Here is a 230,686-nt window from a genome sequence, read left to right on the forward strand (position 1 = left end):
ATCTGAGTTTACATATACAACTGTAGCGCCTTTTTCTTTAGCGGCAGATGCCGATGATGTGTTTGTAGCTTTTGTTTCTGTACTATTATTACAGCTTACCACAGCAACAGCTAATAATAAGCCTAAACCTGCTTTAGTAATGTTAGAAAAATATGGTGTCATTTTAATTTATTTTTACACAAAGATATACTTTCAATAAAAGTATCCTAATAAAATAAAAAAAGACCTTTCATAATCATCGAAAGATCTTTTTTTAATATATTATGGATATATTAAGCCATTTGCTTGCTTAATTTTTCTGCTAAAACAGATTTTGGCACTGCACCAATTTGTTTGTCTACAATTTCTCCGTTCTTGAAAAATAATAAAGCAGGAATATTTCTGATACCAAATTTCATTGAAATTTCTGGATTGTGGTCTACATTAACTTTACCAACAATAGCTTTGCCATCATATTCTTTTGCTAACTCTTCTACAACTGGTCCAACCATACGGCATGGTCCGCACCACTCTGCCCAAAAGTCTACCAAAACTGGTTTATCTGATTTTAATACTAATTCTTCAAAGTTAGCATCTGTGATTTCTAAGGCCATAATATCAATTATTTAATAATAAATTTCTTTTTTAAGACTTCAAATATACATACCCAAACATTCTGCCACAAATAGATTCTAGTAATCTTACCATAGGATGAAGCTATACTTAAATTAAAGATGGTGTTTTTTTCTGATAATCTTTTATAAATGCTGTAATGGCGCACAATTTGTTTATAATAGATTGAGCATAAAATTTTAATTTTTTTTGAACAAATACCTATCACTTTTTTTAAAAACAATTCTCTGGATTTTTGCCGGTATTATTACTTTATTTCTGCTTATAGTGGTTCTTATTCAAGTTCCTGCTATACAAAACGTAGTGAAAAATGAAGTAGTAAGCTATCTGGAAGGGAAAATAAAAACGCCTGTTCGTATTGCGAAGCTAGAAATTGGCTTACCTAAGAAGATTGTGCTGCGTGGTGTTTACTTTCAAAGTCAAGAGAAAGATACTTTACTAGCTGGGGATAAACTGGCTGTAGACATTAGTTTGTTTAAATTACTAGACAATAAGCTAGAAATTAATAGTATTGCTTTAGAAGGCATAACGGCTCATGTAAAAAGAAATCAAGATTCGGTTTTTAATTTTGATTATATCATTAAGGCATTTGCAGCGCAGCAGGCCAAAGAGCCAATACCGCAAGATACCAGCGCTACCATGAAATTTTCAATAGCAAAAATTAACCTCGATAAAATAAACGTAAGGTTTGATGATGCTATCACTAAAAATAAGCTTAAGGTTTACCTGCATCATTTTGATACAAAAATCAAGAAATTTGATTTAGATAGCTTAGATTTTGATATCCCAAAAATTACCCTAAACGGTTTAAATTTAAACCTAAAACAAGGCATTGTAGAAGAACTGGTAAAGAATACCCAAGAAACTGTTGAAGCGGCAGCAAACACTCCATCGTTAAAATTAAAGTTAGAAGAAATAGATTTTTCTGCCATAAAAATCAATTATAACAATGAAGGCAGCAGCTTAAAAACCTTTTTAGATTTGGGTAAACTAAACGTAGTTTTTAACAAACTTGATTTTCAAAAGCAGCTCATTAACATAGAGAAATTAGTTCTAAAGCAAACCAAAGGAAGTTTAGCCTTAGGTAAAATAAGTACTAAACCAGCTACAGATACTACAAAAAAAAGCCCTCAGCCAGGTTGGAAAGTTGGCTTGCAAGAAGTGGCTATAGCACAAGTTGATTTTAAGTTTGATGATTTTAATAGCAAGCCTTTAGAAAGAGGTATAGATTATATGCATCTTGATTTAAAAGGCCTCTTGCTAAATGCAGATGATATTTATTATAGCACCGATACCATTTCTGGTAAAATAGCAAGTTTAAAAGTTGCAGATAAAAGCGGTTTAAACATTCAGGATTTTAGAACATCGTTTTTTTACGGGCCAAGGTTTGCTTATTTAGAGGATTTATACATCAAAACACCAAAATCACTTATTAAAGATGAGATTAAAATCGCTTATCCATCTATTGCAAGTTTATCAAAGAATTTAAATGAATTGTATATAGAAGCATCGCTAAATAAAAGTAGTATCGCTTTCGCTGATGTTTTACTGTTTGCACCAGATTTAGCTCAAAATCCTCCATTTAAAGGAAACCCTAATGCTATATTAAGGGTAAATAGCACTGTAAAAGGGAGGTTAGATAATCTAAATATCCCTAAACTAGAACTTATTGGAATTGGAAGTACCAATATAGTTGCCAATGGAAGAATAAAAGGACTTCCAAACGTTGAAAAGGCATTTTTTGATCTTAATATCAGCCAATTTAGCACCAGCGCAAAAGACATCAATAGCTTTATTCCTAAAGGTACTTTACCGGCTAATATTCAAATCCCTCAACGTTTATCATTAAATGGATTTTTTAAAGGAGCCATAAATAATTTTAATACGCAGTTGTTTCTAAAAAGTAGCTTAGGAGATGCTCATGTAAAAGCTCATTATGACCAACGCTTTAAAAATAAAGAACGTTACCAAGCTACGGTAGAGGTAAAAGATTTCCATGTAGGGCAATTGATTAAAAATGATTCTATCGGCAGGATAAGTTTAAAGGCCCAAGTAAGTGGTTTGGGTTTAGATCCTAAAACGATGGTTGCCGGTGTAAAAGCACAGGTTTTAAAAGCTCAATACAATGGTTACAATTATCGGGATTTAGATGTTAAAGGAAATATTAAGGCAGGAGTATATCAGGCTACAGCCAATATGGATGATAAAAACCTTGATTTTGATTTGATAGCCAAAGGAAGTTTTAATCAGCAGTATCCAAGTTTATCTTTAAAAACCAATATAGATAGCGCCAATTTTGGAGCTTTAAATCTGTATAAAGGAAGCTTAAAATTTAGAGGTAAAATAGATGCCGATATAGCAACGCTAGACCCTGATTATTTGAATGGGAAAATATCTGTCAATAATATGCTTGTTGCAACAGAAACAGAGCGTTTTCCTTTAGATTCTATCAATATCATCTCGAAAGCCTCAGCATCTCAAAATTCTTTAGATATCAAATCTCCTTTTTTAAATGGAAGTATTAAAGGTAAATATCAGTTTACGCAACTAGCTACAGCCTTAACTAATACCATAGCTAAGTATTATGATACCAGCCAAGGTGTAGAAAAAGAGCCTGTTAAGCCTCAATATTTTGCTTATCAATTATCGGTTCAAAATCATCCGGTATTAATAGCATTTGTTGCGGGTTTAACCCGGATAGAGCCTATCCAAATAAACGGTCGCTACAATAGCGAAGGCGATACTATTTTAATGAAAGCCAATATCCCTAAGGTAATTTATGGTTCAAATATCATCACCAACGCAGTTTTAAATGTTGCGCCAAGAAATGATAGTTTGGCTTATAGCTTTATTATTGATGAAGTGAAAAGCAGTCAGTTCTTGCTTCCTTATACCGCATTAAGCGGAAATATTGCTAAAAATATCATCAATTACCGTTTGCAGGTTAAAGATATACAAGATAAAGAACGCTATTTAATTGCCGGAACCATGCAGGCCATTAAAAGCGATACCGAGTTTAAACTGGCTTTAGAAGGGTTAAAGCTTAATTACGAAAGGTGGCAGATTAATGAAAATAACCTTTTAAGTTTTGGCGAAAGTGGTATTTATGCTAATAATTTCGAGCTTCGTAACCAATCTCAATCTATTAAAATACAATCAGAAACAAGGGGTTTAAATGCACCCATGACGGTTACTTTTGATAATTTTAAAATAGAAACCTTAACCAGTATCATCGAGAAAGATTCTTTGTTAATTGGCGGAACCCTAGATGGCGAAGTTTTATTGAAAGATTTAGATCGGGATTTCTCCTTTACCTCAGATTTAGCTATTCAAAACTTCAATTTCAGGACAGATACTTTAGGAAACATCAGCCTAAAAGTTAATAACCAACAAGCCAATACTTTTGCCGCACAGGTGGCCATAACAGGGCAAGGGAATGATGTTAAATTAGATGGTCTCTACCGTACCAATAACAGTAGTTTTGATATGGATTTAGCTATAGCAAAGCTAAATCTTAAAAGTATAGAAGGTTTTACTTTTGGTAATTTAAAAGAGAGTAGCGGTTATTTAACAGGCGATTTTAAAATATCTGGTACAGCCACAGCACCAAAAGTTATTGGCGATTTACAGTTTAACAACGGAGCTTTTAGGGTAGCGCCTTTAAATTCTTATTTCCAATTGCTAAATGATAAAATATCTTTTACCCCAGAAGGTATCAATTTCAACAGATTTAGTTTATCAGACTCGGCCAATAATAAACTCACTGTAAACGGAGCAATTTATACAAGCAATTATCAGGATTATAGATTTAATGTGGATGTAAATGCCAATAATTTCAAAGCGGTTAGCTCCACAGCTAAAGATAATGAGCTTTATTATGGCGATTTATTTTTAAATACCCGATTAAGAATTCGTGGTGATTTAAATCAACCAGAGGTAGAAGGAACACTAAAAATCAATAAAGATACCAGGTTTACCATTGTTTTACCGCAATCAGACCCGGGTATAGCCGATAGGGAAGGTATTGTAGAATTTATAGACCAGGATAATCCGCAATTGGCAGAAACTTTTGCTTTGCCAGATTCGCTAAACCAAAGTGATGTTACTGGTATGGATGTTTCTATGAATATAGAGGTAGACCCAGAAGCAGAACTTACCATGATAATTGATAAAGGAAATGGCGATTTTGTAAAACTTAAAGGCGAAGCAGAGCTTACTGGAGGCATGGATCCATCGGGTAAAATAAGCCTTACCGGGAAATACGAGTTAAAAGAAGGTAGTTATGAAATGTCTTTCAATTTTATTAGAAGAGTGTTTACCATTAAAGAAGGCAGTTCTTTAGTTTGGACAGGCGAGCCGACCACCGCTAATGTAGATATCACCGCTATTTATGAAACAGAAACAGCTCCTCTAGATTTATTGGATAATCAATTAGGAGGGCAATCTGCCGCAGTACGTAATACCTACAAGCAAGAAATTCCTTTCCAAGTATTGCTCAATATGGATGGCGAGTTACTAAAGCCAGAAATTAGCTTTGATATTGTGCTTCCAGAAGGAAATTATAATGTTTCTCAAGATATCATCAGCAATTCAAGAACTCGTTTAGAGCAGTTAAGGCAGCAGCCATCAGAACTTAATAAACAGGTTTTTGCATTGTTATTGTTAAACAGATTTGTGGGCGAAAATCCTTTTGCAAGCGAAGCTGGTTCTGGCGGAGTGGAATCAATAGCCAGACAAAGCGTAAGTAAAATTTTATCAGAACAGTTGAACAACCTTGCCGGTGATTTGCTTGGTGGTGTTGAGTTAAATTTTGATTTGGAAGCAACAGATGATTATACCACCGGACAGCGAGAAAACCGTACCGATTTAAATGTAGGCCTGTCTAAAAGGTTATTAAACGATAGGCTTAAAGTTACCATTGGCAGCAATTTTGGTTTAGAAGGTCCTCAACAGGCAAACCGCCAAACCAATAATATTGCTGGTGATATTGCTGCTGATTATCAGCTTTCTAAAGACGGACGTTATCTGTTAAGAGCATATCGTAAAAATCAATACCAAATGGCTATACAGGGGCAGGTTATAGAAACTGGTTTAGGTTTTATTTTAACGATGGATTATAACCAGTTTAAAGAGATTTTTGAGAAATCTAAATCGCCACGAAGAAGAAATAATTCAAGATGATGAAGAGATATTTGATAGTTTTTATGCTTTCTTTCTTGATGTCTGCTTGCAGTAATATCAAGTATTTGCCTAAGGGCGAGCAGCTTTACGTTGGAGCAGAAGTTAACATTACAGATAAAGAAACTACCAAAAGCGAGCGTAAAAGCTTAACATCTGAGTTAGAAGGCGTTTTAAGGCCAAGGCCAAACTCGAAAATTTTAGGTTTAAGACCTAAACTATTTTTTTACAACATAGCCGGAACTCCCAAAAAACAAAAAGGTTTAAGAAACTGGCTTAAAAATAAAGTTGGCGAGCCTCCGGTATTGATGAGTCAGGTAGATTTAGATTATAACGCTTCCATTATCCAAAACCGTTTAGAAAATAAAGGATATTTTTTAGCAGAAACAACTGCTGATTCTACCGAAAGAAACCGAAAAGTAAAAGCCCAATACTCGGTGCAAACCAAAAAGCAGTATAAAATAAGGAAGGTTGTCTTTCCGCAAGATTCATCGGTAATAACCAAAGCCATTAAAGAAACAGAAGCCAATACATTTTTAAAAGCCACTGAGGCTTACGATTTGGATAAAATTAAAGCAGAGCGTGAGCGTATAGATGTTCGTTTAAAAGAAAAAGGTTTTTATTATTTCGGGCCAGATTATCTGATTGTTAAAGTAGATAGTACCGTTGGAAACCAGCAGGTAGATTTGTTTTTAGAGGTCAAGAAAGAAACTCCGGCAAACGCTAAACAGGTTTACACTATTAATGATATTTTCATCTATCCAGATTATTCTTTAAGAAAAGAGAGAAGATTAAATAGAGATTCGGCAGTTGTTTATAAAGATTTTAAGATTATTGATGATGGCGAACCACTTTTTAAACCTCAGGTTTTTGACCGTACTTTATTTTTCCATAAGGGTGATGTTTATAACCGTACAGACCATAATTTGTCGCTCAACAGGTTGGTTAATTTAGGGGTTTTTAGGTTTGTTAAAAATCAATTTAAAGAAACAGATTCTATCCAAAACGTTTTAGATGCCTATTACTATTTAACGCCTAGAGAGAAAAAATCTATCCGTTTTGAATTGTTGGGGAAAACAAATTCTGCCAACTATACTGGAACAGAGGTTAATATCAATTGGAGCAATAGAAATACTTTTAAAGGAGCAGAGCAGTTAACCATTACCGGTTTTGGAGGAGTAGAAACGCAAGTATCAGGACAAAACAAAGGCTTTAATGTTTACCGCTTTGGTGCTGATGCGAGCTTAATTTGGCCACGTTTTATTACACCTTTTAACATTAAAGGTACTAGTGCTTTTGTGCCCAAAACGAGAGCAACTTTGGGCTACGAGTTTCAAAACAGAGTAAAATTATATTCTTTAAACACTTTTAAAGGCTCTTTTGGCTATTTATGGAAAGAAGAAATTCGTAAAGAACACCAACTTAATCTTATTGATGTTACTTATGTGAATTCTTTTAATGTTTCTGATTTATATAGGCGTCAAATTGATAGTATACCTTCATTAGCAAGGGTTATAGAAAAGCAATTAATTTTTGGTCCAACTTATAGTTTTACCTTTACCAATACCACAGAAACCAATAAGACACATACTTTTTATTACAAGGGCTCTATAGATTTATCGGCAACGATTACAGGCTTAATTAAAAATGGAAATGTAAAAAGAGGTGATACAGCTACTATTTTAAATGTTCCTTACAGCGAGTTTGCTAAAACCGAGCATGATTTTAGGTATTACCTAAGGCTAAATGATAGAAATAGAATAGCTAGTAGAATCATTATCGGGGCGGGTTTGCCTTACGGAAATTCAAGCTCTTTACCTTTCATCAAGCAGTTTTTTTCTGGTGGTACAAATAGCATCAGGGCATTTAGAGCTCGCTCTTTAGGTCCGGGTACTTTCCGTTACAATGTTGATGAGGATAGCTTCTTACCAGACCAATCTGGAGATTTTAAGTTAGAGTTGAATGCAGAATATAGAGCCAAATTATTTTCTATTGTAGAAGGAGCTGCTTTTATAGATGCAGGAAATATTTGGATGGCTAATGAAGACCCCAACCGACCAGGAGCAGTTTTATCAAAAGATTTCATGAAAGAGCTAGCTGTTGGAACAGGCGTAGGTTTACGTTTTGATTTATCGTTTTTGATTTTGAGAGGAGATTTAGCGTTTCCTATCCGAAAACCTTATTTACCCGATGGCGAACGTTGGGTTTTAAACCAGATAGATTTTGGTAATAGAGAGTGGCGCAGAGAGAATTTGGTTTTTAATTTAGCTATTGGATATCCTTTTTAAGGATACTTACATATTTTTTAGACAGATTTAAAGTATAACTTTAAATCTGTCTATTATTTTATAAATGACTAGTTTATAGTTTTTTATATATTATTTTATACGTTATAAATTTTAAGTTATTTGTAATTGGATTAAAATATTTCTATATTTGGACATATTTAAAGTAACACTTTAAAAATGGCCGATTCATCAAAAGAATTTATATTAAGAGCATTAGATAGCGAGTTAAATCGATTATCAAAATTATATAGTATCATAGTGGTTACAGGTCCTCGTCAGTCTGGAAAGACTTCCTTGTGTAAGCATCAGTTTCCAAAATATCATTACATCAATCTGGAAAATCCTACCACCAGAGAGCAAGTGATGGTAGCACCAAAAGCTTTTTTAGAGGAGCATCTTGGCGGATTAATTATAGATGAAGCTCAACATATCCCAGAGTTATTTTCTTATTTGCAGGTTATTGTGGATGAAAATGAAAAGGCTAAATATGTGTTAACTGGTAGTAGTAATTTTGCTTTATTACAAGGCGTTACTCAATCATTAGCAGGTAGAGCGGCCATACTTACATTGTTGCCATTATCGCTAAATGAAATTGGCCAACATAGAAATACCAATACCAACACTTTACTCTTTAATGGAGGGTATCCAGCTGTTTGGGCTAAAGGAATTCCGGCAAACGATGTAACACAAAACTATTACAATACTTATATAGAAAGAGATGTAAGACAATTATTGAATATTAAAGATATTAATCGTTTTCAAGTTTTTATGAAGTTATGTGCAGGCAGGATAGGCTCGGAGTTTAATGCTTCTTCATTATCTAATGAGATAGGTGTGTCTGTACCTACAATACAAGAGTGGCTAAATACTTTAGAGGCCTCTTACGTGTTATTTAGGTTGCCGCCTTTCTTTAGAAACATTGGTAAAAGATTAGTTAAATCTCCTAAAGTATATTTTATGATACAGCATTAGCTTGCTTTTTGTTAGGTATAGAAAACGAGCAACATTTGGATGTTCATCCTTTACGTGGTGCTATTTTTGAAAATTTAGTGGTATTAGAGTTTATAAAAAATAGATTTAATAAAGGTAAATTACCTAACCTATATTTTTATAGAGATAAATCCCAACATGAAATTGACTTAATAGAAGAAAAAGGTTTGCAACTTCATGCTTATGAGATTAAATCGGCTAAAGCTTTTACAAGAGATTTTTTAAATAATCTTAATTATCTAAGAAAAATTGTTGGACAAGATATGGCGTCTACACGAGTGATTTATGATGGTCCTGATGATTATGAAACATCAGAGAACGGGATTATAAATTTTAGAAATATAAAGTTTGACAGTTAGTTATTAAAAATGAAGGGTCCTAAATGATCAAACCCTTCCATCTCTCTCTTAATTCAAAACATAATCTACTTCCAACTCATCAAGCTGGCTTAAAAGCTCTTTACAAATGTTTATTTGTTTGGTCTTGCTCTGCATATCAACTTTCAAACGGTCTTTTTTATCCAAAATAACAAAGCTCAATTTTTTAGAACCACTATGGTTTGATATCACTTGATTTAAATTGTGAATAAAATCATCACTTATCTCACTAATATCTACACTGATATCTATTTTGGTTGATTGCTTTTCCAGAACATCTCTTAAATCGGTAAAATCTGTATAAGATATTTTTGCTCTTTTAGATCCATCTGGGTTAGAAAAATAGCCAACATTACCTTTAATATAGAGGTAGTTGTTTACGATTAAATGGTGTTTAAATTTTAGATATTCATCTCTGTAAATGGTAAATTCATAAGCATCATCATATCCTTCCAATTTAAAAATTCCCCAGCCTCTGCCGTCTTTGGTGGTCATGTGTCTGATAGAGGTTACGATACCACCAACTTTAAATTGGAAATCGGCACCTTTTTCAATTTCGTTAAAAACGGTAAGGTTGCCGCTAGAACAATATTTGTTTAAAACCAATTTATATTCATCTAAAGGATGTCCAGAGATGTAAATACCTACCACTTCCTTTTCTTTGGCCAGTTTTTCCATGGCGCCCCATTCTTCGCAAGGAGATAAGCTAGGTTCTGCTATTTCTACATTGCTAGAGCCTCCAAATAAACTTCCTTGAGAAGAATTTTCATTCTCTTTATGCTTAGCACCATATTTAATAGCCTTTTCAAGTGGCGATGATCCATCACCATCATCATAAAAATATTGAGCTCTATGAGTATTTTCAAAACAATCAAATCCGCCTGCTAAAACCAAATTTTCAAGCGCTTTCTTGTTAGCAGCTCTTAAATCAATACGTTTGGCAAAATCAAAAATTGATTTGTATTTGCCTGTTTTACGGTTTTCTACAATGGTTTCTACTGCACCAGCTCCAACACCTTTAATGGCACCCATACCAAAACGGATGGCGTATTGGTCGTTTACGGTAAATTTGTAATAAGATTCATTAACATCAGGACCTAAAACTACCAAGCCCATACGTTTACATTCTTCCATAAAGAAAGTAACTTGCTTAATATCATTCATGTTGTTTGATAGTACAGCAGCCATATACTCGGCAGGGTAGTGGGCTTTTAAATATGCAGTTTGGTAAGCAATCCAAGCGTAGCAAGTAGAATGAGATTTGTTAAAAGCATAACTTGCAAAAGCTTCCCAATCTTTCCATATTTTTTCTAATGTTTTAGGATCATGACCTTTTTCTGCTGCTTGCTGCACAAATTTAGGTTTCATTTTATCCAAAACATCTTTTTGCTTTTTACCCATGGCCTTACGTAAAACGTCGGCTTCACCTTTGGTAAAATCTGCAAGTTTTTGCGAAAGAAGCATTACCTGCTCTTGGTATACGGTAATACCATAGGTTTCTTTTAGATACTCTTCGCAAGCATCTAAATCGTATTTTATTTCTTCCTCACCATTTTTTCTTCTGATAAAACTTGGAATATACTCTAGTGGTCCCGGTCTGTAAAGCGCATTCATGGCTATTAAATCACCAAAAACTGTAGGCTTTAGCTCTTTCATGTACTTTTGCATTCCGCTTGACTCGTACTGGAATATACCTACCGTTTCACCACGTTGGAAAAGTTCATAAGTTTTTAAATCATCAATAGGGAAAGTATCAGGGTCTAAATCTATATCCAACCTATGTTTAACCAGCTTAACGGTATCTTTGATCAGCGTAAGCGTTTTAAGACCCAAGAAGTCCATTTTTAACAGACCAGCGCTTTCTACTACCGAGTTGTCAAATTGGGTAACATATAAATCAGAGTCTTTGGCTGTAGCAACAGGAACAAAGTTGGTGATATCGCTAGGTGTAATAATAACCCCGCAAGCATGTATACCGGTATTTCTTAAAGAACCTTCTAAAACTTGTGCCTGTTTTATGGTTTCTGCACCTAAATCATCTCCGTTTGCTAGGGCAATCAATTGCTGAACGTTTTCCATCTCCTCAGAGCGTAGCGCACTCCTAAGCGCTTGCTCATCCATATTGAAAATCTTATTCAGCTTTAGATTAGGGATAAGTTTAGCAATTTTATCAGCCTCAAAAAGCGGTAAATCTAGCACACGGGCAGTATCTCTGATAGACGATTTTGCCGCCATAGTACCATAAGTGATGATTTGAGCTACTTGGCTGGCACCATATTTTTTAATAACATAATCCATTACTCTACCACGACCTTCATCATCAAAGTCGATATCAATATCGGGCATGGAAACCCTATCTGGATTTAAGAAACGCTCAAAAAGTAAATCGTAAGCAATAGGGTCTATGTTGGTGATACCTAAACAATAGGCTACTGCCGAGCCCGCCGCAGAACCCCTTCCTGGGCCTACAGAAACATCCATTTCTCTAGCTTTGGCGATAAAATCCTGAACAATTAAGAAATATCCCGGGTAACCGGTATTTTCAATGGTCTTAAGCTCAAAATCTAAACGCTCTTTAATTTCTGGAGTAATTTCCTCGTAACGTTTAGCTGCCCCTACATAAGTTAAATGAGCAAGGTATTTATTCTCACCTCTTTTACCACCATCAGCTTCGTCTTCTGGTACTAAAAACTCTTCCGGAATATCAAATTTAGGAAGCAAAACATCGCGGTAAAGCGAGTAAGTTTCTACTTTATCAATCACTTCAGAGATATTGATGATAGCTTCCGGAACATCCGAAAATAGCTTTTTCATCTCATCGGCAGCTTTGAAATAATACTCGTCATTTGGTAGGGCATAACGGAAACCTCGTCCGCGTCCTTTTGGTGTAGAAAATTTCTCGCCATCCTTAACGCACAATAAAATATCATGCGGATGGGCATCTTCTTTATTGATGTAATAGGTGTTATTGGTGGCGATAAGTTTAACCTGATGTTTTCTAGCCAAGCTTAATAAAGTTTGGTTTACCCGATTTTCATCTTCCTGATTGTGGCGCATCAGCTCGATATAAAAATCATCTCCAAAGGTTTTTTTCCACCATATTAAAGCTTCTTCGGCTTGGTTTTCGCCCATGTTTAAAACCTTACTTGGTATCTCGCCATACAGGTTTCCAGAAAGTACAATTATATCTTCTTTATACTGTTCTATAATTTGTCTATCTATCCTAGGTACATAGTAAAAACCGCTGGTATAAGCGATAGAAGACATTTTTGCTAGGTTGTGATAGCCTTTTTTATTCTTAGCCAAAAATACCACTTGGTAGCCATTGTCTTTTCTGCTTTTGTCTTTATGGTTATCGCAAACAAAAAACTCGCAACCTACAATAGGTTTTATGATGGTTTCTGTAGGTGCTTCACCATTTTCTAAGGCAGCTTTATTTTTTGCTTCAGCGGCTTTATTGTGGTTTAAAACATTACTCACAAAATGGAAAGCCCCCATCATATTGGCGTGGTCTGTTATGGCAACAGCGGGCATTTTATATTTAGCAGCTGCTTTAACCAAATCTGGTACAGATGCCGTAGATTGTAATATAGAAAATTGCGTATGGTTATGCAGATGTACGAAATCAACATCAGTTAAGCTAACAAAACTATCACTGCTAGTTTGTATCGCGTCATTTTGCTGCTGAGTACTTTTTCTAATAGCCTCTGAAGCTTCTTTTAGGTTTATATGTTTTAAACCAACAGGGCGAATAGCTTCTGGATTAGCAGTTTTAAACTGAGTTAGATAAGCCTCATCAGCCTGAAGCTCTTGTATTGTGAAAACATCTTTTCTAAGAAGTTCAAAAAAGCATCGGGTGGTAGCTTCAACATCGGCTGTAGCATTATGTGCTTCGCCAAAAGGTACTTGAAATAAATATTGATGAAGTTCTGTTAAGGTAGGGAGTTTAAACTTTCCACCTCGGCCACCGGGCAATTGTAAAAGGCTAGCGGTAACTTCTGTACAGGTATCTAAAATGGGTTTACTGTTAAGTTCTGTAGCTATTTGAAAGCGGTGGAACTCACAACCCATAATGTTTAAATCAAACTTGATGTTTTGCCCTACAATAAATTTAGCTTGTGCAATGGCCGCATTAAATTTTACTAAAACATCTGCCAAAGGTAAACCTTGTTCTGTAGCTAGTTCGGTAGAAATACCATGAACTTTCTCAGCATCGTAAGGGATATTAAAACCTTCGGGTTTAATTAAGTAATCCTCATTAGAGAGGAGGTTCCCCATATCATCATGCAATTGCCATGCAATTTGAATACACCTCGGCCAGTTATCTGTATCGGTAATAGGGGCGTCCCATCTTTTAGGTAATCCAGTGGTTTCGGTATCAAAAATTAAATACATGGTAATTATATGCTTGTGTTAATGAGGGGTTTAGTGGAAGAAGATTTTCTGTTCCACTAAGCTCAAATTTACCAAAAAAAATGTGTGATTTTGAGGTGTTGATAACTTGTTATTGTTAGCAAACATAAACGTAGTTGTGAAGTTTACTGAGTAGTCAATTTCTTAATTGGTCTAATTTTTTAATCTTAACTTCTGTTTTAAAATCAATAAGCTTGTAGCGTATGGATTTTAATTTCGTATTGTTCTTCAAAATCAATGTTATGAAAAAACTCATGCTCTTATTTATTATCATCACTGGTTTAAGTGCTTGTAGCGATAAATTAGTAGTAGAAAATGATAGCCTTATTGGTGATTGGAATTTAACTTCTATTTATGCAGATCCTGGAGATGGTAGTGGTAAATGGAACGATGTAATGATAACCGTTATACAACGTATATCTTTTAAAGCTGATGGTAAGTTTGAAAAAGAAACCATATACGGTTTTGATTATGTGAGCTATCAATTAAAAGATAAAGAAAAAATAACTTTTAAAAGCGTAAATGGAGAGGAAGTCACCATGCGTTTTACCATAGAAGGAGATGTATTAACCATAACTCCGCAATGTATTGAGGGCTGTGGTTTTAGGTTTAGGAAGATGAGAAGGTAGCTTTTTAGGCAAAAAGAACTCAAGCTTTGATTTTAGATATTATAAATAATTTTTAAATTAGTTCTACTAACCTAATTTAAATGAAATATATCTACTTATTCTTCTTTTTGAGCTTTATAGCCCATCCTGTTCTAAGTCAACAGAAAAGTATAAAAAAAGCTAAGCTAGCTGTTGTAAATGTTAACCGTGTTCCGTTCAATATTGATAGGATGAAAGATGGGGCTAATGATTTGTCGGCTGGAACTAGTGTTTATAAAGACTATATCTGTAAAGGTAAAATGAATTTTGTGTCTTTTAATTGGTATAGTTTAAAAGCTTCTTCTAATCCTTTAGCTAATTTAGCCGAGGGTAAAACTTTTTATTTCTTAAAAAAGGATACTTCAGGTAGCTATTACCAACAGATTTTTTTATGTAAAAAGTCGAAGAAAGATTTATTGCAAATCTCTAAAGCTAATCTGAAAGCTATATTAGGCGCTAAATACAACAGCCATGTTGATGCGCTTAAGAAAATATCAGTATCAGGGGTTAAAAAGATTGTGCAGCAATATAATATTGATAAAGGAAGTATTTAAAAGACGAAGATTTTGCCTTACTTCCTAGCATGTTTAACACATACATCACACAGAGCAATCCGAAGGAAGAAATTTCTAATTAGAAAATTTAGAGGTTAAACTATCATTCCAAAATAGGATTATCTCTAAATTATACACTAACATGACGATAATATGCTCATCTATTTCATAAAAGAATTGCTTTTTATTAACTTCGGGCGACATTTAAATAATTAAACATTTCAATATAAAATCATGAAAATTACGGTAGTAGGAGCAGGCGCAGTAGGTGCAACCTGTGCAGACAATATCGCTAGAAGAGAATTAGCAGAAGAGTTAATTTTATTAGACATTAAAGAAGGTTTTGCAGAAGGTAAAGCTATTGATATGATGCAAACTGCTTCATACTTGGGTTTTGACACCAAAATTAAAGGCGTTACCAATGATTATGCTGCTACTGCTGATTCTGAAGTTGTTGTTATTACTTCTGGTTTGCCACGTAAACCCGGAATGACCCGTGAAGAGTTAATTGGTACAAATGCAGGAATTGTAAAATCTGTAACAGAAAATATCCTTAAATATTCTCCTAATACCATCATCATTGTGGTTTCTAACCCAATGGATACCATGAATTATTTAACCTTAAAAACTTCTGGTTTACCAAAAGAGCGTATTTTAGGTATGGGTGGTGCTTTAGATTCTGCTCGTTTTAAATATTATTTAAGCCAAGAGTTAGGTTGCTCTCCGGCAGATTTAAACGCTGTGGTTATTGGTGGTCATGGCGATACAACCATGATTCCTTTAATTAAACATGCAACTTGGAATAGTATTCCGGTTACAAAATTCTTAAGTCAAGAACAACAAGATAAAATTGTTGCTGCTACAATGGTTGGTGGTGCTACTTTAACCAAATTAATTGGAACTTCTGCTTGGTATGCACCAGGCGCAGGAACTGCTGCAATGGTAGAATCTATCGTTCGTGATGAGAAAAAATTAATCTCCTGCGGTGTTGCTTTAAATGGCGAATACGGACAAAGTGATATTTCATTAGTTGTACCAGTAGTTTTAGGTAAAAACGGATGGGAGAAAATCTTAAATTTTGATTTATCTGAAGCAGAACAAGCAGAGTTTAATAAGAGCGCTGATGCGGTTCGTAATATGAACAATGTTTTAGAATTGTAATAAGGTTTAGCTGTAAAAAGCTAAAACAATAAATCATAAGATTTGAATAATAATCAAGCAAACAACTCTCTTTCAATTAGAGAATTTGTTATACCGCTTCAACTTATTAATCTACAAGGCGACGGCTTCCACCTTTTGGTGGAAGTTGTTGTTTACGGGCAAAATTTTAAAGCTGTTTTAGATACCGGAGCTTCTAAAAGTGCTTTTGATAAAGAAATTGTTGAATCTTTAGCTGTAGATGATATTATTCATATGCCAGACCAACACGCTATTGGTTTAGGTACTACTACCATGGAAAGGTACGTAGCTCATTTTGCGGAATTAAAAATAGGCGGCCTCATCATTAAAGATTATGAAGCGCCAGTTTTTGACTTATCAGCAGTTAAATATGCTTATGAGCAATTAAATCTGCCGCCTGTAATAGGTGTTATAGGTGGAGATATTTTAATGGATTATCACGCTAAAATTGATTACGAATCTTTAACTTTAGTATTAAAAAGAGCAAACTGATACAAATCATTTTTTCTGGTTGATATTTTGTTGATGTTTGTTTAAAATAGAAATGCTATGAAAAAAGATATTACAGCTATAGAGGACATTCAATTATTAGTAGATACCTTTTATGATAAGGCTGTTAAAGACCCACAACTAGGACATATCTTTAATGATGTTGCTAAAGTTAATTGGGAGCATCATTTACCTATCATGTATAAATTTTGGGCTTCTGTTTTATTAGGAGAAACGGGTTATACAGGCAATCCTATGGATGCGCATTTCAGACTTAATGAAAAAATACCTTTAACCCATGAAGCTTTTAATAGCTGGAAAAACATATTTATGGAAACCGTAGATGAGTTTTTTGAAGGCCCCACTGCTAATGAAGCAAAAAAGAAAGCTGTAAGTATAGCAGATTTAATGTTCTATAAAATCCATAATTATGACCAGTCTGCTGGGGTTAATATTGGTAAAGTGAGAAGAGATTAATAATAAAGTATAAAGTATAAAGTATAAAGTATAAAGTATAAAGTATAAAGTATAGCTTGTGTATTGGCTTTAAATAAAAAACCAGATGAATTTCATCTGGTTTTTTATTGCTATTTTAAAATGAATTTCCAAATAGCATTACCAAAAGTACCTCTCTTTTGGATAGCGATTTAGGGTGAGGCTTTTATAAATCTATCTTAGCGTATTTAGCATTTTTCTCAATAAACTCTCTACGAGGCGCAACTTCATCACCCATTAACATAGAGAAAATATGATCTGCTTCTGCCGCATTATCAATACTTACGCGTTTTAAAGTACGTGTTTTTGGGTCTAGTGTAGTTTCCCAAAGTTGTTCAGCATTCATCTCACCTAAACCTTTATAACGTTGTACATGTACGCTATCTTCTTTACCAGCTCCTTTTAGTCTTTGTATAGCGGTGTCACGTTGTGCGTCATTCCAGCAATATTCAAACTCTTTGCCTTTTTTAACTTGATAAAGAGGAGGTGCCGCAATGTAAATATTACCAAATTCTATTAAGCTCTTCATGTATCTAAAGAAGAAAGTTAGAATTAGGGTAGTAATGTGAGAACCATCGATATCAGCATCCGTCATGATGATGACTTTATGGTATCTTAATTTTTCAATATTTAAAGCTTTATCATCATCCTGAGTACCAATACTTACACCCAAGGCAGTAAAGATGTTTTTTATCTCGTCGTTCTCGTAGATTTTATGCTCCATAGCTTTTTCTACGTTTAGGATTTTACCTTTTAACGGAAGAATAGCTTGGAAATCTCTATCTCTACCTTGTTTTGCAGTACCACCTGCAGAGTCGCCCTCAACTAAATAAAGTTCGCAAAGCATGGGGTCTTTGTTGGCACAATCTGCCAATTTACCAGGTAAACCAGAACCACCCATAACATTTTTACGTTGCACCATTTCACGGGCTTTACGGGCGGCAGCTCTAGCAGTAGCAGCAATAATTACTTTATTTACAATAAGTTTAGCTTCTTTAGGATTCTCTTCTAAAAAGTTTCCTAATGCTTCACCTACAGCAATATCTACAGCGCCAGTAACCTCGTTATTTCCTAGTTTAGTCTTGGTTTGTCCTTCAAATTGAGGCTCTTGTACTTTAACAGAAATTACAGCAGTTAAGCCTTCTCTAAAATCGTCTCCGGTAATTTCAATTTTTAAGTTTTTTAATAAACCAGATTTTTCTGCGTATGATTTTAATGTACGAGTTAAACCTCTTCTAAAACCAGCTACGTGTGTACCGCCTTCAATAGTATTAATGTTATTTACATAAGAGTGTACGTTCTCACTGTAAGAGTTATTATAAGTAAAAGCAAGCTCTACAGGGATGCCATTTTTTTCTCCTTCAATATAAATAGCATCAGGAATAAGCGGGGTACGGGTTTCATCTAAATATTTAACAAACTCTCTTAATCCACCCTCGCTATAGAAGTGTTCTGATAAGAAAGAACCGTCTTCATTAGTCTCTCTTTCGTCTGTTAAGTTAAGTTTAATGCCCTTATTTAAGAAAGCTAACTCTCTTAACCTACCAGCTAAAGTATCAAATTTATACTCTGTTGTTTGGGTAAAGATGCTGTCATCTGGGGTAAAGGTAACTATCGTTCCGGTAATGTTGGTTACACCAATTTCTTTAACATCATATTGTGGTTTACCGCAAGAATATTCTTGTACAAATATTTTTCCATCACGATGAACTTCTGCTTTTAAATGGGTAGAAAGTGCGTTAACGCAACTTACCCCAACTCCGTGTAAACCACCAGAAACTTTATAGGTGTCTTTGTCAAATTTACCACCTGCGTGTAATACCGTCATTACAACCTCAAGAGCCGATCTTTTCTCTTTGGTGTGCATAGCGGTAGGAATGCCTCTACCATTATCTTTAACGGTGATAGAATTATCTTTATGGATAGTAACATAAATATCTGAACAATATCCTGCTAAAGCTTCATCAATAGAGTTGTCAACTACTTCATAAACAAGGTGATGCAATCCTTTAAAGCCTGTATCACCAATATACATCGCCGGACGCTTACGTACGGCTTCTAAACCTTCTAATACCTGTATATTATCTGCCGAATAATTTGACTTGTCTTCTTTTTCTTCGCTCATGATTTAAATTAGTAATTAATCAAAATTAAGCTTTTTACCCGAATTTGGCTTATAATGTGGATAAATAAAAAGCAACCTCGTATTGGTTTTTATATAACTGATAATCAATTATTTATGCGCTTTTTTATAGATAAAAATTATCCACTTTTTTGATGTAATATATTTGATATTATCTTGTTGAAATATATCCTAAAAATTAACGCTTAATTTATTAAAAAGCACTAGTTTTAAAAATGGCAATTCAAGACATAAAGCAAGAAGATTTATTAACTTTTGGAAACCTTGAAATTTTAGCTAACCAAGTTGTAGAAGGCTTTATAACAGGTTTACACAAGAGTCCTTTTCATGGTTTTTCTGTAGAATTTGCAGAGCATAGGCTGTATAATCCCGGGGATTCTGTTAAGCATATTGATTGGAAATTATTTGCTAGAACAGATAAGTATTTTACTAAAAAATATGAAGAAGAAACCAATTTGCGTTGCCAAATTTTAATTGATGCTTCATCTTCTATGTTTTATCCCCCGGAAGGGATAAATAAATTCCAATTTTCAGTGATGTCTGCCGCTTGTATCATTAATTTATTAAAAAGACAAAGAGATGCATTTGGTTTAACTGTTTTCGCTGAGGACATAGAATTACATACGCCGGCAAAATCTACTCCGGTACATCAGAAATATGTTTATCACGAGCTAGAGAAATATTTACAACAAAAATCACATCAAAAAAAGACGCAATTGGTTAAAAATTTACATGCCATAGCAGATCATATCCCTAAGCGTTCTATGGTGGTTTTGTTTTCTGATTTATTTGAGAATGTTCTTCATCATGAAGATTTGGAACACATATTTGCGGCTTTACAACATCTTAAATACAACAAACATGAAGTTATTATTTTTAATGTTGCTGATGATAAACATGAACTAAACTTCGATTTTGATAACAGACCTCACCACTTTATTGATGTAGAAACAGGCGAAGAATTTAAGCTGAATCCTAAAGATTATGCGGAAACCTACCAACTAAGGATGGCGCATTACCGAAAAGAAATAGCTTTAAAATGTGGGCAATACAAAATTGATTATTTAAATACCAGTTTAGCACAAGGCTATTATCCTACACTTCAAGCTTGGCTGTTGAAAAGAAATAAAATGCTTTAATCTTTTAAAGTTTTGTGCATATGGTATAAATGAAGGTCTCTTTGCGGGAAAGGAATAGAAATTCCTGCTTTATCAAATGCTTTCTTAATTTCTTCTAATTTATCTTGATAAACATCCCAATATAAATTATTTTCTACCAGAGCCCTCACTTTTATATTAACAGCATTATCTGCTAAAGCGCCAACATATATATAGGGTTTATCTTTATTCAACACTCTTTCATCAGTAAAAATAACCTCTTTAATAATATTTTTAACCTTATCTATATCGTCCTGATAGCCGATACCAAATAGCCATTCTACAGTACGGTTTGCTTCAGTGGTGTAATTGATAATCACATCGTTATAAAGTGGTCCGTTTGGGATGATGATGGTCTTATTGTCAAATGTTTTTAAAACGGTATGAAAAATCTGAATTTCTGTTACAGAACCAATAACGCCTTGTGCTTCAATTACATCTGTAACTTTAAAAGGCTTAATTAATAAGATTAAAATACCGCCAGCAAAATTAGATAAGCTACCTTGTAAGGCCAAACCTACAGCTAAACCAGCGGCACCCAAAATGGCTATAAAGGAAGTCATTTCTACCCCTAAAGTAGAAAGCACTGTTAAAATGAGTAAGATGATAAGAGCATCTTTAAATAAACTGCTCAAGAATACTTGTAAAGAGGGTTCAACACCTTTTTTAATGATGATATTCTTAAACATTCTTGATAAAAACTTAACAACTTGCCAGCCAATAGCTAGAAGTAATAAAGCTTTAATAATAGTGAGAACAATATCGGCCCCTCGGGCAATAAAAAACTCTTTTGCGTCTAAAAGGTATTCCATATCTAGATAAATACCTGCAAAAATGCTTCCAGAAATGAAAATTGAGGCTTTATTCTTCTACTTCATCTATAACTTGAAGAATTATTTCACAAGCTTTTTTAATTTCGTTAGGAGTGATAATTAATGGCGGGGCAATCCTCATAGCGGTATCACAATGTAAAAACCAATCTATGATAAGGCCTTTTTCTATGCATTTTGCGCTTACTTGCTCTACTTGTTTAAAACTATTCAGTTGGATAGCCAACATGAAGCCTAGCCCTCTAATTTCTTTTATTTTGGGGTGTTTTAAGAGTTGTCTGAATAAGTTTTCTTTTTCTTGTACTTGATGAATATAGCCTTCTTCTAAAATAGTTTCTAAGCTTGCTAAGCCGGCAGCGCAACTTACCGGATGCCCACCAAAAGTAGTAATATGACCAAGAATAGGGTTTGCTTTAATGCAATCCATAACATCTTTTGAAGCTATAAAAGCTCCAATAGGCATACCTCCGCCCATGCCTTTAGCCAATAATAAAATATCAGGTTCTATATTGAAATGCTCAAAGGCAAAAAGTTTTCCTGTTCTACCAAAGCCAGTTTGTATTTCATCCAAAATAAGCAAAGTACCAGTTTCATCGCATTTAGCCCTTAAAGCTTTTATGTATGCAGTTTCAGGAACTCTTATCCCAGCTTCACCTTGAATGGTTTCTAGTATAACAGCTGCTGTTTTAGTGGTAATTTGGTTGATTTGCTGGTACTGATTGAGCTCGATAAAATGAATATCAGGTAATAACGGACGGTAAGCTTGCTTATAATATTCGTTCCCCATAACACTTAAAGCACCATGTGTACTTCCGTGGTAAGCGTTATTAAATGCAATGATTTCTGTTCGGTTAGTAAATCTTTTAGCTAGTTTTAATGCGCCTTCTGTGGCTTCTGCACCAGAATTAGTGAAATAAACAGATGATAGTTGCTGAGGTAAAACAGTAGCTAGTTGAGCAGCAAATTTAACTTGAGGCGTTTGTACAAACTCGCCGTAAACAGTTAAGTGCATATATTTATCTAACTGGTTTTTGATGGCATCAATTACTTTTGGGTGGCGATGACCTAAATTGCTTACTGCAAAGCCAGAAACAAGGTCTATATGTGCTTTTCCTTGCGTATCATAGAGGTAAATACCTTCTGCTTTTTCTATTTCTAATAGGCGTGGGAAATCAGAAGTTTGGGCTGTATTAAGTAAGAATAATTGCTTTTGACTCAACATGTTCAAATATAAACATATTATTAAGCAGCGTAAAGCTATTTACTTTTTAGATGCTTAATCAATTCTTCCCTGAACTCTCTTTCAGCAATGTAAAGCGTCTTAATTTGTTCGGGAGATAAAACCTGTTGAAATCTTCTTCTGTATTGCTTTTTTAGCTGAAACATTTTCTCATCATAATAAAAATCATCATCAACAAGTTTCTGAGGGTTATTTTTATTGATTTCTCTAGCTTCTTTCTTTTGGCGTAGTAAAAGGTTAACTTCTTGTAAATAAGATTTATACATGAAGGCAAAGCTTTTTGCGTCTTCTTCATTAAGCTCGAGCTTTTTTAAAACAAATTCAATTTTTAAGGCTTCAATTCGTTCTCCTTTTTTCTGAGGAGCTTGTGCCTGAGCGAAACTAAAAGATGTTGCAAAAAGTAATATGAGGATAATGAATAGTAGATTTTTCATGTGTTATTAATTACTTATTTCCTGACTTATATCGCTCTCAAAGGTAGAAACATCATCAAGATTTTCTATAATTAAGTTTACATCATTAGCATCAGAATGAAATTTTAAATAATTAACAATTTCTTCATCAGGGATGGTAGATAATTTATGGTCTACCGTTTGGGTATTTTGATAATTTAAATAAATGCCGAAGCTTAAAGCTAGAAGTAATACCGCTGCCGAAGCATATCTAACAATACTAAGTGTGAAAATTCTTGCTTTTTTACTTGTAGTTTTTGAGATGATTTTTTCATCAAGAGCTTCAAAATAATAAGAAGGAACTGTAAATAAATCTGAGCTTTCTTGCTTTAAAGCAGCTAATTTAACTTCACTTAATAATTTTTGCGTAAGATTTTCTTGGTAATTATCTGGCATAGTAAAGCCAGTTTCACTTGTTTGGGGTAGTTTTATTTGGGCAAGAATACCTTCTTGTAGTTGATTGAAGTAATTTTCATCTACAGCAAAAGGGTTTCTTTTTAAATCATCATTCAAAAAGGCGCTATCCATATCTCTTTCCTTATTTTCCTTTCTGTCCATATTCATAATGATTGTTTTTTTTAACAAAGGTTTAATCTGATGCTAACAAAAATTGTTCTATTTTTTTAACTGCTAAATGATAAGAAGCTTTTAATGCACCAACGCTGGTTCCCAAGATGTCTGATATTTCCTGAAATTTTAAATCATCATAATACTTCATATTAAAAACTAATCTTTGTTTTTCTGGAAGTATTAATAATGCTTTTTGTAATTTCTTTTGTATTTGGTCTCCGGTAAAATAATTATCATCATTTAAGCTTTCGCTTAATTTCTCTGATAGTTCTTCAAAAGAGGAGTTGAATTTGGTTTTCTTCTTATTTAAGAAAGTAATACTTTCATTAGTTGCAATTCTATAAAGCCATGTATAGAGCTGAGAATCTTGTCTGAAAGAAGCTAAATTTTTCCAAACTTTAATGAAAACGTCTTGCACAACATCATCAGCATCTTCATGTTCTATAACAATTCTGCGTATGTGCCAATAAATTTTTTGTTGGTATTTATTTAATAGCAATTTAAAACCCAGTTCCTGAGTTTGCGGATTATTAAATTTCTCTAGTATTTCTGAATCCTCTATTTGCATTTTAACCAAATATAAAAAAGCCGAAGCATAACTTCGGCTTTTCAATAATATGTTTGGAAGATTATTTTCTCTTCATTACTTTTTTGACAGCTTCAATAATATTAGAGCTATCTAGTCCGTATTTTTTCATTAAGTCTGCTGGCGTTCCGCTTTCGCCGAAGGTATCGTTAACGGCAACAAATTCTTGAGGAGTTGGTAGTTGTGTTGCTAAAAGCTGAGCAACGCTTTCTCCCAAACCACCATATCTGTTATGCTCTTCGCAAGTTACAATACAGCCAGTTTTTTTAACTGAATTTAAAACAGCTTCTTCATCTAAAGGTTTAATGGTATGTATATTAATGATTTCAGCATTAATACCTTCTTCAGCCAGTTTTTCACCAGCTAAAATAGCTTCCCATACTAAATGACCTGTTGCAATAATGGTTACATCAGTTCCTTCGTTAATCATCCAAGCTTTACCAATTTCAAATTTTTGGTCGGCAGGGGTAAATACAGGAATTACTGGGCGGCCAAAGCGTAAATAAACAGGACCTTCATGTTCTGCTATAGCTAAAGTAGCAGCTTTAGTTTGGTTATAGTCGCAAGGATTAATAACGGTCATTCCTGGCAACATTTTCATCATGCCAATATCTTCTAGAATTTGGTGTGTAGCACCATCTTCACCTAAAGTTAAACCAGCATGAGAAGCACAAATTTTAACGTTTTTATCAGAGTAAGCAACAGATTGTCTTATTTGATCGTAAACTCTTCCTGTTGAAAAGTTAGCAAAAGTTCCGGTGAAGGGAATTTTTCCGCCTATAGTCATACCTGCAGCTATACCAATCATGTTGGCTTCTGCAATACCAACTTGTACAAATCTATCTGGGAATTCTTTTTGGAAATCTCCCATTTTCAATGAGCCAATTAAATCAGCACAAAGCGCAACAATATTTTCATTTTTTCTACCAGCTTCTAGTAATCCGGCACCAAAGCCAGAGCGGGTATCTTTTTTTTCTGTATAAGTATATTTTTTCATTTTAATTTTCAGTTAAGGGTAGTGGAGATTAGTAATCGCCAAAAGTTTCTTCTAATTGAGTAAATGCTTCAGCAAGTTGTTCTGCATTTGGTGCAATTCCATGCCATTTATGAGAACCTTCCATAAAATCAACGCCTTTACCCATTTCGGTTTTCATCAAAATCATGATAGGTTTACCATTTCCTGTTTTTGATTTTGCTTCTTCTAAAGTAGCTACCAATTCAGTCATCTTGTTTCCATCTGTATGCATAACATCCCAACCAAAAGCTAAGAATTTAGCTTCTAAACTAGTTAAATCTAAGACTTTAGATGTTGGTCCGTCAATTTGTTGGCCGTTAACATCTACTGTACAAATTAAGTTGTCTACTTTATTAAATGGTGCAAACATAGCAGCCTCCCAATTTTGGCCTTCTTGCAACTCACCGTCTCCATGTAAAGAGAAAACAATACCTTTATCTTTATTTATCTTCTTAGTTAAGGCAGCACCAATAGCAACAGACATACCTTGCCCTAATGATCCAGATGCAATTCTTATTCCTGGTAAATGCTCATGTGTAGTTGGATGACCTTGAAGTCTTGAATTTAGTTTTCTAAAGGTTTTAAGTTCTGCAACGTCAAAATAACCTGCTCTTGCTAAAACACTATAAAAAACTGGCGAAATATGTCCGTTAGATAAGAAGAATAAGTCTTCTCCGGTACCGTCCATATTAAATTCTGGGTTGTGCTTCATTACTTTAAAATAAAGTGCAACTAGGTAGTCTGCACATCCTAATGAGCCTCCTGGATGCCCTGATTGGCATTCGTAAACCATCTTAATAATATCTCTTCTCACCTGAGAAGCCATTTTTTCTAAGTCGCTGATTTCTTTAGTCATTCTTTGTTATTGTAAAAATTACACTAAAGTAAACATTTTGATGAAATTGAAGAGATTAGAAATGTTAAGAAATTAACATTTTTATGTTGAAAACTTTATTGTAGATTTGGATAAAATTAAAATAATCTTTGCTACAATAAAAAAATAAAGATTTTTTATTGTTAAAAATGTTTATAACTTTATGTTGATAACTTAATAAGCTATATGAATAAATTACTACTTCAGTATACTCTCTCTCTTCGTTTACTAATTTTTACAGGCTTAACTGTTGTGCAATGTCTCCTTTTGGGAGCAAGTTCTGTTCAGGCACAAGCAGTGGGAGATGTAGGAATAGGAACTAATACGCCTTATCAAGGTGCGGCTTTAGATATTTCTTCTAATACAAAAGGTTTGCTTATTCCTCGTTTAACTACTGCGCAAAGAACAACTTTGCAAAATAGTTTTGGAACTAATCAGGCGGCTGCTAACGGGATGATGATTTACAATACGAGTTCATCTACATTTAACTATTGGAATGGGACACAGTGGAGAGATGTAGGGGTAGCCTCAACGCCATTAAACGGGACACAGTGGTTTGTTGGTGCTAGTATTCCTCCTGGAGGTTTAGCTCCTAGTTTAAGTGCTTTAGGTAATAGTGGCGATTTATATTTAGATGGGCTAACGGGTTTTGTTTACGTAAAACAAGGTAGTAGTTGGGTGCCACTAAGAGTTGGTACTGCTAATACTCATGTTAATTTAAAAGGAATCAAAGCTACATTGCCCATTGAGGCAGGTACTGTCCAAGTTGTGCCTTCATTAAAACAATCTTATACAGTTGTTGGTGCTTTACCTGGTGGTGCTGTTTCTGTTTCGCCGGATGTTGAACTTCCAGATGGTTTAGTGATTGCCTATGCTAGAGTTTCGGCGGTTGATACCATAGAAATAAAATTTGTTAATGTTACTGGTGCTGCAATTTTATTGCCTACTGGGAATTTATCTATTGTAGTTACAAACTAAGATGAAAAAAAGATTTATACTTTTTTCTCTCATTTTTACTGGAACCGTTTTTCTCAAGACACAAGCCCAATTTGTAAGTAACGGGCTTTTGTCTGTAAGAAGCAATGGTTTATTGTCTGTTAAGAGTGATTTCATTCTTACTGGTAATAATAGCATAATCCTTAATGATGGATTGATTAATATTGATGGTAACTGGATAAATAATTCTGCCGGGGCAGGTTTCAATCCGGTTTCAGCTGGAAGCGTTGTGCTTTCAGGTGGTAATCAATCTATAAGCGGATTATCTGTAACTCGTTTTCCAGGCTTAACCCTCGCTGGTACAGGAATCAAAACTCTTACTATCAATACAGATATTAATGTTGGATTAGACTTAACAGATAGAGAATTTAAACTGGATGATAAAATACTTACTGTTTTAACAGGTAGGGCAGATGCTGTGAAAACAACAACTGGTTTTGTAAGTACCAATGCTGGAGGTAAATTTCAAAGATCAACCAATCTTACTGATAGTTATTTATTTCCTTTAGGTTCTGATGAAGGAGGAACATTAAGACTTAGTCATCTTGTTGTGAGTCCTAAAGATAATACAGATAATATTTATGGTGTTACTTTTATTAATAGAAATCCTTCTGATGATGGTTATGTAACTACCCAAAAGAGGTTTGATGTTAATACCGTAAACGATAAATACTATTATATTTTAGATCATCCTACAGGGAATACTCCGGCAGATTTTACTTTGCTTTATAATGCTGTTAATGATGGTAGTTTTAATCAAATTGTAGGTTGGCTTAAGCCGCTAATAGGTTGGGAAAAAGCTGGTATATCCAACTACCAAGGCATTAGGGGTAATACAAATGGCTTAGACGCTTCTCTAACTTTCTCTTCATTAAAGTCTTTTACAGATATACCGGTAACCTTTGCCGGTACTTTAGCTAATAATGACCCCTTAACTTTCTTCAACACGTTTACACCTAATGGAGATGGAAAAAATGATAGATGGGAGATTAAAAACATCGATTTATTTCCGGATAACGAACTAATTATTCTGAATAGATGGGGAGCAGAAGTGTTTAATATCAAAAATTTTAATAATAGTAAGGCTTGGGATGGTTCTGGCTTAAGCTCAGGAACTTATTATTATTTATTGAAAGTTAATGTAAACGGCGAGCCAAAAGTTTACAAAGGATTTATTGCTTTACTTAAAAATGAATAAGAAATGAGAAAAATCCTTTTAAACTTCATTTTACTAGTAGCTAGTTTAAATGTATGGGCTCAACAAGATGCTCAATACAGTCAGTATATGTTTAATAGTTTAGTTATAAACCCTGCTTACGCTGGATATAAAGAGACTGTTAACCTAAGCTTACTTTACAGAAACCAATGGGTTGATGTGCCTGGGGCGCCTAAAACTCAATCTTTAGTTTTAGATGCTGCTGTTGCAGATGATAAAATTGGTTTAGGTCTTAGTGTTGTTAATGATAAATCAGGTATACAAGATCAATTTTCTGCTTTTGCTAATATCGCTTATCGAATTCCTTTAGCCGGAGAATCAAGATTATCTTTTGGTTTAGGTGTAGGTTTTACTCAATTAGGAGTTAATGGTAGTGCAGCAATTATAGATGATATTTCTGATACTGAATTCTTATCAGGTAATTCAACCGGTTTAGCTCCTGATATCAGATTTGGTATTCATTACAGTACTGAAAAATTATATATCGGTTTATCAGCCATCAACTTAATGGAAAAAGCTGTAGATTTTAGTACATCATCCCAAACTTTGCAAGTTAAACAAAGCCAAAACTACTTTTTAACAGCAGGTTACTTGGTAGAGGTTTCTGATTTTTTAAAGTTTAAGCCTTCCATTATGGTTAGGGAAGATGTTAAAGGACCTACAAATTTAGATATCAATAACTTTTTCTTATTGGGAGAACGTATTTGGCTTGGCGCTTCTTACCGTACTTCATTAAAATTATGGGATAAACCAGCAGTTATTGGTATGCCACGTTCTAATAATGCAGTTGTTGGTTTGGTAGAGTTTTTTGCAGGTAAATCTTGGAGAATAGGTTATGCTTACGATTATTCATTATCTAATATAAGAGGATATGATAATGGTACGCATGAGATTTCTTTAGGTTTAATTATTAACGGTGGGAAAAGAGATTTAACAATTTTATCACCTAGATATTTTTAGATATGAGATTCAAGAATCTATTCATAATAGGAGGAAGTATTTGCATGATAACTTTAGGGGTATTAATTGCACCTAAAATGCTTAAATCTGATGATTTAGGTAAGGCAAATAAATATTACGAAAAATACGATTACAAGTTTGCTATAGATATTTATGAAAAGCTTTTAGAAAAAAGCCCAAGTTTAGAAGTGGCGCAAAAATTAGCAAACTGTTATAGGTTTGTTAACAATACCATAGCTGCTGAGAGAGCCTATGCTACTGTTTTAACTTTTCCTGGTTTTGATCCTATAAACTATATCTATTATGCAGGTATTTTAAAGCAAAATGGCAAATTCGATCAAGCAAAGCGTAATTATTTAATGTATGCAGAGCGTGTACCAGAGAAAAGTGATTATGCCGTGAAATTAGCTAATAGCTGCGATGCTGCTAGGTTATGGCTTCAAAATCCTGATGTAAATGTTGATATCGAGAACGAAAACTCCTTCAATTCAGAACATTCGGATTTTTCTCCAATAGCTTATGCTAATGGTTTTTTAATAATTTCAGATAGATGGTTTTTAAAATCTCCTGAAAACGATAAAAATGCAAAAGTTTATGGTTGGACAGGTAATTCTTTCCTTAAAATTTATCAAGCAGAGCAAGCTAAAGATTCTGCTGCTGGCGTGATGCAATTAACGCTTTTACCAGAACAAATTAATGATAAATACCATAACGGGCCTGCTACTTTAAATGCAGATGGAAGTGCTATTTATTTTACCAGAGCAGGTGTTGCTGATGATGTTGATTTAAAAAAGGCTAAAGATGTGGTTTTTAGAAAAACTATATACTTAGCTTCTAAAATTAATGGCATATGGTCAGAAGCTACACCTTTTCCTTATAATAGTCCTTATGAGTATTCTGTACAACACCCAGCCTTAAGTCCTGATGGCAATATTCTTTATTTTGCTTCAGATATGCCGGGAGGTTTTGGTGGAATGGATTTATATTATTCGGAAAAATCTTCAAATGGATGGTCTAAGCCTATAAATTGTGGTAACATCATTAATTCTGATGAAGATGAAGTGTTTCCCTTCGTTAGAAAGGATGGAACTTTATATTTCTCTTCAAGAGGGCATATCACCATTGGTGGTTTAGATATTTTTTCATCAAAAGGAGATAAAAACTCATGGAAAGAGCCAGAGAATCTTAAATCTCCGTACAATTCTACTAGAGATGATTTTGGTATTTTCTTTTTTCAAGATAACTTAAGTGGTTATTTATCTTCTAACCGACCTGGTGGTAAAGGTGCTGATGATATTTATAGATTTTATCAAAAGCCAAAAGAACAATTTTACGCTGTTGAAGGAAAAGTTAACGAGAAAGGAACTGGTAATCCATTATCAGGGTTGAAAATTTTCTTAATCAATAAAAAAACTGGTGAAGAGAAAACCACGATTTCTGCGGAAGATGGTTCTTTCAAGTTTGCTTTAGAAAAAGAAACAGATTATACGGTTAGAGGGGATATGGATAAATTTTTCTCGAGACAAGAAGGCGATATTACTACTAAAGGAGCAACGGAATCTACTGTTTTTAATGTGAAATTTGAGGTTGAGAAGGTAGAAGAGGCTTATTTGGTAAGACTTAAGAATATTTATTACGATTTTAATAAATACAATATTAGAAAAGATGCAGAGCCAGAGTTAAATAAGGTTGTTGCTTTCTTAAACAATACACCTAGCGTAAATATCGAGCTAAGATCTCATACTGATGCTAGAGGAAAAGCAGCTTATAATCTTAAACTATCAGAGTTAAGAGCTGCTTCTGCAAAAGATTATTTGAAAAATAAAGGAATTGGAAAAGAACGTTTGAGTTCTAAAGGTTTCGGCGAGAGTCAGCTTTTAAATGCTTGTGCAGATGGTGTTAAGTGTTCTGATGAGGAACATCAGTTAAACCGCAGAACAGAATTTAAAGTGGTAAAAGTAAGTCCGGTTTTATCTTACTTACCTGCACCTTTTAAGAATTTCAGATAAGATTAACCTTAAATAAAAACAAAAAGCCTTTTTCTAATCAGAAAAAGGCTTTTGTTTTTTAATTTTCAAGGATTTTATGCAATGGCTTCTAATAATTGTGCAGAAGCATTCTTAGTGTCTACTTTTGAAATGATAGCTTGTATAGTGCCATTTTCATCTATTACAAAGGTTTTTCTGTCTGTACCCATATATTTTTTACCATACATACTTTTCTCAACCCAAACCCCATACTTTTCTACAATGTCTTTTTCAGTATCAGCTAGCAAGGTAAAAGGAAGTTCAAATTTCTCTACAAATTTTTTGTGCGATTTTTCATCATCTGTACTTACACCTAAAATTTCAAAACCTTTAGCTTTTAAACTCTGATAGTTGTCTCTAAAATCGCAAGCTTCTGCTGTGCAACCTGGGGTATTATCTTTTGGATAAAAGTATAAAACAACTTTTTTTCCAATAAAATCACTCAAAGAAACAGTGTTTCCGTGTTGGTCTTTTGATGTAAATTCTGGGGCTTTATCTCCTTGTTTTAATTCCATTTGATTTAATTTTTAACTTATCTAAAAAAGTTGAGTTGAAGTGTTTTTGTGTTTTTCTTCATATCGCTAACAACTAAGGTAAAAGTATGTTTGCCAAAGCCGGTTCTTTCATCAAAGTTGTGCCAAAGCAAACCTTTTTTATAATCGTATTCCATTAAAACCCACTTGCCATTGATATAACCTTTAAATTCTTTTATCCCAGATAAATTGTCGCTAATTTTTAAAGAAATAGCTTTTTGTAAAGAGAGATTTGCATTATTCGTTATATTCATTGGAATTATATTTGGAGCAATACTATCAATCTTTAGATAAAACTTCCCAAACGACTTTGGGTAGGCTCTTATATATTCATTTATAACTTCGCCACCTTGGTAAGCACCATTTTCATTTACCACAACCAATTTGTCTTTTACTTTATTTAATGAAGTATCTGCTTTTATCATAATCTCAAAAGCTTGGTGTAAAGGAGTTAGTTTATTATGGATGCTGTGGATAGGAGATAAACTACTAGCTGTTTTTGGTGATTTTGAATATGTAAAATCAACATCATCATAAAAAATCCCTTTTGGAAATTTAATGTTAATATCTTCTTTGGTGATGATGTTCTCTTGTTCGTGGTTTAAGAGTGCTCCTTTAGCTTTATATGCCGTTGGTATGCTGGTATCAGTACTTTTGATTTTAAAGTTCAAGACAGATTCGTTTCCATTAACATCTTTAATCAGATATTTGATATCGTGGATTTGGTTGTCTTGTAAATAGATAATACCATTATTTACCAATGTTTTATGGAAACTTGTTTTACCTCCTTTACTGATAAAGCCTTTTTCTATAACTCGGCCAGAAGATATTTTACTGGGATAATCTATATAAGTATTAACAGTTCTGGTTTGGTCAAAGTAAAATTGGTCTGCTTGGGTTTCATAAATTTTCTCTTGGTCTAGCCAAATGGTGGTGCTATAAACGCCATTTCTATTTCCAGAACCATTCATGAGGTCATTAGTCATGATACCTAAACCTATTTTTCCTGAAACATTAACTACGTTTACCTTATTTAGGTTATATTTTTCGTTAGCACCAACAGTTTGAAAATATTGTTTCGGTGTAAATTCGTTAAATGGTGCATTGTTTACTTTATAGATGTAAAATCCATTTATTTGAGGTTTAACATCATCTTGTATTTTGATACCTAAAACTAAAGGGTTTATAGTTTGCTCGGTCTTTGTATTTCTAATTTCAAAATGTAGATGTGGTCCTGCGGAGCCACCTGTATTACCAGACCAAGCAATAATATCTCCTTTTTTAACAGGTATTTCTATCGGCGTTAGCGGAAAATCTGCTTCAAAAGTTTCTTTAAGATATTGATAGTTTTTGATGGATATGCTTATCTTATCATTAAACCTTTGCAAATGTGCATAAACACTAGTTAATCCGTTTGGATGATTGATATAAACAGCATTTCCAAAACCTCCAATTTGTACCCTTAATCTTGAGATATATCCATCGGCTACAGCATAAACCGGGTAGCCTTCTCTTTGATTGGTTTTAATATCTATACCTGAATGGAAATGATTTGATCTTACTTCACCAAAAGTACCAGATAAGAAAAGTTTGATATCTAATGGATTTAAGAAATAATTAACAGGTATTTCTGGAAGTTTATCTTGCTGAGAAAAAGAACAAAAAGGGGATAAGCAAAAAAAAAGTAAAGCGGCTTTAACCAATCTCATAGGAAGTATATTATTTAATCTCAAAATTTAGAAGTTCTTGTTCTTCAATATAGCCTTGTAATCTGTCTCCAATATTAATTTTGCCAACGCCAGCAGGGGTACCTGTAAAAATTAAATCACCTTTTTTAGTGTGAAATATTGGGAGACAAAGCAAATGATATCATCAAAACTAAACATCATATGGCTGGTATTACCTTGCTGTTTTATTTCGTTATTGATTTTTAAAGAGAAATTTAAGTTGTTTAAATCTTTAAAAGAGCTAATAGACAAAAAATCACTTACCGGAGCAGAGTTATCAAAACCTTTGGCTAATACCCAAGGTAATCCTTTAGATTTTAATTCAGATTGTAAATCTCGAGCTGTAAAATCTATCCCTAAACCTATTTCTTCATAGTATTTATGTGCAAATTTTTTGGCAATATGCTTTCCTTCTTTGGAAATTTTTAAGACCAATTCAACTTCATAATGAACATCTTTAGAAAAATCAGGATGATAGAATGGTTTGTTACCTTTTAATAAGGCTGTGTCTGGCATCATGAAAATAACAGGCTGTTCTGGTACAGCGTTATTTAATTCTTTGGCATGTTCTGCGTAATTACGCCCAATAGCTATAATTTTCATATATCATGTATGTGTTAAACAAAAAAGCCCCAATTGCATAACAATTGGGGCTTAAAGTTAAGTCTTTATTTATAATACAGAGATTCTTTTGATAACAGACTCTGAACCGGCAACCACTCTAACAAAGTATAATCCGCTGCTAAGTTTAGTGTTTAGGTTAAAAGAGTTTACCTGTTCACCAGCGGCAACTTTTTGAGATAAAAGGGTCACTACTTCATTTCCTAAAATATCTAGGATCTTAACCGTTACCTGATTTTCTTTGCTTAGCGTATAAGCAATGTTTATTTGTGTAGAAATAGGGTTTGGGTAAATTTTAACATTATCTAGAGGCTTTTGAGCTTCTGCATTAGTGCTTATACTCTTATTGTTTTTTAATGTTAAGCTCTTGTTTGAAGTATTGATAGATTTTATAGCAGAAACCTTAATCATAAAAGATTGGAAATCTGCTGCAACCGGAGGCAAGAACGTTGGTCTATTGGGTCTACTATCTTTTAACTTGAGGGTAGTTTTGGTAGAATCTATAATACTTTTTATATCGTTTACAACAGCAAAAGACACACTTGTGTAAAGCACAATTGTGATAGCTGTTAAAAACGTAATAAAGGAGTATTTATTTTTCATACCTAATTATATACTTCAAAAATATAAATAAAATTATAACAATAATTAAACTTCACTAAAAAAGGCCATTTTTTTAACAGAATTTAACATCTGTAATTATTTATTTTTTAACTCTTACGTAAATATGCTGCTAAGGTTGTGTTTGTTAAGAAGTTGAATTACTTTTGTCCCCGACTAATACAAATAGATGTGTCTGCACACAAAAAATTAAATAAATTAACCGCGGCTGGTGTTCTCATCAGTTTAGGTATTATCTACGGCGATATTGGTACTTCTCCTTTATATGTTTTTAAAGCAATTATTGGTAGCCATATTATTACTAAAGAGCTTATTTACGGGGGATTAAGTTGCGTTTTCTGGACATTAGCTTTACAAACAACGCTTAAATATGTTATCATTACTTTAAGGGCAGATAATAAGGGAGAAGGTGGAGTTTTTTCTCTTTACTCATTAGTTAAAAGAAAGGCCAAATGGCTTATTGTGCCTGCAATTATTGGTGGTTGTGCACTTCTGGCAGATGGTATTATCACTCCTCCAATTACAATTTCTGCGGCTATAGAAGGTTTAGAGATTTATTATCCAGACTTACAAACTATCCCCATTGTTATAGGTTTAATTACGCTTCTTTTTGTGATTCAGCAGTTTGGAACTTCTTTAGTAGGAAAAGCTTTTGGTCCTATTATGTTTTTATGGTTCACCATGATGGGGATTTTAGGTTTTAGTTATGTTATAAAAGATCCATCTGTTTTAAATGCTATTAACCCATACTATGCTTATCAGTTAATTGTTAATCCACCGCTCATACTAAATGAAACTCATACGGCATCTATTTTGGGTATTCTTGCAGCTGTTTTTCTTTGTACCACAGGGGCAGAGGCTTTATATTCTGATTTAGGGCATTGTGGAAGACCTAATATCCGGGTAAGTTGGATTTATGTAAAAAGCTGTTTATTGTTAAACTACTTTGGACAAGGTGTTTTCTTATTAAGCTTACAAAACGAACTCCTAGATGGTAGAAATCCATTCTATAGAATGATGCCAGAGTGGTTCTTGGTATTTGGAATTTCATTGGCAACAATTGCAGCTATTATAGCCAGCCAAGCTGTAATCTCTGGTTCTTTTACCATGATTTCTGAAGCAGTAAGATTAAACATTTGGCCTAAAGTAAAAATCAATTATCCAACAGAGCAAAAGGGACAATTATATGTTCCTAGCACAAATTGGTTATTATGGGTGGGCTGCATAATTGTAGTTTTATACTTTAAGAAATCAGAAAATATGGAAGCCGCTTATGGTTTATCAATTACCATGGCGATGCTTATGACCACCATTTTGCTATCCATTTATCTTCATAAAAAGAAATATCCTATTTATCTTATTGTTGTATTTTTTGCCACTTATATATTCTTAGAGAGTGTTTTCTTTATCAGTAATTTAACTAAGGTATTTCATGGCGGTTGGGTAACCATTTTTATTGCAAGTATTATGTTCTCTGTTATGTGGGCATGGTATTCGGCCAGAAAAATCAAAAACAGGTTCTTGAAATTTGTTGAGATAGAACAGTATTTTGATATCATTAAAGAGTTAAGTGAGGATGAATCTGTTCCTAAATATGCTTCGCAACTGGTTTACTTAACTAGTGCAAATTTTCCATCAGAAATAGAATCAAAAATTATATACTCTATTCTTCAAAAGAAACCTAAAAGAGCCGATGTTTATTGGCTAGTTCACGTAGATGTTGTTGATGAGCCTTACAGATGCGAGTATAAAGTGGAGCATTTGGTAGAAGGTAAGCTCATTAGGATAGATTTTAAACTTGGTTTTAGAATAGAGCAAAAAATTAGCGCTTTGTTTAGAAAGGTAGTAGAAGACCTGGTTAAAAACGATGAGGTTGATATTACTAGCCATTATAAATCATTAAACAAGCATAAAATAGTAGGCGATTTTAGATTCGTAGTTTTAGAAAAAACGCTTTCAAGAGCTAATAATTTATCTTTTTGGGATAAGCTCATCATGGGCTACTACTTTAACCTTAAAAAGGTTAGCTTATCTGAAGAGAAAGGTTTTGGATTAGATTTGAGTTTTGTAACCTTAGAAAAAGTTCCTTTAATGGTTACACAAACAGAAAAAATAGAAATTACCAGAATAAACTAGAGCTAAGCCTAGTTTATTCTTAACATCAATAATCTCGTATTTGGATTTTCTATAGAAACCCTTTTCGTGGATTCTTTTTCCTTGTTTCTTTTAGATTTCAAGATTAACTCTGCCTCATCTTTAGATTTTGCATAGCCTTCAGGGTTAACTTTTTTCCAATGGTATTCATTCATAAAATAGTAAGCACCCGTACAAGTAAGAAAAATTGATAATATTAAAGTCTTCATCTCGAATTAGTTTAGGATAAACCTTATCCAATTTTGAGTCCGAAAAACGAGAGGGTTAATTCATGTGAAAAATAGAAAGAATTATATTTATTTAAATGTCTGATAATAAGATGTTTGATATAATTTTTATTTAAATTATAAGTAAAATTGAGTTATTATCTCTACAAAGTGTAGAAGATTCTCAATTGGGTTATTTTTCAGTTGATAAACAGGTTTTCTGGGAACCGTGTAAAAGTGTTGATTTTTGGGTAATTCCTGTATCTTTTTTATTCTTAGCTCTGTTTCTGATTGAGTTTACTTTTTCTTATACCATAACAAAAGTAAATAACAAGACCTATTCCTAACCATATAAGAAATCTTAGCCAATTGGTATATCCCAATTCTGTCATTAAATAGCTACAGCTTAAAAGCCCTAAAACAGGTATTAAGGAAAGATTTTTTAAATAGGACAATACAGCCATAAAAAGGGCTAAAATTATAAAGAGGTAAAAAGGAATTTGTTCTTTTATGGTTTCCCAGCCTTGGCTAAAATCAAAAAAATTTAATATTTGGCTATAAAATGCAATTGTTAATCCTGTTAATAGTAAGGGTATAATGTATTTGCTATTGATGTAAGGCATTTTAAACCTTTTTCTGCTGCTCTCGTTTTCTTCTTCTTTTGGTAGAAGTAAAACGCCACCACACACCAATACGAAGGCAAATAAAGTACCAATACTTGTTAAGTCTGTTACCTCTGTAAGGTTCATAAATAAGGCGGGAATGGCTACAACAAGACCAGTAACAATGGTTGAAAAAGACGGTGTTTTAAATTTAGGATGTATTCTAGAAAAAGCTTTAGGCAACAATCCGTCGCGGCTCATACTCATCCAAATTCTGGGCTGCCCCATTTGAAATATCAATAAAACACTTGCGGTAGCAATAACAGCACTCACAGAAATGATATAACCAATTTGGTTTAGTCCTACTCTCTCAAAACAAAGGCTAAAGGGTCTGAAACTTGTAGCTCTTTATAGTTTACCATACCTGTAAGCACTAATGCTATCAATATGTAAAGTACAGTACAAATCACCAAAGAATAAATCATACCTTTTGGTAGGTCTTTTTGTGGGTTCTCACATTCTTCAGCAGTGGTTGATATAGCATCAAAACCTATATAAGCGAAGAAAACACCAGATACACCTTTCATCATCCCACTAAAACCATTGGGTAAAAAAGGATGCCAGTTTGCAGGTGTTACATAGAAGAAACCTACTACAATAACAGCCAACACCACAACTATCTTTAAAATAACCATGGCATTTGTGGCTCTTTTAGTTTCTTTTATACCTATGTAAACTAAGAAGGTTATTAAAAATACAATTACCAAAGCGGGTACATCAGCTATAATTTTTAATCCACCAATACTAGGAGCGCCTGCCCATGCTTGGGCTGCGTTTAAGGTGTTTTCACTTAAAGTACTTAAAGAAGAACCACTTTTGCTTAAGGCAGCAACTTCTTCGCTTGCTTTATAGGCACTTAAGTAATCCATTGTAAGATAGCCTGGGATATTGATGTTAAATCCTTGTAAAAGATTTACAAAATAACCGCTCCATGAAATAGCTACTGCAATATTACCAATAGCGTATTCCATTAATAAATCCCAGCCAATTATCCATGCTATTAGTTCGCCAAAAGATGCGTAAGCATAAGTATATGCACTGCCAGAAACTGGTATTCTTGATGCAAATTCGGCATAACAAAGTGCAGAAAAACCACAAGTTATGGCTGTTAAAATAAAAAGTATGGATACCCCTGGACCTCCGTTATAAGAAGCTTCACCAATAGTAGAAAATATACCTGCACCTATAACTGCAGCTATACCCATAAAAGTAAGATCTTTTACTTTTAAAATTTTATTTAAGCCGTGGTTTTCGCCGTCGCTAAAGCCTTCTTGGCTATCTTGAAGTATTTTGGCAATACTTTTCTTTCTTAGTAAATCTCTCTTCATATTGAAATCTTAACAAAATAAAGATTATTGCACCATTTAGAGAAGGAAAATGAAAAAATGAGTTATAATTTTTACAGATTTAGTTTCTGAACTCGTTTAGCAGAGTTAAGTAGCAGATAAAGAAAAGATAATATTTACGAGATAAGCGATGAATGATGAATCGCTTATCTCGTAAAGAAAACTTAAATAGAATCGTAAATGATTACTTTTTCAAATAAAACTCTAAACTCGTCTAAGAAAGCTAGATGAACAGGATGTGTTTGATAAACATCATGGCCTGCTAGGTCTTCAAATAGAGTGATTAAAGAGAAGGTGTATGTAGTATCTACCACCGCTCTTTCTATAGGTGCTGGTGTACCAATAAAAATAGATTTAACAGTTTCTACTTTTTCTAAAGATTCTAATCCTTTGCGGAATGCCTTTTTTTGATCTTCGGTTGTATCGGCTTTAAGCCAAAATAATACGTGATGAGTTAGCATAAATAATAAATTTTTGCCAAATATAGCTTTTGAGAAAAATAAATTAGTATCGTTTGATAGTAAAAATATAAATACCGATATTTGGGGAGTGTGGGAAGTAGATTTATCATATAGAGAAGACTATAATTTAGTTTTTGAGCGGCTAAACGTTAAGCTAGAAAAGCTTAAGGCTAGCAGGCCTTTGTCCACAAGCGCCCTTAATAAAATAAAAGAGAGTTTAGTTTTAGAATGGACTTATAATTCTAACTCAATAGAAGGTAATACGCTTAATTTAAGAGAAACACAGCTGATAATTCAAGAAGGGATAACCATCAAAGGGAAATCTTTAAGAGAGCATTTTGAAGCTTATAACCATGATAAAGCTATTGATTATTTATATGGTTTGGTAGATGAAAAGTATCAGTTAAGGGCTATTGATATTCTTTCTTTACATGGTTTGGTCTTAAAAAGTATTGAGGATGATTTTGCTGGGAGGTTAAGAAATGGTGGTGTAAGAATTTCTGGTGCTAACTTTATTCCGCCTAATGCAAATAAGGTTTCAGATTTGGTTGATGAACTTATTGGCTTTGTGAATGATAATCCTTTAGGTTTAAATGATATAGAATTAGCTACGGTTTTTCATCACAAATTTGTTTGGATTCATCCTTTTTTGATGGTAATGGAAGAACAGTACGTTTAGCCATGAATTTATTATTAATGCGAAAAGGCTTTCCGCCTGCTATCATTTTAAAAAACGATAGAAAAAAGTATTACGAAGCATTAAATCAGGCTAATAATGGTAACTATAGCAAATTAATTTTATTGATAACTCAAGCTGTAGAGCGTACGCTTAATATTTATTTAAATGCAATGCCAGGTGCTGATGATGGCTTCATGGAAATTGCTTCTTTAGTACAAGAACCAAACTTTGGTTATGGGCAAGAATATATAAGTTTACTTGCTAGAAGAGGTAAAATTGATGCTTATAAAGAAGGTAAAAACTGGCTTACTTCTAAAGAAGCTGTATTGGAATATATGGCAAATAGAAAACGTAAAAGGTAGTTTTGACTTATAAAACAAGAAAGCCGATCTTAAATCGGCTTTCTTGTTAATCTAGTTTTTTAAGCTCATCTTTTATGAAGGATGCTAAATCTTTTACGTAGCTGGCACTAAAATTAAATTCTATACCGGCTGTTTTATATACTTCTTTGATAGATTTAGTATAACCTAACTTTAAAGCATCTAAATAATTGCTTAAGCCTTTTTCTGGATTTTCTTTATAATTTTTCCAAACAGCGATGGCTCCTAATTGGGCAATGGCATATTCTATATAATAAAAAGGAACTTCAAATATATGGAGTTGCTTTTGCCAAAGATTTTCTAATGCGTCGCTATGTTCTGTCCAATCCACAAAGTTGGCTCCAAATCTGGTAAATATTTCTTTCCAAGCTTGAGTACGTTCTTGCGTGGTATGCTCTGGGTGGGTGTAAATCCAGTGTTGGAAGGCATCAACCACAGCCACCCATGGAAGCGTTTTTAGAACATCTTTAAGCTGATATTTTTTTGCTCTTTTTAATTCTTCCGGGTCGGTGAAAAACTCATCCCAATGGTCCATAGAGATTAATTCCATAGACATAGAGGCTAGTTCCGCTACTTCAGAAGGGCAGTGTTTAAAATCATTTAATTCTAAATCTGCGGTAACGAAAGTATGAATGGCATGTCCGCCTTCATGTACCATAGTTGTTAAATCTCTAAAAGAACCTGCCGAGTTCATGAAAATGAAAGGAGCGCCAGTTTCTGCTAAAGGATAATTATAACCACCCGGAGCTTTACCTTTTCTACTTTCAACATCAAAAAAGCCATTAGCTTTCATGATAGCTAGTTTTTCGCCTAAGACAGGGTTTAATTTGTTAAAGCATTGTATAGATTTATCAATCAATTCTTTACCATTTTCAAAAGGTTTTAGAGCGGGTTTACCCGATGTATCAACCTCTGTATCCCAAGGTTTTAAGCCAGATAATTGAAGCGCTTTTTTTCTTTCTTCTGCTTGTTCTGCTAAAATAGGAACAATCTCTTTTTCTATAGCATCATGAAAATCAAAACAATCTTGTGCGTTATAATCAAACCTACCTAAAGATTCAAACATGTAATCTCTAAAGTTGTCAAAGCCAGCATTTAAAGCTACTTGATGACGTAAAGCTTTTAGTTTGTTAAAAAGCTCCTCTAATTTGTCTTTATCTTCTAAACGACGATTTGTGATACTTTCCCAAGCCTCTTTTCTAGTTTCTCTGTTTAAATCTTTTAAAAAATTTGAAGCTTGTTCTAACGTATATTCTTGTCCGTTTAGGGTAACAGACATGCTGCCAGTAATTGCTTGATATTTTTGCTGCTCTACCTGAAGTTCTGTTTGTAAAGGGATATTTTCTTCTCTAAAAAGGGCTAGAGCTTTTTTTACTCCTCTTAAATAAATAAAATATTTTTCTTGGTTTAATTGATTTAGAAATGGAGAAGCTACTAGCTTTTCATTTAATTGATTGCTTAATGGAGCTATTTGTGGCTCAATTTCGGTAGCAAAATATTGGAAACTTTTAACTAAATCTTCATTTGCAGTATCGCAAGTCATTTTTATGTAGCGCCAAGCGAAATCTTCTTCTAGAGCGGCTTCAAGTTCGCTTCTGTTTTTTAGCCATGCTTCTAATTCTTCTGAAGAATTAATTTCTCTATGCAATAATTCCTGAAAAATAGGTTCTAAATTATCCCATTTAATTTCTAGATTTTCAGGAAGATAGGTTCTTTTTTCTTTTCTATAATCATAACGAACGGTAGTAAATATCAAATAAAAAGCAAATTGCAAAAGCAACAGATGCAATGCCATTGGTAGTCATAAAAGCAAAATTTACTCGGCTTAAATCATTGGGTTTAACCAGTTGGTGTTGGTAGGCAAGCATACTAATGAAGATGGTTAAGCCCACATAGTATGGCCAAGAAAAGTTATCAGCAGCAATGAAAATTGGTGCTATTACAAATATGGCAGATAAGATGTGTAAAATATTGCTTATCCATAAAGCTTTATTTTTGCCAAAATAAGAGGGTATAGAGTGCAGTTTTTCACCTCGGTCAAACTCTTCATCTTGTAAAGCATAAATAATATCAAAACCACTTACCCAGCATAAAACAGCTAAAGAAAACAATATCGGTAAAAGGGCAAATTCTCCGGTTACAACCAAATAAGCACCAATTGGCGCTAATGATAAACCTAAACCTAGTACCAAATGGCATAAGGCCGTAAATCTTTTGGTAGCGCTATATCCTAAAATAACCAGTAAGGCTATCGGCGAAAGCCAAAAACACAGCATATTAATAAACCATGTTGTAGCAATAAAAAGTAAGCAGTTGGTAAGGGTAAAAACTAGCGCATTGTTAGCTGATATTCTTCCGGCAGGTATGTCACGTACTTTTGTTCTTGGGTTTTTAGCGTCTATATCTCTATCTAGGTATCTGTTAAATGCCATAGCAGCATTTCTTGCGAATACCATACATAGTACCATTAAAACCAATTTAAACCACGAAAAAGAATAATTTGTAGTGTTTACAGCCAGAAAAAAGCCAATAAAAGCAAATGGCATCGCAAAAATGGTATGCGAAAAAGTTACTAATGATAAATATTTTTTCATGCTTTATTCCTGTTCTTCTTCTTCTTCAAAATCAAATTGTGGTGCAATAAAATTTTGATTAACTTCTTGGATGAAGTTTAATACATCTTCTTTTCCTAATTGTTTTTCTGATGAGGTTAAAATCATTTGTGGTATTTCCTCAAAAAAGGCAAGCAGCGCTTTTTTAAATGCTGCCATATTTTGTTGTGATTTAACGTTCGACTGTTTATCAGCTTTTGTAAAAAGCAATATAAAAGGAATGCTTCTTTCTCCTAGCCAGCAGCAAAATTCTATATCAATTTTCTGAGGTTCAAGTCTGCTATCTATCAAAACAAATACACATTGTAAACTTTCCCTTTTTTCTAAGTAGTTTCTGATAAATTTTGCCCACTCTTGTCGGTTACTTTTAGAGCTTTTAGCATAGCCATAGCCAGGTAAATCTACTACGTACCAAGTTTTGTTAACTAAAAAATGATTTATTAATTGTGTTTTACCGGGTTTTTGCGATGTTTTAGCTAAGCCTTTGGCATTCAAAAGCATATTGATAAGAGATGATTTACCCACGTTAGAACGGCCTATAAAAGCATATTCTGGCAATATTGGTGGTGGTAACTTGCTTATTTTGGTATTACTAACGGTAAATTCTGCCGACTTTATAATCATCCTGCAAAGGTAAGGTTTAGTTTTTTAGTTCAATATATACTGTCTATTTATTAGTGCTTTGCTTCATGAATTTAAGAAGTTATGATTTTAACGAACAAAACAGATAAGTTTGAGGTTTAACTTATCGAGTATTTAGGGTGAGAATTAAATCATCACTTAAAAAAATCGTAGCTCGTAAAATATATTTTATCTTTGCGCACAATAATGGCAGAAAACGTTACCCCTTATAAAAATCAGCAGGCTACAAAAAAAGAGCAAGTAGCTACCATGTTTAATAATATCTCTAAGACTTATGATTTTCTAAATCATTTTTTGTCTTTAGGTATAGATATTATTTGGAGAAAAAAAGCAATAAAAGAGCTTTTGAAAGATAAACCACAATATATTTTAGATGTTGCTACGGGCACTGGCGATTTTGCTTTTGAGGCTTTGGATATTTTAAAACCCAAGAAAATTATTGGTGTAGATATTTCTCAAGGCATGTTAAATATTGCTGATGAAAAAATCATCAAAAGAAGTAAAAGCGAAGTTTTTGAGGTAAGACTTGGAGATTCTGAAAAGCTATTATTTGATGATGATACTTTTGATGCAGTAACTGTTGCATACGGTGTAAGAAATTTTGAAAACTTGGAAAAAGGTGTAGCTGATATGTTAAGGGTTTTAAAACCTGGAGGCAAAGCGGTTATTCTAGAGTTTTCTAAGCCCAAAGCATTTCCTATAAAGCAATTATATAGTTTCTATTTCCATTATATTACCCCAACAATTGGTAAGATTTTCTCTAAAGATGCTAGTGCTTATAGTTATTTACCAGAGTCTGTAGAAGCTTTTCCGGATGGAAGTAGGTTTACAGATTTGATGGAAAAAGTTGGGTACAAAAATACCAAATGTCGTCCTTTGGCGTTTGGCATTTGTTCTATATATACAGGAGTTAAATGATAAAAAGTTTATCGGTTCTATTATCGCTTATTTTTCTTGCAATTGGTGTACAAGCGCAAGGTAATTGGGGCGGTGGTGTAGACGATGAACCCTTACACTTTGGTTTTACTTTTCAATATATAGGTTCGGAATATAAAATTCAAAAAGGCTTAAACTGGCGAGACGATATTATTGAAATAGATGCAGCAGCAGGCAGACCACCAATTAGAGAGCAAGTAAAAAGCATCAGTTCAACACTAAATCCTGGTTTCGGAATTGGCTTATTGGCCAATTTATATGTAACCAAACATCTGGATTTAAGATTTACACCTACCCTAATTTTTGCAGATAGAGTTATAGATTACGAGTTTGAGAGTGGTAATTCTTACGAACAAGAAACGGTAAAATCTCCGGAAGGGTTTACAAGAAGGGCCGTATCGTCTACCATGATAGATTTTCCTTTATTACTTAAATTAAAATCAGAAAGGAAGGGTAATTTTAGGGCTTATCTTATAGGAGGCTTAAAATATGGTTTTGATATTGGCGCAAAGAAAAATGCTGACGATGCAGATAATACCTATTTTAATAAATTATTAAAGAACCAACAAGGTATATTTTCTTATGAAGCTGGTTTAGGCTTTGATTTGTATTTCGAATTTTTTAAGCTTTCTCCAGAAATAAAAATTGCTAATTCTGTAAATAGTGTTTTAAGAAGAGGGGAAGACCCATATTCTACTCCATTAGATAAACTTTTTCTAAGAAACTTTATTTTTAGTTTATATTTCGAGTAAGAGCCATATTTTAAAATCACATTTCACAAAAAATAAGCTATGTCTAAAATTGTATTGATAACAGGTGCTACATCAGGTATTGGTGAGGCATGTGCAAAAGCTTTTGCACTGCTTAATTATAAAATCATCATCACAGGAAGGAGAAAAGATAAACTTGAAAATCTCAAACAAAATCTAGAGCGAGATTTTAGTATAGAAGTTATCGCCTTGAATTTTGATGTTAGAGATTGCAAAGCCGTTACCCAAAATTTACATGATTTACCTAACGATTGGCGCCATATTGATGTTTTGATTAATAATGCAGGCTTGAGCCAGGGTTTAGACCCTATACATGAAGGGAGTTTAACAGATTGGGAAACCATGATAGACACCAATATAAAAGGACTGTTATATGTTTCTAAAATAGTTTCTTCATGGATGATTAGTAGAAAATCTGGCCATATCATAAACATAGGCTCTATTGCCGGAAAAGAAGTTTATGCCAATGGAAATGTTTACTGTGCTACTAAACACGCTGTAGATGCACTTAATAAAGCTATGCGAATTGATTTATTGCCACATGGAATAAAAGTGAGTGCCATACATCCTGGTGCTGTTGAAACAGAGTTTTCTGTAGTAAGATTTCATGGCGACCAAGAAAAAGCAGCTAAAGTTTATGAAGGTTATGAACCTTTATTAGCATCAGACATTGCAGAAACTATAGTTTTTATAGCCACAAGACCAGCGCATGTTAATATAAATGATTTGGTGATTATGCCAACTTCGCAAGCAAGTACTAGTCATCATCTAAAAAATATTTAATTTAGCTTATTAATTTCAGGAAAAGAGGTTTTAATCCTAATTATCATTATGTCTTTAGAAACTACTATCAATCAAGATATTAAAGCTGCTATGTTGGCTAAAAATGAAGCTCAATTAAGAGCTTTAAGAGCAGTGAAATCGGCTCTATTACTAGCGAAAACAGAAAAAGGTGCTTCAACAGAAATAACTGAAGAAGCAGAAATAAAGGTTCTTCAAAAGTTGGTAAAGCAAAGAAAAGAATCGGCAGATATTTATAAAAGTCAAAATAGAGCAGATTTATATCAGATAGAAGCAGAAGAAATTGAAGTTATTGAGCATTACTTGCCAAAGCAACTCTCCGCAGAAGAATTAAACGCTTATTTAAAGCAATTAATGGATAAATTAAATGTAACTTCTGTTAAAGAAATGGGTAAAATAATGGGTATTGCAAGTAAAGAACTTTCTGGTAAAGCAGATGGAAAGGCAATATCAGAAAGTATAAAAAGCTTGTTATCTTAAAATTTATTGAAATAGTTCTTTAACAAACCGCTTAAAAGACTAATTTTATAAACATTTAATAAGGTTTTGTACCCAAATTAAAAACAGACTATTATTTTAGCAGTTGATACACATTATCGAGATATAATTTTTATGGAGTTTACAATTAAAGAGGAAAACGGTTTCAAATATATAGAAGAAGGTGAAGGTGAGGTTTTGTTGTTGCTCCATGGTTTAATGGGTGCTTTAAGTAACTGGGAAGAAGTTATACTCGAATTTAAAGATCGTTATCGGGTAGTTATTCCAATGCTACCTATTTATGATTTACCTCTGTTAACAACTGGTGTAAAAAGTCTGGCTAAATTTGTTCATAAATTTGTGAAGTTTAAGAAGTTCCAAAATGTAATTGTTTTAGGAAATTCTTTGGGCGGGCATGTTGGTTTAGTTTTTGTTACTTCACACCCAGAATTTGTGAGATCATTGGTTTTAACCGGAAGTTCTGGCTTGTATGAAAACTCTTTTGGTGGGTCTTTCCCTAAAAGAGAGAATTACGATTTTATAAAAGAAAAGGTAGAGTTTACTTTTTATGATCCTGCTACAGCAACCAAAGAATTGGTTGATGAAGTTTTTGAAACGGTAAATGATAGGTATAAAGTAATCAGAATTTTAGCCATGGCTAAATCGGCAATTAGACACAATATGTCTAAAGATTTGCATAAGATAAAACTTCCTGTTTCTTTAATTTGGGGCAGAAACGATAGAATTACACCACCAGAAGTGGCAGAAGAGTTTAATAATTTATTGCCAAATTCTGATTTATATTGGATAGATAAATGCGGGCATGCACCCATGATGGAACAGCCAGCAGAGTTTAATCAAATTTTAAATAAAGTTTTAGAAAAGATAGAGAATCAATGATTGCAGCTCAACTCATATCAGATGCGATACCATCCATCAAAACCTCTGATACCATTCAGAAAGTTGAGGATCGCATGGCTGAGTTTAGGCTAAATCATTTGCCCATTGTAAATGAAACTCAATTTTTGGGTTTAATTTCTGATGAAGATATCATTGAAATTCCTGATTACGATACCACAGTAGCAAACGTGAATTTATCTTTAATAAATCCATTTGTTTATGAAGACCAACATATTTACGAAGTTATCAAACTGTTTTACGAGCAAAAATTAACAGCAGTACCGGTTCTGGATAGCAGCATGAATTATCTGGGTTTAATATCTATTAATACTTTAACAGAATATTTTGCTAAAATAACTTCTGTAACAGACCCCGGAGGTATAATAGTGCTAGAAATTAGTAACAGGAATAATTCTTTGTCTCATATAGCACAAATTGTTGAGTCTAATAATGCGCAAATTCTAAGTTCTTATGTAGATACAGTTGATAATTCTACAAAACTAGAAATTACTATTAAAGTAAATAAAACAGATATCAGCCAAATCGTTGCCTCTTTTTTAAGATACGATTACACTATAAAAGCTACCTTTAACCATTTACAACGCGATAATGATTCTAAAAATCGTTTTGATTCTTTGATGAATTATCTGAGCTTTGATTAAGATTAGCTCATTAAAAATTAATCCTCATTCATTGATATAAAATAAAAGTAATGATCATTGGAATTTACGGCAGACAATTTAATAACTCGGTTTTACCCTATGTACAACAGGTTTTTGATTGTTTGGTAGAGCATGAGGTAGAAGTTTTAGTTTATCAAGATTTTTTGAATTTGTAAAGGATAAATTATTTCTGCCAAAGCAGTTTGGCACTTTTAAAACTCATTTAGACATCAAAGATAAGGTAGATGTAATGATAAGCCTTGGCGGCGATGGAACCATGCTTGATACCGTAACTTTTGTTAGAGACTCTGGCATCCCAATGGTGGGTATCAATTTTGGAAGATTGGGCTTTCTGGCAAGTGTAAGTAAAGAAGGCATTAAATCAGCTATAGAAGGCCTTATTAATCATAAATTTACTTTAGACGTAAGGCGTTTGCTAAAGGTAGAATCAAACCAAAACCTTTTCAAAGACCTTAATTTTGCACTTAACGATTTAACCATACATAAAAGAGATAATTCTGCCATGATGCTTATTCATTGCTATCAAGATGGTGAATTTTTAAACTCTTATTGGGCAGATGGTTTAATTGTTGCAACCCCAACAGGCTCAACAGCTTACTCTTTAAGTTGTGGTGGTCCTATTGTGTTTCCACGTTCAGGTAATATGGTGATAACGCCAATTTCTCCTCATAATCTTAACGTAAGACCGGTTGTTTTATCTGATGCTCATACTTTAACTTTTGAAATAGAAGGTAGAAGCTCTAAGTATCTGGTTACTTGCGATTCTAGAACAGAAATTGTAGACTCATCTATAAGGTTAAGTGTTAAAAGAGCAGATTTTGATATCAACCTAGTTAGACTAAACAATGAAACCTATTTATCTACGTTAAGAAACAAATTACTTTGGGGTATAGATACCAGAAATTATTAAATGTTTAAATCTTTTAAGCTCCTTTTATTCCTTTGTTTTTTAGGGTCTTACCAAGCTTTTCTCAAACTTGGGAGTTAGGTATTAGCGCCGGAGGTATGGGATATCAAGGAGATTTAAATCAACATAAGTTTTATAAGTTTAACAATATAGCTTTTGGGGGTTCTGTAAAAAGAAATTTCGATGGTTTTTGGTCGTTAAAATTATCCGTTTTAAACGGAAAAGTAAATGCTAACGATGCCGATTCTGATTTTGCACAAGAAAGAGAAAGAAATCTTAATTTTTATTCTGGTGTAACCGAGGGGAGTTTATTAGTAGAATTTAACTTTTTTGATTACGGTTTAAACTTTGGTCAGTCTAGAATTACTCCTTTATATTTACAGGTTTATCTGTTTTTGGTTTCAACCCTAAAACAGAATATAGGGGAGAAACTTACGAATTAAGATTGTTTAATACAGAGGGGCAACCCAATGGCGAAGCCTATAAAACAATTTCAACATCTATACCTTTAGGGGCTGGTGTAAAGTATAGAATTAATGAAAAACTCAACATAGCGGCAGAATTTGGGTTTAGAAAAGCCAATACAGATTATTTAGATGACGTAAGCCAAAGATATCCTAATATAGCCTATGGAAGCACAAGAGCAGCACTTGCAGACCGTTCTATAGGGCAAAATAAATTAGGTAATGTGGCTACGCCAGATGTAAAAGGCGTACAAAGAGGCGATTTTAGAAAAAAGGACACCTATCTATTTGCGGGTATTACCTTATCTTATACCTTTGTGCGTCAAAATTGTCCGTTATTTTAGTTAAAAATATCTTACATAAATAGATGAGTTTCAGGGAGCAAATTAACGTTTCAAAATTACCAGAACATGTAGCCATTATTATGGATGGCAATGGAAGATGGGCAAAAGAGCAAGGGAAATTACGAGTATTTGGCCATAAGAATGGTGTTTTAGCCGTTAGAGATACTGTAGAAGGAGCAGCAGAATTAGGTGTAAAAAACCTTACCTTATATGCTTTTTCTACCGAGAACTGGAACAGACCAAAATTGGAAGTTACGGCTTTAATGGAGCTTTTAGTAAGTACCATCAGTAAAGAAACAAGAACCTTAATGGACAATAATGTAAGATTAAATGCTATTGGGAATTTAGACGCTTTACCATCAAGATGTTATAAAGAGTTAAAAGAAGCCATGGCAAAAACAGCAGGCAATACACGCTTAACCTTAACTTTAGCGTTATCTTATAGTTCTAGATGGGAAATTACAGAAGCATCAAAGAAAATTGCTGCTGATGTAGTAGCTGGCAAGCTAAAAGAAGAGGATATTACAGAAGCTTTGTTTTCGTCTTATCTTACTATGCATAATCTGCCAGATCCAGAATTAATGATTAGAACTAGCGGTGAACATAGAATTAGTAATTATTTGCTTTGGCAATTGGCTTACGCCGAATTATATTTTACCCATAAACTTTGGCCAGATTTTAGGCGAGAAGACCTATTTGAAGCCATTTTTGATTATCAACAAAGAGAAAGAAGGTTCGGTTTAACAAGCGAACAAATTAGCTAAATTTTACTTTTAACAAATTTTAACAAAGAATAAAGTTAATTTAGCCACGATACGTAAATAAATGAAGAAATTATTTTTAGCCATTATATTCATCAATCTTTGTTTTTCTGGATTTGCACAACTACGTCCGTCCTCAAGAAATAACACTCCAAAAGCCTCAGATGATGAAATAGGATACCTTAATCCAAAAGAATACACTATTGCAGGTATTAAAATCAACGGAGTAAATTATTTGGATACCGCCGTTTTATTAACCATTTCTAAATTGGCTGTTGGTGATAGGATTATGGTGCCAGGTGAAGCTACTTCTGCTGCAGTTAAAAACTTATGGGATCAACGTTTGTTTGAAGATATTGAACTTTCTATAGCTAAAATTCAAGGCGACTCTGTTTATTTTGATCTTAATTTGGTTGAAGTACCTCGTGTATCATCCATAAAATTATCTGGTTTAACAAAATCAGAAACTACAGAAATCCAAGAAAAACTTAATAATCAGAAAAGTAAAGTTGTTAATGAGAATTTAAATAAAACCATTAATGCTATTATTAAAAAGCACTTTTTTGAGAAAGGTTACCTCAATACAGAAATAGATATTACTTACAAAGCCGATACTTCTGATGCTAACAGTAAAATTGTTAATGTTAAAGTTGATAAAAACAATAAGGTAAAAGTAAACGCCATCAATATTGAAGGTAATAAAGAGTTTAATGATGCTAAGCTTAAGAAATTCATGAAGAAAACTCATGAACAAGCATGGTATAAAGTTTTTGGCTCAGGTAAATTTATCCAAGAAAAATACGAAGAAGATAAAGATAAACTGGTAGCTAAAATGCGTGAAAAAGGCTACCGAGAAGCAGAAATTGTTTCAGATTCTATTTATCCTCATGATAAAAATGCTATCAATATAGATATGAAGATTCATGAAGGGCCTAAATACTATTTTGGAAATGTAACTTTTGTGGGAAATGCTAAATATCCAACATCTATATTAAAGCAAGTATTAAAGATAGAAAAGGGAGAAGTTTTTAGTGAAGAGAAATTAGAAAAAACGCTACGTTCTAGTCCTAACAGTGATGATGTTTCTTCTCTTTACTTAAATGATGGTTATTTAACTTTCAATGTAGACCCTGTACAAACAAAAATCTATAATGATACGATTGACCTTGAAATCAGAATATTTGAAGGTCCGCAGTATACCATCAATAAAATTATTTTAAAAGGTAATGAGCTTACAAATGATCAAGTAGTTTTAAGGGAGATTAGAACTAAACCTGGTCAGAAATTTTCTAAAGACGCATTAATTCGTTCGCAAAGACAAATTACCCAATTAGGTAATTTTGATGAGCAAAAAGTTGATATCAAACCAATACCTAACCCAGCAGATGGTACGGTAGACATACAATATACAGTGGTAGAAAAACCATCAGACCAGATTGAACTTTCTGGAGGTTTTGGAGGTGGTAGGGTAGTTGGTACTTTAGGTTTAACCTTCAATAACTTTTCTGCAAAGAATTTATTTAACCTAAAAGCTTATAAACCGCTACCAAAAGGAGATGGACAAAAGTTAAGTATTAGAGGACAAACCAACGGGAAATTTTTCCAGTCTTATAGTTTCTCATTCTCAGAGCCTTGGTTTGGAGGTAAAAAACCTATTTATTTTGGTATAAGTGCGTTTACATCTTTACAAAGTAATGGTTTAGCAAACTCTAACCCTGTGCAGCAAAAAATCCGTTTAAATGGTGTTACTTTTAGTTTAGGTAAGCAATTAAAATGGCCTGATGACTTTTTTAGAGTAGATTATTCTGCCAACTTACAGCAATTTAGGTTAAAAAATTATGCAGGTTATTTGTTTGAAAACGGAGATTCTTACGATTTAAGTTTGTCTCAAGTTTTTAGCAGAAACTCTATTGATGCACCTATATTTCCTACCTCTGGCTCAAACATTAAATTTACTGTACAGGCTACCTTGCCTTATTCAGCTTTTAACGGTAAAAATTATGGTAATTTACCTACAGCGGAGAGATATAAATTTACAGAATACCATAAATGGAAGTTCGAATCTCAGTTTTTCCAAAGAGTTTATGGTAAAATGATATTAAAAGCTCAAGCTCAATTTGGTTTCCTTGGCTTTTATAGTAAAGAAGTTGGTCAAGCCCCATTCGGGAGGTTTAGATTGGGAGGAGATGGCTTGCAAGCATTTGACTTTTTACAAGGCTCTGAGGTTATTGGTTTAAGAGGTTATGCAAATAACGCTGTTGTACCAGAAGGTGCGCCTACTACAGCTGGTAGCCCAATTTTTAATAAATATGTTTTAGAATTAAGACATCCTATTACTTTAAGTGAATCAGCTCAAGTTTTTGCCTTAACATTTATGGAAGGTGGTAACACTTGGAATAGATTCGCAGATTTTAATCCTTTTAACGTAAAAAGATCTGTGGGTGTTGGTGCAAGAATATTCCTGCCAATTTTTGGTTTATTAGGTATAGATTATGGTTACGCATTTGATAGGATACCCGGACAACAGGATGGCGGTAGACAGCCATTTACCTTTAGTATAGCACAACAATTAGGAGGGTTTAACTAATTAAAATCATGAGATATATAATATCTGTTCTATTAATCGTTATAAGTAGCATTGGAGCTTTTGCGCAACGTTTAGCTTATGTTGATTCAGATTATATATTAAAACATGTTCCAGAGTATTCATCTGCACAAAAACAGCTCGATGGTTTATCAGAACAGTGGCAAAAAGAAATTGATAAAAAGTTTATAGAAGTAGAAACTTTAAATAAAGCTTATTTAGCAGATCAGGTTTTATTAACTGATGAAATGCGTAAAAAGCGAGAAGAAGAAATACAAATAAAAGAGAAAGAAGCTACAGATTTACAACAAAAGCGTTTTGGCTTTGAAGGAGAGCTTTATCAACAAAGAGTGAAATTAATCAAGCCTATTCAAGAAAAAATAGGAAAGGCCATAGAAGAATATGCCGCCAGAGATGGGTTAGACATCATATTAGACAAAGCTTCTGTAACCATGCTTTTTGCCAGACCAAGTTATGATAAAAGCAATGATATTATAACAAGATTAGGATATAAGCCAGGTTCATTTGCTAAATAGAAAAATTTATTATAAACTCGTAAAACAAAAAGTACAATAGAAATGAAAAGATTATTTAAGATTGCGTTAGTAGCAGGATGTTTGTTTTTTGCTGGGAATGTGGCTAATGCACAGCAGAAAATTGCTTATATCAATTCTGCAGAGTTAATTAAAGCTATGCCAGAGGTAGCAACAGCAGACAAACAATTAGAAACTTATAAAACTACTTTAGATACAGACGGTAAAACTATGTATTCAGAGTATCAAGCTAAAGTTCAAGATTATCAATCTAAAGAAAAAACTTTAAGCGATGCGATGAAAGAGATGAAAATCAAAGAAATTCAAGACTTAGAGAAAAGAATTCAAGAATTTCAACAAAAAGCTGGCGAAAACTTCGAGAAAAAAAGAGGCGAGTTATATGACCCAATTCTTAAAAAAGCAGAAGATGCAGTAAAAGTTGTAGCTAAAGAAAAAGGTTATGCTTACGTTTTTGATACAACCCAACCAGGTATTGTTTACTTTGATGGTGGTATCAATATCCTTACTGATGTTAAAACTAAATTAGGTTTAAAATAATATTGCTATAGCGATATAGAATATTTAAATGCGAAGCCATTCTCAAAGGCTTCGCATTTTTTTATTTTATTTGTAGCTTGTAACCTATTACATGAAAAAAACACAGCCCATAGGTATTTTTGATTCTGGTATTGGAGGTTTAACTGTAGCCAGCGCTATTAGAAAAGTGCTTCCTAACGAGAAGATTATTTATTTTGGCGATACAGCCCATATGCCTTATGGCGATAAATCTCCGGAAGCTATAAAATACTACAGTCTTAAAATTGGCAAGTTTTTACAGGAAAAGGGATGTAAAGTAATTGTCATAGCTTGCAACACGGCATCATCCTTGGGTTATCAAGATTTAAAAGATTTTTTAGGAGAAGAACTACCCATTTTTAATGTGATAGACCCTGTGGTAGATTTTATTGTGAATCATCAACAATACCAAAAAGTTGGTGTAATAGCCACCAAAGCCACCATACGTTCTAATGTTTACGCTTTAAAAATCCAACAAGCAAAACCTGCTGTTGAAGTTAAATCTTTAGCTACGCCATTATTAGCACCCATGATAGAGGAAGGCTTTTTTGAAAATAATATCAGCCAAACCATTATCAACTCTTATTTATCATCGCCAAAGCTTAAAAAAATTGATTCGCTTATTTTAGCTTGTACTCATTATCCTTTAATAAAAAAAGAAATTGAAGCATATTATCATGAAAAAGTTGAAGTGTTAAGTACTGCAGATATTGTAGCTGATGATGTTAAAAGGCAATTAGAAGCATTAAATCTCATCAATCCTACAGAAGAGCTTCCCAAAGATGAATTTTATGTTTCTGATAAGACACCATCTTTTGAACGTAGCACTAAAATATTTTTTGGGGATAAGATTAACCTCGTTCAAAAAAATATTTGGGATAAATAAGCTATTTTATCATTCTTAGGGGCATTTTAGAATCTAAATCATTAAGTTTGCAATCTTAATAAACTAAGCTGTTTAAGATTGGACTTTTACATCCTCTATATACTTACCGCAAGCCTTATTTTTGCATTCATTGCAGTGTTTTCTCTATTTGGCGTTTACGCAGAAAGAAAGATATCTGCTTTTATTCAAGATAGGCTTGGCCCTATGGAAGTGGGTAAGTTTGGGTGGATGCAAACTCTCGCTGACATTCTTAAGCTTATCCAGAAAGAATTTATAGTCCCTACCGTTGCAGATAAAGTGCTATTCACTTTAGCACCTGTTATCATATTTGTAGCTGTTTATTTAGGCTTTGCTGCTTTACCTTGGGCACCTGGTTTAACACCCGTAAGTATGAATTTAGGCGTTTTTTACGTCTTTGCTATTATTTCTATTGAAGCTTTAGGGATTTTAATGGCAGGCTGGGGTTCAAATAATAAATACAGTTTAATTGGTGCGGTACGTTCGGTAGCGCAAATAGTTTCTTACGAAATTCCTATTGGCTTTGCTATCATAGCAGCGGTTATGATAGCTCAAACGTTAGATTTACAGCTTATTGGCTTAAATCAAGGTGTTTTAGCTCAACAAGAAATAAGATTTTTTGGCTTTTGGAATGTTAAAGATATTGGTGGCATTTTCGCATGGAATGTTTTTCAAGCTCCACATTTAATCATCGCTTATATCATCTACTTTATAGCTTCATTGGCCGAGTGTAATAGAGCGCCTTTTGATATTCCGGAGGCAGAATCTGAATTAATAGGTGGTTTCCATACCGAATATACAGGATTGAGATTCGCCTTTATCTTCTTAGCAGAGTATGCTATGATGTTTTTGGTTGCCATGTTTGGTGTTACTTTATTTTTAGGGGCATGGAATACGCCTTTACCAAATATTGGGAACTTAAAACTAGCAGATTATACCACTGGTATGTTTTGGGGTATATTTTGGGTGTTGATAAAAAGCTTGCTTGTAGTTGCTGCTCAGATGTGGATCAGGTGGACTTTACCACGTTTACGTGTAGACCAATTGATGAGCTTATGTTGGAAAATACTTACGCCTTTGGCGTTTGCATGTTTAGTTATTTCAGGTTTATGGAGGCTGTTGTTGTTTTAATATGATAAAAGGAGCTTTAAACGGATTTACTACAGCCTGGAAAGGTTTATCTTTGACCCTAAAACATTTTTTTAATGCTAAAGCGGATAAGACAATTAAGTCTGTTGAGCATAGTGGATATTTTGATCAAGCAGAAGGCATTGTAACTGTTCAATATCCAAAAGAAACTATACCTGTGCCAGAAGTGGGTAGGTATCAATTACATGTAGAAATTAACGATTGTATTGTATGTGATTTATGCGCAAAAATATGCCCTGTTAATTGCATTGATATAGAAGCTATTAAAGCCACAGAAGCTATAGGCAAAACATCTGACGGTTCTGTTAAAAGATTGTATACGCCAAAGTTTGATATAGATATGGCTAAATGTATGTATTGCGGTTTATGCACTACAGTTTGCCCAACAGAATGTATCACCATGACAAGCGAATATGATAGAAGCGTAGCTCATATTTCTGATTTGAATTATAAATTTGCGAATATGACCGAGGCAGAAGCCGAAGAAAAAAGACAAGCTCTTGAACAACAATTGGCAGAGCGCCAAGCAGCTAAATTAGCAGCACTTAAACAAGACAATAAAGAATAATTAAGCTTTCTTTTGTTTGACGATAAAGTCATTCATCAGAAAAATAGAATATGGTAGAACAGATAGTATTTTACATTTTTGCAGCAATAGCCATTTTAAGTGGTGTTTATGTAGTAGCTAGTCAAAACTTGGTGCGTTCTGTTTTTATGTTTTTTGTTACCCTGTTAAGTGTTGCAGGATTATATGTTTTTGCCTTAGCAGATTTTGTAGCCTTAACCCAAATTGTTATTTACGTTGGCGGTGTGCTGGTCATGCTTTTGTTTGTTTTTATGCTTTCTTCAAAAGATTCTTTAGACAATATTGTGAACTTAAAGAAAGAAGCACTTTCTGCAAACAGAATTCCAGCAACTATAATCACTATAGCCTTATTAGTTATTATCATTTACGCCATTTTATTAGTTGATTTTGAACAATTAGATTGGATAAAATCTAATAAATTATTGATAGATAAAGCACAAACCAGTAATGTTCATAATATTGGCGTTAACATTATGGGGAGGTTTTTATTACCCTTCGAGTTGATTTCAATTTTATTGATGATGACCTTGGTGGGTGCTGCTCATTTAGCTAGAAAGGAGCCTAAAAATGATTAGTTTGCAGCATTTTCTATTTATTGCAGCTATCTTATTTTGTTTAGGTATTTACGCAGTTATCACTAGAAAAAATGCTATACAAGTTCTAATTGGTATAGAACTGATGATAAACGCCTCCATTCTAAATCTGGTAGCTTTTGCTAAATACGATGTTATCAATAACAATGGGCAGCTTTTTGCATTATTTGTTATTGTATTGGCTGCTGCTTCAGTAGCCGTTGGTTTGGTTATCATATTAAACTTCTTTAAAAGGGTAAAAACTATTGACCCTAATAAAGCTAATTCTTTAAGAGGTTAATGGATAGCATCATCAACATATCAAACCAAGCGGTGCTAATTTTAGCTTTCTTACTTATTTGTGCGCCATTATTATCATTTTTCTTTAGCTTAATTTTTAAACGTTTTGCTTCTTTTATAGCCATAACAGCAATATCAACAAGTTTTATAGCAGCTATTGCCCTGTTTATAAAAGTCTGGTTTGCTAAAACGCTTCATTTTTCAATTCCTTGGATAGTTTTTAAAAATTTTGATATCCGTTTAGGTTTTTTATTTAATGACCTAACGGTGCTCATGCTATTATTAATCACCTTAATAGCTTTATTAGTGCATGTTTACTCCGTAGAGTATATGGGTAAAGACAAACTTAAGCCACGCTATTTTGCTTATTTAAGCTTGTTTTGTTTCTCTATGTTGAGCTTGGTTTTGGCCGATAATCTTTTCTTAATATACATATTCTGGGAGTTAGTAGGTTTTTCATCTTACCTCTTAATTGGTTTTTGGTTTGCAAAAGAGCAAGCAGTTTTAGCCAATAAAAAAGCTTTTATCATGAATAGGCTTGGCGATTTAGGCTTTCTAGCTGGTATCATGATTATGCTAAGCCATTTCCACACTTTAGATATAGATGCTTTATTTGGAAGCGGTAATTTAATGGCTTCCTCCTTTATAACCAACGGCATGTGGGTAAGTCCGTTTAACATGATGCCCGATTATTGGTTAACTATTGCCGGGCTTTGTTTCTTTGCTGGGGCGGTTGCAAAATCGGCACAATTTCCATTGCATACCTGGTTGCCAGACGCTATGGAGGGGCCAACAGCTGTTTCATCCTTAATACATGCTGCAACCATGGTAGCTGCGGGTGTTTTCTTATTGGTAAGGATAGCGCCTTTATTTAATGAAACCGTTTTAGTTGTAATAGCATCAATAGGTGTGTTTACAGCTTTTATGGCTGCCACTATTGCACTTACTCAAAATGATATCAAAAGGGTTTTAGCTTTTTCTACCATTTCTCAATTAGGCTTTATGATGTTGGCTATTGGCGTAGGCGATGAAGCTTCTGCAATTTTTCATCTCGTTACTCATGCTTTCTTTAAGTGTTTACTGTTTTTAGGTGCAGGTATCATTATTCATGAATTACATCACTTAAAAGAAAAGCATCAACTTCAGTTTGATGAACAAGATATGACCTTCATGGGCGGGCTCTTCAAAAGTATGCCTATAACAGCTATTGTTTTCATTATAGCCGCTATGGCTTTATCGGGTTTACCTTTTACCTCAGGTTATTTATCAAAAGATGCTATTTTAATAAGTGTTTTTGAGTGGGCCGATGTTAAAGGAGGTATTTTCTGGATTTTTCCAATCATCGTTTCCTTAACCTCTTGGCTAACTACTTTTTATATTTTCAGAGTAGTTTTTAAGGTGTTCTTTGGAGATTTTAGACTTCCTCAATTATTAGAATTAGATCATCACCAATTTCATATCCACGAAGCTAATGCATGGTTAAAATATCCAGTAATGGTACTTGCGGTTTTTTGTTTGGCATTTGTTTTCTCTTATCATCCATTCAGTTTAGAGGCATCTTGGTTGCTCCATCAGTTAGCACCACAGCAGCATATAGGAGGTATTTACCATATTTTGGTACCTGTTTATATCAATATCTTAAGCCTAGGTTTGCTATGGATTACTTATTTGGCTTATGCTAGAAACAAATTCAGTTTTGGTTTAGAACAGACTTGGATTTTTAAGTTTTCTTATCAACAATGGTACTTTAATGAGATTTATAATACAACCATCGTAAAACCTACTTTACTAAAAGCTAAAGCTTATTACTGGTTTGATAGAAATGTGATAGACGGTTTGGTAAATTCATCAGCTTCAGCTATTCTCTATATTTCAAGTTTAGCCAATTGGTTTGATGTGCATATTATTGATGGCTTAGTTAACGGTGTGGCAAGTGTGGTAGAACGTTTGAATATTTGGTTTAGAAATGTTCAGAACGGAAAAGTACAGCATTACATCATATGGATGCTTTTAATCATGATTACTTTCTTTATATATCTAATGATATTTTAAAATGGGTTTATTATCAATTTTAATATTTGTGCCTTTACTTTTTGCTTTAATCATCTTATTAATGCCTAAAAAGTATAGTCAAACTTTTAAATATTTTACCGTTGCCGTGGCTGTAATACAGCTAGCTATAACGGCTTATTTGTATTGCCAATTCCAAACCGGAGCAGCTTTTGCAGGTGTAAATCAGTTAGATAGCTATCAGTTTAAAGAATATTTACCTTGGATACGTTTAGATGTAGGAAAATTTGGCGCTTTACAAATAGATTATTTATTGGGTGTTGATGGCTTTTCTATTCCACTTTTATTTTTGTCTGCTTTGGTTATGTTAATTGCGGCATTATCATCATGGGAAATAAAAGAAAATCATAAAGGGTATTTTTCTTTAATGATGTTGTTGAACACAGCCATCATGGGTGTTTTTTGTGCTCTAGACATCTTTTTATTTTACGTTTTTTACGAGTTGATGCTACTTCCTTTATATTTCCTTATAGGGATTTGGGGAGGAGTAAGGAGAGAATATGCAGCTATTAAGTTCTTTTTGTATACTTTATTAGGTTCGGTATTTATGTTATTGGTTATTGCAGGCTTATATTTTTCTGTTATAGACCCTTTAACAGGTAACCATACTTTCAATATCGTACACATGATGAACCCAAAAAACTATGTGCCAAACGGTATATTTTCTTTCTTAGTGCATCAAGATATTTTAGGTGTCCCGGCAAGGTTGTTAGGATTTATAGTCGTGTTTATAGCTTTTGCTATTAAAGTACCTATTGTACCTTTTCATACTTGGTTGCCCGATGCCCACGTGGAAGCACCAACACCAATTTCTATCATACTAGCAGGTATATTATTAAAAGTAGGAGGTTACGGTATTATCAGAATTGCTTACAGCATATTTCCAGATATAGCCTTAAATCTTTCTTTCTACGTAGGCTTATTAGGTGTAGTTTCTATACTTTACGGGGCTATGGTTGCTTTAGCGCAAACAGATTTAAAACGCTTAATTGCTTATTCATCTGTCTCGCATATGGGTTTTGTATTGTTAGGTTTAGCATCTCTTACCTCAGAAGGTATTAGTGGTGCCATGATGCAGATGATTTCTCATGGTTTCTTATCGGTGATGTTGTTTTTTATTGTTGGTGTGGTTTATAACCGCGTTCATGATAGGTATATCTACAACTTTAGAGGTTTAGCAACCCACATGCCTATTTACACAGGCTTTGTGATGATTGCTTTTTTTGCTTCCTTAGGTTTGCCAGGCTTCTCTGCTTTTATTGCCGAGGCGTTTTCTTTAATAGGTGCTTTTAACTCAGAAAGTATAAATGGCCTTATTCCACGCTGGATGGCCATTTTAGGTTCTTTTGGAATATTGTTAGGGGCTGCCTATTTACTTTGGACATTGCAAAGAATGTTTTTTGGGCAGTTAAGAGTAAAAGAAGAAAGCTGGCTTATAAAATTGAAAGATTTAAATACAAGAGAAATTTTAACCCTTGTACCGCTAGCATTTTTCGCCATATTGTTGGGCATCATGCCTTCTTTGGTTTTTAATACCATCAACTCATCTGTAAACCAGTTTATTTTATTGTTTACCTAATGCAAACAGGTTTAGATATAGCGCAATCCACAGAGAATATCATAGCCTCTCTGTCTTACTTTATCCCAGAGTTTATCATAACTGTAGGCTTTCTGCTGATCATTATAATAGACTTATTTATGAAAAAGGCAGAGCGTTTGGTGTTTTTTGCAACAATGTTTACACTGTTTTTAGCTGCTGTTGCCTATCTTATTCAGTTAAATATTATACAAACCAATAGTTTGTTATTGTTTAATGGCATGTTTTTGCATAATAGCTATGTCATTGGGTTTAAGTTATTGGCTTTATTTGCTTCATTATTATCCTTAGTGTTTTTTAATCAGGATAAAGATTTAAAAAATCACCCTAAAGGGATAAATGATTTTTATACCATTTTCTTAGGCGGTGTATTAGGTTTGCTTACGCTGATATCATCTGCAAACTTATTAATGCTTTTTTTAGCCATAGAGATGTTATCCATAGCATCTTATCTGATGGTTTCTTATACCAATAAAGAAAAGTTACAAGCAGAAGCAGGGATGAAATATGTCCTTTTTGGAGCCACAGCTTCTGCTATCATGTTATATGGGCTAACATTTTTATATGGTTTCTCTGGAACTTTAAACCTCTATAACGATCATATTTTTACAGCTTTTGAGCAGGTAAATAGCTTCTCGGCAAGTTTAGTATTGTTAATGGTATTAGCAGGTATAGGGTTTAAACTATCCTTTGTGCCTTTTCATTTCTGGACACCAGATGCCTATCAGCAAGCGCCTACTTCTGTAAGTTCCTTTTTATCTACAGTACCAAAAATTGCAGTTTTCGCATTTTTATTCAGATTGGCAGCACCATTTCAGCTTGTTTCTATACATTTTTCAACCATTATTTTGTTTGCAGCGGGTTTAACCATGCTTGTGGGAAATGTGATGGCAGTTTTTCAGAAAGATTTAAAAAGATTGTTAGCTTATTCTTCTATAGGGCATACAGGTTTTTTATTGATGTTGTTGGTTTTGCCAGATGATAGCACTATGTCTAGCAACTTATGGTTTTATCTTTTTGCTTATAGTATCACCAATATTGGTGCTTTCATGAGTATCGCCTACTTAGAAGAAAGTTTTAATATTAAAACACTGCAACAATTGAAAGGCTTGGGTAAATTAAATACCATTATAGCACCTTGTTTGGTTGTATTTATGGTTTCTTTAACTGGTTTACCTCCAACGGTTGGTTTCATGGCTAAATTTGTTGTGTTTTCTTCTTTAATTTCAGAAACTACAGCTATTGGCTTTCTAGTTCCTATATTAATTGTGGCAGTATTAACTACTGTGTTGTCTTTATTTTATTATTTTAATATTCCACTTCATATTTATCTAAAGAAACCAGAACAATTAATAGTTAAGGAAAAAAAATCTCCAATTTTTGATTTCTTCATCATAATTCTGGCTGTTATAGTTCTAATTGCTGGTGTTTTTCCTAGTTTTTTCAAAATATTTTAAGTCTTGTAATAGAAATAAGATTTTAAGTCATGTTTTTGGATGCTTTTTTTGTTAAATCTTGCATAAAATATGATTTGAAAAATATGTTTTTTTAAAAAAATGTTAAAATAAATACCTGATTTTTTTAATGAATTTCATTTATGTTCTTAAAAAAGGTGTTTTTTTTGAAAAAAAACTAAAAAAATATAATATTTAGTATAAATCATATAATTATTCCTAATTTTCAGCCATAATAAATCCAAATTTTAAACAATGGCTAAGAAATTATCAAAAGTTCCGTTTATTTTTCTTGCAATTATTGCATTATTAACGATTTTTTATCCCTCAGTACCAGGGGAGATGTTTGCTGGTGAGTATAATTCATCAGATATAGCATGGATGCTATGCGCAACAGCATTAGTATTGATTATGACACCAGGTTTAGCGTTTTTTTATGGTGGTATGGTGAAAAAGAAAAATGTGATTTCTACCATGCTACAAAGCTTTATTTGTATGGCAATTATCACCGTTATTTGGGTGGTTTTTGGTTTTAGTTTAGCTTTTGGCGATTCTATTGGTGGTATTATCGGTGATCCTAGAACATTTTTCATGATGAGTAATGTTATTGACGGTAAACCTTGGGTATTAGCGCCAACTATTCCTTTAGTATTGTTTGCTTTATACCAGTTAAAATTTGCCATTATAACTCCTGCTTTAATTACCGGAGCTTTTGCAGAGCGTATCAGATTCATTTCCTACTGCTTATTTATTTGCTTGTTTTTTATTGTAATCTACGCTCCTTTAGCGCATTCTACATGGCATCCTGATGGTTTGTTATTTCAATTAGGTGTACTTGATTTTGCTGGTGGTACGGTAGTTCACATGTCGGCAGGTTGGGCAGCTTTAGCTTCCGCGTTATATTTGAAAAAGAGAAACGAGCCTAGCCATTCGCCCGCCAGAATTACCTATGTTTTATTAGGTACTGGTCTTTTATGGTTCGGTTGGATAGGTTTTAATGGAGGTTCTGCTTATGGTGCTGGTACGCTTGCCACTGTAGCTTTAGCAAATACCATGGCTGCATCAGCAGCAGCAGCTCTTGCTTGGATATTTTTTGACTCTTATAAAGGTAGAAAACCATCAGCAATGGGTACTTGTATTGGTGCGGTAGTAGGTTTAGTAGCTATTACACCAGCAGCTGGTTTTGTTACCATACCTCATTCTCTAATTATAGGTGTTGTAGCGGCTGTTGTAAGTAACCTCATTGTAGATTGGAGAACACGTACTTCTATAGATGATACCTTAGACGTATTCCCTTGCCATGGTGTTGGCGGTATGGTTGGTATGTTGTTAACTGGTGTTTTCGCACATCAATCTATTAACGCAGCTAATGAAACGGGTAATGGTTTAATATTTGGAGAAACCCATTTATTCTTAGTGCATTTAGGCGCTTTGATAGGGGTGTCAATATTTGCATTCTTTGGCTCTTGGTTATTATTGAAAGTAACGGACATGATTAGCCCATTAAGAGTTTCAGAAGAAGATGAAGATGCTGGTTTAGATATTTCTCAACATGGCGAAAAATTATAATAGCTTTATAAGCATTCATATTTAACAAAACATAAATCCCTCTAAATTTTTTAGGAGGGATTTTTGGTTTAAAAACACTATCAAAAGATTTAAATAAAGGTTATTACTAATAATGTTACTGGTATGACTTTTTTAATTTTTTTTAATTTCCGCATTTAGCAAGAATTCATAATTTTGCACACTTATCAAATAGCTTAGATGAGCGACTCTATTAAACACGAATGCGGAATTGCATTCATCCGCCTACTTAAACCATTATCATTTTATCAGGAGAAGTATGGAACATCACTTTATGGCTTAAACAAGCTGTATTTGCTGATGGAGAAACAGCACAACCGCGGACAAGATGGCGCTGGTATTGCCACCATTAAACTGGATATTAAGCCAGGTAATAGGTATATCAGTAGGTATCGCTCTATGGAGAAAAATGCTGTTCAAGATATTTTCTCTTACGTGATGAAGAAATTTGCTGCTGTAGAGAAAGAAAATCCAGCTTTATTGAAAGATGCTAATTGGTTAAAAGAACATATCAGTTTTACCGGAGAAGTATTATTAGGGCATTTGCGCTATGGTACACATGGTAATAACAGTGTGGAAGCTTGCCATCCTTTTTTGCGTCAAAACAACTGGATGACACGTAATTTGGTTATTGCAGGTAACTTCAACATGACAAATGTTGATGAACTATTGCAGCAATTGTACGATTTAGGGCAACATCCAAAAGAGCAAGCAGATACAGTTACCGTTCTTGAAAAAATAGGTCACTTCTTAGATGATGAAAATCAGGAGCTTTTTGACCATTTCAAAAAAGATGGACTTGATAATGCTGAAATTTCTCGTTTAATAGCTCAGCATCTTGATGTAGGTAAAATCTTAAGAAAATCTGCTAAAACTTGGGATGGTGGTTATACCATCAGCGGAATTTTTGGTCATGGTGATGCTTTTATTTTAAGAGACCCAGCAGGTATACGACCAGCGTTTTATTATCAGGATGATGAGATTGTTGTTGCAGCATCAGAAAGACCGGCATTGCAAACAGCTTTCAATATAAAAATTGGTCAGGTTAAAGAAATACAACCAGGCCATGCTTTAATCATCAAAAAAGACGGTACTGTAACAGAAGAAATGTTTACAGAGCCTGTAGAAAAAAAATCATGCTCTTTTGAGCGTATTTATTTCTCTAGAGGTAGCGATGCTGATATTTATAAAGAGCGTAAAAAACTAGGTCAGCTATTATGTGATAAAATTTTAGAGCATGTTAACCACGATTTAGAGCATACCGTATTCTCTTACATCCCAAATACAGCAGAAGTAGCTTTTTATGGTATGGTAGAAGGTTTGCATACCTACAACCGTAAAATACAAAGAGATGCTTTGGTGCATAGTCGTCATAACCTTACTGATGAAGAATTAGATAGGATTTTAAAGACTACACCAAGAGTAGAAAAACTAGCTATCAAGGATGTAAAGATGCGTACTTTTATTACGCAAGATGCAGATAGAAGCGATATGGTTTCTCATGTTTACGATACCACTTACGGTTTAATAAAACGTGATGTTGATACCCTTGTAGCTTTAGATGATTCTATTGTAAGAGGCACAACTTTAAAACAAAGTATCTTAAGAATTTTTGATAGACTAGGGCCTGTTAAAATTGTTATTGTATCATCGGCACCACAAATTAGATACCCAGATTGTTACGGTATAGATATGAGTAGGATGGGAGAGTTTGTGGCCTTTGAAGCAGCTATAAAGCTCTTAAAAGAAAGAGGGATGGAACAATTGATACATGATGTTTACGCTAAATGCAAAGCGCAGGCCAATGTTCCTAAAGAAGAGGTTATTAACCATGTGAAAGAGATATATGCGCCTTTTACACCAGAGGAAATCTCAGCTAAAATTGCTCAAATTATTACACCACCAGAAATTGGTGCTAAAGTAGAAGTCATTTATCAAACGCTAGAAAACTTACATGAAGCTTGTCCTAATCATTTAGGAGATTGGTATTTCTCAGGAGATTATCCAACGCCAGGTGGAAATAAAGTAGTGAACAGAGCTTTCATGAACTGGATGGAAGGTAAAAATGCCAGAGCATACGTATAGTTTTCTATCAAATAATATTGAGAAAGTCGGTTGGAATAAAACACTAACCGACTTTTTTTATTGGCATAATTGATGAGTTTCAGAGATATGATGCTATTAAAGAAATTTTCAACTGTATTATTTTTTGTTTTGTTGATTGCTGCTTGTACAGAAAATAAAATTAAGCAAGATGATAAAGCAAAATACGAATTGCTATTAAGAGAAAATGATAGTTTAAAAAAGCTTTTAAATACTCAAGATAGCTTGAAGAAAGCTCTAAAACCTATAACAGTAAACAAACAAGCTTTAAGGACTGGAAAGCATCCCATTACTTTACAATGGATCAGTTGGGACAAACCCGGTTATGTTAAGGTAATTCCTATAGCTAATAGTTGGTATTTGATATCAGGTACCCAAAACAATGAAAATGGAGACTATCTCAAAATAGCAGGTAAAATAAGACGCTTAAGTGTAAAAGAGCTTGAGTTTGAAGGTAGGATAGAAACGTTAGTGAGTAGTATTAACAAGGGCAAACCTTGTATCAAAGAAGGGAAACAAACCTTTTATGGAAAAGGAAATCGGAAATACTTTAGGTTGCAAAATATGACAAGTTGCGAAGGCGGTATGGTGGTAGATTATATCGATATCTATCCGGGAACGAGCAGCTTGTAATTAAATTAAAGTTTCAGTAAATATCAGGTTATAAACCAATTTCAAAGCAAAGGTTATGATTAAAATGCCAGCTATCCTGTTTACTTTTTGGATAGTTTGCTCTCTTATTTTATGTCTTAAACGATGAGCAAAATAGGCTTTTAGCGTGTCCATCCCAAAAAGGGTAATTAAAATAGTTCCAAAAAAGGGTAGAATTTGTTCACTTTTAAGCTCTCCGTTTAAAGAGTAAATTCCACTGGTTACACTTATCCAATACAATAAAATAAAAGGATTGAAAATGCACATAAAAATCCTTTAAGGAAATAACCAGCGTTTTTTCTGGAAGAAGGAATGGGCTCGTAGGTGATTTTTACTTTCTTAAGCAAATAATACAGACCTATCCCAAAAAGAATAGCACTTCCTAATATCCCGATAGGTAAACGATATTGGTTTTCAAAATTGAGTAAAGAGGAACCAAATAAAGTTACAGCCACATAAACGGCATCAGAAACTACAACTCCTAAAGCCAAAGAAACTCCTGCATGAAATCCCTTCTCAATACTCGTCTTAATCAGCGCAAAAAACACAGGTCCTGTTACAAAAGAGAGTACTATCCCTAACCCAATACCCGAAATAATCAATTCTAACATGTAATAAAGGTTCTTTATGTGATGCTATTATGCGAATATGCAATTTTATTGGTTAAAATTAGCTGTAAAATTGCATTAGTTACAATTCAAATAAATTTAAGCAGATGAAGAATAAACTACAGATTTAGGAATGTCTTTGACCATCAAAGCAATAGAATCTAAAAATTAACGGTAAAGATTAAGGCTTATTACTATTTTAGCACATCAAATAAATAAGCAGGAAACATAAAGCATATATGAAACTAAGTTTCGATTTTATATTCATGAATTTAGCTTCTGATTTAGCAAAGCGTTCGCATTGTGTAAAAAATCAGGTAGGGGCTGTACTTACAAAAGACACACGTATTATTTCTATAGGTTATAATGGGCCGCCGGCAGGTACGCATAATTGCGATGAAGAATGGCCACAAGAGGGTTGCCCTAGAGATTCTAGAAACAGTTGCTCTTTAGCTTTACATGCCGAGGAAAATGCAATTTTATATGCTGTTAAAAACGGCACACAAATACAAGATTCTACTTTATACACCACTTTATCACCTTGTATTGCCTGTGCTAGATTAATCTTATCATCAGGTATAAAGCATGTATATTTTAGAGATTCTTATGCAGCATATAAAGGCTTACCATCAGACGAGGGTGTAGATTTTTTAAATAAGTTTGGAGTAGTTTGTGAGAAGTTAAGCGAGTAAAAATAAAAACAGGTAAGTTGTGATGAACAACTTAACCTGTTTTTGCTAAGTTTAAATTATTTTCCTCATATTGCTATCGGTATACTTGCTTGTTGTAATGTAAAAGTAACAGCTGCACTCGTAGTGATTTTAGCTTTGTCATCATAAGCCTTAGCAGTAATGGTATTAGCACCATTAACAAGAGGAGCGCCTTCCACATATGTAGAATATCTTCTAGAATAATCAATCGGAGTTTCAGTAGCTGAAATAGTTATGCGGTTTTTAGCGTTCAATGTTTTTCTGCTATCAGGAATGGTTTCTGTAGCTATTAAAGTAGTGCCTCTATAAAATTCAACTTTAGTAATAGTACCATCGTTATCATAAGCTTCTGCATCAATAATGAAATAAGGTTGCGAGCCAAAGTATGTGTAAGTTGTAGTAGTTGAAATAACACTTACAATTGGTGCTTGGTTGTTATCATTGTCTTTTTTACAAGAAAATAAGCTTAGTACTAAAGCTACAGATAGTGCGGTTTTAAATAAGTTTTTAATCATGATGTATTGTTTAAAATGAGAACCAAAAGTATCATGAAGTTTTAGATGATGCACTACCCGAAATGGGTAGGTTTATTGGTAATTCTTAATAAAGTTATAATAGAAAATTATCCCGCTTTTAAATTCCGTCACTTTTATTCTTTCATTCACACCATGAAAACCTTCAGGATCTGTAAAAGGGGTAAACCTAAATACCTGTGTGGTTAAATCGCCAAAGAACCTACTGTCTGTAGCGCCCAGTACCAAATAAGGCGTTACAACAATATCTTCCTGAAAAGCACTGATGGTTTTTTGTAAATAATCAAAAGTTTTATCGTTAACCTTGGCAATTTGGGCTGTTGCAGAACTGCCTTGCCTTAAGCTAATTTCAATCTCGGGGTTATTAATCACTTTTTTAATATGATTGATGACTGCCAAAGTATCAACCCCAGGTAATGTTCTAAAATTTATAGTAGCACTTGCCTCACCTGGGATAAGATTCTCTTTTAAGCCAGCATTAAAAATGGTAGTAGCTGTAGTTGTTCTTAAAGTAGCGCTTCCGGCAGCAGTTTTTTCGTAATTACTTTTAATGATAGCTGAAAACAGCCAGCGGTTAGCCATAGCCATCTTACTTACAAAAGGCATTTCTGGGCCAACATAATCCATAAAAAGATTAGTTACAGGGCCTAGTTCTAAAGGGAATTGGTTTTCTTTAAGTTTTACAATGGCTTTGGCAAGCTCATCAATAGCGGTTTGTTTTTCGGGCATAGAAGAGTGGCCACCTGCAATTTTCGCTTTTAAATCAATACTTACATAGCCTTTTTCTGCAATACCTACAACGGCAGCTGGTTTGCTTAAACCCGGCACTTTATAATTGGTAATGATACCGCCTTCATCTAAAACTAAAGCTGGTTTTATACCTCTTTGCTTAAATAATTTAGCAATAACCTTTGCGCCTCTTTTGCCCGTTACTTCTTCATCGTGGCCAAACACAAAATAAATATCGTTTTCTGGGATGAAATTATCTTTTAAAAGAAGCTCAACACTTTCCAAAATAGCTATTAGGCTTCCTTTATCATCAATAGTTCCTCTTCCGTAAATAAAATTATCTTTTAAAGCTCCAGAAAATGGATCGGCATGCCAATTCTTTCTGGTTGCTTTCTCAACAGGTACAACATCTTGGTGAGCCATTAAAATGATAGGTTGTAATGCCTTGTTTTTACCTTGCCAGTGTAAAATCAGACTTAAGTCGTTAACTTTTTCTAGTTTTAATTTAGAGAAAGTTAAAGGGTAAGCTTGTGCTAAAAAAGTATGAAAATCTAAAAAGGCAGCGCTATCTATTAAATTGGCTTGGTCATAAGAAATGGTTTTAAACTGAATGGCTTTCTGTAAATTGCCTATGCAACTTTGCGGTACATTAACAAATTCTGCCGGTTCAACAGTAATTTGCTTGCTTTTAAAAGTGAACGTATTGATTAAAACTATTACTGCTAATAGCAAAAAAGCTATTAAAAGTATAGATGAAAATTTCTTCATGCTGTTTAGATTTTATACAAAATAGGAAATTTAAGATTAGCATCAAACTAGATAAGATTCTGTAAGCCACCAAAGCTTAGCTAAACTTATTTACCTTATTTACTAGTTACAAAGCTTTAAATTTTTACCTTTGCGCATGCAAGAGAAAATCCTCATTCTAGATTTCGGCTCGCAATATACCCAATTGATAGCCCGTAGGGTAAGAGAGCTAAATGTTTACTGCGAAATTCACCCCTTTAACAAGGTTCCAGCAATTGACGAATATACAAAAGGTGTCATCCTATCAGGTAGCCCATCTTCTGTTAGACAAGCCGATGCCCCACAAGTAGATTTCAAACAATTTCATGATAAACTGCCTATATTGGGCGTTTGTTATGGTGCCCAGTATATGGCGCAACATTCTGGCGGACAAGTAGTAGCCTCAGAAATTAGAGAATACGGAAGAGCAAATCTGGAGTATATTCATGCTAATAATCCTTTACTGCATGGTATCCCTTCCAAATCTCAGGTTTGGATGTCTCATGGAGATACCATAAAAGAAATTCCTTCAAATTTTGAAGTTATTGCTAGTACAGATACCGTTAAAGTTGCTGCTTACCAAGTAAAAGGAACGCAAACTTACGGTATACAATTTCACCCAGAAGTAACCCATTCTACAGATGGTAAGCAATTATTGCAAAACTTCTTGGTAGATATTTGTGGCTGCTCACAAGATTGGACCCCACATGCTTTCGCGGATATTACCATAGATGATTTAAAAAGCCAATTAGGTGATGATAAAGTAGTTTTAGGTTTATCAGGAGGGGTAGACTCATCTGTTGCGGCATTGCTTTTGCATAAAGCTATTGGCAAAAATTTACATTGTATTTTTGTTGATAATGGCTTACTACGTAAGAATGAGTTTGAATCTGTTTTAGAATCTTATAAAGATTTGGGCTTAAACGTAAAAGGCGTTAATGCTAAACAATTATTTTACGATGCCTTAACTGGTTTAACAGATCCAGAGCAGAAAAGAAAAGCAATAGGTAGAGTTTTTATAGAGGTTTTTGATGATGAAGCACATCAGATTTCTGATGTAAAATGGCTAGCACAAGGTACTATTTATCCAGATGTGATAGAATCAGTATCGGTAAATGGTGGTCCGTCTGCAACTATAAAATCTCACCATAACGTGGGTGGTTTGCCAGATTTTATGAAGCTCAAAATAGTTGAGCCTTTAAAATCATTATTTAAAGATGAAGTTAGAAGAGTTGGTAAAGCATTAGGTTTGCCAGAGAATATCTTACACAGGCACCCTTTCCCGGGCCCAGGTTTAGGTATCAGAATATTAGGAGAAGTTACTCCAGAAAAAGTAGCTATCTTACAAGAAGCAGATTACATCTACATAGAAAACCTAAAAAAAGCAGGTTGGTATGATAAAGTTTGGCAAGCAGGAACCATTTACTTGCCTATACAATCTGTTGGGGTTATGGGAGACGAAAGAACTTACGAAAACGTTGTAAGTTTAAGAGCTGTAGAATCTGTAGATGGTATGACTGCCGATTGGAGTCATTTACCTTACGAGCTATTAGCTAAAATATCTAATGAAATTATCAATAATGTTAAAGGTATAAACCGGGTAGTGTATGATATCAGTTCTAAACCGCCTGCTACCATTGAGTGGGAGTAGGGTTTATAGATTACTATTTTTAGCTTTCTTGGCGGCTTGTTCGCCAAAAACCACCCCTAAAGTTGTAGAACGCATAGAGCCTGCACCTGATAGAGAGGTTAAAACAAAGCCTAAATTAGAAACATTACCCGAAGAAAAACCAGTGGAAAAGCCAGAAATGGTGCTTTCACTGGTTCTTCCTTTTGAACTTACCAGCATTAATTATAAAACCGCGGGTTTAAAAGACATAGCCAAAGCAGAAATTGCTATTGATTTTTACCAAGGCTTTAAAATGGGACTAGATTCTGTAGCTCATAATTTAGGAGCTAACTTTAAATTACAAGTTTACGATTCTAAAGACGACCCAGCTAATATTGCCATACTAGCAGCTAAAGCGGGTATCAAAAATTCTGATTTAATTGTTGGGCCTATTTTTCCTAACGGGATAAAAGCTTTTGCTACTTATAGCAAGAATATGCAAAAGTTGGTGGTTTCTCCCTTGGCTGCAAGTGGGCCAGAGCAGTTTAACAATCCCTATTTAATTACCGTTAACAATTCTTTAGAGCAACATACCTTAAGCGCAGTAAACTTCATCAAATCTGATTTAAAGCCTAAGAAATCGTCATGATTAGAAGTGGCCAAGCAGATGAGTTTAAATTTGCCGTTCCGTTTAAGAAATATCGCGATAGCTTACTTAAGCAAACCACATTTTCTGAAATTGGTATAAAAGCCATTGGTTATGAGCATGTATATAAACATTTGAATCCGGTTGGTTTAAATGTAGTTGTTTTGCCTGCTACAGATAGAAATTTCTTGCTTTCTATCACCAAAGAATTATTGAAGTTAAGCTCGAATTTTCAAATTGCTGTTATTGGTCACCCAGGTTGGGAAAAGCTACAGTTCTTAGATGCTGCAACCATGCAAAAGCTTAACACGCATATTACCTCATCTTATAAAGTAGATTATAAAACCCCCAGAGTAGAGCATTTTTTAGCAAAATACCGAGCTAAATATAGTTTAGAGCCTAGCGAGTATGCTATTAAAGGTTTTGATATTGCTTATTATTTTGCTTCTTTAATGAATAAAAAGGTAAGGCTTTCGCCGATGACTTGACTAAAACTTCATTAGAAGGTTTGCACAACCAACTCGATTTTGTGAAGGATGCTAAATGGGGTTATTATAACCATAGCTTAATGATTTTAAAGTATCAGGATTTTCAGCTTAAGAAGGTTAAATAAATGAAAGCTATTCACCAATTGGCCACGGTAGAGCAAATTTTAGCTCGTTACCAACAAGACCAGCCTTTGCATCGTTTTCTAGCGGTTTACTATCGTCAAAATAAGCAAATGGGGTCTAAAGACCGTAAAATAGCTAGCAGATTGATTTACAATTATTTTAGGCTAGGCCATGCACTTCAGCAGGAAACTTTAATAAATCGTTTAATTGTTGCCGATTTTCTTTGTAATACCCTTAGCAATTCATTTATTGCTTTTTATAAACCAGAATGGGAAGTTTCTATCAACTTAACCCTTGAAGAAAAGCTTGCTTTGGTGAAACAAGAATTTTCTGATTTTGATGTTTTGGCTATTTTTCCTTTTCATCATCATTTATCAGAAGGGGTAGACACCACTTTATTTTGTAGTAAAATTCTAGTACAGCCAGATTTATATATCAGAGTTAGAAAAGGTGCCGAAAAACGTTTTACAGGGACTTTAATAGACGCTGGTCTAAATTTTCAGCATTTGGGAGAACAAACTTATGCCTTGGCAAACGGTACAAAGCTAGATCATTTATTTACCGATAAAGGTTTATATGAGGTGCAAGATTTATCCTCGCAGCAAGTAGGGAATTATTTTAAACCACAGAAATGGGATAAATGGTGGGATTGCTGTGCAGCATCTGGCGGTAAATCGTTGCTTTTACATCAGCAACAGCCTGATATTAAACTTTTAGTTTCTGATATAAGAGCTTCTATTTTAGATAATTTGGATGAACGCTTTTTACATGCAGGTATCAGAAACTATCAGAAAAAAGTACTTGATTTAACCTTAGACCAATCTTTATTCTTACATGATTACGAGTTTGATGGTATCATCTTAGATGCACCTTGTAGTGGTTCTGGTACTTGGGGAAGAACGCCTGAAATGATTAATCAGTTTGAAGAACATACCATACAGTTTTTTCAAGATTTGCAGCGGAAAATCATCCGTAATGTTATGGCCTATCTAAAGCCAGGTAAGCCTCTTATTTACATCACCTGTTCTGTTTTTAAAGAAGAAAATGAAGCTCAGGTTGCTTGGATAAAAGAAGCGTTTAAATTGCAAGTAGAAAGTCAGGAACTTATCAAAGGCTATCAACATAAAGCCGATACCATGTTTGTAGCTAGGTTAGTTAAGGCATAAATTAAAATCACTTAAGCGGATATTTTACAAACCTGTATTTGTTCTAAACAGTTTTATCGCAATAGCTAAGAGAATAATACCAAAAGCTTTTCTTAAAATATGTAAACCTGTGGTGCCAAATAGTTTTTCTAAACGCAAGGTATTCTTGAGGATGATGTAAACAAATAGCATATTTAGCACAATACCTACCACAATATTTTGCGTAGCATATTCTGATTTTAGAGAGAGTAGGGTAGTCATGGTGCCAGCCCCAGCAATTAAAGGGAAAGCTAAAGGTACAATAGATACCGTTTCCGGGATTTCTTCCTTAAAAAAATTGATGCCTAGAATCATCTCCATAGCGATAAAGAAGATTACCAAAGAACCAGCAATTGCGAAAGATGAGATGTCTAAACCAATAACTTTTAGTAAGGCTTCACCAACAAATAAGAAGATAATCATCAACACCAAAGCCACTAAACTTGCTTTTTCAGATTGTATGTGACCTGCTTTTTGTCTTAACTGCACAATAACAGGAATAGAACCTAATATATCAATGATGGCAAATAAAATCATCGTTACAGATAAAATCTCATTAAAGTTGAAAAAGCTATTCATAACAAAAGTTTTTTTGATAAACAAAAAGGTTGTCTCAAAAATAGTATCTGTCACATTGAGCGGAGTCGAAATGTTCTCTGATAAGCTTAGAAAAGGCTTCGACTCCGCTCAGCCTGACACAAAATGGTAATTTGAGACAACCTGTTAAATTTTTTAGATGACTATGTGTGCTTATTGCTTTAAAGAATCGGCGTAGTTTTTTCTAACTACCGAATTTTTCTTGCTGTAGGTAAAGTAAATGATTACCCCTAAAGCCATCCAAATGGCAAGTCTTATCCAGCTTTCGCCTGGTAAAGAATACATTAAGTAAACACAAACTAATATACCAGCAATAGGCACAAAAGGTACCCAAGGTGTTCTAAATGGTCTTGGCAAATCTGGTGATGATTTTCTCATCACTAATACACCAACACATACCAAAACAAATGCAAATAAAGTACCTATAGAAACCATGTGGCCTAAATCAGAAACTGGTACAAAGCCTGCAAAAATGCTTACAAAGCCCATGAAAAATAAATTTGTTTTCCAAGGGGTGTTAAATTTTGTATGAATAGAGCTGAAGAATTTAGGGAGTAATCCGTCTTTAGACATGGTGTAAAATACCCTCGATTGCCCCATCAACATCACCAAGATAACTGATGTATAACCCGCTAAAATAGCTATGATTAAACCATCTTGTAAGAAAGAATATCCGGTTACGGCGAAGGCTGTAGCTGCTGGTTTTGCATCGCCTGCAAAATCTTTATAATTTACTAAGCCTGTCATCACGTGTGCAAATAATACATACAAAATTGTACATACAATAAGCGAACCTAATATACCAATTGGCATTCCTTTTTGTGGGTTTTTAGCTTCTTGTGCTGCGGTAGATACTGCATCAAAACCTATGAAAGCGAAAAATACAACAGCAGCACCAGTAGCAATACCCGTAAAGCCAAATTGCTCGTAAATACCTGTGTTTTCTGGTATGTATGGGGTGTAGTTATCAGGATTAATATGAGACCAGCCTAAAGTAATGAACATTAAAACCACTGCAACTTTAACAATTACCAAAACGTTATTCATGGTTGCAGACTCTTTAGTGCCTCGCATAAGTACCAAAGAAAGCATACAAACAATAAAAATTGCTGGTAAATTGATGTAACCGCCTTCAATTACAGTTCCATCGCCCAATTTTAAGGTTTCAAAAGGAGATACAATTAATTTATGCGGTAAATCTAGATTGTATTTATGGAGAAACTCTAGTAAATATCGAGACCAAGAGACAGAAACTGTGGCTGCGCCTAAAGCATATTCTAAAACCAAATCCCAGCCAATGATCCAAGCCATAAACTCACCCATGGTTGCGTAAGAGTAGGTATAAGCAGAACCTGCAACCGGAATCATGCTGGCAAACTCTGCATAACATAAACCTGCAAAACCACAAGCAACTGCTGCCAATACAAATGATAAAGTTACCGCCGGGCCAGCATTTTCAGCGGCTGCAATCCCTGTTAATGAAAATAATCCAGCACCAATGATAGCTCCAATACCCAGAGCAACAAGATTAAAGCTTGATAAGGTTCTTTTTAAACTTCCTTCACCAGTATCTGCTGCTTCAGCAAGTAGCACATCCAACGGCTTTTTAAAATTCATAAATGTTTGTTTAGTTAGTTAATTCTGTTTGTGTGTAATTTCAAAAGCTAATATATTAAAAAATGTTGTAGAGATATGGCTTTTTGAAATTCGCTTTGGATATTAATATAAAAACCATGATTAAAAAACATGTTTTAGCTTTTATAACACGTAAAAATTATGATAAAGGCTGTTTTTTACTTTTATTTCGAATATTCTATTTTTAATATAGCTAACATTCTTATAAATTCTGGTTGTAGAGCAGCTTTTAAATGTAGTTTTTCATTACTCAAAGGATGAAAAAATTCTAATTCTGAAGCGTGTAGCAACATACTTTCCATTTGGAAATGCTCTTTAAAAAACTTGTTTTGTTTATTACAGCCATGTGGCCTATCGCCAATAATGGGATGAAAAATATGGGCAAAATGCCTTCTCAACTGGTGCATACGTCCGGTTTGCGGCTGTGCTTCTACCAAAGAATATCTGGATGTTGGGTGTTTGCCCACCGCAAGTGGAATTTCTGTTCGGGCTAAAGTTTTAAAATGGGTAATTGCATCTTGTAAAGTGCCATTTTCCTTTTTCAAAGGGTAATTAATCAAAAGTTCATCGGGGCTGTGGCCACGTAATACGGCCAGGTACTTTTTTTGCACTTTATTCTCCATAAATTGTTGCTGCATCAATCTATCGGTTTCTTTGTTCAGGGCAAAAAGAAGCAGGCCACTGGTTTTTCTATCTAAACGATGGGCTGGCCATACGTGTTGCTGTATTTGATCTCTTAAAAGTTGTAGTGCAAATTCTTCGGCATTTCTGGCAATGGGCGATTGATGAACCAACAAGCCATGAGGTTTATTAATGGCAATAATATTTTCGTCCTGATAAATGATCTCTAACATGACTCGCAAATTAGGAATTTATAAGTAATTGCGTTCTGTTAAGTATTATTTTGCTTTTTCCTCACCTTAAACCAATTGATGATTAGCCAAATTAAACTTATCAATACTAAAAATAGGGGTAAGGCTCCTGGTTCATCTTCAACACTAATGGTGAAAACCATGAGTAATATGCCTATTGCTAAAGTGATGAATGGCATCATATGAAGTTTTGATGTTTTAATAGATTTCATTTTTTTATTTTAAAAGTACTTTGAAATACAAAGTAAGTTAAAATATTTGATAACCATTGCAAATCATTAGTTTTTAATTTGGGTTGGATGAAATTGTTCTTCTAATTTTTGGGACGTTTAGGAAGCATCCTTGATAAGATGATTTGGGATGAAAAGTATTATTTCAAACGGTTTTTATACTCGTCATGCAAGCCTATACCATTAAAAATTTGGGCTTTATATTTTTCAATTCGGCTCATGCGTGTTTGACTTTGTTTTGGTTGAGAGAAATGGATGATATAAGCTCTTTGTCTGCCCGGTGTTAAAGCATTAAAGGCTTTCTCAAAAGCTTTATCATCTTTAAAAGATTCTATCAATTCTTCCGGAAGAGGCTCTGGATTTTTGTTAAGCTCTACTTTTTGTCCGCTTTCTTCTAAAGCGATGGCTTCTTTTATATAGGTAGTTAAAATGGTTTGTACTTTTTCAATTTCGTTTACCTGCTTAAATCTGATGATTCTGGCTGCCTGAACATTGCCCTGTTGTTGTAAAATTTGATGCTTATCACTCAGTAAAGCACCTTTAAAAAAGCCAATATTGGCCGACTCTTTTAAGGCATTTACCAGAATCACATTTTTCCCTTGATGCGTATAAACTGGAGCTCCCCATTTTATTTCTTCTTTAAGGCCAGTTTCTAAAACAATTTGTCTTAGCAATTCAAGCTCCTCTCTCCACTGATTGACTTTACATTTCGGGGTAGCGCCATATTTACATCGCATACAGCCATCTATTAAATATTTATCAACTTGTGGGTTTAGTGTAATGTTCATGATGAAATTTTGGAGTAGATGATCTTGTGTTGTAGCTCTTTGTTTGAAAGGACTTCGAAGAGTAAAATAAATTAAAAGAGTTTATTAGCTTATATTATGAGTCTTCAGGCTTTATTTTGACAATTTTATCGTTACGTAAAACTACCAAAACACTGTTTTTAGTTTTCTTAAATTCTAAAAGTTTTTCGTATGTTTTTTCCAGTCCTTTAAGAATTTTGTTTTTTTCCTCTATTTGAATTTCAATTGTTGTCATAGTAATTTTTTAAAAGGTTAAATTTTTTTTGATTGATGATATTTAGAACTCCATCTATTTGTTTATCTGCCAAGAGTTCATGTTTTCCTTCTGAATTATCAAAAATTAGAGCTCCGTCAACGATTGGAAGATAAATGTCAAACAAATTCTTAATTCCTCTGAAGTATCTTCTTTCAATTATTGCAGGCTCAATATTGTGGCCACCTTCTGAAACTCTTATTTTTACACGTTCTTTAGCTAAGTCAACGTTTTGAAGCCAAAAAAACAATAATGAAACGCTATACCTCTTTTCTTTTGCTTCGATGATTTTACCTTTATAGCTCTTAGTCGATAAAGTCGTTTCGAATGCAAAGTTTTCATTTTCAGATAGCAATTCATTAATTCTATTAAGCATGATTCGACCTGCTTCAAACGAAACTTTTTCAGGTTGAAAAGGAGATAATCCTTTTGCAATTTCATCAGCATTGACAAATTCTTTACAATTTAAAATTTCAGGCAAAATAGTGAATGATGCAGTTGTTTTACCTGCCCATTACAGCCCGCTATTATGTAAAGCTTTTTATTAATCATGATATTAGCAAATTTACAATTTATTTTCTTTGATTTTTTGCTTATAATTTTTGATAAATCCCAAACCTTTTTTGGTAATAAATAGCGAAGTAAGTACCGTACTTAAGTAGCACACTTTCAGAAATCTGAATGTTTAAATGCTCCGTAGGATATTGGACTATACTTTCTCCTTCTTTTACAAAGATGAAACAAGCTTCATTTTCAAAAACAGCGGGTATTTAAAAGGTATTTTATCACCAATCTTTTTATAACGCTCTTGTTGTTTAAAGAGAAATGGTTTCTTTCTGAAATCATAGGAAGAGGTTTTTGAGAAATTTAACGTTTTGCAGATTTAACTATAGGAACATTATCTTCCTATATCATCTTAAAAAAAGAATAAAGTCAGACGCGTTAAAAGATTTCTTTTAGTCAACAAATGTTTCTCTAATGACACGTTTACATTCGAGTATTTCCTTTTCTGTAAGCGAACCAAACTTTTTTACAATACGAATTTTATCTATTGTTCTTATTTGATCAAATACAATCCAACCTTCTTGACCATTGTGTTTAACTTTTACTCTGGTTGGGTAGTTTCTGCTTGTAGAAGTCATTGGTGCAATAACAACAGTTCTTAGATTGTCATTAATTTCATTTGGTGAGATAATTACACAAGGTCGTGTTTTTTGTATTTCACTACCCAAAGTTGGGTCGAGATTAACCAAAACTATTTGGTACTGTTTTACTTCCATTCGTCGAAGTTTTCATCTTCAAAAACATCATTCATTAGGAGCTGGTCATCACCATTTTCATGCATTTTTTGGAATGCTTTATTCCAGCCTTTACGAGGTTCAGAAATTGGGCGCAAAATGATTTGTCCTTTTTCAAGGATTAATTCTATTTTATCAGTGATGTTATACCTCTCTAAAATGGTTTTGGTTAATCTAAGTCCCTTTGAATTTCCTATTTTAATGATTGAAACTTCCATAACTATTATTTATGTAATTACAAAGTTATTACAAATAGTTCTATTCACAAAGTTTTTGAGACTAACATTTTGCTAATTACCTTTTACAGCTAATGCTTACATCTGTGTCTGAGATGGTGCAACTAGTCTATGTTTTGTGTAAGGGGTACAGACGGACTGGAAGAAACCGGAACGTAAAAGGAAAAACCTGATACGATTAGGAGTAGATGCCGACCATGCTTATGCATGGAGCAGGACAAGAAAAGGAGGATGGCGAATAGCCCAAAGCCCAATCCTTAATACGACCATAACTATTAAACGGTTAAAGCAAAAAGGCTACATACCCATGCTAGAGATTTATTCAAAACTCAACCCATCAGTTTACGAACCGCCGTATACGAGAACCGTACAGCCTGTCCCGATTTTTCATCGGGATACGGTGGTGTGAGAGGCGCACTCTGTCAGGTTTCTGGCAGAGCCGTCTACTCGATTATGTGCATACCCTTTATTTCGCTTTATCTTTCCTGTGAAATCTATATCCTAAACCAATTGACCAAACCCATTCGTCTGTGCTGTCGAAATGGAAAAATGGTGCAATTAAAGCGAAGTTTTTATAGTCAATTCGAGGGGCAACTCCAAGTTTAGCACCTGTCTTTCCGTTCTTTATGTAGAAAGATGGTAAAGCACCAACACCAAGTTTCCAATTGTTATTCAGTCTTAACATTAGGCTTGGACCACCTACATTAAATGCGTAAAAGTCTTTACCTACTGCAAATCCTAACATACCTTCTAAACCAATATCCCATTTTGGATTTTCTTCTATTTTTTTCTCTTGTTCTTGGGCATAAGTTAATGTTGAAATTAGAAATGCTATGCCTAATATTATCGTTCTTTTAAAATTCATTCTTTCTTGTTTATTTCGTAAGTTTTAGGGCATTTTCTAATCTGTAAGCTGAATTGTCCCAATTGATAATGTTAAAAAGATTGTCCACAAAGTCAGCTCTTTTGTTTTTGTATTTGAGGTAGTAAGAATGTTCCCAAACGTCAATTACGAGCAACGGAATAACTCCCCACTGCGTCAATTTTTCGTGGTTTTCACATTGTAAAATTGTCAACTTGTCGGTGTAAGGTTGATAGCCTAAAATTCCCCAACCATTTCCGTCAACGTCTTTGGAAGTCTTGGCGAGATACATTTTCAGTTTGTCGTAACTGCCAAAATCTTTTTCAATACGTTTGAGCAAGTCGCCTTTTGGGTCGCTCTTTTTGTTTGTGAGGTTAGTCCAAAATATGGAATGAAGTATATGCGATGAAAGATGAAAAGCCAATTTCTTTGTCCAAAAGTCAACGGTTTCAAGGTTATTGTCGTCCAATGCCTTTCTAATCATCTGCTGGTCTTTGTTTGCCCCTTTTACTGCTCCACCGTGATGAAAGGTATAATGCAAATGCAAAGTTTCTTCGTCCATATATGGCTCCAAATGATTATTTGTATAAGCCAAAGGTTGATGAATAAAGTTGCCGTCCTTGTCAACCAACTTGTCAATAGTGTTCTCGGTCAGGTTTTGGGCAAATGCCGAAGCGGTCGGAACAAGTGTCGCTCCGCCAAGTATAAGTCCTGTTTTTAGAAAATCTTTTCTGTCCATTTTTTATATGTTTAATGTTTGCACTGTCGTCTTTTAGGGTTGCACATAACTTATATATATGTATAGTTTTACTTCCGTAATACACCCAATATTGGGTGTATTACGGAAGTTTTTATTTCTTTTATTTGATAGCTTCATTCTTTTAATAAATCGTAAAAATGACTTTTTATATTTTATTTTAATAAACAAATAGCTGTTATAGCATAAGGCATATTCCCTCTAAATTCAGGATTTTATGAAAGTTAAATGTTGATTTTCTCTTCGGCACTATAATCAAAAGGTAGATTTAACTTTAGCGATAAAGATATAGAATTAATACAAAAATTCACGAAACTATAGCAAAATTATATACCCTAAACCACCAACTTTTATTAATAAACTGGCTTGGTAGCGGTATTAATTTTCATTTGCTTTGGTGAAAAAAAACTTTTCAGACAGATAATGGCTGTATACCTTTTTATTTCATAAGAGTTTTGTGTGCTTCTAAGATTTGCCCACATCTATCAGTTTCCTTTATCCACTCCCTCAAATCAGCATCTAACCAAGTTAGTATTTCCAATATATCTTGTCTATAAAAATGATTCAGAAATAGCAATATTAGCTTTAAAATGTAGGAGAGCTTTGTCTAAATCGTTATAATGTGCTAACAAATAAGGTTTTACTTTATCTTCTGAAAGTATTTTTATTAGTAACCTAGCTCGGTTCATAAAAATTATTTACATTTGTATTGTAGTCCCGGTCAATCCTCTCCCAGATATCTTATGCTGGTGATGTAGCCGGGTTCTTTTTTTACATAGAATTTTCTATCGTTCGCTAAATTTTTTGCATCAACATTCTTATGTAGTGTTTTATAGGTAATAAACGCCTTCACATTTTAAAATCTTGATATTTTAGGTAGATTTAACTTTAGCGATAAAGATATAGAATTAAATCAAAAATTCACAAAACTGTAAGAACAAGAAATTACCCCAAACCCACCAAACCTGTGTAAACTAAACCGGGGCGGCAGCGGTATCTTTTTGCCTTCGGTAATTTTTTGTGATATGATTACTTTATGGCAAAAAATTTAGCAAAGCACCGGATTGGCGGTTCAAAACTGTGATGCTATTGCTTTCAAAAATTCAAAAGTGAAAATTCAAAAGTGAAAATTCAAAAGTAAAAATTACAAAGGTGTAGAAATCTTATTCCAAACAAAAAGAGGATGCCTTATTAAGAACATCCTCTTTTCTGAAATTATTTATAACAATTACTTCTGCTTAAACCTATCAGCCATGCCAGGTTTTGCACAGCATGCTTTTACTTCGCCACTTTTCATAGCGGTTTGGCAATGCTCTGTTTTGGCTTTAACCTGTACTGTTGGTTGGGTAGCGTTAACGGCTATGTATGGTGCTATCACCAAAGATACAATAGACATTAATTTGATTAAGATGTTCATAGATGGGCCAGAGGTATCTTTAAAAGGATCGCCCACGGTATCTCCAGTTACTGAAGCTTTATGTGGTTCTGATTTTTTGTAATACATCTCGCCATTAATTAAAACACCTTTCTCGAAAGATTTTTTAGCGTTATCCCATGCACCACCTGCGTTAGATTGGAAAATACCCATTAACACACCAGATACAGTTACACCGGCTAACAAACCTCCTAATACTTCTGGTCCGAAGACGAAACCTACCAAAACTGGGGTAACCAATGCGATAGCACCTGGTAACATCATTTCGCGGATAGAGGCTTTGGTAGATATGGCAACGCATTTTTCATACTCGGGCTTGGCTTTATATTCCATAATGCCTGGTATTTCGCGGAATTGTCTGCGTACTTCTTGCACCATATCCATAGCGGCTCTTCCTACAGCTTGTATACATAGGGCAGAGAAGATGAAAGGAATCATCCCACCAACAAATAAACCAGCTAAAACTGGTGCTTTGTAAATATCTATAGCATCTATACCCGCTATGCCCACAAAAGCTGCAAAAAGCGCTAATGAGGTAAGTGCGGCAGAAGCAATAGCAAAGCCTTTTCCGGTTGCTGCGGTGGTATTACCTACGGCATCTAAATTATCAGTACGCTCACGTACTTCTGGAGGTAATTGGCTCATTTCTGCTATACCACCAGCGTTATCAGCAATTGGTCCGAAGGCATCAATAGCTAATTGCATGGCTGTAGTAGCCATCATACCGGCAGCTGCAATTGCTACACCATATAAACCAGCGAAGTAATAAGATGTCATGATACCAGCTGCTAATACCAAAATTGGGATTACGGTAGATTTCATACCTACTGATAAACCAGCGATGATATTGGTTGCATGTCCGGTTGACGATTGTTGTACAATAGAGTCTACCGGAGCTTTACCCATAGCAGTGTAATATTCGGTAACGATACTCATGATAGTACCTACCACTAAACCTACAATGATGGCGTAAAATACATTGATGCTAGAAAAATCGTAACCTCTTAAGCTTAGGGTTTCTGGTAACATCCACATCACAATAAAATAAGAAGCTATTCCGGTTATCACAATAGATGACCAATTACCTAAGTTTAAGGCGTTTTGTACGTTTGAATTTTCATCTTTAATGGTTACAAACCAAGTTCCAATGATAGAGAAGATAATACCTAAACCACAAATGACCATAGGTAATAATATGGGAGACATGCCACCGAAATTATCTTTAACAATGATTTCTTGTCCTAATACCATGGTTGCTAAGATAGTTGCTACGTAAGAGCCAAATAAATCTGCACCCATACCAGCAACATCACCCACGTTATCGCCTACGTTATCTGCAATGGTTGCGGGGTTACGTACATCGTCTTCGGGGATTCCGGCTTCTACTTTACCAACTAAATCTGCACCAACATCGGCAGCTTTGGTATAAATACCACCACCAACACGGGCAAAAAGCGCAATAGATTCTGCACCTAAAGAGAAACCTGTTAGCACTTCAATAGCGGTTTTTACGGTATGCTCACCTAAATCAGCAAAAATAGAAAGGAAAATGATGAATAAGCCTCCTAAACCTAAAACTGCTAAGCCAGCAACGCCTAAACCCATTACGGTACCACCTGTAAAAGAAACTTTTAAAGCTTGTTTTAAGCTAGTACGGGCAGCATGTGTTGTTCTTACGTTTGCTTTTGTAGCTACACGCATACCTATATAACCTGCTGTTGCAGAAAAAACTGCACCAATAACAAAGGCTATAGAAATGATCCAGCTAGAGTGTATTTCTTTTCCGTTAACTTCATGTATAGAGCCCGAGTATGCTAAAAGAATACCTGCAAATAATACGAAGATGCTTAATACTCTCCACTCGGCTTTTAAGAATGCCATAGCACCGTCTGCTATGTAGCCTGCAAGTTCGGTCATTTTTTCATCTCCTGATGGTTGTTTAGATACCCAAATGGATTTGGTAATCATCACGAGGATACCAATAAGTCCTAATATTGGTACAACATAAATTAAATTAGTTTGTAAGAAGTCCATACATGTAATCGCTTTTTTTTAAATGGTTTATAATTGTGTTATTTCAAATTTAGCAGGGTATTTCATAAAAGCAAATTTTTAAGAATAATATTATGTTTCAGGAGCTTAGTTTTTGGTTTTTTTAATGAGGTTTAGTTTTTTGATGAGCTGATGGATTGTGGCAGTTAAGTTTAATGTTCAAAGGAACTTCCTAAATATCTGCCATTAGGGGGCTTTCCATTTAATACTCTTAACTGCTGACATCGGTCATCAGACTTTATACTTTCAACTTTCCACTATCATTAAATAAAATCAATTATATTTAAAATATAATTAATTAAACATGCAAGAAACCACCATGAAAAGAGAGCTAGGGCTGCTAGACTCTACAATGATAGTAGCCGGCTCTATGATAGGCTCAGGGATATTTTTAGTAAGTTCTGATATTGCCAGACAAGTTGGTTCTCCGGGTATTATCCTTTTAATTTGGCTTATTACAGGTATTATTACCTTGATAGCAGCTTTAAGTTACGGGGAATTGGCTGGTATGATGCCGCAAGCAGGTGGTCAATATGTTTATTTAAAAGAAGCTTATAATCCCATGATAGGTTTTCTCTTCGGGTGGACGGTTTTTACGGTTATTCAAACCGGAATTATAGCAGCCGTAGCCATTGCGTTTGCCAAATATACGGCAGAGATTATTCCCTTTTTCGATCAGAAAAATATCTTATTCAGTTTAGGAGGCTTTAGTTTAAATCATACACAATTGCTAGCCATTGTCATGATATGCTTTTTAACTTTTATAAACCTACAAGGAGTAAAAAGTGCAAAGTTGGTACAAACAATTTTTACCATTGCTAAGCTTTTAGCTTTGTTAGGGCTCATTATAGCAGGTATTTATGTTGGTTTAAATAGTGAAGCTTTCTTTTCTAATTTGGATAATTTTTGGGCTCCTTACCAAACAAAAGTGAACGAGGATGGAACAATTTCTACCGAATTGCTTGGTGGTGTTTTACTTTTTGGTGCTATGGGCGCTGCTATGGTAGGTTCTTTATTTTCATCAGATACTTGGAATAACATCACCTATATAGCTGGTGAAGTAAAAATCCTGAAAAGAATATTCCGCTGAGTTTACTGTTTGGAACTTTAATCGTAACCATATTATATATCTTGGCTAATGTGGCTTATTTGATGCTATTGCCTGTAAGTGGTTCGCCAGATGGGGCTACGGTTTTAGAGCGTGGAATCATGTTTGCCTCACAAGATAGGGTAGGTACAGCTGCGGCTTCGGTCATTTTTGGAAGTGCAGCAGCAGCTATCATGGCCTTATTAATTATGGTATCTACTTTTGGTTGCAATAATGGTTTAATACTTTCTGGTGCTAGATTATATTATGCTATGGCTCAAGATGGGGTATTTTTCAAAAGAGCAGCAACTTTAAATAAAAAGGATGTACCGGGTTTTGCCCTTATTCTACAAGCTTTTTGGGCAGCTTTATTATGTTTATCAGGTACTTATGGTCAACTGTTAGATTATAGCGTTTTCTCTGCTTTACTATTTTATATTGTTACCATTGCTGGGATATTTATTTTAAGGATAAAAAGACCAGATTGGAAAAGACCTTACAAAGCTTTTGGTTATCCTTTTTTACCTGCGCTATATATACTTTTAGCTTCTGCTATTTGTATTGATTTATTGATTTACAAACCAGATACCTGCGGCTGGGGTTTAGGAATAGTTGTTTTAGGAATTCCAGTTTATTATGTTTGGAAATATTTTGATAAAAAATAAACAAAACCTAACCTATGAAAAAAAAATTATTAATTGTAGCGATAGCTTTTGCTAACGCTAAAGGATTTGCGCAAACCGAAACACCAAAAACTAATGCGCCTGCTGTTACCAGAGAAATTATTGTAGTAGATTCTACAGGCATGCCTTATTCTACAGAATATTGGAATAAAGCAGTAAAATCAGGTAAATATAAATTAGAGCGCATGTATGAGATGGGGCAGCAACCCAAATTTTTACTGAAGCAGCGAACAGAGGAAGAACTAGATGAGAGGTTAGAGAAATCTCTAAGACCCCGCTTAAGTACTTGTTTTAAAGATGGAGACACCTTTAAATATTCTAATTTAACAGATATCACAGGTAAGAAAATAGCTGCTAAAGATTTAGTAGGGAAGATATTGGTTATCAATTTTTGGTTTATCGCTTGTCCGCCTTGCAGGCAAGAAATACCAGAGTTGAATGATTTGGTTAAGAAATTTGCCAATGAAAAGGATGTAGTTTTTATAGCCATTGCTTTAGATAAAGCTGAGCAAATAGAAAACTTCCTAAAACTAATTCCTTTTAATTATAGCCAAGTTCCGGATGCGAGGTATTATGCTGAGAAATTTGGCGTTACTCAATATCCCACCCACGTTATTATAGATAGAAGCGCTAAAGTAAGTTATCATGCTGTAGGCGGTGGTGCGGTTAATACTTATTGGTTAAAGAAAACCATCAAAGGCTTATTATAATTCTCATCTTGATATCATCTATGATATAATCTCATCATAATCCATACATAATTGTTAATTTTGCCGCCTGTTAATAATCTGTGGAATGAATAAAAATGTAAAAGTGGGTATGGTACAGATGTCTTGCACTTCAAATAAGCAAGAAAATCTAGATAAAGCCATCCAAAAAGTTAGAGAAGCTGCAGCAAAAGGCGCTCAAATTATTTGTTTACAAGAACTTTTTACGTCCCTATATTTTTGTGATGTAGAAGATTATGATAATTTCAAACTGGCAGAAAGCATTCCAGGGCCTTCTACAGATGCCTTGCAAAAAGTAGCTGCCGAGCTTGGTGTGGTTATCATAGCTTCTTTATTTGAGAAAAGAGCAGAAGGTTTATACCATAATACAACAGCAGTTTTAGATGCAGATGGTGCTTATTTAGGTAAATACCGTAAAATGCATATTCCGGATGACCCTGGCTTTTACGAGAAATTTTATTTTACTCCTGGAGATTTAGGTTACAAAGTTTTCAAAACCAAATTTGCTACTATTGGAGTTTTAATCTGTTGGGATCAATGGTATCCAGAAGCGGCTAGGATTACCGCTTTAATGGGAGCAGAAATTTTATTTTACCCTACCGCAATTGGTTGGGCTAATACCCAAGACGAAGCAACTAATACCGAGCAATATAACGCTTGGCAAACCATACAACGTTCTCATGCTGTAGCTAATGGTGTACATGTGGTAAGTGTAAACAGGGTAGGTGAAGAAGCTGGTTTAAGATTTTGGGGAGGTTCTTTTATCTCTAACCCTTTCGGGAGCTTAATTTATAAAGCTTCACATGATGATGAAGAAATTATTGTAGAAGAATTAGATTTGGCAAAATCAGATAATTACAGAACACATTGGCCTTTCTTACGCGACAGAAGAATTGATTCTTACCAACCCATTGTGAAAAGGTATATTGATGAAGATTGATAAGTCTGAAGTCTGATGACCGTTGACCGCAGTCTAAAATATTTTTATGGCATTTAAATTCGAAAGTCTTAAAGTTTGGCAAAAAGCCATCGACTTGTCGGTAGCTATTGATTTACTTACAAAATCTTTTCCTAAAGAAGAATTGTATATCCTAACCTCACAAATGAAAAGAGCTTGTGATTCAATTTCTTTGAATATAGCCGAGGGAAGTACAAACCAATCTAATGCAGAGTTTGCAAGATTTTTATCATATGCTATTCGTTCAAATATAGAGGTTGTCAGTTGTCTTCACTTAGCAATAAAAAGAGAGATTATGAATCAAGGTGATTTTGATTCTATTTATAAACAGTGTGAAGAGATTCATGCTATGCTTATTGCATTAAAGAAATCATTAAAATGAAATATTCAGCAAGCCAGCAGACCGATAATAGCAAACTGTCGACTCAAGGTGACAATACAAGTGTCCCAACCAATCAGCGGACAGCGGACGGCAGACTTTCAACTCACTTGAAAGGCTACTCTTTCCCACCAGAGTGGGCGCCACATGAAGCAACATGGCTTTCTTGGCCGCATAAGGAAGCAAGTTGGCCGGGTAAAATAGATATGATTTATCCTAGATATGCGGAGTTTATCAAATATTTAGCGCTTTCTGAAAAAGTTAGAATAAATGTAAAAGACGAAGCAATGAAAGCTTTTGCGTTAAAGCATATTGAGGCCGCTGGGGCTGATTTATCGCAAATAGAGTTTTATTTTAATCCTAGTAACGATGCTTGGTGCCGAGATCATGGTCCGGCTTTCTTGATAAACCCAAATGCGGCTCAAAAGAAAGTTATTGTTGATTGGGGATTTAATGCTTGGGGTGGTAAATATCCTCCTTTTGATTTGGATGATGTTATCCCAACTAAAATAGCCGAGCATTTTAATATTCCTGTTTATCATCCTGGTATCATTATGGAAGGTGGCTCAGTAGAATTTAATGGTGCTGGCACTATCTTAACTTCTAGAAGTTGCTTGTTAAATGAGAATAGAAATCCACATCTTAACCAAGAACAAATAGAACAATACCTAAAAGATTATTATGGTGCCCAGCAAATTTTATGGGTTAGCGATGGTATAGTTGGGGATGATACCGACGGACATATTGATGATACAGTAAGATTCGTGAATGAAAATACCGTTTTAACTGTTGTTGAGGATAATCCGGAAGATGAAAACTACGAACTCTTGCAAACCAATTTAAGAGAATTGAAAGAGATGCGTTTACTAAATGGAGATGCACTTAATATCATAGAATTGCCTATGCCAGATGCTGTTATTTTTGAAGATACGCGTTTACCTGCCTCATATGCTAATTTTTATATCAGCAATGGCCATGTGATAGTACCAACTTACCGTTGCGATAAAGATAAAATTGCTTTAGAAATTATAGCTAAATGCTTTCCTGATAGAGAAACTATTGGGATAGATTCAACAGATATCATTTGGGGGCTGGGAAGTTTCCATTGTTTAAGTCAGCAAGAGCCCTTGGTTTAAGATTAACTCACAAAAAAAAAGAGGCTGTCTCAAATTACCATTTTGTGTCAGGCTGAGCGGAGTCGAAGCCTTTTCTAAGCGTATCAGAGAACATTTCGACTCCGCTCAATGTGACAAATACTATTTTTGAGACAACCTCTTTTTTTATAGTTAGGATATTCTTTACTTTCTGTAATAAGCTGCTGCTTCTGGCAGATATTTTTTAATATCATTAATACGGGTAGCATCACTTGGGTGGGTGCTTAAAAATTCAGGTGGTTTTTGACCATTACTTTTAGCAGCCATTCTTTGCCAAAAATCTATAGCGCTAGCAGGGTCATATCCGGCCATAGCCATAAAAGTTAAGCCCAATCTATCAGCTTCAGATTCTTGTCTTCTAGAGTTTGGTAATAAAACTCCGGCTTGTGCGCCAATACCAAAAACTTGTTGAAAAACACCGTATCCGGCTTCTGATTTTGTTACGGCAGCACCTGCTAAGGTACCTAAGCCTTGCGCAATCATGGTTTGCGAGTAACGTTCGCTAGAATGTTTCGCAATAGCATGAGCAATTTCATGCCCCATAACGGTAGCTAAACCAGCATCTGTTAAAGTAACAGGTAAAATGCCTGTGTAAACAGCTACTTTACCACCTGGCATACACCAAGCATTAATATCAGGACTTTGAACTAGGTTAAATTCCCATTGAAAGCCAGCAATTTGGTTTCCATAACCATTATCATTCATGTATTTGGTTACGGCGGCTGCTATTTTATTCCCAATGTCTTTAACTTTTCTGCTTTCTGCGGTGTTGTTAATAACTCTGTTTTTTGGGTCAGATAGGAATTCGCGGTAGCCTTGTGCCGCCATTTGATTCATTTCAGTATCGCTTACCAAATTTGCTTGTCTTCTTCCTGTTAAAGGAACTGTAGAACAAGCGGTAAAAAGCGCTGTTAATGCAGCTACAGATAAAATTTTGATGGTTTTGTTCATAAATAATGAATAAAAATTACTTTTTCTTGAACAGATTAACTTTGGATTCTCTGCCTCGTAATAGGCGTTCTATGTTTTTCTGATGTGTAACCAGTATCAACACACAAATACACATCCCGTAAATAACAATGGCTTTAACAGATACCTGATATACGAAAATAACACTCAAAGGGAAGGTAAAACCTGCCGAAATAGAACTTAATGATACGTATTTACTCACTAAAAGTACAACTGTAAAAACCAGAACACAAAGCAATGCTGCTGGCAGGTGAACGGCTAAAATCATACCAAAGAGGGTTGCAATACCTTTACCGCCTCTAAAACCTGCGAAAACAGGAAAAAGATGTCCCATTACAGCAACTATACCTAAAGCTAATTGGTAATTAACATATTGTACAGAATGCTCTGGTCCGGTTACAGATAGTCCAATAAAAAAGGCAAGATTTGTGGCTGTCCAGCCTTTAAGTATATCGATAATCATGACAGGAATACCTGCTTTTTTACCTAATACCCTAAAAGTATTGGTAGCGCCAGCATTACCACTGCCATATTCTCTAACGTCTATCCCATAAAAAGCCTGCCCTATCCAAACTGCAGAGGGGATAGAACCAAAAAGATAAGCTAATAATATTGCTCCTATAGAGTATATTGATATCATGTATATGCAATTATATTAAATAGCTTTTTCTTTCTTGTATAAAAATGAAAATCATTTTATGAAATTAAAGCTTTAAGACTCATATCCAAGCTTTTAACAGAATGTGTTAATGCTCCCATAGAGATGTAATCTACACCACATTTTGCATAATCTATGGCATTTTCTGGTGTAATACCTCCAGAGGCTTCTGTTAAAACACTTTTATTCACCAGCTTAACAGCAGCTTTTAAATCATCAAAGCCAAAATTATCTAATAAAATTCTGTCTATGCCGCCGCAAGCCAAAACTTCTTCTAGTTCTTTGATATTTCTTACCTCAACTTCAATTTGTAATTTTTTTTGATGTTGTTTGATATAAGATTGCGCTGCTTGTATAGCATTTTTAATTCCACCGGCATAATCCACATGATTATCTTTAATTAAAATCATATCGTAAAGACCAAAACGGTGGTTAACGCCTCCCCCAATTTTAACAGCAAGTTTTTCTAGGTAACGTAAATTAGGTGTAGTTTTTCTGGTATCTAAAACTTTGGTTAAGCTACCTTTTAATTTTTCTACAATTTGGTTTGTGGTGGTAGCTATACCGCTCATTCTTTGCATGGTGTTTAAAACCAATCTTTCGGCCACCAAAATAGAGCGTACATTTCCGCTTACAACTAAAACAATATCTCCATGTTTAACCTTTTCGCCATCTTTTATGAAAACTTCTACGGTTAAATCTGCATCAACTTCTTTAAAAATTTCTAAGGCAACTTCAACACCAGCTACAACTCCTTCATCTTTAATTAAAAGCTTAGCTTTCCCTTGTGCATCTACCGGGATAGTTGATAAAGAAGTATGGTCTCCGTCTCCAATATCCTCAAGTAAAGCTGCTTTTATAAATGTTCCGATAATTTCTTTATCCAATTCCATAAATTTTGAAAGCGCAAAAGTATAAAAATTTAAAACTGTTGCTAAGCTTTATTTTCTTCTATCCTTATTTGGTTAATTAAGAATTTACCACCCATATTTTTAAGTTCATAACTTACCCTAAAATTACCTTTAGAAGTTGTTAATACCAAGACCCCGAACTTATAATTTGCATTAGAAATTACTTTATGGATAATTTTGGTAGCAATAGGAGGGTGTTTTAAAAAGAAATCTTTTAAAATAATTTCAGCTTGTGAGCCAGAGTAAATTTCTTCTTCATTTAAAATACTTAATTCAATAGTAGAAGAGAAATATTTCGATAATTCTTTGCTATTGCCGGTTTTAAAAGCATTAGAAACTTCATCGATAACATCAAAAGAGAGCGCAGTTTTAAATAAAAAGAGGAATAAAATAGTGAATGCTGGTTTCATAAATGTTTGATTAATGAGCTAAAACTACATAAAAGATGCCATAAAATATTCTTGAATATAGCAATTTAAGGCTTAACCACTTCCCTTAAAATTATATATTTGTACTGTGAAAAATAAAAAAGTTGCACTTATTATTCTTGACGGCTGGGGATACGGTCGTAAAGATACCTCAAATGCCATTAATGTGGCTAACACTCCTTTTTTCGATTCTTGTCTTCAAAAATATCCAAACAGTACGTTAGAAGCTTCTGGTTTAGCCGTTGGTTTGCCAGAAGGCCAAATGGGTAACTCAGAAGTTGGCCACATGAATCTTGGTGCTGGGCGTGTAGTTTATCAGGAATTAGGGCGTATTAATAAAGCAGTAACCGATAAAGAATTTACTTCTAACCAGGCTATCAAAAATGCTTTTGAGTATGCTAAAAAAGAAAATAAGGATGTTCATTTTATTGGATTAGTTTCTGATGGAGGCGTACATTCACACATTAACCACCTTAAAGGTTTATGTGATACAGCACAAGATTTTGGTTTAGAAAATGTGTTTATTCATGCCTTTTTAGATGGTAGAGATACAGACCCAAATTCTGGATTAGGTTTTATAACCGAGCTGAATGATCATTTACAACATACATCAGCAAAATTAGCCTCTGCCATTGGTAGGTATTACGCCATGGATAGGGATAACCGTTGGGAGCGTGTGAAATTAGCTTATGATTTATTGGTTAAAGCAGAAGGTAAGAAAGTAGACGCCATTACTAATGGTATACAAGAATCTTACGAAGAAGGTGTAACCGATGAATTTATAAAACCTTTGGTAGTTTGCAATCAAGATGGTAATCCTACAGCAACTATTAAAGACGGCGATGTGGTCATCTGTTTCAACTTTAGAACAGACCGCGGACGGGAGATAACTTTAGCCTTATCGCAAAAAGCATTTCCAGAGTATGATATGAAGCCTTTGGATTTGTATTATGTTACCATGACTAGTTATGATGAAACTTTTCAAAAAGTTAATGTAGCTTTTGGTAAGGATGATTTAGTGATGACCTTAGGCGAGGTTATAGAGCAAGCAGGTAAAAATCAAATCAGAATTGCTGAAACAGAGAAATATCCGCATGTTACTTTCTTCTTCTCTGGCGGTAGAGAGAAAGAGTTTAAAAACGAAAAAAGGTTGTTAATTCCTTCTCCTAAAGTAGCTACTTATGATTTGCAACCGGAAATGAGCGCTCATGGAATTACCGAAGCTATTATTCCTGAATTGCTTGCAGAATGGCCAGATTTTATTTGCCTAAATTTTGCTAACCCAGATATGGTTGGGCATACAGGCGTATTTGATGCTGTTGTTAAGGCTGTAGAAACGGTAGACCATTGTGCAGAGCAAGTTGTTAAAGCTGGTTTAGAACACGGTTATTCTTTCATCATCATCGCAGACCACGGTAATGCAGATTTTATGGTGAATGAAGATGGTTCTGCCAATACTGCCCATAGCACAAATTTGGTTCCTTGTATCTTAATTGATGAAGACTATAAACAAGTTAAAAATGGTAAACTTGGAGATATAGCACCAACCATACTTAAAATAATGAATATTAGTATCCCAGCAGAAATGACTGGTGATATATTGGTATAAATGATTAGGATAATCTTTATCATATCCGCACTATGCTTAACAGCCTGTTCTTTCTCTAGCGAAAAAAAGGAACAGGCTGTTAATTATTACAATCTTCAAAAATACTTTTCTGAAGAAGCTGCAAGGTTAAATAAAATTAAACCAGGCATCAATAAAACAGTAAAGCATAATCATGATTCTGAAACGCAAAACATAAAAGTTGAAGATTGGATAAAAGAACTTGCTCTTTTTGTAGAATCAGATATTAATAAAGTTGCTTGGAAAAACAGCTATCAAAAAGATAGTACCAGCACCAGCATTACCTATACGGCTAAAGAAGAAAACCTAAGAACAAGAAAAATTATTATCCTACTTAAAGGAAATAAGCCATCAAAAATTAGCATCACTAACCAAACAAAAAACAACCTATATTATACCAAAGAAGAGCTTATTTATATTCCAGATTCTCTGTATCAGATAGAGAAATTTCAGGATGTAAAAGTTCTAGGTATTAATAATTATCAGGTAAAAGGTGTTTTTAATTAATTTTTGATGTTGATAAGTAGTTGTTTCGATTTTTCTATCTGAGATACAATGTCTTTTCTAGCAGCATTTTCGGCTAACACTTTCTTTAAATCGGTTATAGATGAGTTAGCGGCAGAAATAGCAGCGTTTTTGTTATAAATTTCATTCACTTTCTGACTTTTAAAAACGCTATACTCTTGATAAGCTAAACCTCTGTTCTGATAAAATTTCATATCGCTAGGCGTAAGCTCAATCCCACTAGAGAAATCTTTAATCGCACCAAGTAAAAGTTCTTCTTTCTCAGGATTTTTATAATCTTTTATTTGCCCGCTTAAAAGCATTTTGGCTTTGCCTCTGTAGTAATAAGCAATAGCTTCTGAGGGTTTATAAGCAACTAATTTATCAAAAGACTCTATAGATTTTTTATAATTTGAAGAATGATAATAAGCATAACCTAAAAGATAAAGTGCATTCATATTGCCATGATCTTGTTTAACGGCTTGTTCAAAAAAAGTGGCAGCAGAATTAAAATCGCCATTCATCATGGCTTTTTGTCCAAGGCGCTCAAACGGAGTTTGTGCAACTAGGGTAATGGGTAAAATAAGGGCTAAAACTGTTAAAATTTTAAATTTCATGGATATAACTATTACCTTTAAAGATTGTAATTTGTGAAAATATAAACGATTTTAAAACTAAAATATTTCTTTTTCTGAACTTTAATTACCTGACTATTTTTCAGTTTATAAAAATGAGGATATAAGGAAATAGCCATATAAAGTAATTATTAACTTAAAATTACCATTGGCATAACTGTTGAACTTCTATGTAATTCAAAAATAAGAGGCAAATAGGTGATTTTAATCTGCCAATTTGGCTTTATTCAAAAATAAGATGATATGAGCAAATTCGATCCGTTCGATTTTAACCAAGCAATGCCACTAATAAATGAAGATACCGAGTTTTTTCCTCTCATGTCTCAAGAAGACGAGGAAGAAATGAATAATGAACAAACACCAGAAATTCTTGCTGTTTTGCCTTTAAGAAACACAGTTTTATTTCCCGGAGTTGTTATTCCTATTACTGTTGGTAGAGATAAATCTATCAAACTGATAAAAGACGCTTATAAAGGCGATAGGGTTATTGGTGTAGTAGCGCAGCTAGATGTGAGTGTAGAAGACCCAAAATTTGACGAGCTTAATAAAGTAGGTACAGTAGCTGTTATTGTTAAAATGCTACAAATGCCAGATGGCAACACAACCGTAATTATACAAGGTAAAAACCGTTTCGAGCTGGTAGAGCAAGTACAATCAGAACCTTATATAAAAGCTACAGTAAAGAAATTTGAAGAGGTAAGACCTAAGGTTGATAAAGAATTTAAAGCAATGGTTTCATCTGTTAAAGAGATGGCTATGCAAATTATTCAGTTTTCGCCTAATATACCTTCTGAAGCTGCTATAGCCATTAAAAATATAGAAAGCGTACCTTTTTTAATCAACTTTATTTCTTCTAATATGAATGCTTCTGTTGCAGACAAACAGGGCATGTTAGAAGTTGCAAATTTGAGAGACAGGGCTCAAATGGTTTTAAGCCATTTAAGTACCGAGCTGCAATTATTAGAACTTAAAAATCAAATCCAAAACAAAGTAAAGGTTGATTTAGACAAGCAACAAAGAGATTACTTCTTAAATCAGCAACTTAAAACTATTCAGGAAGAATTAGGTGGTAATTCTCCAGACATGGAAATTGAAGATTTAAGAAAAAAAGGCAGTAAGAAGCAATGGTCTAAAGAAACAGCTAATCATTTCCACAAAGAGCTGGATAAATTAGCCAGAATGAATCCGGCTGCAGCCGATTACTCTGTGCAAATTAACTATTTAGAAGTGTTGTTAGATTTGCCTTGGCAACAATTTACCAAAGATAATTTCGATTTAAAAAGAGCTCAAAAAATATTAGATAAAGACCATTACGGTTTAGATAAGGTTAAAAAGCGTATTGTAGAATATTTAGCTGTTTTAAAGCTAAAACATAATATGAAAGCACCTATTTTATGCTTGGTCGGCCCTCCGGGAGTTGGTAAAACTTCATTAGGGAAATCTGTAGCTAAGGCTTTAGGTAGAAAATATGTAAGAATGGCTTTAGGTGGTGTAAGAGATGAAGCCGAGATAAGAGGACATCGTAAAACTTACATCGGCGCTATGCCTGGGCGTATTATCCAATCTATTAAAAAGGCAGGAAGTTCAAATCCGGTTTTTGTTTTAGATGAGATTGATAAAGTAGGAAATGATTTTAGAGGCGACCCTTCATCGGCTTTATTAGAGGTTTTAGATCCAGAACAAAATAACGCTTTTAATGATCATTTTGTAGAGTTAGATTATGATTTATCTAACGTGATGTTTATTGCAACAGCCAATTCTTTAAGTAGCATACAACCTGCTTTGTTAGACAGGATGGAAATTATCGAAGTAAATGGCTATACGATTGAGGAAAAAATAGAAATCGCTAAAAAGCATCTTTTACCAAAACAGAAAGAGCAACACGGTTTAAAAACTAAAGATGTGAATTTAAAATCATCAGTAATAGAGAAAATTATTGAGGATTATACACGCGAATCTGGTGTTAGAGGTTTAGAGAAAAAAATAGGTTCTGTAGTACGTGGTGCCGCTACCAAGTTAGCCATGGAAGAAGCCTATAATGTTAATTTTACGGCTCATGATATAGAAGAAATTTTAGGAGCACCTATTTTTGATAAAGACTTTTATGAAGGTAATGAAGTTGCTGGCGTGGTAACAGGCTTAGCCTGGACACAAGTTGGCGGCGATATTTTGTTTATAGAAGCCAGTTTAAGCCCTGGGAAAGGCAGAATGACCTTAACCGGAAATTTAGGAGATGTAATGAAAGAATCTGCTACCATTGCCATGGCTTATATGAGAGCACATGCTGCAAGTTTTGGTATAGAATATCGGGTTTTTGACCAATGGGATATTCATATTCACGTACCAGCCGGTGCAACACCAAAAGATGGCCCTTCTGCTGGTATAACCATGTTAACAGCTTTAACATCTGCATTTACACAAAGAAAAGTTAAAGAACATTTAGCCATGACGGGCGAGATTACCCTACGTGGGAAAGTTTTGCCAGTAGGTGGTATTAAAGAAAAGATTTTAGCAGCTAAAAGAGCAAATATTAAGGATATCATTTTATCTAAAGCAAACAGAAAAGATATTTTGGAGATTAAAGAGTCTTACATTAAAGATTTGAGCTTCCATTACGTAACCGATATGACAGAAGTTATAAAACTAGCTTTGTTAGATAAGAAGGTGAAAAATGCCTTAGATATTGTTTATAAAGAGCCTATTAAGCAAAAACAAGACTAATTTCAAAACCCGGTTTAAGCCGGGTTTTTTGTTTTAGGTAAAATAAATGACTTCACTCATATTTTATTATATAATTAAAAGCTATTTTTACCTTATATAAGCCATTTATCAATTACACCATGATTAAGATTCTTGTTACTACCGATTTTTCTGCCAATTCTAAAGCAGCTATAAGATTTGCAATTAAATTTGCTACCCAATATCCAGAGGTTTCTTTAACATTTTTTCATTCTTACCATATTTTAAAACCTACTTCATACAGTGATGCTAAATTTGAAGCTTATGAAAAAGCACAGAAAGAAAACATCAGTAAGAGGTTAGAAAAGTTTGTTAAAGATGTTTACCATGCAGCAGGTATAAAGCCATCGGAAATAAATTGTGTTTGTAGAGAATCTGTAGTGGCGCATAGTAATATCATGAATTATGCTGAACATGAAGGTTTTAATTTTATTGCCATAGGAACCAGAGGAGCAGGGAAAATAGAAAAGTTATTTGGTACACATACCTCTTATGTCATTAGCCAATCGTCTATTCCGGTAATTGCTGTGCCTAAAACCTATCGTTCAAGAGATATAGAAAGTGTTTTATATGCTTCAGATTTAATTAATTTAGATAAGGAGTTAGATCAGGTGATTGATTTTGCTAAGCCTATTGATGCTAAAATAGAGGTTGTACATTTTGGTTTTCCTTCTGATATAGCCAAGAAAGTAAAATTAGCAGAAGAAAAAGTTAAAAATCATTCTGATTATCCGGTAGAATTTCATGTTCAGCCAAGCGATTTTATAAAATCTTTAGTTGATAATATAGAAACAGCAGTTAAAAGAAGTAAACCTTCTATGTTGGTAATGTTTACAGATCAAAAAGTTTCTTTTTTCAAAAAGATGTTATTCTCTGGTAATACAGAAGAATTTGCTTTAAATACAAGAGTTCCTTTATTAGTTTATCCAAAATAAATTGAAGAGAATTTTTGTTTGTTTATTGTGTTTGATAGGTGTCAAAGCATCAATAGCTCAATCTCAAAAGTCTAATTATAAACATGAATTTGGTTTTAGAAGTGAAAATGATGCTTATTTAGCTACAGACCAGGATAAGTATTATACCAATGGATTGTTTTTAACTTTTAGGTCGGCTGTAAATCCTTCACAAAAACAAGATACCAGTAAGCTAGTAAAGAAAATATGGGCTTTAAGTATAGCTCATAAAATGTATAATGCAAGTTCTGGAAGTGTTGTAAATATATCTAGAGTTGATAGACCGTTTGCAGCTTATGCTTATGCCTCAACTTCTTTAAATTATTACTTTAAGAAGGAAACTGTTTTAGGTGCAGAACTACAAGGCGGTATTCTTGGCCCTTCAGCTAAGGGAGAGGAAGGACAGAAATTTTATCATGAGGTTTTTGGTTTTTATGATATTAATGGCTGGCAATTTCAGGTTAAAGATGAAATAGGGGTAAACCTTCTCCTCAATTACCAAAGTCTTTTATATCGTAACCAAAAACGTACTTTAGATTTTAGTTTGCCCGTAGAAGCTAAAATTGGCAATACCTTTACAGGTTTAAAAGCCGGCTTGTTGTTTAGAACTGGAGCATTAAATCCGCTGTACCATAGCGTGGCAACAAATAGTTTTGTGTCTACTTATAAAGAAGCTCATGCTAAAGAAAAAGAGCTTTACTTTTTTTTAAAGCCATCTTTAGATGTTGTTATTTATGATGCTACCATTTCTGGAGGTTTATTTAGGGATGATAAAGGACTGGTAGTTTATGATACTAAGCCTTTAGTTTTTTCGCAAGAAATGGGTGTGGCTTTTGCGCAAAAAAGGTGGACTTTCAATTTCTCTTTAATCTTTAAATCAAAGGAATTAAAAAGTGTGGCAAATGCACATCAATATGGGATCATAGATTTGTATTACAGGTTTAACTAATCCCAATTCGTATTCCTATTGATTTTTTTAAGTGCCTGCTTCTTTTTACTTTCTAATCTTTTATGAATGGCTGCTTTACTAGGTTTAGTAGGCTTCCTTGGTTTTTCTTCTATTAAACTTTCTTTAATCAACTTTAAAAGTCTTTTAATAGAAAGCTCTTTATTTTTGTACTGGCTACGGTCGTCATCTGCAACCAAATGTAATAAGCCTTCTTTATCAATTCTGTTCCCCAGCTTTTTTATGATGCGTTGTTTTTGATCTTCATCGCATGCAGCTGTTTGGTTAATATCCCAAATCAATTCAACTTTAGAAGAAACTTTATTTACATGCTGCCCGCCTTTGCCACCGCTTCTAGAAGTCTTAAAGGCAAGTTCTTGAATAAGAATCTGAAAATCTGGTTTCTTTAGCATAACTAAATGTTTAAATCTCTTTCAAAGGTTTCGCAATTAATTTAATTTAGCAATTATAAATGCAGAATTTTAAAATATTACTGTTCTTTCTTTTTACCAGCGTACAGCTTTTTGCTCAAAACGGGGGTAATGGTGTGTTTCAGTTTCTTAATTTACCAAACTCTTCAAGAACAGCAGCTTTGGGTATGGGCTATCAGGTTGCGCCTGTGCAAGACATCAGCGTAAGCTTTGTAAACCCTTCTTTATTATCAACCAAACAAAAAAATACAGCTTTACTAAATTACAGCAATTATGTTTCTGATATTAATTTAGGCGCCTTGCAATATAATTTTGCAGTTCAAGATCTTCCTTTAGCGGCTACGCTTTTGTATGTTAACTACGGTAGTTTTAATGAAACTACTATTGCTGGCGAGCAAACAGGTAATACTTTTTCGGGTGGAGACTACCTTTTTAATATAGGAATTGGGCATAATTGGAATAAGCAAATTTACTATGGCTTAAACTTTAAGACTATTTACGGTGCCTATGATATCTACAGATCTTTGGCCTTAGCGGCTGATGCTTCTATAACGTATCAGGATACTTTAAATAATTTTTCGGGAGGTATTATTCTGAAAAATATGGGCTATCAGCTGAAGCCTTTCAATAACCAAAGAGAAAATTTACCTTTTGAGATAGCTTTAGCCATATCGCAAAAGCTAAAATATGCACCTATCAGGTATCATATCACATACAATAATCTACAACAATTTGACTTAACTTATCAGGATTTAGAAAATCCTGATAACCCAGCCGATTTAGTAACCGGAGAACCTCTGCCTATCCAATATTCTAAAACACAAATGTTAATGAGACATTTTGTTTTTGGCTTAGAATTCATGCTTTCAGACGCTTTTCAGATACAATCATCCTATAATGTGCGAAGAAATAAAGAATTAAGCATCATTAATACTGGTGGAGCACCTGGGCTATCTTTCGGTTTCGCTTTGCAACTGAAAAAGTTAAGTTTCTCTTATGCACACTCCAGATTAAACGTTGCTGGTGGAAATAATTTCTTTACCCTTCAACTAAAACCTTCAATTTTTAACGCTAAAAAATAATGCTAATTCAAGGGCAATTATATAGCTTTGCCCTTCGGGATGAATAAGAATATAATTGTAGCTATAGATGGCTATTCTTCTTGCGGAAAAAGTACTTTAGCTAAAGCTTTAGCAAAAAAACTCCATTTTATATATGTAGATAGCGGCGCTATGTATAGGGCAGTTACTTTATATTTTCTACGTAACCAGACCGATTTAAGCAATCACGATTTAATTATTGATGCCTTAGAGCATATAGATTTAAATTTTCATTCCAGAGATTATCAATCTCATATTCTTTTAAATGGTGAGGAGGTATCTGAAGAAATCAGACAGATGCCTGTTTCTGAAAATGTAAGTAAAATAGCAGCCATAAAAGAGGTAAGGCAAGCTATGGTAAAGCAACAACAGAAAATGGCTAAATCAAAAAATATGGTGATGGACGGACGCGATATTGGTACCACTGTATTTCCTGACGCTCAGGTTAAACTATTTATGACAGCCGATCCAAAAATAAGAGCCGAACGTAGATATAAAGAGTTGCTCTCAAAAGGTGAAAAAGTAGCGCTAGAAGAAATATTCGAAAATCTTGCACATAGAGATTATCTAGACACCACACGTGAAGAGAGCCCACTAGTAAGAGCCGATGACGCTATTATCTTAGACAATACAGATTTATCAGAAGAAGAACAATTAAACTTTGCTTTAGATAAAATTAAGCCTTTTCTTAATTGATACTGCTTATTTAGCAGACTTCTTTTCATATTGTTGCTCGTCAGAAGGTATATCTTGTATAGATTTAACGCCTTCACTATCTGAAGTGAAATCTTTCATAGAAGCCACTTTTTTAGAAGGCTGTTTTTCTTTTAAATCAATCTCTGCGGTGATTTCATCCTGATTCTCTTGTTTAATTTGAGTTTCTTTTTTGTTTTTCATAACCTCATATTTAGATGTATGAGACTAAGCAAGTACTATACCCAAAATGCAAATGCTTAAAAATCAATAAAAAAAGCTTTTTATTTCTTTTTCTGTAAGAATATATTCCTACCTTTGCAGTCCCCAAAGCGGGAAAAAAGGAGATAAATTATTTAATGGCAAAAAAACAAGTAGCAGAAAAGGAGTTAAAAGCAAAAGAAGCAGAACTTCAAGACACTGTAAAAAGAGAAAAAGAGGTATTTGAATCAGAAGCTGATTCATTATCTATTGAAGACATTAAATCTTCATCACTCGTAGCAGACCCTAACGATTTTGATTGGGATGCGGACGATAAAGTGTTTGGTAACTACAACCAAGCAGACAGAGAAAAAATGGAACAGATGTATGCTGGTACCTTCAACTCTGTAGAAAAAGGAGAAATTATTTCTGGTACTGTTGTAACTATCAACAGCAAAGATGTAGTTTTAAACATCGGTTTCAAATCTGATGGTTTAGTTCCTGTAAACGAATTCCGTGATACACCAGACCTTAAAGTTGGTGATTCTGTTGACGTATTTGTTGAACAAAGAGAAGATGCTAACGGACAGTTAGTTTTATCTCGTAAAAGAGCAAAAACTCAACGTTCATGGGAAATGATTAATGAAGCGTTGGAAAACGATACTATCATCAATGGTTATGTGAAGAGCAGAACTAAAGGTGGTTTAATCGTAGATATAATGGGCGTAGAAGCCTTCTTACCAGGTTCACAAATTGATATTAAACCAATTCGTGATTACGACATTTATGTTGGTAAGACCATGGAATTCAAAGTTGTTAAAATCAACCACGAATTCAAAAACGTTGTTGTTTCTCACAAAGTTCTTATCGAAGACGATTTGGAAAGCCAAAAAGTTGAGATTGTTTCTAAATTGGAGAAAGGACAAGTTCTTGAAGGAACTGTTAAAAACATTACAGATTTCGGTGTATTCATTGATTTGGGTGGTGTTGACGGTTTACTACACATTACTGATATCTCTTGGGGCCGTATCGAGCATCCAAAAGAGGTATTATCTTTAGATGAAAAAGTTAACGTTGTTGTTCTTGACTTTGATGACGAGAAAAAACGTATCGCTTTAGGTTTAAAACAATTAACTTCTCACCCTTGGGAGTCTTTAAATACTGATTTAGCTATCGGTTCTAAAGTAAAAGGAAAAATCGTAACTGTTGCAGATTACGGTGCATTCTTAGAAATCATCCCTGGAGTAGAAGGTTTAATTCACGTTTCAGAAATGTCTTGGTCTCAAAACTTACGTAACCCACAAGAGTTTATGAAAGTAGGAGATGAGATTGAAGCAGTAGTTTTAACCTTAGATAGAGATGAGCGTAAAATGTCTTTAGGCATTAAACAATTAACTCCAGATCCTTGGGAAAAAGCGGCAGAAAGATATCCAATTGGAAGCAAGCACAAAGCAGCTGTTAAAAACATGACTAACTTTGGTGTGTTTGTTGAAATCGAAGAAGGTATCGATGGTTTAATCCATATTTCTGACTTATCATGGTCTAAAAAAGTTAATCACCCTAACGAATTCACTAAAACTGGTGAAGAATTAGATGTGGTAGTTTTAGAGCTTGATGTAGATAACCGTAAATTAAGCTTAGGACACAAACAATTAGAAGAAAACCCTTGGGATACTTTTGAAACTATCTTCACTTTAGATTCAATCCACGAAGGAACTGTAACTAAAGTAACTGATAAAGGCGCTTTAGTAGCATTACCTTACGGTGTTGAAGGTTTTGTACCAACAAAACACTTAAATAAAGAAGACGGTACAGTATTGAAAAATGATGAGACTTCAGAGTTCAAAATCATTGAGTTCAATAAAGATTCTAAGAGAATTGTTGTATCTCACGCCCGTATTTGGGAAGAGGTAAAAGCTGAAGCTGTTGCAGAAGAAAGAGCTAGCAAGAAAAAAGAAGCAAGCGCAGCAAGCAATGCAGTTAAAAAAGTTAAAGAATCTGTAGAGAAATCTACTTTAGGAGACCTTGACGTATTGGCACAATTGAAAGATAAGATGGAAGGCGATGCCAAAAAAGCTGCTAAAAAGAAAGAAGAAGCTAAGTAATTAGCAATTCTATCATAAACGAAGCCCCTTTGTGAAAACAGAGGGGCTTTTTTGTTGCGAATATGCATCGGTATAGAAAACGAAATTTAAAATTTTCATCTCTTTTATCTTATTTTTTCTATTTTTGACCAAACCAAAAGACTGATGCAAAATTTAACCCTTCTTGACGGTCAAAAATTTCAAATTACTTTAAAACGCCTTTGTCATCAGTTAATAGAAAATCATAATGATTTTTCTGATTCTGTTATCATTGGTATACAACCACGTGGTCCTTTCTTATCTAGTAGAATAGCTAGCGAGTTAAAGCAAATCATTCCTGATGCAACCATAAATCATGGTAATTTGGATATTACATTTTATAGGGATGATTTTAGGAGAGGAGATTCGCCTTTACTACCCAATAGCACACACATAGATTTTATTATTGAAGGAAAGAAAGTGATTTTGGTAGATGATGTTTTATGGACAGGTAGAACCATAAGAGCTGCCATGGATGCGATGCTAGCTTTTGGCAGACCAGCAAAGGTAGAACTACTGGTTTTAGTTGATAGAAGATATTCAAGACAATTACCCGTTGAGCCAGATTATATCGGTATACAAGTAGATTCCATATCATCACAAAAGGTGGTTGTAAGTTGGAAAGAAGCAGACGCAGAAGATAAAGTTATTTTGATTTCAGACAATAAAAAGTAAAATGCCAGAACAAGCACATAGATTAAGCAGTAAGCATCTTTTAGGAATTAAAGACCTTAATACAAAAGATATCGAACTGATTCTTGAAACTGCTGATACTTTTAAAGATGTCATTAACAGACCCATAAAAAAAGTACCATCTTTAAGAGATATCACCATAGCAAATATCTTCTTCGAAAACTCTACCAGAACAAAGCTTTCTTTTGAGCTGGCGCAAAAAAGGCTATCGGCAGATGTTATTAATTTTGCAGCTTCAAGCTCGTCTGTTAGTAAAGGAGAAACTTTAATAGATACGGTGAACAATATCCTTTCCATGAAAGTGGATATGGTTGTGATGAGACATCCTTACGCTGGTGCCGGTGTTTTTTTAAGTAAACATATCAATGCTCAAATTGTGAATGCCGGAGACGGGGCGCATGAACATCCCACTCAAGCTTTATTAGATGCCTTTTCTATCAGAGAAAAATATGGAGATGTAGCTGGCAAGAAAGTGGTTATTGTGGGTGATATTTTACACTCAAGAGTAGCTTTATCTAACATATTGTGTCTACAAAAATTAGGAGCAGAGGTTAAGGTTTGCGGGCCAACAACTTTAATCCCTAAATACATCCATACACTAGGTGTAAAAGTAGAACACAATTTAAGAAAAGCCTTAAACTGGTGCGATGTTGCCAATATGTTGAGAATACAATTAGAAAGGCAAGACATTAAGTATTTTCCATCTTTAAGAGAATATTCCATGATGTATGGCTTAAACAAGCAAATTTTGGATTCTTTAGATAAAGAAATCACCATTATGCACCCCGGGCCTATCAACAGAGGGGTAGAGATTACCAGCGATGTTGCAGATAGTAAGCAATCTATCATCTTAGACCAAGTAGAAAACGGAGTTGCGGTAAGAATGGCTGTTTTATATTTGTTAGCTAGTCAAAAGCAATAAAATTATGGATGCAGAAGAATTAGCTTTTTTACAAAATTGGGAAGTAAAAAGAAAGAAGTGGAGTTGGGGTAAAGTTTTCTTTAATACTGTTATTTATGTTGTTCTTCCGATAGTTATTACGGTAGATTTTATAAACTTTTTCATCATAGCTGATACTAATTTTGGTTTTTTCAGTTGGGAACACTTATGGGAGTTTATGAAGACATTTTTTGTTTTTTCTTTAATCATTGGCTCGTCTTTTGGAGTGTTCTATTGGTATTCTAACGAGCTTAAATTCCAAAGACTTACCCAAAAGCAAGAAAAAGAGAAGAAAAACACACATTAAAAATTAATGTTATTTTTTTATATTAAATGTCTGTTAAATTCGTTCAAACATTTAATAATTATTTTCTGGTGCGTTTGCTTTTATAGACAAATAACCTTTAGAATGTTAAATTACTATGCTAAAAAAAATTACTGTATTAACATCATTCATATTTTTTGGTTTACAAACACAGGCACAAATTCCACTTCAATATGATTTAAATAATAAGTATAAAAAAGGTTTAGAGCTGTTAGAGCAGAAGAAGTATGTAGCCGCTTCCTCTATTTTTCAAGAAGTAGAAAAATTAAGACACACTACATCAACACAAGTTGATGCCAGATTAAATATCTCAGAAATAAAAATAAATGCGCAGTACTATAGGGCTTTGTGTGCATTAGAACTTAAAAACGAAGATGCCGAGGAACTATTTCTAAAATTTATCAGGCAACATCCAGAAAATGCTAAAACAAAACAGGCATATTTTCAAGTTGGTAAATCATACTTTCAACAAGGTAAATATCAAGATGCTTTAAATTGGTTTACAAAAGTAAGCTCTATAGATTTGGTTGGTGAAGATGAAACCGAATATAAATTTAAAACTGCATATGCATATTTTGAGACCAAAGATTACGCAAATGCCAAACCTTTATTTGGTTTAGTTAAAGATCGTCCGTCTGTTTATCAAGAGCAAGCCATTTATTATTACGCTTACATTTCTTATCTAGATAAAGACTATAAAGTTGCTTTAACTCATTTTGAGAAGCTTAAAAATTCTAAAAATTACGAGTCTAGCTATCCTTATTATATCTCTGCTATTTATTTCTTAGACAAGCGTTATGATGATGTATTAGCCTATACCATCCCTATTTTAAATACAACAAAGCAACAATATGAAACAGAAATGTTCAGAATTGTAGCTGCTTCTTATTTTGCTAAAGAAAATTATAACGAAGCGCTTAAATATTATGAGCGTTTTATAGCTAATGATAAAGGTAAGACACAAAATAACCAAGATTCTTACCAAATAGGTTATACCTATTACAAGCTTAAAAACTACAATAAATCTATAAATCAATTAATTAGGCTTAACAAAGACTTAAATAATTACAGTCAGTTTGGTTTATATACTTTAGGAGATTCTTACCTCAAAACAGAGAATAAACAAGGTGCAAGAAATGCTTTTTTAGAGAGCTCTAAACTTAATTTCGACAAACAACTTAAGGAAGATGCGCTGCTGAATTTTTCTAAGCTTTCTTACGAACTTCAGTTTCACAACATCGCACTAGATGCTACTCAAGAGTATATTAAAACGTACCCACGTTCTGCTAAAATTAACGAGGCTAAAACGCTATTGGCAAATGTATTATTGAGTACCAAAAACTACCGTGATGCTATTGATATTTTAGAAACCATCAACAACAAAAATGAAGATGCGCAAGAAGCTTATCAAAAGGTAACTTATTATAGAGGTTTAGAGCAGTATAATGAAAGAGCTTTTGAGAATGCCATTGGGATGTTTTTAAGGTCTAATAATTTTCCGTTAGATAAAGATATACATGCTTTGGCTACTTATTGGTGTGCAGAAGCGATGTATGAAGTGCGCAAATTTGGAGAATCTGTAGAGTATTTTGAGAACTTCTTGAAAATGCCAGCAGCAAGAAAAACAGATTTATTTAACTACGCAAATTACGCTTTAGGTTATGCTGCTTTAGAAGGTGAGAATTATCCTAAAGCAGTAACGCACTATAATAGATTTTTAAATGGAAGTGAGAAGGATAGTAAAACTATTAATGATGCTACATTAAGATTAGCTGATGCTTATTTTGGAGCTAAAAATTACGGCAGTGCATTAAATTATTACAACAGAATTATAGCGCTTAATACCAGCAGTAAAGATTATGCTTTATTTCAAAAAGGGATTATTGAAGGCTTACAAAATCAGCCTCAAGCAAAAATTGCAACTTTACAATCTCTGTTAAGTCAGTTTCCAAATTCTAACTATGCTGATGATGCAGGTTTTGAAATTCCTTATACCTACTTTTTAATAGGTGAGGGAGAAAAAGCTAAAGCAGATTTAACCGTCTTTATAGCTAAATATCCTAGAAGCGCTTATGTTTCTAGAGCGCTTATTACCATTGGTTTGGTGCAATATGACCAGAAGAATGATAATGAAGCTTTAGCGACTTTCAAAAAGGTAGTGAGCGATTATAAATCAACCGACGAAGCTCAGCAAGCTATCAAATTAATAGAGAGAATTTATGTTGATATGGGTAATGCATCAGCATTTATAGATTATGCCAATTCAACTTCTATAGGAAATTATACCTTAGCAGAACAAGATAATATCATGTTTCAGGCTGCTAATAATATGTATTTAAGAGGAGATTGGGCAGGCGCTGTAGAATCTGTAAATGCTTATTTTGATAAATTTCCTAAAGCCATCAAAGATAAACATGCAAAATTTATTAGGGCAGAGAGCTATAAAAACTTAGGTAAATTTGCTCCAGCTATTATTGATTATGAATACATCCTTAACGATTGGACAAGCGAGTTTACAGAAAAAGCCTTAATCAGTATCTCAAATATCTATCTAAAAAATAAGCAGTATAACGAGGCTATTGTACACCTTAAAAAGTTAGAAATTGCTTCTGAATACAAATCAACCTACCAATTTGCTATCAATAATTTAATGGTAGCTTATGAAGGCTTGGCCGTTCCAGATCAAACTTTAAAGTATGCTCAGATTATAAAAGAGTATGAAAAATCATCAGAACAAGATAAAAACCTAGCTACTTTATATGCTGGTAAAGCTTATTTGCTTACCGCTGATACCACAACGGCTGTGAAAGAGCTTACCTTCTTGTCTAAAAATGCCAAAACTATTCAAGCAGCAGAAGCAAAATATCTTTTAGGAAATATTCAATATCTTAAAAAGGATTATAAAGAATCTCAAAAAACATTATTTGATTTAATTAATAACCTGCCAAATTATGATTATTGGGTAGCTAAAAGCTTTATTCTTTTAGCAGACAATTATCTTGCTTTAAAAGATGTTTTTCAAGCGAAAAGCACTTTACAGAGTATCATAGAGAATTATGAGGGAGATGACGATATCCTGCCAATAGCTAAAGAAAAACTTCAAGCCATTACCAGTAAATAAAGAATTTATTTTATCAGCATTTCTATAATAAGAAGTACAATTAGATGATAAACATGATATTAAAATATAAGATAAAAGCATTTTTAAGTTTAGGATTGATAGTTTCTTTGCCTGTTTTTTTACAAGCACAGGTTAAACCAGAAGAGCAGAAACCTAAAGCCACTCAGCAACCTACAGAGGAAGAAAGCAAAACATCTGTAACAGAGGAAATAGAGGTTGTTAGAGAATATAAGCCTATATTGGCCGATGCTGTTAAAATAAGACGTAACCCGGATTTAAACAGTAATAAAGCTTTTAACCCCAGAGTGCGTTATAATTTATTAGATAAAAGATTAGAACTCAACTCAGAAATCAGGACTTTAGAGGCACAGCAATTAAAGCCCCTTAAAGACGAAGATTTAAAAAATAACTACGCAAAAGCAGGTTTAGGTAATTTGGGAACTACTTTGGGTAGTTTACATTTAGGCACTGGCAGAGACCAAGCGCTACAAGCTGGCTTTAACTTTGACCATTGGAGTATGAGTGGGAAGTTAAATCAGCAAAAAATGTCTGAACAAGATTTAGGTGTTTACGGCAGAAGTATAGGCGAGCAAATTGTATTAGATGGAAAGATTAATTACAACCGTAGAACCAATTATTTTTATGGTTTAGACCCAGCTGCTTCTTTTACCAACCCCGATCCGGTTAAGCAAAGATTTAATTTTATTGAAGGTAAAGGCGAACTTTATAATCGTGTTGATGCTTATGACGAAAATAAATTGGCTTATGCTGCTCAGTTATACGGTTATTTATTTAATAATATTTTTGAAGGGAAAGAAAATACCATTATTGTTTCTGGTGGTTTAAGTAAAAACATTAGTAAGTTTCAAATTGGTGCAAATGCCAATTTAGATTTTACCACAACTAGAGACAGAGCTTATGGTTCCTTAAATAATCATATTTTAAAATTAAATCCTTTTGTAAAGATAGATGGTGAGCAATTTGAAGTTGTTGCGGGTATCAATTACGTGAATGAATTTGGTGGTGATAACCAACGTATGAACTTATTTCCTGCTGCCAGTATAGATTTTACACTTATTAAAAATTACCTGTCTGTATTTGGTGTTTTAGGTGGCGATGTTCATAAAACCCGTTTAAAAGATTTAAGCTATACCAATCCGTTTTTAAACGAGAATATCAACATCAGAAACCAAATAGAAAAATTTAGTATTGAGGGTGGTGTAAAAGGTACTTTATCTGCTAATATTGGTTATAAAGCATCTGTACATTATAAAACCATCGGAGATTTTAGTTACTTCGTAAACGATTCTACCAGATTACAAGCTTTCCAAGTTGAATATATCACAGAAAACAGCAATATTTTGGGTTTAACTGGCGAACTTAACGTTCAATTTTCTAAAGCCTTTAGGTTAGATGGTAAACTAGAGTTAAATCAATACAACTTAAAGAACGAATTAAATGCATGGTATTATCCTGGTATTAGATTAAGTTCTACAGCATCATTCAACATCACAGAGAAGCTTAAAATAGATGCTGATGTTTATTTACAAGGAGAAACTAAAGCGAAGTTATATACCACATCATCTGTAGATCCTAATGATTTCCAGGTAAGAACCATTAAAGCTTTCGCTGATTTAGGTGCTGGTGCGTCTTATCAAATAAATAAGAAGTTTGGTGCATTTTTAAGAGTTAATAACTTATTAGGTACTGCTTATGAGCGCTATTTGTTTTATCCAAACTATGGATTTAACATACTTGGCGGTGTAAGCTATGGTTTTTAAGGGCAATATTTTTTGATAGGATAAAAAAGACTATTTTTACAACATCAATGGATATTTCCTTCAATATAAAAGACATTTTAGAAAAGAATAATCTGGCAATATTTCCAGGTTTAGGTGTGTTTTACAAAAAAAGACAAGAGGGTTTTTTTGACGAAAATCTACTCGTTTTTCATCCACCAAAAGAAATCATCCAATTTTCTACGGTAATTCCAGAAGAAGTAGAAAACCCTGTTCTAGATTATATTTGTCATACCCGTAAAGTTTCTACAGCCTCGGCAGACTATTTATTAAATCAGTTTGTAACGCAGTTAAAAGATATTTTAGCTCAGCAAAAAGAATTACCCTTAAATGGCTTAGGTAAATTGGTAGCGCATGATGGTGATTTGGTTTTTGAAGAAGAAAAGGCATTAGAAACTAACTTATCTTACTTTGGTTTACCACTGGTAAATATAAAACCAGATGCCATAGTAGAATCTAAAGTTATTTTAGAGGACTTAGAAGAAGAAAAAGAAGAGGAACAAGCATCTTTTTCTTTAGCTGAACAAGCCCTTAACGCTTCTTTATCTGGCTCAACAGAAGTTAAAGAGAAGAAGAAACCGAAGAAATGGTTATTTATTTTAATTCCTGTCATGTTAGTTTTAATTTCTGCGCTTGCTCTTTATTTCTTTAATCCTGATTTATATAACCAATATTTTAATCCAAATCTTAACAATCAAGATGTTAAGGTCGTAGTGCCAGTTAGGGTAACACAAGAGCAACAAGATTCATCTCTGGCAGATTCTGTATATAACGAGATTGAGAAAAATGCCAAAGCTCAAGGTTTGGAGATAGAAAAAGTAAAAGATTCTACCAATGTAACTGTTAGCAATAAAGCTGTACCAAACAAGGCAGGAATACGTTATGAGATTATTATTGCCGCATGGCAAACCAAAGCTAAAGCAGAACAGCATGTTAAAAAGCTAAAAGAAAACGGAATAAATGCTTTTATTGTTGAAGATGCTGATGGCCCCATGATTAAAATAAGCGCTGCTACTTTTTATAATAAAGCAGAAGCAGAAGCCGAGTTAAAAAGAGTTAGAGAAGAATTAAATCCAGAAGCTTTTATAAAGCCTATAAAACCTTTAAAATAAATTATACATATGTTTTTACAAGATATCGGAGTAGATACTTTATCAAATACCATTCAGGCGATGCAGGCCCCACAGCAAGTAGAAGAATTAAGCTTGTTTAATTTATTAACCAAAGGTGGTTGGGTAATGATACCACTTGCATTATTGGCATTTTTAGGTTTAATTATATTTTTTGAACGCTATTTTACCATCAGAAAAGCTGCAAAAGACGAGTCTCAGCTAACTATGCAGGTTCGTTCTAGCATTAAAAGTGGTAATTTAGATTCTGCTATAGCCATTTGTAAAAGCAGCAATACGCCAATTGGTAGAATGCTGCAAAAAGGTTTGTTAAGAATAGGCAGACCTATCAAAGATATTGAAGGGGCTATAGAAAACGTAGGTAAGCTAGAAGTTTCTAAGCTTGAAAAAAATATAGGCATTTTAGGTATCATCGCTGGTATTGCACCCATGTTAGGTTTCGTAGGAACAATTATTGGTGTAATTACGATTTTCCATGATGTATCTGTTAAAGGAATTATAGAAATTGGTACCATATCTGGAGGTTTATATGTAAAGATGATTTCATCTGCAACAGGTCTTATCATTGGTATTATTGCCTATATTTTCTATAATATCTTAAATATCATGGTAGATAAGGTGATCCTGAAAATGGAGACAGATTCAATAGAATTTATTGACTTGTTAGAAGAACCAGGAAGATGAATTTAAGAAAGCGAAAAAGACCACATGTAGAAGTACATACGGCAGCGTTAAACGATATTATGTTTTTCCTGTTGTTGTTCTTTTTATTAGCTTCTGCGGTTGTAAATCCAAATGTGGTGAAGTTATTTTTACCAAGATCTAGTTCTGGGCAGGCTGTTCCGCAAAAAACAATTAATGTTTCTATTACGAAAGAATTGGAATATTTTGTTGAAAAAGAGCAAGTACCTTTTGAACTTCTAGAGCAGAAGATTTTACCCTATCAGCAAGCCAATCCAGATTTAACAATTATTTTATTTGCAGATAGAACCATTGCCATAGAAAATATTGTGAATTTAACTGATATAGCCAACAAACTTAAAATAAAGCTTGTTTTAGCAACAGAAACTAAGAAATGATTGATCTCTTAAAATCAAATCCTGATAATAATTACCCAAAGGCAATTGCTTGCTCTTTAGGGCTTCTTATTGGTTTTGTATTGTTAAGCATTTTTTATATCATCAATACGGCAGAGCCACCTGAAGAAGTTGGTGTAGGCGGAATTATTGTTAACTATGGTACTTCTGACGAAGGTATGGGTAGCGATTATATGAGTATTGAAGAGCCATCTGTAGATCCTAATGCTAATTTAACAGCTCCTGATAAGATTATACCTGATGCTAATACAGCCGAGACGCCTACTACGCAAAATAATGCTAACGACATTATAACCCAAGATATGGAGGATGCGGTGGCTGTGAAAACCAAAACAAACGCTAGCAGTACAGCGCCTAGTCAGAATACAGATGTAAAAGAAACCAAACCAACCGTTAACCAAAACGCTTTATACAAGGGGAATAAAAATAAAGGTTCTGGTGCTGGTGATGGTATTACAGGAACACCAGGAAACCAAGGTAAACCAACCGGAGACCCTTTAGCCAACAATTATGATGGTACCGGTTCTGGTAATGGTGGTGTGGCATTGTCTCTAGCGAGTAGAAGATTTGTGAGTAGTCCTGCTATTAAAGATAATGGTCAAAAAGCAGGTAAAATAGTTGTAGAGATTAGGGTAGATAAAAATGGAGTTGTAACTAGCGCTAAAGCAGGAGCAAGAGGTACAACCTTAACAGATGCCGATTTATGGGATAAATGCGAAGCCGCTGCAGTAGGCTCAAGATTTAACATCTTAGATTCTGCCCCAGAAACTCAAATAGGATATATCACTTTTAACTTCAAAGTGAAATAAAATGAATTTTTAAAACAGCATATTAGCATCTCACATCTCAATACTCATATCTAGTATAAACATTATACAAGTGTCTCAAATCTCATGTCTCCATACTCACATCTAAAAAATTATCAGCAAACGCTAGACTATTTATACGCTAAGCTGCCGATGTTTACTCGTATTGGGGCTGAGGCCATTAAAAAAGATTTAACCAATACATTAGCTTTTTGCGAGGTTTTAGGGAATCCTCATCAAAAAATAAAAACCATACATGTTGCAGGTACTAATGGAAAAGGTTCTGTATCGCATATGCTAGCGGCTATTTTACAAGAATCTGGTTATAAAACCGGTCTATATACCTCGCCACATTTAAGAGATTTTAGAGAACGAATTAAGATAAACGGAGTAATGATGCCTGAGGATGATGTTATTCAGTTCGTAAGGCTTCATCAACAAGTTATTGAGGATATCTCTCCTTCTTTCTTTGAGGTTACGGTTGCTATGGCTTTTGATTATTTTGCTCAACAAGAAGTAGATATAGCTATCATAGAAGTAGGTTTGGGTGGTCGATTAGATTCTACCAATATCATCACTCCAGAGCTTTCTGTTATCACCAATATTGGTTATGACCATATGAATATTTTGGGCGATACTTTAGCGCAGATAGCATCAGAAAAGGCAGGTATCATCAAGCAAAATATACCAGTTGTAGTGGGCGAGTATTTAGAGGAAACTTTACCCATTTTTACTACAAAAGCAAAGCAGGAAAATGCAGCTATTCGTTTTGCTGCTGATGAGCTTGAAGTAAAAGTCATTAGCCAAACAGCTCAAAAGATGGAGCTTGAGGTGAAAAGCAAATTTATAAATGCTCAATTTAGCTTAGATTTAGCAGCAACCTATCAAATTAAAAACTTTAAGGCTGTTTTATTAGCTGTTGATGAACTTCAAAAAAAAGGTTATCAAATTAAAATCGATGAGTTAACAACTGCACTTTCTGCAGTAAAGCAAATAAGCGGTTTAATGGGGCGTTGGCAAGTTTTACAGCAAAAGCCTTTAGTTATTTGTGATACCGGCCATAATGAAGATGGTATAAAAGAAGTTCTAAAAAATATAGCGCTTACATCTCATCAAAACCTCCATATGGTTATCGGTATGGTGAAAGATAAAGATATTACTAAAGTCTTAAGCTTATTACCGCTTGATGCTATTTATTATTTTTGTGCACCTCAATTAGAAAGAGCCAAACCAGCACAAGAACTTGCAAATGAGGCCATTTCTTTAGGCTTTAAAGGCGAAGTATTCCCTTCTGTTTTGGATGCCTTGGAAGCTGCTAAAAATGAAGCTAAAGAAGATGATTTGGTTTTTGTAGGAGGCAGTACTTTTGTAGTGGCAGAGGTGGTGTAAAAGTTTAGTGGTTATGTGTTATAGTTTTTCATATATTTAGTTGTTTTTATACTCCTCAATAAATTCGTTTAAATACAAATAGGAGTTACTTTTTTAGTGACTTGATAAATTCCTTAATTTCTGATATGAGCTAATCTCGAACTTCGAGTTCTTTCTTTACTATTTAAATATTTTATTGAATTTTCAGACATTTTTTGATATTTATACTTTTTCCGTTTCTAAAATCATGTTCAAAAATGATGTCGGTTGAAGAAAGTAGTTTGGGTTTTCTTCCAGTTTTTCCTTTATTAGAATTAGTCCTCCGTTAGTGTAAGATTCCATTGTTTTAATCAACAATTTTACCACATCATCTTCATCCAAATCTCCTTTTTCAAGTGCTACTAAGTCAATGTCTGTTTTTGCTATAAGAGCAATAAATATATGTTTTCTTGTAAGTTGGTGAAGTCTTTACGTGTTGAAACTGTTGTCTTACTACCCCAGTGTTGAATATGGCGGCTAAAATCTGTTGATTAAATAGGTTTTTTTCCAAAAACTAATTCTGGCAAGATTATTTTCGTTTCTTGTTCGCTTTCTTCTTTTTTCCAATAAACAATGAAATTCACTTTCGCACTTTTTAATACATAGTTTTTCTCTTTCATATTTTCAATTTGTACAACGAACTGCCTAGAAAATTTTAAAACAGATTTTTCTTTTTCGTCCAAACATTCATCGTCTTTCACGGTCAACTGGTCTCCGCTTTTAGTTGAGAAACCAAGTGTTGTCGGGTTATGAAATAGTCTAGCCAAACGTCTTTTAATAACAAGTGCATTGCTAATTCGTTCGGTTGCAAATGTATTTCTTTGTTTTCAATTCGTTCTAAATTGTCTGCTGTGATGGTGTCAAATATGTTTGAATTGAGATGAATTGTCAAGTTTGTTTTTGTTCTTGTCACGGCAACATACAAAAGTCGTTTTGCTTCGTCTGTTGATTGATTGAAGTTTTCAAGTATTAGAAAAACATTATCAAATTCTTTTCCCTTTGCTTTATGAATAGTTGAAACAAAAATTGTCTCGCCATTTTCACTATAAAAATCTTCAAGTTTTGATTCACGAATGAAAACTTCTAAGTCTGACTTATATTTCTTTTTTGGATTTGATGCTTCAAATTCTTTGATAATATTTCCTAAAATTTCCAATTTAGTGCTGTGTCGATATTTATTAACCACTTCACGTTTTGCGTTTAACCAAATTTCATCAGTTATTGTATATATATCATCAGCTAGATTTAACTGATTTAAGAAATAGCGGACTTCATTAAGGTTGTATAAACTGAAACCGTCATTTGACTGAATGAGTTTTGCCTGTACATTATTTTTTAAGAGTAACCCTGTGATTTGTAACGCTTCTTCATTTGTCTTTGTCAAAATACAAGTTGTTCCCTTAAGTCCTGTGGCAAGAATGTCTTGCACAAGTGGATTGATGAGGTTTTCACTTTGGTATTTCACAATCTTTATTTTTCCGTTGTTGTTTTGATGTGCAATAATTGGCGTTTGTTTTAGTCGGTGTGAAATTCGCTTTACAAATTGATTTGAAAAGTCAACAAGATTGCTTTTACTACGGTAATTCTCGACTAATTCGTGTTTAACTGCATTGTTTTCTTGAATAAATTGTTCAAGATGTTTTGCGCTTGCTCCTCTAAATTCATAAATGTTTTGATCATCATCACCAACAGTAATCACTCGCATTTCTTCGTTTTGCTCCATTAAAGTAGTTATGAGACTAAATTCATCCTTATCCATATCTTGTGCCTCGTCAATTACCAAAACGGTTTTTGTTATTCGACTTGCCTCAACTTCATTATTTTTGATTTTCTGAACTGTCTTTTTGATGATATCGTCTGATTTTTCTAGACTACCAACTTTGCCCAACAAATCAAAACAGTAGGAATGGAATGTTTTTATTTCAATAAAGTTTGCTGCATTTCCAATGAGTTTAAGTAAACGCTTTTTAAATTCGGTTGCTGCTGCTCTAGAAAATGTAATCATAAGCAACTGCTCGTGTTTTACATCCTCCATTAAAAGCAGTGAAGCCAATTTATGAACCAAAACTCTTGTTTTTCCACTTCCGGGACCGGCTGCTACAACAATGTGTTTTGTTTCGTTGTCGTTGATGATTTTTAATTGGGTAGGCGAAAGTTCTCCAAAAAGTTGTCTGAATTTTGCAGGCGTAATATTTCGTTTGATTTCATTTTGGCGACTTCCTGGAAAATATCTGTTTAGAAATGATGAATAGTTTAAGTGAAAGTAATCTTCTACGAACTGTAAAGCACTCTTGTAGTCCTCAATCATTTTTTTGGCATATTCGCCAACAATGTGAATTTGTTGAACTTTACTTTCGTAAAACTGATTTAGTTTTTGATAATCGTCTTTTGTGTATCGCTTTTTATTGTCTTGTTCTGTTCGTTCAATGGTCAAACGATTATACACAACCAAAAAACCGCCTTCAATTTTTATCGCTTCAATTCTTGACAAGTAAAATAGTGTATCTTCAATATCGTCAAGATTGATATTTACTTTAAATAAACTTGAACTTTTCTCGTAAGCGGTTTTTAATTCCTGTACGGAAAATTCAACTAATACTTCTTCTTTTGTAGAATCTTTTTCTGTAGCGTATATATTATTTTTTTCATAGAGAAACTCAACAATGAATTTTGCCAAAGCGTGTCTTTTCTCTAATTTTTCATTCAATAATTCTTTTGGGTGTAGCGAAAGAATAGCAATGTGATTTTTGGATTCTAGCCCTTTACGTTTAATCCAGTTTTTAATTGCCCAAAAATTAAGTATCGTTTTAATCTTGTTGGTGCTGATGTCGTCAAGTCTTTTTTCTTCGGCTTGTTCGTTCAGTTCTTTGATGTGAAGTACTTTTTCTTTTTCTTCAATAATTGGAAGCAAAAAGTTTTCAATTTTACTGAATGTGTCAACGATGTTAAATGAACGATTTTTATTTTCACCTTTTTTGATAAAAGCGGTCAGATCTTTTGCATCGGCTAAAATCTTTTCTTCTCGCAAAAGATTGACAATGTTTATCACTTCTTCTTTTACAATTCCTAAATGGTCGCTGATGTAATCAATTCTTGATTCCGCCGCCTCATCGCTTCCTTGTTTTCTACTTTTACTTGAAAAAAGTTTTTTTATAATTCGGACACCTTTTTCTTTTTGATTACCAACAAATTTTTCCGAGGCATTGATTTTGGCAATGGCTTCTTGTACGTTTTTTGAAAGAATACTGTTAGCAAAAACTCGTGGCATATTTTGTCCGCGTTTCAAATATCCTGCATCTTCCAACGCTGCAATGGCTGTTGTTACTCGTGTTTCAATTTCAACAACATTGTCATCCCAACCTGCTTTTCGAGCAATTTCCAAAGCGGAATTTGAAACCGTTGAACGAAGTCTTGTAATTTCTTTTATTGCTTTCCAAACTTGCTGTATTTCCTTAATGGAAAGTTTTGTTTGATTTAGAAGAATAAAGTGTTTACTCAAATCTTCTTCGTTAAACAACACAAAACAATCTGCCGTAATGTTTTCGTCTCGCCCCGCTCGTCCTGCTTCTTGAATGTAGTTTTCAAGTGAATCGGAAATTTCATAATGGATGACCATTCCAACGTCTTTTTTGTCAACACCCATTCCAAAGGCAGAAGTAGCCACCATTATTTGAGTTTCTCCATTGATAAACGAATCTTGGTTTTCAGATTTTTCTTGTTTATCCATTTTGCCGTGATAGGGCTTTGCACTAAAACCATCTTCTTTTAATCGTTCTGCAAGCGTGTAGGCTTTTCGTGTTCTTGAAACATAAATAATAGTCGGACAATTTTTTTCTTCAATCAAATCTCTCGCTGCCTGGTATTTTTCTTCTTCATCGCCTTTTTCAAATACTTTGTATTGAAGGTTTGTTCGTGATGCTATTGAAGTAAACAATTCAAGATTAAGTGAAAGTTTTTCTCTGAAATAATCCCGAATATCTTCAATTACTTTTTGCTTTGCTGTTGCTGTGAAGCAAGAAACAGGGATGCCGTCTTCAAGATTTTTCTTTTCCTGAATGGATTTGATAAAATCTCCGATGTATAAATAATCAACTCTAAAATCTTGTCCCCACGAAGAAAAACAGTGAGCTTCGTCAATAACAAAACGAGCTATCTTTCTACCTAAAACTAATTTCTCAATCGTTTTTGAGCGTAGCGATTCAGGTGATATGTAAAGAATGGAGGCCGAACCGTCTTCCACTCGTTCAAAAGATTTTGCTCTTTCAATCGGGTCAAGCAAACCGTTTATTGTAACCGCATCTGTAATTCCGATTTTTTCTAGGTTGTCGACTTGGTCTTTCATTAGCGATTGCAAAGGCGAAATCACAATCGTCAGACCTTTTGAAGTTTCACCGCTCATTAAAGCAGGAACTTGAAACGTGATTGATTTTCCGCCACCTGTCGGGAAAATTGCAAGTATAGATTTGTTGTCAATTGCGGCTTTAACCGCTTTTTCCTGTAACGGTTCGCCTCCGTAACTTCTGTAAGAATCAAAGCCGAAAAACTTTTTTAATCCTTTATGTACGTCTAAAACGCTGTTACAATATTCGCAACCACTCACACAAGGTTTGTTTCTCAAACGAAACATTATCAGCTCAACTTCGGGGTAATTTTTTAAAACCCAAGGTGGTGTTATAGAATTTATTTTCTTGAATTGAACGAAAGAATTTATCAGCGATAAACAGTAAGCAAGTTCAATTGGTTTTTCTGAAATTATTTTTTCTAAATCAACTTGTTCGCAAATTTCGTTTTTAAATTTTTTACGAATTAGTTTTTCAATATCAGTGCTTGTGCTGTTGTATGAGATGTAACGAAAAAAAGAGTGGAACTCTTTTTTGTCGATTAAAAGTAAATAAAAAATTTGTTTGAGTGTGTCGTCAGTCTGTTTGAAAGTAGCGATTTCGTCATTCAACAAATCTTTTGCTTTTATTGAATCATTCAACGGATTATTTGTGTCTTCGGATTGTAGTTTGTCGTCTTTGAGTAACGAATGATAAGGCTTTGTAGGGAATAGCAAAGGCGATAGAAAAAGCGTATCAATGATGTTTGCCGAACTTATTCCTGCATCATTGAGTGCTTTCCCAATGTAATTGATGTCGTGATTTAAAATATTATGTCCACATACGAATTGCGTTCCATTGAGAAACTGTATAAACTCAGCTATCGAAGTTTTATGAAAAGAACTTCCATTATCCTTGATGCTTCCAATGTCAAGAATTTTTCCGCTCTTAGGTTCAACTTCTGTATCAATAAATGCAATTGTATTCATTATATCAATATTTCCGTTTACTAGGAATCACACCTCAAACACCGCCTCTTGGCTCTTCAGCATCTCCTTTATATTTTGGAATTAAGTAAATATGTACATGATTAACTGTTTGTCCTGCGTTTTTGCTAACATTAATTCTAACATTGAATATGTCAGGATTAAATGAATATACTATAAAGTAATCAATTTATAATCTTTTCAATCTAAAAAAAAATATCTCCATAATTAACCTATTATTTAACTTTGTTTTTTTGGAAAATATTATTTTTCATGATTAAAAATTATGATAAAGTAACTTCTAAATAATAAAATTTAATTTGTAAAGAAAAATTTTTATTAATGTGTGCGTAAAATTATTAGTTGCTTAGATTGTTAATTTCTGATTATTCGCTAGTTTTTCAACTATTTTTGTCTATCATCTATTTTTCGTAGCAATTTCCACACTTCCATTAACACTTGCTAGCATAGCGCTAATTTTTAATAAGCATTCTTCATATTCATTTTCTGCATCAGCATAAAATGTGATGGCGCTACCAGCATGAAAAGATAAATATTTGGAGCTCTCATCATATAAAATACTTCTGATGACTACATTAAAATCAAAATCTTGATTGGGTGTGATATAGCCTATAGCTCCAGAATAAATGCCTCTTTTACTTTTTTCATACTGCTCCATCAATTGCATGGCTTTAATTTTTGGTGCACCTGTCATACTTCCCATAGGGAAAGTATTTTTAATGATTTCTGTTATACTCAAATTTTCATCTACTTCACAAACAACGGTAGAAATCATTTGATGAACTTGTTTAAAGCTGTAAATACCAAAAAGTTCCTCTACGGCAACTGTGCCTTTTTTAGCAGATTTAGTTAGGTCATTCCTCACCAAATCAACAATCATGACGTTTTCTTGCTGTTCTTTTGGATGATTTGCCAGGGCTTCCTTAATGGCTTTATCTTCTTCCGGATTTTTTCCTCTTTTGGCAGTTCCTTTTATAGGTTGCGAAGTTATTTTATTCCCTCTTTTGGCTAAAAAACGTTCTGGACTAGCACATAAAACGTATTTGTCTTTCCATTTAAAAAAGCTAGAAAATGGGGTAGGAGATAGTTGACTTAACCTTTCATAAACTTGTATAGGATTTAAGCTTGTATGTTCTTTATAAAACTCAATACAAAAATTAGTTTCATAAATATTTCCTGCCGCTATTTCTTGCTGTATTTGTTTAATAGTTTCTATATATTCTTTTTTAGAGAATTTGCAGTTGATATTAACGAAAGGTATGGCTTGCTCTTCTTCTGTGATGATGGTATTAGAAATATTAGTTAAAACTTGTTCAGCATCAGAACTAATGATACTCAAATCATCACCTTTTATAAGGATAAGATGTTTGGGTACGAAGAAAAATAGATCTGGGAAAGCTAATGAATCTTCGTTGTTAGAGATTAAATCTTCTAACTCATTTTTTAAATCGTAAGCAAAACCGCCAATTAACCAGTTTTGGTAAGTATTTTTAAAATCCTCTAGCTTAGAGAAAGCATCCCCGTAAGGACTTTCTAAGGTAGCTATGCTATCAACAGCTATTAATAAATCAAAAGTAGAATAGGGGTCTTGGTATTGGTGCGAATCAAAAACGGCACAGTATTCATGCTGGTTTGCCCACCTTAAAGCTTGTTGCTTAAATGCAAACTTATCCTCTATCTTTAACTGCATCATTTGCTGCAAACTTAGGCAAGAAAATAAAAAATCCGAAGGCTTAGCTTCGGATTTTTTTATTTAACACATGGTTAGTGTTTGTACTCTGTCTGGTCCAACAGATAAATATTTAATAGGAACTTCCAAATGCTTTTCTAAGTAAGCAATGTAGTTTTTTAATCTTGTAGGCACCTCTTCTGGCGAGCGTATGCCTGTTAAATCCTCATTCCAACCTTCTAATTCTTCGTAAACAGGTTCTGGCTGTATACTGCAAATATCGTAAGGCATATAATCTATGGTTTCGCCATTGTAATTGTAATGGGTACAAGCGTATATTTTATCAAAACCGCTTAAAACATCAGCTTTAGTCATCACCAATTGGGTAACACCATTTAATAAAATAGCGTATTTTAAAGCTGGTAAATCAATCCAACCGGTTCTTCTTGGCCTGCCAGTAGTAGCACCAAACTCGTTACCAATTTTTCTCAATTCTTCGCCCATTTCATTGTCTAGCTCGGTAGGGAAGGGTCCACCACCAACACGTGTGCAGTAAGCTTTAAAAATACCAATCACATCGCCAATGTTTTTTGGTGCCACACCTAAACCAGTACAAGCACCTGCTGTTGTGGTGTTAGATGAAGTTACAAAAGGGTAAGAACCAAAATCAATATCTAACATGGTACCTTGTGCACCTTCTGCTAATACGGTTTTTCCTTGTTTTAGGTAATCATTCACCAAATGCTCGCTATCCACGAAAGGGAATTTTTTAATCAATTCAATCGCTTCAAAAAAAGCAGCTTCTTTTTCAGAGAAATCTTCAACTTCTCCGTAATGTGCTAAAATGCTTTTGTGTTTTTCTACCAGTTTCTGGTAGCGTTCTTTAAAATCAGGTAAACTGATATCGCCAATTCTTAAGCCATTTCTACCAGTTTTATCCATGTAGGTTGGTCCAATTCCTTTAAGAGTAGAACCAATTTTGCCATCGCCCATTTTCTTTTCAGATGCAGCATCTAAAAGTTGGTGTGTAGGTAAAATTAAATGGGCTTTACGACCAATTAACAGATTTTTCTTTGCTAGCAAATCATGGCCAGCATCTTTTAATTTATCTAATTCTCTTTTTAAGATGATAGGGTCTATAACCACACCATTACCTATAAGATTTAAAGTGTGTTTCTCGAAAATTCCAGAAGGGATAGTATTAAGAACGTATTTTTTGCCATCAAACTCTAAAGTGTGCCCGGCATTAGGGCCACCTTGGAAACGAGCGATAAGGTCGTATTGAGGTGCTAAAACATCAACAATTTTCCCTTTACCTTCGTCGCCCCATTGAAGGCCTAATAAAACATCAACAGCCATTATAAATTAATTAGTTTTTATTGTTGTAAGATTCGCAGTAACCACTACTTAGTTTGGTACAATTACCATAAAGATTTAAAGAGTGGTGCTGGATATTAAATTTAAGTAAATCGCCCATCATGGTTTGTATTTGTTGAACGCGAGGGTCGCAAAATTCAACTACTTTACCGCAATCCAAGCAAATAATATGGTCGTGTTGTTTGTAACCATAGGATTTTTCAAACTGAGCCATGTTTTTGCCAAACTGGTGCTTGGTAACCAAATCACAAGATAACAAGAGTTCTAGCGTGTTATAAACAGTAGCCCTGCTTACACGGTATTTCTTATTTTTCATGTGGATGTAGAGAGATTCTACATCAAAATGATCTGTTCTGGAGTATATTTCTTCGAGTATGGCGAATCTTTCGGGAGTTTTTCTAAGATTCTTGTTCTCCAGATAAGATTCGAAAATTTTTTTTACCATCTCAATGGTTTCTTGTACAGCCATGGCGATTCTTAGTTGTCAAAGTTATCAAAATTTACAATATAGCTAAATGCTTTTTAGTTTTTTACTGATATTGTTTCCTCAGAAGAGTCAAAACGTAGTACATCCGTAATACCTTTCACCTCTTTTATCTTCTTAATTAGGTTTTCAAGGTGTTGAGTATCATTAACATATATCATAATAGTGCCTTGGAAAATACCGTCTTCCGTATCCATCGTTATAGAACGCATATTCACCTTAAAATCATTAGAAATAACCTGTGTTAAGTTATTTATCAAGCCAACTTCATCAATACCTGTAATTCTTAAGCCGGTAAGAAAGGCTAATTGCTTTTGACTGTTCCATTTAGCCTTCACAATTCGGTAGCCAAAGCTCGACATTAATTTGGTTGCGTTAGGGCAATTGGTACGGTGTATTTTTATTCCGTCTGATACGGTTACGAAGCCAAAAACATCATCACCGGGGATAGGGTTACAACAATTAGATAACTTATAATCTATCTTTTGCATATCCTCGCCAATTAATAAAACATCACTATCGTTAGATTTAACCTGTTTAATGATGTTTTGTATTTTCTCAGAATCTATATTTTGCTGTGGTTTTTGCTCTACTACTTTTTCTGATGCGGCAAATTCTTTCAGGTCTTTTAAATCAATAATACCTTTAGCTACATTGTAGAATAAATCTTGTGTAGATTGTAGTTTAAAGAAATAGCTCAGTTTATAAATATTATCAGAATTGTAAGTGATTTTTAGAGATTTCAACTTACGTTCTAAAATCTCTTTACCATCTTCTGCTATTTTGCGTTTTTCTTCTTTTAAGGATGATTTAATTTTGGCTTTAGCTTTTGCGGTGACCACAAAATTTAGCCAATCTTCTTTTGGTGTTTGTTTACCTGAGGTGATGACCTCTACTTGGTCTCCGTTTTGGAGTTTATAAGACAAAGGAACCAATTTATGGTTTACCTTAGCGCCAATACAACGAGCACCAATATCAGAGTGAATTTCAAAAGCAAAATCTAAAGCAGTGGCTTCTATAGGGAGCTGAATTAAATCGCCTTTTGGGGTGAAGATGAAAATCTCATCAGAGAATAAATTCATCTTAAAATCATCTAAGAAATCTAAAGCATTGGCTTCCGGATTGCTTAAAAGCTCTCTTACTTTTTGTACCCATTGGTCTAAACCACTGTCTGATGATGATTCTTTATATTTCCAATGTGCGGCAAAACCTTTCTCCGCAATCTCATTCATACGTTGTGTTCTTATCTGCACTTCTACCCATTGCCCTTTTGGCCCCATCACAGTGGTATGTAAAGATTCATAACCATTTGCTTTAGGCGATGAAATCCAATCTCTTAAACGGTCTGGATTTGGGCGATATAAATCTGTTACAATAGAATAGGCTTTCCAACTGTCTGCTTTTTCGTTTTCAGGTTTGCTATCTAAAACAATACGGATAGCAAATAAATCATAAACTTCTTCAAAAGGAATACCTTTTTTCTTCATCTTGGTCCATATAGAATGGATAGATTTTGGTCTTCCTAAAACATTGGCATGTAGGTCTTGTTCGGCTAAAATTTTATTAATTGGACCTATAAACTCTTTTATAAATAACTCTCTTTCTGCCTTTTTTTCATTAAGCTTTTGAGCGATGAATTTATAAGTTTCTGGCTCCATGTATTTCATGGATAAATCTTCCAATTCAGATTTTATAGCGTATAAACCTAAACGGTGTGCCAGTGGAGCATATAAATAAACGGTTTCAGAACAAATTTTAAGCTGCTTGTCTCGCGGCATAAAATCCATGGTACGCATATTATGTAAACGGTCTGCTAGCTTAATTAAGATTACCCTAACATCATCAGCTAAGGTTAAGAGCATCTTTCTGAAGTTTTCTGCTTGCATAGAGCTGTTAGCATCAAAAACTCCTGAAATTTTAGTTAAGCCATCAATAATTTTAGCACATTTTTTACCAAATTCTCTTTCAATATCTTCTAAGGAGATATGAGTATCCTCAACAACATCGTGTAACAAAGCGCAAACAATAGAAGTTGTACCTAAGCCAATTTCTTCTGCGGCTATTTGTGCTACGGCAATAGGATGATAGATATAAGGCTCACCAGATTTACGGCGCATGTCTTTATGATTCTCCACAGCCATATCAAATGCCTGTCTAATCATCTTCTTGTCGCCTTTCTTCATTGTTGGTTTACAGGCTCTTAGCAGGGCTCTGTAACGTTTCAATATCTCTGATTTCTCTGCTTCTAAATCTATTATGTAGTCTTTCATCTAAAAATTATCTGTAGCACAAATGATTTTACTTTCTTCTAACAATTATTGGGTTACTTATTATGCAGAAAGGTAATTAATAAGTGATAAATTTGTATATTAAAATTATGAAAATCAAAGGTTTTTTTCTAGGATTCATTTTCTCCTTAATGTCATTTTACGTAATGGCACAAAAACCTGTTTTACCTATAACTGGCAAAAACGACACTATTAAAGTGGCACTAGCAGATGTTGATGGCATCCTAGTCCCTTGGGTAGTTCTAAATGAAGTTTCTGTGGTAGACAGAAGGATATTTAGATCTCCAGAGGATTTAGCAAAATATAGACGATTAAAATATAATGTTCTAAAAGTTTTGCCCTACGCTCGTTTTGCAGGACAAAGATACAGACAACTAGAGAAAGATTTAGCGCTCACTTCTAATAAAAGAAAACAAAAAGAGTTAGTTAAAGGTTGTGAGAAAGAGATTAAAGATTTGTTTAATCGTGAGATTAAAAATATGACCATCACACAAGGTGATATTTTAATTAAATTGATAGATAGAGAAACAGGCAATTCTAGCTTTGATCATTTAAAAGAAACGAAAGGAAGGGTTCCTGCATTCTTTTTACAATCTGTAGCAAAAATGTTTGGTCATGATTTAAAGGCCAAATATGACGTAGAGCAGGAAAGAGACATTGAGGCTATCATATTAGCTTCAGGATATTACACTTATCAGTAATGAGCGAAAAAACAGTTTATCAGTTCCGTGTAGAAAATAATAAAGGAACTGAAGTGAGTATGGATGCCTACAAAGGGAAAGTTTTATTGATTGTTAATACAGCATCTGAATGTGGTTTTACTCCTCAGCTAAAAGATTTAGAAGAGCTTAGGCAAACTTTTGAAGGCGAAAAATTTGAGATTTTAGCTTTTCCAAGTAATGATTTCGGTCAGCAAGAGCCCTTAGAAAACGATGCTATAAGTAAATTCTGTAGTATTAATTATCACACCAAGTTTTCTATCTTCAAAAAGGTAAAAGTAAGAGGTCCATATGCACATCCCTTATTTAAATTCTTGTCTAATAAAGAATTAAATGGTAAAGTAGGATCTACACCAAGATGGAATTTTCATAAATTCTTAGTGAATTCTAAAGGTGAGGTGGTAGACTTTTTCTATCCCTTTACCAAGCCCAATACCGCTCGTGTGAAAAAGAAAATCCAAAAGCTCTTAAGCGTTACCAAATAAGCATGAAATTAGATTTATTATGTATTGCCGTTCATCCTGATGATGTTGAATTAGGTGCCGCCGGAACTATTCTTAAGCATAAAGCTATGGGTAAAAAGGTTGGCGTAGTAGATTTAACTAGAGGTGAACTAGGCACAAGAGGCTCTGCAGAAACTAGAGATGAAGAAGCAGCAGAAGCAGCTGAAATTTTGGGTCTTGATATCCGTGAAAACCTACGCATGCGAGATGGTTTTTTCCAAAACGATGAACAGCATCAGCTTCAAATTATTGAAGTGATTAGAAAATATCAGCCAGAAATAATTGTCACTAACGCCCATTATGATAGGCATCCAGATCACGGAAAGGCTTTTCAGTTGGTTAATGATGCTTGTTTTTTAGCTGGCTTACCAAAAATTAAAACGACTTATCAAAGTGTATCGCAAGCTGCGCATCGCCCAAGATTATTGCTTTCCTTTATCCAAGATACTTATATAAAGCCAGATATTGTTATTGATATTACGCCTTACCATCAGCAAAAGCTTGAAGCTATAAGGGCTTATAAAACCCAATTTCATATACCAGGCCTTACACTTGATGAACCACAAACGTATATTTCAAATCCAGATTTCTTAGAAGTTATCATCGGCAGGAGCAGAGAAATGGGTAAATCTATACAAGTACCTTTTGCAGAAGGTTTCCTTTCTAAAAAGATTTTAGGAGTAGATAACCTCTTCGATTTAAAATAATTGTCATTTTATCATTCTTGGTTTTTAAAAATCTAGCTAAAGTGTATCTTGTTAATTAATTTATCAAATTATTAACATATGTCTAACGTTTTTTCAAAAGTCAAGAATATTTATCAGTTGTTTAAGTCTGTTGATTTCAAGCAATTGGAAGCGCTTTCCCAAAAAGTAGATTTAAAAGAAGTCATGACCCAATTTAGCAAGCTTGATGAAAAGCAGCTTGCAGGCTTGATGAAAATGGTTGGAGGTAATAAAAAAGTTAAAGAATTACCTCCTATAAATGGCGATTTTTATGAACTTTCTGATTCTTTATCTCCCGAAGATAGAGCCTTACAATTAAAAGTAAGAGCTTTTATGGAAACTGAGATTAAGCCTATTGTTAATAAATATTGGAACAGGGCCGAGTTTCCTCATGAGATTATACCTAAAATGGCCGAGTTAAATATCTGCGGATTAACTTATGAGGGTTATGGCTGTCCTAATCGTTCTTTTTTAATGGAAGGTATTATAGCAACCGAAATAGGTAGGATAGATGCTTCTATTGCTACATTCTTTGGCGTACAAAGTGGCTTGGCGATGGGTTCTATTTACATATGTGGTTCTGATGAGCAAAAGCAACGTTGGCTGCCTAAAATGCAAAAAATGGAATTGATAGGTTCTTTTGGATTAACCGAGCCAGAAATTGGTTCTGCGGCAGCAGGAGGTTTAACTACAACAGCCAAAAGAAATGGTGATACATGGGTTTTAAATGGCCAGAAAAAATGGATTGGTAATGCCACTTTTGCAGATGTTAACATCGTTTGGGCTAGAGATTTAGACGATAATCAGGTAAAAGGATTTGTTATTGAAAAAGGTAATCCTGGCTTTTCTGTGGAGAAGATAGAAAATAAAATGGCTTTAAGGATTGTTCAAAATGGCCTTATCATTTTAACAGATTGTGTGGTAACAGAAGAAAACCGATTACAGAATTGTAATTCTTTTAAAGATGTTGCCAAAGTTTTACAAATGACTAGAGCAGGTGTTGCCTGGATGGCTGTTGGGTGTGCAAGAGGTGCTTATGAAAGCGCTTTGAAATATACCAGAGAGCGTGTTCAGTTTGGTAAGCCAATAGCCTCTTTTCAATTGATACAAAACCATTTGGTAGAAATGCTTTCTAATCTTACAGCTATGCAAACCCTAGTTTTTCAGCTTTCTAAGCTGCAAGACGAAGGTAAATTAACAGATGAACATGCGTCCCTAGCAAAAGTATTTTGTACTATGCGTACCCGCGATGTGGTAAGTAGAGCAAGAGAAGTAATGGGTGGAAACGGGATTTTACTAGAATACGATGTAGCTCGTTTTGTTGCAGATGCTGAGGCTATTTACTCTTACGAAGGCACTAAAGAGATAAATTCCTTAATTGTTGGTAGGGCAATTACAGGCTTTAGTGCTTTTGTTTAAAGAAATGATAAATTGAGATAGAAGAGCAAAATGCTACTCTATCTCAATTTTTTGAAGTTTTGTTTGTGGTGGGCCAGCCAAAACATGTCCGTCAATATCAAATCTTCCGCCATGGCAGGGGCAATCCCAGCTTTTTTCTTCTGCATTCCAGTTTACAATACAACCAGCATGGGTGCATGTAGCTTGTAAAGCATGTAAATTTCCTTGCTCATCTTTATAAACGGCAATTTTTTTACCATCATGTGTGATAAGGCTTGCTTGTCCATTTTCAATCTCCTCTAAAGAACTTAAATTTTTAGAAGATATACGGTCTTTAATAAATCGCCATGCTACATCGCTATTCTCTTTTACAAATTCTTTAAAACCAGCAATAGGTTTAATCCGCGAAGGATTAAATAAATCTTTAAACTTGTTTTGCTTTTCTAAAATAGCATCACTAATCATTAAACCAGCTAAAGTTCCAAATGTCATCCCGTTACCGCTATATCCGGTAGCAACATAACACCCTTCTTCTTGCCCAGTAAAATGCCCAATATAAGGTAGGCCATCTGCTGGTATATAATATTGTGAAGACCATTTATGCGTGATTTCCTTAATACGATAATAAGATGTTACGTAAGCAATCAAATCATTAAAAGATTCTTCTGGATCACCATGTCCGGTTTTATGGTCGGCGCCACCAACAATAAGGTACTTCTCGTCATTTTCTGTATGCGTTCTAAAATAATGATAAGGGTCTTGCATATCATAAACCAAAGCATCTGGATAGTTTTCATCCTCAAGTTTAACGGCAATAGCATAACTTCTGTAAGGTGCACAAGTAAAGTTGAATAGATTTATACCTTGTGGGTAATGTGTAGCGTGTACAAGCTGATGAGCTAAAATTTTTATATCTTCGGATTTAGCAAAGTGGAATCCTTCATCAAAACCTGTTTCATCAACAAAAGTATTTAGTTTGATGATGCCTCCTAAATCCTGAAAGGCTTTAGTTAAACCTGCTAAATATTTTACCGGATGAAATTGCGCTTGATGATGAAAGCATATAATATCCTTAAAAGGAATAGGTATATGGTTACTTTCTGCTCTTTCTACCACAACACCTGCTTTTTTAGATGATGCTAATATTTCATTTAACTCTTCACTTTGTTTTTCATCCTCCGCATACAAAAAACCATTTAGATAAGTAAAATCGCAATCAATGGTATAACGGTCTATTAAATCATTAATGAGTTGTATGCTTTCTTTACCCGATTGCGCAACTAGTTTGGCAGCATCTTCACCAAAATCTTTTTCAATTTGAGGATAAGAAGTATCAAAATAGGTGTTGAGGTGCGCTGTTGTACCGCCACTAGTGCCAAATGCAGGAGCATGATGGTCTAAAATAATACAATTTTTACCAGCTTCTTGTAATAAAATAGCTGTTGTTAAACCTGTAATACCAGCTCCAATAATGATAACATCATAATGCTTAGACGATGATGGATGCGTATTGATTAAAGGAGATTCTACATGTTGCCAAAGACTTATATTTTTACCATCTCGCTTTATAGCGGATGCTTGGACTTCCTGTATGTTTTTCATAAGCTTGTTTTATAGATAGATATAGCTATACTATAAAAGTCTTGCCAATTATTTTCTGGAAGCCTTCATCTAAAAATGATGAATCAGGTGATAAATTTTAAAATTGGTTCTAAATTTCTTTTAATACTTTTCTCATCACCTCCATACCTTCATCTATATGGTGCTTTTGCATGATTAAAGCAGGTCTAAATCTGATGGTGCTATGGCCGCATCCTAAAAACATGACATGGTGTTCCATCCCTTTAGCTACAAAATGATTTCTTTGCTCTGGTGTATCAAAATCAAAAGAACATAATAAACCTTTTCCTCTTACATTTTTTATGCGTTCATCTTCTCCCGCTATTTGTTGAAGTTGCTCATAAAGATAATTTCCAACCTCAGCGGCATGCGCACAAAGCTGGTCTTCTTCAATAATTTCTAAAATTTTTGAAGCTCTTACCATATCTACCAAATTACCTCCCCAAGTAGAATTAATTCTGGAAGGCACTTTGAAAACATGATGTTCTACTTCATCTAGTTTCTTGCTAGCTAAAATTCCGCAAACCTGCATTTTTTTTCCAAAGGCAATAATATCTGGTCGGGCATGTTCTCCAAAATGCTGGTGACACCAAAATTTACCTGTTAAGCCTACACCAGTTTGTACCTCATCATAAATAAGTAGTGCTTCATGTTCATCGCAAAGTAGGCGTACTTGTTCTAAAAACTCTTTTCTGATATGGTTATCACCACCTTCTGCTTGTATAGGTTCGATGATGATAGCGCATATATCATCCTGATGATGTTTGAAGGCATCTTTAATTTCTTGGATAGATTTAGCTTCTCGCTGAATTAAATCTTGTAGGTTTTCATCTGTTAAGGGATATTTTACTTTAGGGTTTGAAACCCGAGGCCAATCAAACTTTGCAAACCATTTTGTTTTATTAGGTAAGGTATTGGTTAAACTAAGCGTATAGCCGGTTCTTCCATGAAAAGCTTGTTCAAAATGTAAAACTTTAAAGCCTTTTTCTTGCTGATAACCTTTGGTGAAATTCTTTTGTACTTTCCAATCCATAGCTGCTTTTAAAGCATTTTCTATAGCTAAACCACCACCAGCAATAAAAAAGGCATGAGGCAGATAATCTGGAATACCAACTCTAGAGAAGGTATCTACAAACTGTGCATATTGTGCTGTATAAATATCAGAATTTGAAGGGTTGGTTAACGCTGCAAGCATCAGGTTTTGTTTAAAACCTTCATCTGCTAACATTTTTGGATGGTTATAGCCTAAAGGGACAGATGCAAAACAAGTAAAAAAATCTAAAAGGGTTCTGTCATGCTTGCTGTCATAAATATGTACACCATTACTTCTTTCCATATCAAAAAGTAAATCGTAACCATCTGTCAATACATGTTTACTTAAAACTTTTTCTACTTCTTTTGGGACTATATCAATTTTATACATAACTGTAGGATTTGGTTATAATATACGAAAAACACCCTGTAAAGCCAAAATGATTTAATGTAGATGAAGATGTTACTTTAAAAAAACTAGAATTTATCTAACATACCTAATATCCCAAAAATACCTCCGGTATGTATCATCAATATTTTACTGTTAGCTTTAAAAAAGTCTTGTTGAGCTAAATCTTGTATAGCAAACATAGCTTTCCCGGTATAAACTGGATCTAACAAAATACCTGTTTTAGATGTGAAATCCTTTATAAATTGTATCAGTTCTGAAGTAGTTTTAGCATATCCACCAAAGTGGTATTGGTCTAGTAAAAGATAATTGGGCTTATTTATCAGTAAAGGTTCAATATCATTTTTTAAGAAAGCGCCACCTTTTAATACAGGAACCATGGCAAATGTGCTATCTAATTTATTTAAGTCAATTGCGTTGATTATACCTGCAGCAGTTGTACCTGTACCAGCAGCGCAAAAAATATAATCGTAAGTTTGTTGGAGTTCTGTTACAATTTCTCTGCAACCTAATTCTGCTTCTTTACCAGCGCCACCTTCATCAATAAAATATGCTTTTGGGTCATGAGCAAAATATTCATCAAAAAGGTGCTTTTTATTTTTATAGTTATCTCTGCTGGTAAAAATTAAATGCATGCCATGTATTTTACACAAATTGAGTAAGCTGTTATTTACCTCTTCGCCTCTTACAAAAGCAGTAGTTTTAAAACCAAATTTGGCCCCTGCGGCTGCGGTGGCTAATAAATGGTTAGAATAAGCTCCGCCAAATGTTACTAAATGGTTTTGTTGGTTTGCGGATGCTTTTAAGAGGTTATATTTTAATTTTCGCCATTTATTACCAGAAATAAAAGGGTGTATTAAATCGTCTCTTTTAACAAAGAGCCTGATATTTTTTTGCTTAAAGATGGGGTAGGATACTTCTTCCTCTGGACTGTCAAACTGTAAATTAAGCATCATGCAAAATAAAAAAAGCCATCCTGATTAAAGAATGGCTTTAAACTAATTTTAAAATCTTTATTTACCTATACCAAAACCTATACCTGCGGTTACGGCATTATACTCTCCAATATTATAAGCACCATACAACCTAAAGATAGCTAGGTGTAAAGAAAAGCCTACACCTGCCCTCATTCCTGAAATACTTTTTTCATTGATGACAACTGGGTCTTTAATAGTTTCTGTATCGTTTTGTCCGAGACCTGATTTGATAATATAATCTCCCAATATTCCTAATTCTGTTTTGGCGGTATTATAACCTACACTAACAAAGGGTGTGAAAACAGCTAATTTTTTAGATAAAATTGCATCTACAGTAAAACCTGATAGTTTTGATTCTATTCTTTGATTTAAATCTGCATTTGGATTAGGTCCTTCATTAATTTGGTCCTCGATAGCAAATTTATAATCTACATTAACTTGGTTATAGCCAAAAGCTAATGAAATGTCAACAGGGATAATTTTTTCTGATTTTCCGGGTAAAAAAGAGGTAATTTCTTTTTTGATACCAACACCCCATGAATTTATTTGACCACCATCTCCAAGTTTTGTTGATGGAACAAACCTTACAGAAACGTCGGTATTTTTTATTAAACCTACGGTTAATTGTACTTGTGGAGATGGAGCAATATTGAATCCTGTGCCTTCAGGCATTTGAAATTCTTCTATTGGAATACCATTATCATCTAATATTTGTAATATAGAACCTGCATTGTCATCACCAAATAAAGTTGGGGTTAGTTTGTTTTGTCCAGGTTTTAATCTCGTACTTGATGATAGGCCTAATTTAGTAACATCAAAACGCTGTTCTGCTGGAGGTACAAAAGCTCCGGTTGCTTGTATTCTTAAATCAAATTTTCCTAGATTTTTGGTTTTGGCAGAGTTAAACCATCCACTATTCATTCCAAAACCGAAGCCTCTGAAAAATGGATTTAGATAAGCTTGAGCTAACTTGGTAGCGTCTCCTGTACCTGCTTTTACAATAGCCCCAATATCATCTTGAGCAAATGAGGCAGCCGAAACGCTTAAAATTGAAAGAGTTAAGGCTATTTTTTTAGAAAAATGAGCGATTTTTACCATTTTAGGATTGATTTAGTTCAATTCCTAAAGTATATCTTTTTAATAAGAAATGGAAAAAAGTTAAGTACGAATACGAATTTTTTAGTAAAGTCTTTCATAATTTGTTTTTCTAGTTTTCATAGTACGTGTGCGAGCTCAAATGTGATACCATTTTTTACTAATTGATTGAAAATTCTGCAAAAGGTTTAATTTTGTCTATGGATTTTAATGAAGAAGCATCAGATTTAGACGAGAGTGACTTATATGAGCACCTTAGAATTAAGGTAGATAAGGGTCAGTCTTTACTAAGAATAGATAAATTTTTGATGCATCGTGTAGAAAATGCTTCAAGAAATCGTATTCAAAATGCTATAGAAATGGCTAATGTATTGGTGAATGATAAACCAGTGAAAGCCAGCTATAAAGTAAAACCAGAGGATGATATCTCTATTGTTTTACCACATCCGCCAAGAGATAATACTGTTTACCCTGAAGATATTCCTATAGAAATAGTTTATGAAGATGATGATGTACTTTTAGTTAATAAAAAAGCTGGGATGGTGGTTCACCCTGGTTTTGGTAACTGGAGCGGTACTTTGGTAAATGCCTTGGTTTTTCATTTTACCCAACTGCCACAATTACCCGGAAATGATGGCAGGCCGGGTTTGGTTCATCGTATAGATAAAGATACTTCTGGCTTATTAATCATCAGTAAAAACGAAAGAGCGATGACTTTCTTGGCCAAGCAGTTTTTTGATCATAGCATTAGCAGAAGATACTTGGCTTTGGTTTGGGGCGATTTGGAAACCGATGGTACCATAAGTGGTTATATAGGCAGAAGTGCCAAAGACCGTAAAGTAATGGATGTTTACGATGATCCTGAAAAAGGAAAATGGTCTGTTACGCATTATAAAGTTTTGCAGCGTTTTAATTATGTTACCTTGGTAGCTTGTGAGCTTGAAACAGGCAGAACCCATCAGATTAGAGCGCACATGAAACATATTGGGCATCCTTTATTTAACGATGCTCCTTATGGTGGAGATAAAATAAGAAAAGGAACTTTGGTAGCCAGATACAAAGCTTTTGTAGAAAATTGCTTCCAGGTTATCCCTAGACAGGCGTTACATGCACAATCTTTAGGCTTTATACACCCAGTAAGTAAACAGTTTATACATTTTGAAACAGCATTACCTGATGATTTTAAGCAGGTTATAGAAAAATGGACGAATTATATCCAACATCATTAAAATCTTATTAAAAAAGAAACGTTCAATTTCTAAATTTGCATGCTATGGCCAAACGCTTTATCAATTTTAACGGAGAGATTTATCAGGAAGACGAAAAGCTACTGGCTATAGATAATAGAGGCTATAGGTACGGAGATGGTATTTTTGAGACCATGCGTATGGCAAAGGGAAAACTAAATTTTGCTGATTTACATGCCGATAGGTTGCAAAGTGGCATGAAAACTTTGAAAATTGAAGGCTATTCGCAATTAGATGCTTACTTTTTAAAAGATAAAACAGAGGAGCTTTGCAAGCGTAATAAGATTACGCAAAATGCCAGATTTAGGTTAAACATTTATAGAAATGCTGGTGGCTTGTATACGCCAGATCAAAATAAAAGCGGTTATAGTTTAGAGGTTAGTCCTTTAGATTCTCCTTATTATGATATAAATGCTAAAGGTTTAATTTTAGATGTTTATGAGGATATTCCTAAGGCCGTAAACAGATTATCTAACCTTAAAACCTGTAATGCCTTAACTTATGTGATGGCGGGTTTGTATAAAAAGCATCATAAATTAGATGAGGCTTTTATCTTAAACCAGCATGGTTTTTTATGCGAGGCTATTAGTGCAAATGTATTTATTGTTTACGAAGGTAATTTATATACACCTGCTTTAAGCGAAGGTTGCGTAGGTGGCGTGATGCGTCAAGTAGTGATGCAACTGGCACAAAAAAATGATTTAAAAGTTGTTGAAGCACAAATAAACCCTGAAATACTAAATATGGCCGAAGAGGTATTCTTAACCAACGCTACCAAAGGTATACAATGGGTAATGGGCTTTAATAGAAAAAGGTATTTTAATGAAGTTTCAAGGTTTTTAGTAGAAAAACTTAACCAAGAAATTTAAATAGCAAGCACCTAACTCACGATAACTATCAGGCCATCCACCTAACAAACTAACCACCTAACCAACTAATACCTAACCAACTAATACCTAACCACCTAACCAACTAACCACCCAATCACCTAAAACTTAACACCTCTTAAAAACTCCTCTATCTGCATTCTTTTTTTGCCTTCTAATTGAATTTCTTTTACAGATATAAAGCCATCTAAAGCGGCAAATTTTAAAAATGTTTTGCCGTCTGTAAGGTATTCGCCGGGTTGTATATGAACAACGGCATTCTCTTTCTGAGCGGTGAAAATCTTGAAAGTTTTATCTAATAAATAAGTGAAAGCAGCGGGGTATGGACTTAATCCTCTAATGTGATTGTAAACTTTTTGTACGGGTTGGTTCCAGATGATTTTACAATCGTCTTTAAATATTTTTGGAGCATGTTTAAGTACAGCAATATCAAAATCATCTTGTGGTTTTTCTTTGTAATTACCTTCTTTAATAGCTGTAACGGTTTCTGTAAGTAATTTAGCACCTACAAACATCAATTCATCGTGTAATTGCCCAGCAGTCATATCATCGGTAATATCAACTTTTTCAGAGAATAAGATATCACCGGTATCTATTTCGTGTTTTAAGAAAAAGGTAGTTACACCAGATTCTTTTTCTCCATTTAAAATAGCCCAATTGATAGGTGCAGCCCCACGGTATTGTGGTAATAAAGATGCATGAAGGTTTATGGTTCCTAATTTTGGCATATTCCAAACGGTTTCTGGCAACATTCTAAAAGCTACAACAACCTGTAAATCGGCTTCTAAGGCTTTTAGTTCTTTTAAAAATTCTGGAGCTTTTAATTTTTCTGGTTGTAAAATGTATAGATGATGCTCTAAAGCATATTTTTTTACTGCAGATTCTTGTATTTTTGTCCTCTTCCGGCAGGCTTATCAGGTGCTGTGATAACGCCAACTATATCAAAACCAGCTTTTACCAAGGCATCTAAAGATGCTACAGCGAAATCTGGTGTACCCATAAATACTATTCTCATGCTGATATTCTCAATTTTAATTAATTGTATAATAAATATTTTTTTCTGCTTGCTTTATAGGTTTCAAGTCCGTTTGCCCAGCTTGCCCTAATTTCTGCTTCTGTTTTGCCATCTTTAATTTGCTGCATCAGTTTAGCATTGCCAGCTAGTTTATGAAAGAAGGGAGTGAAGAATTTTTCTTTTTCAGGGAAATCCTGATAAAGCTTTAATAAGACACCTATATGGAGTTGTTTTTGATTTTGAATATCCTTTAAAGCAGTACTTCTAAAATCAATACCATAACAAACCTGATTCTCTAGAGGAGGGTTTTTACTCATCCCAACAATACTTATAGGGGTAAAATTAAATTCATACTTTCCTTTCAATGCCGGGTGACCTAAAACTTGGAAAGGGTAAAGTGTTCCTCTACCTTGGCTTATAGCTGTACCCTCAAACATGCATAAACTTGGGTACAGATAAATAGATAAAGCATTAGGTAGGTTAGGAGATGGCTTAACAGGTAAAGTGTAAACCATATCATGACTGTAATTTTTAACCTTAATAATTTTCAATTTGCATTGGACACCATTGCTAAGCCATTTTTCTCCGTTCACCATCTGGGCAAATTCTGCCGGTGTTAAACCATGGCCAATAGGTATTTTGTGCATCCCTACTCCAGATTTAAACTCTGGTTCTAAAATAGGGCCGTCTATCAATTGTCCGTTAGGGTTTGGTCGGTCTAAAATAAGTAACGGTATTTGATTATCGGCGCAAGCCTGCATCACATAAGCTAGCGTAATGGTATAGGTGTAAAATCTAACGCCAACATCCTGAATATCATAAATTAAAACATCAATATTTGCTAAATCTTCTTTTGAAGGAGCGTGTTTCTTCCCATATAAAGAAATAACAGGGAGGCCGGTTTTTTTATCGGTATAATTTCCAACTTTTTCGCCAGCATCGGCATCACCTCTAAAACCATGCTCTGGTCCAAATATGGCTTTAATATTAACGCCTAAACTTTTTAAAGTATCTACTAATGAAACTTTGTTAATTTCTGCAGTTTGATTAATCACTAAACCTACTTTTTTACCTTTTAAATAGGGCAAATAAGCCTCTGTTTGTTGTGCGCCAGTAAGTATAGTTTTTTCTGGTTGAGCTTCTTTAACTGTGCTAGAGGTTTGTTTATTACCTGCCATACAACCATAAGAAGATAGAAAGAAAGCTAAAATGATGCTGATTTTATACATAGATACTAATTAACGTGTTTTTTTGCGTAAATGGTCGCATATTTGTGGCTTACAAATAAACAAAAAGAATTTTTGAATCTTGCATTTTTTATAGCCAAAAGGCTTTCCTTTAAAGCAGAGCGTACATTTTCTAAACTAATTGTGCGCATAGCCATCTTAGGCATAACGCTTGGTTTATGCGTAATGTTATTGGCTATCGCTATTATGAAGGGCTTTAAAACCGAAATAAGAGAAAAAATAAGAGGTTTTAATGGCGATATTCAAATACTTAAGTACGATTTAAATTCTTCTTACGAGAACTCATCTTTTAACCTTGAAACACAAAATCTAAATAAAATTAAACAGCTTCCTAATGTAGCTGTGGTAGATGCTTTTGCTACCAAACCAGGTATTATAAAAGCTAATGATGAAGTAGAAGGTGTTGTTTTTAAGGGTGTTGATAGCGCCTACCATTGGGATAATTTCAAAAAAGTTTTAATAGCAGGGCAGGTTATAGATTTTACCAAACCTGGTCATCAACAGCAAATTCTGATTTCTGAATTGGTTGCTAAAAAATTGAATTTAAAGGTTGGCGATAACTTTTTGATGTACTTTATTCAAGAATCTTTACGTAAACGTAAGTTTGAAATTGTAGGCATTTACCGTACCGGAGTAGAAGAGGTAGACAAGGTTTTTGTTATTGGAGATATGGATTTGGTAAGGAGGTTAAACAAGTGGGAAGACAACCAAGTTGGAGGTTACGAGTTAAGAATTAAAGATTTTAACCAGCTTGATGCAAGCAGTTATGATGTTGGAGATGAATTGCCTGCCCAGCTTAAAGCAGTTTCCGTAACCACCAATTTTCCTAGTATTTTCGAGTGGCTTTCTTTATTAGATATTAACGCTCAAGTGGTTTTGGTTTTGATGTTGATGGTAGCCATCATCAACATGATTTCTGCTTTGCTCATTATCATTTTAGAGCGTACACATATGATAGGTTTGCTGAAAGCATTGGGCGAATCTAATTGGGGAATTAGAAAAATTTTTCTTTACAATGCCGTTTATTTAGTTGGTTTTGGGATGCTGATGGGAAATATTTTTGGACTAGGTTTAGGCTATCTTCAACAACAAACACATTTCTTTAAGCTAGATGAAGCTTCTTATTACATGAGCTTTATTCCTATCCAATTTGAATGGTTAGATATTGTACTCATCAATATAGGAACCTTGGTAATTTGCTTAGCCGTTTTAATCATTCCTTCTATGCTGGTAAGTAAAATATCTCCGGTTAAGGCGCTATCATTTAAATAAAGAATTGTTTAAGTTTAACCTAAAACTTATACCTCCAGAGCCAATTTCTAATCTTTCATTACCCACAGTTCTTATTGGATATTTAATGAAAGGCTCTATAGCTAAAGAAGTTACATTTTTAACTGGGATATTAACTCCAACAGAAAAGTTTAAAGTACGAGCCAATTGTAGGTTAGAAAATAAGTTGTTATTATTCTCTTCTTTTAAAACTATATTATTGGTTTCTACACCAGCAAAACCATAATTTACTACAGAAATATTGTTTAAATAGCGCTCATTTAACAAAGTGTAAGAGCTAAAACCACTGGTTACAAACCAATTGATTTTTTTAGCGCTGGAGGTATATTTTACCTGCAAAGGAATATCAATACCAACTAACCTGGCATTAGAAAAATTCTGAGTAACTACCGTAGCCATAGCGTTAGCGAAAGCTTTTTCTGAAGCAGCATTATTTTGCTGAGGGTTACTGCTAATAAAAGCAGCGGTTTGCTTATTGATGTTAAAACCAGAGCTTAAACTAAATTTATTAGAGAGTTTATACTCAGAAATTATACCTATAGCTAGGTTTATATCCTCACTTACGCCTTCCCGAGTAAAATTCATAAAGGTAGAAGCATCTAAACCTAATTTTAATTTCTTTAAAGTTTTAAAAGGCTTAACCACAGATTTTTTGATATCTCCAGAATATGCACTCTGTGGCGTAGAAGCTAAAGCTAATACAGGAGATGAGTTGCCAAGAGACTTATTATTGGTTTTATTTGCTGCTATAATTTCACTGGTTGATGGAGCAAAATCTACCGAAGCAATATGATGCTGTGTAAGTTGCGTAATGATGCTTTTGGGGCTAATTTCTAATGGAGAAGCTAAAGTATCATTCAGAAAAAAATAATCATCAACAACAAAATTACTTGCTAAAGTTGTAGGATTTTGCCTTTTAGCTTTCTGATTTTTGATAAAAGCTTCTTCTTGCTTTATTACATTTTCTGAGCTTTCATTAGTTTGTTTACCTAAGGTAATTTCAATGTCTTTAGGCTTGGGTTCATCTTCAGAATTTATAGTTGCTGATGGTTTTTGTATGATATTTTTACTGATTTTAATTGGTGTTAATTCTTCTTGAGTTTCTGTTTGAACCGTCATGTTTAATAACCACAATATAGCTAGTGCTGCTGCCATGCCACTTGGTACACTCCATAACAAAAAGGCTCTTAATTTTTTGCGCTGTACTTTTTGCTGATATTTTTTCCAGCCGTCATCAGCCATTTGATCGTTGTAAATATCAAATGTATCTTTTATATGATCTCTCAGCTCCTTATCAAATTGCTCGTTCATAGTTCAGATAAAAGTGGTTATTTACTAATTTTCTTAATTTATCTTTTGCTCTGGATAAATATACTCTAGAGCTGCTAGAAGGGATGTCTAATATATCCGCAATCTCTTCATGAGAGTAGCCATCAATCTCATAAAGGTTAAAGATTAAACGATGTATTTCTGGCAATTCATCTAATAATTTTAAGATATCTTGGGCATTTATTTTAGAGATAATTTGATTATTTGCGGGTTTTTCTTCGGCATATTCTATATCTAAAACAGTAGAATGTTTAAGGTTTTTTCTTCTGCTGTCTATGGCAGAGTTTACCACAATTTGCCTAAACCACGGCTTTATCAATCTTTCGTTCTCAAAAGTTTTAATGGTTTTAAAGAGCTTCATAAAAGCATCATTAACCGTTTCTAAAGCATCATCGCGGTTAATGCAATAACGTAAAGAAATTCCCATAGCATAAGCATAAAAGCGCTTGTAAAGCATTTCTTGTGCTTTTACATCGTCTTTTCTACATTTTATGATAAGCTCTTGGTCGCTTAAACTGCTATAAGGATGCTTCATTGTTATTTTTCCAGTTTATAAATGTAACTGGAATTTCCATTTAATCTTGTGAGTATTAAATATTTATCCTGATTGGTGATTTCAAAAGTACCATTGAAAATAAAACTCCAATCAAAATCTGCCGTCCAAAAATTCTCATCTCTAAAAATAGCTTGATTACCTTCTACAGTAAAAGAACCGCTGCCACCTCTCATGGGCGAGTTTAAACCAGGTACAAAAGTATATTTACCATTTTTTACTTGGAGCACAAAAGGACTTGGCTCATAGCTATAAGAGCTATTTTGAATATAAAAAACACCTTTATAATCTTTTTCCAGTAGTTCTACCCGGCTGCTTTTCTCACAGGCGGCAAATCCTATAAAAAGAATGAGAATAAGACTGAAAACAGTTGATTGCAGATTATTCAAATACATAGAGAGTTGTTTTATAACACTACTTACGTATGCTTTATTCTTATTGATACACAGCCCCTAAAGTTTTTTTGCTTCGTTCCAAAATACATCCATTTCTGCTAAAGACATATCTTTTAACGATTTACCCATTTCTACAGCTTTATGCTCTAAATACTGAAATCTTTTAATGAATTTTTATTGGTTTTCTCTAAGGCATCTTCTGGGTTAATGTCTAAAAATCGGGCATAATTGATGAGTGAAAACATCAAATCGCCAAATTCACTTTCTGCTTTATCTTTATCTATTTCTTTGTTATCTGCAATGTTAAATTCGTTTTTAAACTCTTGAAGTTCTTCTTCAACTTTTTCCCAAACTTGGGTTTTATCATCCCAATCAAAACCTACGCCACGAGCCTTTTCTTGAATTCTGGATGCTTTAATTAATGCAGGTAAAGATGAAGGTACACCACCTAGAACAGATTTATTGCCTTCTTTAAGTTTAATTTTTTCCCAATTTTGCTTTACTTCTTCTTCGGTTTCTGCTTTGGTATCGCTGTAAATATGTGGATGTCTGTTGATAAGCTTATCGCATATACCGTTTAAAACATCAGTAATGTTAAAATCATTTGTTTCTGAACCTATTTTGGCATAAAAAACTAAATGTAACATCAAATCGCCCAGTTCTTTTCTAATTTCCTGCATGTCTCCTTCTAAAATAGCATCAGAAAGTTCGTAGGTTTCCTCAATAGTTAAATGCCTTAAGGTCTCCATGGTTTGCTTTTTATCCCAAGGGCATTGAGATCTTAAATCATCCATAATAGCTAATAACCTTTCAAAAGAAGTTGCAGGACTGTGCTGGGTATCAAATACATTCATGGGTTTAAAAATAGTTATTATCATGGCATTCTTAAATAAATATTACGGTATAACCTTTGATAGTTATGTATATATCCACAATTTATGAGAGACATGAACCAAGAACCCATTCATCTAATAATAAAATTAGATGGTGAAGAAACTCAGCTGAATGCTAAAAAAGAGGAAACTACCGATGGCATCAGCTTTTTTAAAATAGAACAAGAAGGTAAACTCATTACGCAAGTAAGAAAAATAGATAGCAAATGGGAACAGCTTTGGGGCGATTTACATCAACAACAAATTGATGAAATAGGGGCAGCATTAGATAGGGAAGAAGATTAGCAGCTTTTAGTACAATAAGTTTGAGGCTTTGAAAAAGAATTTCCACCAAAAAATAAACCTCTGTGGCTCACCTAATAGCCACAGAGGTTTATTTATTTAGATACGATTTATAAAAGCTCTAGCCCCAAGTAGGAAATTGCGTTTTATTTAAATCTAAAGCAGCAATGGTTGCCATATCAGCTTTACTTAGTTTAAAATCAAAGATGTTGAAGTTCTCAATGATATGTTCTTTTTTAGAACTTCTAGGGATAGCAACAACACCTCTTTGGTAATGCCACCTTAAACTTACTTGTGCATTTGTCTTATTATATTTTTTGCCAATTTCTGCTAAAACAGGGTTGGTAAAGAGCCCGTTTCTGCCTTGTGCAAAAGGTGTATAGGCTTCCATTTGAACCTTATTTTCTTTTGAATCTTTATAAGTATCTATCTGGTGAAAATAAGCATGTGATTCTACTTGGTTTACTGTAGGGATAATTTTAGCTTCTTTCATAAAATCAGCATATTGGTCTGGGGTGAAATTACTAAGGCCAATAGCTCTTATTCTACCTTCTTTATACAGCTCTTCCATCATCTTCCATGAGCCTTTAAAATCTCCTCTAGGGCGATGTATAAGGTATAAATCCAGATAATCTGTACCTAGTTTTTTCAATGAAGTTTCAAAAGCAATTTTAGATTTTTCGTAGCCAGAATCAGTTACCCATACTTTCGAAGTGATGAAAAGTTCTTCTCTTTTTATACCACTGTCTTTAATGCCGGCCCCTACAAATTCTTCATTTTTATAAAGTGTTGCTGTATCTATAAGTCTGTAACCTACCGAAATAGCATCTGCTACGCTTTGCTGGCAAACCGATTCTCTTAACTGAAAAGTTCCAAAACCTAGAACAGGCATGAGGACGCCGTTGTTAAGCTTTACATTTGGCACCAACTTACTTTTTTGCGGAGGGTTTACAAAGCCGTATGTATCTTCACTTAAAAAAGGTAATATTAAAGTAGAAGCAGCAAACAATGCACTTTTCTGAATAAAAGCTCTACGTTGTATATGATTTTCTTGTTCTTCTTTCATCTTGTTCATGATATTGGTTTAATAAAATGATGAATTGCTTTAGGAGATGAGAAATAACCTATAAAACAAATCTGAAAAGCAATTTAGAGCAATTATACATCAATAGATTATACTTGATGAGCAATAACATAAGATAGATTGGCATATTTTTATCAGTTGCCAGTATTCAGTTTCCTGTTACCAGTTGAATATCATTTTGGACATTCCTAAAGGTTTTTGAATTTTGATTTTTTCCTTTTGAATTTAAATCAGTTGCCAGTTCTGAGTTGCCAGTTCTAGATGAAAATTTTAGACGTTCTTTAAGGTTTTTTTAATTTTTAATTTTTCCTTTTGAATTTTAAATCAGTTACCAGTTCTGAGTTTCCTGTTTTCAGTTCTGGATGTCTATTTTGGGCGTTATTAAAGGTTTTTGAATTTTTAATTTTTCCTTTTGAATTTAAATCAGTTACCAGTTCTGAGTTTCCTGTTTCCAGTTCTAGATGAAAATTTTAGACGTTCTTAAGGGTTTTTTAATTTTTAATTTTTCCTTTTTAATTTTTAATTCTTCAGCCTTTCACAGCTCTAAGCATTTCGCGTTTTCCAGCTGCTCCTGGAGCTTTTTCTATCTTCATGTTCAAAGATTTCATGATGCGTTTTAAATCGCCAGTAATGGCATATGTAACAAAAACACCACCTGGTTTTAAGAAAGAAATGGTTTTAGTGATAGCTTCTTTGGTCCACATTTCTGGTTGATTAGAAGAGGCAAAAGCATCAAAATAAATAACATCAAAAAGCTGTGGGCTAGAGAAATTTTCTAGGGTAGTAGGGGCAATATGCAATTGGCAAAATTCATTTAAAGTAACGCTCTTTTGTAAGGCTTCGTCATACAGTTTGGTAAACATCCCCCATGTATTGGCAGAAACAATTTCTTGGTAAGCTGTTTCTTCAATCAAACCTAAATTTAACGGATACGCTTCTATACCTACATATTGGAGTTGTATTTCTTTGCCTTTACAAAAATCGGCAGTTAGCAAAAAGTTTAAGCCTGTACCAAAGCCGATTTCTAATACAGCAACCTCAGTATGTTGTTTATCTGCTAAGTAATAACGTAAGCCAGAATTTAAGAATACATGGTTGCTTTCTTGTAAAGCACCATTTCTGCTATGGTAATTTTCTTTGATAATAGGGTGATAGATGGTTTTAGATCCATCTGCTGTGGTAACAACCGTTAGCCTGTCAGGCTCTAACATATAACAACAATATTAAATTAAAAAACTTTTGTACCTCTTGATACCCATCTAGACCACTTTTTATTATACGTATGTACTTCAGAAGTTTGCACCCCGTCTGTTTTGTATACCGGATAACCGTGGTTTACCCATTCAAATATACTTCCATAAAGGTTAAAAACATTTTTGTAGCCCGCTTTCATGATTTTTTCTCCTATTTTCTCACTTCTATAGCCTACGGAGCAATACACCACAATGGTAGCATCTTTAGGGATGTCATAAATATCTCGCATATCAAACCAGATATAGCCTACATTACGAGCATGTTTTAAGTGGCTAACGTTAAATTCTTCTTTCTCTCTGGTATCTAGCAAATAAACATTCTTAAGTTCTTTTAAAGAATCAACCGTAATTAAAGGTACACTATGATGGTAAATGCTATCAAGCATATCTTTAAATTCTGGATTTTTTATTTGTGCAAATAAAGATTGGGGTAAAACTAGAAGGAGTAAATAATAAAACTTTTTTAACATCATGAATGAACGCTATGTCTAATACTTGCGTATAAATATACGTAAGCAAATAGATTTTTGTTTGCTCTATGTTGCGTGTTTTTTACTTTTTGCAAAAATGGAAAAGCCGTTTTCAAAATATAAAGATATTTCAAAAACGGCTTTAAAAATAAGCTATTGATTACCAGATTTTTATTCTGTTTTCTGGTGCTTTGTAAAGTTTGTCTCCAGGTTTTACATCAAATGCAGTGTACCAAGCATCCATATTGACTACAGGACCTATGGTTCTGAATTCATTTGGCGAGTGTGTATCGACAATAATTAATTGAGCAGCTGTTTCTGGTAAAGAGCTGCCTCTCCAAACTTGTGCCCATGATAAGAAAAATCTTTGATCTGGGGTAAAGCCATCAATTTTTGTATTTGATTTTCCTTGCTCGGTCATTTTAAACGCTTCGTAAGCAATGTTTAATCCGCCAAGGTCACCAATGTTTTCACCTAAGGTTAATTTACCGTTTACCGGGATGGTATCAAGCACTTTGTAATTGTTGTATTGCTGTACCAAATCGGCAGATTTTGCTTTAAATCTTGCCAAATCATCTGCTGTCCACCAGTTACGTAAAGCTCCATCTTTATCATATTGGCTACCAGAGTCATCAAAACCATGAGACATCTCATGTCCGATTACAGAACCAATACCGCCATAATTTACAGCATCATCCGCATTAGGATCAAAGAAAGGGAATTGTAAAATACCAGCAGGGAAAACAATTTCATTCATCACCGGACTGTAATAAGCATTTACCGTTGGTGGCGTCATTCCCCATTGTGTCTTATCTACTGGTTTCCCTAATCTACTTATCATTTTTTGATAAGCCCATTCCCCAGAATTTCTAACATTTTGGAAGTGCATATTAGGTTTAATCACTAAGCCATCATAAGTTTCCCATTTATCGGTATAACCAATTTTAGGTGTAAAAGCATGTAATTTATCAAGCGCTTTTACTTTGGTTTCTTCACTCATCCAGTCTAAAGTTTTAATTCTCTTCTCAAAAGCAATAGAAAGGTTGTTTACCAATTCTTTCATTCTTGCTTTAGCTTCTGGCTTAAAGTGTTGTTGTACATATAATTGTCCTAACAAATCACCAATGGTACCATCAGTTAAAGAAGACATTCTTTGCCAACGTGGGGTTTGTACTTTTTGGCCACTTAAAACTCTTGAATATTCAAAATTTGCTTTCACAAACTCTGAGCTCAGGTGCGAAGCAGCATTTTTAATGACATTCCATTTTAAATAAGTCTTTAAATCGGCAACAGCTGTATTGGTTAATAAGCTATCAGCAAATTTGAAAAATTTAGGGTGACTCACTAAGATGGTATCCTCTCCTTGGACTTTCATTTTAGCCATTAAAGCCGTCCAATTTAGGTGTGGCGTAGTTTTAGAAAAATCTGCAACCGCAAACTTATTGTAAGTTTTATAAGGGTCTCTCATTTCTAAACGGCTCATTTGTGCCGCAGCGAATGATTTCTCTAGACTAAAAACAGTAGCAGCATGTTTTTTAGCTTCTTCTGCTGTAGAACCTGTTAGCGTAAATAGTTTTTGAACATATTGGCTATAAGCGTCTCTTATTTTTGCGCTTCTAGCATCATCTTTCAAATAATAATCTCTATCTGGTAGGGTAGTGCCGCCTTGGCTTAATTGGGCCACCATTAATTGCGGGTTCTTCCTGTCTTGACCAATATAAAAGCCAAAAACTGGCGAAGCTATACCTTGTGTACGTAAAGTAGCAATGGCATTAATAATGTCGCTAGTACTTTTTAAAGCGTCTATTTTAGCTAAATCTGCTTTTATAGGTGTGTAACCCAATTTTTCAATGGTTACGCTATCCATAGCGGCTTTATAAAAATCTCCAACTCTTCTTTCGGGTGAACCAGCCGGGGCGCCTGTTTTAGCAGCAGCAGTATTTAAAATGGTTTTTACGGCATTGATATTGAAATCTCTAAGCTCGTAAAAACTACCCCATCTTGTCTCTTTTGCTGGAATAGGATTGTTTTTAACCCAGATACCGTTAGCATATTGTGCAAAATCATTGCCTGGCTTTACACTAAAATCCATATTGGCAGGGTCAATAAATTTTTTTGCTTCTTTCTTGTTCTTATCATCAGAGGTTTTAGGCTCTGTGGCAAACAACTGGAATGTAGCCATACTTAAACCAATGGCCATAGCGGTAATGCTCAATTTCATACTCTGTTAGTTAATTAGTTATTTAAATTTACTTTACAAAAGATGAAATGTTTAAACATCTATAATTTTGTTACTAACGATTAAACCAGTTGTAAATAAATTTTATCCCTGTCTTGGCTAAAATACTGTCAAGAATGTGGGTGTGCATCCTTATTTTCATGTTTTCAGGAGTTAATACATACATAACTCTAAATCCATAAAAATATTGTTACAGATAGGTTAATAGAGATAAAATTTTAGTGAAGCTTAGGCCGATGATATAAATCTCATAAGAAACCTTATTTTTGCGGTTTATAAAGATTTCCGTTAACATATATGAGCATTTCTAAAACCTATAACCCCAAAGAGGCAGAGGCAAAGTGGTACCAATATTGGCTAGATCATAAATTCTTTAAATCTGTTCCGGATGAAAGAGAGCCTTACACCATTGTTATTCCTCCGCCAAATGTTACAGGGGTATTACACATGGGGCACATGCTTAACAATACTATCCAAGATGTATTGATTCGTAGAGCCAGAATGAAAGGTAAGAATGCTTGTTGGGTACCTGGTACAGACCATGCCTCTATTGCTACCGAGGCCAAAGTTGTTGCCATGCTTAAAGAAAAGGGCATCAACAAAAAAGATATTTCTAGAGAAGAATTTTTGAAATATGCTTACGAGTGGAAAGACAAATACGGAGGTATCATCCTAGAGCAATTAAAAAAACTAGGTGCTTCTTGCGATTGGGATAGAACAGCTTTTACCATGGATCCTGCTTTGTCTGAAGCCGTGATAGATACTTTTATCCATCTACATAAAAAAGGACTTATTTATCGTGGTGTAAGAATGGTAAACTGGGACCCTAAAGGTTTAACAGCCGTTTCTGATGAGGAAGTCATCCGTAAAGAGGTAAACCAAAAGTTGTATTATATTAGGTATTTCTTAAGTCCACAGTCAGCAGACGGCGGTCAGCAGACTACTGACTTACAATACTTAATAATAGCTACCACCCGTCCAGAAACTATCATGGCTGATGCCGCCATTTGTATCAACCCAAATGATGAACGTTACAGCCATTTAAAAGGTAAAAAAGTCTTTATTCCATTAATCAATAAAGAGATTTCGGTTATAGCCGATGAATATGTGGATATGGAGTTTGGTACCGGATGTTTAAAAGTAACGCCAGCACATGATTTAAACGATTATGAATTGGGTATTAAACATCATTTAGAAGTTATTGATATTTTAAATGATGATGGTACTTTAAACGAAAAAGCACAAATTTTAGTAGGCGAGGATAGGTTTATCGCTCGTAAGAAAATAGCTATATTACTAGAAGAAGCGGGGCATTTAGAAAAAGTTGAGGATTATAAATCTCAAATAGGTTTTTCTGAACGTACCGATGCCGCCATAGAACCTAAACTTTCTATGCAGTGGTTCTGTAAAATGGCAGAAATGGCTGGCCCGGCCTTAGATTATGTAAATAATGGTGATGTTAAACTGATACCAGATAAATTCATTAATACCTACCGCCATTGGATGGAGCATGTGAAAGATTGGTGTATTTCTCGTCAATTGTGGTGGGGACAGCAAATACCGGCTTGGTATGCGCCTAATGGAGAAGTTGTAGTTGCTAAAACAGCCGAAGAGGCTCTAGATCAGTTTAAAAATCTAAAATCTGAATTCGCAAATCTAAAATCGAGCGATTTACGCCAAGACGAAGACGTTGTAGATACTTGGTTTTCTTCATGGTTGTGGCCGATATCGGTTTTTGATCCAACGGTTTGTGGTCATCCAGAAGCTAAAGGAAATGCCGACGTAAATTATTATTACCCAACTAATGATTTGGTGACTGCACCAGAAATTTTATTTTTCTGGGTAGCCCGTATGATTATGGCTGGTCACGAGTTTAGAGGCGAAGTACCTTTCAAGAACGTATACTTAACAGGTATTGTTAGAGATAAACTAGGCAGAAAAATGTCTAAATCTTTAGGTAACTCGCCAGATCCATTAGATTTAATAGCACAATACGGTGCCGATGGTGTACGTGTAGGAATGCTTTTATGTTCGCCTGCGGGTAATGATATCATGTTTGATGAATCATCTTGCGAACAAGGAAGAAACTTTGCTAATAAAGTATGGAATGCCTTTAGATTGGTTAAAGGTTGGGAAGTTGATGAAACTTTACCAAATGTAAATGAAACTACCATAGCTTGGTTTGATAATCGTTTTAACGAAGCTTTAGCAGAAATAGAAAGCAATTTTAACCAGTACCGCTTATCAGAAGCATTAATGGCTTCTTATAAATTGGTTTGGGATGATTTCTGTGCTTGGTACTTAGAAATGGTTAAACCAGCTTACCAGCAACCTATTGATGCTGCAACTTATAAAGCTACTGTTGCTTATTTTGAAAACATTTTAAAGCTATTGCATCCGTTTATGCCTTTCTTAACAGAAGAATTATGGCATGATGAGGTTTTTGGAGCAAGAGCAGCAACAGATTGTTGTATCATTGCTCAAATGCCAGAAAGTAAGGCTGTAAATGCACAGTTGTTGAAAGAAATTGAGGTGGTTAAACAAGTGGTATCAGAGATTAGAAATATCAGAAATACCAAGCAAATTTCACCTAAAGAAGCTTTAAACTTAGCCATAAAAGTAAGTTCAGATATTAATTTCGAATCTTATAAAGCTATTATCGCTAAGTTGGCAAACATCAGCGAAATGTCTTATACGCCAGATAAATTAAGTGGCGCTGCTTCTTTCTTAGCTGGTAGAGATGAGTTTTTTGTCCCTTTAGCAGGAAATATTGATACCGAAGCAGAGAAAGAAAAAATCAATAAAGAAATTGCCTATTTAGAAGGCTTTTTAAAAGCTGTTGATGCTAAGTTAAGTAACGAGCGTTTTGTGCAAAATGCAAAACCAGAAGTCGTAGCTAACGAGCAAAACAAAAAAGCCGATGCTGAAGCAAAAATCAAAATATTAAAAGAAAGCTTAGCGGCTTTTTTATAGTGATAGAGTTGAAAGTACAGAGTAGAAAGTAGAAAGTACAGAGTATAAAGTAGAAAGTAAAAAGAAGCAATCCATATAAATGAGATTGCTTCTTTTTTTGTGAATTAGAAAATTAAAAATTAAAAATTCAAAAGGAAAAATTCAAAAATCAAAAACCTTTAAAAACGTCCAAAATTTTCATCTAGAACTGGAAACAGGAAACTCAGAACTGGTAACTGATTTAAATTCAAAAGGAAAAATTAAAAATTCAAAAACCTTTAATAACGCCCAAAATAGACATCCAGAACTGAAAACAGGAAACTCAGAACTGGTAACTGATTTAAAATTCAAAAGGAAAAATTCAAAAATCAAAAACCTTTAAAAACGCTTAAAATAGACATCCAGAACTGAAAACTCGCAACTGTCAACTGGCAACTGATTTAATAAAGAGATTGCTTCTTCGTTCCTCATCGCAACGACCTAATCACCTAATGAACCAATATCTAATGAACTACTCCCTAACCACCTAACAAACTAACCACCTAACAAACTAACCACCTAACAAACTAACCACCTAACAAACTAACCACCTAACAAACTAACCAACCAACAACCCATCTATATGGTTAGCAGGTTTTAGTTCTTCTATATGATTTCTTAAAAATTCTTTGATTTCCCAACGCTTCGTATCGCACCTCACATTGTCTAAACCAACGCGATAGGTTTCTCCGTTTTGATGGTGAAAAATAACGGCGTTAAAGCGGGTTTCAAATCCTTTTAAAGATGTAAAAGACAACTTCAAATCCTGTTGCTCGGTACCTGAGTTATCTTTGATCAGCAGAAATTCATCTGTAATAAGGATAAACTGGTTCTCCTCAATCTTGAAAATGTAATAGAGGTGAAACACCAATAAGGTAACAATAGGGCTGATGGTATACACCAAATAAGAGAATAAATCTTTTATCAGCACTTGGTTGAAAAATAATAAGCTGGTAATGATACCAATGTTGAGCGTCGTGAGATAGATTAAAATTTGATGCTTAGAAAGTTTAGTTTCCTTACATTTGATGTAAATTTTATCACTCATGATTTATTGTTTAATTATACGTTTATACGGAGTGATTCTATAAAAGGTTATCATCACCTATAAAAATCATTTCAAACGGAATAAATCATTATTTATTTATGTATAAAGGCAGTTCTTCCAAAAACTGATAAGTCTGGTTCACGTAATCCATCCTACAATAAGCATGTGTAATACCATTGGTAACCACCAAATAATTCACCTGATGAATCATGTTATATCTAGCAGCTTGGTCAAAAACATCCTGATTTATTTTTACATGCGTAGCCTTACATTCTACCAAAACATCGGCTTTACCATCTTTATCAAAAACAACAATATCGGTACGTTTTTTTAGTTGATGTAAGTTTAAACCACCTTCTAGTTTGATTAAGCCTTTTGGATATTTTTTTTGGATGATGAGATATTGCACAAAATGCTGCCTAACCCATTCTTCTGGTGTTAAAACCAATTGCTTTTTCCTCAGCTCATCATAAATAAAAAGCTGCTCTTCTTTTTGCGTAAGCTTAAAAGGGTAAGGCGGAAGGTTTAAAGGTACTGGTTTAAACATGCTGCTAAATTAGAACGAATTTTAAATATGCTGAATTATTTTGATGATTATAGCTAATTTCGTTCATCATGACGGCAGAAGAAATCATCAAAGATATTAAGGCGAGAAAGCTAAAACCTATTTACTTGTTGCATGGCGAAGAAAGTTATTATATAGATTTAATTGCCGATGCGCTTGAACAGTATGTCTTGTCTGATGCCGAAAAAGGCTTTAACCAAACCATTTTATATGGTAAAGATACCGAAGCTATACAGGTGATAAATGCCGCGAAGCGTTACCCTATGATGAGCGATTACCAATTGGTGTTGGTGAAAGAAGCTCAAGAATTGAAATTGGATAAAGCTGCTGATCAGTTTCAGGCTTATTGCGAAAAACCGCTGACTAGTACCATTTTAGTGCTTTGTCATAAATATGGGAAGTTTGATAAGCGTAAGAAAGTTTATAAAGTTTTAGAGAAAACAGGGCTAGTTTTTGAATCAAATACCATTTACGAGAATAAAGTTCCTGCATGGATAGAGGATTTCATCAAAACTAAAAAATATCATATTAACCCCAAAGCATCAGCACTTTTAGCAGAATATTTGGGTAACGATTTAAGTAAAATTGCCAATGAGCTAGAGAAATTGATGCTGAATGTGCCGCAAGGACAAGAAATCACCACCAAAGAAGTTCAGGATAATATTGGTATCAGTAAAGAATTTAATGTTTTTGAGCTGCAAAATGCTTTAGCCAGAAAAGATGCTTTAAAAGCCAATCAGATTATTAATTATTTTGAGGCTAATCCAAAATCGAACCCTATTGTATTGGTAATGGGTAATTTAAATACCTGGTTTACCAAGATATTGAAGTACCATTATGTTAAAGATAAATCACAATTGGCTAAAGAACTAGGTGTAAATCCTTACTTTGTAAAAGATTACGATTTAGCAGCCCGTAATTATAGTTTAGGAAAAACATTTCAGGTGATTTCTTTATTAAGAGAATACGATTTAAAATCTAAAGGGGTAGAATCTACTGGTAATACAGAACACGGCGATTTAATGCGAGAATTGGTGTGGAAGATATTGCATTGAGATAGGGTTATTAAGTTTTAGTAATAAAATCCCTTTTATTAATTTCAATCTTGTTAATTAAGTATAAATACGTAAAAAATGAATTATTGGTTAGTTAAATCAGAGCCATTTAAATACAGCTGGGAGCAGTTTAATAAAGATGGTAGAACTTTTTGGGATGGTGTGCGTAATTACCAAGCCAGAAATAATCTAAAAGCCATGAAAGAAGGCGATTTAGTGATGTTTTATCATAGTAATGAAGGTAAACATGTGGTAGGTATTGCTAAGGTGGTAAAAGAATTTTATCAAGACCCTACAACTGAAGATACCAATTGGGTAGTGGTAGATTTAGCTCCGGTAGAAACCTTAAAAAATCCGGTTACACTAGAAACCATCAAAAACGATCTGTTTTTAAAAGATATTTCTTTAGTAAGACAAGGTAGATTGTCTGTAATGCCACTCAAGCAAAATGAGTTTGATAGAATTATAGAATTAGGTTCTTAAATACTCATTAAAATAAGAAAACGTTAGAAATATAGGTGTAAATTATCCTGGATTCAACAATTTTTTTTAGATTTAGTATAAATTATTAAAGATGGATATTTCATTAAAATATAAAATAGTAGAGAAAATTATCACTAGTAATGATGAAGCTTTATTGAATGAGATACAATCTTTAATAGGTTTATCAGAGAGTGACTTTTGGAGTGAGATTCCTTCAGAAGTAAAAAAAGCAATTCATCAATCTCAATTAGAACATGATCATGGTAAGGGCATTCCTAGCCATCAAGTAATGGACGAACTGAAGAGTCGCTTTTTAAACAGATAATATGGAATATTATCCAATCATTTGGTCTCCTGTTGCGAAAAGTAGTTATTATAATATTCTAGAATAATTAGAACATCATTGGACAATAAAGGAGATTGAAGCCTTTTTTAATCGTACAGAAGAAGTATTAGAGCATATTTCAAGAAACCCTTTGCTTTTTCCTTATTCTAAAGAAGGGGGTATACATAAATGTGTGCTTGTGAAACAAGTAAGTTTATTTTATAGAATTAAAGCAAATAATGTAGAACTTTTGGTGTTTTGGGATACACGCCAAGATCCAGCTAAATTAGTTTTATAGAGTTGTTTTTAATTTTTGCGTTTTTGATAAACCCCAAACCTCATAAATCAAAAAAGCCATCAACAAACCATACTCTACCATCACTAAAACCATACTTTCTTGATAAGGTTGAGTGCTGTAAGTATAATAGCTTAGGCAAATCAGAAAACTCCAAACTATACCAAAGCGCCATTTTATAAAAGGGCTCAACGCAACCAAAAATAAGATATACCAAGGATGTACAATAGCTCCAAAAATATTATAAATAAAAATGAGCCAGAAAATACCCTCAAATAAGTTTTTACTTTTAATATAAGTGATAATAAAGCCCGCCAAAGTAAGGGCAATAAGTAACTTACTGATTTTGGCAATGGGGTTATAGTTGTAAATTTCCCATCCTATAGTTCTAAATAATTGATAAAAGCTCCCATTAAACTCAAATTTTCCATAATAAAGATTCAGACTCCCTTTAAAATTCATCAATAATTTTTCTGAATGTATAAAAGGCAAGAATAGTAGTAAACAAATAAAGCCTGTGATAAAGCTCATGAAAACAGCTTTTTTAAAGCCTATATTTTTAATCAGCAAGGGTAAAAAGATGATGGGTAAAAGTTTACTGCAAACAGCAAGCGCTAAAGATACGGAAGCTAAAATCCATCTGTTTTTTAGAAGCATCCAAATAAATAAAAGGGTGAAAAATATCATAACTGCCTCAAAATGCAGGTTTCCGGTAAATTCTATAATCACTAAAGGGTTTAAGGCGTATAAGAAAACCAATCGTTCATCTTTTTGATAGTGTTTTAAAAGTTTTTTAATGAGGATAATATTTCCAATATCAAACAAGAGTATAAAACTTCTTAAAATAATAACTGAGCTTAATAAATGCTCTTTGCCAGGTATCGCACTCAAATAAAAAGCTAGCTGATTTACGGGCGGATAAACCGAAAAATAATCTGGAGAATTCATCTTGGTAAACAAGAATAGATCTACCCAAGGAGCAGGGTTTTCTATAAAATCAGAAGGTTTATTCCCAAACGGGTTAATGCCTTGATGTATTAATTGCCCATCCCAGATAAAACGGTAAACATCATCACTTAATATCGGGAAGCTAAAGAGTAACACGCCTCTTAATAAAATACTTAAAAAAAGGTTGTTCTTGTTATAGTTTGTGGATGTTTTATCATGAATGATTAATCCATAAAAAATAAAACAAGCGCCTAAACAAAGTATGAGAGGTGTAAAAGAAGTTCTATTAGGTATTAAATAAGCGATATAAGTAAGTGTAGAAATGTATAAACAAGCTAAAATCACATGATGAAAATTGTAAGAATGATTTTTGCCATTTAACATGTTAAGAAGTTTAAATTTGTAAGTAAAAGTATGCAAAACAAAACATTTACAGACCAATTAGGTAGAACAATTCATATAAATTATCCACCTCAAAGAATTATTTCTTTAGTCCCATCACAAACAGAGTTGTTATTTGATTTAGGTTTGGATGAAGAAGTTGTTGGCATCACCAAGTTTTGTATTCATCCTAAAGAACAGTTCAAAAAGAAGGTTAAAATAGGAGGTACTAAAACCCTCAGCATAGATAAAATAAGAGCTTTAAATCCCGATTTAATCATCGCTAACAAGGAAGAAAATCAGCAAGAGCAAATAGAAGTGTTGGCTCAAGAATTCCCAGTTTGGATAAGCGATATCAATACCTTAACAGAGGCTTTAAAGATGATCAAGCAAGTAGGGGAGCTTGTCGCAATCAAAACCAAAGCAATTCAAATTGCTGATACTATCAAAGCTAATTTTGATAATTTAATACCTTCATCAAAACCATTAAAAGCAGCTTATTTTATCTGGAAAGAGCCCTTTATGTTAGCCGGAAAGCATACTTTTATTGATGATATGTTAACTTACTGCGGTTTTGAGAATGTATTGTCAGAAAGTCGATACCCCGAAATAGATATAGAAACTTTACAGCAATTACAACCGCAAGTTATTTTGCTTTCTACAGAGCCTTATCCCTTTAAACAACAACATGTAGAAGCCTTAAAGCAACACTTTCCAAAAGCTTTTATTGCTTTGGCCGATGGTGAAATGTTCAGTTGGTATGGGAGTAGGTTGTTATTATCGGCAAATTATTTTAAAGCTTTACACAAGAGCATAAGCTTTATCTAGGTTAAAGTTTATATTTTTCTTGTATCATCAAAATAAATATCTTCGCATCCAAAAATTAATAAACATCATATTTATGAAGAAAAATTTACTTATTGCAATGATTATTGCTAGTGCTACTATTTTAAAAGCACAAACAACAACAGGTTTATCACCTAAGCCACCTATGGCTAAAACAACTGATAGTTTAAAGAAAGACAGTGTTGCAAAACCAGCTGCGCCAAGTTTTTCTAAATTTAGGTTAGGTGTAAGCGGAGGTTTAAGTTTTTTATTGGCTAAAATTAGCGAACAAGTACCCGCAGAATCTAAAGACTATGTAAGAGATCTTAAATCTGGAGCTCATTTTAGTGTAGATGCGAGTTACTTTTGGAAAGAGCAAATTGGTTTAGGCTTCAAATACATCAATTTTACCTCTAGTAATGAAGGTAGAATTTTCTATGATGATGGATCAGGTTTTGGACCTTCTCTTCAATACTTAGAAGATAATATTACTACACAATTTTTTGGTCCGGTACTTTATAGCCGATACTATTCTAAAAATAGAAAAACAGAGTTGGTAACAGGCTTTGGTTTGGGTTATTTAGATTATAGAGATAATGGTAACCTAAATAATACTGATGTAAACATAAAAGGAGGTACAATTGGTCTAAATGCCGATATAAGCGCAGATTTTTATCTTACAAAAAATCTTTCTTTGGGTTTAGGTATTGGATTAGTTGGCGGTACACTTAGAAAGTTAGAAAGGCAAGTAGGCAATATGACTCAAACTATTGAACTAGAAGAAGGTAATTACGAAAGCCTAACCAGACTAGATATTTTCACCGGCTTAAGATGGAAATTATAAATCTTTAAAAGCTTAATGTTTTGCAACCTATTGATGTAGAAACGTTTAACGGGTTAATCTCAGGCATATCGCTTAAAAATTAAAAAAAATTAGAAAAGCATTTGATTTAAATAAGACAAATTATATCTTTGCAGTCCCAAAACGTTAAAGCCTTTTGGAGAATAAAATCCTAAATGCGGAAGTGGCGTAATTGGTAGCCGCACCAGACTTAGGATCTGGCGCTTCACGGCGTGGGGGTTCGAGTCCCTTCTTCCGCACAAACCAATCCCTTTCAAGAAATTGAGAGGGATTTTTGTATAGAGTCGTATCATTTAAAAAATACTCAGAAATGAACATTACACAGGAAAAGACCGGTGATCTTAATGCAGTGGTAACCGTAAAAATCAGTCCTGATGATTACCAGGAGAAAGTAAATAAAGCCATCAAAGAACAGGCTAAAAAAGCTAAAATTCCAGGATTTCGTCCAGGAATGGTTCCTCCTTCACATATCAAAAAAATGTATGGTAAAAGTATCTTAGTGGATGAAATCAATAATTTGCTTTCTGATACTGTAAATAACTACCTACAACAAAATAACATCGAAATCTTAGGTCAGCCTCTTCCAAAAGAAGATGACAGCCAATTTAATTGGGATTTTAACGATGAGTTTGTATTCAACTACGAACTAGGTTTAGCGCCAGAAATTACGGTTGAGTTTACTTCAAAAGACAAATTAACTCAATACGTTGTAAAAGCAGATCAAGAAACTTTAGATGCTCGTATCAAAAACATCAGAAGAAGTTATGGTAAAATGACTAATCCTGAAGTTGTAGAAGCAGGCGATGTTATTTTTGGCGAGTTTGTACAGTTAGACCAACATAACGAAATTTTAGAAGGTGGTATCAATGTTACTTCTTCTTTAAGATTAGAGATTGTAAGCGATGAAAAAGTTCAAAAGTCACTTATCGGCTTGAAAAATGGCGATGTTGTTGAAACTTTTGATTTGGTAAATGCAGTTAATGACAATACACAAATCGTTAAAATCTTAAAATTAGATGAGGAGAACCCAATCATCCCTCAAACTAAATTTAAATTAACGGTAAAAAACATCAACAGATTAGAAGAAGCCGATTTAAATCAGGAGTTTTTTGATAAATTATTTGGTGAGGGTACCGTAACCACGGAAGCAGAATTTGTAACGAAAATTACAGAAGAAATTGAAGCTATGATGGCTCAAGATGCAGACCGTAAGTTAGCAGCAGATTTATACCAATACGGCGCTTCTAAAGCAGATATGCAATTACCTGATGATTTCTTGAAAAGATGGTTAAAAATGACCAACAAAGAATTATCAGACGAAGAATTAGATAAAGGTTATGATGATTTCGCTAAAAACCTTAGATGGACTTTAGTAGAAAACAAAATCATCAAAGATAATAGCATCGAAATTAAATATGAGGATGTTTTAGAAACTGCAAAGCAACGTTTAGATGCGCAGTTTAGAATGTACAGCCCTCAAGCTTTAACAGAAGAACAATTAAGTCAATACGCAGTTCAGTTTTTACAAACCAAAGAAAATGCTAATCGTATTTTTGATGAAGTAAAAGCTCAAAAAGTATTTGATTTCTTAAAAACTGTTATCACTTTAGACAAAAAAGAAATTGACTACGTGAAATTTCAGGAATTAGCTTAATTAAAAAGCTATCTCATACAAAAAGCAGCTTCAAAAGAGCTGCTTTTTGTATTTATAAAAAGACATGTATAGATAATAAACTTTCTTAGCTAAGAGTTGTTAGAGGTATAGTGTAAATTTCTAATACCTAAAGAAATTTTATTCTTTTACATTTAAATAAATATTACATATAATTGATGCTGATATTCTTTTTCTTTTAGAAGTTTTAAATAACTTGTCGTAGTTTAAAATCCTTGAAAACGAATTAGAATTTCTTAAAATCAAAAATAAATAGGTTATGAGTATAGATAAAAACGAGTTCCGTAAATATGCCGTTAAGCACCACAGAATAGGTGGTATGCATGTAGATAAGTACATCAATAATGTGGAAGGTATCATGATGCCAAAATCAATGACCCCTTATATCATAGAAGAGCGTCAGTTAAATGTAGCTCAGATGGATGTTTTTTCAAGATTAATGATGGACCGTATCATTTTCTTGGGCGATGCCGTATATGACCAGAATGCAAATATCATTCAAGCACAGTTATTGTTTTTACAATCTACAGATGCTAAACGTGATATCCAGATATATATCAACTCGCCAGGAGGCTCTGTATACGCTGGTTTGGGTATTTATGATACCATGCAGTTTATATCTCCAGATGTAGCAACCATTTGTACCGGTATGGCGGCTTCTATGGGTGCGGTGTTAATGTGTGCTGGTGCAAAAGGTAAAAGAGCAGCTTTGCCACATGCCCGTATCATGATTCACCAACCATCAGGCGGTGCACAAGGTGTTGCTTCAGATATGGAGATTAATTTAAGAGAAATGCTGAAGTTGAAAAAAGAACTTTATGATATCATTTCTAAACATTCTGGCCAATCTTATGAGTGGGTAGAGAAAGCATCAGACCGCGATTACTGGATGAAAGCAGATGAAGCTAAAGAATTTGGAATGATTGATGAGGTGTTAAGCGTAAATTCAAACAAACAATAATGAGTAAAAATCAAAAAGATATCAAATGCTCTTTCTGTGGCGCTGGTAAGCAAGATTCTTTAATGCTTATTGCCGGATTGGATGCGCACATTTGCGATAAATGTGTAGCACAGGCTAATGATATTCTGGCAGAAGAATTTGCCTTAAGGAAAGGTAAAAATGCACATGCCACGCTTACTTTATTAAAACCACAAGAAATAAAAAACCATATAGACCAATATGTAATAGGGCAAGATAGCGCTAAAAAAGTATTGGCCGTTGCGGTTTATAACCATTACAAAAGGCTAAACCAAAAGATTGGTAAAGATGAAATAGAGATTGAAAAATCAAACATCATGATGGTAGGCGAAACAGGTACAGGTAAAACCTTATTAGCTAAAACCATCGCCAAAATTTTAAATGTACCTTTTTGTATTTGTGATGCTACTGTTTTAACCGAAGCAGGTTATGTTGGTGAAGATGTGGAAAGTATATTAACCCGTTTATTGCAAGCGGCAGATTATGATGTAGCTGCGGCAGAAAGAGGTATTGTATATATTGATGAGGTAGATAAAGTAGCTCGTAAAAGTGATAATCCATCTATCACTAGAGATGTTTCTGGCGAGGGTGTACAACAAGCCCTATTAAAAATACTTGAAGGTACTATTGTAAACGTACCTCCACAAGGCGGACGTAAGCATCCAGATCAAAAAATGATTCCTGTAAATACCAATAACATCTTATTTATTTGCGGAGGCGCTTTTGATGGTATTGAAAAGAAAATAGCTAACCGTTTAAGAACACAAACAGTAGGTTATAAAATTAAAGCTGAAGATGGTGAGGTAGATTTAGAAAATCTGTATAAATACATTACGCCGCAAGATTTAAAATCTTTCGGGATGATACCAGAGTTAATTGGTCGTGTACCTGTATTAACTTACCTCAATCCTTTAGATAGAGAAACTTTATTAAACATCTTAACAGAGCCTAAAAATTCATTAGTTAAGCAGTATAAGAAGCTGTTTGAGTATGAAGATATCAGTTTAGAGTTCACTAAAGATGTTTGTGAATTTATTGTAGATAAAGCCCTAGAGTTTAAACTAGGAGCTCGCGGTTTAAGGTCTATTTGTGAAGCCATCATGATAGATGCGATGTTTGAGATACCATCGCAGAAGCAGAAGTCTAAAACTTTGCTGATAGATATTGATTATGCCCGGGAGAAATTCGAAAAATCAGATCTCAAAAAATTAAAAGTTGCATAAATGAAACGCCCCGGATATAAATGACGGGGCGTTTTTGTTATCAACCATGGTTATACTTAAATAAGAAATTTATGAATGAAGAGAAAGACGTAAAAAAGAAGACGGTAAAAGTACCTAAAAATGAAGTTAACAGTCCGGTAAAAGTTGGATTGAAATCTAAAGATGATATTGTAAAAAACTGGTTGCCACGCTATACAGGAAGAGCATTAGATGAATTTGGAGATTATATCATTTTAACCAATTTCTCTAAATATGTGCAGCTATTTTCAGAATGGCATAATGGAGCGCCTATTTTTGGTTTAGATAAACCTATGCAAAGCGTCACCGCTGATGGTATTACCATCATCAATTTCGGTATGGGCAGTGCATTAGCAGCTACCATGATGGATTTGTTAACAGCCATTAAACCTAAAGCCGTAGTTTTCTTAGGGAAATGCGGAGGATTAAAAAAGAAAAATCAAATTGGTGATTTAATACTCCCCATTGCAGCAATAAGAGGCGAGGGAACTTCTAATGATTATTTACCAGCAGAAGTACCGGCTTTACCTGCCTTCGCTTTACAAAAAGCTATATCAACTACCATAAGAGATCACTCAAGGGATTATTGGACAGGTACAGTTTATACCACCAACAGAAGAGTTTGGGAGCATGACAGGGAGTTTAAAAAATACCTTAAAAGCTTAAGGGCTATGGCTATAGATATGGAAACAGCAACTGTTTTTACAACAGGCTTTGCCAATAAAATTCCAACAGGTGCTATTTTGCTGGTATCAGACCAACCCATGATACCTGAGGGTGTTAAAACCGCAGAAGCAGATGCCTCACAAACTGCCGCCAAACATGTAGAATCTCATTTAAAAATAGGTATAGATTCTTTAAAACAACTAAGTAATAACGGTTTAACTGTGAAGCATTTGAAGTTTTAAAGATTAAGGACATAACGATTTAAGGGAAACCCGTAAAAAACATGTTTTTTACGGGTTTTTGCGTTTTTTTTAAAAATATATTTATAAATATTTGCGTTTTTATGCAATAATTAGCATATTTATAAATAAACACCTGTAAAAGTCAGTATAATAACGCAAAACTAATGTTTCACTTAAATTAAATTGGTATGAAAAAAAGCCTACTTACGTTTCTTATTGGGCTTCTCTTTATGACGCAAAACATATTTGCTCAGGAGAGAACAATATCTGGAACGGTTACATCTTCAGAGGATAACTTAACTCTGCCAGGTGTTGCTGTTCAGGTTAAAAGCTCGGGGCAAGGAACACAAACAAATGCAGATGGAAAATTTACATTAAGAGTAAAAGCCAACGATGTGTTGGTTATTTCTTATTTAGGTTATGTAAGCCAAGAAATCGTTATCAACAACCAAGTAAGTATCAATATTAGTTTAAAGCAAGATAATAAGGCTTTAAGCGAAGTGGTAGTTACTGCTTTAGGCGTAAAGCAAAACAAAAGGTCTTTGGGGTATTCTGTACAAGAAATTAGTAGTCAGGATTTAACGTCTACCAATCAAGCAAACCCACTAAACGCTTTAAAAGGTAAATTGGTTGGTGTGCAGATAACCGGTTCTGGTGGTGCTGCTGGTGCAGGTACAAGGGTACAGGTAAGAGGTATAAACTCTTTAAGTCCATCAGCAGATAATCAGCCTTTGTTTGTGATTGACGGTATTCCTGTTTCTAATGCTACAGATAATTTTGGGGCAGATAATTTTCAAACTCCTAATCGTATGGCCGATATTAATCCGGATGATATTGAGTCGATGACGATATTGAAGGGGCCGGCTGCATCTGTTCTTTATGGATTAAGAGCTGCAAATGGTGCAATTGTTATCACTACTAAATCTGGTAAAAGCGGGCGTACAGAAATAAGCTATAGAACTTCTTATAGTTTTGACGATGTTGCAAACACGCCACCTATTCAGACAAAATATGGTAATGGTAATAATGGTGCTTTAGCGAGTACAGTTAATACTTGGGGACCTCCAATAGCAGAGGGGACACCTGTTTACAATCCTTATGATTTATTCTTTAAAACAGGGCATCAATTACAAAATTCACTTACCTTAAGTGGTGGAAATGATAAGGCTAATTATTATACTTCGTTTTCAAATTTTGATCAAACTGGGGTAACTCCAAATTCAGAATACGGCAGAACATCAGTAAAAATGGCTGGCACTTACAGAGCATCTAATAAACTGAAATTTGATGCCTCTGCAAATTATATCAATTCTGGCGGAACTAATCCAAGAACTGGTATAAGTTCTGGAGCTATATTTTACTTAATGCGTCATACCAATACCGTTAATCCGGCTGATTATTTAAATCCTGATGGCTCGCAAAAAGTTTTTAATAGTGCTATTGATAATCCTTTCTATTTTGCCGAGAATTCTTTTTTAACAGATAAAGTCAATAGGATTATCGGGAACACCGGGATTGATTACTCTCCTAATAGTTGGTTAAATTTTAATTATAAAGTTGGGGTAGACCATTACTCTGATTTTAGAAAATCATATAATGAAGTTGGCTTATTGATATCTAGGTTAGGCTCTATGTCTGAACAAAGAATTGGGTATTCAGAAGTTAATTCTAACTTTTTAGCAAGAGCAACAAAGCAAATTAATAAAGATTTATCTGCAACATTTTTGCTTGGACATTCTTTTACAGCAATTAAACGCTCAAGTTTAAATACAAGCGGTTCACAAGCTGTGGTACCAGGTTTAGAAAGTATAAATAATTATGTTGTTTATAATAGCAGTAGCTCAAACCCGCAAAGGAATATTATAGGGGTATTTGGAGATTTAAAATTGGCTTATAAGAATTACTTATTTTTAGATTTAACAGCTAGAAACGATTGGTCTTCTACCTTACCTAAAGATAATCGCTCGTTCTTTTATCCTTCAGCTAGTTTAGCATTTGTATTTACGGACGCTTTAAAGATGAGTGATAATTCCTTTTTATCATTTGGTAAGTTAAGAGCTTCTTATGCTGAAGTAGGTAAAGATGCAGATCCATACCAGATAGGAATATACTATTCAACTTTGCAAGCTTTTAATGGTGTAAGTGGTATCAATAGGAATATTACTTTTGGTTCAGAAGGCTTACGTCCTGAAAGAACAAAAGGTTTAGAATTTGGTACCGAGTTAAGATTTTTTAAAGATAAAATAACCTTAGACGCCAATTACGCTATAACCAATAGTGTTGACCAAATTGTGCCTGTACCAGTAAGTTATGCATCTGGATTTGATTTATATGTAACCAATGCTGGGGAGATAAGAAATAATTCTTTAGAGTTATTAGTGAGTGCAAATTTAGTAGCTACAAAAGATTTTAAATGGTCATTAAATGCAAATTGGTCTAGAACAAGAGGTCGCGTTTTATCAATGCCAGAAGGTGTAAACGAAATCACTTTTAATCCTGAGAGCCCTTGGAATAAACAAATCATTAAAACAGGAGGAAGACCAGGAGATTGGTATGGTTGGCCATATATGAGAGTTAAAGATGACCCTACCGGAGAAAATAATGGTAAATTATTAATAGGGGCTAATGGCTTTCCTATTGTGCCTCAGCCTTTATCGGAAAACTATTTAATAGGTAATGCTTTTCCAGATTGGATAGGCGGCTTAGGCTCTTCTTTTAGCTATAAAAATTTTGATTTTTCTTTCTTGTTTAATTTTAGAAAAGGAGGTTTTGTAAACGATATTTCTAAATGGCAGAGGTACATAACAGGTATAGGTGCAGAAACAGATATCAGAAATACAGTTGTAGTTTTTAATGGTGTTAAAAATGTTGGAACAGTTACGGCACCACAATATGTAACTAATGATACACAAGTAACCATAGATCAAAATTTTTATAACAATGCTTTCCAGTACAGGTTGGCGCCAGAAAATAATGGTTTTCAAGATGGTTCTTGGATAAGATTGCAAAATGTGTCCTTAGGATATCGTTTACCAAAGTCAGTTTTGCCAAATTCAGGCTTTGTTAAATCGGCGTCTTTATCAGTTACGGCTAATAACTTATGGGTCACCACACCGTTTGTCGGTTTTGATCCAGAGTCTAGTACATACGGTGCGGCATCAAATGCTGTGGGTTATGTAGGTACAGGAATTCCAACAACTAGAAATATTTATTTAGGATTAAATGTTACATTCTAACTTCAGACACATGAAAAGTAATAAAATAAAAATATTGTTTTCTGCCATTTTTGGAGCACTTTTCTTAAGTGCTTGTGAAAAACAACTCGATATTAATAGAGATCCGGATAGGTTAACCAGCGAGCAAGTAACAGAAGCAGGATTGTTACCATCGGGTATACAATATACTGCAACTTCATTCTGGAATGCTGGGCAGTATGGTAATTATTATGTCCATTACCTTGCCGGAAACGCTAATCAGGCAGCAAATATAGATTCATACAATCCGTATGGTTTTGATAATATATGGGAATCAGCTTATTTAAGAGCGATACCAACACTTAGAGATTTAATTTCAAGAGCAGAACGTAATAATCTTCCACATTATGCTGGAATAGGCAAGCTATTAATTGCACTTAATTTAATGCAAAGCACCGATATTTGGGGCGATATACCTTACTCAGAAGCTTTTAATCCAACGGTAACCTTAAGCCCTAAATATGATAGTCAAGAAGATATCTATTATAATACTTTAAAAGGTTTATTAGATGCGGCTATAGCCGATTTATCTCAGCCAGCTCCAACCATTGCTACTTCAAGAGTAGGAACTACTGATTTAGTTTATAAAGGTGATATAGCTAAATGGTTAAGAGCAGCTTATACAGCAAGAGGTAGGTATTATTTACATTTATCTAAGAAAAATGTTGCCAATAATGCTTTAGCTGTTGCCGATATAGATAGAGGATTTTCAGATAATACAGGCGCTTCAGACTTACAACTCTTTTATTCTACAGAGCGCAATAGCCCCTGGTATACTGCTCTTTCTGTGGCAACTCCTGCTGCCAGATATGCAAGACCTTCTAAATATTTTGTTGACCTTCTTAATGGAAATTTATCTGGTGTTTATCCTGGTTTATTTGATCCAAGATTACCTTTATTGGTTGATAACGGTGGCGCTGCAACCTACATAGGCAGGCCTGTTGGTACACAGGATAATGAGCAAGGTGCTAACTTAGCAAATACTGATATTACAGTAAATACTTTTTATGGCAAAACAACATCAGCAGTACCAATTTTAACTTATACTGAAGGGCAATTTATTAAAGCCGAAGCCTTGTTTAACACAGATAAGTCTGCTGCTTACACAGCTTATTTAAATGGGATAAGAAGCAGTATGCAAAAATTTGGTGTAAGTACAGCAAATATTGATTTATATGTGAATAATCCTTTAATTTCTAAAGGTTTTGTAGCATTAACACTTTCTGATATCATGTTACAAAAGTATATAGCTTTGTTCTTGCAGCTAGAAACCTGGACAGATATGAGAAGATACCAGTACGATACTTCAATTTATAGAGGTTTAAATAAACCTTTCAGAAATTTACTGGAAACACAATGGATACAAAGAGGTAATTATCCTGATAACGAGCCAGGAAGGAATCCTAACGTTCCTAAGGTGGCAAATCAAGCAGTTAAATTATGGTTGTTTCAATAAAATATAAAATCATGAAATTATATAAGTTTAAATATTTAATGATACTTTTTGCATTACCTCTATGCTTTACTGCATGTGAGAAAGATGCAGACCAATGGTTAAAAGATAACACTACCATTATTGGAAAGTTGCCTGTTATAACAAGTCTTAGGATAACGCCTACACAAGCTAATAATAATGTAACTGCTGGCCAAAATGTAAGGTTAGACTTAAGATTCTGGTCTGATGACCCTATAGACAAAATTGAGCTAAAAGCTGCGGTAGGTACCAATCCAAGTCAGGTTGTTTCTACCACGCTTTATCAAAAGGCATATTCAAATATTTCTAAAACTGATTCCTTATTACTTAATTATACTGTTCCTAATGTTAGTGCAGGTACAGATATTAATATGGAAGTAGTAGTGGTTAATAAAAATACGTTAACCAAAAATTCTACTTTAAAGCTTACGGTTAGGTAAATTCATAGAAGCCGGGTATGTATTAAATTATATCCGGTTTTTTTTAGTATTAAAAATTGCGCTTTTTTGCAATATTATTTTAAATAATGCATATTTCAACAAATCCAGATGAAATATTTTTTAGTTATTCTACTATTTTTAGGGATATTTAAGACTTACGCCCAACCCTTCAAATTTGCTCATGTTACAGATACCCATATTGGTAATGTGACAGGTGCTGATGATTTACGTAGAACTGTTAAGGATATCAACCTTAATCCTGAACTTAAATTTGTTATCGTATCAGGCGATGTTACCGAGTTTGGCTCTGATGAAGAGCTAAAATTGGCTAAACAAATTTTAGATAGCTTAAATAAACCTTATTATGTAACTCCGGGTAACCATGATACCAATTGGTCTGAAAGTGGCGGAAATTCATTTCTAACCACGTTTAAATCGGGTACTTTTACGTTCACCTATAACAGATTTAGGTTTGTGGGCACTGGTTCTGGTCCCTATATGAGAATGGGGCCTGGTCAAATCCCTAGAGAGGACATTGTTTGGTTAGACTCTGTTTTAAATACCGTAAAAGGGAGAGAACCTGTCATCTACATCAATCATTATCCGCAAGATTCTTCTTTAAACAATTGGTATAGCGCTATTGATATTTTAAAGCAAAAGAATATCCAGTTGATGTTATGCGGGCATGGGCATCAAAATAAAAAGTACGAGTTTGAAGGTATTCCAAACGTCATGGGGCGTTCTAATTTAAGAGCTAAAGATTCTGTTGGAGGTTATAACATCATCGCTATAGCCAATAACGAAGCTACTTTTACCACCAAAAAGCCTTTAACAGCTATAGAAGAAACCTGGTTAAGTGTAACACTTAAAGACCATAGTTTTCATCTTCAGCAAAGCACTTATCCACGGCCAAATTTTGCCGTAAATAAGCTGTATCCTCAAGTAAAAGTAAAATGGGAGTTTCAGGATGATAGCGATTTGGGTGTTGGAATAGCTCAATTTAAGCATTTATTTATCAGTGCAAACACTAAGGGAGAAATTTACGCTTTAACAAAAGCGAAGGGTCATAAACAATGGAAATTTCAAACGCAGGGAAAAATATACAGTACACCTTATGTTTATAAAAACAATGTTTTTGTAGGTTCTACAGATGGTTATTTGTACTGTTTAAACGCTAAAACCGGAAATTTAAATTGGAAATTTAAAATCTCTAAAGCTATTTTGGCTAGCCCTTTAGTAGCAGATGATAAAGTTTATTTTGGCTCATCAGACGGGCATTTTAGAGCTTTATCTGTAGCCAATGGAACTTTACTGTGGGATTATCCGCAAGTTAAAGGCTTTGTAGTTACCAAGCCACTTTTGTACCAAGGGAAACTCTACTTTGGTAGCTGGGGCAATTATTTTTATGCTTTGGATGCCCAAACAGGTGAAGAAGCTTGGAAATGGACAAACGGTTCTGCAAATAGGATGTACTCGCCGGCCGCATGTTGGCCTGTTGCTTCAAATGGTAAAGTTTTTATTGTAGCACCAGATAGGTATATGACCGCTTTTGATGCGGAAACAGGGGAGGTTATCTGGCGAGAGACTTTACCCAATAACAGAGTAAGAGAGTCTATGGGTTTATCTGAAGATCAACAATTGGTTTATGCCAAAACGATGGATGGTAAAATCATAGGCGTTTCTACATCTTCAGAAAAATTTGATATAGTCTGGGAATCACCATTACAACTGCCTTACGAGTTAAATCCGGCTGCAATCACAACATATAAAAATCAAGTTTTTATTCCAACTCACTCTGGTTTAGCGGTAGCTCTTAACCAGCAAGATGGGGCTATAGTATGGAAGTATAAAACATCAAATTGTTTAATAAATACCATCAAACCCATCAGTAGCAAAGCGGTAATGGTAAGTACAATGGATGGCAAAATCAGCTATCTAAAATATAAGCAGCATGATTAAAAAAATGATGATATTCATCCTGATTTTACTATCAGGTAGTATGCAGGCACAAGAGTTTTTACAGGTTTCTGAAGCTTCACAAAAATGGGCAGATAGCGTTTATAAAAAGCTGAACAGAAGAGAGAAAATTGCACAATTAATGGTGCTGAGGTTGTCAGAAAAAAGTGGCGATTCTGCCATTTTTTATACCAAACAAATATCAAAGTACATCCAAAAATATAACATAGGGTCTATTTGTCTTTTTCAAGGGAAGGCCATTCAGCAAGCTATTACGGTTAACCAGTTGCAGAAACAAGCCCCTACACCTCTAATGGTTTGTATTGATGGCGAAACCGGTGTAGGCATGCGTTTTAATGACATAATGCCTTTCCCAAATCAGTTAACTTTAGGGGCTGTTGCCGATGTGAATTTAGCTTTTCAAATGGGGCAAGCGATGGGCGTACAATGTAAAAGAGCTGGTATACAGGTTAATTATGCTCCGGTTGTTGATATCAATAATAATCCTGCTAATCCGGTTATTAATGTAAGATCTTTTGGAGAGAGTAAATATAAAGTAGCCAAATTTGGCGTAGCACTTACCCAAGGTATGCAACAAGCCGGAGTGATGGCTTGCGCTAAACATTTTCCAGGTCATGGTGATGTAAGTGTTGATTCTCATTATGATTTACCGGTAATTCCGAAATCTAAATTACAATTGGATTCTTTAGAGATTTATCCTTTTAAAGAGATGATAAAAGCAGGCGTTGGTAGCATGATGATGGGACATTTATACATCCCAGCTATTGATGCTACAGCAAACCAAGCTTCATCTTTATCTAAAACAAATGTGACCAATTTGGTAAGAGATGAGCTAGGCTTTAAAGGGATAAATTTTACCGATGCCTTAGAAATGAAAGGCGTTGCTAAGTTTTATCCGCAAGGACAAGCAGCCACACAATCTTTAATTGCCGGTAATGATATGCTATGCCTTCCTGGCGATATTAAAGGGAGCATCAAAAGGATTAGAAAAGTTATCCGAAAAAAAGATTTAAGTTGGGATGATATACACGCTAAAGTAAATCGTGTTTTAATTGCCAAATACAATTTAGGGCTTCATAAAACACCAATTATTGATACTACAAATTTAGTGGCAGAGCTAAATGAAGTGGTTGTTCCTTTAAAAAAAGAAATCTATAAACAAGCTATAACAGTGCTTAAACAAACAGATTCTACTATAAATCAGCTCCATAAAAAGCAAAAAATAGCATTTGTAGGTGTTGGCCTAAAGGTAGAAAATCATTTTTCTGAGCTGCTTAAAAATACATATCAAGCTAATAGTTATTGTTTGGATTATCAGGCATCTGCACAAGAGGCCAATGTATTACTTCAACATCTAAAAGGAAATTACGATGTCGTTATTGTAGGTGTTCATCAATACACTAAATATCCAGCTAATAATTTCGGAATAAGTTATACTGCAATTGATTTTATTAAGCAGGTAAATCTGCAAAATAAAGCTATTACTATTGCTTTTGGTACTCCTTATGCCATCAGTAATTTTACCAATTTAAGCAATTTAGTAGCTGCTTATGAAGATGATAAATTGATGCATGAAGCTGTATTGAGCTTTTTGAAGGGTGAAATAAAAGCCAATGGTACTTTACCTGTTAGTATAGGTAATAGTTTTCTATTTGGTTATGGAATTGCAAATAAATAAGAAGAGAGCATATAAAAATAGAATAATGGAAATTGTAACAGAGAAAGAATCTAACTACCACGACTTAGATAAAATGAGCGTTGGAGAAATTTTATATAATATCAATAAAGAAGACCAAACAGTTGCAGATGCTGTTGCTAAAGCTATTCCTCAACTAGAGCCACTAGCTAGCATCACGGCAGAGAAAATGAAAAAAGGCGGTCGCTTATTTTATATAGGTGCTGGTACTAGTGGCAGGTTAGGCGTGTTAGACGCATCAGAATGCCCACCTACTTTTGGTGTCCCATTTGATTGGATTGTTGGTATTATAGCAGGTGGAGATACTGCCATACGCAAGGCCGTAGAGTTTGCAGAAGATGATACGGAGCAAGCCTGGAAAGACTTACAAGAATTTGATATTACTGAAGACGATGTGGTGGTAGGTATTGCCGCTTCTGGTACCACGCCTTATGTTATAGGGGGCTTAAATACTGCAAATGCGCATGGTATTGTAACGGGTTGTGTAGTTTGTAATGTAGGTAGTCCGGTGGCAGCAGAAGCACAATACCCAGTAGAAGTAGTGGTTGGTCCCGAGTTTGTTTCTGGCTCTACCCGTATGAAATCTGGTACAGCACAAAAACTTATCCTCAATATGTTAAGTACTAGTGTGATGATTCAATTAGGCCGTGTTAAAGGCAATAAAATGGTGGATATGCAATTAACTAATCATAAATTATTTAGCAGAGGCATTAACATGATTATGCAAGAAACAGGTAAAGACCACGATATTGCAACGCAATTGCTAGAGAAATATGGTAGCGTAAGAAAAGCCATTGAAAGTGTTCTTATTAACCATTAAATCTTAACATATAAATGGAGCCCATTACGCTATTGTCTTTTTTAATCATCTACTTTTTGGTACTTATTGGGGTGTCTTATTTCACCTCCAAAGGTTCATCAGATAACGCTAGCTTTTTTATTGCTAATAGAAATTCTAAATGGTATTTTGTCGCGTTCGGGATGATTGGGACAGCACTTTCTGGTGTTACTTTCATTTCTGTTCCTGGCGCCGTAGATAAAAGCGCATTTGGCTATTTTCAATTTGTTTTGGGTAATGCTGTGGGCTTTGTTTTAATAGCTACGGTTCTCTTACCTTTGTACTATAGGTTAAATATCATCTCTATTTATTCTTATTTAGAGAGAAGGTTAGGCTTCTGGAGCTATAAATCTGGTGCTATGATTTTCCTAATTTCTCGTACCATAGGCTCTGCTTTTAGGTTGTATTTGGTAGCTATAGTATTACAGAAATTTATTTTTGATGCCTGGAATGTCCCTTTTTGGATAACCATCATCATTTGTTTATTACTCATTTGGTCTTATACCTTTAAAGGCGGTTTAAAAACCATCATCATTACAGATACTTTGCAAACGGTATTCTTGCTTTCGTCTGTAGTATTGTCTATCTATTTCATCGCTAAAAGTTTAAATCTTGATATTGCAGCCACTATAGAAACGGTTAAAACCAGTACGTATTCGCAAATATTCTTTTGGGATGATTTCGTTGGCAACAAGAATCATTTCATCAAACAGTTTCTAGGTGGTTTATTTATCACCATTGCCATGACAGGTTTAGACCAAGATTTGATGCAGAAAAACCTGAGCTGCAAAAACATAGGTGAAGCACAAAAGAATATGCTTACCTTTACAGGGATATTTGTACTTATCAATATCTTTTTTTAAGCGTTGGTGCCTTACTTTATACTTTTGCTGCGGCAAAAGGTATTGATGTAAAAGCATTGGGCACTCCAGATCATCTTTTTCCTGAAATCGCTTTAAATTATTTGGGTGTAGTACCTGCCATTGTTTTCATGCTGGGTTTAACAGCTGCTACATTTGCCACAACAGATTCTGCTTTAACAGCCCTTACCACTTCTTTTTGTGTAGACTTTTTAGGTTTTGATAAAAAGCAAGACCAAAACTCGTCTAAGCTGGTCAATATCAGACATTATGTTCATATTGTATTTTCTGTATTGATTTTTCTTGTGGTGTTGATTTTTAAAATCATCAATGATGATTCTGTAGTAAACGCTATTTTTAAAGCTGCTGGATACACTTACGGACCTCTGTTAGGATTATTTGCCTTCGGGATGTTAACTTATAGAAATGTAAAAGATAGTTTAGTTCCTTTTATTTGTATTTTATCCCCAATTTTGTCTTTTGTTATTGATGCTAATTCTTTAAGCTGGTTTAATTATTCTGTAGGTTTCGAGTTAATTATCATAAACGCAACCATAACTTTTTTATGCTTGTTAGCCATTAGTAATCAAAGAGATAAAGTGCTGAAATTTTAGATTAAAAATATTTTTATGCAACATATAGGTGAGTTACTACTGTCAGTTCTTCCAAAAGAAAGAATTAAAACCCGGCTGATAGATTTAGTAGCTTATGCTTCAGATGCAGGTTTTTACCATTTACAACCCAAAGCCGTTGTACAGCCTGTTTCTGTTGATGAGGTAATTACGCTTTTTCAGTTTTCCTTAAAATATCAAATTCCTTTAACTTTTAGAACTGGCGGTACCAGTTTATCTGGCCAATCTATTACAGATGGTATTCTGGTAGATTTAAGTCAGTATTGGGATAAGGTTGTTGTAGAAAATGAGGGAAAACAGGTAAGGGTTCAGCCAGGAGTAATTGGTGCTAAGGTTAATCATACCTTACAAGGGTACGGTAAAAAAATGGGTCCTGATCCGTCAAGCATTAATTCTGCTATGATGGGAGGGATACTCTCTAACAACTCTAGCGGGATGTGTTGCGGGGTAAAACATAATTCTTACCATACCACTAAATACATACGTTTTGTGTTGCCAAATGGGCTAGTTTTCTCAACCGAGCATCAGCAAGATTATCCAAGGTTTAAAGAAGAGTGTCCGGCTATTTATCAGCAAATCATCGATTTAAAAGCGCAAATTACTGCTGATGAAACTATCCGTAATTTCATCAGAGCTAAATATCAAACCAAAAATACGGTGGGCTATTCTGTAAATGCTTTTATAGATTATGATGAACCTTTAGACATTTTAGCACATTTATTAATTGGTGCCGAAGGAACTTTAGGCTTTATAGCCGAAGCAGTTTTAGAAACTTTAGACGATTATAAAGAGAAATCAACCTCTTTACTTTACTTTCCAGATATTTATGAAGCCTGTAAGGCCATTATCCCGTTAACGGTTTCTGGAGCAGAAGCGGTAGAACTGATGGATAGAGCTTCTTTACGTTCTATAGAACATATTAAGGGTGTGCCCGATATTTTAAAATCTTTACCAGAAAGTGCATCGGCTTTATTGATAGAATATCAGGCAAATACGCAGGAAGATTTACAATTAAAAATCAACCAGTTTTTTGTGCTAGTGCCAGATTTAAAGCTTTTAAACAGTGCCGAGTTTACTAACGACCCTTACCAGCAAGACTTTTTATGGAAGTTACGTAAAGGTATGTTCCCATCTGTTGGTGCGGTAAGAGCTAGTGGTTCTACGGTTATTTTAGAAGATATTGCTGTCCCGGTAGTACATTTAGGCGATGCCATTTCTGATTTGCAAGTACTTTTCAAGCAATATCAGTATGAAAACGCTATTATTTTTGGTCATGCTAAAGATGGTAATATCCATTTCGTGGTCACACAATCTTTTAATACACCAGAAGAAATAAAGCGTTATGATAGCTTTTTAAAAGATGTTGTAAATCTAGTTATCCATAAATATCAAGGCACTTTAAAAGCAGAACATGGTACAGGTAGAAACATGGTTCCATTTGTAGCTACCGAGTGGGGAGAAGATATTTACCAAGTAATGAAGGCTTTAAAAGAGCTGATAGACCCGCAAAACTTATTAAATCCGGGTGTAATTATCAACGCTAATAAACAAGCACATATACAGCATTTGAAAGATTTACCTTCTGTAGAAGAAGAGGTAGATAAATGTATGGAGTGCGGTTATTGCGAATACATTTGCCCGAGTAGAAATATTACTTTAACTCCTCGCCAACGTATTGTAGTAAGGCGTGAGCTGGTTAACTTACGTGATAAAAGAGAATATCAAAAGCATCAGGAATTATTGCAGCAGTTTCAATACGATGGTATGGATACCTGTGCTGTTGATGGTTTATGCGCTACTGCTTGCCCGGTAGAAATTAATACCGGCGATTTAATTAAACGACTGAGAAGAGAAAGTCATAACAGGTTTGCCAATAACACAGCACTGTGGGTAGCCAAAAACTTTGCTTTGGCAGAAACTTTTGCTGGTTTAGGGGTAAAAGTTGGTGAGGGTTTTAATGCCGCTTTTGGTAAAAGTAGTATGCGTAACTTTACCCAAGCTATAAAAAAGCAAATCCCGAGTTTTCCTTTATGGTCTAATCAATTAAAATCTACTGGAAAAACTGCTATTTTTAAGCAAAAAGAGGATTTAAGCGGTGTAGTTTATGCACCTACTTGTATCTCCAGAACGATGGGAGGTAGCGTAGAAAAAGGTAAAAAGAATATCATCTCTACCATGGCTGCTATTTCAGAAAAAGCAGGTTTAAGTTTTATCATTCCTGAAGAGATTGATGGTTTATGTTGCGGACAAATTTTTTCTTCTAAAGGTTATCAGGATGCTTACCAATATACCAGTAATAAAACCATAGAAAAATTATGGGCAGCAACAGATGGTGGAAGATTACCTGTAATGCTGGATATAAGTTCTTGTACTTATACTTTACAGGGATGTAGAAGAGTGCTCACAGAAGCTAATAAATTAAAATTCGATGCCCTCAAAATCATTGATAGTATTGATTACATAGCCGATTATATTATCCCAAGGTTAAACAACATCAATAAGAAAAGAAATATTGTATTACACCCTGTTTGCTCTTTAAAGAAGATGGGCTTACAGCAAAAGTTTATAAAAGTAGCGCAGTTTTTTGCCGATGAAGTAACCGTACCTTTTAGCGCAGGTTGTTGCGGTATGGCAGGCGATCGTGGTTTTCTTTTTCCAGAATTAACCGCATCTGCAACTTTACCAGAAGCCCAAGAAGTTAATGCTTGTGGTACTTTTGATGGTTACTATTCTAGCGGAAAAACTTGCGAAATAGCCATTTCTGAAGCAGTAGGGCATAACTATGAATCTATTGTGTATTTGGTTGATGAGTGTTTGGGGGAGTAGTTGGTTAGGTTTTAGTTGGTTAGTTGGTTAGTTTTTAGTTGGTTAGTTCTAAAATATGGGGACTTATCTTGTGCTCGTTTGCAACGAGTGCTTCATATGGTTTTACGATTTCATCGTTTTTAACGCCTAAGGTTTGATGTTTTTTAACCACAAAGTTCGCAAAGGACACGGAGTTGGGCGGTGAGTTTTATTGATTGATTTTTGTATGAGAGAATGATTGATTTTGTATCAGTTGCTAGTTTTCGGTTTCCTGTTACCCGTTGTGTCTATTTTGGACGTTTTAAAGGTTTTTGAATTTTGAATTTTTCCTTTTGAATTTTTCTTTCATATGGTTTTACGATTTCATCGTTTTTAACGCCTAAGGTTTGATGTTTTTTAACCACAAAGTTCGCAAAGGACACGGAGTTGGGCGGTGAGTTTTATTGATTGATTTTTGTATGAGAGAATGATTGATTTTGTATCAGTTGCTAGTTTTCGGTTTCCTGTTACCCGTTGTGTCTATTTTGGACGTTTTAAAGGTTTTTGAATTTTGAATTTTTCCTTTTCTACTCTGAGCTCTCTGTGGTCATTATCTTGCGCTCCTTTGCAACGAGTGCTTCATATGGTTTTACGATTTCATCGTTTTTAACCTCGCTGGTAAAAAATAAAACAGTGTCTACCAAGAAGAATATAAATCTTGGCGAACACTGTGGTTTCAAAACAAATTACTTCTTATTCTCTATTGTTGGTTTTAAAAACCTTACCGGGCTATTAAACTCTTTAGCGGTTTTTACCACATAATCCTGAAAAGATGATGCGGTATTTAAAACTGCTCCATCTTTCCATGCAGCAAATATGGCATACTCAAAACTATGCTCTTTTGGTACTTGAATTCTAAAAGTATGGTTTCCGCCGCGGTCTGCCGAGAATTGGTATTGTGGTTTGTAAACATCTTTCACAACAATGGCTTTTCCAATAAAATCCATCATGTACTCTGCTCTGTCATCAATTTTTTCAGGGTCTTTAATACCTTCTGGTCCAGAGGATATGATGATGCCATTTTGTTGAAATACATCTTCTTTACCCGGTTTTTTACGGATACCACATCCCATTAAAACATCTAAATTTTTAGGAAAAAACTTGGTGTAGTTTACTTGGCAAGTGCTATAGTTTTGATGTGCATAAGCCGTATAAAGTTGTTCTAATTCATAAAAACCTTTGCCAGAATCCCAATTCATGGTTTTTATTTTGATGATAGAGCGTAAAGGCCCATTTACTACAACATCATAGGCATAACGAGTATCACTTATTTGTCCGCCATTCCACATACTTTTAGGTGCTAAGGCAGCTTTTGCAGGTGTAAAACGTGGTCTGCTAACAGAGTCTGGCTTTGCAGGATTTTCAAAAAGACAAATAGCGCCACCTCCAAAACTATCTCCTACACTTTGTATATCAGAACCTAAATCTCTAGAAATATTACTTACTCCGTAACCATCTAAATTTTCCATGTATAAGCGTTGCGCCATCAGTAAAGGTTTTCTTTTAGCAAAAACATCTACCGAGTTTGCAAACCATATTTTCCAACCAACATGTTCTGATTCCCAGAAAGGCATAATATGTCTGGTATAGCTACCAATATTGGCATGTGTATAATGTTTATTCCAGCCTCTAATATTCTCGCCCATGTAAATGTATATGGTTTTACTTTCTTTAGGCTTTAAATTGGTCATGAAAAATAATTCATCCCAAATGCCATCCTTATCCAAATCATCTAATTGATGAAAAATGGCATGCCCGTTGGTTTCTTTCCTCAGCTCATGTCCGCCTTGGTTTCTTAGTTGCTGTTCGCTAGGCTCTGGAGCAGGAGGTAAAGAAGGGTCTACCACGGTTACCCACATTTCGTGAATATCAGGAATGGGAAAATCTTTTCTTTTGATGATGATAGGGCAGTTTTCTCTGCTGATATCAAGGTCATTTACCAAAGTATAAGCAATTCTTTGTGAAGGATAAAAATCACCTTGTGTATACCATGATTTGCTCTGTGCAGAAACATACAGACTACACAGCGTAAACAGAGCCGAGAGGATTGTTTTTGTGAACATGTTTTTAAAATATGATGTTAAAAAATTGGTTTATCGATATGGAAATCGATTTCAAATATAGCAATATTTTAAAAACATGTATTTAAGAAGGACAGATTTTAGCTTTAAATGACTTGTACGCTTTTTGCGTAATCTGTTAACAAGCTATCCTGAGCGTTTAAATCTGTAATAAGATAATCGATACTATTGAGGTTACAAACTTTAAGCTTTTGTATGGAGTTTAATTTCTCTGCAATACTTACAATAGCGGTTTTTTGTGCCGATTTAATCATGGCTTTTTTTACTTGTACCACTTCCCAATCAGAATCTGTAATACCTTCTTCTAAAGAAACGCTATTGGCACCTAATAAGCATAAATCAACTTTAATATCATTAAGCTCGCTCACAACTTTAGAACCTATGCTTATTTGTGCGTTTCTAGAAAGTTGTCCGCCTAATAAAATAACTTGCAAATTTGGTTTTTCTGCTAGTTCTAATGCAACTAAAGGACTAATAGTGAAAAAGGTACAAGTTAAATGATCAGGAATCATCCTTACCAGTTCTATCATGGTGGTACCGCCGCTGGCTAATAAAGTCATGCCGTTTTGGATGAGCGATAATGCCTTCCTAGAAATCTCTTTTTTAGCATCTTTAGCATAAGCATCTACCTGTTGGAAAGGGTAATGAAAAGATTTTGATAAAGCACCGCCATGTACTTTTAAAATCTTACCACTTTCTGCTAGTTCGTTTAAATCTCTTCTTATGGTATCTTCAGAAACTACCAATTGTTCGCTCAAATCAGACGATAAAACTTTGTTGTGTAAGTTTATTTGTTTGAGGATATAGGCATGGCGTTCTTCTTTTAACATATTTTTAGATTTAACAAACAAATGTATTTAAATGGGACTTAAAACTCAAATTGTATTTATCGGTAATAGAAATTAAATCGTCTTTCAAAGCTATCTATACCTCCAAATAAGGTATTGAAAATTTGTTCTGTACCGATTCCTTTTTTCATCATATTGGCCATCTTACCAATTAGTAGCGGGTCTTGTTTAATGATATAATAAACCATGCAGTAAGAAATGGTGTACATGTCTTGTACCTTGTTTTTGTCTTGCCAGCTGTTATGGCTGTTTAAGAAAGCGCTGATATTGGTAGGAGCATTTCTATTGTCGGCTTTCATTTTATCCAGGTAATGAAATTGCGCATTCACCTGAATTTTATAATTTTCTTCTTTTAGAGATTCTAAAAACTCTGCTAAACCTTCATTAAACCATCTGGGTGGGTTTCTAATGCTATGCCTGAGTAGGGCGTGGCTCATCTCATGTAAAATGATCTCTATATCTGCTATGCTTTGGTAAAGCACATAAGATTGGTTGGTCTTGGGCGAATAAAATCCAGATTCTGTTAACCCTTTTAAGCCAAATTCTTGTAAAAGAGCTCTAAAGTCTTTCCCTTTGTTGTATAGGTTAATGTAGATAGTTAAGCTGTCATTTTCTGCATCCTTAAATAAACCATTAAATATTTTGACTTCGTAAGTTGCTAAGCGTTCTATTTTTGCTCTTTCTTCTGGTTTTAAGCTAAAACCGATTTCTTTGATAGCTAATTTCTGGCTGTAGCAGTAAAAACTACAAAGCAATAGCCATATGGTAATATGTATTTTCACGATGTTTAATTTTTCCACCAATTTATGGTTTTATCCATTTTAAAGAAGGATAAAGGTTCTCCTATGCGTGGTGTTTGTAAACTTAAATTTTGTGCTTTAGCAATATAAGTTAACTTATTAATAGGTTCTGTCCAGTTGTGTAAGGCCAGACTAAATTTAGCCCAATGAACGGGTAAAAGTTGTTTAGTTTTTAAATCAGCGGCAGCTTGCGCAACTTGCTCTGGAAACATGTGAATAAGCGGCCAGTTGATACCATATTGCCCACATTCTAGAATGGCTAAATCAAAAGGGCCATATTTATCGCCAATGGTTTTAAAATGGGTATCATAGCCAGAATCTCCGCCTAAATAAATATTCAATTTATCACTTTTAAAAACAAAAGAACTCCATAAAGTATTGCCTCTGGTAAATTTTCGGCCAGAAAAATGCCTTGCCGGCGTAGCTGTTATTTTAAAATCTAAAAGCTGAGCTTCATCATACCAATCTAAAGATTTGATAGCCTCAGTTTTTGCTCCCCAATGTATTAAATGGGCTTCAACACCCAAAGGAACAATGAAGTTCTTTGTCTTCGGGATTAATTTTTGGATGGTTTGCTCATCTAAATGGTCATAATGATCATGTGTGATGATTAAAATATCAATTTCAGGGAAATCAGCAGCGCTATAATCATAGCTATACTTGAATGGTTTTCCAAAAAGTGGGATAGGAGAAGCTCTGTTAAAAACAGGGTCAACCAAAATGGTTTTTCCATCAATTAACATTAAATAAGAAGAATGCCCAAACCAAATGATTAAGGGTTCATCAGATTTAAGGTTTTTTAAATCGGTTTTAACAACCTGAATTGGCTGCTTAGGCTCTGTTTCTTCTTTGTTAAAAATAAACTCTTGTAAAACTTTAAAAAAAGACGATTCTGGCAAGCTTACCGTGGTTGGCGAAAGGTTTTGGAAGCTTCCGTCTTTGTAATTGGGTGAAGCTTCTATTCTTTTAACTTGTGTTTCATTTGGTGAACCACCAAAAACCGCCGACTGTAAAAATAAGTAAGTTACAATTGCTAGTACAGCAATAAAAACTAAGAAGTACAGCATCATTTTTTTAAATACCCGCATCGTTAGAAACTCCTTTAGCTATACTTTCTGCCCAATCTTGCTCGCCCTTACCTTGCGCTATTGCGCTAAGTAAGCGGTTATAAACCAAGTTAAGTAATGGGGCAGGCATTTCTGCATCTAATGCCATTTTTGAGGCTAAGCGGGCATCCTTAAAACCCAGTGTAGATTTAAAGCCAACCGGTTGGTAATTGTTGTTGGCAATTAAAGTTCCGTAGTTTTTATAAATAGGGGCATTAAAAACAGTATTTCCGAAGAAATCAGCTACCTGCTTACGGTCTAAACCATTTTTTTCTGCTAGGGTAAATGCTTCCGCCATGGTTTCCATAGAAGCCATAATCATGAAATTGCCAGTAAGTTTAAGCACATTGGCTGCTTTAACATCTTCGCCAAAATCATAAACAGCTTGTCCAACTTGTTCTAATAAAGGCTTTGCCAATTGTTTAGCCTCATCTTGTCCTGATAAACAAATAAATAATTTTGCTTCTGCGGCAGCGGTTGGTCTGCCAAAAACAGGGCTACTTAAGTAAATAGAACCATTTTTATGGTGTATATCATTTAAGATGGCAGATGTTTCTGGCGCTATGGTACTCATACTGATGTGTATAGCACCCTTTTTTAAGGCTAAGATAAAACCGTTTTCGCCTGTACAGATTTGGTTTAAAGCGTTATCATCTGCAAGCATGGTAAAAACAAAATCTTTATCAGCAACAGCTTCTGCGGGGCTGTTTGCTAGGAAGTAATTTCCTGTAAGTTGTTGTGCTTTTACGGCAGATCGGTTGTAGATACTTACTTCATGCCCGGCATTGATGAGGTTTTGTGCTATGGGAATACCCATATTTCCTAAACCAAGGAAAGCTATTTTTTTTGTCATTTTAACTGATATAATCTCTGTCTTCATCACTTAAACCTTTTTTATCATGATGATTTAAGTAGTCTTCATTGGGGTTATTTACTTCAAATGGAATATCTTTTGCAATTTCTGTGGCTAAAGGTGCTTTCTTTTTTGGTCTGGCAATAATTAATCCCACAATAAAACCAAAAACAGTTACAATAAGCATCATGAGGAGTTTAGAAATATAAATTTCTTTCCAGAGGATGGTAAACAATACCTCATCGGTGTTTTGCATAAAAACAACGGTAATGAAGACCGATAGTATAATAATTGTTAATGTTTTGAAGCTCATATCAATAATTTAAAATCAAACCAAATTCGAATATCGGTTTTTTGTTGATGCTTTCTTCAGCAGGCATAATAATTTTTGTCCCGAAATCTACATTGGGCAGGTAAAATCTCAGGATATTCAAATCCGTTCTCAACTCTGCACCATAAGACCTCAGCCCATTTCCTTTTCCTATGTTTTCAAAATCAGTAAAAATACCACCTTTAAAACGTTTGATATAAGCAAGCGGTCCAACTTCCCAATCGGGGTAAGCAATAGGGAAACGGTAATCAAGCAAGAAAGAATTATGCAACCTGTCTAGTGCAGGTAAATTAAGAAAGCCGCTTGCTCTAGCAATATCAGTATTAAACCTATAAACACCGCTGTTGCTTTGCCAGTTAAAGTTAAGCTGTAAGCTGTGGTTGCTAAACAAGCCGGGTGTATTCACAAAAGTTTTTAAAATGAGGTTGCTGCCATCAAAATTACTGTCAAAGGGTAAATGCTCATACAAAATATTGAAGTTTAACAGCCAAGGCGTAGCTAAATCTCTCTCGCTTCTTAAAGTCCCTAAGCCCATAAAAAATTGGTATTTCATAGGGAAGCTTATTTGCATAGGGAAATTATTGGGTTGTAAACTTAAATTGTATCTGCTGGTATAACCGCTACTGATGTTAAAGCCTGTAGAAAAACCTTTGTTTAGCCAATTGGTAGCAAAAGGAATAGTGATGCCAAAATTACTTACATGTTCTCTCCAGGTGAAAGGTACCACAGTTTCTCCGTTGGGTCTAATCAATCTTACAGAACTAAATCTTCCACGGTTTTCATAATCGGCAGTAAAAATAGGGTAGTATTTTTTAAAGCTTACCGTAGCTCGGTATTCGCTGTTTCTTAATCCAAAATTATAAGCATATCCTACGGTTGATGAAAAAGTATTGAGCTTGTTGTCTGATGCCAAATCAAAACCAATTACGTATTGATTGTCTATTTCGCTTTCTGTATTTGTAGGTCTTAAACTGTGGAAATAAAACAAGTGAGCTGCTTCTTTATAGGGTTTAATTGGATATTCCTTTTCAGGGATGTCTTGAAAAACGTTACAAGTGTTTTCCTGCGATATAAGCGGTTTAAAATATTGAAGGAAGTTATCGGGCTCTTTGTCCCTTAAAGTTGATTTAGCGCTATTTAAATCAATGGATACGATGCGATGGCCGGTATGTTGGTAATCGCTAAAATATAATTTTTGATTTTTAGGGTCATAAGAAGGTTGGTAAGCACCAAATTGCGCATCGCTAATTCTGCTTATTGCTTTTGTGCTCAAATCAAAACTGTAGATATTATCTGTACCGTTAAAGTGCGCTTTAAAAAGAATTTGCTGTTTGGCAAACGTAGGTCTAGATATTAATTGCCTTACCGGAGCAAATAATTTTTCTATAGCGCCATTTTCTAAATCATAAACCAATAAGGTTTTGCCATCTTGGTTTAAAGCTGTTACCACTACTTTTTTACCTGCATCATCATATTGTGGCGTTTGTAAAATATAGTTTTGGGGGTTTGGATAGCTTTTTAACTCTTCTCCATTTTGTGCACTTAGCTCAACCAAAGAAAATTGATTGTCATAACTCACCTTTACCACGATAATTTTTTTGCCATCGGCAGATAGGGCAGGAGAGAAGTATCTGCTCTTATGGGTTAACTGTTTAAAAGTTTTGTCTTTGAGGTTATAAATACAAATAACATTAAAAGATTGCTTGCCATATCTTTTATCCTGACGGTATTCATCCCAAACCAACAGATTAGCTGCATAATGCAAATTAGGCTCTAACTGAAAACCTATTCTTAAAAGTGTTTCTTCTTTTTTGTTTTTGATAAGCGTGATAGCAGGTGTTTCTGCATACGACTTTTTGATGCATACCAAATCGCCTTCTGCTGTTAGGTAAGGCAACTGATAAAAAGTAGGTATTTGAGCTTCTTCATGGTAAGCTGTTTGGTATAGGGTTTTACCCGATGAATCTGACTGCTTTGCCCAAAGCGAGTCTAGTTCTTGCATGGTGTTTTTGTAAAGCTGAGAAGTGCCTATGCCAGCATGCTTTTTTAAGGATGATGTGAAGTTATAAGGACGTATAGGAAAGCGAGCCATTCTGCTTAAAGTTTTATCTAAAATTTGCTCGCCAAAATCTCTTCTCATTTTGCTCGTGAGGAAGTATCCTAAGGTGTAATAATTGGGGACTATATCCTTAAAAGAACCTAGGTAATTTTTAGAATAGGAGTAGTGTTTATTGCTACCTAAGTTAGTTCTTAAAGCAAGTTCAAAATAAGGTTGTCTGCCTCTTCCCCCTGGACTTAAAACTGTCTCCGTAACAACCGCATCTCCTTCAAAAAACCAAGGTGGTAAATTGATGCCGAAGAGCGCCAATTTTAACTCTTCAAAAATGGGAGCTCCTAAACTCGGTACCAATTTATCAAACTGCACAACGTGTCTTAGCTCATGCAAAGCTAGGCCATTTAACCAGTCTTGTGAATCAAATTCCTGAGATGGGATAGTGTAAAACTCTGACCTTCTTGGGGCCATTTGTACAAAGCCATTGGATACCACGCCACGGTTCTGTAAGATGATGGAAATAGGTTTGGGTTTACGACCTAAAGACTTGCTAACATCATTAATCATTTTCTCTAGCAAATTAGCCATTCGCTGCGCATCTTGTTCTAGTGGGGTAGGGTAGATGATTTGGAACTGTGGGGTGTTAATTTGGTTGAACTTTACACTTGGTGGGTTTTGTTCGCTACTAAAAAGCTGCCCAAAAACCATATATGAATTAAAAGTTAATATAAATATACTTAATGTATTGATTATAAGTTTCTTATTGTATTTTAATGATTTCATTAAATCTTTATGCTAATTTTTTTAGTATTAAGGTTTTTTTAATTTTATATTTACTTGAATTTTATATTCATTTAAAATTTATAAGTATCTGATTTTAAATTTTATATATTTATTTATATAAAATCATACATAAGATGTTTTTCTGTTTTATAATGTCTATTTTTCATCAAAATAGGCCTCTTTTTATCTTTCCAATATAGGCTTTTTAAATCATTAAAAAATACACTAAGAAGAAGTTTTGATGTTCTTTTTCATCGCTTAAGGAAGCGCTAAAAATTCTCATTTTTCAAAAATTGTATACGAAATGGCAAAGCTATTTAGTTTAACGCCACGCTCCTGTACTCTTGTTTTTCGTTATTTTTCTTTTTGGATGAGCTAAAAAATAAGCTCAATTTGAAATTGCTATACTTGAATTTAATAAGCATTATTAGGAGTACTTAGTGTATTTTGATTTTGTTTTTTTCATGACGAATTAAACAAGGTAAATATTCCAAAGAGCTTTATTATATCTTCCTAACTCGTGGTGTAAAAAGAAAAAAGGAACTTAGGAATTAGCTTCTCTAAAGCGGTAACACCAGTAGTCGTCTCACTTAATAGTGGCGTTAAGATTGTCTAAAATTAAGCTCATGAAAGAAGATACCTTATGAGAAATAGAGGTCAAACTAAGTCATGAAACTGCGAAAGAAATAGGAGATCAATAGCCTTTTTTAAGGATGTAAGTTCTTGCTTAATTGTCTTTTTTCGAGTTGGGTTTTTACAATGGGATATAAGAAGATGGTAGCTAAAATAATGCTTGCTCCGACGTAAAATCCGTTGGTCATTTGCTCGTCTTTACCGAAGATAAACAAGGCTAAAATGATAGCATAAACAGGCTCTAAATTGGTGATTAAAGCTACCCTAAAAGCGCTCAATTCCTTCATCACCATTACCCCAGCTACATAAGCTACAGAGGTACAAATGGTACCTAAAATCAGTAAATAAACGATGTCTGAAAGGTCTAAAATCATGGCTTTTGTATAGCCATTTGTAAGTAATAAATAGAAAGAAATCCAACAGAAAGCACCTATCAATTCGTAATAAGTAATAACTGTAGCTGCTCTATTTTTAACTTGTTTAGCGTTGATAATAGAAAAAATACTGGCACAAAAGGCACTAGAAATACCCATTATAATACCTGTTTCGTACTCGGTTTCGAACTTAAAAATCATGTAAATACCTACAATAATTAGAAATCCAACCAAAATTTCCAATTTGGAAACAGATTTGGAGCTAAATAAAGGCTCTAGAACGGCTGTAAATAATGTTAGGGATGAAAGGCACACCATAGCAACGGATACGGTAGAGGCTTTAATAGCGCCAAAAAACAAGATCCAGTGTAAACCAACTATTCCACCAGTTAAAAAAAGCTTGATAAATTGTTCCTTATTAACGCTAAAATTTATCTTTTTATACTTAAACCAAAGGTATAAAGAGCTAAAAGCTATCAATACCCTATACCATGTTAAATGGGTTTCATTAATAGAAATAAGGGCCCCTAAAATGGCCGTAAACCCCCACACAAATACGGTTAAGTGTAAGATTAAGACATTGCTTAGCTTAAATTTCATGATTATTTTGGCGCTTTGATAGCTAAATATACACCTAAAAGCGCAAAAATTATATTAGGTATCAGCACAGCTACAATAGCAGGTAAGCCTCCTTTAAGGGCAAAAACGTTAGCAAATTGTATGAAAAGGATGTAAACAAAACTCAATAAAATACCTAAACCAAGGGGTAAACCTACACCGCCTCTTACTTTTCTTGATGATAAAGCTACACCAATTAAGGTTAAAACATAGGTAGAGAAAGGGTAGGTCCAGCGCTTATATTTCTCTAATTCTAGGTTCACCATAACACCTGTGCCTCTTATTTTTTCTTTTTCTATCTTATCATTAAGCTCCCAATAGTTCATGGCAGAGTATATGTTATCTCTGATATCAAAATCTATAGGTTTCATATCTAAGGTGGTATCTTTCTCTAAACCTTTTTCCATACGTTCTTTTAAGCCATCAACATGTCTGATGCTGTAGTTTTGGATTTTCCATTTTCTTGATACGGAGTCCCAGCTTATTCTATCGCTTATGAGCTTGGATTTTAGCTCTTTATCTTTAAACTTTTCTAAAGAAAAACGATAACCCGTATTGCTTAGGTTATCAAAAGATTCCATATAGATATAAGTATTTTCATCTAGTTGTAGGTGTACGTTTTCTCTAGATGTATCTTTTATTTTAGTATAGGTATTTTCGAAATTTATCATCAACCTATTGGTTTCAGGGATGATAAATAAATTGAAAATCATGTTTACAATGAAAATAACCGTAGCAGCAATGAAATAAGGGCGTAAAAATCGATTAAAACTTGCTCCACCGCTTAAAATAGGAACAATTTCTGTTTGGTCGGCCATTTTAGCCGTAAAGAAAATAACAGAAATGAAGTTGATTAAAGGCGATAAAAAGTTGAGATAGAAAGGAATAAATCCGCCATAATACTCAAAAACAATCTGGCTGATGGTTGCCTTGCTTTTTAAAAAATCATCAAGCTTTTCAGATATATCAAATACCACAGAGATGACAACAAAAATCCCTAAGGTAAAAACAAAAGTTCCTAGGTATTTCTTAATGATATACCAGTCTATCAGCTTGATGTAATTGTCTAAAAATTTCATTTATAGTCTTTGAGCGAGCGCTTTAACCATTTTATTTTTCCAGTCGTAAAACTCTCCTGAAATAATTTTTTCTCGAGCTTCTTTTACCAACCAAAGGTAAAAATGTAAGTTATGCAAAGTAGCAATTTGTGCGCCTAATATCTCTTTAGAATGGATTAAATGCCTTAAATAAGCTTTAGTATAAAATTGGTCAGAAAATAAATCGCTATCGGGGTCAATAGGAGAGAAATCATCCTTCCATTTCTCATTTTTGATATTGATGAAACCATGCCTGGTAAATAACATGCCGTTTCTAGCATTTCTGGTAGGCATTACACAGTCAAACATATCAATACCTAAAGCAATATTTTCCAATATATTAATAGGTGTACCCACACCCATCAGGTAACGTGGTTTGTCTTGAGGAAGTATTTCGCATACCACCTCTGTCATTCCATACATTTCCTCGGCTGGTTCACCAACAGAAAGTCCGCCAATAGCGTTTCCTTCGCGGTTTTGTTCGGCTATAAATTCAGCAGATTTTCTCCTTAAATCTTTATAAACAGAGCCTTGTACAATAGGGAATAAGGTTTGCGAATAGCCGTATTTAGGTTCTGTAGTATCAAATCTATCAATACAACGTTTCAACCAACGATGCGTCATATCTACAGATTTTCTGGCATAAGTATAATCACAAGGATATGGTGTACACTCATCAAAAGCCATAATGATATCTGCACCGATGGTTCTTTGAATATCCATCACATTTTCTGGCGTAAACAAGTGCTTAGAGCCATCAATATGCGATTTAAAAGTAACGCCTTCTTCTCTTATCTTTCTTACCTCTGTTAAAGAATACACTTGGTAGCCACCGCTATCGGTTAAAATAGGTAAATCCCAACCGTTAAATTTGTGTATACCTCCAGCTTTTTCTATTACATCTAAACCTGGTCTTAAGTAAAGGTGATAGGTGTTTCCTAAGATAATTTGGGCTTTAATATCATCTTTTAGCTCACGCTGATGCACCGCTTTTACCGTACCAGCAGTACCAACAGGCATAAAAATTGGTGTTTGAATAGTTCCGTGGTCTGTTGTTATTTCTCCTGCTCTGGCTTTTGATAAAGGATCTTGCGCTGCTAATTTAAACTTCATTAATGGTGTTGATGATAAAATACCTGCAAAAGTAACAAAAAATAAAGCATTTTAGGATAAGCAAAGGGCAGGTGTAAGTCAATTTTAATTTAGAAGAGACCATAAATAAATTTTAATTTCGCTTACGATGATGTTCATTTTTATGAAACAAAATATCAGGATGTTAAACAAAAGTTTGATTTTTAGCTAAATTTGAGAACTTTGCAAATCTTATTCAATTATATTGGAAGCTTATTTATATTATACTTTATTAATTCTGCTGCAAGTTGCCTTTATCATCCAATTATATTATTTATGGATTGTTCAGCATAAATTTATAGCCTATACCATTCCAGAAGTAGTAAATAGCAGCAATCAAAAAGTTTCTGTTATCATTTGCGCTAGAAACGAAGCTCAAAATTTGAAAGAAAATTTACCCCTTATCTTTCAACAAAAGGGATTAGATTATGAAGTCGTGGTTGTAAATGATTGCTCATCAGACCAAAGTGATGAGGTTTTAAGAGTATTACAGGCTCAATATCCAAACTTAAAAGTAGTTGTAAAAGAAGAACATCCACGTTTTAAAACCGGTAAAAAGTTTGCTGCTACTTTAGGTATTAAGGCGGCAAGTAACGAAATATTAGTTTTTACTGATGCAGATTGTAAACCCACTTCTGATTATTGGTTGGTTAATGTATGCCAGCATTATGATAAACCTCAAACAGAAATTGTATTGGGTTTCTCTCCTTATGAAAAGAAAAGCGGCTTTTTAAATAAGCTTATCAGGTATGAAACCTTCCAAACAGCGCTTAATTATTTCTCTTTTTCCCTTTCGGGAGATGCTTATATGGGCGTAGGCAGGAATTTATCTTATAAAAAGTCGTTGTTTTTTAAAGGAAAAGGTTTTGCCGCACACATGCATATTCCCTCTGGTGATGATGATTTATTTGTAAACCAAAACGCTACATCTTCTAATACCACGATAGAAATAAGACCAGAAACACACCTATTAAGCGAACCTAAGCTTACATGGAAAGCCTACTGGAATCAAAAAATGAGACATTTAGGTGCGGGGAAGTTTTATAAGGCATCGCATCAAAAGAAATTAAGCATTCAAGTTATTTCTGCAATTTCTTTTTATATCCTTTTGATAGCTTGTTATGCGCTTCAAATAGAGGTTGTATTGATAAGTGTTTTATTGTTTTTGAGACTATTAGCTCAAATTTTTATCTTTTATAAAGCTATGCTTAGGTTAAAAAGTAAAGATTTAATATATTGGGTACTCATTTTAGACTTATTCTATTACATATACCTTAGCATTTTAAGCATAAGAGGCTTGTTTAGAAAGAAAATTGTATGGAAATAAATCCAAACTTTTCAGAAAATGCCAGAAACGACTATCATCTGGTCATAAGCGCTAAAACAGGCAGCCAAAAGGCCTATGCAGAGCTCATGCATCGTTATAAAGATTCTATCTACTTTATGGTGTTAAAGATGGTTAATAATAAGGATGATGCAATGGATTTAACCGTTTCTACCTTTGCTAAAGCTTTTGAAAATCTTGAAAAATATAAACCAGATTTTGCTTTTAGTACCTGGTTATTTAGAATAGCTACCAATAGTAGTATAGATTTTATTAGGAAAAAGCGTTTGCAAACAACTTCTTTAGATAGTTTTTCTAATGAAGATGGTGAAGAAAGGATTTTTGAAATCAAAAGTGATGTTTTAAACCCCGAAGAGTCATCTATAAAAAAGCAACAAACAGAGCAATTAAAAGAAATTGTAGATAAGCTTCCAATACGCTATAAAACATTAATCATATTGCGTTATTTTGATGAACTATCTTACGAGGAAATTTCTGTACAATTAGATTTACCTTTGGGGACGGTAAAAGCTCAGCTCTTTAGAGCCAGAGATTTATTATCAAACATATTAAATAAAAGAAAAAAAGACCCTGGTAGTGACTTCTAGTATTATATCTCAATATTTTCCGGATTTATCCGATATCCAAAAGCAACAATTTGATCAGTTGTTTGAGTTGTATTCTTTTTGGAATGCCCAAATAAATGTTATTAGCCGTAAGGATATAGATTTATTGTATGAGCGTCACATCTTACACTCATTAGGTATCGCTAAGGTTTATGCTTTTAAACCTGGTCAACATGTATTAGATGTGGGTACAGGAGGAGGTTTTCCGGGCGTACCCTTAGCTATTTTATTTCCTGAAACCGAGTTTTTATTGGTTGATTCTATAGGAAAGAAAATAAAAGTAGTGAATGAGGTAGCGCAAGGTATTGGCTTAAAAAATTTAAAAGCTGTACATAGCAGGGCCGAGCAAATTAACCAAAAGTTTGATTTCATTGTTTCCAGAGCGGTAACACAGCTTAAAGATTTTTATCCTTGGATACGAGGTAAGTTTAAAAAGCAAAATACCGAGGGTTTAAAAAATGGAGTTCTTTATTTAAAGGGTGGCGATTTAACTCAAGAACTTCAAGAATCTGGACTTAAACAAATCAAACTTTATCCCTTACAAGATTATTTTAAAGAAGAGTTTTTTGAAACCAAATATGTAGTTTATTTGCCAGCACAATAATTTTTTACCTAAATCTATTTTAAAACATGCTCTACGAAATTGGCCTAACCTTAATAAAAGGTATAGGAGATGCTACTATCAAAACTTTATTAAGCTACTGCGGTAGTCCAGAAGAAATATTTAAAACCAGTAAGCAGCACTTAGAGAAAATACCCGGTATAGGTTCTAAAACTGCCGATTTAATTATCCATCATACCTCTTTTGATAGGGCAGAAAAAGAGCTAAAATTTATCGAAAAATATAAAATACAACCTATTTTCATACAGTCTGCTGATTATCCAAAAAGATTAAAAAGCTGTTATGATGCCCCTGCCATGTTGTATTTTAAAGGTAATGTAAAGCTTAATCAACAAAAAGTTATAGCTATTGTAGGTACTAGAAATGCCACAGCCTATGGCAAACAGTTTTGTGATAAATTAATCAGTAGTTTAAAACATCATCAAATTTTAATAGTAAGTGGTTTGGCTTACGGGATAGACATTGCCGCACATAAAGCCTCATTAGAAAACGAAACCAATACCATTGGCGTGTTAGGGCATGGTTTAGATAGGATTTATCCGGCTTTACACCGCCCCATTGCAGAAAAAATGATCCATCAAGGAGGTTTATTAACCGAGTTTAGATCAGAAACTAATCCAGACCGACCAAATTTTCCTAAGCGAAATCGTATTATAGCCGGTATGGCTGATGCCACTTTGGTGGTAGAAGCTACCAAAACAGGCGGTGCACTCATCACTGCGGAGATTGCCAATTCTTATAACCGAGATGTTTTTGCTGTACCTGGTCGTGTAGATGATGAACTTTCTGAAGGCTGTAATTTCTTGATTAAAACCAACAGAGCACATTTACTAGACCGCGTAGAAGATTTAGAATACATCATGGGATGGGATAAAGATGAAGTGCAACCTGTAAAGCAACTTCAAATTTTACCTCATTTGAATAAAGATGAAGAGAAAATTGTAGCTATTATAAAAGACTGTAATGCTATAGCTATAGATGATTTACAAGTTAAATTAGATATGCCACAAAGTAAGTTGGCTATGCTGTTGTTAAATTTAGAGATGCAATCCGTTATTATATCTTTACCCGGTAAGGTGTATAAAATGAATCATTAATTACACTTCAAAAGGGTTTTTAGGATAATCAAAAAGGAGCATATTACCGGTGCTTTTACTCACCATTTTCCAACTATCTAAAGGAAATTCTATCAGAACCATACCACAGGTGGGTATATTGTAAAGGTCTGCATTGCTGAGGTATACAGCTAAATCAGTAATGCCATTGTTGTGACCAAAAAGTGCTATAAAATCATGCTCATCATTAAATTGATTCACAATTTTTAGTAATGTTTGATGATTGGCTTCGTAAATTCTAGGCTCTTGTTTAATTTCCGTTTCCGGATATTGAATTTCTTTAGCTATAAGTTTACAGGTGGTGATGGCTCTTAAAGCCGGACTAGAGACCAATTGCTGAGGGATCAATGTTCTAGAAACAAGTCTTTTACCCATTTCTGGAGCGTTTAAAAAACCTCGGTTATTTAACGGACGATCAAAATCTTTTGTATTTGCTGCACCCCAATCAGATTTGGCATGTCTTACAATGAGGAGCTTTTTAGACATTGTTTAATGTTTTTATAGTTTTAGCAATGATTACTGCTGGTTCAATACCATTTAAACAGGCTAAATCGCCTCTGAAACAAGGTTTATTTCCATAAACTGAGCATGGCCTACAATATAATTCTTGTTGTATACAATTTTCTTCTGTTTGCCCAAAACCTAAAAAGCCTGCGTATGGATGCGTTGCTCCCCAAATTGAAATTACCTTAACACCTTTTAAGGAGGCTAAATGCATGCCAGAAGAATCCATGCTTATCATGATATCTAAATTTGAAATGAGTTTTAGCTCATCTTCAATTTTAATTTTACCAATGGTAGAAATGGTGTTTAAATATTTTTTTCCCATTTTTCTGCTACTTCTTTTTCCTTTTCTCCGCCACCAAATACAAAAATCTTATAATCTTTAGAAGTTAAGCCTGCAATTACGGCTTCCATTTTTTCTAGGGGATAAATTTTTTGTTGATGTTGTGCAAAAGGAGAGATACCTATCCATTTTGTGTTTTCTTTTTCTCCAGAAACATCTAAAATACCTTTATGAAGCAATTCTTTGGTGTTAGATAACTCATTAGAAATAGCTGATTTTAATGATAGTAGCTTAAAAACCTCTGTGTATCTTTCCCACATAGGTTGTAAAGGCTTCAATTTTTTATCTATTTGGCTTGTTAAATCTGCTTTTTCTTTTCTTCCCTTGTCTAGATGTACGATTTTTATACCTGAAAATCTAAAAAATAGACAAATTATTCTTGATCTTAAATTGAAATGAAGATCTGCAATATCTGTAATTCCTAATGCTTTAAGTTCTCTAAAAAGTTTAAATAAGCCAATTATACCTTTATAATTGTTAGGCTTAAAAGGATAAAATTCAAAATTGATGATACCATGAAAGAAAGGCTCAAACAATGGTTTTGAGAGATAAATAAAATAAGTTTCTTGGTTTTGTAAAGCTATTTGCTTAACAATTGGAGCTGTCATAGCAACATCTCCCATTGCTGATAGGCGAATAATAAGGATTTTTCTCCTTTTACCCATTATTTAGAATTAAGATTATAAAGAACAGGATTTAAAGAAGGGTCATTATACATTTTAAGTTGTTTGTAAACTTTCATGTACTTGTCACCATTTTCAATATCTACGATAAGCTCATCAATAGATTGAGATAAATCTATTCTTTGTTGAAGCAATACATCAAGCTTTTTTGGCAATTTTCACGATGCTCAGCAGATGCATCTTGTCTTTCAGCTTCTTCCTGCATGTGGTAAATTTTTAAAGCTAAAATAGACAACCTATCTATAGCCCAAGCGGGGCTTTCTGTATTTATTTTTGCTGAAGATTTTGGCCTTACTTCTTTAAATTTTTCTAAAAAATAGCTATCTATAAATTCTACTAAATCTGTTCTAATTTGGTTTTGTGCGTCAATTCTGCGTTTCCAGTTTAAACCGTCTAGAGGGGCAATATTTGGATTACGAACAACATCTTCCATATGCCATTGTGCAGTATCAATCCAATTTTTGGTATACAATAAATTTTCAATGGTATGCGCTGGATATGGATTTGCTTGGTTAAAGTCTATCTCATCATGAACATGATAATCGTTAATAGATTGCTGAAATATTTTATTACACAAATTACTAATCATTACTATAATTTTATTGTTTTAATGATGGGATATTAGACTTCTTAAAATAACTATCTATAGCTGCTAAATTAAAAGAATTTAAGCACATTTCTTTGGTTAAACCACCTTTTCTGGCTACATATACACCATAATGCATATCATAAAAACCTTCATTGCGGTGGGCATCAGGGTTAATAGCTAACAAAACTCCTTTTTCTAAAGCATATTGATGCCATCTCCAATCTAAATCTAAACGTAAAGGATTTGCATTAATTTCTATTGCTACTTGGTTTGCAGCACAAGCATCAATAATTTTTTTAAAATCTAAAGGGTAACCGCTTCTGCTTAATAATAAACGGCCTGTAGGGTGACCTAAAATAGTGGTATATGGGTTTTCTATAGCTTTTATTAAACGTTGAGTAGCTTTTTCTTCATCCATTTTTAGATTTGAGTGTACAGAAGCTACAACAAAATCAAATTTGGCTAATATTTCATCAGGATAATCTAAACCGCCGTCTGATAAGATATCTGATTCTATGCCTTTGAAAATTTTAAAAGGAGCTAATTTTTGATTTAGCTTTTCTATTTCTTCGTGTTGCTGTAAAACACGCTCTATACTTAATCCATTAGCATAAACAGCTGTTTTTGAGTGGTCGCACAAACCTAGATACTCAAGTTTTAGTGTGTCTCTGCAATAAAGTGCCATTTCTTCAATACTATGTACCCCATCACTCCAGGTACTATGGTTATGCAAAGTGCCTTTTAAATCAGCATAAGTAATTAAAGAAGGTAATTGTTTAGTTTGCGCTAAAGCTATTTCGTTTAAATCTTCTCTTAATTCTGGTTCTATATAAGCTAAGCCAGCAGCTTCATAAACAGCAGTTTCTGTAGGGTATTGATTTTGGTTAGCAGGTAAAAGCGCTTTAACTTTTTCTACATGAGCATTAACTCCGGTAGTTTCAAATAAACAATAAGCTAAAGTGGTTTCATCTGCTTCAAAGCATTTTATAGTTAGGCTGTTCTCGTCTTTAAATCTGATGCTCTTAGGTGTAATTTCAAGATTAGAGATGCCTTCTAATTGTTGAATTTTATCCGTGAAAAGTTTAAAATCCGCATTAACAATGATAAATGAAAGCTCGTCTATAATTTCACACTTTCTTCTAAACTCTCCGGTAATTAATATTTCAGTAGCATTGCTGAGTTTAACCAATAAATCTTGGTATTGCGCAACGATAGGTTCTAAACGGGCATATAAAAACGGCCGTTACTAGCCATTTTAAATTCAATAGCTTTTTTAATTTCCTCTTGCGTTTTTAGACCAAATCCTTTTGCCTCTATTAAACGGTTTTCGTTACAAGCGTAATATAATTCGCCTACGTTTTCAATACCTAAGGTTTTCCAGATGATGATGATTTTTTTTGGACCTAAACCTTTAATGCTCAGCATATCTAAAATCCCGATAGGGGTGATAGCAACCAAATCATTTAATTCTTTTAAGCCTCCAGTATTAAAAAGTTCAATAACTTTAGTAGCTATACTTTTTCCTATACCGTCAATTTTATCTAGCTCATCATGTGCTTTATCTTTTAATTTAAATGGAAGTTTATCAACCTTAAAAGAAGCATTGGCAACAGATTTTATTTTAAATGGATTTTCTTCATGAAGCTCCATCAATTGTGCTAATAACTTTAAGGTTCTAGATATTTCTTTATTTTCCATGTTTATTTAAAAAGATACCAAAGGTAAGATAATGGAGCAAAACAATAGAAAATAATGTGCTGCATTTTGAAACACCAAACTTTTATATTTGAGTATGGTAACGATTATTAACAAAGGAACTCCTCTAGAGGAGATTAAAAAGCAGATAAATACTGTTGTTGCGAAGAAAAAAAATAACATCAAGAAATTTGCTGGAACAGTGAAGTTAGATGTAGATCCTATGGAGTGGCAAAATAAATTAAGAGATGAGTGGAGATAAGCTTTTTATCGACTCTAATATCTTGTTGTATTTTCTTAGAGGAGAAAAGGAGATTGTAGAAATTATATCTGAAAAGGAATTGGTGATTTCTTTTATAACGGAGTTAGAGCTGCTTTCTTTTTCTAGTTTATCTACTTCCGATGAGAAAAATATCAAGGGACTCTTAAAAAATTGCCAAATCATCAATCTTAATGAAGAAATTAAAGATTTAACAATAGAGCTTAAAAGAAAATACAAGTTGAAACTTCCTGATGCAATTATTGCAGCTACTGCTTATTTATTTTAATTTACCTATTATAACCGCTGATAAACAATTTAAACAAGTTGAAGAATTAGAAGTAATTATCTATCAATTTTAAATTTCATTAAAATTATTTCCTTATCACTTTAAAAACTTCAGGTTCTTTATTAACATACTCAACTTGAAGTATATATAAACCTGGGGCTTCATCTATATAAAAATCTGCTTGTTGTTGCCCAACTTCAAAAAGTTTACTATGCTTTTGTAAAACCGCCCCATTTAAGTTTGTGATGGTAAATTTTACAATTCCTTTTTCTGGGTTGTAAAAGCTTAATTTAAAGTCGCTCTTAAAAGGATTAGGAAAAACTATAGCATGCTGAGTAGTACTAAGCATATTTTCTTTCTTGATTATTGAAACATCTTGAGATGAAGCCGTTTTGACGCTATCAAGATTAGGTTTTAGACTAGCCAATTGTTTTTCATTTCCGAGCTGTTTAATAATCAAATCATCTATTTCCCATACCGATTTTAAGCATTGCTGTATACCAACATGAGAACCTTTGACGGGATTAATTTTATGTGTTAAAACTGTAGTATTATTTATTTTGACGGTTAAAAGCTCGTTTTCTTGTTGAATTTCATAAGTGTTGCTCTTGGTTTTATCAAAATTTTGATTTCTCAGAATATGGGATATATCTTTATAAACCATATAATTCCAAGCATTATTAAAGAAAGCTAACCTGATTTTACCTTTAAAATCAAAATCAACTTGAAATATTTCTCGGCTGTTTCCTTTTTCTTGGGTAATGGCATTTCCCCATTGGAAATCTATCATATCTGTATGGTCTCCACCACTGATAAAGTTAGCTTTAAAGAAAATAGAAAAGTTTTTATCAGCATTAAATCCTTTAATGTTCTGCGTTTGCCACTGACAACCCCGGTTGGTAAAGTTGATAAACTTCTTTTCAAGTTTAAGCTTTCCGTTGAGGATGGATACTTTAAAATCTTTATTGTCTTTAATTTTCCATTGGTTAGTATTATCCTTAAAACTTTCTTTAAAGATGATTTTTCTTGAGCAACAGCTTTGTTAAAAAAGAAAATGAAGAGGATAGGTAAAAATGTTTTCATAGGTTTATTGAGTTCTATAGGGTGTTAAAATAAAAAATCCCCTTAATAAAATCATTAAGGGGATGATGGAAATTTGTAATTTTCTTTATTCAACCACCAAATTATAAGGCATTTTTGCTTGTATACCTCTCATTTGGGTAATTTCTTTGATGTTTTTATAGTGAATATAGCTGTCGCCTAATTCTTGTTTAACAAAATAGGTTTTGATGTTCTCTCCAGATTTATCTAAGAAACCTAAAAGACCTTCTTTTTTCTCTGGATAGTTTACAATTCTATACTCTTTAATTTTAGCTTTTTTAGCAGCAGCTTTAATAGCATCTTCAATATGTCCTATACGGTCTACCAAACCTAATTTTACGGCTTGTTCGCCTGTCCAAACGCGACCTTGCCCAATGCTATCTACATATTGCTGAGAAATTTTTCTGCCATCGGCAACTCTTTTGGTGAAATCGTTATAAGTACGGTTTACTTCTTTCTGTAAAAGCATTTTTTCTGCTCCAGTTAAAGGCCTTGAAATATTACCTAAATCTGCATATTCACTGGTTTTTACACCATCAAAAGTTACCCCAAGTTTCTCATTAAAGAAACCTTTCATGTTAGGTAAAATCGCAAATACACCTATAGATCCTGTAATGGTATTGGGTTCTGCAAAGATAGAATCAGCAGCACAAGCAATATAATAACCGCCAGATGCAGCATAATCTCCCATGGTAACCATAATAGGTTTAACTTTTTTAGTCAATACCACTTCTCTCCAAATAACATCAGATGCTAAAGCACTACCACCTGGGCTGTTTACTCTTAAAACAACAGCTTTAATTTTGTCATCTTCACGGGCTTTTCTTAATGCTCTTGATACAGTTTCAGAACCAATGGTGTTTTCGTCGCCCTCGCCACCCATAATATCTCCGTTAGCATAAACTACTGCAATTCTGTCTTTTGCAGTGCTGGTATTTTTGATAGATGAAACATAGTCTGATAAGCCAATGGTGGTTAAATCATCTTTTAAATCTGTTTTGGTTAGTTTTTTTAATTCTGCCAATACTTCATCTTTATACTTTAAGGCATCAACCAATTTAAGTTTAACGGCATCCTCAGGAGAACGAGATTGTAATTGATTAGCAATTGCATATACGCTATCTTGTGGTATTTTTCTGCTAGTGGCTATTCCTTTAGTGAAATTTTCAAATAAAGAACCTAGCAAAGCAGTCATTTGTTGCTTATTAGCATCGCTCATACTTTCTAAAATAAAAGGCTCAACAGCACTTTTATAGGTTCCTACTTTAATAATTTGTGGTTCAATAGCTAGTTTTTCTAAAGCACCTTTAAAGAAGCTAATTTGAGAACTAAAACCTTTAAGCTCTAAAATACCTTGTGGGTTTAAATAAACTTTATTGGCTACTGATGCTAAATAATAAGAACCTTGACTGTAAACTTCACTATAAGCAATGATGAATTTACCAGATTTTTTGAAGTTTATCAGCTCATTTCTGATTTCTTCCATGGTAGCCATACCCGTTGAAACATAGCTTACATCCAGATAAATGCCTTTTATTTTATCATCGTCTTTAGCATTTTTGATGCTTTTCAGGATATCATTTAAACCTAATACTTTTTCACTTTTTAAAGGGCCAAAATCTACATCCTCAAAAGGATTAGCTTCTGAACGTTCTGTGATAGGAAAGTTGAGGTTTACATAAAGAATGCTATTTTCTTTTACTTCAGCTGTTTTCTCTGTACTACTTACCAATGCGGTAATCCCTCCAATAACGATAACAGTAAATATGAGTAATGTTAGGAAGAAACCTAACATAGATGCGAAAACAAATTTGAAGAATTGTTTCATAAAAAGAATTATTGTTTTAACTATGCAAAATACAAATATAAGTTTTAGACAAGCAAGGTTTTCATTTGTTACAACATTTATGTGTCAGGTTTACTTGGGTTTAGGTACAAATTTAGGAGATAGGTTAAAAAACTTAGAAATAGCTATTACTTCTATTGCAGAAAAAGTTGGGGAACCTTATGCTTACTCTTCAATTTATCAAACAGCGGCTTGGGGCAATACCAATCAGCCAGATTTTTTAAATATGGTTATTGGTGTTAAAACAAATCTTAAGCCTGAAACTTTACTGGAAACTACCCAACAAATAGAATTACAAATGGGTAGGGAGCGTAAAGAGCATTGGGGAGAACGTATTATAGATATTGATATATTGTTTTATGAAGAAATAGTTTTACTTTCAAGTAACCTTTCTATTCCTCATCCGTATATTGCTGATAGAAAATTTGTTTTAGCGCCTTTAATAGAGCTGATTTCGGATTTTAAACATCCCATTTTAAAACAAACAGTAGCAGAATTGTATTTAAACTGTAAGGATAGGATGGAGGTAGAAAAAACAAGCTTTAAAATAAATTATTTACATGGATAATAATCAAATTATTATTGACCTTTCATATTTAAGAGAAGTGGCTAGTGAAAATACAGAATTTATGGTGGAGATGATTGATATATTTCTCGACCAAACGCCAGGTTATTTAAGTAGTCTGAACGATGCTATTGAAAGTAAAAATTGGCAGAAAATCGCTGAATCAGCGCATAAAATAAAACCAACATTGGGCTTTATGGGGATAGAATCTGCCAGAGAAACTATGGCAGAAATAGAGTTGAATGCCAGTAAACAAGAGGATTTTGAAAATATAGTTTTAAAGTACAACCAAATGCAAGAAGTCTTTAAAACTATATTTATTAAATTGGAAGAGAAGAAGCAAGAGCTTCTTGCTCAGGATAATTAAATTTCTTTAATATCGAAATTATAGCTTTCCATAATAAGGTTAGCTAAAAGTTTTTTACAAGCTGTTTCTACTTTTTCAGAAGCAGCTTCTTTGTTTTCTGCCTCTACTTCTAAAGTAATATGTCTGCCAATTCTTACATTGCTAATTTCTGGAAGACCCAAATTTTTCATGCTTCCGGTTACTGCTTTACCTTGAGGGTCAAGAATCTCTTTAAGAGGCATTACATCAATCTCTGCTAAAAACTTTTTCATCTTATTGTTTAAGGGTAATATTTGATTTAAGCTCTTCACTTAACCAAAGAATTTAATTTTTTAAATTACTAAAATGTACTTGTGATAATATGATATACCAAACCAAAATAAGCGGTATGGCGGCAAATTTAAGAAAAGCAAGGCATACAATTGAAATAATCAGGAAAATGAATTTGTATTGATTTTCTTTCCATCGTAAGTTGCTGATTTTCATCGAGAATAATCTTATCTCGCTAACCAAAAGCCAGCTCAGGATAAGCGTTAAACCTAGTAAAAACCAAGGGTTGCTTACAAAAGCAAAGCTATCTGCCAAATAAGGTAAAGATATAACTAGAAAAGTATTCATAGGTGTATTTAAGCCTATAAAATCTTCTGTTTGGCGTTCATCTACATTAAATTTAGCTAATCTTAAAGCAGAGAAAACGGTTATTAAGAAACCAACATAGGGTAAATAAGGGATAGATGCACCTTGCAACATCTGATAAATAATAACACCTGGTAAGAAACCAAAGCTAATCACATCGGCAAGAGAATCTAGCTCTTTACCTATTTCTGATTTTACATGAAGCAAACGAGCTGCAAAACCATCAAAAAAATCAAAGATTCCTGAAAGAATAACAAAAAAGGCAACCGTTTTAAGGTCGCCATTAAATGCATAAATGATTCCTATACAACCAGAAAAAAGGTTGGCACAGGTTAACATATTAGGAATGTGTTTTTTTATCATTTTTTAGAGGATAAAGGAGTAAGGAATAAAGATAAAAGACTTATGGTCCTTATTCCTCGTTCCTTGTTCTTTAATCTTTTTTCTCTATTTAGCTATTCATGGATACTAAAAACTCTTCATTAGATTTTGTACCTCTAACCTGAGTAAGCAAGAATTCCATCGCTTCCTGAGAGTTCATATCTGCCAAGTGGTTTCTTAAAATCCACACTCTTTGTAGCGTTTCTTTATCTAATAATAAATCGTCTCTTCTGGTGCTTGATGCTGTAAGATCAATAGCAGGGAACACACGTTTGTTAGATAGTTTTCTGTCTAATTGAAGCTCCATGTTACCCGTTCCTTTGAATTCTTCAAAGATAACTTCATCCATTTTAGAACCTGTATCTGTTAATGCAGTTGCTAAAATAGTTAAAGAACCACCGTCTTCTATATTTCTTGCTGCTCCAAAGAATCTTTTTGGTTTGTGTAAAGCGTTAGCATCAACACCACCAGAAAGTATTTTACCCGAAGCTGGGGCTACCGTATTGTAAGCTCTTGCTAAACGCGTGATAGAATCTAGTAGGATAACTACATCGTGGCCACACTCTACCATTCTTTTTGCTTTCTCTAAGACGATGTTGGCAATTTTAACGTGTCTTTCAGCAGGCTCATCAAAGGTTGATGAAACAACTTCTGCTCTTACGTTTCTTGCCATATCCGTAACCTCTTCTGGACGCTCATCAATCAACAAAATAATTAAATAAACTTCTGGATGGTTAGCCGCAATAGCATTGGCAACTTCTTTAAGCAAGTTTGTTTTACCTGTTTTAGGTTGTGCTACAATTAAACCACGTTGGCCTTTTCCTATGGGTGTAAACAAATCCATAATTCTGGTAGAGTAATCTCCAGGTTTGGTGAATAAGTTTAGTCTTTCTGAAGGGAAAAGTGGTGTTAAGTAATCAAAAGGAACACGGTCTCTTACCTCTGCAGGTACTCTTCCGTTGATAGATTCTACCCTTACCAATGGGAAATATTTTTCGCCTTCTTTAGGGGGTCTTATACTTCCTCTAACGGTATCTCCTGTTTTTAAACCAAAAAGTTTAATTTGAGATTGTGATACATAAATATCATCAGGAGAAGTTAAATAGTTATAGTCAGAAGATCTTAAGAAACCATAACCATCAGGCATAATTTCTAATACACCTTCATTGGTGATGACATTATCAAAGTCAAAAGCAGATTCTTGTGCTCTTTGTCTGCCATTATGAGTTGGTGTTCTGTCTTTTTGATTTTTCTGATCAATTTTAGCTTCTTGAGGAATAGCTTCTGTATTTTCTGCTACAGCTACTTCTGCCACAACTTCTTCTTTAGGAGCTTTTTCTGCCACAACTTTTTCGACTTTAACAGGCTCTTGATGATCAAATAAAGAAACCTCTTGAGCTGGACTTAAATCTTTCTTAGATTTTAATTCTACAGCACCAGCTTTAACGGTACGAGCTCTTTTTTTAGGTTTTTCTTCTGTAACAACGGCATCTTCTACCAAACCTGCAGATTTTGCAGCAGTAATTAATTCGTGTTGTTCTTTGATTTTGGTAATCAATTCTGCTTTACGCAATTCTTCGGTATTGTCTACTCCAAAGCTTTTTGCGATTTCACGTAGCTCTGAAACAAGCTTGTCGTTCAATTCGTTTATATCAAACATTCAAAATGAATTATGTTCAAGGATTTTTATTGTTAGAATTTACCCCTTAAGCTTTTGTTAAGATTTCTAAGATTTGATATTAGAAAAACTAATTAAAAAATCCGTAGACGAGGATAAATCGAGATTTCTTTGCAATTGTAGATATTTATTTTTTAAGTTCAAATTTTTTTCCAATTATTTTTTAAAATACTCAGCTTATTTTTAACAAATTTGCAGCCAAAACCAAAAGAGGTCATGAATAAAGCAGCAATTATAAAAGCAATTAAAGAAAAAAAATCTTTTTTAAGTATTGGCCTCGATACAGATATCACTAAAATTCCTAAACATTTACTTAGCTACGATAATCCTGTTTTAGAATTTAACAAGCAAATTATTGATGCAACTGCAGACCTTTGTATTTCTTACAAGATTAATACTGCTTTTTACGAGTGTAATGGTTTAAAAGGCTGGGAATCTTTAATTAAAACCTACCAATACCTACCTAAAAATACATTTTCTATAGCCGATGCTAAAAGAGGCGATATAGGAAATACATCTTCTATGTATGCTAAAGCCTTTTTTGATGAAAGTGCCTCTGAAATGAGTTTTGACTCTGTAACGGTTGCGCCTTATATGGGAAAAGATTCTGTGAGTCCGTTTTTAGCTTTTAAAGACAAATGGGTTATTCTATTGGCTTTAACTTCTAATGAAGGTAGCCATGATTTTCAGCGTTTAAAAGACCATGATGCCATGTTGTTTGAGCATGTCATCAAAAAATCCCAAGAATGGGCAACAGATGAAAATATGATGTATGTGGTTGGTGCTACCAGGGGAGAGGCATTTTTAGAAATCAGAAAACATGCGCCTCATCATTTTCTTTTGGTACCAGGTGTTGGTGCACAAGGAGGTTCTTTAGCAGATGTATGCAAATACGGGATGACCACAGACTGCGGTTTGATTGTTAATTCTTCCAGAGCTATCATTTACGCATCAAACGGAGAAGATTTTGCAGAAGCAGCAAGAGAGCAAGCCTTATTGGTACAACAAGAAATGGCTGCCGAACTTCAAAAAATAGGCATCAGCTAAACAAATAAAATTTTCTTTATTAGAAATTGGGAACGTTATTTTATTTAAAAAATAATAATCTTAATTTTAACTATGCTTCACTATGAAAAAATACTTCATTATATATGGAGGTTCAGGTTATTTAATTTCCATGATTTAAGTACATCTAAAGGAGATTTAGTAGAAATTATTCATCCAGGTAATGCTAATGTTGATGCTGGTCCGGATTTTTATGATGCCAAAATAAAAATAGGCGATACGCTGTGGGCAGGAACAGTAGAGATACATTTATCCTCATCAGACTGGTTAAAGCATCAACACCAACATGATAAAGCTTATGATAATGTTATTTTACATGTAGTTTGGGATGATGATATTGCCATACAACGTACTGATGGAACTTTTATCCCAACTTTAGCTTTGAAAAATAGGGTTGAAGAAGCAACCATCCAGAAAATAGAAGGGTTAGCTTTTAGTAATCAGCCCATTCCGTGTGCCCAGCAGCTTAAACTGGTTGATGAATTTTATATCAAGCAATGGCTAGATAGGATGTTGGTAGAAAGGTTGGAAGAGAAATCTGCTTATTTTGAAGCGCTTCATAAGCAAGTAAAAGGAAGTTGGGAAGATACTTTTTATATAGGATTAGCAAGAAGTTTTGGTTTTAAAGTAAACAGTTTGCCTTTTGAGTTATTAGCCAAAAATCTGCCTCAGCAAATATTAGCCAAGCATAAACAAAATAGCTTACAGATAGAGGCTTTAATTTTTGGAATGTCTGGTTTATTGCATGAGCGTTACCAAGATGAATATCCGAAGAAGCTGAAAATAGAATTTGATTTTCTTCGTCAGAAGTATCAGTTAAATCCTTTAGAGCCATCGGTTTGGAAATTTTCCAAAACAAGGCCCGATAATTTTCCAACCATAAGATTGGCACAGTTCGCGGCTTTAATTAATCAATCTCAGCATTTATTTTCTAAAGTAACAGAAACCTCAGGTATTAAAGCTTTAAAAGCTTTGTTTAGTCATTTAAATGTACATCCTTATTGGTTAAATCATTATTTGTTTGATGAAGAAGCTGTAAAAGCATCAAGAAATATTGGTGATTCTTCGGTTAACCATATCCTTATCAATACCATTGCTCCTTTATTATTTTATTATGGAAAGCAAATATCAAATCCTAAATTTGCTGATAGCGCAGCTACATTACTTGAAAACATTAAGGCCGAAAAAAATGTTATCGTAAATAATTTTACCCATGTAGGCCTGAAAATTGCAAGTGCTTCTGAATCACAAGCAGTTATACAATTAAAAAAATACTATTGTGATGAAAAAAAATGCTTAAATTGTGGCATTGGAATTAAAATTTTAAAAGTGTAAAAACATGTTTCAACGTATTATTACTTTTTTTGAAAGGCATTCTTTTGGGGTTTGTACCTATTTGGGTGAGCGATTCCACATTTCGATTGCCAAAATCAGACTGTTTTTCATTTACAGTTCATTTTTAGCCGTAGGTTTTCCTATTATTTTTTACTTCTTAGCTGCCTTTACTTTAGATATCCGCGGCTATGTAAGAAAAATAAGGTTAAAATATTGGGATATTTAAACTTCTAATATTTCTGCTATTTCTGAGAAACCTTTTTCCTTGGCAAGGTCGGCTGGTAATTTACCGCCTTCCATTCTCACGTCAACAATAGCACCTTTTTCTAACAACATAATAATAAGCTCTATATTGCCATTTTGTGCCGCAGAGTGTAAAGGTGTGATGCCAGATTGTTGCACAACATTTACTGCTGCACCATTTTCTATCAGCATTCGGCAAATATTGGTAAAGTTGCCAGCTGTAGCAGAGTGTAGTGGGAATACTTTAAAAGGATTATTAGCGGGTAAATTTACATCTGCACCTTTTAAAACTAAATAGCGGGCAATTTCTTCGTTACCAAAATAGCAGGCCAAGCCTAAAGCTGTAAAACCATCTTCGGAAAAATCATTAACAACATGAGGATTTTGAAATATTTTATGGGCTACGGTATCAAACTTATCGGCCGAGCAGGCTTCAAAAAAACTAATATCTTCAGAAAATTCAAGAAACAATTTGATGATGTTATTTTTTTTATAGTAGCAGGCAAGCATGAGTGGGGATACGCCAAGGCTGGTTTCTTCTTTTAAAGCATGTGGGCTTTGCTGTAAATATGCTTTAATTTCTTCTACGTTACCTTTAACTATTAAATCTTCTAAGCTATAATGCTGCATGTTTCTATCTAATAAAGAATAATATTAGTGCATAATTTTTTAACTTCCAACAAATAGTTGGATAATTAAATTTAGAGGATGATATTTTCTAAATAAAAAGCTGATAATTTTATAAAAGCTTTCGCTTTAAATTATATTTGTTCCTGAGTAAAACTTACAAGAATGCCCATTAGAGGAAATCAGTTTAAAACCAATACGTTTAGAGAAGAGAGAAAACCAGCTGCTGATGCGGAAGGTGGCTCGCCTTATAAAAAAGAAAAGAAGGAATATTTTCCGGCTATAAGTTTTAATAACGACCGTTTTATAAAGATTATAGGCTTGTTTTTACTGTTGCTAGCCGTATATTTTGCTGTGGCTTTTAGTTCTTATTTAGTTACTTGGAAAGAAGACCAGAGTTATGTGAGTGATGCTAATGGTGGCTGGGCAAACTTGTTTAGAACGGCAGAAGAACTTGCATCAAATGGAGTTCTAAACCCCGATATACAAAACTGGGCGGGCAAATTAGGTGCTTTATTAGCCAATCAGTTTATCTATAAATGGTTTGGTATTGCTTCTTTCTTATTCATCTTCATTTTTGTTGTTTTAGGATACAGACTGTTATTTAAAGTAGTACTTTTCCCTGTATCAAGAGTGTTTGGATATAGTTTCTTCTTATTAATTTACAGCTCTTTATTTATCGCTTATTTTCATCATTTCCTAGCAGAATACCCTCATTTTTTAGAAGGAGAATTTGGTTTTTATCTCAATCAAATATTGGTAGCGCAAATAGGTTCTGCTGGTGTAGGTGGCTTATTGGCATTTGCTGGTTTAAGTACTTTGGTTATTGCTTATAATATTGATTTTAGTTTACCCGAGAAAAAAGCTAAAGCTCATCAAGAAATAGAAGAGGAGGAGGAAGAGGAAGGAGATATAGCAAATATCCGACTTGGAAAGCCAGAAATTGAAGAAGAATATCCATCAGAGCCTGTAGAGTTTCCTTTAAATACCAAAAAGCAACAACAGGAAGTCATCATCCCAACTAAAGCCCCTATAGAAATAGAAGAGCCAGAAGAAGATACGATGGTTCAAGAGTTTGAAACGCCTATTAATCAATTATTAAAAGAGCAACCGGTAAGAAGTACTCCTAATTTAGATTTAGAAACCATCATCCCAAGGGTAGAAGATACAGAACCAGAGGAAGAAGTAGAACTGATGGTAGAAAAATCGGCAGAGGAAGCTAAAGCAGAAGAATTGGTAGAACAATTTGGTGCTTTTGACCCTACTTTAGACCTTTCTTCTTATAAATACCCTGTTTTAGATTTATTAGAGCAATACGGTAGCAATAAAATTTCTGTTGATGCAGAGGAGTTAGAATCAAACAAAAATAAAATTGTTGAGACCCTTAATAATTATAACATCGAGATAGAAAAAATTAAGGCTACTATTGGTCCAACGGTTACTTTATATGAAATTATACCAGCACCTGGGGTACGTATCTCTAAAATTAAAAACTTAGAAGATGATATTGCATTAAGTTTAGCGGCTTTAGGTATCAGGATTATTGCTCCAATGCCAGGAAAAGGAACTATTGGTATAGAGGTTCCTAACCAGAATCCAGAAATGGTTTCTATGCGCTCTATCATCGCTACAGAAAAATTCCAGAATACCACTATGGATTTGCCTATTGCCTTAGGTAAAACCATATCTAACGAAGTTTTTATTGCCGATTTAGCCAAAATGCCACACATGTTGGTAGCAGGGGCAACCGGGCAAGGTAAATCTGTTGGTATCAATACCATATTGGTTTCTCTACTCTATAAAAAGCATCCATCACAACTAAAATTTGTTTTGGTAGACCCTAAAAAGGTAGAGTTAAGTTTGTTTAGAAAGATAGAAAGACATTTCTTAGCTAAGCTTCCAGGGGAAGAAGACTCTATCATTACGGATACTAAAAAAGTTATCCATACTTTAAATTCTTTGTGTGTAGAGATGGATCAACGATATGATTTATTGAAAGATGCGGGCGTAAGGAATTTAAAAGAATATAACGAGAAATTTATCAAGCGTAAGCTAAACCCTAACAATGGACACCGTTTTTTACCGTTTATTGTTTTGGTGATAGATGAGTTTGCAGATTTAATGATGACTGCCGGAAAAGAAGTAGAAACACCAATTGCCAGGTTAGCACAATTGGCCAGAGCTATTGGTATTCACTTGGTTTTAGCTACACAAAGACCATCAGTAAATATCATTACAGGTACTATTAAAGCCAATTTCCCAGCAAGGCTGGCCTTTAGGGTTACCTCTAAAATAGACTCGAGAACCATTTTAGATTCTGGAGGTGCAGACCAACTGATAGGAAAAGGAGATATGTTATTGTCTACCGGTAGCGATTTAATTCGTTTACAATGTGCTTTTGTAGATACGCCCGAGGTGGATAGGGTAACCGAGTTTATCGGAAATCAAAGAGGTTATTCATCTGCTTATTTACTTCCAGAATATGTAGGTGATGATAGCGACCCTGGTAGTGTGAAAGATTTTGACCCCTCAGATCGCGACCCTCTGTTTGAAGATGCTGCTCGTTTAATTGTTATGCATCAGCAAGGTTCTACGTCTTTAATTCAGCGTAAGCTTAAATTAGGATATAATAGAGCCGGCAGAATTATAGACCAATTAGAAGCCGCAGGGGTTGTAGGACCTTTTGAAGGAAGTAAAGCAAGAGAGGTTTTGATTCCTGATGACTATGCTTTGGAACAGTTCTTGGATAATATGAACAAATAAAATTTTATGTTGAAATTAAAGATAAGCTTATTAAGTGCTGTTTTATTATTGGTTTTTCTGGATACTTTTGCCCAGCCAGATGCAAAAGCAAAAGCTATTTTGGCCGATGTAAGTAAGAAATTTAGAAGTTATAATGTGGTGAAAGCAGATTTTACTTATTCTTATTTAAATAGGCAAAGTAATACCCGGGATAACCAGAAGGGAACCTTATATATACAATCTAAAACCAATAAATTTAAAGCTATTTTACCATCGCAAGAGCTTATTTCTGATGGTAAAGTACAATGGACATACCTGAAAGAGGATAAAGAAGTACAGCTTAGTGAGATTGATAACAGTCCTGATGCTTTAAATCCAGCGCAAATTTTCACCATTTATGAAAAGGGCTTTAAATATGTATATACCGGCGACGTAAAGGCAGGTACTAAAACCTTGCACAATATAGAGCTTGCTCCACTTAGCAATAGGTCTTTTTCTAAAATAAAGTTGCAGATAGATAAGCAAAGCAAACAGTTATATTCTTTCTCTGTTTTTGATAAGAATGGTAATATTTACGCTTATACCATCCAGTCTTTTGTTCCTAATGTGAAAGTATCACCCAGCTTATTTACATTTGAAGCAGCAAAATATCCAGGCGTTGAAGTAGTTGATTTAAGATAAATTATGTCTTTAAGCATCACCCAGCATACATTAGAAAAATTAGAGAATCTTTTAAAAGATTTTGGCTATAAGGTAAGGTACGAGAAGGGTAATTTTAAAACTGGCTTTTGTATTATAGAAACCAGTAAAATGGTAGTTATAAATAAGTTCTCTAATTTAGAAAGTAAGATAAATGCTTTGGCAGAATTAATTAAAGGCTTAGAGCTAGAAGATAGCCATTTAAGCGATAAGCAGAAACAATTTTATTATTCTTTAAAACAAACCAAATTACAGTTTTGAAAGTAACGTTTTTAGGCACAGGTACGTCACAAGGAGTTCCTGTAATTGCTTGCGATTGCGAAGTTTGTACTTCTTTAAGTGCTTATGATAAACGTTTGCGTAGTAGTATTTTGGTAAGTTCTGATGGAACTACTTTGGTGATAGACTCGGGTCCGGATTTTAGGTATCAAATGTTGCGTCATCAAATTCAACACTTAGATGCGGTAGTTTTTACACACGAGCATAAAGACCATATTGCTGGTATGGATGATATTAGAGCTTTTAATTACAAGCAGCAATCTGCCATGGAGGTTTATGCAACAGAACAAGTTCAGCATGCACTTAAACGCGAGTTTTATTATGTTTTTTCTGATTTTAAATATCCGGGAGTTCCACTGGTGAACTTAAATACCATTCATGATGAGGCTTTTATGGTAGGAGATATAGAACTTTTACCCATAGAGGTGATGCATTACAAGCTCCCTGTAAAAGGTTTCAGAATTAAGGATTTTACTTACCTAACAGATGCGAAAACAGTGTCAGAAGAGGAGATAACCAAAATTAAGGGAAGCAAAATCTTGGTGATAAATGCCTTGCAGAAAGAAAGGCATATATCGCATTTTACTTTGGATGAAGCTATTGCTTTTGCCGAGTTGATTGGTGCTGAGGAAACTTATTTTACACACATCAGTCATAAATTAGGTTTGCATGATGAGGTAAGTTTAGGATTACCAAAAGGCATTAAACTGGCTTACGATGGCTTAAGCATAAATATTTAAAGCTTATCTGATTTTTAAATAAAAAATTATATTTGCAATGTATACCCAGGTGGCGAAATTGGTAGACGCACCATCTTGAGGGGGTGGCGCCTTATGGGCGTGGCAGTTCGAATCTGCTCCTGGGTACAAATTAGCAGTTCAGCTCAATTATTATCGAGCTAGTAGCTATCTAATCCATAACTATCATTTCTCTTTTTTGATAAATACATCAAATACGACTACTGTATATGTTTTACATTCTAAAATCTTAAATCATCGTTATTGTATAGGTAGTTGTAAGGATTTATCTCTCCGATTAGAGCAGTATTTAAATAAAATTTTTGAAAATAGTTTAGCTCTAAAGTTAAGGATTGGACGCTTTTTTATCATATTAAAAATCTTGAATATAAGCAGGCTTGATTGATAGAACAGCATATCAAACAAATGAAAAGTTTAGTTTATATAAGAAATTTGAAAAAATATCCTGATCTTAATCTAAAATTAATAGACAAATACAGATAGTAATAGGCGCTTTATAAGTTTGGTAGTTCAGCCCGATGACTACCGGGCCCATAATTATCGAACCGATAGCTATCGGATCTGCTTCTGGCTATTTTAAACATAATCAAACAAAAACCGCTTATGCTATACAAAGGAATGCGTTTGTCTTCTTAAAATAGCTTGTAAACTTAACATCAGCTAAAACACAATAGGATATTTATTAGCTGAGGCTTATCTCAACAAGCAGCATCACTAAGATTTAGCTTTGTTGAGGATATTTTGAATACCCCATTTTTCCATTTCCGCAAGTATAGGGGCCATACTTTTGCCAAGGTCAGATAAAGAATATTCAACTCTGGGCGGAATTTCATTAAATTGCTTGCGTACAATTAAATTGTCTTGTTCTAGTTCTTTCAGCTGGTCTGTTAATACTTTTCTTGATATGGCAGGGATTCTCGCTGCAATTTCACCAAATCTTCTGGTTCCTGCCAACAAACAGTATAATATTACAGGCTTCCATTTACCACCAATTAATCCCAGCATTGCTGTTACCGGACACTTAATTTTATTCACTTTTTGGATATTAGTTACCATTTGGTTACCACTAATTTAAGGTTATTTAAATACTTTAGTTACTTTTTAAAACTAATTAATGTTACTTTGTGTAACAAATATAAAAATTAATCTTAAAAATTTAAAAAATGATTTTAGTAACAGGTGCAACAGGGCAATTTGGAAAAGCAGCCATCAATGCTCTCTTAGAAAAAGGAATAAAAGCTCACCAAATCTTAGCATTGGTAAGAAACGAGCAATCTGCTGAAGATTTAAAAAATATGGGCGTTGGCATTGTAATGGGGGATTATGATCAATACACATCTCTTGTAAGTGCTTTTAAAGGTGTAGATAAGCTACTTTTCGTATCAGGAAGTGATATCATAAAACGTCATAAACAACATCAGAACGTTATTCATGCTGCTCAAGAGGCGGGTGTAAAACATTTAATTTATACCAGTTTCCAACGTAAAAATGAGACCGAAACATCACCTCTTTGGATAGTAGCGCAGTCACATATTCAAACAGAGCAATGGATAAAAGAAAGTAATATTTCTTATACCATTTTAAGAAATAACCTTTATATGGACTTTCTGCCTGGCTTTATTGGTGAAAAAGTTTTGCAAACAGGAGTCATCTATGTGCCTGCTGAAAATGGTAAGGTAAGTGCTGTATTGCGTTCAGAAATGGCTGAAGCTGCGGCAACTATTTTAGCAACAACTGGTCATGAAGGTAAAGAATACAACTTTACAAATACCGAAGCTGTTTCTTACCAAGAGATTGCTCAACTGATTACTGAAGTTTCAGGAAAAGTGATTAATTATATTTCCCCATCAGTAGAAGAGTATATGAAAACATTAAGTGATTATGGTGTACCAGCAGATGTTATTGGAATATTCTCGAGTTTTGCATTAGCCCAAGCTAAGGGAGAATTAGATAGAGTAAGTACTGATTTAGAAGTTTTATTAGGCAGAAAACCTTCCTCAGTAAAAGATTTTTTAAGTAGTTTATATAATCCTATAGTATAGTTTCATAAATTATACATACTATTTTTAAAAATCTATAATGCTTGATAAGGTGTTAGTGGCATTTCAAAAAATTTTCACCTTAATTGTTTTAACAGTACACACAAGCAATTCTTAAAAATGCCCCCAATAGTTTTAGCTAATGGGGGCATGTTGCCAAATGAGATCTTACTTTTTTAGTGCACTTAAATGGTTTTGAAAAAAGCAGCTACTAGCGTAGTCATGAGGCTGTTTCAAATCATCACTTTGTGTCAGGCTGAGCGGAGTCGAAGCCTTTTCTGAACATATTAGAGAACATTTCGACTCCGCTCAATGTGACAAATATGATTTCTGAGACAGCCTCATTTTTTATGTTTTAAAACCTTATTAGGATCACCATCAGCAAATAGGATTAAAATAGCAGTCATCATCTCTCTCAATTCAAAAAAAATACGCCTTTTTGCTGTTTTATATCCTAATTATTTGTCTTTTTATAGATGAGGAGTAATATAAGCACCCGTTACAAACGAGCGCAAGAAGAATACCAAGTTAGGCCCTCGTTGTTAACGAGCTCAAGAGGAATTTGTCATAGCGAACACAGTGAAGCGATCTCTTCATACAAGGTTAGCCCTATGTGTTGGATACTTTGATATCACAAATTGTGATATCAAAAATTTCCATTCCTCATTTATTACCTTAATTCAATAACTACACGTAATTATGAGTTTTCAGTTTTCAATTTTTTCCTTTCCCCTGTTTTTACTTTTGAATTTTCCCTTTTGAATTTTAAATCAGTTCCCTGTTTTTTACTTTTTAATTTTTACTTTTTAATTTTTACTTTTTAATTTTTCCTTTTGAATTTTTCCTTTTGAATTTTAAATCAGTTCCCTGTTTTTTACTTTTGAATTTTTCCTTTTGAATTTTAAATCAGTTCCCTGTTTTTTACTTTTTAATTTTCCCTTTTGAATTTTAAATCAGTTCCCTGTTTTTTACTTTTTAATTTTTCCTTTTGAATTTTAAATCAGTTCCCTGTTTTTTACTTTTTAATTTTTACTTTTTAATTTTTCCTTTTTAATTTTCCCTTTTTAATTTTCCTATCCTTGCATTATTCCCTCAAATTCTGCAATATTGTATGATACCCTTATGCAGGAGACACTAAACAAATACCTTTATGCACTTAGTAAGCTCAAGCGAGGTTCTACACCCTATGGTTTAGCACCACATAAACCTATTTTACTCATCAGTATCATAGAGTTGATAGATAAAGGGATACTCACCGAGAATAAGGTATATATCAATGCAGACCTCGTAGGTACTTTCAAAGAAAACTGGCAATTATTAGTAAATACCCTTAACCAAGCTGATTTTACCCAGCCTTTCTACTACCTCCAGAGTGATAAAGCAGCAGGGAAGCCTTTTTGGTTCTTATTGCCACATCCGGGTTGCCAAATCAACGCCCATATCAAAAGTGTAAATACACTGGCAGCAAGCGTAGCTTATGGTTCTTTCAACGAAGAACTATATCTATTACTGAGCAATCCTGTCTCACGCCAACTTATTAAAGAAAAGCTATTAACAACTTATTTTCCGTTAACCCAACAAAAACTACAAAGCCAGGCAAAAGAAGCAGGTTATCTTCATCAATTAGAAGATTATGTTTTAAACGAACCACAAGCTCGTTATAAAACCATCAAGATAGAAACAGAAGAAGATGTTTTTGTACGCAACGGACTATTTAAAAAGCTCATACCAAAGGCCTATAACTCAACCTGTAGTTTTACAGGTATGAAGCTAACTTCCATATACGGACATCATTTTATAGATGCCTGCCATATCATCCCCTTTAGCCTCACACATGACGACCAAATTAGTAACGGCATTGCGCTATGCCCCAATATGCATAGGGCTTTCGATCGTGGGCTGTTAAGCGTTGATGAAAACTATAAACTACTCGTTTCTCCCGCTATTATCGAAGATGCAGAACATGTTTACAGTATCACCAAACTAGAAGGTAAACAAATACACCTACCTTCAGGCGAAAGGTATTATCCCGCACAGGATAATTTAAAATGGCATAGGGAGAATATATTTAAAGGGAAATCATGAAAACGAGAAACTTTGTGGTTAACCTCTCGACTTGTATCCCGGGATATACAAAGGCGGTACGCTTTCCAAATCTTCAGACATACCAGTAAACCTACCAGAAGAGGCTTCTTTTTTTACCCAAGAAGAATTTTTTGAACTAACAGCCTGATTGCTCTGGGTAACAGCCCCAGTAGACATACAATCAGTTGGTTTCTGCGAAAATCTTTTCATAGCTCCTTACAATTTTGATAGGTTCTTTTTCTCTTTCAACAGGTACAACAAAGATAGCGCTATTTCTTTTATTGTTACACCATAGCAGCAATACCTATCACTGCCGTCTTTTAAGGTCACAATTTGTGACCTCAAAGATTCATGCTCAAGCTGTGTTATAATGCACACGTAAAATCTTAGGAAACCTCCTTGCGCCCGTTTGTAACGGGTGCTTAAATAGCTTCATGATTTATCGGTCATTATCATAGCCACAGGTTCAAACCCGTGGCTATAGAAGATAATAAACATCCTTTAATTAATTATTCTGTTACGAAAGCAAAGCCTCTTTCCCAACTTGATTTTACATTTTGGAATATCGTATGATTAGAATATCTTTTCTACTTCCCGAAAGGAACATCTATTCAACCCCCATAGCCTAAACCGAAGCACATGAGCAATTACATCAAAGGTATTATCCTGCACAAGAAAATTTAAAATGGCATAGGGAAAATGCATTAAAGGTTTGATGAGTTCTTTTGAAGCGTTCAACGTAGAGGTTACTTTCTATAACATTGTTTATATTATTTCCTCTTGTGCCAATAGTATTTTACTTAAGCGTAGATATAGAATTACTTAGCTAACTTTTTATGAAGTTGAAGTATGATTGTGGTGTTTTTTAGGTTGAAGAAATACTGCAAGGGCGATTGAGATACTCAATGATACAATCACACTCCAAAATGGAACAAGTGTTGGGTAATGCAATATCCATAACAATGCTGTAATTATAAAAGATAGCTCTATGGTCCAACTAAATTTAAACTTGTTTTTTGGGAAGATTAATAATCTTAGGTTTATTAAAGCGAAATAAGACCACCAAGCAAAACCTGCTTTTTTCCATACACCCACAATCCCATATTTACTAAGGTCAAACCATAAGGAGACAACTATAAAGGTTAAGCATAAAAAAAACAAAATATTAAAAACCACGGTAAAGAATTTTTGAAAATTTTTACTTTCCGTATTCCTATACACATATACAAGGTTCATGTTTAGAACGGTGTGGTATGGTATACAAAAAACAGCTCCCGGAATATTTCTCGCTTTAACTGCCGTAGTATTGCCATCAGCATCTTTTATTTGTTTTAAAGCTTGAGCATTTGTTAAGAATATATTTTCTAGATTGTTATCTTCTTTGTTGACAGTGTACTGAGATAAAATTCCAGAGTATAATTTTGTTTCACCACCAATTTCACATAAAACATCAGCTTTAGTAAAAGCTAGTTTTTTATTTTCCGGATTATTATATAAAATCTTTCCCCCATGAATATAGTAATACCAATAATTCTTAAATCTAAACAACGGAGACCAGATATCTAATCTTAAAGTTTTAACTAGCCAATGAAGCGTTAAACCAAAGAAGCAAGAAAAAAAATAGATTAAACCAACAATAACTAATAAATCTTTATAAGTCTTAGATATAATGTCCTTTTTTGGTATTTGATTATTTGCAATTGGTCCTGATAGCTGATGGATGGTTTCGTAACTCAATGAATCAAGAACTTTTAAACCAGTAATACCCCTAAATAAGTATATAAGTAAAAAGGTGAGACCAATACTTATACTACTAAAGAATACATTCCATAGTAATTTATCAAACTCAGTCGACTGATTAAATTGCTTTGTAAATTCGCCCGTATAATAGCATTTACGAAAAATAAAACCTGGAAATATCGCCATCATAACAGCAATGACCGTGTTAAGAGCGATTTGGTCCATCTATTTATGCCTCAACCAAGAATTTTACTTCCTTACCTTCTACATTCACGGTAACTTCACCAGACTTAGGGTTGTCTATAATTTTTTTGTAAAGTTCGTGTTTTGCTTTTTCGTTATTTAAGATTTCTTTAGTTTCATCACTAACTAAAGGTTCTTCAGTATTAAATTGAGTGAACATATTAGAAGCAACCCTAAATAAGTTATTTATAATATTGTCTTTGCTCATACTATTTCAATATAATTCAGTAAAGGTAGATTTTTTTATAAATCAATTAAGCATAACATTCATCTTAAAAAAGATGTTTGTCAGATTAATACTTAATTAAACACTAATTTATACTAAATGTTTGATATATGCAAGTAGCTAAGGTTTTAGGCTATTGATGATACTATTAAAATGATAGTACTACTATTTCTGTAATGGTAACAAAAGCTTTTATGCAGGCAACATGCCAATTCCTTAAGTTTACATACAAATGTTAATACAGCTCATAGAATTTTTTGTTTGATATCACAATTTGTGATATCATGCTTTCTATAAAGCAATCTCTCCATGCAGGTTATACCTGCTTTGTTCTTCGCAAACACATTTTTTTGTTCATTGTAATGAGGAACGAAGAAGCAATCTCATCACGCAAGGCTACACCTTCATACAGGTTATAAAAGAGAAGCCACGTACCTCGCTAGACAAACTAAACCGATTAAACAAAAAAAGTCTATAACTTATAAGTAACCACCCAGCTCAGTGCTCTCTGTGCCCTCAGTGGTTAAAACATAACGAACGTTCTGGGTGTAGAGTTCCCTGTTTTTTACTTTTTAATTTTTCCTTTTGAATTTTCAAGGTCATCGCGAACGTAGTGAAGCGATCTCTTCATGTAAATATTCCCAGTTTTTTCTTTCCTCCTTTTTAACCAGAAAAACAAAGCCTCAATAAGATGGCAATCGTTATACAAGAGGTCACTTAAGCAGATAAATCTTTTAAACGCTTTCACTCCAGAAATAGCCTATTTAGAAAAGTCTACTTTGCTAACATAAGCCTTCTTAATTTCAATCAAGACCACGCCGTTTGCGCCCTTAATCCCGTATATGGCAGTTGCTTTTGCATCTTTTAAAACGTCTATTTTATTTATCCAGTTTGGGGATAGTTCACTTAACCTAGAAGCACTAATGGTACAACTTTTTTTGTCGGCATAGATAATGTATAACGGCTCTTGGCTCTTGCTTATAGTAGATATCCCTCCTAACATAATTCTTCGTTCAGCATTCATCATCACTACCATCTTATTGGTAATCATGGTCTCCACCTTTTCATAACCTATCAAATCAAAGATAAATATGGTGGCTTTATCTTCATCAGCTATGCTCAGTTTAAAATTACCCTCAGTATCAGTTATGGCCAGTACATTTTCATAGCCACTTTTTCTAATCTTTACACCAGATAATGGATTCCCGCTTAAACTGTCAACTGCTCTCCCTGCTATAGCCGTCTCTGAAAAAGTTGCTTTTCGAGACACAGCGCTCAATACCAACGTCGAATCAGCGCATGAATCATTAGGTGTTGCTACATACTCCGGGTGAGCTGCATAAACCGGACTTACAACAAGTGCGCTCAAAGTCAGGGGCAGTAGAAGCCTCCATTTTATTTTTGAAGAAGGTATAAACAGCTCACGGTTTAACTGACTTGCTGATACCCGCCCACATACGTTCTCCCTTTTATTTTTGAAGAATTGGAGGAGCTCAGCATCAGTACTTGTTGTTAGGTCTAAAATATTCTTTTGGCAAACGTCGCAATAATGTAACCCATCTGCTCTCTCTATGTCACTCCATTGTTGGGTGCAGGGGCTGGTCAATTTTAATTGCAACTTTTCCATATTAGAGATTTTTATTTAGCGAGATTAAGATACAAAATTCTATTTTATAATGGAATCCTTCATTAAGGGCTACACATTAATCCTCCTAAAATAGCGCAAGGTTTTACAGCCCTAAGCCCTATGTGTTGGATACTTTGATATCGCAATTTGCGATATCAAAAATTTCCATTCCACATTTATTACCTTAATTCAATAACTACACGTAATGATGAGTTTTCAGTTTTCCCTTTTGAATTTTTAATTTTCCCTTTTGAATTTTTAACCAGTTCCCTGTTTTTTCCTTTTCTCCTTCCTCCTTTTTCTTCCCTCCTTTCTCCTTCCTCCCTTTTAACCAGAAAAGCACAGCTTATACTACTATCATCCGCCAGTCCGGTGCTCTGCTTTACTCCTCGTCCATTTTCCGCAAAAGCTCCAAATGTCCTGTGGGGTATCGCTGCCGCCCCGGTTTAGTTGGGTGGGGTACTACAAGGAGAAGCTTTATTCTTCGTAGCGATAAACTCTTCTGCAAGACTGATTTCCTGTTTACTGATGAACTGTGAGCATTTCGAGGATATCCTCGAAATGCTCATTGAAATGAATCGTTTAATTTTGATGAAAAGAAAGGTAATTTCAGTTTAGATGGAGACCTTAATAAATTGGTGCCAGCTAATAAGAAAGATAAAAATTTAGCTGTTAGAATTATATATTAGTAGGGCCTTTTAAACAATAGAAAATAGGCTTTAATCTGCGGGATTAATCAAATATTTTAATGAATAGACTTGTACTTATAGGTAACGGCTTTGATCTAGCTCATGATTTAAAAACAAGTTATAAAGATTTTATCATTTGGTATCTAGTAAAATGTTTTGGTAATGCTGGATATCTTCCAGAAAGATACCAAGATAAGTTACTTAGAATTGATTTTAAAGACTTTAATTCCTTTATAAGTGCTATTAACGCTCATAAACCAGGATTTTACCATTCTGGTTATACAAAGGAGGATTTGATTTATTTTATTACAAATCATTTTGAACAAAAAACTATAAAAGAGCTATTAAATATTCATGCTTTAATATCATATAGTGATTATACTTTTGAAACGCATTATCCAAATAATAAACCTTTTAATGTACTTGTTTTATCTCATCTTTTAAGGTGTTTAATTGTCAATTGCCAAGATTGCAATTGGGTTGATATTGAAAATGAATATTTCGACCAGCTTAAAACTTGTAAGGCTAAGGATGGTTCTTTTGATAAAGAAAAGATAAGGCAGCTAAATGCCGAGTTTGATTACCTAAAACAAAGATTAAAGGAGTATCTAATAGAGCAAGAAGAACAGGCAAAAATTAAAGTAATTCCTGAACTTTTAAGTGCAATAGGTTCTCAATTTGATATTTCAGATTTTGAGCCGCTAATGGGGTATGATGAAGCAAGAGAAAGCTTAGGCTACGATAAAACAATTGTGCCCCAAATAGAGCACAATTTGTATTTTCTAAATTTCAATTATACCAATACTGTAGAAAATTATATTAACGAGCTTAACAAAAAGCTTAGATTCTTCTCCAAGGTTGACATAAATTATATCCATGGCGAATTAAAAAACGCTGATAATCCTATTATTTTCGGTTTTGGAGATGAGCATGATACAGTGTATAAAGAATTTGAGGAGCATCGTAATAATGAGCTTTTTGAAAATATTAAATCTTATCAATATTTACGTACACCTAATTATCGTAATTTACTGACCTTTTTAAATAGTAAAAATTATCAAGTATTTGTAATGGGCCATTCTTGCGGCTTATCAGATCGTACCATGCTTAAAACAATTTTCGAACATGAAAACTGTAAATCTATAAGATTATTTCACTACAATAGTGATTTTCATGACAAAGCCATCAATGTGAGTAAACATTTTAGTAATAAAGGGCATATGCGTAAACTCATAGTTGATTATAAAGCTGTAGATGCTTTCCCGCAAAGTAATAAGGAGGCATAGAGGGAATAAATACCTAATAGTTAAGCTAAATGGGGCTTATAATCCTTTATAAATGTTAACCAATAAAATCGTTCTGAATTTGCTATTATTGAATATGCTTATTTGAATAGGGGTTAATTAATTAAAAGAATAGAAACATCAGAAAGAGATTTATTTTTCAGCGTTATTTAGTCAGTTATAAGAACGCAAATTAATTTAATAAGTTATTTTTCTATACGGATTCTGGTATTATCTATGAGCCGTCGCAAAAAGTGATGAAATCTTTCTGACACCCAAGTCATTATGTGAGAATGTTTTTACCCTATTACCTAGATTTATAATATGTTTCGATGAGGAAACAATATGTGAAATCATTAAAATTAATTCTTGCCGAGGCACTTCATACATTAAACCCCTCGCACCCTCAAATGTGCAGTTCATAGCGCTTAATGCTTGCCCAAAATGTAATGCAAATTCAATTTTATCTGTACTTAGCTCTGATAAATTGGAACCTTTATTCTTAAAAAGATTCATTATAATTCCAGAGGTTAACCAATCGCCAGCTCCTGCTGAATCTATTACATTTTCTATTGAATATCCTGCAAGTTTTGTCCATGATTTTTCACCTTTTTTTCTATACTTCAATCCAAGTGAACCTAAAGTTTGGATTTCTAACGGCACAGAGGCGACGGGATATAACAAATCATATTCTGGAATTCTGTCTTGAGCAAACTTTAACACATCGGCTAATTCCAATGACTGTTGAAATCCTTTTTGATCTTTTACACTTGAAGGTTCAAAGAAAATAGTTGTTCCAGTTGCTTTATATGCTTTAGCGAGATCTATTGAAGCTCTATTTATACGATCAAAGTAAAAGACATTTGAATGTGGTACTGTTTCGATAATCGTAGGAACAGATTTGGCTAAACATGGCTTATAAGACGGCAAGTATTTTCCATCTTCTGGATTACGAAATTCAAAACGATGTTTTGGATCGCCTTTTTTATCCTTTAAAATGCGATGAATAATGACAGGTGTACTTCCTGTTTCTGTAATTTGTAATAGGTCGTCCTTGACATTCCATTTTTGCAAGTCTTGAAAAAGTAAGTCTCCGGCTACATTATTCGATAACCTAGCAATCGGATATGAATTCCAACCAAGATAAGATAAAATCGTCATTACATTACCACAAGATCCACCGGCTAGGAATTGAGCTTGATTATTCCCTTCAAAGCCAATTATAACATCCAGAGCAACTAATCCATTACCTACACAAGTAGGTACTATTGTACTATTTAAAGCTTCATTCTTCATATGGATCACCAGTCAGCCAAATTACAAAAAGTTCAGAGGATTTATTGAGGTCTTGAAAACTTTCTTCATTTTCTAAAACATATCCTTGAGAATCTATATTAACTACGCCAACGAGACTATGTGTACTATTATTGTTTATTTCGTAGGCTGCCAATAAAGTGCCTATGGAGAGCAACTTACTTGAAAATGTTGATAAAGCTGCTCGACAACTATTTAGAACTTTTAAGGAATTTGTATAATTAGTTATCGCACTATGAATTATTCGATATGCTTCAAATGGATTCTGTTCAGGGACATACATAATATTCTGTGGTTCAATTCCTAATTTGTCCAAAAGCAAATCATGATAATTGATTAACAAAGAGTCTGGTCTTCTCGGATCTTTTGCAGGGAAAGGAAATAGTGGACATACTTCATCAGGCTTTAAATCATCATTTGCTTTTTCAATATGCTTTTTCTTATCTTCGCCAAGAATTGGCAGCCAAATTAAAGGTTCCTCTCGCTCATTTTTGGGTTTAATGCCTCCCATAAACCCCATTAAAAATTTAGACTCCTGATCAAGGCCTTGCTCTTTTATACAAGCATCCAATGCAGCATTTTCTGCTACTGTAACCATTAAATTAATTTTTTTTGTTTATCTGGTTGTGCATCAATTAGTGTTAATAATTTACCTGTCAAAGAGAAATATATTCCACGAGGTAAAGCGCTAATATCTACAATAATCTCACTATACTCTTCAATATCTCTAAAATCTTTAATTATGTTTGCAGCTTCTCTATCGCCAATACGACGTTTTCTATTACCTTCTTCTTTCCATAAACTAATGTTAGCTTCTTCAATTTTCTCTTGATTAATTAACGATGTTAATTCACCATAATTCTTATCTACATAACTTTTATATTGATGTGAAGTTGAGCCGCTACCTTCATCAAAACAAATAAGTTTACATGTAAGGTCTATTTCACACTCTAAATCTATTATTTGTTTAATTACAAAATTCATCCGTACATCAAAACCCTTCCCCATAATTAATAGAACCTTTCTTTTAGTGCCATCTGAGAAATGATTTTTTAATAATTGAATTGCCTTATCTGTAGCTGAGAGCAGATAGGGGCTCCATCGAAGTTGTCCCATTATTTTAACCATTTTAATAAATCATCAGACTTCAATGATCTCCAACCTCCATATCCGAGAGGAAGATTAAATTTCACACACAGCCATCGATTTAGGTAATATACCGTTGTACTTTCACTACCTTTTTTTCCTTGACTAATCGTCCTGCGTTCTAATAAATTATAAGATATACAAGTCGCCAAGACATCAACTAAAGGTCTAGCAACCTCCTCTTCTAGCCAATATCTTTCTTCAATTAATTTCATTTTATTTGGTGCCTTTATTGCAAATCCAGTAACACCTGGCGCATAAGGAATTGTTGGTCGATTTGTTTCCTTAAAGGCATATTCTTGGAATTTTTGCAATAATTTAATAACCAACTTAGAATGAGGAATTAATCTTGGCAATTCATCCCAACGATTTTCGACAGATCTTCTTAAAATTTTTTCTTGAACTTCAGTGGGGAGAATAATGTTTTTAGAAGCAATTTTATTCGACAACATCGACTCAAATAAATCACCACTAAATTGCAAAAACTGGTCTATATTAGATGATGAAATCTTAACTAATCTTTCAAAACTGAAATAATATGGAATTTTATTCTCTATAGCAAGGAAATATTCAGTCGCATTCTGAATTTCACTTGTAATTAATGCATCCAATTGTTGGACAGTCATTGGAACATCCATTGTTAATTGCCCAACATTCATATTTTTATTTGCTAAAATTTCAGCACTCCTAGCAATACGAGCTTTCTCAAAAGAAGTACCGTCATGGGATTTTAGATAAAGAATCCAATCATCAAACTTCGAGGTGTATTCAGAAAAATACTCTAAGTTTTTTAAGCTCTTCTCAAACCCATTAATAAAATTTTGATTGAAGGTTACTTCATTGATATTCACCTCTAAGTTCTCTTCAAAGCTAGTGACATCTTCTGTTGAAACATTTGCCCTCCTTTCTGCAATATTCTGTGCAATAGCTCGAAACTTACTTTCTTTATTCTGCCAAATCTCCTCTAAATTAATCTCATTATAATCTCGATCCATAAACGAGCCAAGGCTATCTTCATTACTTAAAGCCTCTAACCTTTCGCTAATCCAAATTGACTGATTACCTCTTTTTTCAAGTATAAATTTAAGCAATAACGTTCTTTGAGTAGCTGAAAGCTTATGAGTATCATCAAACATAAAGAGTATTCTATTACATATGTTATTACCAGAAAAGGTAATATTTGTAACATTAAGAGCATAAAATGCAAATAATTCGTCGTGTCCTTCAGGTTGAATTTGTTCAATCGGCAAAAAACTGTCCATTGCATCAAACACCTTTTTCTCAATGTTTTCAGCCCAGATATATAATTCCTTTCCAGTACATGGAAAACTTATGTTCTTAAAATAATTATGTTCATTAGTATATGAAATTGAAATTTTATCAAGATCGGATGGAAAATCGCTTTGTTTGAGTTGGATAATTCCTCTAATTGTAGCAGTGATAACTCTTGCATTTATTAATGCAAAGAACAATCTTTTCTTCTGAGCATCAGAAATAGCTAAATCTTCTAAATTTTCATAGTTTCGAGTACAGTGCAAACTTACACCCAATAGATTAATCTTATCGTTATCTACTACATGTAATTTTTTCAAAAATTCACGAAGTTCTTTTAAAGCCGTTTGGGATTTACTATTGAATAGCGTAACCAGAGTTGTTGGTTCGAAAATACGAAGCAGCGATGTTTTTCCTGCTCCTGGAGAACTTCTAATGAAAAGAATATCATTCCAAAGTGATTGTTGCTTATCTTTTTCAACAAGTGATTCAAGAACATTAGGACTATAAATCCTAAGAAAACTTGCATCGGAGTCAATTTTTTCGGAATTTCTTAACTTGAATGGATTTCTAAGCCTGATTGTCATTCTTTATGTCTAGTAACTCTTGGAAATAAACCTGTAAACTTTTTATCTGCTGGTAGCCAAAGAATTGGTAAGCTATTATTCGGCGTATTGTGATTTAGTACTAAAGGTAGTGCACATTCATTGAAACCTAGATATGGCTTACCTGTCTGACCAACTTCATAATGCCCATCGATAATTGATTCGTCAAAATAATTATCGTATTTAGTCAACTCAATAAATTTTCTGTCATCTAATACCTGTCGAGACACACTCTTATCAATTACTTGTACTGCTGAAACTGAGTGCTCAAATTCTCTTTTATTTTTAACTTTCCATTTAGTTATTTCAGAATCTAAATAGTCAATTGCAGACTTTGTTGCCACATAAATATTGTATGAACGCTTAATAGTTTTATATCAATCAAGTCACCTAATACTACATCATCTTCTTTTTCCTTAACTTTATAAAGTAAATTAAGAAATTTTAAGATTTTACCTTTTTCTTCATCAACTCTGAAATAGCTTAATCCGCTAGCTGTAAAGTCGTCAATTAAATAAATAGAGCTGAATTTGGAATTTTGACCAATTGCCTCTGATAATTTTTCAAGCATATCATTTTGCTTTTCTTTCGAAATATAATATGATGAAAATATTTGTTCATTATCTATGTTGCTAGACCTTCTTAATTGATCGATCTTTGCACCATCACTTAAACCCAAAAAAAGCGATTTACGTTTTACATGGGAGTAAGTTTGATCTTTATGAATTTTTGTAATTAAATGATGACTCACGCTCATTAATTCTGCTGCTTTAACAGTTAACAAGGGATCAATCTTTTCATAGAAACAAATATTTATCAAATGTCTAATTTGTTCTGAGCTGATAAATATTAGATGCTCCTTAATGAATTTATATGCAATATTTCTTTCGGAAGCATTTTCAAATTGATTTAACCAGTTTACTAAACTTTCTGTAAACCTCATTCCAGTTGAATATTGTTGGTATTCATCATATTTTAAGTTAGCCAAGGCTTGAATGAGTGGTCGTTCTATATCGATCTCTGCTTGATTCCAATTCATTAACTTGACTAGAATTTTCTCTGCTAGTATATTATTCATAGTCAAAAATTAATCCCATATTACCAGCTTTTAAAGACTTTAAGTAAATCAGACAAGAATCTGCATTATTAACTGATTTCGGAGATATGTTCCAACAAGTATTCATATCCGTAGACACTTCATCTACACTTAAGGAAAAAGGATAGGTAAGAAGTTCAAAATCATTTCCTGGATAACGGCCTTTATCACCAATACATAAACAATAATTGGAAATACCTTTTTTAATTAACTCATTTTCACAATAAGCGATTACATTAAGTTTTGATACTTTTGGCCTAACAACAATATCTATTGAACGACTGGATTCTAATATAATGAAACCTGTATCTTTAGAATCCATCACTAAATTATATAAAGCTGGTTTGATAAAACGCCAATCTTGTCCGTCAATAATTTCAACAGTTAGTTGGTCAGGTCTTAAAGAGAGACTTAAAAATTCATTTATATCAGAATCTTTGAGTTCCTTATAAATGTTTTCTAAAACGACTGCATTTTTACGTTCAACATTTGGGAATTTATCTGATGATAAAAAGCCAATGTCTGAACCATTGTAATAACCAATAATTA

Annotated in this window: 204 protein-coding genes, 2 tRNA genes and 10 pseudogenes (2 of these 216 cut by a window edge); 115 read left to right on the plus strand and 101 right to left on the minus strand. The window is 34.0% G+C overall.

What is annotated here, in order from left to right; genetic code table 11:
* Positions 1-162, minus strand: the 5' end (the start) of a protein-coding gene (locus tag FYC62_RS01605) for an OmpH family outer membrane protein (protein WP_039450291.1). The gene continues 438 nt to the left of window position 1, outside the view; 162 of the gene's 600 nt are visible here — the first part of the coding sequence; the start codon lies at positions 160-162; the stop codon falls past the left edge of the window.
* Between the two features lie 110 nt (positions 163-272).
* On the minus strand, positions 273-593 hold the full coding sequence (gene trxA / locus FYC62_RS01610; protein WP_149073677.1) for a thioredoxin: 321 nt from the start codon (positions 591-593) through the stop codon (positions 273-275).
* A 208-nt stretch (positions 594-801) separates the two neighbouring features.
* Here trxA and FYC62_RS01615 point away from each other — a divergent pair, with 208 nt between their 5' ends.
* The 3 genes and pseudogenes from FYC62_RS01615 (at position 802) to FYC62_RS01625 (ending at position 9,427) form a co-directional block, all read left to right on the plus strand.
* Positions 802-5,793: a translocation/assembly module TamB gene (locus tag FYC62_RS01615; RefSeq protein ID WP_149073678.1), complete on the plus strand. Its 4,992-nt coding sequence runs from the start codon at positions 802-804 to the stop codon at positions 5,791-5,793.
* The gene (gene tamL / locus FYC62_RS01620) at positions 5,790-8,078 is read left to right on the plus strand and encodes a translocation and assembly module lipoprotein TamL (protein ID WP_240534781.1); all 2,289 of its coding nucleotides are present in this window, start codon (positions 5,790-5,792) and stop codon (positions 8,076-8,078) included. Before FYC62_RS01615 ends, tamL begins: the two co-directional genes overlap by 4 nt.
* A 177-nt stretch (positions 8,079-8,255) precedes the next feature.
* Positions 8,256-9,427 (plus strand): annotated as a pseudogene (locus FYC62_RS01625) (ATP-binding protein).
* Positions 9,428-9,475: 48 nt separating this feature from the next.
* Here FYC62_RS01625 and dnaE read toward each other — a convergent pair.
* Positions 9,476-13,840 carry a DNA polymerase III subunit alpha gene (gene dnaE, locus FYC62_RS01635; RefSeq protein ID WP_149073681.1) on the minus strand — a complete coding sequence of 1,455 codons (4,365 nt, stop codon included), beginning with the start codon at positions 13,838-13,840 and terminating at the stop codon, positions 9,476-9,478.
* Between the two features lie 260 nt (positions 13,841-14,100).
* Between dnaE and FYC62_RS01640 the strand changes: the two genes are divergently transcribed.
* The 5 genes from FYC62_RS01640 (at position 14,101) to FYC62_RS01660 (ending at position 17,204) form a co-directional block, all read left to right on the plus strand.
* Positions 14,101-14,487 carry a hypothetical protein gene (locus FYC62_RS01640; protein WP_149073682.1) on the plus strand — a complete coding sequence of 129 codons (387 nt, stop codon included), beginning with the start codon at positions 14,101-14,103 and terminating at the stop codon, positions 14,485-14,487.
* An 80-nt stretch (positions 14,488-14,567) separates the two neighbouring features.
* Complete coding sequence (locus tag FYC62_RS01645) at positions 14,568-15,059, plus strand: hypothetical protein (RefSeq protein WP_149073683.1); 492 nt, start codon at positions 14,568-14,570, stop codon at positions 15,057-15,059.
* Positions 15,060-15,293: 234 nt separating this feature from the next.
* Positions 15,294-16,220 (plus strand): malate dehydrogenase, encoded by a 927-nt coding sequence (gene mdh, locus FYC62_RS01650; RefSeq protein ID WP_149073684.1) that lies wholly within the window; start codon positions 15,294-15,296, stop codon positions 16,218-16,220.
* Positions 16,221-16,262: 42 nt separating this feature from the next.
* On the plus strand, positions 16,263-16,730 hold the full coding sequence (locus tag FYC62_RS01655; protein WP_240534782.1) for an aspartyl protease family protein: 468 nt from the start codon (positions 16,263-16,265) through the stop codon (positions 16,728-16,730).
* Between the two features lie 57 nt (positions 16,731-16,787).
* Entirely contained in the window at positions 16,788-17,204 is a 417-nt protein-coding gene (locus FYC62_RS01660; protein ID WP_149073685.1) for a group III truncated hemoglobin, read from the plus strand.
* A 184-nt stretch (positions 17,205-17,388) separates the two neighbouring features.
* Here FYC62_RS01660 and gyrB read toward each other — a convergent pair whose 3' ends face one another.
* On the minus strand, positions 17,389-19,347 hold the full coding sequence (gene gyrB / locus FYC62_RS01665; RefSeq protein ID WP_149073686.1) for a DNA topoisomerase (ATP-hydrolyzing) subunit B: 1,959 nt from the start codon (positions 19,345-19,347) through the stop codon (positions 17,389-17,391).
* A 233-nt stretch (positions 19,348-19,580) separates the two neighbouring features.
* On the opposite strand from gyrB, the gene FYC62_RS01670 reads away from it, so the two are divergent.
* Positions 19,581-20,504 carry a DUF58 domain-containing protein gene (locus FYC62_RS01670; RefSeq protein WP_149073687.1) on the plus strand — a complete coding sequence of 308 codons (924 nt, stop codon included), beginning with the start codon at positions 19,581-19,583 and terminating at the stop codon, positions 20,502-20,504.
* Here the strand turns inward: FYC62_RS01670 and FYC62_RS01675 are convergent.
* From FYC62_RS01675 to FYC62_RS01705, 7 genes are all read right to left on the minus strand, one after another.
* Positions 20,501-21,334, minus strand: a complete 834-nt coding sequence (locus FYC62_RS01675) for a mechanosensitive ion channel family protein (protein WP_039450316.1) — start codon at positions 21,332-21,334, stop codon at positions 20,501-20,503. The genes FYC62_RS01670 and FYC62_RS01675 overlap by 4 nt on opposite strands.
* Positions 21,335-21,383: 49 nt before the next feature.
* Positions 21,384-22,574: an aspartate aminotransferase family protein gene (locus FYC62_RS01680; RefSeq protein WP_149073688.1), complete on the minus strand. Its 1,191-nt coding sequence runs from the start codon at positions 22,572-22,574 to the stop codon at positions 21,384-21,386.
* Between the two features lie 35 nt (positions 22,575-22,609).
* Entirely contained in the window at positions 22,610-23,026 is a 417-nt protein-coding gene (locus FYC62_RS01685) for a hypothetical protein (RefSeq protein ID WP_039450320.1), read from the minus strand.
* 6 nt (positions 23,027-23,032) lie between these two features.
* On the minus strand, positions 23,033-23,608 hold the full coding sequence (locus FYC62_RS01690; protein ID WP_149073689.1) for a hypothetical protein: 576 nt from the start codon (positions 23,606-23,608) through the stop codon (positions 23,033-23,035).
* 25 nt (positions 23,609-23,633) lie between these two features.
* Positions 23,634-24,176, minus strand: a complete 543-nt coding sequence (locus FYC62_RS01695; RefSeq protein ID WP_449406388.1) for an RNA polymerase sigma factor — start codon at positions 24,174-24,176, stop codon at positions 23,634-23,636.
* Positions 24,177-24,243: 67 nt separating this feature from the next.
* Positions 24,244-25,197 (minus strand): transketolase family protein, encoded by a 954-nt coding sequence (locus FYC62_RS01700; protein WP_039450327.1) that lies wholly within the window; start codon positions 25,195-25,197, stop codon positions 24,244-24,246.
* Between the two features lie 28 nt (positions 25,198-25,225).
* The gene (locus FYC62_RS01705) at positions 25,226-26,071 is read right to left on the minus strand and encodes a transketolase (RefSeq protein WP_149073691.1); all 846 of its coding nucleotides are present in this window, start codon (positions 26,069-26,071) and stop codon (positions 25,226-25,228) included.
* 204 nt (positions 26,072-26,275) lie between these two features.
* Between FYC62_RS01705 and FYC62_RS01710 the strand changes: the two genes are divergently transcribed.
* The 4 genes from FYC62_RS01710 to FYC62_RS01725 are packed head-to-tail and all read left to right on the plus strand — an operon-like array spanning position 26,276 to position 31,270.
* Complete coding sequence (locus FYC62_RS01710) at positions 26,276-27,067, plus strand: hypothetical protein (protein WP_149073692.1); 792 nt, start codon at positions 26,276-26,278, stop codon at positions 27,065-27,067.
* 1 nt (position 27,068) lies between these two features.
* Positions 27,069-28,283, plus strand: a complete 1,215-nt coding sequence (locus FYC62_RS01715) for a gliding motility-associated C-terminal domain-containing protein (protein ID WP_149073693.1) — start codon at positions 27,069-27,071, stop codon at positions 28,281-28,283.
* 3 nt (positions 28,284-28,286) lie between these two features.
* A complete protein-coding gene (locus FYC62_RS01720) occupies positions 28,287-29,261 on the plus strand; it encodes a PorP/SprF family type IX secretion system membrane protein (protein ID WP_149073694.1) in 975 nt (324 codons plus the stop codon).
* Positions 29,262-29,263: 2 nt separating this feature from the next.
* A complete protein-coding gene (locus tag FYC62_RS01725) occupies positions 29,264-31,270 on the plus strand; it encodes an OmpA family protein (RefSeq protein ID WP_149073695.1) in 2,007 nt (668 codons plus the stop codon).
* Positions 31,271-31,344: 74 nt separating this feature from the next.
* On the opposite strand, the gene bcp is transcribed toward FYC62_RS01725, so the two are convergent.
* The 4 genes and pseudogenes from bcp to FYC62_RS01745 all read right to left on the minus strand — a co-directional run bounded on the left by bcp (position 31,345) and on the right by FYC62_RS01745 (position 34,772).
* Entirely contained in the window at positions 31,345-31,803 is a 459-nt protein-coding gene (bcp, locus tag FYC62_RS01730; protein ID WP_149073696.1) for a thioredoxin-dependent thiol peroxidase, read from the minus strand.
* 17 nt (positions 31,804-31,820) lie between these two features.
* Complete coding sequence (locus FYC62_RS01735) at positions 31,821-33,554, minus strand: M23 family metallopeptidase (protein WP_205943753.1); 1,734 nt, start codon at positions 33,552-33,554, stop codon at positions 31,821-31,823.
* Positions 33,541-34,151: pseudogene (locus tag FYC62_RS01740) on the minus strand (fumarylacetoacetate hydrolase family protein). The gene FYC62_RS01735 and the pseudogene FYC62_RS01740 overlap by 14 nt, the downstream one beginning before the upstream one ends.
* A gap of 69 nt (positions 34,152-34,220) precedes the next feature.
* Complete coding sequence (locus FYC62_RS01745; RefSeq protein ID WP_052176830.1) at positions 34,221-34,772, minus strand: T9SS type A sorting domain-containing protein; 552 nt, start codon at positions 34,770-34,772, stop codon at positions 34,221-34,223.
* Between the two features lie 189 nt (positions 34,773-34,961).
* On the opposite strand from FYC62_RS01745, the gene FYC62_RS01750 reads away from it, so the two are divergent.
* Complete coding sequence (locus tag FYC62_RS01750) at positions 34,962-36,926, plus strand: KUP/HAK/KT family potassium transporter (RefSeq protein ID WP_149073698.1); 1,965 nt, start codon at positions 34,962-34,964, stop codon at positions 36,924-36,926.
* Positions 36,927-36,934: 8 nt separating this feature from the next.
* On the opposite strand, the gene FYC62_RS01755 is transcribed toward FYC62_RS01750, so the two are convergent.
* The 3 genes and pseudogenes from FYC62_RS01755 to FYC62_RS01765 form a co-directional block, all read right to left on the minus strand.
* Positions 36,935-37,153 (minus strand): hypothetical protein, encoded by a 219-nt coding sequence (locus FYC62_RS01755; protein ID WP_149073699.1) that lies wholly within the window; start codon positions 37,151-37,153, stop codon positions 36,935-36,937.
* 272 nt (positions 37,154-37,425) lie between these two features.
* Positions 37,426-39,140: pseudogene (locus tag FYC62_RS01760) on the minus strand (amino acid permease).
* A gap of 182 nt (positions 39,141-39,322) precedes the next feature.
* The gene (locus FYC62_RS01765) at positions 39,323-39,619 is read right to left on the minus strand and encodes a Dabb family protein (RefSeq protein ID WP_149073700.1); all 297 of its coding nucleotides are present in this window, start codon (positions 39,617-39,619) and stop codon (positions 39,323-39,325) included.
* 13 nt (positions 39,620-39,632) lie between these two features.
* Between FYC62_RS01765 and FYC62_RS17180 the strand changes: the two genes are divergently transcribed.
* On the plus strand, positions 39,633-40,298 hold the full coding sequence (locus FYC62_RS17180) for a Fic family protein (protein WP_205943754.1): 666 nt from the start codon (positions 39,633-39,635) through the stop codon (positions 40,296-40,298).
* 2 nt (positions 40,299-40,300) lie between these two features.
* Complete coding sequence (locus tag FYC62_RS17185) at positions 40,301-40,660, plus strand: Fic family protein (protein ID WP_205943755.1); 360 nt, start codon at positions 40,301-40,303, stop codon at positions 40,658-40,660.
* Between the two features lie 46 nt (positions 40,661-40,706).
* Here FYC62_RS17185 and FYC62_RS01775 read toward each other — a convergent pair whose 3' ends face one another.
* From FYC62_RS01775 to yihA, 3 genes are read right to left on the minus strand one after another with little or no spacing between them, the layout of a single operon-like run.
* Positions 40,707-42,473: a M3 family oligoendopeptidase gene (locus FYC62_RS01775; protein WP_149073701.1), complete on the minus strand. Its 1,767-nt coding sequence runs from the start codon at positions 42,471-42,473 to the stop codon at positions 40,707-40,709.
* Positions 42,409-43,272 carry a UbiA-like polyprenyltransferase gene (locus tag FYC62_RS01780; RefSeq protein WP_149073702.1) on the minus strand — a complete coding sequence of 288 codons (864 nt, stop codon included), beginning with the start codon at positions 43,270-43,272 and terminating at the stop codon, positions 42,409-42,411. Before FYC62_RS01780 ends, FYC62_RS01775 begins: the two co-directional genes overlap by 65 nt.
* A gap of 3 nt (positions 43,273-43,275) precedes the next feature.
* Complete coding sequence (gene yihA / locus FYC62_RS01785) at positions 43,276-43,914, minus strand: ribosome biogenesis GTP-binding protein YihA/YsxC (protein WP_149073703.1); 639 nt, start codon at positions 43,912-43,914, stop codon at positions 43,276-43,278.
* A gap of 204 nt (positions 43,915-44,118) precedes the next feature.
* Here yihA and ubiE point away from each other — a divergent pair, with 204 nt between their 5' ends.
* From ubiE to FYC62_RS01905, 25 genes are all read left to right on the plus strand, one after another.
* Positions 44,119-44,850 carry a bifunctional demethylmenaquinone methyltransferase/2-methoxy-6-polyprenyl-1,4-benzoquinol methylase UbiE gene (gene ubiE / locus FYC62_RS01790; RefSeq protein WP_039450368.1) on the plus strand — a complete coding sequence of 244 codons (732 nt, stop codon included), beginning with the start codon at positions 44,119-44,121 and terminating at the stop codon, positions 44,848-44,850.
* On the plus strand, positions 44,847-45,620 hold the full coding sequence (porT, locus tag FYC62_RS01795) for a type IX secretion/gliding motility protein PorT/SprT (protein WP_149073704.1): 774 nt from the start codon (positions 44,847-44,849) through the stop codon (positions 45,618-45,620). The genes ubiE and porT overlap by 4 nt, the downstream gene beginning before the upstream one ends.
* A gap of 39 nt (positions 45,621-45,659) precedes the next feature.
* The gene (locus FYC62_RS01800) at positions 45,660-46,421 is read left to right on the plus strand and encodes an SDR family oxidoreductase (protein ID WP_149073705.1); all 762 of its coding nucleotides are present in this window, start codon (positions 45,660-45,662) and stop codon (positions 46,419-46,421) included.
* Between the two features lie 48 nt (positions 46,422-46,469).
* Positions 46,470-46,919, plus strand: coding sequence for a GatB/YqeY domain-containing protein (locus FYC62_RS01805; protein ID WP_039450378.1), 450 nt, complete (start codon positions 46,470-46,472; stop codon positions 46,917-46,919).
* A gap of 132 nt (positions 46,920-47,051) precedes the next feature.
* Positions 47,052-47,816 (plus strand): alpha/beta fold hydrolase, encoded by a 765-nt coding sequence (locus FYC62_RS01810; RefSeq protein WP_039450382.1) that lies wholly within the window; start codon positions 47,052-47,054, stop codon positions 47,814-47,816.
* Positions 47,813-48,478, plus strand: a complete 666-nt coding sequence (locus FYC62_RS01815; RefSeq protein ID WP_039450384.1) for a CBS domain-containing protein — start codon at positions 47,813-47,815, stop codon at positions 48,476-48,478. Before FYC62_RS01810 ends, FYC62_RS01815 begins: the two co-directional genes overlap by 4 nt.
* 50 nt (positions 48,479-48,528) lie before the next feature.
* Positions 48,529-48,654, plus strand: coding sequence for a hypothetical protein (locus FYC62_RS17925; protein WP_317131505.1), 126 nt, complete (start codon positions 48,529-48,531; stop codon positions 48,652-48,654).
* Positions 48,655-48,668: 14 nt separating this feature from the next.
* Positions 48,669-49,409, plus strand: a complete 741-nt coding sequence (locus tag FYC62_RS01820; protein WP_317131538.1) for an NAD kinase — start codon at positions 48,669-48,671, stop codon at positions 49,407-49,409.
* Positions 49,410-49,441: 32 nt separating this feature from the next.
* Positions 49,442-49,849, plus strand: a complete 408-nt coding sequence (locus tag FYC62_RS01825; protein ID WP_149073706.1) for a DUF6089 family protein — start codon at positions 49,442-49,444, stop codon at positions 49,847-49,849.
* Between the two features lie 2 nt (positions 49,850-49,851).
* On the plus strand, positions 49,852-50,214 hold the full coding sequence (locus FYC62_RS01830; RefSeq protein ID WP_149073707.1) for a hypothetical protein: 363 nt from the start codon (positions 49,852-49,854) through the stop codon (positions 50,212-50,214).
* Positions 50,215-50,237: 23 nt separating this feature from the next.
* On the plus strand, positions 50,238-50,978 hold the full coding sequence (locus FYC62_RS01835; RefSeq protein WP_149073708.1) for an isoprenyl transferase: 741 nt from the start codon (positions 50,238-50,240) through the stop codon (positions 50,976-50,978).
* A 61-nt stretch (positions 50,979-51,039) separates the two neighbouring features.
* Positions 51,040-53,562 (plus strand): outer membrane protein assembly factor BamA, encoded by a 2,523-nt coding sequence (gene bamA, locus FYC62_RS01840; protein ID WP_039450393.1) that lies wholly within the window; start codon positions 51,040-51,042, stop codon positions 53,560-53,562.
* 8 nt (positions 53,563-53,570) lie between these two features.
* Entirely contained in the window at positions 53,571-54,095 is a 525-nt protein-coding gene (locus FYC62_RS01845; RefSeq protein ID WP_149073709.1) for an OmpH family outer membrane protein, read from the plus strand.
* A gap of 42 nt (positions 54,096-54,137) precedes the next feature.
* Positions 54,138-54,650 carry an OmpH family outer membrane protein gene (locus FYC62_RS01850; protein ID WP_039450398.1) on the plus strand — a complete coding sequence of 171 codons (513 nt, stop codon included), beginning with the start codon at positions 54,138-54,140 and terminating at the stop codon, positions 54,648-54,650.
* Positions 54,651-54,741: 91 nt separating this feature from the next.
* Complete coding sequence (gene murI / locus FYC62_RS01855) at positions 54,742-55,554, plus strand: glutamate racemase (RefSeq protein WP_039450401.1); 813 nt, start codon at positions 54,742-54,744, stop codon at positions 55,552-55,554.
* 78 nt (positions 55,555-55,632) lie between these two features.
* On the plus strand, positions 55,633-56,703 hold the full coding sequence (locus tag FYC62_RS01860; RefSeq protein WP_149073710.1) for a complex I subunit 1/NuoH family protein: 1,071 nt from the start codon (positions 55,633-55,635) through the stop codon (positions 56,701-56,703).
* Position 56,704: 1 nt separating this feature from the next.
* A complete protein-coding gene (locus FYC62_RS01865) occupies positions 56,705-57,289 on the plus strand; it encodes a 4Fe-4S binding protein (RefSeq protein ID WP_149073711.1) in 585 nt (194 codons plus the stop codon).
* Between the two features lie 50 nt (positions 57,290-57,339).
* On the plus strand, positions 57,340-57,882 hold the full coding sequence (locus FYC62_RS01870) for an NADH-quinone oxidoreductase subunit J family protein (protein ID WP_039450407.1): 543 nt from the start codon (positions 57,340-57,342) through the stop codon (positions 57,880-57,882).
* On the plus strand, positions 57,875-58,180 hold the full coding sequence (nuoK, locus tag FYC62_RS01875; protein ID WP_039450410.1) for an NADH-quinone oxidoreductase subunit NuoK: 306 nt from the start codon (positions 57,875-57,877) through the stop codon (positions 58,178-58,180). Before FYC62_RS01870 ends, nuoK begins: the two co-directional genes overlap by 8 nt.
* Positions 58,180-60,231, plus strand: a complete 2,052-nt coding sequence (gene nuoL, locus FYC62_RS01880; RefSeq protein ID WP_149073712.1) for an NADH-quinone oxidoreductase subunit L — start codon at positions 58,180-58,182, stop codon at positions 60,229-60,231. The genes nuoK and nuoL overlap by 1 nt, the downstream gene beginning before the upstream one ends.
* A gap of 1 nt (position 60,232) precedes the next feature.
* The gene (locus FYC62_RS01885; protein ID WP_149073713.1) at positions 60,233-61,828 is read left to right on the plus strand and encodes a complex I subunit 4 family protein; all 1,596 of its coding nucleotides are present in this window, start codon (positions 60,233-60,235) and stop codon (positions 61,826-61,828) included.
* Positions 61,828-63,303, plus strand: coding sequence for an NADH-quinone oxidoreductase subunit N (locus FYC62_RS01890; RefSeq protein WP_149073714.1), 1,476 nt, complete (start codon positions 61,828-61,830; stop codon positions 63,301-63,303). The genes FYC62_RS01885 and FYC62_RS01890 overlap by 1 nt, the downstream gene beginning before the upstream one ends.
* 252 nt (positions 63,304-63,555) lie before the next feature.
* Positions 63,556-64,869 (plus strand): ammonium transporter, encoded by a 1,314-nt coding sequence (locus tag FYC62_RS01895; protein WP_039450423.1) that lies wholly within the window; start codon positions 63,556-63,558, stop codon positions 64,867-64,869.
* A gap of 198 nt (positions 64,870-65,067) precedes the next feature.
* The gene (locus FYC62_RS01900; RefSeq protein ID WP_149073715.1) at positions 65,068-66,972 is read left to right on the plus strand and encodes an amidophosphoribosyltransferase; all 1,905 of its coding nucleotides are present in this window, start codon (positions 65,068-65,070) and stop codon (positions 66,970-66,972) included.
* A 72-nt stretch (positions 66,973-67,044) separates the two neighbouring features.
* A complete protein-coding gene (locus tag FYC62_RS01905) occupies positions 67,045-67,623 on the plus strand; it encodes a hypothetical protein (RefSeq protein WP_149073716.1) in 579 nt (192 codons plus the stop codon).
* On the opposite strand, the pseudogene FYC62_RS01910 reads toward FYC62_RS01905, so the two are convergent.
* A pseudogene (locus tag FYC62_RS01910) lies at positions 67,624-68,252 on the minus strand (LysE family translocator).
* 236 nt (positions 68,253-68,488) lie between these two features.
* Here FYC62_RS01910 and FYC62_RS01915 point away from each other — a divergent pair.
* Positions 68,489-68,941, plus strand: a complete 453-nt coding sequence (locus FYC62_RS01915; RefSeq protein WP_240534783.1) for a deoxycytidylate deaminase — start codon at positions 68,489-68,491, stop codon at positions 68,939-68,941.
* 65 nt (positions 68,942-69,006) lie between these two features.
* Here FYC62_RS01915 and FYC62_RS01920 read toward each other — a convergent pair whose 3' ends face one another.
* Together FYC62_RS01920 and FYC62_RS01925 are read right to left on the minus strand one after the other, a co-directional pair.
* The gene (locus FYC62_RS01920) at positions 69,007-69,474 is read right to left on the minus strand and encodes a hypothetical protein (RefSeq protein ID WP_149073717.1); all 468 of its coding nucleotides are present in this window, start codon (positions 69,472-69,474) and stop codon (positions 69,007-69,009) included.
* A gap of 72 nt (positions 69,475-69,546) precedes the next feature.
* Positions 69,547-70,989 carry a M20/M25/M40 family metallo-hydrolase gene (locus FYC62_RS01925; protein ID WP_149073718.1) on the minus strand — a complete coding sequence of 481 codons (1,443 nt, stop codon included), beginning with the start codon at positions 70,987-70,989 and terminating at the stop codon, positions 69,547-69,549.
* A gap of 136 nt (positions 70,990-71,125) precedes the next feature.
* On the opposite strand from FYC62_RS01925, the gene guaA reads away from it, so the two are divergent.
* From guaA to FYC62_RS01940, 4 genes are all read left to right on the plus strand, one after another.
* Positions 71,126-72,658, plus strand: a complete 1,533-nt coding sequence (guaA, locus tag FYC62_RS01930; RefSeq protein WP_149073719.1) for a glutamine-hydrolyzing GMP synthase — start codon at positions 71,126-71,128, stop codon at positions 72,656-72,658.
* Positions 72,615-73,265: an ABC transporter substrate-binding protein gene (locus FYC62_RS17385; protein WP_240534784.1), complete on the plus strand. Its 651-nt coding sequence runs from the start codon at positions 72,615-72,617 to the stop codon at positions 73,263-73,265. The genes guaA and FYC62_RS17385 overlap by 44 nt, the downstream gene beginning before the upstream one ends.
* On the plus strand, positions 73,262-73,750 hold the full coding sequence (locus FYC62_RS17390) for a type 1 periplasmic-binding domain-containing protein (RefSeq protein WP_240534785.1): 489 nt from the start codon (positions 73,262-73,264) through the stop codon (positions 73,748-73,750). Before FYC62_RS17385 ends, FYC62_RS17390 begins: the two co-directional genes overlap by 4 nt.
* A 125-nt stretch (positions 73,751-73,875) precedes the next feature.
* Positions 73,876-75,039: an RsmB/NOP family class I SAM-dependent RNA methyltransferase gene (locus tag FYC62_RS01940; RefSeq protein WP_149073720.1), complete on the plus strand. Its 1,164-nt coding sequence runs from the start codon at positions 73,876-73,878 to the stop codon at positions 75,037-75,039.
* 24 nt (positions 75,040-75,063) lie between these two features.
* Here the strand turns inward: FYC62_RS01940 and FYC62_RS01945 are convergent, their stop codons facing one another.
* From FYC62_RS01945 to FYC62_RS02000, 12 genes are all read right to left on the minus strand, one after another.
* A complete protein-coding gene (locus FYC62_RS01945; RefSeq protein WP_039450447.1) occupies positions 75,064-75,636 on the minus strand; it encodes a MarC family protein in 573 nt (190 codons plus the stop codon).
* A 171-nt stretch (positions 75,637-75,807) separates the two neighbouring features.
* On the minus strand, positions 75,808-77,271 hold the full coding sequence (locus FYC62_RS01950) for an amino acid permease (RefSeq protein ID WP_149073721.1): 1,464 nt from the start codon (positions 77,269-77,271) through the stop codon (positions 75,808-75,810).
* A gap of 182 nt (positions 77,272-77,453) precedes the next feature.
* Entirely contained in the window at positions 77,454-78,143 is a 690-nt protein-coding gene (locus FYC62_RS01955) for a pseudouridine synthase (protein WP_149073722.1), read from the minus strand.
* A gap of 38 nt (positions 78,144-78,181) precedes the next feature.
* Positions 78,182-78,373, minus strand: coding sequence for a hypothetical protein (locus tag FYC62_RS01960; RefSeq protein ID WP_149073723.1), 192 nt, complete (start codon positions 78,371-78,373; stop codon positions 78,182-78,184).
* 158 nt (positions 78,374-78,531) lie between these two features.
* Positions 78,532-79,179 carry a YdeI/OmpD-associated family protein gene (locus FYC62_RS01965; protein ID WP_149073724.1) on the minus strand — a complete coding sequence of 216 codons (648 nt, stop codon included), beginning with the start codon at positions 79,177-79,179 and terminating at the stop codon, positions 78,532-78,534.
* 94 nt (positions 79,180-79,273) lie between these two features.
* The gene (locus tag FYC62_RS16985; RefSeq protein WP_168199349.1) at positions 79,274-79,432 is read right to left on the minus strand and encodes a hypothetical protein; all 159 of its coding nucleotides are present in this window, start codon (positions 79,430-79,432) and stop codon (positions 79,274-79,276) included.
* A complete protein-coding gene (locus FYC62_RS01970) occupies positions 79,419-79,931 on the minus strand; it encodes a zeta toxin (RefSeq protein WP_237612910.1) in 513 nt (170 codons plus the stop codon). The genes FYC62_RS16985 and FYC62_RS01970 overlap by 14 nt, the downstream gene beginning before the upstream one ends.
* A 475-nt stretch (positions 79,932-80,406) precedes the next feature.
* A complete protein-coding gene (locus FYC62_RS01975; RefSeq protein WP_039450458.1) occupies positions 80,407-80,730 on the minus strand; it encodes a type II toxin-antitoxin system PemK/MazF family toxin in 324 nt (107 codons plus the stop codon).
* Positions 80,721-80,966 (minus strand): AbrB/MazE/SpoVT family DNA-binding domain-containing protein, encoded by a 246-nt coding sequence (locus FYC62_RS01980; RefSeq protein ID WP_039450462.1) that lies wholly within the window; start codon positions 80,964-80,966, stop codon positions 80,721-80,723. The genes FYC62_RS01975 and FYC62_RS01980 overlap by 10 nt, the downstream gene beginning before the upstream one ends.
* A gap of 484 nt (positions 80,967-81,450) precedes the next feature.
* The gene (locus FYC62_RS01990) at positions 81,451-81,849 is read right to left on the minus strand and encodes a hypothetical protein (protein WP_052177066.1); all 399 of its coding nucleotides are present in this window, start codon (positions 81,847-81,849) and stop codon (positions 81,451-81,453) included.
* 10 nt (positions 81,850-81,859) lie between these two features.
* Positions 81,860-82,585: a superoxide dismutase gene (locus FYC62_RS01995; RefSeq protein WP_039455209.1), complete on the minus strand. Its 726-nt coding sequence runs from the start codon at positions 82,583-82,585 to the stop codon at positions 81,860-81,862.
* Between the two features lie 1,246 nt (positions 82,586-83,831).
* Positions 83,832-86,072: a sodium-translocating pyrophosphatase gene (locus tag FYC62_RS02000; protein ID WP_149073725.1), complete on the minus strand. Its 2,241-nt coding sequence runs from the start codon at positions 86,070-86,072 to the stop codon at positions 83,832-83,834.
* Between the two features lie 388 nt (positions 86,073-86,460).
* Here FYC62_RS02000 and FYC62_RS02005 point away from each other — a divergent pair.
* The 5 genes and pseudogenes from FYC62_RS02005 to FYC62_RS02025 all read left to right on the plus strand — a co-directional run bounded on the left by FYC62_RS02005 (position 86,461) and on the right by FYC62_RS02025 (position 91,061).
* Positions 86,461-87,842, plus strand: a pseudogene (locus FYC62_RS02005) (APC family permease).
* A gap of 14 nt (positions 87,843-87,856) precedes the next feature.
* Positions 87,857-88,570, plus strand: a complete 714-nt coding sequence (locus tag FYC62_RS02010; RefSeq protein WP_149073726.1) for a TlpA family protein disulfide reductase — start codon at positions 87,857-87,859, stop codon at positions 88,568-88,570.
* An 85-nt stretch (positions 88,571-88,655) separates the two neighbouring features.
* Positions 88,656-89,528 carry a carbon-nitrogen hydrolase gene (locus FYC62_RS02015; protein ID WP_149073727.1) on the plus strand — a complete coding sequence of 291 codons (873 nt, stop codon included), beginning with the start codon at positions 88,656-88,658 and terminating at the stop codon, positions 89,526-89,528.
* A gap of 46 nt (positions 89,529-89,574) precedes the next feature.
* Entirely contained in the window at positions 89,575-89,928 is a 354-nt protein-coding gene (locus FYC62_RS02020; protein WP_149073728.1) for a four helix bundle protein, read from the plus strand.
* Positions 89,925-91,061 (plus strand): agmatine deiminase family protein, encoded by a 1,137-nt coding sequence (locus tag FYC62_RS02025; RefSeq protein WP_149073729.1) that lies wholly within the window; start codon positions 89,925-89,927, stop codon positions 91,059-91,061. Before FYC62_RS02020 ends, FYC62_RS02025 begins: the two co-directional genes overlap by 4 nt.
* A 162-nt stretch (positions 91,062-91,223) precedes the next feature.
* Here the strand turns inward: FYC62_RS02025 and FYC62_RS02030 are convergent, their stop codons facing one another.
* From FYC62_RS02030 to FYC62_RS02045, 4 genes are read right to left on the minus strand one after another with little or no spacing between them, the layout of a single operon-like run.
* Positions 91,224-92,030 (minus strand): M48 family metallopeptidase, encoded by an 807-nt coding sequence (locus FYC62_RS02030; RefSeq protein WP_149073730.1) that lies wholly within the window; start codon positions 92,028-92,030, stop codon positions 91,224-91,226.
* 16 nt (positions 92,031-92,046) lie between these two features.
* A complete protein-coding gene (gene plsY, locus FYC62_RS02035) occupies positions 92,047-92,688 on the minus strand; it encodes a glycerol-3-phosphate 1-O-acyltransferase PlsY (protein ID WP_039449562.1) in 642 nt (213 codons plus the stop codon).
* Between the two features lie 56 nt (positions 92,689-92,744).
* The gene (gene nadC, locus FYC62_RS02040) at positions 92,745-93,599 is read right to left on the minus strand and encodes a carboxylating nicotinate-nucleotide diphosphorylase (RefSeq protein ID WP_149073731.1); all 855 of its coding nucleotides are present in this window, start codon (positions 93,597-93,599) and stop codon (positions 92,745-92,747) included.
* A 41-nt stretch (positions 93,600-93,640) separates the two neighbouring features.
* Positions 93,641-94,027, minus strand: coding sequence for a DUF4783 domain-containing protein (locus FYC62_RS02045; RefSeq protein WP_149073732.1), 387 nt, complete (start codon positions 94,025-94,027; stop codon positions 93,641-93,643).
* Positions 94,028-94,133: 106 nt separating this feature from the next.
* Between FYC62_RS02045 and gpmI the strand changes: the two genes are divergently transcribed.
* Together gpmI and FYC62_RS02055 are read left to right on the plus strand one after the other, a co-directional pair.
* Positions 94,134-95,654, plus strand: coding sequence for a 2,3-bisphosphoglycerate-independent phosphoglycerate mutase (gpmI, locus tag FYC62_RS02050; protein WP_149073733.1), 1,521 nt, complete (start codon positions 94,134-94,136; stop codon positions 95,652-95,654).
* The gene (locus FYC62_RS02055; protein ID WP_149073734.1) at positions 95,655-96,179 is read left to right on the plus strand and encodes a hypothetical protein; all 525 of its coding nucleotides are present in this window, start codon (positions 95,655-95,657) and stop codon (positions 96,177-96,179) included.
* Here FYC62_RS02055 and FYC62_RS02060 read toward each other — a convergent pair.
* Complete coding sequence (locus tag FYC62_RS02060; protein WP_149073735.1) at positions 96,176-96,793, minus strand: tetratricopeptide repeat protein; 618 nt, start codon at positions 96,791-96,793, stop codon at positions 96,176-96,178. The genes FYC62_RS02055 and FYC62_RS02060 overlap by 4 nt on opposite strands.
* Positions 96,794-97,054: 261 nt before the next feature.
* Here FYC62_RS02060 and lon point away from each other — a divergent pair, with 261 nt between their 5' ends.
* The 3 genes from lon (at position 97,055) to FYC62_RS02075 (ending at position 101,452) form a co-directional block, all read left to right on the plus strand.
* Complete coding sequence (gene lon, locus FYC62_RS02065; protein WP_149073736.1) at positions 97,055-99,532, plus strand: endopeptidase La; 2,478 nt, start codon at positions 97,055-97,057, stop codon at positions 99,530-99,532.
* A gap of 119 nt (positions 99,533-99,651) precedes the next feature.
* A complete protein-coding gene (locus FYC62_RS02070; protein WP_149073737.1) occupies positions 99,652-100,485 on the plus strand; it encodes a universal stress protein in 834 nt (277 codons plus the stop codon).
* Between the two features lies 1 nt (position 100,486).
* On the plus strand, positions 100,487-101,452 hold the full coding sequence (locus FYC62_RS02075; RefSeq protein ID WP_168199350.1) for a lipid A deacylase LpxR family protein: 966 nt from the start codon (positions 100,487-100,489) through the stop codon (positions 101,450-101,452).
* Here FYC62_RS02075 and arfB read toward each other — a convergent pair.
* Positions 101,449-101,862 (minus strand): alternative ribosome rescue aminoacyl-tRNA hydrolase ArfB, encoded by a 414-nt coding sequence (gene arfB / locus FYC62_RS02080; RefSeq protein ID WP_149073739.1) that lies wholly within the window; start codon positions 101,860-101,862, stop codon positions 101,449-101,451. The two genes, FYC62_RS02075 and arfB, sit on opposite strands and share 4 nt — an antisense overlap.
* A gap of 59 nt (positions 101,863-101,921) precedes the next feature.
* Between arfB and porQ the strand changes: the two genes are divergently transcribed.
* Positions 101,922-102,962: a type IX secretion system protein PorQ gene (gene porQ / locus FYC62_RS02085; RefSeq protein WP_149073740.1), complete on the plus strand. Its 1,041-nt coding sequence runs from the start codon at positions 101,922-101,924 to the stop codon at positions 102,960-102,962.
* A 39-nt stretch (positions 102,963-103,001) separates the two neighbouring features.
* Entirely contained in the window at positions 103,002-103,676 is a 675-nt protein-coding gene (cmk, locus tag FYC62_RS02090) for a (d)CMP kinase (protein ID WP_039449535.1), read from the plus strand.
* Positions 103,677-103,682: 6 nt separating this feature from the next.
* Here cmk and FYC62_RS02095 read toward each other — a convergent pair whose 3' ends face one another.
* Positions 103,683-103,877: a hypothetical protein gene (locus FYC62_RS02095; protein ID WP_149073741.1), complete on the minus strand. Its 195-nt coding sequence runs from the start codon at positions 103,875-103,877 to the stop codon at positions 103,683-103,685.
* A gap of 155 nt (positions 103,878-104,032) precedes the next feature.
* On the opposite strand from FYC62_RS02095, the gene rpsA reads away from it, so the two are divergent.
* From rpsA to FYC62_RS02150, 11 genes are all read left to right on the plus strand, one after another.
* Positions 104,033-105,979: a 30S ribosomal protein S1 gene (gene rpsA / locus FYC62_RS02100; protein ID WP_039449529.1), complete on the plus strand. Its 1,947-nt coding sequence runs from the start codon at positions 104,033-104,035 to the stop codon at positions 105,977-105,979.
* Between the two features lie 144 nt (positions 105,980-106,123).
* Entirely contained in the window at positions 106,124-106,672 is a 549-nt protein-coding gene (gene pyrR, locus FYC62_RS02105) for a bifunctional pyr operon transcriptional regulator/uracil phosphoribosyltransferase PyrR (protein ID WP_039449526.1), read from the plus strand.
* Position 106,673: 1 nt separating this feature from the next.
* A complete protein-coding gene (locus FYC62_RS02110; protein ID WP_039449522.1) occupies positions 106,674-107,612 on the plus strand; it encodes an aspartate carbamoyltransferase catalytic subunit in 939 nt (312 codons plus the stop codon).
* Between the two features lie 4 nt (positions 107,613-107,616).
* Positions 107,617-107,937 carry a hypothetical protein gene (locus FYC62_RS02115; protein ID WP_149073742.1) on the plus strand — a complete coding sequence of 107 codons (321 nt, stop codon included), beginning with the start codon at positions 107,617-107,619 and terminating at the stop codon, positions 107,935-107,937.
* Positions 107,938-108,052: 115 nt separating this feature from the next.
* Positions 108,053-111,076 carry a tetratricopeptide repeat protein gene (locus FYC62_RS02120; protein ID WP_149073743.1) on the plus strand — a complete coding sequence of 1,008 codons (3,024 nt, stop codon included), beginning with the start codon at positions 108,053-108,055 and terminating at the stop codon, positions 111,074-111,076.
* A 53-nt stretch (positions 111,077-111,129) separates the two neighbouring features.
* Complete coding sequence (locus tag FYC62_RS02125) at positions 111,130-112,857, plus strand: TonB-dependent receptor (RefSeq protein ID WP_149073744.1); 1,728 nt, start codon at positions 111,130-111,132, stop codon at positions 112,855-112,857.
* A 47-nt stretch (positions 112,858-112,904) separates the two neighbouring features.
* Positions 112,905-113,987, plus strand: a complete 1,083-nt coding sequence (locus FYC62_RS02130) for an SPOR domain-containing protein (protein WP_149073745.1) — start codon at positions 112,905-112,907, stop codon at positions 113,985-113,987.
* Between the two features lie 9 nt (positions 113,988-113,996).
* Positions 113,997-114,689: a MotA/TolQ/ExbB proton channel family protein gene (locus tag FYC62_RS02135; protein ID WP_039449514.1), complete on the plus strand. Its 693-nt coding sequence runs from the start codon at positions 113,997-113,999 to the stop codon at positions 114,687-114,689.
* A complete protein-coding gene (locus tag FYC62_RS02140; protein ID WP_039449510.1) occupies positions 114,686-115,084 on the plus strand; it encodes an ExbD/TolR family protein in 399 nt (132 codons plus the stop codon). The genes FYC62_RS02135 and FYC62_RS02140 overlap by 4 nt, the downstream gene beginning before the upstream one ends.
* Positions 115,081-115,911 (plus strand): energy transducer TonB, encoded by an 831-nt coding sequence (locus tag FYC62_RS02145; protein ID WP_149073746.1) that lies wholly within the window; start codon positions 115,081-115,083, stop codon positions 115,909-115,911. Before FYC62_RS02140 ends, FYC62_RS02145 begins: the two co-directional genes overlap by 4 nt.
* 84 nt (positions 115,912-115,995) lie before the next feature.
* Entirely contained in the window at positions 115,996-117,297 is a 1,302-nt protein-coding gene (locus FYC62_RS02150; protein ID WP_240534786.1) for a bifunctional folylpolyglutamate synthase/dihydrofolate synthase, read from the plus strand.
* A gap of 509 nt (positions 117,298-117,806) precedes the next feature.
* On the opposite strand, the gene FYC62_RS17190 is transcribed toward FYC62_RS02150, so the two are convergent.
* The 7 genes from FYC62_RS17190 to FYC62_RS02180 all read right to left on the minus strand — a co-directional run bounded on the left by FYC62_RS17190 (position 117,807) and on the right by FYC62_RS02180 (position 128,441).
* Positions 117,807-118,016, minus strand: a complete 210-nt coding sequence (locus tag FYC62_RS17190) for a hypothetical protein (RefSeq protein WP_205943756.1) — start codon at positions 118,014-118,016, stop codon at positions 117,807-117,809.
* Between the two features lie 2 nt (positions 118,017-118,018).
* The gene (locus FYC62_RS02155) at positions 118,019-122,623 is read right to left on the minus strand and encodes a RecQ family ATP-dependent DNA helicase (RefSeq protein ID WP_205943757.1); all 4,605 of its coding nucleotides are present in this window, start codon (positions 122,621-122,623) and stop codon (positions 118,019-118,021) included.
* A 34-nt stretch (positions 122,624-122,657) separates the two neighbouring features.
* A complete protein-coding gene (locus tag FYC62_RS18105) occupies positions 122,658-122,810 on the minus strand; it encodes an HIT family protein (protein WP_149075822.1) in 153 nt (50 codons plus the stop codon).
* A gap of 228 nt (positions 122,811-123,038) precedes the next feature.
* Complete coding sequence (locus FYC62_RS02165) at positions 123,039-124,334, minus strand: anthranilate synthase component I family protein (RefSeq protein WP_317131506.1); 1,296 nt, start codon at positions 124,332-124,334, stop codon at positions 123,039-123,041.
* A gap of 60 nt (positions 124,335-124,394) precedes the next feature.
* Positions 124,395-125,669 (minus strand): adenylosuccinate synthase, encoded by a 1,275-nt coding sequence (locus FYC62_RS02170; protein WP_149073747.1) that lies wholly within the window; start codon positions 125,667-125,669, stop codon positions 124,395-124,397.
* Positions 125,670-125,679: 10 nt separating this feature from the next.
* Positions 125,680-126,156, minus strand: coding sequence for a Fur family transcriptional regulator (locus tag FYC62_RS02175; RefSeq protein WP_039449498.1), 477 nt, complete (start codon positions 126,154-126,156; stop codon positions 125,680-125,682).
* 53 nt (positions 126,157-126,209) lie between these two features.
* A complete protein-coding gene (locus FYC62_RS02180; RefSeq protein ID WP_039449495.1) occupies positions 126,210-128,441 on the minus strand; it encodes a RelA/SpoT family protein in 2,232 nt (743 codons plus the stop codon).
* A gap of 107 nt (positions 128,442-128,548) precedes the next feature.
* Here FYC62_RS02180 and FYC62_RS02185 point away from each other — a divergent pair, with 107 nt between their 5' ends.
* From FYC62_RS02185 to FYC62_RS02200, 4 genes are all read left to right on the plus strand, one after another.
* Positions 128,549-129,160: a DUF4294 domain-containing protein gene (locus FYC62_RS02185; RefSeq protein WP_052176793.1), complete on the plus strand. Its 612-nt coding sequence runs from the start codon at positions 128,549-128,551 to the stop codon at positions 129,158-129,160.
* Positions 129,160-129,663, plus strand: a complete 504-nt coding sequence (locus FYC62_RS02190) for a glutathione peroxidase (protein WP_039449494.1) — start codon at positions 129,160-129,162, stop codon at positions 129,661-129,663. Before FYC62_RS02185 ends, FYC62_RS02190 begins: the two co-directional genes overlap by 1 nt.
* A gap of 2 nt (positions 129,664-129,665) precedes the next feature.
* The gene (gene bshB1 / locus FYC62_RS02195) at positions 129,666-130,388 is read left to right on the plus strand and encodes a bacillithiol biosynthesis deacetylase BshB1 (RefSeq protein WP_149073748.1); all 723 of its coding nucleotides are present in this window, start codon (positions 129,666-129,668) and stop codon (positions 130,386-130,388) included.
* Positions 130,389-130,466: 78 nt separating this feature from the next.
* The gene (locus FYC62_RS02200; RefSeq protein WP_039449488.1) at positions 130,467-131,825 is read left to right on the plus strand and encodes an acyl-CoA dehydrogenase family protein; all 1,359 of its coding nucleotides are present in this window, start codon (positions 130,467-130,469) and stop codon (positions 131,823-131,825) included.
* Between the two features lie 33 nt (positions 131,826-131,858).
* On the opposite strand, the gene FYC62_RS02205 is transcribed toward FYC62_RS02200, so the two are convergent.
* The 4 genes from FYC62_RS02205 to FYC62_RS02220 form a co-directional block, all read right to left on the minus strand.
* Positions 131,859-133,406, minus strand: coding sequence for an FAD-dependent oxidoreductase (locus tag FYC62_RS02205; protein WP_039449485.1), 1,548 nt, complete (start codon positions 133,404-133,406; stop codon positions 131,859-131,861).
* Between the two features lie 109 nt (positions 133,407-133,515).
* The gene (gene lat, locus FYC62_RS02210; RefSeq protein WP_039449481.1) at positions 133,516-134,847 is read right to left on the minus strand and encodes an L-lysine 6-transaminase; all 1,332 of its coding nucleotides are present in this window, start codon (positions 134,845-134,847) and stop codon (positions 133,516-133,518) included.
* 86 nt (positions 134,848-134,933) lie between these two features.
* Positions 134,934-135,818, minus strand: coding sequence for a 1-aminocyclopropane-1-carboxylate deaminase/D-cysteine desulfhydrase (locus FYC62_RS02215; protein WP_168199351.1), 885 nt, complete (start codon positions 135,816-135,818; stop codon positions 134,934-134,936).
* A gap of 60 nt (positions 135,819-135,878) precedes the next feature.
* The gene (locus FYC62_RS02220) at positions 135,879-136,940 is read right to left on the minus strand and encodes a DUF6588 family protein (RefSeq protein WP_149073749.1); all 1,062 of its coding nucleotides are present in this window, start codon (positions 136,938-136,940) and stop codon (positions 135,879-135,881) included.
* 197 nt (positions 136,941-137,137) lie between these two features.
* On the opposite strand from FYC62_RS02220, the gene FYC62_RS02225 reads away from it, so the two are divergent.
* Together FYC62_RS02225 and FYC62_RS02230 are read left to right on the plus strand one after the other, a co-directional pair.
* On the plus strand, positions 137,138-138,166 hold the full coding sequence (locus FYC62_RS02225; protein ID WP_039449604.1) for an RluA family pseudouridine synthase: 1,029 nt from the start codon (positions 137,138-137,140) through the stop codon (positions 138,164-138,166).
* A 44-nt stretch (positions 138,167-138,210) separates the two neighbouring features.
* A complete protein-coding gene (locus tag FYC62_RS02230; protein WP_039449478.1) occupies positions 138,211-139,053 on the plus strand; it encodes an aminotransferase class IV in 843 nt (280 codons plus the stop codon).
* Between the two features lie 119 nt (positions 139,054-139,172).
* Here the strand turns inward: FYC62_RS02230 and fmt are convergent.
* Positions 139,173-140,086 (minus strand): annotated as a pseudogene (gene fmt, locus FYC62_RS02235) (methionyl-tRNA formyltransferase).
* 20 nt (positions 140,087-140,106) lie between these two features.
* A complete protein-coding gene (locus tag FYC62_RS02240; RefSeq protein ID WP_149073750.1) occupies positions 140,107-141,315 on the minus strand; it encodes an exo-beta-N-acetylmuramidase NamZ family protein in 1,209 nt (402 codons plus the stop codon).
* A 72-nt stretch (positions 141,316-141,387) separates the two neighbouring features.
* Here FYC62_RS02240 and FYC62_RS02245 point away from each other — a divergent pair, with 72 nt between their 5' ends.
* Positions 141,388-142,605: an ABC transporter permease gene (locus FYC62_RS02245; protein ID WP_149073751.1), complete on the plus strand. Its 1,218-nt coding sequence runs from the start codon at positions 141,388-141,390 to the stop codon at positions 142,603-142,605.
* Here the strand turns inward: FYC62_RS02245 and FYC62_RS02250 are convergent.
* The 4 genes and pseudogenes from FYC62_RS02250 to mazG form a co-directional block, all read right to left on the minus strand.
* Entirely contained in the window at positions 142,594-143,934 is a 1,341-nt protein-coding gene (locus FYC62_RS02250) for a hypothetical protein (protein ID WP_149073752.1), read from the minus strand. The two genes, FYC62_RS02245 and FYC62_RS02250, sit on opposite strands and share 12 nt — an antisense overlap.
* Positions 143,918-144,487 carry an RNA polymerase sigma factor gene (locus FYC62_RS02255; protein WP_039449473.1) on the minus strand — a complete coding sequence of 190 codons (570 nt, stop codon included), beginning with the start codon at positions 144,485-144,487 and terminating at the stop codon, positions 143,918-143,920. Before FYC62_RS02255 ends, FYC62_RS02250 begins: the two co-directional genes overlap by 17 nt.
* Before the next feature lie 2 nt (positions 144,488-144,489).
* Positions 144,490-144,900 carry a hypothetical protein gene (locus FYC62_RS02260; RefSeq protein ID WP_052176791.1) on the minus strand — a complete coding sequence of 137 codons (411 nt, stop codon included), beginning with the start codon at positions 144,898-144,900 and terminating at the stop codon, positions 144,490-144,492.
* A 57-nt stretch (positions 144,901-144,957) separates the two neighbouring features.
* Positions 144,958-145,754, minus strand: a pseudogene (mazG, locus tag FYC62_RS02265) (nucleoside triphosphate pyrophosphohydrolase).
* An 84-nt stretch (positions 145,755-145,838) separates the two neighbouring features.
* On the opposite strand from mazG, the gene FYC62_RS02270 reads away from it, so the two are divergent.
* The gene (locus FYC62_RS02270) at positions 145,839-146,078 is read left to right on the plus strand and encodes a hypothetical protein (RefSeq protein WP_149073753.1); all 240 of its coding nucleotides are present in this window, start codon (positions 145,839-145,841) and stop codon (positions 146,076-146,078) included.
* A gap of 118 nt (positions 146,079-146,196) precedes the next feature.
* Here FYC62_RS02270 and FYC62_RS02275 read toward each other — a convergent pair whose 3' ends face one another.
* From FYC62_RS02275 to FYC62_RS02290, 4 genes are all read right to left on the minus strand, one after another.
* Positions 146,197-147,150 (minus strand): aldo/keto reductase, encoded by a 954-nt coding sequence (locus FYC62_RS02275; RefSeq protein ID WP_317131507.1) that lies wholly within the window; start codon positions 147,148-147,150, stop codon positions 146,197-146,199.
* Positions 147,151-147,686: 536 nt separating this feature from the next.
* On the minus strand, positions 147,687-148,370 hold the full coding sequence (gene mnmD / locus FYC62_RS02280; protein WP_039449466.1) for a tRNA (5-methylaminomethyl-2-thiouridine)(34)-methyltransferase MnmD: 684 nt from the start codon (positions 148,368-148,370) through the stop codon (positions 147,687-147,689).
* A gap of 17 nt (positions 148,371-148,387) precedes the next feature.
* The gene (locus FYC62_RS02285) at positions 148,388-148,882 is read right to left on the minus strand and encodes a rhodanese-like domain-containing protein (RefSeq protein ID WP_149075825.1); all 495 of its coding nucleotides are present in this window, start codon (positions 148,880-148,882) and stop codon (positions 148,388-148,390) included.
* Between the two features lie 160 nt (positions 148,883-149,042).
* Positions 149,043-151,103 (minus strand): M13 family metallopeptidase, encoded by a 2,061-nt coding sequence (locus FYC62_RS02290; RefSeq protein WP_039449462.1) that lies wholly within the window; start codon positions 151,101-151,103, stop codon positions 149,043-149,045.
* A 315-nt stretch (positions 151,104-151,418) separates the two neighbouring features.
* Between FYC62_RS02290 and FYC62_RS02295 the strand changes: the two genes are divergently transcribed.
* Entirely contained in the window at positions 151,419-154,094 is a 2,676-nt protein-coding gene (locus FYC62_RS02295; protein WP_149073754.1) for a valine--tRNA ligase, read from the plus strand.
* 577 nt (positions 154,095-154,671) lie between these two features.
* Here the strand turns inward: FYC62_RS02295 and FYC62_RS02300 are convergent.
* Together FYC62_RS02300 and FYC62_RS02305 are read right to left on the minus strand one after the other, a co-directional pair.
* On the minus strand, positions 154,672-155,160 hold the full coding sequence (locus tag FYC62_RS02300) for a hypothetical protein (RefSeq protein ID WP_149073755.1): 489 nt from the start codon (positions 155,158-155,160) through the stop codon (positions 154,672-154,674).
* Positions 155,161-155,248: 88 nt separating this feature from the next.
* Positions 155,249-155,707, minus strand: coding sequence for a type I restriction enzyme HsdR N-terminal domain-containing protein (locus FYC62_RS02305; RefSeq protein WP_149073756.1), 459 nt, complete (start codon positions 155,705-155,707; stop codon positions 155,249-155,251).
* Positions 155,708-155,775: 68 nt separating this feature from the next.
* Here FYC62_RS02305 and holA point away from each other — a divergent pair, with 68 nt between their 5' ends.
* The 3 genes from holA to FYC62_RS02320 all read left to right on the plus strand — a co-directional run bounded on the left by holA (position 155,776) and on the right by FYC62_RS02320 (position 157,588).
* A complete protein-coding gene (gene holA, locus FYC62_RS02310) occupies positions 155,776-156,780 on the plus strand; it encodes a DNA polymerase III subunit delta (RefSeq protein ID WP_149073757.1) in 1,005 nt (334 codons plus the stop codon).
* 78 nt (positions 156,781-156,858) lie between these two features.
* Positions 156,859-157,263 (plus strand): EVE domain-containing protein, encoded by a 405-nt coding sequence (locus tag FYC62_RS02315; protein ID WP_149073758.1) that lies wholly within the window; start codon positions 156,859-156,861, stop codon positions 157,261-157,263.
* A gap of 91 nt (positions 157,264-157,354) precedes the next feature.
* Positions 157,355-157,588 (plus strand): hypothetical protein, encoded by a 234-nt coding sequence (locus tag FYC62_RS02320; RefSeq protein WP_149073759.1) that lies wholly within the window; start codon positions 157,355-157,357, stop codon positions 157,586-157,588.
* Positions 157,589-157,880: 292 nt separating this feature from the next.
* Here the strand turns inward: FYC62_RS02320 and FYC62_RS02325 are convergent, their stop codons facing one another.
* Complete coding sequence (locus tag FYC62_RS02325; protein ID WP_149073760.1) at positions 157,881-159,215, minus strand: glycosyltransferase 87 family protein; 1,335 nt, start codon at positions 159,213-159,215, stop codon at positions 157,881-157,883.
* A 30-nt stretch (positions 159,216-159,245) separates the two neighbouring features.
* Here FYC62_RS02325 and FYC62_RS02330 point away from each other — a divergent pair, with 30 nt between their 5' ends.
* The 15 genes and pseudogenes from FYC62_RS02330 to FYC62_RS02400 all read left to right on the plus strand — a co-directional run bounded on the left by FYC62_RS02330 (position 159,246) and on the right by FYC62_RS02400 (position 179,696).
* Positions 159,246-160,040, plus strand: coding sequence for an ABC transporter substrate-binding protein (locus FYC62_RS02330; protein WP_149073761.1), 795 nt, complete (start codon positions 159,246-159,248; stop codon positions 160,038-160,040).
* A 73-nt stretch (positions 160,041-160,113) separates the two neighbouring features.
* Positions 160,114-160,881 (plus strand): hypothetical protein, encoded by a 768-nt coding sequence (locus FYC62_RS02335; protein WP_149073762.1) that lies wholly within the window; start codon positions 160,114-160,116, stop codon positions 160,879-160,881.
* Between the two features lie 175 nt (positions 160,882-161,056).
* A tRNA-Leu gene (locus FYC62_RS02340) sits at positions 161,057-161,138 on the plus strand.
* 71 nt (positions 161,139-161,209) lie between these two features.
* Entirely contained in the window at positions 161,210-162,553 is a 1,344-nt protein-coding gene (tig, locus tag FYC62_RS02345; protein WP_149073763.1) for a trigger factor, read from the plus strand.
* Between the two features lie 277 nt (positions 162,554-162,830).
* Positions 162,831-163,532: an ATP-dependent Clp protease proteolytic subunit gene (locus FYC62_RS02350; RefSeq protein ID WP_039449423.1), complete on the plus strand. Its 702-nt coding sequence runs from the start codon at positions 162,831-162,833 to the stop codon at positions 163,530-163,532.
* Positions 163,532-164,773, plus strand: a complete 1,242-nt coding sequence (gene clpX, locus FYC62_RS02355) for an ATP-dependent Clp protease ATP-binding subunit ClpX (RefSeq protein ID WP_039449420.1) — start codon at positions 163,532-163,534, stop codon at positions 164,771-164,773. The genes FYC62_RS02350 and clpX overlap by 1 nt, the downstream gene beginning before the upstream one ends.
* A 71-nt stretch (positions 164,774-164,844) precedes the next feature.
* Positions 164,845-165,699, plus strand: coding sequence for an AMP nucleosidase (locus tag FYC62_RS02360; protein WP_149073764.1), 855 nt, complete (start codon positions 164,845-164,847; stop codon positions 165,697-165,699).
* A 188-nt stretch (positions 165,700-165,887) separates the two neighbouring features.
* Positions 165,888-168,935, plus strand: coding sequence for a SusC/RagA family TonB-linked outer membrane protein (locus FYC62_RS02365; protein WP_149073765.1), 3,048 nt, complete (start codon positions 165,888-165,890; stop codon positions 168,933-168,935).
* 10 nt (positions 168,936-168,945) lie between these two features.
* Positions 168,946-170,409, plus strand: a complete 1,464-nt coding sequence (locus tag FYC62_RS02370) for a SusD/RagB family nutrient-binding outer membrane lipoprotein (protein WP_149073766.1) — start codon at positions 168,946-168,948, stop codon at positions 170,407-170,409.
* Between the two features lie 11 nt (positions 170,410-170,420).
* Positions 170,421-170,867, plus strand: coding sequence for a hypothetical protein (locus tag FYC62_RS02375; protein ID WP_149073767.1), 447 nt, complete (start codon positions 170,421-170,423; stop codon positions 170,865-170,867).
* Between the two features lie 108 nt (positions 170,868-170,975).
* Positions 170,976-172,826 (plus strand): outer membrane protein assembly factor BamB family protein, encoded by a 1,851-nt coding sequence (locus FYC62_RS02380; RefSeq protein WP_149073768.1) that lies wholly within the window; start codon positions 170,976-170,978, stop codon positions 172,824-172,826.
* Positions 172,819-174,522, plus strand: coding sequence for a glycoside hydrolase family 3 protein (locus tag FYC62_RS02385; RefSeq protein WP_149073769.1), 1,704 nt, complete (start codon positions 172,819-172,821; stop codon positions 174,520-174,522). Before FYC62_RS02380 ends, FYC62_RS02385 begins: the two co-directional genes overlap by 8 nt.
* On the plus strand, positions 174,503-175,360 hold the full coding sequence (murQ, locus tag FYC62_RS02390) for an N-acetylmuramic acid 6-phosphate etherase (protein ID WP_149073770.1): 858 nt from the start codon (positions 174,503-174,505) through the stop codon (positions 175,358-175,360). The genes FYC62_RS02385 and murQ overlap by 20 nt, the downstream gene beginning before the upstream one ends.
* A 14-nt stretch (positions 175,361-175,374) precedes the next feature.
* Positions 175,375-176,852, plus strand: a pseudogene (locus FYC62_RS02395) (sodium:solute symporter).
* A gap of 15 nt (positions 176,853-176,867) precedes the next feature.
* Positions 176,868-179,696 (plus strand): FAD-binding and (Fe-S)-binding domain-containing protein, encoded by a 2,829-nt coding sequence (locus FYC62_RS02400; RefSeq protein ID WP_149073771.1) that lies wholly within the window; start codon positions 176,868-176,870, stop codon positions 179,694-179,696.
* A 704-nt stretch (positions 179,697-180,400) separates the two neighbouring features.
* Here the strand turns inward: FYC62_RS02400 and FYC62_RS02405 are convergent.
* The 10 genes from FYC62_RS02405 to tgt all read right to left on the minus strand — a co-directional run bounded on the left by FYC62_RS02405 (position 180,401) and on the right by tgt (position 192,404).
* Positions 180,401-181,777: a DUF4861 family protein gene (locus FYC62_RS02405; RefSeq protein WP_149073772.1), complete on the minus strand. Its 1,377-nt coding sequence runs from the start codon at positions 181,775-181,777 to the stop codon at positions 180,401-180,403.
* A gap of 104 nt (positions 181,778-181,881) precedes the next feature.
* The gene (locus tag FYC62_RS02410) at positions 181,882-182,625 is read right to left on the minus strand and encodes a DeoR/GlpR family DNA-binding transcription regulator (RefSeq protein ID WP_039449386.1); all 744 of its coding nucleotides are present in this window, start codon (positions 182,623-182,625) and stop codon (positions 181,882-181,884) included.
* Positions 182,626-182,681: 56 nt separating this feature from the next.
* Complete coding sequence (locus FYC62_RS02415; protein ID WP_240534788.1) at positions 182,682-183,443, minus strand: DUF1570 domain-containing protein; 762 nt, start codon at positions 183,441-183,443, stop codon at positions 182,682-182,684.
* Entirely contained in the window at positions 183,431-184,531 is a 1,101-nt protein-coding gene (locus FYC62_RS02420) for an MBL fold metallo-hydrolase (protein ID WP_149073774.1), read from the minus strand. Before FYC62_RS02420 ends, FYC62_RS02415 begins: the two co-directional genes overlap by 13 nt.
* Positions 184,518-185,402 carry an NAD(P)-dependent oxidoreductase gene (locus FYC62_RS02425; protein WP_149073775.1) on the minus strand — a complete coding sequence of 295 codons (885 nt, stop codon included), beginning with the start codon at positions 185,400-185,402 and terminating at the stop codon, positions 184,518-184,520. Before FYC62_RS02425 ends, FYC62_RS02420 begins: the two co-directional genes overlap by 14 nt.
* A 1-nt stretch (position 185,403) precedes the next feature.
* Complete coding sequence (locus tag FYC62_RS02430) at positions 185,404-185,715, minus strand: hypothetical protein (protein ID WP_149073776.1); 312 nt, start codon at positions 185,713-185,715, stop codon at positions 185,404-185,406.
* A 1-nt stretch (position 185,716) separates the two neighbouring features.
* Positions 185,717-188,569, minus strand: coding sequence for a hypothetical protein (locus FYC62_RS02435; protein WP_149073777.1), 2,853 nt, complete (start codon positions 188,567-188,569; stop codon positions 185,717-185,719).
* A gap of 707 nt (positions 188,570-189,276) precedes the next feature.
* On the minus strand, positions 189,277-190,176 hold the full coding sequence (locus tag FYC62_RS02440; protein WP_149073778.1) for a DMT family transporter: 900 nt from the start codon (positions 190,174-190,176) through the stop codon (positions 189,277-189,279).
* A 2-nt stretch (positions 190,177-190,178) separates the two neighbouring features.
* On the minus strand, positions 190,179-191,273 hold the full coding sequence (locus FYC62_RS02445) for an LptF/LptG family permease (RefSeq protein ID WP_205943758.1): 1,095 nt from the start codon (positions 191,271-191,273) through the stop codon (positions 190,179-190,181).
* A complete protein-coding gene (gene tgt / locus FYC62_RS02450) occupies positions 191,274-192,404 on the minus strand; it encodes a tRNA guanosine(34) transglycosylase Tgt (protein ID WP_149073779.1) in 1,131 nt (376 codons plus the stop codon).
* A 223-nt stretch (positions 192,405-192,627) separates the two neighbouring features.
* Between tgt and FYC62_RS02455 the strand changes: the two genes are divergently transcribed.
* The 4 genes from FYC62_RS02455 to dprA are packed head-to-tail and all read left to right on the plus strand — an operon-like array spanning position 192,628 to position 196,091.
* Positions 192,628-193,749: a glycosyltransferase gene (locus FYC62_RS02455; protein WP_149073780.1), complete on the plus strand. Its 1,122-nt coding sequence runs from the start codon at positions 192,628-192,630 to the stop codon at positions 193,747-193,749.
* Entirely contained in the window at positions 193,740-194,354 is a 615-nt protein-coding gene (locus FYC62_RS02460) for an RNA polymerase sigma factor (RefSeq protein WP_149073781.1), read from the plus strand. Before FYC62_RS02455 ends, FYC62_RS02460 begins: the two co-directional genes overlap by 10 nt.
* A complete protein-coding gene (rsmG, locus tag FYC62_RS02465; protein WP_039449361.1) occupies positions 194,344-194,976 on the plus strand; it encodes a 16S rRNA (guanine(527)-N(7))-methyltransferase RsmG in 633 nt (210 codons plus the stop codon). Before FYC62_RS02460 ends, rsmG begins: the two co-directional genes overlap by 11 nt.
* 26 nt (positions 194,977-195,002) lie before the next feature.
* Complete coding sequence (gene dprA / locus FYC62_RS02470; RefSeq protein ID WP_039449358.1) at positions 195,003-196,091, plus strand: DNA-processing protein DprA; 1,089 nt, start codon at positions 195,003-195,005, stop codon at positions 196,089-196,091.
* Here dprA and FYC62_RS02475 read toward each other — a convergent pair whose 3' ends face one another.
* From FYC62_RS02475 to FYC62_RS02490, 5 genes and pseudogenes are all read right to left on the minus strand, one after another.
* A complete protein-coding gene (locus FYC62_RS02475; RefSeq protein ID WP_149073782.1) occupies positions 196,092-196,595 on the minus strand; it encodes a SixA phosphatase family protein in 504 nt (167 codons plus the stop codon).
* A complete protein-coding gene (locus tag FYC62_RS17755) occupies positions 196,588-196,938 on the minus strand; it encodes a glycosyltransferase family 9 protein (protein WP_262713576.1) in 351 nt (116 codons plus the stop codon). Before FYC62_RS17755 ends, FYC62_RS02475 begins: the two co-directional genes overlap by 8 nt.
* Positions 196,920-197,621 (minus strand): glycosyltransferase family 9 protein, encoded by a 702-nt coding sequence (locus FYC62_RS17760; protein ID WP_262713577.1) that lies wholly within the window; start codon positions 197,619-197,621, stop codon positions 196,920-196,922. The genes FYC62_RS17755 and FYC62_RS17760 overlap by 19 nt, the downstream gene beginning before the upstream one ends.
* Positions 197,621-198,228: pseudogene (locus FYC62_RS02485) on the minus strand (DUF4254 domain-containing protein). Before FYC62_RS02485 ends, FYC62_RS17760 begins: the two are co-directional and overlap by 1 nt.
* A gap of 10 nt (positions 198,229-198,238) precedes the next feature.
* Positions 198,239-199,926, minus strand: a pseudogene (locus tag FYC62_RS02490) (helix-hairpin-helix domain-containing protein).
* A gap of 88 nt (positions 199,927-200,014) precedes the next feature.
* Here FYC62_RS02490 and FYC62_RS16990 point away from each other — a divergent pair.
* Both FYC62_RS16990 and FYC62_RS02495 read left to right on the plus strand, forming a co-directional pair.
* On the plus strand, positions 200,015-200,185 hold the full coding sequence (locus FYC62_RS16990) for a hypothetical protein (RefSeq protein WP_168199352.1): 171 nt from the start codon (positions 200,015-200,017) through the stop codon (positions 200,183-200,185).
* Entirely contained in the window at positions 200,172-200,471 is a 300-nt protein-coding gene (locus FYC62_RS02495) for a PIN domain-containing protein (RefSeq protein WP_205943759.1), read from the plus strand. Before FYC62_RS16990 ends, FYC62_RS02495 begins: the two co-directional genes overlap by 14 nt.
* 85 nt (positions 200,472-200,556) lie before the next feature.
* Here the strand turns inward: FYC62_RS02495 and FYC62_RS02500 are convergent, their stop codons facing one another.
* The 3 genes from FYC62_RS02500 to sppA form a co-directional block, all read right to left on the minus strand.
* Positions 200,557-201,261 carry a T9SS type A sorting domain-containing protein gene (locus tag FYC62_RS02500; protein WP_149073783.1) on the minus strand — a complete coding sequence of 235 codons (705 nt, stop codon included), beginning with the start codon at positions 201,259-201,261 and terminating at the stop codon, positions 200,557-200,559.
* Positions 201,258-201,554 (minus strand): hypothetical protein, encoded by a 297-nt coding sequence (locus FYC62_RS02505; RefSeq protein WP_149073784.1) that lies wholly within the window; start codon positions 201,552-201,554, stop codon positions 201,258-201,260. The genes FYC62_RS02500 and FYC62_RS02505 overlap by 4 nt, the downstream gene beginning before the upstream one ends.
* An 85-nt stretch (positions 201,555-201,639) precedes the next feature.
* The gene (gene sppA / locus FYC62_RS02510) at positions 201,640-203,400 is read right to left on the minus strand and encodes a signal peptide peptidase SppA (RefSeq protein WP_149073785.1); all 1,761 of its coding nucleotides are present in this window, start codon (positions 203,398-203,400) and stop codon (positions 201,640-201,642) included.
* Between the two features lie 22 nt (positions 203,401-203,422).
* On the opposite strand from sppA, the gene folK reads away from it, so the two are divergent.
* Both folK and FYC62_RS02520 read left to right on the plus strand, forming a co-directional pair.
* Positions 203,423-203,986 carry a 2-amino-4-hydroxy-6-hydroxymethyldihydropteridine diphosphokinase gene (gene folK / locus FYC62_RS02515; RefSeq protein ID WP_240534789.1) on the plus strand — a complete coding sequence of 188 codons (564 nt, stop codon included), beginning with the start codon at positions 203,423-203,425 and terminating at the stop codon, positions 203,984-203,986.
* Complete coding sequence (locus tag FYC62_RS02520) at positions 203,979-204,350, plus strand: Hpt domain-containing protein (RefSeq protein ID WP_149073786.1); 372 nt, start codon at positions 203,979-203,981, stop codon at positions 204,348-204,350. The genes folK and FYC62_RS02520 overlap by 8 nt, the downstream gene beginning before the upstream one ends.
* Here the strand turns inward: FYC62_RS02520 and purS are convergent.
* From purS to rho, 3 genes are all read right to left on the minus strand, one after another.
* Positions 204,347-204,601: a phosphoribosylformylglycinamidine synthase subunit PurS gene (gene purS, locus FYC62_RS02525; RefSeq protein WP_039449336.1), complete on the minus strand. Its 255-nt coding sequence runs from the start codon at positions 204,599-204,601 to the stop codon at positions 204,347-204,349. The two genes, FYC62_RS02520 and purS, sit on opposite strands and share 4 nt — an antisense overlap.
* A gap of 52 nt (positions 204,602-204,653) precedes the next feature.
* Positions 204,654-205,328: a CDP-diacylglycerol--serine O-phosphatidyltransferase gene (gene pssA / locus FYC62_RS02530; protein WP_149073787.1), complete on the minus strand. Its 675-nt coding sequence runs from the start codon at positions 205,326-205,328 to the stop codon at positions 204,654-204,656.
* A gap of 88 nt (positions 205,329-205,416) precedes the next feature.
* Positions 205,417-207,006 (minus strand): transcription termination factor Rho, encoded by a 1,590-nt coding sequence (gene rho, locus FYC62_RS02535; RefSeq protein ID WP_149073788.1) that lies wholly within the window; start codon positions 207,004-207,006, stop codon positions 205,417-205,419.
* 234 nt (positions 207,007-207,240) lie between these two features.
* Between rho and pyrF the strand changes: the two genes are divergently transcribed.
* The 3 genes from pyrF (at position 207,241) to FYC62_RS17395 (ending at position 209,650) form a co-directional block, all read left to right on the plus strand.
* Positions 207,241-208,071 carry an orotidine-5'-phosphate decarboxylase gene (gene pyrF / locus FYC62_RS02540; protein ID WP_149073789.1) on the plus strand — a complete coding sequence of 277 codons (831 nt, stop codon included), beginning with the start codon at positions 207,241-207,243 and terminating at the stop codon, positions 208,069-208,071.
* A 72-nt stretch (positions 208,072-208,143) separates the two neighbouring features.
* On the plus strand, positions 208,144-209,424 hold the full coding sequence (locus tag FYC62_RS02545) for a DUF2851 family protein (protein ID WP_149073790.1): 1,281 nt from the start codon (positions 208,144-208,146) through the stop codon (positions 209,422-209,424).
* Positions 209,425-209,428: 4 nt separating this feature from the next.
* Positions 209,429-209,650: a PspC domain-containing protein gene (locus FYC62_RS17395; RefSeq protein WP_039449321.1), complete on the plus strand. Its 222-nt coding sequence runs from the start codon at positions 209,429-209,431 to the stop codon at positions 209,648-209,650.
* On the opposite strand, the gene FYC62_RS02555 is transcribed toward FYC62_RS17395, so the two are convergent.
* Positions 209,647-210,297: an ankyrin repeat domain-containing protein gene (locus FYC62_RS02555; RefSeq protein ID WP_149073791.1), complete on the minus strand. Its 651-nt coding sequence runs from the start codon at positions 210,295-210,297 to the stop codon at positions 209,647-209,649. The two genes, FYC62_RS17395 and FYC62_RS02555, sit on opposite strands and share 4 nt — an antisense overlap.
* Before the next feature lie 162 nt (positions 210,298-210,459).
* Between FYC62_RS02555 and FYC62_RS02560 the strand changes: the two genes are divergently transcribed.
* From FYC62_RS02560 to FYC62_RS02580, 5 genes are all read left to right on the plus strand, one after another.
* Complete coding sequence (locus tag FYC62_RS02560) at positions 210,460-213,057, plus strand: FtsK/SpoIIIE family DNA translocase (RefSeq protein ID WP_149073792.1); 2,598 nt, start codon at positions 210,460-210,462, stop codon at positions 213,055-213,057.
* 6 nt (positions 213,058-213,063) lie between these two features.
* Positions 213,064-213,717: a LolA family protein gene (locus FYC62_RS02565; RefSeq protein WP_149073793.1), complete on the plus strand. Its 654-nt coding sequence runs from the start codon at positions 213,064-213,066 to the stop codon at positions 213,715-213,717.
* A 3-nt stretch (positions 213,718-213,720) separates the two neighbouring features.
* On the plus strand, positions 213,721-213,996 hold the full coding sequence (locus FYC62_RS02570; RefSeq protein WP_149073794.1) for a hypothetical protein: 276 nt from the start codon (positions 213,721-213,723) through the stop codon (positions 213,994-213,996).
* Complete coding sequence (locus tag FYC62_RS02575) at positions 213,993-214,754, plus strand: MBL fold metallo-hydrolase (protein ID WP_149073795.1); 762 nt, start codon at positions 213,993-213,995, stop codon at positions 214,752-214,754. Before FYC62_RS02570 ends, FYC62_RS02575 begins: the two co-directional genes overlap by 4 nt.
* Positions 214,755-214,797: 43 nt before the next feature.
* Positions 214,798-214,880, plus strand: a tRNA-Leu gene (locus tag FYC62_RS02580).
* A 606-nt stretch (positions 214,881-215,486) separates the two neighbouring features.
* Here FYC62_RS02580 and FYC62_RS02585 read toward each other — a convergent pair.
* Positions 215,487-215,807, minus strand: coding sequence for a winged helix-turn-helix transcriptional regulator (locus FYC62_RS02585; protein ID WP_240534790.1), 321 nt, complete (start codon positions 215,805-215,807; stop codon positions 215,487-215,489).
* A 128-nt stretch (positions 215,808-215,935) separates the two neighbouring features.
* Here FYC62_RS02585 and FYC62_RS02590 point away from each other — a divergent pair, with 128 nt between their 5' ends.
* Both FYC62_RS02590 and FYC62_RS02595 read left to right on the plus strand, forming a co-directional pair.
* Positions 215,936-216,814 carry an SDR family oxidoreductase gene (locus FYC62_RS02590; RefSeq protein WP_149073797.1) on the plus strand — a complete coding sequence of 293 codons (879 nt, stop codon included), beginning with the start codon at positions 215,936-215,938 and terminating at the stop codon, positions 216,812-216,814.
* Positions 216,815-217,933: 1,119 nt separating this feature from the next.
* Entirely contained in the window at positions 217,934-218,896 is a 963-nt protein-coding gene (locus FYC62_RS02595; RefSeq protein WP_149073798.1) for an HNH endonuclease, read from the plus strand.
* 18 nt (positions 218,897-218,914) lie between these two features.
* Here the strand turns inward: FYC62_RS02595 and FYC62_RS02600 are convergent, their stop codons facing one another.
* The 4 genes from FYC62_RS02600 to FYC62_RS02615 form a co-directional block, all read right to left on the minus strand.
* Positions 218,915-219,073, minus strand: coding sequence for a hypothetical protein (locus tag FYC62_RS02600; RefSeq protein WP_168199353.1), 159 nt, complete (start codon positions 219,071-219,073; stop codon positions 218,915-218,917).
* Between the two features lie 657 nt (positions 219,074-219,730).
* Positions 219,731-220,861 carry a hypothetical protein gene (locus tag FYC62_RS02605; protein ID WP_149073800.1) on the minus strand — a complete coding sequence of 377 codons (1,131 nt, stop codon included), beginning with the start codon at positions 220,859-220,861 and terminating at the stop codon, positions 219,731-219,733.
* Positions 220,862-220,865: 4 nt separating this feature from the next.
* A complete protein-coding gene (locus FYC62_RS02610) occupies positions 220,866-221,087 on the minus strand; it encodes a hypothetical protein (protein ID WP_026905550.1) in 222 nt (73 codons plus the stop codon).
* Between the two features lie 778 nt (positions 221,088-221,865).
* Complete coding sequence (locus tag FYC62_RS02615; protein WP_149073801.1) at positions 221,866-222,732, minus strand: hypothetical protein; 867 nt, start codon at positions 222,730-222,732, stop codon at positions 221,866-221,868.
* A gap of 748 nt (positions 222,733-223,480) precedes the next feature.
* Between FYC62_RS02615 and FYC62_RS02620 the strand changes: the two genes are divergently transcribed.
* Positions 223,481-224,707: an AbiH family protein gene (locus tag FYC62_RS02620; protein WP_149073802.1), complete on the plus strand. Its 1,227-nt coding sequence runs from the start codon at positions 223,481-223,483 to the stop codon at positions 224,705-224,707.
* 228 nt (positions 224,708-224,935) lie between these two features.
* Here the strand turns inward: FYC62_RS02620 and FYC62_RS02625 are convergent, their stop codons facing one another.
* The 7 genes in view from FYC62_RS02625 to FYC62_RS02655 are tightly spaced (each overlapping or abutting the next) and all read right to left on the minus strand, a layout consistent with a single transcriptional unit that may run on beyond the window.
* Positions 224,936-226,000: a carbohydrate kinase family protein gene (locus FYC62_RS02625; RefSeq protein ID WP_149073803.1), complete on the minus strand. Its 1,065-nt coding sequence runs from the start codon at positions 225,998-226,000 to the stop codon at positions 224,936-224,938.
* The gene (locus tag FYC62_RS02630; RefSeq protein WP_149073804.1) at positions 225,990-226,616 is read right to left on the minus strand and encodes a hypothetical protein; all 627 of its coding nucleotides are present in this window, start codon (positions 226,614-226,616) and stop codon (positions 225,990-225,992) included. Before FYC62_RS02630 ends, FYC62_RS02625 begins: the two co-directional genes overlap by 11 nt.
* Positions 226,616-227,134, minus strand: coding sequence for a hypothetical protein (locus FYC62_RS02635; RefSeq protein ID WP_168199354.1), 519 nt, complete (start codon positions 227,132-227,134; stop codon positions 226,616-226,618). Before FYC62_RS02635 ends, FYC62_RS02630 begins: the two co-directional genes overlap by 1 nt.
* Positions 227,134-229,023: a hypothetical protein gene (locus FYC62_RS02640; protein WP_149073806.1), complete on the minus strand. Its 1,890-nt coding sequence runs from the start codon at positions 229,021-229,023 to the stop codon at positions 227,134-227,136. The genes FYC62_RS02635 and FYC62_RS02640 overlap by 1 nt, the downstream gene beginning before the upstream one ends.
* Positions 229,020-229,385, minus strand: a complete 366-nt coding sequence (locus FYC62_RS02645) for a phosphoribosyltransferase-like protein (RefSeq protein ID WP_149073807.1) — start codon at positions 229,383-229,385, stop codon at positions 229,020-229,022. The genes FYC62_RS02640 and FYC62_RS02645 overlap by 4 nt, the downstream gene beginning before the upstream one ends.
* Positions 229,355-230,119 (minus strand): hypothetical protein, encoded by a 765-nt coding sequence (locus tag FYC62_RS02650; RefSeq protein ID WP_149073808.1) that lies wholly within the window; start codon positions 230,117-230,119, stop codon positions 229,355-229,357. Before FYC62_RS02650 ends, FYC62_RS02645 begins: the two co-directional genes overlap by 31 nt.
* On the minus strand, positions 230,112-230,686 hold the 3' portion of the coding sequence (locus tag FYC62_RS02655) for an HAD family hydrolase (protein ID WP_149073809.1). The gene runs 271 nt beyond the window's last position; only the last 575 of its 846 coding nucleotides appear in the window; the start codon falls outside the window, past its right edge; its stop codon occupies positions 230,112-230,114. The genes FYC62_RS02650 and FYC62_RS02655 overlap by 8 nt, the downstream gene beginning before the upstream one ends.

Origin of the sequence: Pedobacter aquae, from assembly GCF_008195825.1 — a bacterium.
GTDB lineage: Bacteria > Bacteroidota > Bacteroidia > Sphingobacteriales > Sphingobacteriaceae > Pseudopedobacter > Pseudopedobacter aquae.

Coding starts and splice junctions, on each gene's coding strand:
- cmk (WP_039449535.1), top strand. CDS start 103,002: ATGAATAAGAATATAATTGTAGCTATAGATGGCTATTCTTCTTGCGGA.
- FYC62_RS02560 (WP_149073792.1), top strand. CDS start 210,460: ATGCCCATTAGAGGAAATCAGTTTAAAACCAATACGTTTAGAGAAGAG.
- FYC62_RS01700 (WP_039450327.1), bottom strand. CDS start 25,197: ATGAAAAAATATACTTATACAGAAAAAAAAGATACCCGCTCTGGCTTT.
- FYC62_RS01865 (WP_149073711.1), top strand. CDS start 56,705: ATGATAAAAGGAGCTTTAAACGGATTTACTACAGCCTGGAAAGGTTTA.
- plsY (WP_039449562.1), bottom strand. CDS start 92,688: ATGATATCAATATACTCTATAGGAGCAATATTATTAGCTTATCTTTTT.
- FYC62_RS02495 (WP_205943759.1), top strand. CDS start 200,172: ATGAGTGGAGATAAGCTTTTTATCGACTCTAATATCTTGTTGTATTTT.
- FYC62_RS02220 (WP_149073749.1), bottom strand. CDS start 136,940: ATGGTAAAAATCGCTCATTTTTCTAAAAAAATAGCCTTAACTCTTTCA.
- FYC62_RS02165 (WP_317131506.1), bottom strand. CDS start 124,334: ATGATGCAGTTAAAGATAGAGGATAAGTTTGCATTTAAGCAACAAGCT.
- FYC62_RS01675 (WP_039450316.1), bottom strand. CDS start 21,334: ATGGAATACCTTTTAGACGCAAAAGAGTTTTTTATTGCCCGAGGGGCC.
- FYC62_RS02610 (WP_026905550.1), bottom strand. CDS start 221,087: ATGAGCAAAGACAATATTATAAATAACTTATTTAGGGTTGCTTCTAAT.
- FYC62_RS01815 (WP_039450384.1), top strand. CDS start 47,813: ATGATTGCAGCTCAACTCATATCAGATGCGATACCATCCATCAAAACC.
- rpsA (WP_039449529.1), top strand. CDS start 104,033: ATGGCAAAAAAACAAGTAGCAGAAAAGGAGTTAAAAGCAAAAGAAGCA.
- FYC62_RS01885 (WP_149073713.1), top strand. CDS start 60,233: ATGGGTTTATTATCAATTTTAATATTTGTGCCTTTACTTTTTGCTTTA.
- FYC62_RS02145 (WP_149073746.1), top strand. CDS start 115,081: ATGATTGATCTCTTAAAATCAAATCCTGATAATAATTACCCAAAGGCA.
- tig (WP_149073763.1), top strand. CDS start 161,210: ATGAACATTACACAGGAAAAGACCGGTGATCTTAATGCAGTGGTAACC.
- FYC62_RS02460 (WP_149073781.1), top strand. CDS start 193,740: ATGGAAATAAATCCAAACTTTTCAGAAAATGCCAGAAACGACTATCAT.
- FYC62_RS17755 (WP_262713576.1), bottom strand. CDS start 196,938: ATGGGAAAAAAATATTTAAACACCATTTCTACCATTGGTAAAATTAAA.
- FYC62_RS02120 (WP_149073743.1), top strand. CDS start 108,053: ATGCTAAAAAAAATTACTGTATTAACATCATTCATATTTTTTGGTTTA.
- FYC62_RS01960 (WP_149073723.1), bottom strand. CDS start 78,373: ATGAAATCTATTAAAACATCAAAACTTCATATGATGCCATTCATCACT.
- FYC62_RS02420 (WP_149073774.1), bottom strand. CDS start 184,531: ATGCGGGTATTTAAAAAAATGATGCTGTACTTCTTAGTTTTTATTGCT.
- clpX (WP_039449420.1), top strand. CDS start 163,532: ATGAGTAAAAATCAAAAAGATATCAAATGCTCTTTCTGTGGCGCTGGT.
- FYC62_RS01640 (WP_149073682.1), top strand. CDS start 14,101: ATGAAAAAACTCATGCTCTTATTTATTATCATCACTGGTTTAAGTGCT.
- FYC62_RS02070 (WP_149073737.1), top strand. CDS start 99,652: ATGATTAAGATTCTTGTTACTACCGATTTTTCTGCCAATTCTAAAGCA.
- nuoL (WP_149073712.1), top strand. CDS start 58,180: ATGGATAGCATCATCAACATATCAAACCAAGCGGTGCTAATTTTAGCT.
- porQ (WP_149073740.1), top strand. CDS start 101,922: ATGCAGAATTTTAAAATATTACTGTTCTTTCTTTTTACCAGCGTACAG.
- FYC62_RS02325 (WP_149073760.1), bottom strand. CDS start 159,215: ATGTTAAATGGCAAAAATCATTCTTACAATTTTCATCATGTGATTTTA.
- FYC62_RS01710 (WP_149073692.1), top strand. CDS start 26,276: ATGAATAAATTACTACTTCAGTATACTCTCTCTCTTCGTTTACTAATT.
- tamL (WP_240534781.1), top strand. CDS start 5,790: ATGATGAAGAGATATTTGATAGTTTTTATGCTTTCTTTCTTGATGTCT.
- FYC62_RS02200 (WP_039449488.1), top strand. CDS start 130,467: ATGTCTAACGTTTTTTCAAAAGTCAAGAATATTTATCAGTTGTTTAAG.
- FYC62_RS01980 (WP_039450462.1), bottom strand. CDS start 80,966: ATGGAAGTTTCAATCATTAAAATAGGAAATTCAAAGGGACTTAGATTA.
- FYC62_RS01685 (WP_039450320.1), bottom strand. CDS start 23,026: ATGAAAAATCTACTATTCATTATCCTCATATTACTTTTTGCAACATCT.
- FYC62_RS02225 (WP_039449604.1), top strand. CDS start 137,138: ATGGATTTTAATGAAGAAGCATCAGATTTAGACGAGAGTGACTTATAT.
- FYC62_RS01955 (WP_149073722.1), bottom strand. CDS start 78,143: ATGTTAGAGATCATTTATCAGGACGAAAATATTATTGCCATTAATAAA.
- gyrB (WP_149073686.1), bottom strand. CDS start 19,347: ATGAGCGAAGAAAAAGAAGACAAGTCAAATTATTCGGCAGATAATATA.
- FYC62_RS02010 (WP_149073726.1), top strand. CDS start 87,857: ATGAAAAAAAAATTATTAATTGTAGCGATAGCTTTTGCTAACGCTAAA.
- FYC62_RS02215 (WP_168199351.1), bottom strand. CDS start 135,818: ATGCTTAATTTACAGTTTGACAGTCCAGAGGAAGAAGTATCCTACCCC.
- FYC62_RS01745 (WP_052176830.1), bottom strand. CDS start 34,772: ATGAAAAATAAATACTCCTTTATTACGTTTTTAACAGCTATCACAATT.
- guaA (WP_149073719.1), top strand. CDS start 71,126: ATGCAAGAGAAAATCCTCATTCTAGATTTCGGCTCGCAATATACCCAA.
- FYC62_RS02320 (WP_149073759.1), top strand. CDS start 157,355: ATGGATATTTCATTAAAATATAAAATAGTAGAGAAAATTATCACTAGT.
- FYC62_RS17185 (WP_205943755.1), top strand. CDS start 40,301: ATGAATTTATTATTAATGCGAAAAGGCTTTCCGCCTGCTATCATTTTA.
- FYC62_RS02045 (WP_149073732.1), bottom strand. CDS start 94,027: ATGAAACCAGCATTCACTATTTTATTCCTCTTTTTATTTAAAACTGCG.
- holA (WP_149073757.1), top strand. CDS start 155,776: ATGACGGCAGAAGAAATCATCAAAGATATTAAGGCGAGAAAGCTAAAA.
- FYC62_RS17760 (WP_262713577.1), bottom strand. CDS start 197,621: ATGGGTAAAAGGAGAAAAATCCTTATTATTCGCCTATCAGCAATGGGA.
- FYC62_RS02615 (WP_149073801.1), bottom strand. CDS start 222,732: ATGGAAAAGTTGCAATTAAAATTGACCAGCCCCTGCACCCAACAATGG.
- FYC62_RS02300 (WP_149073755.1), bottom strand. CDS start 155,160: ATGAGTGATAAAATTTACATCAAATGTAAGGAAACTAAACTTTCTAAG.
- FYC62_RS02555 (WP_149073791.1), bottom strand. CDS start 210,297: ATGCAGCATTATAGCTTAGAAGATTTAATAGTTAAAGGTAACGTAGAA.
- sppA (WP_149073785.1), bottom strand. CDS start 203,400: ATGAAACAATTCTTCAAATTTGTTTTCGCATCTATGTTAGGTTTCTTC.
- tgt (WP_149073779.1), bottom strand. CDS start 192,404: ATGAAGTTTAAATTAGCAGCGCAAGATCCTTTATCAAAAGCCAGAGCA.
- FYC62_RS01905 (WP_149073716.1), top strand. CDS start 67,045: ATGAGTTTCAGAGATATGATGCTATTAAAGAAATTTTCAACTGTATTA.
- mnmD (WP_039449466.1), bottom strand. CDS start 148,370: ATGTTAGAGCCTGACAGGCTAACGGTTGTTACCACAGCAGATGGATCT.
- FYC62_RS02015 (WP_149073727.1), top strand. CDS start 88,656: ATGAATAAAAATGTAAAAGTGGGTATGGTACAGATGTCTTGCACTTCA.
- FYC62_RS02150 (WP_240534786.1), top strand. CDS start 115,996: ATGTCTCCATACTCACATCTAAAAAATTATCAGCAAACGCTAGACTAT.
- FYC62_RS01940 (WP_149073720.1), top strand. CDS start 73,876: ATGAAAGCTATTCACCAATTGGCCACGGTAGAGCAAATTTTAGCTCGT.
- FYC62_RS01950 (WP_149073721.1), bottom strand. CDS start 77,271: ATGAATTTTAAAAAGCCGTTGGATGTGCTACTTGCTGAAGCAGCAGAT.
- FYC62_RS02650 (WP_149073808.1), bottom strand. CDS start 230,119: ATGAATAATATACTAGCAGAGAAAATTCTAGTCAAGTTAATGAATTGG.
- FYC62_RS02020 (WP_149073728.1), top strand. CDS start 89,575: ATGGCATTTAAATTCGAAAGTCTTAAAGTTTGGCAAAAAGCCATCGAC.
- purS (WP_039449336.1), bottom strand. CDS start 204,601: ATGAAAAAGTTTTTAGCAGAGATTGATGTAATGCCTCTTAAAGAGATT.
- FYC62_RS01835 (WP_149073708.1), top strand. CDS start 50,238: ATGAGTTTCAGGGAGCAAATTAACGTTTCAAAATTACCAGAACATGTA.
- lon (WP_149073736.1), top strand. CDS start 97,055: ATGAGCAAATTCGATCCGTTCGATTTTAACCAAGCAATGCCACTAATA.
- FYC62_RS02060 (WP_149073735.1), bottom strand. CDS start 96,793: ATGAAATTTAAAATTTTAACAGTTTTAGCCCTTATTTTACCCATTACC.
- FYC62_RS02315 (WP_149073758.1), top strand. CDS start 156,859: ATGAATTATTGGTTAGTTAAATCAGAGCCATTTAAATACAGCTGGGAG.
- FYC62_RS02140 (WP_039449510.1), top strand. CDS start 114,686: ATGAATTTAAGAAAGCGAAAAAGACCACATGTAGAAGTACATACGGCA.
- FYC62_RS01925 (WP_149073718.1), bottom strand. CDS start 70,989: ATGAAGAAATTTTCATCTATACTTTTAATAGCTTTTTTGCTATTAGCA.
- FYC62_RS02350 (WP_039449423.1), top strand. CDS start 162,831: ATGAGTATAGATAAAAACGAGTTCCGTAAATATGCCGTTAAGCACCAC.
- FYC62_RS02630 (WP_149073804.1), bottom strand. CDS start 226,616: ATGGTTACAGTAGCAGAAAATGCTGCATTGGATGCTTGTATAAAAGAG.
- FYC62_RS02330 (WP_149073761.1), top strand. CDS start 159,246: ATGCAAAACAAAACATTTACAGACCAATTAGGTAGAACAATTCATATA.
- FYC62_RS17395 (WP_039449321.1), top strand. CDS start 209,429: ATGTTTCAACGTATTATTACTTTTTTTGAAAGGCATTCTTTTGGGGTT.
- FYC62_RS02635 (WP_168199354.1), bottom strand. CDS start 227,134: ATGGGACAACTTCGATGGAGCCCCTATCTGCTCTCAGCTACAGATAAG.
- FYC62_RS01995 (WP_039455209.1), bottom strand. CDS start 82,585: ATGGACAGAAAAGATTTTCTAAAAACAGGACTTATACTTGGCGGAGCG.
- FYC62_RS02270 (WP_149073753.1), top strand. CDS start 145,839: ATGAGAGACATGAACCAAGAACCCATTCATCTAATAATAAAATTAGAT.
- FYC62_RS02505 (WP_149073784.1), bottom strand. CDS start 201,554: ATGAAAACATTTTTACCTATCCTCTTCATTTTCTTTTTTAACAAAGCT.
- nuoK (WP_039450410.1), top strand. CDS start 57,875: ATGATTAGTTTGCAGCATTTTCTATTTATTGCAGCTATCTTATTTTGT.
- FYC62_RS01715 (WP_149073693.1), top strand. CDS start 27,069: ATGAAAAAAAGATTTATACTTTTTTCTCTCATTTTTACTGGAACCGTT.
- FYC62_RS01915 (WP_240534783.1), top strand. CDS start 68,489: ATGAAACTAAGTTTCGATTTTATATTCATGAATTTAGCTTCTGATTTA.
- FYC62_RS02185 (WP_052176793.1), top strand. CDS start 128,549: ATGAAAATCAAAGGTTTTTTTCTAGGATTCATTTTCTCCTTAATGTCA.
- FYC62_RS02640 (WP_149073806.1), bottom strand. CDS start 229,023: ATGACAATCAGGCTTAGAAATCCATTCAAGTTAAGAAATTCCGAAAAA.
- FYC62_RS02055 (WP_149073734.1), top strand. CDS start 95,655: ATGATTAGGATAATCTTTATCATATCCGCACTATGCTTAACAGCCTGT.
- FYC62_RS02335 (WP_149073762.1), top strand. CDS start 160,114: ATGAAGAAAAATTTACTTATTGCAATGATTATTGCTAGTGCTACTATT.
- FYC62_RS01920 (WP_149073717.1), bottom strand. CDS start 69,474: ATGATTAAAAACTTATTTAAAACCGCACTATCTGTAGCTTTAGTACTA.
- FYC62_RS02435 (WP_149073777.1), bottom strand. CDS start 188,569: ATGAAATCATTAAAATACAATAAGAAACTTATAATCAATACATTAAGT.
- FYC62_RS02475 (WP_149073782.1), bottom strand. CDS start 196,595: ATGTCTAAAAAGCTCCTCATTGTAAGACATGCCAAATCTGATTGGGGT.
- FYC62_RS02400 (WP_149073771.1), top strand. CDS start 176,868: ATGCAACATATAGGTGAGTTACTACTGTCAGTTCTTCCAAAAGAAAGA.
- FYC62_RS01660 (WP_149073685.1), top strand. CDS start 16,788: ATGAAAAAAGATATTACAGCTATAGAGGACATTCAATTATTAGTAGAT.
- yihA (WP_149073703.1), bottom strand. CDS start 43,914: ATGATTATAAAGTCGGCAGAATTTACCGTTAGTAATACCAAAATAAGC.
- FYC62_RS17385 (WP_240534784.1), top strand. CDS start 72,615: ATGATATCAGTTCTAAACCGCCTGCTACCATTGAGTGGGAGTAGGGTT.
- FYC62_RS01850 (WP_039450398.1), top strand. CDS start 54,138: ATGAAAAGATTATTTAAGATTGCGTTAGTAGCAGGATGTTTGTTTTTT.
- FYC62_RS01725 (WP_149073695.1), top strand. CDS start 29,264: ATGAGATTCAAGAATCTATTCATAATAGGAGGAAGTATTTGCATGATA.
- FYC62_RS02115 (WP_149073742.1), top strand. CDS start 107,617: ATGGATGCAGAAGAATTAGCTTTTTTACAAAATTGGGAAGTAAAAAGA.
- FYC62_RS02375 (WP_149073767.1), top strand. CDS start 170,421: ATGAAATTATATAAGTTTAAATATTTAATGATACTTTTTGCATTACCT.
- FYC62_RS01895 (WP_039450423.1), top strand. CDS start 63,556: ATGGCTAAGAAATTATCAAAAGTTCCGTTTATTTTTCTTGCAATTATT.
- lat (WP_039449481.1), bottom strand. CDS start 134,847: ATGTATAAAATTGATATAGTCCCAAAAGAAGTAGAAAAAGTTTTAAGT.
- FYC62_RS02155 (WP_205943757.1), bottom strand. CDS start 122,623: ATGAATACAATTGCATTTATTGATACAGAAGTTGAACCTAAGAGCGGA.
- FYC62_RS01705 (WP_149073691.1), bottom strand. CDS start 26,071: ATGACTAAAGAAATCAGCGACTTAGAAAAAATGGCTTCTCAGGTGAGA.
- FYC62_RS02445 (WP_205943758.1), bottom strand. CDS start 191,273: ATGAAATTTTTAGACAATTACATCAAGCTGATAGACTGGTATATCATT.
- FYC62_RS02440 (WP_149073778.1), bottom strand. CDS start 190,176: ATGAAATTTAAGCTAAGCAATGTCTTAATCTTACACTTAACCGTATTT.
- dnaE (WP_149073681.1), bottom strand. CDS start 13,840: ATGTATTTAATTTTTGATACCGAAACCACTGGATTACCTAAAAGATGG.
- FYC62_RS02590 (WP_149073797.1), top strand. CDS start 215,936: ATGATTTTAGTAACAGGTGCAACAGGGCAATTTGGAAAAGCAGCCATC.
- FYC62_RS02205 (WP_039449485.1), bottom strand. CDS start 133,406: ATGAAAAACATACAGGAAGTCCAAGCATCCGCTATAAAGCGAGATGGT.
- folK (WP_240534789.1), top strand. CDS start 203,423: ATGCAAAATACAAATATAAGTTTTAGACAAGCAAGGTTTTCATTTGTT.
- FYC62_RS02095 (WP_149073741.1), bottom strand. CDS start 103,877: ATGAAAAACAAAAAAGAAACTCAAATTAAACAAGAGAATCAGGATGAA.
- pssA (WP_149073787.1), bottom strand. CDS start 205,328: ATGATAAAAAAACACATTCCTAATATGTTAACCTGTGCCAACCTTTTT.
- FYC62_RS02360 (WP_149073764.1), top strand. CDS start 164,845: ATGAATGAAGAGAAAGACGTAAAAAAGAAGACGGTAAAAGTACCTAAA.
- mdh (WP_149073684.1), top strand. CDS start 15,294: ATGAAAATTACGGTAGTAGGAGCAGGCGCAGTAGGTGCAACCTGTGCA.
- FYC62_RS01645 (WP_149073683.1), top strand. CDS start 14,568: ATGAAATATATCTACTTATTCTTCTTTTTGAGCTTTATAGCCCATCCT.
- FYC62_RS02290 (WP_039449462.1), bottom strand. CDS start 151,103: ATGAAATTGAGCATTACCGCTATGGCCATTGGTTTAAGTATGGCTACA.
- FYC62_RS02380 (WP_149073768.1), top strand. CDS start 170,976: ATGAAATATTTTTTAGTTATTCTACTATTTTTAGGGATATTTAAGACT.
- FYC62_RS01690 (WP_149073689.1), bottom strand. CDS start 23,608: ATGAATATGGACAGAAAGGAAAATAAGGAAAGAGATATGGATAGCGCC.
- FYC62_RS01845 (WP_149073709.1), top strand. CDS start 53,571: ATGAGATATATAATATCTGTTCTATTAATCGTTATAAGTAGCATTGGA.
- bamA (WP_039450393.1), top strand. CDS start 51,040: ATGAAGAAATTATTTTTAGCCATTATATTCATCAATCTTTGTTTTTCT.
- FYC62_RS01680 (WP_149073688.1), bottom strand. CDS start 22,574: ATGTTGAGTCAAAAGCAATTATTCTTACTTAATACAGCCCAAACTTCT.
- FYC62_RS02000 (WP_149073725.1), bottom strand. CDS start 86,072: ATGGACTTCTTACAAACTAATTTAATTTATGTTGTACCAATATTAGGA.
- FYC62_RS02125 (WP_149073744.1), top strand. CDS start 111,130: ATGATATTAAAATATAAGATAAAAGCATTTTTAAGTTTAGGATTGATA.
- FYC62_RS02500 (WP_149073783.1), bottom strand. CDS start 201,261: ATGATAGATTTCCAATGGGGAAATGCCATTACCCAAGAAAAAGGAAAC.
- FYC62_RS02295 (WP_149073754.1), top strand. CDS start 151,419: ATGAGCATTTCTAAAACCTATAACCCCAAAGAGGCAGAGGCAAAGTGG.
- FYC62_RS02425 (WP_149073775.1), bottom strand. CDS start 185,402: ATGACAAAAAAAATAGCTTTCCTTGGTTTAGGAAATATGGGTATTCCC.
- dprA (WP_039449358.1), top strand. CDS start 195,003: ATGCTCTACGAAATTGGCCTAACCTTAATAAAAGGTATAGGAGATGCT.
- bshB1 (WP_149073748.1), top strand. CDS start 129,666: ATGAAATTAGATTTATTATGTATTGCCGTTCATCCTGATGATGTTGAA.
- arfB (WP_149073739.1), bottom strand. CDS start 101,862: ATGCTAAAGAAACCAGATTTTCAGATTCTTATTCAAGAACTTGCCTTT.
- FYC62_RS01975 (WP_039450458.1), bottom strand. CDS start 80,730: ATGGAAGTAAAACAGTACCAAATAGTTTTGGTTAATCTCGACCCAACT.
- FYC62_RS02255 (WP_039449473.1), bottom strand. CDS start 144,487: ATGAAGCATCCTTATAGCAGTTTAAGCGACCAAGAGCTTATCATAAAA.
- trxA (WP_149073677.1), bottom strand. CDS start 593: ATGGCCTTAGAAATCACAGATGCTAACTTTGAAGAATTAGTATTAAAA.
- FYC62_RS02565 (WP_149073793.1), top strand. CDS start 213,064: ATGTTGAAATTAAAGATAAGCTTATTAAGTGCTGTTTTATTATTGGTT.
- FYC62_RS01755 (WP_149073699.1), bottom strand. CDS start 37,153: ATGAAGACTTTAATATTATCAATTTTTCTTACTTGTACGGGTGCTTAC.
- FYC62_RS02570 (WP_149073794.1), top strand. CDS start 213,721: ATGTCTTTAAGCATCACCCAGCATACATTAGAAAAATTAGAGAATCTT.
- FYC62_RS01800 (WP_149073705.1), top strand. CDS start 45,660: ATGTCTAAAATTGTATTGATAACAGGTGCTACATCAGGTATTGGTGAG.
- FYC62_RS01775 (WP_149073701.1), bottom strand. CDS start 42,473: ATGGCATTGCATCTGTTGCTTTTGCAATTTGCTTTTTATTTGATATTT.
- FYC62_RS17390 (WP_240534785.1), top strand. CDS start 73,262: ATGATTAGAAGTGGCCAAGCAGATGAGTTTAAATTTGCCGTTCCGTTT.
- FYC62_RS02135 (WP_039449514.1), top strand. CDS start 113,997: ATGTTTTTACAAGATATCGGAGTAGATACTTTATCAAATACCATTCAG.
- porT (WP_149073704.1), top strand. CDS start 44,847: ATGATAAAAAGTTTATCGGTTCTATTATCGCTTATTTTTCTTGCAATT.
- FYC62_RS01765 (WP_149073700.1), bottom strand. CDS start 39,619: ATGCTAACTCATCACGTATTATTTTGGCTTAAAGCCGATACAACCGAA.
- FYC62_RS01965 (WP_149073724.1), bottom strand. CDS start 79,179: ATGAACATTACACTAAACCCACAAGTTGATAAATATTTAATAGATGGC.
- FYC62_RS02370 (WP_149073766.1), top strand. CDS start 168,946: ATGAAAAGTAATAAAATAAAAATATTGTTTTCTGCCATTTTTGGAGCA.
- murI (WP_039450401.1), top strand. CDS start 54,742: ATGAAAAAAACACAGCCCATAGGTATTTTTGATTCTGGTATTGGAGGT.
- FYC62_RS02130 (WP_149073745.1), top strand. CDS start 112,905: ATGGATATTTCCTTCAATATAAAAGACATTTTAGAAAAGAATAATCTG.
- FYC62_RS01720 (WP_149073694.1), top strand. CDS start 28,287: ATGAGAAAAATCCTTTTAAACTTCATTTTACTAGTAGCTAGTTTAAAT.
- FYC62_RS02230 (WP_039449478.1), top strand. CDS start 138,211: ATGGCCAAACGCTTTATCAATTTTAACGGAGAGATTTATCAGGAAGAC.
- FYC62_RS02305 (WP_149073756.1), bottom strand. CDS start 155,707: ATGTTTAAACCAGTACCTTTAAACCTTCCGCCTTACCCTTTTAAGCTT.
- FYC62_RS01870 (WP_039450407.1), top strand. CDS start 57,340: ATGGTAGAACAGATAGTATTTTACATTTTTGCAGCAATAGCCATTTTA.
- FYC62_RS02025 (WP_149073729.1), top strand. CDS start 89,925: ATGAAATATTCAGCAAGCCAGCAGACCGATAATAGCAAACTGTCGACT.
- FYC62_RS02260 (WP_052176791.1), bottom strand. CDS start 144,900: ATGTATTTGAATAATCTGCAATCAACTGTTTTCAGTCTTATTCTCATT.
- FYC62_RS02545 (WP_149073790.1), top strand. CDS start 208,144: ATGCTTCACTATGAAAAAATACTTCATTATATATGGAGGTTCAGGTTA.
- FYC62_RS02605 (WP_149073800.1), bottom strand. CDS start 220,861: ATGGACCAAATCGCTCTTAACACGGTCATTGCTGTTATGATGGCGATA.
- FYC62_RS02385 (WP_149073769.1), top strand. CDS start 172,819: ATGATTAAAAAAATGATGATATTCATCCTGATTTTACTATCAGGTAGT.
- FYC62_RS02625 (WP_149073803.1), bottom strand. CDS start 226,000: ATGAAGAATGAAGCTTTAAATAGTACAATAGTACCTACTTGTGTAGGT.
- FYC62_RS02620 (WP_149073802.1), top strand. CDS start 223,481: ATGAATAGACTTGTACTTATAGGTAACGGCTTTGATCTAGCTCATGAT.
- ubiE (WP_039450368.1), top strand. CDS start 44,119: ATGGCAGAAAACGTTACCCCTTATAAAAATCAGCAGGCTACAAAAAAA.
- bcp (WP_149073696.1), bottom strand. CDS start 31,803: ATGGAATTAAAACAAGGAGATAAAGCCCCAGAATTTACATCAAAAGAC.
- FYC62_RS17925 (WP_317131505.1), top strand. CDS start 48,529: ATGATCATTGGAATTTACGGCAGACAATTTAATAACTCGGTTTTACCC.
- pyrR (WP_039449526.1), top strand. CDS start 106,124: ATGCAAAATTTAACCCTTCTTGACGGTCAAAAATTTCAAATTACTTTA.
- FYC62_RS01900 (WP_149073715.1), top strand. CDS start 65,068: ATGAGCGACTCTATTAAACACGAATGCGGAATTGCATTCATCCGCCTA.
- FYC62_RS01780 (WP_149073702.1), bottom strand. CDS start 43,272: ATGAAAAAATATTTATCATTAGTAACTTTTTCGCATACCATTTTTGCG.
- FYC62_RS01670 (WP_149073687.1), top strand. CDS start 19,581: ATGGCAATTCAAGACATAAAGCAAGAAGATTTATTAACTTTTGGAAAC.
- FYC62_RS02600 (WP_168199353.1), bottom strand. CDS start 219,073: ATGTCTACTGGGGCTGTTACCCAGAGCAATCAGGCTGTTAGTTCAAAA.
- FYC62_RS16985 (WP_168199349.1), bottom strand. CDS start 79,432: ATGACAACAATTGAAATTCAAATAGAGGAAAAAAACAAAATTCTTAAA.
- FYC62_RS01810 (WP_039450382.1), top strand. CDS start 47,052: ATGGAGTTTACAATTAAAGAGGAAAACGGTTTCAAATATATAGAAGAA.
- FYC62_RS02175 (WP_039449498.1), bottom strand. CDS start 126,156: ATGGCTGTACAAGAAACCATTGAGATGGTAAAAAAAATTTTCGAATCT.
- FYC62_RS02275 (WP_317131507.1), bottom strand. CDS start 147,150: ATGAACAAGATGAAAGAAGAACAAGAAAATCATATACAACGTAGAGCT.
- FYC62_RS01890 (WP_149073714.1), top strand. CDS start 61,828: ATGCAAACAGGTTTAGATATAGCGCAATCCACAGAGAATATCATAGCC.
- FYC62_RS02410 (WP_039449386.1), bottom strand. CDS start 182,625: ATGTTAAAAGAAGAACGCCATGCCTATATCCTCAAACAAATAAACTTA.
- FYC62_RS02030 (WP_149073730.1), bottom strand. CDS start 92,030: ATGAACAAAACCATCAAAATTTTATCTGTAGCTGCATTAACAGCGCTT.
- FYC62_RS02365 (WP_149073765.1), top strand. CDS start 165,888: ATGAAAAAAAGCCTACTTACGTTTCTTATTGGGCTTCTCTTTATGACG.
- FYC62_RS01945 (WP_039450447.1), bottom strand. CDS start 75,636: ATGAATAGCTTTTTCAACTTTAATGAGATTTTATCTGTAACGATGATT.
- FYC62_RS01990 (WP_052177066.1), bottom strand. CDS start 81,849: ATGAATTTTAAAAGAACGATAATATTAGGCATAGCATTTCTAATTTCA.
- pyrF (WP_149073789.1), top strand. CDS start 207,241: ATGAATAAAGCAGCAATTATAAAAGCAATTAAAGAAAAAAAATCTTTT.
- FYC62_RS02240 (WP_149073750.1), bottom strand. CDS start 141,315: ATGTATAAAATCAGCATCATTTTAGCTTTCTTTCTATCTTCTTATGGT.
- FYC62_RS02520 (WP_149073786.1), top strand. CDS start 203,979: ATGGATAATAATCAAATTATTATTGACCTTTCATATTTAAGAGAAGTG.
- FYC62_RS01805 (WP_039450378.1), top strand. CDS start 46,470: ATGTCTTTAGAAACTACTATCAATCAAGATATTAAAGCTGCTATGTTG.
- FYC62_RS02190 (WP_039449494.1), top strand. CDS start 129,160: ATGAGCGAAAAAACAGTTTATCAGTTCCGTGTAGAAAATAATAAAGGA.
- nadC (WP_149073731.1), bottom strand. CDS start 93,599: ATGGAATTGGATAAAGAAATTATCGGAACATTTATAAAAGCAGCTTTA.
- rho (WP_149073788.1), bottom strand. CDS start 207,006: ATGTTTGATATAAACGAATTGAACGACAAGCTTGTTTCAGAGCTACGT.
- FYC62_RS02405 (WP_149073772.1), bottom strand. CDS start 181,777: ATGTTCACAAAAACAATCCTCTCGGCTCTGTTTACGCTGTGTAGTCTG.
- FYC62_RS02595 (WP_149073798.1), top strand. CDS start 217,934: ATGCAGGAGACACTAAACAAATACCTTTATGCACTTAGTAAGCTCAAG.
- FYC62_RS02285 (WP_149075825.1), bottom strand. CDS start 148,882: ATGTTAAAAAAGTTTTATTATTTACTCCTTCTAGTTTTACCCCAATCT.
- murQ (WP_149073770.1), top strand. CDS start 174,503: ATGGAATTGCAAATAAATAAGAAGAGAGCATATAAAAATAGAATAATG.
- FYC62_RS02180 (WP_039449495.1), bottom strand. CDS start 128,441: ATGAAAGACTACATAATAGATTTAGAAGCAGAGAAATCAGAGATATTG.
- FYC62_RS02110 (WP_039449522.1), top strand. CDS start 106,674: ATGCCAGAACAAGCACATAGATTAAGCAGTAAGCATCTTTTAGGAATT.
- FYC62_RS02250 (WP_149073752.1), bottom strand. CDS start 143,934: ATGAACGAGCAATTTGATAAGGAGCTGAGAGATCATATAAAAGATACA.
- FYC62_RS02430 (WP_149073776.1), bottom strand. CDS start 185,715: ATGAGCTTCAAAACATTAACAATTATTATACTATCGGTCTTCATTACC.
- FYC62_RS02170 (WP_149073747.1), bottom strand. CDS start 125,669: ATGGCTGTTGATGTTTTATTAGGCCTTCAATGGGGCGACGAAGGTAAA.